Raw genomic sequence first — 223,560 nt, 5'->3', positions numbered from 1 at the left:
TCACCGACTGGTACACGTTCTCCCATGTCATTCACGGCTTCCTGTTCTATGCGCTGACCGCGCTGGTTCTGCCGTTTCTGCCGTGGCAGGGGCGGCTGATCATCGCGATGCTGATCGAGGGCGCCTGGGAGCTGGTCGAGAACTCCAGCTTCATCATCGAGCGCTATCGCGCCGCCACGATCTCGCTGGACTATTTCGGCGACAGCATCGTGAACTCCATCGGCGACACCTTGGCGATGATGACCGGCTTCCTGCTGGCGCGGGTGCTGCCGGTCTGGCTGACCGTCGTGATCGCAATCGCGTTCGAGATCGGGGTCGGCCTGCACATCCGTGACAACCTGACCCTGAACATCCTGATGCTGATCCATCCAACCGAGGCGATCCGGCAGTGGCAGGCCGGGCCGCCGCTCCTGTGACGACGGAAATCCGGCTTGCCCTCATCCCCGTCCGACCCTAGCTAGAGCCCATGACCGACTTTTCCCCCCGCGAAATCGTCTCCGAACTCGACCGCTACATCGTCGGCCAGGCCGACGCCAAGCGCGCCGTCTCCATCGCCCTGCGCAACCGCTGGCGCCGGCTGCAGCTCGATGCCGGCCTGCGCGAGGAGGTGCTGCCGAAGAACATCCTGATGATCGGCCCGACCGGCGTCGGCAAGACCGAGATCGCGCGGCGGCTGGCCAAGCTCGCGGGCGCGCCGTTCCTCAAGGTCGAGGCGACCAAGTTCACCGAGGTCGGCTATGTCGGCCGCGACGTCGAGCAGATCATCCGCGACCTCGTCGAGGTCGCCATCGTCCAGGTGCGCGAGCGCAAGCGCAAGGACGTCGCCGCCCGCGCCCAGCTCGCCGCCGAGGAGCGCGTGCTGGATGCGCTGGTTGGCGCCAATGCGAGTGCTGCGACGCGCGACTCGTTCCGCCGCAAGCTGCGCGCCGGCGAACTGAACGACAAGGAAATCGAAATCGAGACGCAGTCCTCGGGCGGCGGCATGCCGATGTTCGAAATCCCAGGCATGCCGGGCGCGCAGATGGGTGCGATCTCGATCGGCGACATCTTCGGCAAGCTCGGCGGCCGAACCAAGACGCGGCGCGTGACGGTCGAGGCCTCGCACGACATCCTGATCGCGGAGGAATCCGACAAGCTGCTCGACAGCGACCAGCTGGTGCAGGAGGCGATCGGCGTGGTCGAGAACAACGGCATCGTGTTCCTCGACGAGATCGACAAGATCTGCGTGCGCGAGAACCGCGCCGGCGGCGACGTCTCGCGCGAGGGCGTGCAGCGCGACCTGCTGCCGCTGATCGAGGGCACGACGGTCTCGACCAAGCATGGCGCGGTCAAGACCGATCACGTCCTGTTCATTGCCTCGGGCGCGTTCCACATCGCCAAGCCCTCGGACCTCTTGCCGGAGCTGCAGGGACGATTGCCGATCCGGGTCGAGCTGCAGGCGCTGACCCGCGACGACATGCGCCGCATCCTGACCGAGCCGGAGGCATCGCTGATCAAGCAATATGTCGCGCTGATGCAGACCGAGGGCGTGACGCTCGACATCACCGACGATGCGATCGACGCGCTCGCCGACATCGCGGTTGCGGTGAATTCCACGGTCGAGAACATCGGCGCGCGCCGGCTGCAGACGGTGATGGAACGCGTGCTGGACGAGATCTCCTTCAACGCCTCCGACCGCGGCGGCGAGACGATGCGTGTCGACGCCGCCTATGTGCAGCAACACATCGGCGACCTCGCCAAGAACACGGATCTCAGCCGGTTCATTTTGTAAGAGGCGTCGCCCTTCAGCCTCTGCGCTCTTTCGCACAGGCGTAGCGTCACCCTCCGCTGTCGTCCCCGCGAAGGCGGGGACCCATAACCACCGAAGCTGATTGTCACTCAAGATGGCGGCTCCAGCCCTGCCTCATCACGTACAGCGGTGGTTACGGGTCCCGGCTCAAGGCCGGGACGACAGCGGTGGGTGTGGCGGCGAGCTTGCCTCCATCTCTCACCGCTCGGACATCGCATGACGGCCGCCTACAGCCGGCACTGGCGCACGATGCTCGCCGTCAACGCCGCGGTCATGCTCGGCGTGTTCCTGCACAAGCTCACGCTGCCGCCCTACATTCCCTACATCCACCTGCTTGTCGACTATCACCACGGCTTCATCAAGCGCGCGCTGATCGGGGCCATCGTCGGGTTGTTCACGACGAAGGTGCCGGTGTGGCTGGTGTTCGCGTTGGCAGGCCTCGTCTGGCTGATCACGTTCGGATTGTTCGTCCAGCTATTCCGCCGAACATTCGGATTGAACAGCGCACAGCTCCCGCTGTTCGTCTTCACCGCTGGCTCGCCGTTCGTGTTCAAGAACTTCCTGTTCACGCTCGGGCACTTCGACGTCTATGGCTGTCTTGGTGCCATCATCCTGATGCTGGTGCCGGCGGGCTCGCTCGGCTACGTCCTGCTCGCTGCGCTGACCTCGGCGGTGCTGGTGCTGATCCATCACATCCATCTGCTGATGTACGTGCCCACCATCGCCGCCATCGTCGTGCTGCGCTACTACTTGCCACGCAGGACGACGCGCCTCGACATGGCCGTCGGCGGAGCCGCACTGATCGGACTCGGCGCGCTGTTCCTGACGGCGCAATTCCTCGGCACGATGCCGCTGCCGGAAGCGGACTTCACAGCATATCTGCGGACCCGCATGGCCGATCCGACACGCACCGAACTCTTGCAGTTTGCTTACGTGTGGTACCAGCCGCTGACGAAGGAGGTGCAGGACACCTGGGCAAGACTGCCGTCGAACCTGCTCGGCTTGCCCGTCTATGCGCTGCTGCTCTGGCTTCACGCGCCGCTCTGGCGCACTTTCAGGGACCTGATTGGCGCGCTGGAAGAGCAGCGCCATCGCCAGATCGTCATCGCCGCGCTGGTTGTCATCACTCTCGCTTACCTCGTGATGTTCGCGATGGTGTTCGACTATTCGCGCTGGATCTCGAGCTGGGTGGTCTGCATGGTGCTGATGCTGCACGCGGTGAAGACGCTGCCCACCACAAAGCCTGTGGCCCTCATCGACGCCGGCGACCGCACGACCACGATCCTGGGCTGGATCGTCACCGCCATCCCGCGCGTCGGCATCATCCGGCCGTTCTGACGCTCAGCCCCGGGCGCGCCTGATCCGGACATAGAGCGCGCCGGCACCGCCATGTCCCACATGAGCCTCCTCGAAGCCGACAATCAGCGAGCGGAATTCCGGCAGGCTCAGCCAATGCGGCACCTGGCGCCGGAGCACGCCGCGTTCGGGATCCGCACCGATCGTACCCTTGCCGGTGATGACGAGCACGAAGGTGAGCCCGTCATGCTGGGCGCGATGCAGGAAATGATGCAGCGCCTGGTGCGCCCGGCTCTGGGTCATGCCGTGCAGATCGAGCCGCGCATCGATCTCGCTGCGGCCGCGCGACAGTTTCGAGCGCTCCTTGCGGCCGAGCGAGACCAGCGGCGGGATGGCCGGCCGGGCCGGCTTCGGCACGACCACCGGCGCGACCGGCCGCGGCGTCATCATCGGCTTGTCCGGCTGCGGCTCGGCCGTCACCATCGGCGGATGCGGCCGCACCGGACGCGGTGTCTTGCGCAGCGGCTTGACCTGGCGCGCCACCGTCTCCCACAGCGTACGCTCGTCCTCGGAGAGGCCACGCTTGCGACGGCCGCGGGGCGGCTCGGGATCTTCAGACATGGCGACGGCTTGTCATCGGCGGTTGCGGTGGCGCCTGCCATAACGCAATCGGCGGATATTGCGATCACTTTCGATACGGGGGCGGGCCTCGGGCAGGGGCACGGGCTGTGGTGCCACGACGTTCTGCGCCACCGTGGTCGCCGGGCTTGCGCTCGCGGCGGGAGCAGAGGCTTTCGCATCGTTGACCGGAGAGGCGGCGGCTTTGTTGGCCTGGTTGGCCTGCCCCTGATCCTTGACCTGATCCTTGACCTGATCCTTGGCTGCCTCCTTCGGCAGCACCTGCGGAAACAGTTTTGCGATCTTCTCCGACGGGCGTGCATCCGGCAGCGGCATCTTGCGGCCACGCGCAACCGGATCGAGGCTCTTCGGCACCAGCATCACGAACTGGATGCTGTGCTTGAGACGGCCGGAGACCTTGCCGGCGTCCTGGCCGGCGCCGAAATAGAGATCGGCGCGCGCAGGTCCGACGATCGCCGAGCCCGTATCCTGCGCGATCATCAGCCGGTGGAACGCCGTCTTCGACTTCTCGGATTCGATCGGCAGCTCGCCGGTGATGAAGAACGGCGTGCCATAGACGTGCAGCGACTTGTCGACCGCGATCGAGCGGCCCGGGGTCAGCGGAATGCCCTGCGCGCCGACCGCCTCGTCCTTCTCCGACAGCTGCACCTCGCGGAAGAAGATGTAGGAGCGGTTCATCCGCCGCAGCTCGTTGGCACCTTCCGGATTCTGCTCCATCCAGTCGCGGATGCGCTGCATCGACATCTGCTCGCGTGGAATGATGCCGCGCTCGATCAGGATGCGGCCGACCGGTGTGTAGGGAAGGCCATTATAGGCATCGTAGTTGATGCGAATGGTCGAGCCGTCGTCGAGACTGATGCGCGCCGATCCCTGGATCTGGGCAAACAGCAGGTCGGTCTGGTTCCTGAGCCATGCGATCTCCAGGCCGCGCCCCTCGATGGCACCGTCCTCGATCTCGGCGCGGTCGTAGTAGGGGACCAGCTTGCGCCGTCCGATCTTGCGATAGACGGGGCCCTTGTTGGGCAGACTCGTCGCATCCTGCTTGAAACCACGGACAAACAAATTGGAGGGCCGACGATAGACTGGAACGTTGTAGACCTCATTCTGGGTCCGCGAGCCCTCGATGACGGGTTCGTAGTAGCCGGTGACGAAACCGTCGGCATCGCCGAGCTTGGAGATCCTCAGCGGCTCGAAGTGCCGTTCGAAAAAAGCCCTTGCCGCAGCATTGTCGGCGAGATCGGTGGCCCGAGCATCGCGACAGGGGTCGCGCAGCGAATCACCCAGCGCCTTACCATCCACCCTGCCATCCGGCGCTGCATCCGTCTTCGCGGCGATCGGCTTGCAGCTGGCGCGGAACGTCCGATAGGCCGCGAGCTGATCGTCGTCGTTCCAGCCGGGCACGTCGGTCCAATCCATCGGCAGGTACTGGCTGTTGCTGATCTCGAGCGGCCAGTCGAGCTGCGGGTAGGGCAGGTGGCGCACCGGCGGCGTCGCCGCCCGATGGCGCGCGCGAACCGCCTCGGCTGCATAGGGGGCGAGCGCCACGGCAGCGAGGCTCAAGGCGAGCGCCGGCGTCCAGTAGGTCAGGCGGCGGGCGGTAAAACCCCGCTTCCAAATTTCGCGAACCATGCTTGCACCATCAAAGTACCACTCAACGCGAAATTCAGAGAAAACGGGATGCTGAAAAGATCCGTGTCAAAAATCGAGGATGCGCCTCTTCACGCGCCTCACGCAGCCGGTCGACAACGGGAGCAGGCGATCTCCCAATGTAACGCCAGCGGCGGCAGCCTATTCCATCAATGGCTGCCGGTTCCGACCAGCTTCCAGTTCGGATCGCGCGAGCCGGTGTCGCGGGCGAAAGTCCAGATGTCGGTGATGTCGGCGACCTTGTCCGGATTGCCGTCGACGATGTTGCCGCCCTTGTCGCGTGTCACCGAGATCATCTGCGAGACGAAGCGCACCGTGACCTGCGCGGTGCGGTCGCGCAGCTCGGCGCCGACCAGTTCGGCGGTATCGATGGAGACGAAGCGGGTTTCGGTCTTCTGCTCCTGCTTCTCACGCTCCTTGATGACGGCGTCGAAACTCTCATAGACCTCGGACGACAACAGGTCGCGCAACGCGCGGCGATCGCCATTGGCAAACGCCAGCACGATCATCTCGTAGGCGCTGCGCGCGCCGGTCAGGAAATGGCGCGGATCGAACGAGGAGTCGTCGGCGACGATCGCATCGAGGCCACGGGCGAGCGGCGTGCCCGGCTCGGCCAGACCACGCCAGCGATCACCCGGCGCCGGCATCTCGCCGCCGGGGACCGCAGCCGAGGGGTCGATGGGCTTGTTGGGAACCGGCATGACGTGGTTGTCCGGCGCGCCCTGGACCGCGTTTCGAGCGGCATGATCGAACGGCGTCCGCTCGCTCCCGGTGCGCTGCCCGAGCACGGCGCGCAGGCGGATGAAGATGAAGACCGCCAGCGCCAGGAAGATGATGGTATAAATGTCCACGTCGTGATCGCTTTCTGACTTGTCGAGCCGAACGCGGAGCCCGGCCACCGGGCACCCGTTCTACAGGATCCAGGTTAAGACCCGTGAATCCCTGGTCGACCCGGATGTAGTCATCGAATTGGGCCCGGCCAATGGCGCATTGTGGCGCGCCGATCCTAACCCTTTTCCCCCTCAAGGGGAAATCCGATCGGCCCCGGATTGGAACAGGGGAGGCCGGTCTCCGGTTCCCTCCGACGGCCGATGCGACAAATAGAGGCATACTGGCCGGATCGAGCGGTTGCTTCGGCCCTTGACGGCGTCGGTGGCTCGTCCTTGTGGAACAAGCCGGCCCTATGGTAGCCACGCGCCGCAACGACCCGCCCTTTTTGCCTGGAGAACACTGCGATGACCAACGGTAACGGCGCCACTCCCGACGCGGCTCCTCCTCCTCAACTGAACGTGCTGGCGCAATACATCAAGGATCTCTCGTTCGAGAATCCGAACGCTCCGCAGTCCCTGGCGCCGCAGGGCCAGCCGCCGCAGATCAACATCCAGATCAATGTCGGCGCCAATGCGCTGAATGACACCGAGTACGAGGTGACGCTGACAATCGAGGGCAAGGCCGAGAGCGGCAGCCAGGTGATGTTCAGCTTCGAGCTGGTCTATGGCGGCGTGTTCCGGCTGGTCAACATCCCGCGCGAGAACCTGTCGCCGATGCTGCTGATCGAATGCCCGCGCCTGCTGTTCCCGTTCGCCCGCGAGATCGTCGCCAACTCGGTGCGCGACGGCGGCTTCCCGCCCCTGATGCTGGACCCGGTCGATTTCGTCGGCCTGTACCGCCAGAACATGGAGCGTCAGGCCGCGGCCCAGGGCGGCCAGGTGCTGTCGAGCTGATCGTTTCGCTCTTTAAAAATTTGATGTTTGCAGGGCGTGATCCGCCGCCGATCGGGCGGATCACGTGCCGGCGAGAAACTCCATCCAGATCGGCTTGTCGCCGAGGGTAGCGATGAAGGCGCGATGTGCCTCTCGCTCCGCCTCCGTGACCCGCGGCGACAGCGGCTGCTCTCGCTGACGGCGCGGCGTCTCGCCGGCGGACCCGATGCGGATCTCCTGGCTGTCCTGGGTCAGGATCAGCTGCGACTGCCGCGCCCCGACCAGATCGACATAAACCTCCGCCAGCAGCTCGGCGTCGAGCAACGCGCCGTGCTTGGTCCGGCGTGAGTTGTCGATCGCATAGCGCGAGCAGAGGTCGTCGAGGCGGTTCGACACGCCAGGATGCTTGCGACGTGCGAGCAGCAGCGTATCGACCAGACGATCCCTGGGAATGGCCGCGCGCTTGACCCGATCGAGCTCGGCATTGATGAAGCCGATGTCGAACGAGGCGTTGTGGATCACCAGCGGGGCATCGCCGATGAACTCCAGGAACTCCTCGACGACCTCGTGAAACAACGGCTTGTCGGCCAGGAACTCGCTCGACAGGCCGTGAACCGCGAACGCTTCCGCCGGCATGTCCCGTTCGGGATTGATGTAGCGATGGTAGACTTGGCCGGTGGGCATGCGGTTGATGATTTCGACACAGCCGATCTCGACGAGGCGGTCGCCGCGCAGGGCGTCGAGGCCGGTGGTTTCGGTGTCGAGAACGATCTCACGCATCTGATTTGATCCGTCTGACTTGGTCCGTCGAAGTTCCGCGCGGCCGGATTTGCGAATCAGCCCCGGCGCTGCGGCATTCTAACGACCTCCGCCAGGATGTCGCGGATGCGTGCCCGCACCGGATCGAGCCCGTGCGAGGTATCCACGACGAAATCGGCGCGCTTGCGCTTCTCGGCATCCGGCATCTGCCGTGCGAGCAGCGCATCGAGCGCTTCGTCCGTCATCGTGCCGCGCGCCAGGATGCGCTGACGCTGGATCTCGGGCGAGGTCGACACCACCACCACGGCATCGACGCGCTTGTCGCCGCCGGTCTCGAACAGCAAGGGGACATCAACAACGGCAACGGGCACGCCGGACTGCTCGGCGTCATCGAGAAACTTCTGATGATAGGAGCGCAGCATCGGGTGCACGATCGCTTCAAGCCGGCGGATTGCGGCGGGATCGCCGACGACCTTGGCCGAGAGCCTGGCCCGATCCACCTTGCCGTCCACCGTGGTCCCGGGAAATTCGGCTTCGATCGCCGGCGCGGCTTCGGCTTCATAGACCTTATGAACGGTCGCGTCGGCGTCGTAGACCGGGACGCCGGCTTCGGCGAACAGCTTTGCAGTCGTCGACTTGCCCATGCCCATCGAGCCGGTCAGACCCAGCACTCTCATCCGCGGTCACTCCCCTTACGCGTGGCTGCGGTCGGCATCAGATCCTGAGCAGCTTCGCTTCGCGAAAATAGGCGAGCAGCGGCAGCAACGGCAGGCCGAGGATGGTGAAGTGATCGCCGTCGATCCGGTCGAACAGGTGCACCCCGAGCCCCTCCAATTGATAGGCGCCGACGCTGGATGTGACGGCGTCACCGGCGGCATCGAGATAGGCGGCGATCTCGGCCTCAGAGAGGGCGCGCATCGTCATCCAGGCGACGGCGACGTGCGAGAACAGCACCTCGCCGTTGCGGACCACCGCGATGGCCGAGTGTAGCGCATGGGTGCGCCCGCCCAGCGCCAACAATTGCTGCATGGCATGCTGGCGGCCGGCCGGCTTGTTGAACATGCGCTCACCCAATGCGAGCGTCTGATCCGCGCCGACCACATAGGAATTGGGCCTGCTTGCCGAGACCGCAGCGGCCTTCGCATTGGCGAGGTGTAACGCAATCTCGTAGGGCGCGACCAGGCCGGCTTCGGCCTGGACCGCGCGCTCGTCGATATCGGCCGGAAGCGCCTCGCACGCGAGTCCTGCGTTCGCGAGCAGCATCCGCCGCGCGCGGCTCTGCGATGCCAGAATGAGAGGCTCGTCACTGCACCAGATGGACATTGATCCGCTCACTAGTCCGGAAGCCGCTGCCGCTGCCGGTCGGTATAGAGTTTCAGGATCGCGGCGGCCGTCTCCTCGATCGAGCGCCGCGTCACGTCGAGCATGACCCAGTTGAACTTCGCACTGAGCTTGCGTGCATAGGCGACCTCGTCGGTCACCGACTGCTTGTCGACATAGTTCTCATTGCCGGATTCCGCACCCATGCTGAGCAGGCGATTCTGCCGCACCTGGATCAGCCGCTCCGGGGTCGCATGCAGGCTGACGACCAGCGGCTTCTTCAATGTCTCGAGCTGGTGCGGGATCGGAATGCCCGGGACCAGCGGCACGTTGGCTGTGCGCACGCCGCGGTTGGCGAGATAGATCGAGGTCGGAGTCTTCGAGGTCCGGCTGACGCCCACCAGCACCACCTCGGCGTCTTCGAGGCCGTCGACCATTTGCCCGTCATCGTGGAGCATCGTGTAGTTCAGCGCATCGATGCGGGCGAAATATTCGGCATTGAGCACGTGCTGCGCACCGACGCGGCCGGCGGTCGACGCGCCGAGATAGGCCTCGAACAGCTGCATCACCGGACCGATGATCGACAGGCTCGGAATGTTGATCTGCTGGCACTTGCCTTCGAGCCGGCTGACCAGGTCCTTCTCGAGCAGGGTGAACAGCACGATGCCCGGCGCTTCCTCGATCTCGTCGAGCACGCGGTCAAGCTGCTTCTGGCTCCGCACCAGCGGGTACACGTGCTCGACCGGGGTCACATTGGTGTATTGCGCGGCGACTGCTCGCGCGACCGTGATCAGGGTTTCGCCGGTCGAATCGGAAACCAGATGGAGGTGAAAGTAGTTGCCGGTGGTGGGCATCAAATCCTTAACGATCTGTGAATCCCTGTGAAGGATGGGGCCAAAAAGTCGCCTCGGACCGCTCCCTTTGTATAACCCCGATTGTTCTGCACATGGTCGCCGTCCGGGACAACGTCAGGCAGCAGCGCGATGATATCGGGACGAGGCCCATTTGTCTCTGGATAAGCTGTCGAAGGATTTCGACAAGCGTCTGAATCACATCAGACTCTGGGGCGATCCGGCGTGTGCAGCTCGCATGTTGAGGGATGTGAACAAGCTGCGGGCAGACTGCGGATGACATTGCATGAGTCCAATCCACCGCTACCTAGACTCAAACCTTAAGATTCTAAAATTATTTGGTTTGGAGGGGACTGAGCGAGCGGATATGTCTCGGCACGCAAGCTGATCGCTGGCTGAGAGGATCGCGCGTTTCCGATGTATGAGTGGATCAAGGCCCTGCACGTCATCGCTGTCATCGCGTGGATGGCCGGCATGCTGTATCTGCCGCGGCTGTTCGTCTATCATTGCGAGGCCGAGATCGGCTCGAAGCAGTCCGAGACGTTCAAGGTCATGGAGCGGCGCCTGCTGAAGGCGATCATCAATCCGGCGATCACCGTGACTTGGCTTGCCGGACTCTATCTGGTCTGGGCCGGCCACTGGTATACCAGCGGTTGGTTTCATGCAAAATTTCTCCTGGTGCTGATCATGTCGGGAGTCCACGGACTGTTCACCCGCTGGGTCAGGGAATTCGGCGCCGACAAGAACACGCGCAGCCAGAAATTCTACCGCTATGTCAACGAGGTACCGACGGTTCTGATGATCGGCATCGTGATTCTCGTGATCGTCAAGCCGTTCTGACCGTCTCCCAGGGAATACCGCTCCGCCGCAGACGCCTTGCGGACAACGGCGCGATTTTCTATATTGTAGATATCCCACCCCACGCAGGCGGATGTGGTTGCGTTCCGGCTTGACCGGCCGCCGCATCAGGTCTGGTGCCTCATCGGCGCCAACCTTGCTCAGACCTGCGGACCTCATTTTCGTCCGCCTTCCCACAGCCACCTCGCATCCCTCCCAAGTCGCTTCCACAGGACCACCCCAATGCGGGAAATCAAACTACAGGACCTCAAGTCAAAGACGCCGGCCGAGCTCGTCTCCTTCGCGGAGGAAAACGGGGTCGAGAACGCCAGCACGATGCGCAAGCAGGAGCTGATGTTCGCCATCCTCAAGCAGCTCGCCATTCAGGAGATCGACATCATCGGCGAGGGTGTCGTCGAGGTTCTTTCTGACGGTTTCGGCTTCCTCCGCTCGCCCGATGCCAACTACCTGCCCGGTCCGGACGACATCTATGTCTCGCCCTCGCAGATCCGCCGCTTCGGCCTGCGCACCGGTGACACGATCGAGGGCCACATCCGCAGCCCGAAAGAAGGCGAGCGCTATTTCGCGCTGCTCAAGGTCAACACGCTGAACTTCGAGGATCCCGAAAAGTCCAAGCACAAGGTCAATTTCGACAACCTCACGCCGCTGTTTCCGGACGAGCGCTTCCGGCTCGAGCTCGAGGATCCGACCCGCAAGGATCTGTCGCCGCGTGTCATCGACATCGTCGCGCCGATCGGTAAGGGCCAGCGCGCGCTGATCGTCGCGCCGCCGCGCACCGGCAAGACCGTGCTGATGCAGAACATCGCGCACTCGATCACGGCGAATCATCCCGAGTGCTACTTGATCGTGCTGCTGATCGACGAGCGCCCCGAGGAAGTCACGGACATGCAGCGCTCGGTGAAGGGCGAGGTCGTGTCCTCGACCTTCGACGAGCCGGCGGCCCGTCACGTCCAGGTCGCGGAGATGGTGATCGAGAAGGCCAAGCGCCTGGTCGAACACGGCCGCGACGTCGTCATCCTCCTGGACTCGATCACCCGCCTCGGCCGCGCCTACAACACTGTCGTGCCGTCATCCGGCAAGGTGCTGACCGGCGGTGTCGATGCGAACGCGCTGCAGCGGCCGAAACGCTTCTTCGGCGCCGCGCGCAACATCGAGGAAGGCGGCTCGCTCACTATCATCGCCACCGCGCTGGTCGATACCGGCAGCCGCATGGACGAGGTCATTTTCGAAGAGTTCAAGGGCACCGGCAACTCCGAGCTCATCCTCGACCGCAAGGTCGCGGACAAGCGGACCTTCCCGGCGATCGACATCGCCCGGTCCGGCACCCGCAAGGAAGAGCTCATCACCGAGCCGCAGAACCTCAAGAAGATGTACGTCCTCCGCCGCATCCTCAATCCGATGGGCACCATGGACGCAATCGACTTCCTGCTCGACAAGCTCCGCAGCACCAAGAGCAATGCCGAGTTCTTCGAATCCATGAACACCTGATTGGACCACGGTCTCGATCTGGAAAGGGCGCTCTTCGGAGCGCCCTTTTTGTTTGCGGGACTGGATCAGGCGCGGGCACCACCGCTCGTCGGCGGCATCCGGCGTAAAGCATGCCGCTGCAAACCGATTGTGTTTCGCTGCCGGCAAGCCCAACTGAGGATGATGCATCCTCACGATCAGACCATCTTTGCATTGTCCTCGGGACGGCTGCCGAGCGCGATTGCGATTGTCAGACTCTCTGGCTCACATGCGGGATCTGCCCTTCGGCTGCTGGCGGGAAGATTGCCGGTGCCGAGGACTGCAACACGCGCCCTGCTGCGCGATGGCAGCGGCGAAGCGATCGACGATGCCGTGGTGCTGTGGTTTCCCGGACCCGCAAGCGCCACCGGCGAGGATGTCGCCGAGTTGCACGTCCATGGCAGCCGGGCCGTCATCGCGGCGGTGTTCTCGCTCCTCTCGACGATGCCGCAGATGCGCCCTGCGGAGCCGGGCGAGTTCACGCGGCGCGCGTTCGAGAATAGCAAGATCGATCTGACCGAAGCCGAGGGGCTCGACGATCTCATTCACGCCGACACCGATCGCCAGCGGCGCCAGGCGTTGCAGCAGTTGAAGGGCCTGCTGGGCGACAAGGCGCGGAGCTGGCGTGAGCAGATCATCGAAGCTGCGTCGCTGATCGAAGCCGGGATCGACTTTGCCGATGAAGGCGATGTGCCGGCCGAACTGATGGCGCCGGCGCTGTCCCGGATCGAACGGCTCCTGGCGGAGATCGAGACCGTTCTGACGGCGCAGGGCCGGGCGGAGCGGCTGCGTGACGGCCTGACGGTCGTGATCGCCGGACCTCCGAACGCCGGCAAGTCGACATTGATGAACCAACTGGCCCGGCGTGAAGTGGCGATCGTCTCGCCCCATGCCGGCACGACGCGCGACGTCATCGAGGTTCAGCTCGATCTCCAGGGCTATCCCGTCACGGTGATCGATACTGCGGGGATCCGGGAGACGGACGATCCCGTGGAGCAGGAGGGCGTGCGGCGGGCCCGCGATCGGGCGGCGCAGGCCGATCTCGTGCTGTGGCTGTCCGAGGATGATCAAGCGGAGGCAGAGCGTCGAACTGGGGTGCCTGTCTGGCTGGTCCGCAACAAGATCGACCTGCCGGCCCCCCAGGCGAGAGCTGCGGCGTCGGTGCAAAGCGCGGATCGGGTTTTTGCGATCTCGGCGAGAACCGGAGCAGGCTTGTCCGAACTGCTGGAGGCCCTGATCGGCTTCGCTGGTGACTTCTTTGGATCGACCGAGAGTGGCCTGATCACGCGAGAACGGCAACGAACCCTGCTCGAGGAGACGGCGGCCGCACTTCGCCAGAGCATTGCGGCCGTAGATCTCGGGGAGGAGCTCGCCGCGGAGGAGCTGCGGATCGCCGCCCTCGCGCTCGGGCGCCTCTTGGGGCGGGTTGACATCGAGGATGTGCTGGACGTGATCTTTCGCGAGTTCTGTATCGGCAAGTAGCGACGGCAACGGTCTCGGCGCGACGGATATACTTAATGAAGCGTTGCTTGGTTAACGGACCATCAACTGTTTCACGTGAAACAGGGACGGAACTCTTGCGACGCTTCACGTGAAACAAGTTCCGATCTCAGGGTGCTGTTTCACGTAAAACGTCCTCGCCTTGTCGTGGCGAATGTTTCACGTGAAACGTCTTCCGAGCGTTGTCTGCAAGCGTTAGATAAGCCCCCATGTTCCAGCATCTGACATCCTACGACGTCATCGTCATCGGTGGCGGCCACGCCGGCTGCGAAGCTGCGGCGGGTGCGGCGCGCATGGGCGCCCGGACTGCGCTGATCACCCATCAGTTCGCGACGATCGGGGCCATGTCCTGCAATCCGGCCATCGGAGGTTTGGGGAAAGGACATCTGGTTCGCGAAGTCGATGCTCTCGACGGCTTGATGGGCCGCGTCGCCGATGCGGGCGGCATCCAGTTTCGGGTTTTGAACCGCCGGAAGGGACCTGCCGTTCGAGGTCCGCGCGCCCAGGCCGATCGCAAGCTTTATGCCGCAGCAATGCAGTCGGCGATCCGGGAGACCGCGAACCTCTCTGTGATCGAAGGCGAGGCGGACGAGCTGATCGTCACGGACGGCCGGGTCACGGGCGTACGGTTGGCCGACGGCCGGACCTTTGTCTGTGGTGCTGTGGTCATCACGACCGGCACGTTTCTTTGTGGTCTGATTCACCTCGGTGAGCGGACCTGGCCGGCGGGCCGGGTCGGCGAAGCCCCGGCGCTGGGACTCTCCCAGTCCCTCGAAGCCATCGGATTTCGTCTCGGCCGGCTCAAGACCGGGACCCCGCCGCGTCTGGATGGATCGACGATCGACTGGACAGCAGTCGAGATGCAGCCCGGCGACGATCCGCCGGAGCCGTTCTCCGTCCTGACCGGTAAGATCACCACCCCACAGATCCAATGCGGCATCACCCGGACGACGACCGCGACCCATGAGGTGATCCGCGCCAATGTCCATCGCTCGCCGATGTACTCCGGGCAGATCAAGTCGACCGGGCCGCGGTATTGTCCCTCGGTCGAGGACAAGATCGTCCGCTTCGGTGATCGCGACGGCCACCAGATCTTCCTGGAGCCGGAAGGACTCGACGACACGACGGTCTACCCGAACGGCATCTCGACCTCGCTGCCGGAGGAGGTTCAGCTCGCGCTGCTGCCGACCATCCCGGGTCTCGAGCGGGTTCGGATGATCCGGCCCGGCTATGCGATCGAGTATGACCACGTCGATCCGCGTGAGCTCGAGCCGACCCTGCAGACCAGGCGGATGAAGGGTCTATTCCTGGCCGGCCAGATCAACGGCACGACCGGCTATGAGGAGGCCGCGGCTCAAGGCCTGGTCGCCGGCCTCAATGCGGCGCTGGCCGCAGGCGGCGGCGGGCCGGTCGTGTTTGATCGCGCTGACGGTTATCTCGGGGTGATGATCGATGACCTGGTCACGCGAGGGATCACCGAGCCGTATCGGATGTTCACCTCGCGCGCCGAGTATCGGCTGACGTTGCGGGCGGACAATGCGGACCAGCGGCTGACCGACAAGGGCATCGCACTCGGCTGTGTCGGCAATGAGCGTGCGTGTTTCCATCGAAGCAAGATGGATGCGTTGGAGGCTGCCCGTTCGCTGGCGAGGTCGCTGACGATCACGCCCAACGAGGCGGCTAAGCATGGCCTCACGCTCAACAAGGATGGCCAGCGCCGCTCGGCCTTCGAGCTGATGGCCTATCCGGAGATCGGCTTCTCCGAGGTGAGAGTGATCTGGCCGGAGCTCGGCGCGATCGATGCCGCCATCGCCGCGCATCTCGAGATCGATGCCAAATATGATGTCTATGTCCGCCGCCAGAGCGACGACGTCGATGCCTTCCGGCGCGACGAGGGATTGGTGCTCGGCGACATCGACTATGCGCTCGTTCCGGGTCTTTCCAATGAGGCGCGGGCGAAGCTGGCGGCTGCCAGGCCGTGGACGATCGGGCAGGCGGGCCGGATCGACGGCATGACGCCGGCGGCGCTCGGAATTCTCGCGGCCTATCTTCGCCGCGAAGCGCGTCGCAGCAAGGCCGCGGGCTGAGGGGCGTTTCACGTGAAACAGGCAGTGGCGTCCAAGGTGATCGAATCCGACAAGGCGGCAGCGCTCGCCTTGACGCCCGTTTCACGTGAAACGGAGCAGCGCCTGGATCGCTATGTCTCCCTGCTGCTGGAGTGGCAGGCCAAGACGAATCTCGTCGCGCCCTCGACCTTGCCGCATCTCTGGACCCGGCACATTTCGGATTCGCTGCAGCTTCTCGATCTCGCGCCCGACGCCCGGATCTGGGTCGATCTCGGCAGCGGCGGCGGGTTTCCGGGCGTCGTCCTCGCCTGCGCGCTGGCCGAGCGGCCCGGCGCCCAGGTCCATCTGGTCGAGCGCATCGCCAAGAAGGCGGCGTTCCTGCGCGAAGCAATTCGCGTCACCGGCGCTCCGGGGATCGTGCATTTGTCAGAGATCGGGGATATCGTGGAGAAGTGGAGTGGGCGAGTCGATTGCGTGACCGCACGCGCGCTGGCTCCGCTACACCAACTCATCGGCTTTGCGGAGCCCCTGGTGAAAAAAGGCGCGAAAGCGCTGTTTCTCAAGGGTCAAGATGTAGAAGCGGAATTGACCGAATCTACTAAGTATTGGAAAATTGAGCCGAAACTTCATTCCAGCCGGACGGGCGGGCAGGGCTGGATCGTCGCAATCGATTGCATCGAGCGACAGAGCTGAATTCCGTCAAGACGACAACCAATGGCGATCGCGCATGGCCGTAATTGATCAGATTTATCAAGAAGATAGGGCTCCTCACCCGGAGGGGCATCCGCGCATCCTGGCGCTCGCCAACCAGAAGGGCGGGGTTGGCAAGACCACGACCGCGATCAATCTCGGCACGGCGCTGGCCGCGATCGGCGAGCGCGTGCTGATCGTCGACCTCGATCCGCAGGGCAATGCCTCGACCGGGCTCGGCATCGACCGTGGCAGCCGCAACTGCTCGACCTATGACGTGCTGATCGGCGAGGCCTCGCTGCGCGACGCCGTCGTTGCGACGGCCGTGCCACGGCTGCACATCGCCTCCTCGACGATGGACCTGTCGGGTCTGGAGCTCGAGCTCGGCTCCAGCGCCAACCGCGCCTTCCGTCTGCGCGACGCGATCGCCGGTCTCAACAACAACGTCTCGCCGGAGAACGACTACACCTACGTGCTGGTCGATTGCCCGCCGTCGCTGAACCTGCTGACCGTCAATGCGATGGCCGCGTCGGATGCGATCCTGGTGCCGCTGCAGTGCGAGTTCTTCGCGCTCGAAGGTCTGTCGCAATTGCTGCAGACCGTGGAGCAGGTGCGCTCGACCCTGAACCCGAACCTGTCGATCCACGGCATCGTGCTGACGATGTTCGACTCGCGCAACAACCTGTCGAACCAGGTGGTGGCCGACGTCCGTCAGTTCATGGGATCGAAGGTCTACAACACGATGATCCCGCGCAACGTGCGCATCTCGGAAGCACCGTCCTACGGCAAGCCGGTGCTGGTCTACGATTTGAAGTGCGTCGGCAGCGAGGCCTATCTGAAGCTCGCCACCGAGGTCATTCAGCGCGAGCGTGACCTGCGCACGAACTGACCTTGCCTCTGCTCCGGGCACCTCGTCGCCCGGATCTCATTTGAGGACGGCAGCGGATCCGGTCAGGATCCGCTCCCTCGTTCATTGTGCCGGCGGGACTGATCGGCAGCAGACGCAAGCGGAGCGTGACGTGAATCCAAAGGAGAAGGCGATGGCCGACGAGTCGCGATCGCGATTGGGCCGGGGTCTTGCAAGTCTGATCGGTGACGTCGGCCGCGAGGCCGGCGCGCCGCCGGAGCGGCCGCGCAATCAGCGCAAGGTGCCGATCGAGTTTCTCAAGCCCAATCCGCGCAACCCGCGCAAGACGTTTTCCGACGGCGAGCTCGCCGAGCTCTCGGCCTCGATCAAGCAGCACGGCGTGATCCAGCCGATCGTGGTGCGTCCGGTGAAGGGCCAGCACGACCGCTACGAGATCATCGCCGGCGAGCGGCGCTGGCGCGCCTCGCAGGCCGCCGGCCTGCACGAGGTGCCGATCGTTCCGGTCGATGTCAGCGACAGCGACGCGCTGGAGCTCGCGATCATCGAGAACGTGCAGCGTGAGGATCTCAACCCGATGGAGGAGGCGCAGGGCTATCACGCGCTCGCCAACGAGTTCAAACGCAACCAGGAAGACATCGCCAAGATCGTCGGCAAGAGCCGCAGCCACGTCGCCAACATGATGCGGCTGACCAAGCTGCCGGCCGAGGTGCAGGGCTTCATCGCGACCGGGCAGATCTCGGCCGGCCATGCGCGCGCGCTGATCAATCTGCCGGATCCGATGTCGGCGGCGAAGAAGATCATCGCGGAAGGATTGAACGTCCGGCAGACCGAGGCGCTCGCGCATGAAGAGGGCGTGCCGGAGCGCAAGCCGCAGAAGCCGCGCAGCGCTGGAGGCAGCGCGACGGCGGAGAAGAAGGACGCCGACACCATCGCGCTGGAGAAGCGGGTCGGGGACGCGCTCGGTCTTTCGGTGTCGATCAGCCACCGCGACCCCGGCGGCACGGTGCAAATCACCTACCGCAGCCTCGAGCAGCTCGACGAGGTGATGCGTCGGTTGGAGCAGGGTTAGATGTGAGTTGGCGGCGCTTACTGCGCCGCGGTCTCTCATGAGATCGTTGCCCCGAACTCACATTCGTCATGGCCGGGTCAAGCCCGGGCATGACGAGCTACTAATGAGCGACGAGAGTGGCCTGCATGTGTCCTCGTCGCGTCTGCCTCTGCTGATCTCGGCTCTCTCCTCCGTCATTCCGGGGCGCGCGTAGCGCGAACCCGGAATCCATTTTACGGCAGATGACGCAGCCCGATGGATTCCGGGTTCGCCGCGCTGCCGCGCGTCGCCCCGGAATGACGCCGGAGATTGGAGCGCGGTCGCTGGCCAATTTGGGGTGTGCGCTTCGTCACCGCCGCCGCCTCAGCCGATGTTACGTAGACGCGTCACCCCTTCCGCCGTGCCGCGACCGCGATCGACAACAATGTCCGCTGCGCGATCGCCGCTGCGAGCCCCGGCTGCTTGCGCATGTCGAGCGCAGCCGTCGCCAGCTGGTCGATGATCGGCAGCAGCCGGGCAGGGGAGAAATTGCGCAGTGCGACTTCCGCGCTCGGCTTGCGCGAGAAGTGCAGCCGGGGGAAGCCGCCTTCGAGGATGGACGAGACCGGCGTGCCGGAAGCGACGGCGAGCGCCGATTTGTGCAGCCATGCCGCATGTCGCTGCGCAGCGGAGATGATGACGCCGGGATAGGTGCCGGCGATCATCGCCTTGCCGAACTCGGTCTCGACAATTTCGGGCTTGCCGCCGAAGGCGCCGTCAACGATCGGGTCGAGCTTCATCTCCGAGGCGTCCGCGACCACGGCCATCACATGGTCGAGCGTCACCTCGCCTTCGCCATGGGCGAACAGGGTCAGCTTGCGCAGCTCGTTGCGCGAGGCCTGGCGGTCGCCCCCGAGCAGCGCCATCAGATAGGCGCGAGCGTCGGGCGCGATGCGCAGGGCCGCGATGCGCAATTCGTCGTCGATCAGCTTGGCGAGATCGCGCTCGGTGTCCGGGTAGCAGCCGATCGCGACCGCCGTTCTGGCCTTCTCGCAGATCTTGCGGAGTGGCGAATCGGGGCGGATGTCGGCGGCCTCGATCACGATGCGGCAATCCCGCACGTTCATCTCGCTGAGCGTCTCGACGCCGCTGGCGAAATTGCGCGACCCGGCGCGGACTCGGATGGCTCGCCGGCCGCCGAACAGCGGCACGGTCATGGCTTCGTCGACGAGGCGCGACGGCTCCGCGGCGAGTTCGTCACCATCGAGCCTGACCACGGAGAACGGATCATCGGGGTTGTCGACGGCCGAAGCGATAAGCGCCTCGGCGCGTTCGCGAACCAGGCCCGTATCCGGTCCGTACAACAGGATCAGCGGACGCGCGGCGTCCGGTTTGGCCAGGAAGGCATCGATGTCTCGTCCGCGCAGCGCGACCACGGCGATGTCAGCCGTGCGTCAGGTGCCCGCGGTGAAATAGGCCGCGAGCCGGGTCTTGATCTTCTCGGCGACCTCCTCGGAGGCGCGATCCTCAGCGTCACGGAAGGCGCGCTGCCGGGCGAAGCGCTGGTAGGAGCCGGGGATGTCGTAGGAGGTGCGGGCGAAGGTCGTTCCGGTCATGACCGACTTGTTGGTCGCCAGCTCGACCAGATTGTACTGCACGTCGAGGCCCACATTCTCGGTGGTCGGCAGGCCGGTGGTCTGCGAGACGATCAGCGAGGACCGGCTGGTCTGCAATCGCAGCACCAGCTTGTGGGTCGGCGCCGTGCCGGTTGCGGTGCCGTACAGCTTGAAGGCGAGCGCGTTGCGGATGCCGACGCCGATGCGCGCCTCGGGCGAGGCGTTCGGCTTGTCGACCGGCGGCAGCTCGATGCCGGCAAGCTTTTCACGCAGGCCGGGCGTGCCGTCGGTATGCTCCGCATACATCGGCTGGAAGCAGCCTGCCGTCAGCGCGGCCAAAGCGGCCACGGCAACAAGCCGAGCAGCGATCCGAAACCTAGCCGACGACATTCACGATCCTCTTGGGAACAATGATCACCTTGCGGACGGGTTTGCCATCCAGCGCCAGTTTTACTGCATCGAGGGCCAAAACGGCAGCCTCAATTTCCGGATTCTGCGCGTTGCTGGCGACTGTGACTTCTCCGCGCTTCTTGCCGTTGACCTGGACGACCAGGCTCATGCTGTCCTCAACCAGCAAATCTCGTTCGATTTGCGGCCAGGACGCCTCCGAGATCAGCCCAGTGTGGCCCAGCAACTGCCAGCATTCCTCGGCCAGATGCGGCATCATCGGCGAGAAAAGCTGCACCAGGATCCCCGCAGCCTCGCGAATCGCCCAGGCCAGGTCGGGGGCCGGCTTGGCCGGCCGCGCCAGGACGTCGGCCAGCGCGTTGGCGAATTCGCGGATATGCGCCAGGCAGACGTTGAAGTGCAGCCGCTCGATGCCGCCGGTCACCTTGTCGAGGGCGCCGTGGGCCGCCTTGCGTAGCGCCAGCGCGTCGGCGCCGAAGGCGGCGGGACGGGGAGAGGGGGTTTCGGCGGACGCCGCGACCGATTCGTTGACCAGCCGCCAGAGACGCTGGACGAAGCGCGCCGCGCCCTGCACCCGCTCGTCGCTCCAGATCACGTCGCGGTCCGGCGGCGAGTCCGACAGCATGAACCAGCGCGCGACGTCGGCGCCGTAGCTCTCGATGATGTCGTCGGGGTCGACCGTGTTCTTCTTCGACTTCGACATCTTCTCGATCGGCCCGATCGTGATGTCCTCGCCGGTCGCGCTCAGCACCGCGCGGCGGCCATTGCCGCCGACCTCGATCTTGACCTCGGCCGGATTGACGTAGGTGCCGTCGGCCTTCTGGTAGGTCTCGTGCACCACCATGCCCTGGGTGAACATGCCGGCGAACGGCTCGTCCATGGCGACGTGCCCGGTCGCCTTCATCGCCCGGGTGAAGAAGCGGCTGTAGAGCAGATGCAGGATCGCGTGCTCGACGCCGCCGATATACTGGTCGACCGGCATCATCCGGTTGGCCACCTCAGGCGTCGTCGGCGCGGTCTCGTTCCACGGGTCGGTGAAGCGCGCGAAGTACCAGGACGAGTCCACGAAGGTGTCCATGGTATCGGTTTCGCGCGTCGCCTTGCCGCCGCATGTCGGGCAGGTGACGTGCTTCCAGGTCGGATGATGGTCGAGCGCATTGCCCGGCTTGTCGAAGCTGACGTCATCCGGCAGCACCACCGGCAGGTCCTTGGCCGGTACCGGCACCACGTCGCATTTGGCGCAGTGGATCACCGGGATCGGGCAGCCCCAATAGCGCTGCCGCGAGATGCCCCAGTCGCGCAGGCGGAAATTGACCTGGCGCTCGCCGACAGCCGCGCCGCCGCGCTGCTCGCTCTCGAGCCGCCTGGCGACCTCGTCCTTGGCCTGCGCGATCGTCATGCCGTCGAGGAAGCGGGAATTGATCAGGCGGCCGTCGCCGTCGAAGGCGGTGTCGGTGATGACGAAGCTCGCCGGGTCCTGGCCCTCCGGGCAGACCACCGGCGTGTTGCCGAGGCCGTATTTGTTGACGAAGTCGAGGTCGCGCTGGTCATGCGCCGGGCAGCCGAAGATGGCGCCGGTGCCGTACTCCATCAGCACGAAGTTCGCGACATAGACCGGCAAGGTCCAGCTGGGGGCGAAAGGGTGCACGGCGCGGATGCCGGTGTCGAAGCCCTGCTTCTCCGCGGTGTCGATCGCTTCCTGCGCGGTTCCGATCCGCTTGATCTCGGCGATGAACGCGGCGAGCTCCGGGTTCTTGGCGGCCGCGGCTTGCGCCAGCGGATGGTCCGCCGAGATCGCCATGAACTTGGCGCCGAACAGCGTGTCGGGCCGCGTCGTGAAGATCTTCAATTCGGTCTCGCCCGCCGGCGTCGTCTTGGGATCCAGCGCAAAGCGGATCAGCAGGCCTTCGGAGCGGCCGATCCAGTTCCGCTGCATCAGCCGGACCTTGTCGGGCCAGCGGTCGAGACCATCGAGCGCGTCCAGCAGCTCCTGCGAGTACTTCGTGATCTTGAACACCCACTGGTTCATCTCACGCTGTTCGACCACCGCACCGGACCGCCAGCCGCGACCGTCGATGACCTGCTCGTTGGCGAGCACGGTCATGTCGACCGGATCCCAGTTCACCTTGCGCTGCTCGCGCTCCACCAGCCCGGCTTGCATGAAATCGAGGAACATCTTCTGCTGGTGCTTGTAGTAGGACGGATCGCAGGTCGCGAATTCGCGCGCCCAGTCGAGCGACAGGCCGATCGAGCGCAGCTGCTTCTTCATCGCGGCGATGTTGTCGTAGGTCCATGCCTTCGGCGCGACCTTGCGCTCGATCGCGGCGTTCTCCGCCGGCAGGCCGAACGCGTCCCAGCCCATCGGATGCAGCACGTTGAAGCCCTTGGCGCGCATGAAGCGCGCCAGCACGTCGCCGAGCGTATAATTACGGACATGGCCGATATGGATGCGTCCCGACGGATAGGGAAACATCTCGAGTACGTAGTATTTCGGACGCGGATCGTCGTTCCTGGTGGCGAAGATCGCCTTCTCGTCCCACTGGCGCTGCCAGCGCGGCTCGGCTTCACGGGCGTTGTAGCGTTCGGATGTCATGGAATCGCTTATAATTTTCGAGGATTCGCGTCGTTTGAAGACGGCGGACTAGGCCACAAAAGCGGCAGCCCGGTCAATGGGGCGACAGATAATGATACCATTTTGGGCATCCGCTAAGCGACGGTAATCGCGAGTTTTTTTGCAGCCTCCGCCGGCTGTGTCGAAGGTCCGATTGAGGCACGGTTAAGACTTGAATGGGAGACTGAGTGCATACATCCAGGCATCAGCCCGCATCTGGGATCACTCCACATCGTGTCCGGCGCTACGTTCGACGAGCTTGACTTCGAGTACGCGACGACGGTCGCGGAAAAGGCCATGAAATCCATGGCTCAACAGCGCGTGCCACCGACGCCTAACAACTTCCATCTGTGGTTCAAGTACTCACTGGGCTCGGCGTCGGATCTCAAGCGCGCCGTCGACATCCTGGTCAGCAACAAGCGCAAGTTCGACAAGACCACCAACCAGGCGCTGTTCGACACCTATATCGGCCAGCAGGGTACGGAAGCGGCTGTCGTCCACAAAGTCTCGCAGCAGCTGCATGGCGTGATGGACTCCGCCAAGCAGTATCTGACGGCCGCGATCGCCGACAACCGCACGCACATGGCGGCGATCGATGGCGTCGCCGAACGCAGCGAGCAGGGTGTCGATCCGAAGATCCTGATCGAGAACCTGGTCAGTGAGCTCGCCCAGGCAACCGCGCGTGCGGCGAAACTCGAAGCGAGCTTTGCCGAGAAGTCACGCGAGCTCGACACCATCCGGGACTCGCTCAACAAGTCGGAGCAGCGCGCCCGCACCGACACGCTGACCGGATTGCCGAACCGGCGCGCGCTCGAAGAGTTCTTCCGCCATGCACAGGTCGAGGCGATGGAGCGCGACGAACCGCTCAGCATTCTCCTGATCGACGTCGACCACTTCAAGAAGTTCAACGACAATTACGGCCATGGCGTCGGCGATCAGGTGCTGCGCCTCGTCGCCAAGGCATTGCGCGAGCGCGTCCGCGACAAGGATCTTCCGGCGCGCTACGGCGGCGAGGAACTGATCGCGGTGCTGCCGCAGACCGACCTCGAAGGTTGCACCGTCATCGCTGAGCGCATCCGGCGCACCATCGCCGACTGTCAGTTCACGCGGCGCTCGACCGGCGAGGTGCTGCCGCAGATCACGGTGTCGATCGGCGTCGGCCAGTTCCAGTTCGGCGAATCGATGGCTGATCTGATCGACCGTTGCGACCGCTCGCTGTATCTCGCCAAGAAGCTCGGCCGAAACCGCGTGGTCACCGAGCTCGAGCTCGACCGGAAGCTCGCGGTCGGCTGATCGCTGGCCGCGGCGCAGCCCTATCCGGCGCGTGCCACGCCGCTCCTGTCATCCGCGACATCCGCGAAGCCATGCGCGATGACCGTGTTGCGGCCGCGATGCTTGGCCGCATAGAGCGCGGCATCGGCGGCTTCGATCAGGTCGGAGGGCATCAGCGACTCGTTCGGCCGGGTCGAGGCGACACCGACGCTCACGGTGACGCATCGATGCGCCGACGTCGCGTGCGGCAGCTCGAGCTCCAGCACCGTGGCGCGCACCTGCTCGCCGACCGCGAGCGCCTCTCTCGCACCCATGCCCGGCAGCAACAGGCAGAACTCCTCACCACCATAGCGGCCGGCGAAAGCCGTCATTGCACCGGCGATCTGCGACAGCGTCTCGCCGAGACGTGACAGGCAGGCGTCGCCCTCAGGGTGCCCATAGGTGTCGTTGTAGAGCTTGAAGTGGTCGACGTCGATCATCAGCAGCGACAACTCGGTGCCGGCCTGCTGCGCGCGGCTCCATTCGACGTCGATGCGGTTCTGGAAGCCGCGGCGGTTGGCGAGGCCCGAGAGCATGTCGATCGACGCCATCACCGTCAGCCGGTCATTGGCGGCGACCAGCTCGCGCTCGCGCTGGCCGAGTTTGGCGGCCATCGCATTGAAGGACTTTGCCAGCGGAACGAACTCCGACGGCAGATGCTTGGTGGTGACGCGCGCCGACCAGTGGCCGTGGCCGAAGCGCTTGGCGGTCGCGGCGAGCATGCTGACGGGCTTCACGATCAGCTTCTCGGCGGCGATCAGCGCGCCGAGCAGCACGATCAGGCAGACGAGGCCAGCCTGCAGATAGGCATTGCGGATCTCGCGGTCGATGGCGGCGGTGACGCGCGTCTCATCGATGCTGACGATCAGCCGCGAGCCGGTGTCGGCGATCCGGGTGAAGGTGATCGCGCGCTTGGAGCCATCCGCCGCCGTGAAACTCATCGTCTCGGACGGCTTGCCCGAGCTCAGCGCGGTCTCGGCAACGGCCGACAACAACGGCACGCTGTCGAGCGGCCGGCCGATCAGCTCGGTGCGGTCGGCGGGCGCCGCCAGCACGGTTCCCTCGCTGTCGATCAGCACCGCCGTGATGCCGGGACGGCCGCCAAGATTGCTCATGATCTTGGACATCCATTCCAGGTTCACGCTCGCCAGCATCACCGCGTCCGGCTCGCCGGTGATGGCGCCGACCGGATAGGCGGCCATGACGATCGGCACGTGCGACGGTTTCGACAGCAGGTAGTCGCTGAACACGAAATCACGTGATTCCTGGGCGCCACGGAAATATGGCCGGTCGCTGAAATCGAGCCCGACATATTGGTTGTTGGTCGAACACTGGATGCGGCCGTCGCGGCCGGCGATCATCAGGGTGCGGATCCACGGCAGGGTCGCCGGCAGGCTGGCGCGCATCATGTCGCAGCTGCGGCTCACGCCGGTGCTCGACGCCCGGACATAGGCCGTCGATTTCAGCACCGTCTCCACCGACATGATGACCTCGCGCTGCATGTCGGCGCTCTGCCGGGCGAGGCTGGAGAATTCCTCCGATGCGAGCGCGATCTGCCTTGTCCTGGCGCCTTCCAGCGAGCGCGCACGTTCCAGCATCAGCGGCGCCACCAGGATCAGGGCGAGCAGCGCCAGCCGGGCGCGGATCCCCATCAGCCGGTTCAGCTTCACTCTATTGCGATTGAACCGGATGCTTGGCATTTCTTCCCCCTACCCCCGGCCGTGGAGGGTAAGGAGAAGGGCTCAAGAACCTTTTCTCGAACTGCGTAAAATTGCAGCCAAACCCGTAATCTACCGACGGACGCCATCGTGCCTGATGAATCGAACGCCTCAACCTCGTCCTCGCCGTCCGCGCTCGCCGCCGTCGAGCAGGAGATTCTGCGGGCCTGCCGCGACGCCAAACGTGATCGCGGCTCGGTCACGCTGATCGCTGTGTCGAAGACCTTCGATGCCGACGCGATCGAGCCGGTGATCGCGGCCGGACAGCGCGTGTTCGGTGAAAATCGCGTTCAGGAAGCCAAAGCCAAGTGGCCGCCGCTGATGGCCGCGCATCCGGGACTCGCGCTGCACCTGATCGGGCCGCTGCAATCCAACAAGGCCAAGGAGGCGGTGGCGCTGTTCGACGCCATCCATTCGGTGGACCGGCCGAGCCTGTGCGTGGCGCTTGCCAAGGAGATTTCCGCCCAGGGCCGGCATCCGCAACTGTTCATCCAGATCAACACCGGCGAGGAGCCGCAGAAGGCGGGCATCGCGCCCGGCGACGCCGACGCCTTCATCGCCGCCTGCCGCACGGATTACGGGCTCACGATTTCAGGGCTGATGTGCATTCCGCCGGTCGACGAAGCACCCGGGCCGCATTTCGCGCTGACCGCCAAGATCGCCGCCCGCAACGGCCTCGCGCATCTGTCGATGGGCATGAGCGCCGATTTCGCCATCGCCATCCAGTTTGGCGCCACGCATGTCCGTGTCGGCTCGGCGATCTTCGGGCATCGCTGAAGAGGGCGCGGTCGCGGCAGGTCCCTACTCGAACCGCACCGATACCTGCCCCAGATCGCCGAAATCGGCCTCCATGTGGTCGCCGCTGTCGATCGGCAGCGGCGGATGACAGGTGCCGGTCGTGATCACCTGCCCTGCCCGCGCAGGCACGCCGAGCGCGCTGAGCTCGTTGACCAGCCAGGCCAGCGCGATCAGCGGATCACCGAGCACGTTGCGGCCGTGGCCGATGAAGGTCTCGCCACGCAGCGCGATCCGCGGCCGCTCCGCGATCAGGTCGCGGCTGCGCCAGTCGGCGGTGCTGGCCTCGCCCAGCACGAACAGATGCGCGCAGGCATTGTCGGCGATCAGTTGCGCCTCGCCGGCGCTGACGAAGTCGGCGAACCGCGAATCGGGAATCTCGATCGCGGGGTGCAGCGTGTCGACCGCGGCCAGCACCTCCGCGACATTATAGGGTGTCGGCCGGGGCGGCAGATCGCGTCCGAGGCGGAAGGCGAATTCCGGCTCGGCGACCCGCATCGCGTTGCCGGCCATCGACGCGGTGCCGCCGACCGGCAGCACCGTTTCGGCCAGGATTCGCCCGGCCATCGGACCGGCGACATTGATATGGCGCTGGCCGGCCTCGCTGGTCGCCGCAATCTTCCAGCCAAATAGCGGCTTGGGCGAGTGGCGCTCGAGCTCGGCCTGGACCGCATAGCCCTCTGCGCGGTCGCGTGGACGCAGCTCCGGCGGCAGCGCCGCCAGCTTCCGGCCTTCGCTCCAATGCTGGCGCAGGATGCCCGAGGCGCTGGCTGGCTGATCCGGTGCGCGCATGACGTCGTCCTCCCTTACATTATTGGATGACGATCCTGGTGCGCGGGCCGATCCTTTGCAACAGACGCAGCATCGCCGGTCGGGTCATGGCCACGCAGCCTGCGGTCGGGCCGAAATTCGGCCGCGCCAGATGCAGGAACACGGCGCTGCCGCGGCCCGCGATCCGCGGTCGCGTGTTGTGATCGATCTCGATGATGAAGTCGTAGAGATGGTCCTGGCGCGCCAGCCGGTCCCCGGGCCGGTCGCCGCGCAGCCGGATCGCCCGATTGTAGTGCCGGTCGGCCGGGTCCTCGCACCAGGCGTCCTCCGGACCGATCCCTCGGATCGGAAGAAAGGTCCGCGGACGCGGATGACGATCGGCCCGCCACCACAGCTGCCGGGGCCGGAAGGTCCCCCGGGGGGTGCCACCATCGCCCTCGCGCTTGTTGGCCAGGACGCCGCCGCGGCCGAGCGCCACCGGGATGGCATGGCCCCAGACATGGAGCCAGCCGCGCTGCCGCGACCCGGCTTTGGCGCGAATCAAGATTCGCGATGCTGGCATGCCAGGCTTCACCTTCGATAACGACATGAAACAACGTGCCTTTTCATTGCCACGGATTGCCCGGTAATTGCCTTAATGTCGGCAAATGGTCCGCCGCGAGGGTCGAACAGGACAATCATCTCAATCCCTGCTCAATTCTGGAGTAGAGTCCCGGGCGCTTGTGAATCGGTAACAGCCCCCTACTTCAAGACGGAACAGGGCTGATGAGCCTGTTTGCCCACCGTTGACGGCGCCACCCATCCGATCCCGCCGGCGCCACCTAGAGGATTGTACAATGGCCAATGCCCGCAAGATCCTGATCGTGGATGACGACACCGATCTGCGCGATGCCCTGATGGAGCAGCTCTCGCTGCATGACGAGTTCGAAGCCCAGGCCGTCGATACCGGCGCCAAAGGCGCCACCGCCGCAAAGGCCAATTCACCCGACCTGGTTCTGATGGACGTCGGCCTGCCCGACACCGATGGCCGCGAAGTGGTGCGGTCCCTGCGCAAGGGCGGCTTCAAGGCGCCGATCATCATGCTGACCGGGCACGATACCGATTCCGATACGATTCTCGGGCTCGAATCCGGCGCCAATGACTATGTCGCCAAGCCGTTCCGCTTCGCCGTGCTGCTGGCCCGCATCCGGGCCCAGCTTCGCCAGCACGAGGCCAGCGAGGACGCGGTGTTCTCGGTCGGTCCCTACAGCTTCCGGCCGGGCTCGAAGATGCTGACCGGCGCCAACGCCCGCAAGGTGCGCCTGACCGAGAAGGAAACGGCGATCCTGCGCTTCCTGTATCGCGCCGGCCAGCAGCCGGTGTCGCGCGAGACCCTGCTCCAGGAGGTGTGGGGCTACAATTCCGGCGTCACCACCCACACCTTGGAAACGCACATTTACCGTCTGCGTCAGAAGATCGAGAAAGATGCCGCGAATCCGGAGATTCTGGTGACGGAGGCCGGTGGCTACAAGTTGGTACCGTGATAGGTTCGGGGATGGCGGTTTCGCCATTTATGATATTGGTTCCATTCAGCCTTCCCCGGGCCCTTGATGTCGATCGAAGACGATATTGCGCTATTGGAGCGCGTCCCAACATTGCGCCTGCTGGGAAGCGACTCACTTCGCATGATCGCCATCGGCTCCGAGCAGCGTAACATCCAGAGCGGCGAGACCCTGTTCCGCGAGGGCGACACGGCCGATTGCGGCTATGTCGTCCAGCGCGGGTCATTGCGCATCAGCGACGAGGTCGGTGCCGAGATCGTCGCGACGCCGACCATGCTGATCGGCGAGCTGGCGCTGCTGGTCGAGATGCGGCGTCCGGCGACCGCGACGGCCCTGGAATATTCGACCGTGGTGCGGATCTCGCGCAGCCTGTTTCAGCGTGTGCTGGAGAGCGACGCCAAGGCTGCGCGCCGGCTGCGCGACGAGTTCGCCCACCGCGCCAGCCGAATCGCCAACGACATCATGGCGGCCGGGGCCAAGCTGACGTCGTGACGGGGCTGGCGGCCGCCCGAGGTCTACGCGGACCTCTTGCCGATGCAGCACGATCTCTCGCTTGAGTTTGGCTCCTTCCCCGCCGTCATGGCCGGGCTCTTCCCGGCCATCCACGTCGTCCGGCGTGCTAAGAACGGCGTGGATGCCCGGGACAAGCCCGGGCATGACGATGTGGGGACAGGCGAATGACAAACTCGGCACTGACGGGTCTGTCTGGTCGCGCCGTCAAACGTCCAGCGTCACCGTGACCGGCACGTGATCCGACGGCCGCTCCCAGCTGCGGGCGTCGCGCAGGATCCTGAAGTCGCTGACCCGGTCCTTCAAGGCGCGTGACACCCAGATGTGGTCGAGCCTTCGGCCGCGATCACCCACGGTCCAGTCGGCGGCGCGGTAGCTCCACCACGTGTAGACCTTCTCCGACATCGGGATGCGTTCGCGGGCGACGTCGACCCATTCGCCATGGGTCTGCGCCGCCAGCAGCTTCTCGCATTCGATCGGCGTGTGCGACACCACCTTCAGGAGCTGCTTGTGCGACCAGACGTCGTGCTCATGCGGCGCGACGTTGAGGTCGCCGACCAGGATATGCCGGTCGTCGCCGCGCGGATGCAGCGGCTCGCACGCCTTCAGTTCGTCGAGGAATTGCAGCTTGTGCTCGAATTTGGGATTGAGCGCGGGATCGGGAATGTCGCCGCCGGCCGGCACATAGAAATTATGCAGCACCAGCGGCTGCGCGAGCTGCGCCTTCTCGCCGAATGCCACGGTGATGTGGCGCGAATCCACCTTGTCGCAGAAGGTGCGGACGTTGGTCTCCTCGAACGGCCATTTCGAGATCACGGCGACCCCGTGATAGCCCTTCTGCCCGTTCAGTGCGACGTGCTCATAGCCGAGCCGCTTGAAGCGCTTCAGCGGGAAAGCGTCGTCGATGCACTTGGTCTCCTGCAGGCACAGGACATCGGGCCTGACCTGCTTGATGAGCTTGGCGACGAGGTCGATGCGCAGGCGCACCGAGTTGATGTTCCAGGTGGTCAGGACGAGACGCATGAGAATGGCGTCATAGCATGAATTGCGCCGATGTCAGCGATTCCGCCTCGCCTCTGACGCATCGGACTGATCGCGTTGGTTGGCCTTATCCCCAGCGAAGTGGGACGGCGCTTGATCAGCGCCGTTTGCTCTCGATGACGTCCCATACGCGGGCCGCGATGTCGGGTCCGCCGAGCCGCGAGATCGCGCGGATGCCGGTCGGCGAGGTCACGTTGATCTCGGTGAGGTTGCCGTCGATGACGTCGATGCCGACCAGCAATAGCCCGCGCGCGCGCAACTCCGGACCCAGCGTATCGCAGATCTCGCGCTCGCGGGCGCTGAGATCGGTGGCCTGCGCGGCGCCGCCGCGCACCATGTTGGAGCGCAGATCGTCGGCCGCCGGCACGCGGTTGACGGCGCCGGCGAACTCGCCGTCGACCAGGATGATGCGCTTGTCGCCATGCTTCACCTCGGGGAGAAAGCGCTGGATCACCCAGGGCTCCTTGAACGTCACCGAGAACATGTCGAACAGCGAGCCGAAATTCATGTCCTGCGGCATGACGCGGAACACCGCCGCGCCGCCATGGCCATGCAGCGGCTTCATCACCACGGCGCCGTGCTGATCGCGGAAGGCGTTGATCTCGTCGAGGTCGCGCGAAATCAAAGTCGGCGGCATCAGTTGCGGGAAGTTCATCACGAACAGCTTTTCCGGTGCGTTGCGCACGCTCGCGGGATCATTGACCACCAGCGTCTTCGGATGGATGCGCTCGAGGAAATGCGTCGAGGTGATGTAGGCGAGATCGAACGGCGGATCCTGGCGCAGGAGCACGACGTCGAACGAGGTCAGCGCGGTCGGCTTCGGTTCGCCGAGCGTGAAGTGGTCGCCGACCTGGTCGCGCACCGTCAGCGCCTGCACCGGCGCATACAGCTCCTCGCCGCGCAGCGACAGCTTGTCCGGCGTGTAATAGCACAGGCCATGGCCGCGCCTCTGCGCTTCGAGCAGCATCGCGAAGGTGGAGTCGCCGCGGATGTTGATGCGCGCGATGGGGTCCATCTGGACGGCGACGTTCAGTTTCATGGGCAGGTCCCTGCTCTCTGCAATCAGTTCATGTCAGGTGCTGGCGTCGAACGCCGCTACCAGATGGCGCGGCAGGCTGCGCGGCGCAACCAGAATCGCGTCGAAGCGCAGCTCCAATTCGGCATGGTCGGGATGCGCCATCAGCCACGCCTGCGCGGCATTGATGATGCGCTGCTGCTGGCGCGGCGTCACCGCATAGGCGGCATCGTCGAGCGAGGCGCGCGCCTTGACCTCGACGAACGCCACGAGGCCGCGCTTGCGCGCGATGATGTCGATCTCGCCATGCGGCGTGCGGAAGCGCTTGGCGAGGATGCGATAGCCCTTGGCGATCAGCAGCGCTGCCGCGCGGGCCTCCGCCGATAGTCCGGTGCGAAAGGCGGCGACGCGCTCCGGCGCCGCCGTCTTGGCCGGCTTGTCGGCGGACGCACGCTCAGTCTTCGCCATCGGCCTGTCCTGACCGCGCGTCCTTCGCCAGCTCGAGCGCGCGCGCATAGACTTCGCGGCGCGGCCGGCCGGAGAGCTCGACCGCATGCATGACGGCATCCTTGACGCTCGATCGCTGCAGCAGATCCTTCAGTACGGCATCGAGCGCATCCGGCGTCAGCACCCCGGCGCCGCGCGGCGGCGGACCGATCACCAGCACGAATTCGCCGCGGGTTTCGAGATCGCCAGCCGCTGCAGCGAGATCGCCGATGGCGCCGCGCAGCACCTCCTCATGCAGCTTGGTCAGCTCGCGGCAGATCGCGGCCTGGCGTCCCGCCATGGCCTCGGCGAGATCGGCCAGCGTCTCCTGAACCCGGCTGCCGGCCTCGAACAGCACCAGCGTCGCGTCGATGCGCGCGAGCTCGGCCAGCCGCGCGCGTCGCGCCTGCTGCCTGGCCGGCAGGAATCCCTCGAAGAAGAAGCGGTCGGTCGGCAGCGCCGCGACGCTGAGCGCCGCGAGCACGGCGGACGGGCCCGGCAGCGCGGTGACGGCATGCCCGGCCGCGCACGCCTCGCGCACCAGCTTGTAGCCGGGGTCCGAGATCAGCGGCGTGCCGGCGTCGGACACCAGCGCGATGGCCGCGCCTTCGGCGAGGCTCTGCAGAATCCTGGGCCTGACGGCTTCGGCATTGTGCTCGTGATAGGCTGCGAGTTCCGCGGCCAGGCCATAACGCTCGGTCAGGCGTCGCGTGATTCGGGTGTCCTCGCACAAGATGAGATCGGCGCCGGCCAGGGTTTCCAGCGCGCGCAGCGTGATGTCGCCGAGATTGCCGATCGGCGTCGCCACCAGATGCAATCCAGGCCGGGCCTTGGGCGCCGCAACGATCTGCCCCGCCACCAGATAGGTCGACGTGGTGGAAGATTTGCCGTCGTCCGGCGACGTCTTGGGGATTGCCTTCGCGCCCATCGAGGTAATTTAAAGGGCCTGCCGCGGGATTGCCACAGGGGAACAGCCGCGCGGCGATTTGAAGTTCCGGGATCGGCATCGCCGCGTCGCCATTCATCGCCGATTCAAGTCCGAAACGGCACATCGATGGGGGTGTGGACGAGCAGGGGATAGGCCGTGCAAAACGTCGAATTGATCGGCGGTGTGGCGCTGACAGCCTTTTGTTTTGCTTAACTATTCGTCGACAATATGAGTGAATCGGCACGGCCTTGCGGACGTGCGTTTGGGGAACTTCTGGCCGGTCTCGGCCGAACGAAGAGATGCCATGGTGGGCCCGCGTCATCCCAACTCTCTCGGTCCGGGACCCCATGGGGTCGCCCGGCGAACGGCGCTGGGCCTGATCGTCGGCGCGCCGCTGCTGTCGGCGTGCTCCAACGTGCAGCAGGGCTTCAATCCGTTCGAGCAGCCGACGGCGCCGGCGGGACCGCCGCAGCAGCCGGCGGTGGCCGGCAACGGCCAGGTCAAGGTCGGGCTGATTCTGCCGCTGTCGGCGTCGGGCAATGCCGGCGTCGCCGCGCAATCGATGAAGAACGCGGCCGAGATGGCATTGGCCGAGTTTCAGAACCCCAACATCCAGCTCCTGATCAAGGATGACGCCGGCAGCCCGCAAGGCGCGCAGCAGGGCGCGCAACAGGCCTGCGACGAAGGCGCCGAGATCATCCTCGGGCCTCTGTTCGCGGGCTCGGTGCCGGCGACGGCCCAGGTGGCGCGCACGCGCAACATCTCGGTCATCGCCTTCTCGACGGATTCGAGCGTGGCGGGGCGCGGCGTCTATCTGCTCAGCTTCCTGCCGGAGTCCGATGCGAGCCGCATCGTCGAATATTCCGCCAGCGTCGGCAAACGCTCGTTCGCGGCGCTGCTGCCCGACAATGCCTATGGCACCGTCGTCGAGGGGGCGTTCAAGACTGCGGTCAGCCGCCGCGGCGGACGCATCGTGGCATTCGAGAAATATTCCGGCGACCGCACCGGGCCGGCGCGCACGGTGGCGCAGGCGCTCGGCGGCGCCGATGCGCTGCTGCTGGCCGACGACGGCGAATCGGTCGCGGCGACGGCCGATGCGCTGACCGCTGCCGGCGCCAATCTGCGCAACATCCAGCTGCTCGGCACCGGGCTGTGGGACAATCCGCGCGTCTATGCCAGCGCCAGCCTGCAGGGCGGCCTCTATGCCGCGCCGGATCCGTCCGGCTTCCGCGCTTTCGCCGGACGCTACCGGACGCGATTCGGCGGCGATCCCGTACGCACCGCGACCCTCGCCTATGATGCGGTGGCGCTCGTGGCCGCGCTGGCGCGCACCCAGGGCAACCAGCGTTTCGCGCCCGACGTCCTGACCAATGCGTCCGGCTTCGCGGGCATAGATGGCCTGTTCCGGTTCCGCAGCGACGGCACCAATGAGCGCGGGCTTGCGGTGATGCGCGTCGGTTCGGGGGGCGGACAGACCGTCGCCGGCGCGCCGAAAAGCTTCAGCGCGACGTGAGTCGCAGCACGTCTCAGGCGGCGAGGTCAGCGACGACCGCGTCGAGCACCGGAAAGCCGTCCTGGGTCACGCGCAGCCGCCCGTCCGGATCGACCGCGATGGCGCCCTCCTCGCGCAGCAGCGCGATGCGGCGCGGATCGAGCGTGCGGCCGGAGATCCTCGCGTAGCGCTGCGGGTCGATGCCCTCGGCCAGTCGCAGCCCCATCAGCAGGAATTCGTCGGCGCGCTCCTCGCGATTGAGCTCGTCGTCGGTCATCACACCGTGACCGTTGGACTCGACCCGCATCAGCCAGGCCTCGGGCCGCTTGTCGGTTGCGGTCGCGTGTCTGATGCCGCCGATGTCGAGCCGGCCATGGGCGCCGGGACCGATGCCGGCATATTCCTGGCCACGCCAATAGATCAGGTTGTGCCGGCACTCCGCGCCTGGGCGGGCATGGTTGGAGATCTCGTAGGCCGGCAGCCCGTGACGGCCGCAGACCTCCTGCGTGACGTCGTACAAGGTGCGCGCCAGGCCTTCATCCGGCGTCTTCAGCTTGCCCGCGGCATGCAGGCCGAAGAATGGCGTGCCTTCCTCGATGGTCAGTTGATACAGCGACAAATGCTCGGCTGCCTCGCTGATCGCGCGCGTCAGCTCCTCGGTCCACATCGCCGGCGTCTGGTCGGGCCGGGCATAGATCAGATCGAACGAATAGCGCTCGAAGGCATTGCGCGCGATCGCCACCGCCTTCATCGCCTCCTCGGCCGTGTGCAGTCGGCCCAGCATCTTGAGCGACGCATCGTCCATCGCCTGGACGCCGAGCGAGACGCGGTTGACGCCGGCAGCGCGGTAGCCGGCAAAGCGCGTCGCCTCGACGCTGGTCGGATTGGCTTCCAGCGACACCTCGACGTCAGCGGCGACATGCCAGTGCCGGCCGATCGCGTCGAGAATCGCGCCGACGGTCTGCGGCTGCATCAGCGACGGCGTGCCGCCGCCGAGAAAGATCGAGCTGACGGTGCGCGGCCCAATGCGGGCGGCGGTGGTCGCGATCTCCTGGGCGAAGGCGCGGGCGTAGCGCTCCTGGTCGATGGCCGCATGCCGGACATGGCTGTTGAAGTCGCAATACGGACATTTCGACAGGCAGAACGGCCAGTGCACATAGACGCCGAACGCTTCGCTGTCAGCGCTGGTCAAGGCAGATCTCCGCGAGCTTCACGAAGGCGCGCGCCCGGTGCGACAGGCCGAGGCCGAGCGGCGGCAGGCCGTGCTTCTCGATGCTGGTCATCTCGCCGAACGTGCGATCGTGCCCTTCTGGCAGGAACATCGGGTCGTAGCCGAAGCCGGCCGTGCCGCGCGGCGGCCAGACCAGCGTGCCGTCGACCCTCGCCTCGACCTCCTCGACATGGCCGTCCGGCCATGCCACGCACAGCGCCGAGACGAAATGAGCGCCGCGCTGGTCGGCACCCGCGGCGCCGCGCTCCTGCAGCAGGCGCTCGATCCGCGTCATCGCGCCGGTGAAATCCTTGTCCGGTCCGGCCCAGCGCGCCGAATAGATCCCCGGCGCACCGTCGAGGGCGTGAACCACGATGCCGGAATCGTCGGCAAAGGCCGGAAGCTGCGCGGCCTTGGCCGCGGCGACCGCCTTGATGCGGGCGTTGGCCTGGAAGGTCTCGCCGGTCTCGTCCGGCTCGCCCAGGCCGAGATCGCCGGCCGACACCGCCTCGACGCCATGGGGGGCGAGCAGCTCGCGCATCTCGGCAAGCTTGCCGGGATTGTGGGTCGCGATGACGATGCGACCGGTGAGCCTGCGGTGCGGACCGTTCACGCGACCGCCATCTTCTGCAGGTCGACCAGCCGCGCGACGCCCTTGCGGGCGAGCGCCATCAGCGCCAGGAACTCGGCCTCGGTGAACGGCGTCTTCTCCGCCGTGCCCTGCACCTCGATGATGCGGCCGTCGCCGGTCATGACGAAATTGGCATCGGTCTCCGCCTCGGAATCCTCAGCGTAGTCGAGATCGAGCACCGGCGTGCCGTTGTAGATACCGCAGGAGATCGCGGCGACGTTGGCGCGCAGCACCTCGGTCTTGATCATGTTGCGCGACTTCATCCACTTGATGCAGTCGGCCAGCGCGACCCAGGCGCCGGTGATCGACGCCGTGCGCGTGCCGCCATCGGCCTGCAGCACGTCGCAGTCCACCGTGATCTGGCGCTCGCCGAGCGCTTCCAGGTCGATCGCGGTGCGCAGCGAGCGGCCGATCAGGCGCTGGATCTCGACGGTGCGTCCGGTCTGCTTGCCGGCGGAGGCCTCGCGCCGGGTTCGCTCCAGCGTGGCGCGTGGCAGCATGCCGTATTCGGCGGTGATCCAGCCGCGTCCCTGGCCCTTGAGCCAGGGCGGCAGCCGGTCCTCGAGCGTGGCGGTGACCAGCACATGGGTGTCGCCGAACTTCACCAGGCACGAGCCCTCGGCGTATTTGACGACGCCGCGTTCCAGGCTCACGGCCCGCAGTTCATCCGGTGCACGGCGGCTCGGCCGCATGATTCTCTCCGTGAAAGAGGCGAAAGAGGGTGTTTGACGGCCTTGTAGGAGCCGCGACCGGCAGCGGCAAGGGTTTATCAAGGGCCCGTCGCTCCCGGAGCCCCCTCCTCATGACCGGCTTGCCACCGAGCCGCCGCATGGACACATTATAGGCAGCTGGGAGGAGTGCATCTGGTGGCCCACCACGATCCGATCAACCTGATGACACCGCCGGCCGGTCTGGCGCAGCTGAACGAGCGCTCGCGCGAGATCTTCCGGCAGATCGTCGAAAGCTATCTGGCGACCGGCGAGCCGGTCGGCTCGCGCAACATTTCGCGGCTGATCGCGGTTCCGCTGTCGCCGGCCTCTGTGCGCAACGTCATGGCCGATCTCGAGCAGCTCGGCCTGATCTACGCGCCGCACACCTCGGCCGGCCGGCTGCCCACCGAAGCCGGCCTGCGCTTCTTCGTCGACGCCCTGATGCAGGTTGGCGACATGACGGAGGCCGAGCAGCAGTCGATCCAGAGCCAGCTCGCGGCCGTCGGCCGGGCGCAATCGGTTGAGGCGGCGCTGGATGAAGCGCTGACCCGGCTGTCGGGTCTGACCCGTGCCGCCGCCGTGGTTCTGACCGCCAAATCCAACACCCGGCTGAAGCACATCGAGTTCGTCAGGCTCGAGCCCGAGCGTGCGCTCGTCGTTCTGGTCGGCGAGGAAGGACAGGTCGAGAACCGGGTCCTGACCCTGCCGCCGGGCGTGCCGTCCTCGGCATTGACCGAGGCGTCCAATTTCCTCAACGCCCGGATCAGAGGGCGGACGCTGGCGGAAGCGCGGCTCGAGCTTGAGACCGCGCTGGCGCACGACCGTGCCGAGCTCGACCAGCTGACGCAGAAGGTGATCGCCGCCGGCGTCGCGAGCTGGTCCGGCGGCGACAGCGACGAGCGGCAGCTCATCGTGCGCGGCCACGCCAACCTGCTCGAGGACCTGCATGCGCTCGAAGATCTCGAGCGTGTCCGGCGGCTGTTCGACGATCTCGAAACCAAGCGCGGCGTCGTCGATCTGCTCGGGCGCGCGGAGAGCGCGGAAGGTGTCCGCATCTTCATCGGCTCGGAGAACAAGCTGTTCTCGCTGTCGGGCTCGTCGACGATCGTGTCGCCCTATTCCGACGCCACGGGTCGCATCGTCGGCGTGCTCGGCGTCATCGGTCCGACCCGGCTCAACTATGCCCGGGTGATTCCGACGGTCGATTATGCCGCGCGCCTGGTCAGCCGGCTGCTGGGTGGCTGATGCGTGAGATGGTTAATCCGCGGACGGCGTCTCCGGCGGGCCGGTCAGGCTGCGCTTGATTTTCGACGCTCAAAGCACGATATCCCGCCCCATATCCCCAAACCCGTCAGCCGAACTTGCGAGTCTGTCCATGACCGATCCCGACCTGCATAAGAATGATCCGGAAAACCCGGCGCAGGCCAGCGAACCCGTCGTCTCCAAGCCCTACATCATGCCCGATGATCCCGAGGCCGGCTCGGCAGAGGCCCTTGCCAAGGAGGCGGCCGACGCGCGCGACAAGATGCTGCGCACGCTGGCGGAGATGGAGAATCTGCGCAAGCGGACCGCCCGCGAGGTCGCCGATGCGCGCATGTACGGCATCACCGGCTTCGCCCGTGACGTGCTCGACATCGCCGACAATCTGCAGCGCGCGCTCGATGCCGTGCCGGCGGAGACGCGCGACAATGCCGATGCGGGCCTGAAGTCGCTGATCGAGGGCGTCGAGCTCACCGAGCGTTCGCTGCTCAACACGCTGGAGAAAAACGGCGTCAAGAAGTTCGATCCGACCGGGCAAAAGTTCGACCCCAATTTCCAGCAGGCGATGTACGAGGTGCCGGATCCGTCGGTGCCGTCCGGCACGGTGGTGCAGGTCGTGCAGGCCGGCTTTATGATCGGCGAGCGCGTGCTGCGCCCCGCTTTGGTCGGCGTGTCCAAGGGCGGCGCCAAGGCGGCGCCCGCGGCGAGCAACGATCAGTCGAACAGCGCCGCCTGACGGCGAGCACGGGCACGCGTTCTGCGGCCGTCCTGTTGTCGAACGAAGAAGCCACGGGCAGCGATGCCCGTGGCTTCTTGTTTGTCGGCGCGACCTTGTAGTTCGTCTCGCGGCGAGCAGCCGGCGTGATCACGCCGTCCGATGCCGGGCTGGTCTCAGCCTCTTGGCTGGATGCCGTCGCGGACGGCACGGAACCGCGGGAAGGCCGCCGACCACTGGTCGCGCGGCGCGCTGCCGATGATCCGCAACGTGTTTGGCCCGCCGAAGCGCAGCCACTGCACCACCGTCACCGGCGTATTGTCCTTGCCGCTGGTGGCGTCGATCCGGGTCTCATAGGCCGGCTGGCCGTCGATGCGGATCGGCTCGGACATCGTGATGCGCGCTTCGCGGACGCCCGGAATGGTGGTGGCCGCCTGTTGCGCCACGCGCGCGCGGTCGCCCGCCTCCGGGGCCACGCCAGCCACCAGCCCGATCACGACGAAGGGCGCGGCTTCGAAGCCCTTGTCCTCCTCGCCGTCGGCGAGGATCAGGGCGCCCGGCCCGAGCGTGCGGATGGTCTTGAACCCGGAGAGGTCGGTGACCTTGAACGGCATCATCGCGAGCTGCTCGTCGACCGGAACGTCCTTGCGGACGACGGCGGAGGCGAACATCTGGCGCACGGCATCGTCGGTGTAGATCCGGCTCGCGGTCTCCGGGATCTGCACGGCCACGTAGCCGGAGAAGCCGTTGCCGGGCAGGATCATCGAGTAGCGCCGCACCGGCGTGTTGCCATCGCGGCCGTTCTCGACGGTATAGTAGGCGGTGCCGGCGGCGGTCTCGATGCTCTCCGGCTTGACGCTGCCGGTCCCGGCGGGATTGGCGGTAAACGCGTTCTTCACCTCGCCATAGGCGGCGGCGGGCAGTTCGGTCAGCAGCACCTTCACGCTCTGGTCCTCGGTTTCGAAGCCGGAGAACGTCTTGGCCTTGGCGAGCCCGACCAGCGGCGCGAGCCCGATGCGGACGCCGGGCGGAAATACGGCGTCAGTGGCCAATGCGGGGTGCAGCAGCGAGATCAGCAGGGTGGCCGCGGTGAAGAGTCGAACGATCATCATCAAACATTGCCTCGTTGACCGGGGCCGCGCGCCGAGGCGGTCGGGGGTCCTCGCCAGCGTGGTCTTCGGCGGGCACGCTTTTAGCGGCTTTGCGCCCCCCGCAACAGGCCGGGCGCGCGGTTTTGATCGCCTGCGGCGGTCGGCGCGCTCCGGCGGGGCACATTTTGCCTCAAAAGGCGGATTCAGGATGGTACAGCGCTAGCCGCGCTTCAGGATTTCGACGCCGTCGACGGTCTGTACCAGCACATAGGGCGCGAGCAGGGCCCTGAGCTCGGGGTCGGAACGCGCCCAATCGCCCCAGTCGCTGTTCTGATTGTCGATCAGGACGACGTCGGGCGGCTGCTTCCGGAAGTCGGCGATGATCCCGGCGCGTTCGCGTTCCACATAGGGCGCGAGCCGCTGCGCCGTCTGTGAATCGATGGTTCCGTCCTGTTGCGATCGGCGGACGATTTCCCGGACCCAGAACGCCTCCTGGCGCGAGATCCAGGTGCCACCGAGGGTCCGCACCATCGGGTGGCCGATGACTGCGGCCGCGCTGAGCACCAGCATGCTCGGGCGCGGTCCGAGCCGCGCCACCTGGGCTTCGATTTGCCGGACGTCGACGCTGCCATTGAACCAGAGGCAGGTCTGCACGAACAGCACGGCGCCGGCGAGAGCGGTGGCGACCTGCGGCCAGCGCCGCATGTCGCGGCTGGTGTCGATCGCCGACACGGCAAGGCCGGCGGCAAGCAGCGCCAGCGCGACCATGGGATAGGCGTGATAGCCCCAGCCCTTCTGCTGCGCGACGAACGACACCAGGAATCCGAGCGATCCGGCCAGCGTGGTGAAAGACGCCGCGTCGCGCGCGTGCTGCCGGCGTTGGAGGAGGAGAATGGTGATCGCTGCCGCAAGCCACAGGCCCATCGGCAGGGTCACGAGGATGGTCGGCACCGGCGCCTTCAGGAGCAGATAGACGTCGCGGACCAGCGGATAGATGAGCGTGAAATATTCGGGAAAGAACAGGTAGATACAGGCCGCGTTGAGCAGCACCAGCGCCGCGGCGATCCAGTTCTCCAGCGCGAACAGCACGCGCCAGTCGCGCGCCTGCGCGGCGGCGGCGAGAATGCAGAAGCCGGCGCTGAAGGCGAAATAGGGCTTGAAGCTCATCGTGAGGCCGGCGCTGAGCCCGGCGATGAGCACGGCAGCCGGGCCCACCCGCTCGCCCCTGGCGCGCAGGATGTACACCGCGATCGCCGGCAGGATCGTGATCAGGGCCAGATGTTCCCGCTGGCCGAAATCATACATCGGCGCGATCAGGAGCAGGGCGGCCGTCCACGCCGCCAGCCAACCGTCGGCGAGGCGATGGCGCAGCGCCGATGTCCGCAGCACCAGCCACACCAGCGTCAGGGATGCCGCGGCCAGCGCGAAGATCAGGGTGTTCGTCGCCAATTCGGGCCTGAGATGGATCGCACGCGCCAGCGCGACGGCCAGCAGATAGACCGACCCGGCCATCGGCGGATTGGTCTCGAGGATGTCGACGTAGAGCCGCTGGCCATCGAGCATGCGCTCGCTGACGAGGAGCCACCAGCTGACGTCGACATTGAGGGGAAGGGTGTATCGCAGCCACGCCGCTGCAACCACGATGGCGCAGATCAGCAGTCCGGGGAACGTGGCCTGGCCGGCTTCGCGCGCACGCTGCGGAAAGCCCCAATCGGTGTCGATGACCATGCCTCATTCCCGTCCCAGGAGTGCGGCAGGCTAGGGCCCGTGGGTTAACAACGCATTTCGGTCATCGGGGCAGATCCGGAGTACCGGATTCGTTGCTCCCTGCCCGCGATCGCACCCTCCCGTTTAGGGAGCTGCCAAGGTCGATTGGCCCTTCTTGATGACTCCGCGAGGTCGTTCGGCGAGGGCCGTGATTTTCGTGGGGTCGAACCCCTGGTCCGGTCCTTGCGGGCCACTCCCCCCCTCCTATATGACGCTCATCGTCGCAATATCGCGAGCATTTGATCTGAGGGGGTTTTGGATGGGGGCGCCGTCAGGGCCCCACCCAACCTGCCGCAAAAAGAAGGATATGAGACCATGGGAAAGGTCATCGGGATCGATCTCGGCACCACGAATTCGTGCGTGGCCGTTATGGACGGCAAAACGTCGAAGGTCATCGAGAACGCCGAGGGCATGCGCACCACGCCGTCGATCGTCGCCTTCAGTGACGACGGCGAACGTCTGGTCGGCCAGCCGGCCAAGCGCCAGGCCGTGACCAACCCCGAGCGCACCTTCTTTGCGGTCAAGCGCCTCATCGGCCGCCGCTATGATGACCCGATGGTCGAGAAGGACAAGAAGCTCGTCCCCTACAAGATCGTCAAGGCCGGCAACGGCGACGCCTGGGTCGAGGCCGACGGCAAGACCTATTCGCCCTCGCAGGTCTCCGCCTTCATCCTGCAGAAGATGAAGGAGACCGCGGAAGCCCATCTCGGCCAGAAGGTCGACCAGGCCGTCATCACCGTCCCCGCTTATTTCAACGACGCCCAGCGTCAGGCCACCAAGGACGCCGGCAAGATCGCTGGCCTCGAGGTTCTGCGCATCATCAACGAGCCGACCGCGGCGGCGCTCGCCTACGGCCTCGACAAGACCAAGGCCGGCACGATCGCCGTGTACGACCTCGGCGGCGGCACCTTCGACGTCTCCATTCTTGAAATCGGCGACGGCGTGTTCGAGGTGAAGTCGACCAACGGCGACACCTTCCTCGGCGGTGAAGACTTCGACATGCGTCTGGTCAGCTACCTCGCCGACGAATTCCAGAAGGAGCAGGGCATCAACCTGCGCAACGACAAGCTCGCTCTGCAGCGCCTCAAGGAAGCTGCCGAGAAGGCCAAGATCGAGCTGTCGTCGACCACGCAGACCGAGATCAACCTGCCCTTCATCACCGCGGACCAGTCCGGTCCGAAGCATCTGACGATGAAGCTGACCCGCGCCAAGTTCGAGGCGCTGGTGGCCGACCTCGTCGAGAAGACCATCGAGCCGTGCCGCAAGGCGCTGAAGGATGCCGGCCTCACCGCCGGCGAGATCGGCGAAGTGGTGCTGGTCGGCGGCATGACCCGCATGCCGAAGATCCAGGAGATGGTGAAGCAGTTCTTCGGCAAGGAGCCGCACAAGGGCGTCAACCCCGACGAGGTGGTGGCGATCGGTGCCGCGATTCAGGCCGGCGTGCTGCAGGGCGACGTCAAGGACGTGCTGCTGCTCGACGTGACCCCGCTGTCCCTCGGCATCGAGACGCTGGGCGGCGTGTTCACCCGCATCATCGACCGCAACACCACGATCCCGACCAAGAAGAGCCAGGTGTTCTCGACCGCCGAGGACAATCAGAACGCGGTCACCATTCGGGTCTTCCAGGGTGAGCGCGAGATGGCGGCCGACAACAAGATGCTCGGCCAGTTCGACCTGATGGGCATTCCGCCGGCCCCGCGCGGCATGCCGCAGATCGAGGTGACGTTCGACATCGACGCCAACGGCATCGTCAACGTCTCGGCCAAGGACAAGGCCACCGGCAAGGAGCAGCAGATCCGCATCCAGGCCTCGGGTGGCCTGTCGGAAGCCGACATCGACAAGATGGTCAAGGACGCCGAGGCGAATGCTGCGGCGGACAAGAAGCGCCGCGAGGCGGTCGACGCCAAGAACCATGCCGACGCGCTGGTGCACTCCACCGAGAAGGCGCTGGCCGAGCACGGCTCGAAGGTCGCCGACACCGAGCGCCGCGCCATTGAGGATGCCGTCAGCGACCTCAAGGAAGCGCTGAAGGGCGACGATGCCGAGGCGATCAAGGCCAAGACCAACACCCTGGCCCAGGCGTCGATGAAGCTCGGCGAGGCCATGTACAAGCAGCAGGCCGAGAGCGACGCGGCCCGCGACGCCGCCAAGGATGACGTCGTCGACGCGGAGTTCACCGAGGTCGACGACGACAAGAAGAAATCTGCTTAACTGAGGCAGAGGTAGTGACCATGACCCCCATGCCAAAGAGCGCTTTCAGCGGCTCGTTGGATGGGGGTCATTTTCATTGACCCGGAACGTGCGCGGCGATCGCGCCGGCCGTTCCTGTTGGGCGAAGTTCGGGCGGGTTTGATTGATGTCCACCAAGCGCTGCTACTACGAGACCCTGGAAGTCGAACGCGACGCCGACGAGGGCAAGCTCAAGGCCGCCTTCCGCAAGCTGGCCATGAAGTGGCATCCGGACAAGAATCCGGGCGATGCCTCAAGCGAAGTGAAATTCAAGGAGATCAACGAGGCCTATGAGGTGCTGCGCGACGCCGACAAGCGCGCCGCCTACGACCGCTATGGCCACGCCGCCTTCGAGCAGGGCGGCATGGGCGGCGCGCACGGCTTCGGCGCCGGCTTTGCCTCCTCGTTCTCCGACATCTTCGAAGACCTGTTCGGCATGGCCGGCCAGCGGCGCGGCGGCACGGGGCGCGAGCGCGGCGCCGACCTGCGCTACAACATGGAAATCACCCTGGAAGAGGCGTTCCAGGGCAAGACCGCTCAGATCGAGATTCCAGTCTCGGTGACCTGCGAATCCTGCTCCGGCACCGGCGCCAAGGCCGGCACCAAGCCGAAGACCTGCGCGATGTGCGGCGGCGCCGGTCGCGTCCGGCAGGCCCAAGGCTTCTTCACCCTGGAGCGCACCTGTCCCGGCTGTCACGGCCGCGGCCAGATGATCGAGGACCCCTGTCCGTCATGCTCCGGCTCGGGCCGCGTCACCCGTGACCGCACGCTGTCGGTCAACATTCCCCAGGGCGTCGAGGACGGCACCCGCATCCGTCTCGCCGGCGAGGGCGAAGCGGGCCTGCGCGGCGGGCCGCCCGGCGATCTCTACATCTTCCTGTCGTTGACGGCCCACGAGTTCTTCCAGCGCGACGGCGCCGACCTGCACTGCCGCGTGCCAATCTCGATGGTGACGGCGGCGCTCGGCGGCGAGTTCGAGGTGCCGACGATCGACAAGGGCAAGACCAAGGTCAAGATTCCCGCCGGAGCGCAGTCCGGGCGCCGATTCCGGATCGCGGCCAAGGGCATGCCGGTGCTGCGCTCGCGCCAGACCGGCGACATGTATGTCCAGATCGTGGTCGAGACGCCGCAGAACCTGACCAAGAAGCAGCAGGAGCTGCTGGCCGAGTTCGAGAAGTTGTCGTCCGGAGCGACCCAGCCCGAGGCGGCCGGCTTCTTCACCAAGGTCAAGGACTTCTTCGGCAAGGCGGCGAGCTGAGCCGTGAGTTCAAGCAAGCACGGCCTCGTGGTTTCGCCGAATGATTTCGGGATTCAGATTCAGAGGTCGAGCGAATTTGCTGCTCTGCACATGCAAAAAATTATCGAATGCAACTGTAAGAGCGCGGACCCGCCAGCCTTAATCGTACGTTACGGTTCGGCTTGACCGCCCCGCCTGCGCCCTATACGTCTTTGTGACTCTTTTCTGACATCGCCGTGAAAGCGGTCCCGTCTGGTACCGAGATGCCCCTGCAAACGTCCGTGCGTGCGTCGAAAAAGCCTCTCCGTCTGGACGACGAAGTGCGCTTCCTCCGCTCATGGATCGAAAAGCCGCTGCATATGGGCGCCGTCATGCCGTCGGGCCGGCTGCTGGCGCGGACCATGGCGCAGTACGTCGATCCGCACGGCACAGGCCCTGTCATCGAGCTCGGACCGGGCACCGGCGCGATTACCAATGCGCTGGTCGAGCGCGGCGTCGATCAGAAGCGGCTGGTGCTGGTCGAGTACAATCCGGGCTTCTGCGCGTTGCTGCGCGACCGCTACCCGCAGGCCAAGGTGGTCCAGGGCGACGCCTATCGCCTCCGCGACACGCTCTGGAACGTGCTCAGCGCCCCTGCCGCGGCCGTCGTCTCCGGCCTGCCGCTCGTGACCAAGCCGATGCTGACGCGCATGAAGCTGATCCGCGATGCGTTCGCGGCGATGTCGCCGAATGCGCCGTTCGTGCAGTTCACCTATTCCGTCGTGCCGCCGATTCCGAAGTCGCTGCCCGGCGTCACCACGCAGGCCTCCGAGCGCATCTGGATGAACCTTCCGCCGGCGCGCGTCTGGGTGTATCGCAAGCCCTGACCGGCGGCCGCGATCCTTTGTGGCGGGTCGCTGACCGACCTCACGATGTCCGCGCTGAAGATCCTCATCATTCCCGGCTCGACCCGGGCCGGCTCGCACAACGCGAAGCTCGCCGCGGCCGCCGCCTATCAGTTCGTGCAGGCTGGCGCCGACATCACCCGCATCTCGCTCGCTGACTTCCCGCTGCCGATCTACGACGCCGACCTCGAGGCGCAATCGGGCATTCCGCATCACGCCGTGAATCTGACGCGCATGATCGGCGTCCATCATGCCGTGCTGCTGGTGACGCCGGAATACAACGCCTCGGTGCCGCCGCTGCTGACCAACGCCATCACCTGGATCTCGCGGGTCGACGAGCCGCCCGGCAGCCGCGGCGCGGTTTTTCGCAGCCGGCCGTTCGCGATCGCCGCCGCCTCCGAGAACCGCTTCGGCGGCATCCGCGCGCTCGCCGCCTTGCGGCTGGTGCTGACCGCCTGCAACGCGACGGTGATCCCGAGCCAGCTCGCGCTGGCCTTCGCCGACAAGGCCTACAACGACATGGACCGGCTCAAACTGCCCGCTGACGTCACCGCGCTCGACGCGCTGGTGCGGGAGCTGATCGCAACAGCGCAACATACGATGTGAGGTGACATGCCGACCGAGATTGCTCCGCGCGACCGCCTGATCGTGGCGCTCGACCTGCCCGGCGTGGCCGAGGCCGAGGCGATGATCGCCAGGCTGGGCGAAGCCGTGACGTTCTACAAGATCGGCATGGAGCTGACCTATGCCGGCGGCCTCGGCCTCGCCGAGCGTCTTGCGGCCGAGGGCAAGCACGTCTTCATGGACCTCAAGCTGCACGACATCCCGACCACGGTCGAGCGCGCCACGAGGCAGATCGCCCGGCTCGGCGCCCGTTTCCTTACCGTGCATGGCTTCTCGCAGAGCATGCGAGCGGCGCTCGCCGGCGCCGCCGGCTCCAGCCTCGAGCTGCTCGCCGTCACCGTGATGACGTCCTACGATGATGCCGACCTCGCCGCCGCCGGCTACGCCATGGGCGTCAAGGAGCTCGTCGCCAGGCGCGCCGTGCAGGCCAAGGAGATCGGCATCCACGGCCTGATCCTGTCGCCCGAGGAAACGGCGCTGGTGCGTCCGCTGGTCGGGCCTGACATGCAGCTCGTGACCCCCGGGATCCGTCCGGCGGGATCCGACGTTGGCGACCAGAAGCGCATCATGACCCCGGCCCTGGCGATCGCCGGCGGCGCCGACCGCCTCGTCGTCGGGCGTCCCGTCACCGGCGCTGCCGATCCGGCTGCGGCCGCCGAGAGCATCGTCGCCGACATCGCCGGCGCCGTGGCGCTGGCCGGCAAGACCAATCGCACGTAAGCAACAGCGACCGAGAACAGGGAGACGACAGGGATGCCCAAGGCCTATTGGATCGCGCGGATCGACGTGCACAACATGGACGGCTACAAGGACTACGTCGCGCAGAACGGCGCGGTGTTCCACCAGTACGGCGCCAAGTTCCTGGTCCGCGGCGGCCAGTACGAGACCAGGGAGGGCACCTCGCGCTCGCGCAACGTCGTGATCGAGTTCAAGGACTACGCGACCGCGCTGGCGTGTTACAATTCTCCTGAATACCAGCGCCTGGTCGCGATGCGCGCGCCGCATTCGCAAGGCGATCTGGTGATCATCGAGGGCTATGACGGCCCGCAGCCCTGATCGCCGCCCGCCCCACACCACGCGCGACCTGGCCTCGCTCGGTTGCCGCCGCCATCGGCCCCGGCTATAGCCCTTGAAGGAGCGGAGGAGCTGAGATGTCCAAGATGCGCTTGATCGTTGCCGGAGCCGGCGGCCGCATGGGCCGCGCCCTGGTGCGTGCAATCGCCGAGACCGACGGCGCCGTGCTGGCGGGTGCGCTCGAAGCCCCCGGCTCGGAGCTGATCGGCAAGGACTCCGGCGCCCTCGCCGGGCTGCCCGCCAACGGCATCAAGCTGTCGGGCGACCTCTGGACCATGTCCGCCGAGGCCGACGGCATCCTCGATTTCACCGTCCCGGCCGCTACCATCGCCAACGTCGCCATCGCCGCCGAGCGCGGCATCGTCCACGTCGTCGGCACCACCGGCCTGTCGTCGTCGGACGACGCCGTCATCAAGAGCGTCACCAAGCGCGCCATCGTCGTGCAGTCCGGCAATATGAGCCTCGGCGTCAACCTGCTGGCGGCGCTGGTCAGGCAGGTGGCGAAGTCGCTCGACGCCGGCTTCGACATCGAGATCCTCGAGATGCATCACAAGCACAAGGTCGACGCGCCCTCCGGCACCGCGCTGATGCTGGGACGTGCGGCTGCCGACGGCCGCGGCATCACGCTCGACCAGCACTCCGCGCGCGGCCGCGACGGCATCACCGGCGAGCGCCGCTCTGGCGACATCGGCTTCGCCTCGCTGCGCGGCGGCACCGCCGCCGGCGATCACAGCGTCATCTTCGCCGGCCCTTCGGAGCGCCTGGTGCTGTCGCACCAGGCCGAGGACCGCATGATCTTCGCCCATGGCGCGCTCAAGGCGGCGCTGTGGGCGCATGGCAAGCCGCCGGGCTACTACACAATGGACGACGTGCTCGGCCTCAAGGACCTTTTCTAGTTCAACGTCGATGGAAGCGAGCTGATGAGCGAACGTCTCCTGGTGCTGGTGCGCCACGGCCAGAGCGAGTGGAATCTGAAGAACCTCTTCACCGGCTGGAAGGATCCGGACCTGACAGAGCAGGGCGTGGCCGAGGCCAAGGAGGCCGGGCGCAAGCTGAAGGCCCAGGGCCTGACCTTCGACGTCGCCTTCACCTCGGTGCTGACGCGCGCCCAGCACACGCTCGATCTGATCCTGACCGAGCTCGGCCAGACCGGCCTGCCGACCAGCAAAAACCTCGCGCTCAACGAGCGCGACTATGGCGATCTCTCCGGCCTCAACAAGGACGACGCCCGCGCCAGATGGGGCGAGGAGCAGGTCCACGTCTGGCGCCGCTCCTACGACGTCCCGCCGCCCGGCGGCGAGAGCCTCAAGGATACGCTGGCCCGCGCGCTGCCCTACTACGTCCAGGAAATTCTCCCCGGCGTCCTGCGCGGACAGCGCACCCTGGTCGCCGCCCACGGCAACTCGCTCCGCGCCCTGATCATGGTGCTGGAGAAGCTGACGCCGGAGGGCATCCTGAAGCGCGAGCTGGCGACCGGCGTGCCGATCATCTACCGCCTGAACGCGGACTCGACGGTGGAGTCGAAACTGGACCTGGCGGGCTGATCGCGCGCCCAAAGCGTTCCGTCTCCGATGCTCCCGCATCGCCTTGAGAACCATGAGGCCAAGGTCCGGGCCTCGCCCTTCGAGACGCCCGCCTGCGGCGGGCTCCTCAGGGTGAGGGGCGTAAGTTGCTCCGGAGCTCGACCCTTCCATGAGCACGCTGCTCATCGTCAATTCGCAGCTCCGAATGCGAAGCCGCCCCTCATGGTGAGGAGCGTCGCCCTTGCGACGCGTCTCGAACCATGAGGCCCGCGACGATGCGGAGGGAATCGGCCAGTGCGATCACCGGCACGCCGATCTTTCTCCCCGATTCACATCTCAAACAGCCCCGCTCACGGCTCCACGATCTCGCGGCGCATCTCGCCCGAGTCCTGCTGCAACCATGTCCCTCCGAAATCCGAGAGGGCGCGGGGAATGCCGGATGCTGGCCGCACCCATGGCCCGCCTGCAGAAAAAAAGCAGGCGGCAGTCACCACAGGTTCAGCCGGAACAACCGGCATTCCCCGCGCGATGGTCTTCACGCTTATACGCAGTCTCCCTGGTGCGCCGGGCTTGTTGGCCACCATCACCACGCGGCGCGCTCTGGCGCCCTCGCGGCTTGATACCAGCATCGGGGTATCAGGACCCTGCGACTTCACGTCCGCAGTCCCGCCGTTCGTCGGCGCGCCCGAAGACACGCTGCGGCAGACCGCGGCCATCGCTCCCCGCCCCGCGTGTCGTGACGATCGCGCGCAACGCCCCTCTCGTCGAGCGGGATGGGCAGAGATAAGCATAAGTTCGGCAAAATAGCAATCAGATTATTTTTATCAGAAGGGCGCGCTGGGCGTACTCGTTCTTCCGACCCGGCCCGACCTGTGTTTTTGCAGCGGCATTTCAGCTAAAGAACGACTGGCATCCCGATCGCGAATGTGAGAGATGGTTGCAGCCATTTCTCTTACCATTTTCGGTGGCATCGATGGAAGCGAAGACCAAGGGAGCCTGGCTACTCGCGCATTCCAAGAGCCTTGATCTTGTCACCGGCACTGGCTTGGCGCGTCTAGAAAAGGTCGCGTACTCGGGAAAGGTAGGCCGCCTGTATAACGTCCTCAGGCGCGGCAGCAACGCGGCCCAAAGCACAGTCATTGATGCGGGTACCGTGGAGAGGCTTTGCCAGCTCAACGGGATCGATTTCGCTAGTCGACGCGATGGTCTGAATGTCTTGCAGCAACTAGGGTGCATCGACGTTTCGCAGGAAGGCTCCGTCGCCGTCCTCGGTGCAACTAGCTCCGCCGTTCTGGAAACCACCACCGAGATTTATACAGAATCCCGCCCTTCCCGAGATGAAGACGCGGTCCTCAGCCTCTCTGAAGCCGTCGCATCCAGGCCTGTGGCCCGACGAGAAGCGGAGGAACGAATCAGCGACGAGTTCCGGCTGACCGGGCGACAGGCTTCGGATCTTGTGGACGTGTGCCGCAGAACTGCACTTATCGATCAAGAGGAGGGTAGGGGCAGTGCGATCCTCTTCAATTCAAACACGTTCCGCGACAAGGGTCGAGCAGCGAAAGCCTATCAGATTATTCAGGACCTGAAGCCTGACGATGCCAGTCGGCTTACCGAGGTAGAGGAGCTGCTCAGGACAAACGGCACCGTAAACGAGTCCGATATCGAAACCATGCTAGGGGAACAGTTGTTTGGCCGGCTAACAAGCGTCGGATACTTCGACAGAATGGAAGTTAACAATCCTAAAGAGTCGATCGGCTATATTGCCTTGCCCGACGCCTTCCAGCGATATGGACGGCCATTCGAGGAGGACCCCGTCGACGACGCTAAGGCGCTTCTTGCGTCCTTAACATATGGTATGACGCGCAGCTCGGCTTCTCGCGGCAAAATTGTTCTTCCTCGAGTGCTGCTTAACTCGCTGATCGCTGGCGACGAGATCGGAGGGCAGTGGGGTGCAACAGCGATCGGACAAGACTACAAGGAGCTTGAAAGGCGCGGTGTTGTGACCGTGACGCATGCCGGCGGCAGTCGCTTTCGGATGCGGCTTGTCAAGCCGGACGTGGGCCAGTTGGCTCTTTCCATCATTAAGGGACACAAAGCTTCCGAAGAGGCTTTACTTCTAGGTACGGACCCAGCAACGGGCTTCAAGGGGCCTGACGAGACCCGAAAGGCGATACGCGAACGCAACTCGATGGAAGATCGCGTCTTCGTAGCAAATGCGCTGGATAGGATACGCAGTGGTGGCTAGCGAACCGACCGCGACCAAAGGCCCTCTTCTTGAGGAGATTGTACGCGACTACTTCGCGCGACAGGGATTTTTTGCGCTTCGCGGCGTCCCTCTCAGGTTTGACGGGACTGATGTTACCGACGTGGACATCTGGCTCTATGCCCGACAGTCAGCAAGCATCCGCACACGGGTCGTTGTCGATGTAAAGAATAAGAGGCAGCCACGAGCTCTTGAAAGGGTGCTTTGGACCAAGGGTCTTCAAGCAATCCTCGGAGCAGATCGGGCGATCGTCGTCACCACAGACAACAACCCGCAGATCGCCAAATTCGGACAACAGCATAAGGTCGTAGTCCTCACAAAGTCATTTTTGGACCGTTTGCAGAAAACACTATCGTTGCAGGACCGGATTACATCGGAGGAGTTGTTGGGCAAACTCCGCGAATACGAAGCGCAAAAGGCAGACGGCGACTGGGTGCGGTACCTGGAGGAAACGAAGTCAGGACTTATTAGCCTGCCCGGCTTTCCAGCTTTTAATCGCGCGGCTGCAAGTTTTGCGTTCTTCGCGCAGAGGATCGAAAGTCGGCCTCATTTTGCTGAACAGGCCCTTCGCTGCGCACTACTTTGTGCTGCAATAGGCTGTATTGCGCTGGACGCTGCCCTTGAGCGGTTCGTCTTTGATGAGCCGGAGACTAGAAACAAGGCGATTTTGGATGGCATCACTTACGGTGATAGCGGGGACGGCCGCACTCAAAAGAGCATCGAGAACGTTCTATCGCTCATTCAGGAAAGCATGGATGGCGGCCGAGTTCTTGCTAACGAGGCTCGTAGCCGCATCGCTGTACAGTTCGCCTCCGTCCGAGCCGATATTCTCGCGGACTTCTTCTCGCGCGAGCATAACTCAAGCCAGCTAGTCCCTGTAGCCCGGGATCTTGAGGCGTTAGCGCACAGCCGCACTGCTCCAAAGACCGGCAGTCTCTCGGCCGAAGCAAGGGCTGTCCTTGGAGTGTTCGCCGATTTTTCAAAACTCCGTCGCGCGAGTTTACTTGGAAGTGCTTCGCCCGCGCCCGCCCGTTCTGGGGCTGAGAAGGCGGACAGCCAGCCTATTGCAGAGTCGCCCGATCAGGGAAAGCTGATCTAGCTGCAACTAGAGCACGCCGCTGCGGCAGCACTTTGATTTCGCTCTGCAGGCGGCCTCGGTGGGCAAGACTGGTTAGTTACAAAATCTAAGCCCCAATAAAGCAAGCTTCATCAGCCGTTTGGCAGGTCTTGATCAAAAAACTCGCCTTGCCTCGGATCGGGGCGCTCGCGTTCATCCGAAGTAGCTTCGGGACGGCCCGCAAGTTCCGCCTCGGCCATAAAGTACCCTTCTGCAAAGACCCGAAGCATCTCGACTTTCCTGACTTCGCTAATACGGGGAATGTCCCGAGCATCGATTACGTGCAATTCCCGCAGCGGCTCACACCCCTTCACTCTTGGTACACTGAAATCCAGAATCTGGAATTTCGCCGCAGCAAGATCAGGATCATCCGCCAGCAACTCGTCAACAAGCGTCACGAAAAGGGATAGCCGCTCTCTGGCAAGCGGATTTTGGCGCCAGAAGCTGAACCATGGGAACGTGAGTTGTCCGCCCACTCCGTATAGAAGTGGAGGATCGAACGGTACCATGAGCCCACGGCCGATGGAGTAGTATCGGCGGTCAACGGACTGAACAAAATCTGGCGTTACGTCAGCGAAATGGTCCCTGATGAGTGGAAGAACCTCAAGAAAGTTCTTCCGAACATCGGCACGTTTCACAGCCCGTTTAATGCCTTCGACAATCTCGTCATAGGGCTGGTTGAAAACCAGCATGTCGCGAGCGGCCAAGAAGAGAGCGTTGTAATTGAACGTAGGGGGGTTGTTTACGAGGCGGACGAGCGTCTTGCAGGTGCGCTCGGGCGTGTCCTGCCAATTTCGCGCGAGATGCTGAACTGATGGCACTTTCGGTTTGGCCACGGTTACCTCTCATTGCAACGTGTATGGCGCTACGTGCTTCGAGTAGAAGCTAACTATATCCTCATCTGCGATCTTCATGCCCGGATTGACCGAACCGGAGTGATTCCAAACCTTATACCACGGACCGCCCTTCACATGGGTCAGTTCCACTAAATCTCCAGGGCGAAGACGAGAGTAAAAGGCAATAATTTTTCTGAGTACATCTGTAGTTGCGGCATCGAATTTGTATTGAACAACTTGACTCTGCCCTGTCGCCGAGTCGATTCGGCATGCTCTTCGCCGAATCGGCGACCGGTCGTTACCCTTGAACTCTCGGTAAAGATACGGGAGCACAGGCCCGAACTCCCATGCCTCGAACCTGTGAGCAATCAGAGGGGCCTGAAGCTCGATCAACGACCAAGCATGGCAGAAGTAAACAAGCTTTTGGAGCGAGAGGTTTGTTACTTGGACCCCTCGCTTTTCACATTCATCCAGGATGAAGTTCGCGATTGCGCGGCCATCGTGAGCCATTCGACGCTCCGCTGCTCCTATTAAGTTCTACAGCACGGCAGAGATTGCAGCAAAGAAGGTCTCCGCGGCGACAAGTTTGGCCAAGGTGGCATCGTGGCGCGGGTTTGCACAGGCTTTTCGAAGCTTGCCACTTTGTCTGCCTGCTGGCTTTGGGGATCCGACTAGATGCAACAAAAATGCCCCATTCGACGAGAACCTCGCTCCCCACTTCTGCGACTGGGTCGGGTTGATCGAAATCGCCTACGATTTGAACTCGCTTTAATCAAGTCGACGATCGCGACGCTACTCCGATGTGGGCTCGCGCGGGAAACTCTCGCGATGCAACGCGCGGTGATCGGGACCGGCATCATAGGTCGTCCTACCCCATCCCCACCTGCCCCGCTTCCCACCCAAGCATCGCCTGCTTGCGTGTCAGCCCCCAGTGATAGCCCGTCAGCGCTCCGCTCTTGCCGAGCGCGCGATGGCACGGCACGACGAACGAGATCGGGTTCTTGCCGACCGCGGCGCCCACGGCGCGCGAGGCCTTTGGCGACTCCAGCCGCGTTGCGATGTCCGAGTAGCAGACGGCGCGGCCCATCGGGATCTTGAGCAGGGACTCCCAGACGCGGACCTCGAAGTCGGTGCCGATCAGCACGACGCGCAGCGGCTGGTCGGGGCGCCACAGGGTCTTGTCGAAGATGCGTTGGGCGAGGCCGGCGGTGCCGGGGACGTCCTCGACGTATTCGGCGCGGGGCCAGCGGCTCTTCATGTCGGCGAGCGCGGACGCCTCCTCGCCGGGGTCGGCGAAGGCGAGGCCGGCGAGGCCGCGCGGGGTGGCCATCACCAGCGCCATGCCGAACGGGCAGGGGTGGAAGCCGTAGCGCAAGGTGGTGCCGGCGCCGCCGGTCTTCCATTCGCCGGGCGACATCGCCTCGTGGGTGACGAACAGGTCGTGCAGGCGGCCGGGGCCCGACAGGCCGGAGTCGAGCGCGGCGTCGAGCACGGAGGCCGAGCCTTTCAAGAGGCCCTTGGCGTGGTCGAGGGTCAGCGCCTGCATGAACGCCTTCGGCGTCAGCCCGGCCCAGCGCCGGAACAGATGGTGCAGCTCGTCCGGCGTCAGGCTGGCGGCTTCAGCCATGTCCTCGATGGTCGGCTGCCGGCGCCAATGCTCCGAGATGAACGCGATCGCGCGGCGCACCGCGTCGTAGTCGCGCAGGGCGGCCGATTGTTGCGGGCCCGGCTTGGCCAGGGCGGAATCGTGAATGGCGAGGGTCATCATGAGTCCGGATGTAGGGCGGCCGGGGCGGGGACTCCACCCGATTTCTGATCGGGGGGCTAGGGGGGCGGCCGGTTTTGGTCTGATCCGGGACGGTGCTGGCTTGCTCCGTCATTCCGGGGCATCGCGCAGCGATGAGCCCGGAATCCATAACCACGAGAAGACGTGTGAGGCGAGATGCCCACTCCTCGCGTGCCCCACATGATGTCCTGTGGGTATGGGTTCCGGGCTCGCGCTGCGCGCGCTCCGGAACGACGGCGGAGGTGATGGTGGGTACTTCCGTCTGGGTATCAGACCCGCCGGCCCGCTACAGCGGATTATACACCGGCCCGCGTTTCGCGGCCTGCAGCCCGGCCGTCAGGGCTTTCGCAAAGCTCGCCTTTTCCTCCGGCCCCAGGAAGCTCGCGATAGCCACGCGCTGGCCGCGTGCCACCAGATACAGGCGCTCGATGCCGAACTCCTCGTGGGTCTCCGTATCGAGCCGCACCCAGAGCGGGTTGAAGCGCCATTCCATGACGTGGCCCTTGTGGCTGACGCGGCGCAGGCGCAGCTCGGTCAGGGTGATCGAGACGTCCTCATAGGCCTTGGCGCGGCGGAAATTGACCTTGAAGGCCCAGTAGATCGCCAGCGCATCCAGGCCGAAGAAGCCGAGCACCGGCCAGGCGCCCATCAGCAGCGAGGCAAGGCCGCCGATGAAGCTGATGGCGCAGACCACGACCATCAGCACCAGGAAGCCGGTGCGGTTGAGCGAGCGATGCGGCGTCAGCCGGGCCGAGAACAGCTCGGGATCAACGGCGTCGGTGCCGGTCTCCTGATACGCAAAAGCATTGCCTGGCGTCATGGGGCCTCAGTATACCCGGATCATGGCCAAAATCACCCGCCCCCAACGCGCCAAGCCGGCGCCGGTTCGCAAGCTCGCCAAAAAGGCCGTCAAAGCCGCGCCCAAGACTGCCCCGAAAGCCGCCGCCAAGGCCGCGAAGAAGGCCCCAAAGGGCTCCTCGGCCCGGCCGGTCACGAGGGCCTTGAAGGCGACCAAGCCCTGGACTCCCGCCGAGATCCGCGAGGCCTTCAGCCGGTTCGCGCAGGCCAATCCGGAGCCGAAGGGCGAGCTCGAGCATCTCAACCCCTATACGCTGCTCGTCGCCGTGGTGCTGTCGGCGCAGGCGACCGACGCCGGCGTCAACAAGGCGACGCGGCCGCTGTTCGCGGTCGCCGACACGCCGCAGAAGATGATCGCGCTCGGCGAGGACACCGTGCGCGACTATATCAAAACCGTCGGCCTCTTCCGCACCAAGGCCAAGAACGTGATCGCGCTGTCGCACAAGCTGATCAACGAGTTCGGCGGCGAGGTGCCGCGCACACGCGCGGAATTGGAGTCGCTGCCCGGCGCCGGCCGCAAGACCGCGAACGTCGTGCTCAACATGGCGTTCGGCGAGCACACGATGGCGGTCGACACCCACGTGTTTCGCGTCGGCAACCGCACGGGGCTCGCCCCCGGCAAGACCCCGCTGGAGGTCGAGCTCGGGCTGGAGAAGGTGATCCCGGCCGAGTTCATGCTGCATGCGCATCATTGGCTGATCCTGCACGGCCGCTACACCTGCCTGGCGCGCAAGCCGCGCTGCGAGCTGTGCCTGATCAAGGACCTCTGCCGCTGGCCGGAGAAAACGGCCTGATACGTTGAGGACGACGAACGGTTGCACACGCACGTGCGATTGACAGTCACCTTTACGTCACGCGCCGACGCGCTCTCACCATCGCCGGGCCACATCGCCGCCCGCATTGGTCATAAGATGGAACAGTAATCCGGGCGATGTGAGTGGCGCGTGAGAATTCCCGCGTTCTCGGACTTTCTGCGCCGGGACGTGGAAGGATCGATCGCATGGACCATACCGCCGCCCTCGTGTCGCTCGCGACCGCTGTGCCGCCGCATCAATTCCGTCAGAACGAAGTGATGGAGGCGGCGCGCGTGGTGCTGTCGCCGCGCTTTCCGCAGTTCGACACGATGGCGAGCCTGTTCGCCAACACCGGCATCCGCCAGCGCTACGGCGTCAAGCCGATCGAATGGTACATGGAGCGGCGGGGCTGGCCGGAGCGCACGCAAGCCTATCTCGAAGGCGCCGAGGCACTGTTCGTCGATGCGACGAACAAGGCGCTGGCGCAGGCCGATCTCACGGCTGCCGAGATCGACACCATCGTCAGCGTGAGCTCGACCGGCATCGCGACGCCGACCTTGGAGGCGCGCGTCGCCGGCCGCATCGGCTTCCGCTCCGATGTCTCGCGCGTGCCGGTGTTCGGGCTCGGCTGCGCCGGCGGCGTCTCCGGCCTGTCGATCGCCGCGCGGCTGGCGCAGGCGCGGCCCGGCACCAATGTGCTGTTCGTGACCTTCGAATTGTGCACGCTCGCGGTGCGCCACGACGAGCTGAGCAAGGCCAACATCGTCGCGCTCAGCCTGTTCGGCGACGGCGCGGCGGCCGCGATCCTGCGCGCCGGCGACGGCGGGCAGACGCGCGTCGAGGCAACCGGCGAGAAGCTGTGGCCGGATACGCTCGATATCATGGGCTGGAGCGTCGATCCCGAAGGTTTCGGCGTGATCTTCCAGCGCACGATTCCGGACTTCGTCACCGAAAACATGGGCCCCGCGGTCAACGAGATCCTCGGCAACATGAAGCTGTCGGCCGGCGACGTCGACCGCTTCGTCTGCCATCCCGGCGGCGCCAAGGTGATCACGGCGCTGGAGCGCGCGCTGTCGATCGGCCAGGGCACGCTGGATCATGAGCGCGAGATCATCGCCGACTACGGCAACATGTCCGCGCCGACGGTGCTGTTCGTGCTGGAGCGCGCCCGCGCCCGGGGCTTGCCGCCGCGCTCGGTGCTGACGGCGCTCGGACCCGGTTTCACTGCAAGCTGCGTTTCACTGAGGCACGCCGCATGACCTTCGCCGCCTTCGTCCTCGCTCTCGTCACCATGCAACGGCTCGGCGAGCTCGTGCTCGCCCGCCACAACACCCGCCGCCTGCGCGCCATGGGCGCGGTCGAGGTCGGCGCGGATCATTATCCGCTGATGATCTCGATGCACGCGGCCTGGCTGGTCTCGCTGTGGCTGCTCGGCGCCGACCAGGAGGTCGACCCTTGGCTGCTGTCGGGCTTCGTGCTGCTGCAGGGGCTGCGCTGGTGGGTGCTCGCGACGCTCGGTCCGCGCTGGACGACGCGCATCATCATCCTGCCCGGTGCGCCGCTGGTGACCGATGGTCCCTATCGCTACATCTCGCATCCGAACTATCTGGTGGTCGCCGCCGAGATCGCGCTGCTGCCGCTGGCGCTGCATCTGCCGCTGATCGCGCTGATCTTCTCCGGGCTGAATGCGGCGGTGCTGTTCATCCGCATCCGCGCCGAATCCGAGGCGCTCTCGGGCATCGGCGGCGGCCAGACGGCATGAGCGGGTCGGCCGCGCGGCAGGATCGTCCGAGCCTCGCCACCTGGCTCGGCTTCATCCTGATGTGCGTCGGCATGTTCATGGCGATCCTGGACATCCAGGTGGTGGCGACGTCGCTGCCGACCATCCAGGAGGCGCTCGGCATCACGCCCGAGGCGATGAGCTGGATCCAGACGGCGTATCTGATCGCCGAGATCATCGCCATTCCGCTCACCGGCCTGCTGACGCGCGTGTTCAGCTTGCGCTGGCTGTTCACAGGCGCCGTCGGCATCTTCACCGCCGCCTCGCTCGGCTGCGCGTTCAGCGGCGATTTTCACACGCTGCTGGCGTTCCGCGTGCTGCAGGGCTTCTTCGGCGGCCTGTTGATCCCCGTCGTGTTCTCCGCCGTCTTCCTGCTGTTTCCGCCACGCCTGCACGCGGTCGCGACCACCATCGGCGGCGTCGTCGCGGTGCTCGCGCCGACCATCGGGCCGGTGGTCGGCGGCTTCATCACCAACACCTGGTCGTGGCCCTGGCTGTTCCTCATCAACATCGTGCCGGGTGTCATTGCCGCGCTGGTGACGCCTGGCCTGCTGCCGAAGCAGCGCATGGATCTCGCGGAGCTCGACAAGCTCGATTTGTTCGCGCTGCTGCTGCTCGCGGTGTCCCTGGCCAGCCTCGAGCTCGGGCTGAAGGAGGCGCCGAAGGGCGGCTGGCTGTCGTCGAACTGCATTGCGTTCCTGGTGCTGAGCGCGTCATGCCTCACCTTGCTGATCCAGCGCCTGCTGGCCGCGCCATATCCGATCCTGCGGCTCGGCAGCTTCCAGCGGCGGTCGTTCACGCTCGGCTGCCTGTCGAGCTTCTGCCTCGGCATCGGGCTGTTCGGCTCGGTCTATCTGATGCCGGTGTTCCTCGCCTTCGTGCGCGGCCACGATGCGTTCGAGATCGGCAAGATCATGCTGGTGACCGGCGTGGCGCAACTGATTGCGGCCCCGCTCGTGACGGCGCTGGACGGCAAGGTCGATGCCCGTCTGCTGACGGCGTTCGGCTTCGTGCTGTTCGGCGCGGGGCTTGCCGCGAGCGCGTTCCAGCCGCCGACCGCAGACTATCAGGAGATGTTCTGGCCGCAGGTGGTGCGCGGCGTCGGCATCATGTTTTGCCTGCTGCCGCCGACGCGGATCGCGCTCGGCGACCTGCCGCAGGCCGAGGTCGCCGATGCCAGCGGGCTGTTCAATTTGATGCGCAATCTCGGCGGGGCCATCGGCATCGCGCTGATCGACACCATCATCTACGGCCGCGTCGCCATGCATGCGCAGGCGTTCCGCGACCGCCTGCTGGCCGGCGACACCGCGGCGGCCAAGGCGATCGGACTGGCGCCGGAGCTGCTGCGCAACCGGCCGCGCGGCGTCTCGGAGGAGCAGGCGATCGCCTATGTCCGGCCGCTGGTGGAGAAGGCCTCGCTGGCGCTGTGCGTCAACGAGGCCTGGTCGCTGCTCGCAGGCATAGCCCTGCTCGGCTTCCTGCTGATCCCGTTTGCGCGCAACAAGGCCGTGAGCCTGTCGCCGCGGATGATGGCGCTAGAGGCTGCGCAGCCGGCGCTCCGGCGACGGCTCGATCAGCTCGGGCCGCGGTCCGGATAGGCGCTTGTGCAGGTGGACCATGAAGGCCATGCCGAACAGCGGCGTCGCCAGGTTCACGATCGGGATGGTGACGAAGGCCGCGATGATCAGGCCCGCGGTGAACACGGTCACCGCATTGTCGCGCCGCATCGCCTTCGCTTCCGCCGGCGGCCGGAAGCGCATCGCGGCGAGCTCGAAATATTCGCGGCCGAGCAGCCAGGCGGTGGCGAGGAAGAAGATCACGAAGCCGGCGCCGGCCAGGAACACGAAGGGCAGGGCGATCAGATAGACCAGGATGGTGAGGCCGGCGGCCTTGAGGCCTTCCGCGATCGCGACGCCGAACGGCAGCGCGACGCCGGGGCGCTCGGCCGGATAGTGCTCGCGCTCGACGAGGTCGGCGACGTCGTCGACGAACAGGCTCGCGATCAGCGACGTGATCGCCGGCATCAGCATGATGCCGCCGAACACCACGCCGAACCCGGCGGCGATCGAGATGATCCAGGTCAGCACCTCGAGCGTGCCGTGCGAGTTCGGCCCGAGCATGGCTTCCGCCCAGCCCTCGCCGGCGGTCGCGAGCCAGGTCAGGAGCCGCTGCAGCCCGATCGCGAGCACCGTGACCAGCACCAGCGCCAGCCCGATCGAGCGCCACAGGATCGAGCGCATCGGTGGCGACAGAATCTGCGAAATCGCCTTGATGGCGGCGTCGATCATGGCGGGGTCCCTCGCTGCAAAGCCCGCGGCAGAGGTAGACATGCCGGCGGGCTTCGGCAAGTCCGCCGGCATCGTCTCAAAGATCGGTCGCCCGCAGCCGCAGCGCGTTGCCGACCACGCTGACCGACGACAGCGACATCGCGGCAGCGGCGATGATCGGCGACAGCAGGATGCCGAACACGGGGTAGAGGATGCCGGCCGCGATCGGGATGCCCGCGGCGTTGTAGATGAACGCGAAGAACAGGTTCTGGCGGATGTTGCGCATCGTCGCCGCCGACAGTTTTCGCGCCCGCGCGATGCCGCCGAGATCGCCCTGCAGCAGCGTGACGCCGGCGCTCTCCATCGCCACGTCGGTGCCGGTGCCCATGGCGATGCCGACATCGGCCGCGGCGAGCGCCGGTGCGTCGTTGACGCCGTCGCCGGCCATCGCGACCACCTTGCCGCTGGCGCGCAGCCGGGCGACCACGGCGCTCTTCTGGTCCGGCAGCACCTCGGCCTCGACCTCGGTGATGCCGATCTTGCGCGCGACCGCGGTGGCCGTGGTGCGGTTGTCGCCGGTCAGCATGATCACCTTGATGCCGTCGGCCGCGAGTGCCTTCAGCGCCTCCGGCGTCGAGGCCTTGACCGGATCGGCGATCGCGAACAACGCGGCCGGCCTGCCGTCGACGGCCATCGTGATCACGGTCGCGCCCTCTTCGCGCAGCCGCTTGCTCTCGACCCCGAGCGCATCGGTGATGACGCCGAGCGAGGCGAGATAGGTGGCATTGCCGAGCACGACCGACTTGCCGTCGATCTCGCCGCGCGCGCCCTTGCCGGTCGGTGCGTCGAAGTTCTTGACGTCGGCGAGCTTGAGGTTGCGCTCGCTGGCGTGCCGGACGATGGCCTCGGCGAGCGGATGCTCGCTGGCGCGCTCGACGCTGGCGGCCAGCCGCAGCGCCTCAGACTCGTCGAAGCCCTGAGCGGTAACGATGCTGGTCACCTTCGGCTTGCCCTCGGTCAGTGTGCCGGTCTTGTCGACGACCAGCGTATCGACCTTCTCCATCCGCTCGAGAGATTCGGCGCTCTTGATCAGCACGCCGGCCTGGGCGCCGCGGCCGACCCCGACCATGATCGACATCGGCGTTGCCAGGCCGAGCGCGCAGGGACAGGCGATGATCAGCACGCTCACGGCGGCGACGAGGCCGAAGGCGAAGCGCGGCTCGGGACCGAACGCGTACCACGCGACGAAGGCGGCAATGGCAGCCGCGATCACCGTCGGCACGAACCAGCCCGCGACCTGGTCGGCGAGGCGCTGGATCGGCGCGCGCGAGCGCTGCGCATCGGCGACCATCTGCACGATCTGCGACAGCAGGGTCTCGCGACCGACCTTGTCGGCGCGCATCACGAAGCCGCCGGTCTGGTTCAACGTGCCGGCGATGACGCGCTCGCCCTCGTCCTTGGTCACGGGCATCGACTCGCCGGTGACAAGCGATTCGTCGAGCGACGAGCGGCCTTCGAGAATGACGCCGTCGACCGGCACCTTCTCGCCCGGGCGCACCCGCAGCCGGTCGCCGACCGCGAGCTCGGCGATCTCCACCTCATGATCGTTGCCGTCGGCATCGAGCCGCCGCGCCGTCTTCGGCGCGAGTTGCAGGAGCGCCTTGATGGCGCCCGACGTCGCCTCGCGCGCCCGCAGCTCCAGCACCTGGCCGAGCAGGACGAGGATGGTGATGACCGAGGCCGCCTCGAAATACACCGCCACCGCGCCGCCATGGCCGCGGAACGCCGGCGGAAACGCCTGCGGCGCCAGGGTCGCGATCACGCTGTAGACATAGGCGACGCCCGTACCCATCGCGATCAAGGTGAACATGTTGAGATTGCGGGTCTGGACCGATTGCCAGCCGCGTACGAAGAACGGCCAGCCGGCCCACAGCACCACCGGCGTCGCCAGCGCGAACTGGATCCAGTTCGACAGCACGGGATCGATCAGGCCGTGGCCGCCGACGAGGTGCCCGCCCATCTCCAGCACGACCACGGGAGCTGCCAGCACCGCGCCGATCCAGAATCGTCTGGTCATGTCGGCGAGCTCGGGATTGGGCGCATCGTCGAGGCTGATGACGTCGGGCTCCAGCGCCATGCCGCAGATCGGGCAGGTGCCTGGGCCTTCCTGCCGGATCTCGGGATGCATCGGGCAGGTGTAGATCGTGCCTGCCGGCATCTCCGGCGGCGGCTCGCGCTCGCCGAGATATTTGTCGGGCTCGGCCGCGAATTTGGTGCGGCAGCCGGCCGAGCAGAAATGGAACGTGTGACCCGCGTGCTCGAAGCGATGCTTCGAGGTCGCGGGATCGACGCTCATGCCGCAGACGGGATCGATCACCTTCGCATCGTCATGCTGATGCGCGTGATGGTCATGACCGCCACAGCACGACGCCGCGGCTGCAGGCGCGGCCGTCACGAGATACTTGGCGGGATCGGCGGCGAACTTGGTGCGGCAGCTCGCGGAGCAGAAATGGTACGTCTGCCCCTGATGTTCGAAGCGGTGCTTGGAGGTCGCGGGATCGACGGACATGCCGCAGACGGGATCCTTCACCTTCGCGATCGGCGGCGGCGCCTCGTCACGGCCGCCGCAGCAGCCGCTATGGTTGTGCGCTGGTGTCGCATCGGCACGATCACTGCAACATCCCTCTGCAGCCGCGGTCTCTTGTCCGGTTTCCACCGCGCGCGCCTGTGGTCCACAGCCGCATCCGCTGGCCTTGACCGCTGCGGCGCCATGTCCGTGTTCGGTTCCCGACATTGCCCAGCCTCGCCTCTTGAAACCTATACCCTGTAGGGGTATATAGGCCGCATGCGCGAGGACATCAAGACATCCTGTCAGAAACGTTTGAGCCGGATCGAAGGGCAGGTCAGGGGCCTGTCGAAAATGGTCGAGGACAACCGCTACTGCATCGACATCGTGACCCAGATCTCCGCTGTCAGGGCGGCGCTGCGACGAGTCGAGGAGGAGATCCTGCGCGACCACGTCGCCCATTGCGTCGAGCACGCCATCGCATCGGGCGACAAGGCCGATCAACGGCAGAAGATCGCGGAGTTGATGGATGTGATCAGCCGGTCGGATCGCTGAGGCCAGCCCGGGTCAGACTGCCACTTTTTTGCGGCGTCGTGCGGTCGGACGTGGCGCGACGTTTCGTACCGGCTCGGCGACGAGAAAATGCTCGCTGACCACGAGCCGCTCGCCGAGCTTCGCAACTACTTCCTCAGCCGCAGCCTGCTGCGTCGCTTCTTCGTCAGCCGTCTCAGGAACGAGCGGCGGCGCTGTGATGGCTCCTGGAAACACGGCGAACTCGCCCGCTACCTCCGCGAGCGGCTTCTGCTTGTCGGCCCAATGCAGCGTCGTGTAGTCGAATCCATTGACGATGGTCGGCTTGACGATCTCGAAATAGGGCGAGATGTCGAAGTCGCGCGGCATGTAGAGCGACGAATCGCGGATGTGCAGGATCTCGCGCTTGGCGCGCCGCGATGGCGCCCGCGTGATCTTCGGCAGGATCGGATAGCGCACCGCATCGAACGCCTGCGCGATCAGCGCCGAGCAGATCATCTTGGTCGGATCGCCCGAGCCCAGCGCGATCATGCGCCGCCGCCAGCGTTGCGGAATCGGCATCGGGATCAGATAGCGCATCAGGTCGATGATGTTCTTGGTGTCGTAGCCGAAGCCGATGCGATTGATGGCGTAGCGGCACACCGTGTGCCGGTCCTCATACGTTAGTCCGACCGGCCGGCAGACACGGGTGTGATAGGCGAAATATTTCGACAGCGGCGCCGAGATCACGCCATCGCCGACATAGGCCTCGACCAGCACGTGCGGCTCCCCATCGGGCTCGACGGCGCCGTCGATCGGTCCGACATAGAGCGCGGCATGCGACCAGGTCGACTGCGTGAGGTATTTGATGATGCCGGAAATACGGCTGTTGCCCTCGACGAGCAGCACGTCGCCGGGCTGGACATCCTTGCGCAGATAGTCCGGATCGCTCGGCGTGAACGGCTCATAGCCCGGGATCTCCTTCTGGAGATAGGCGGCAATCAGCTTGCCGATGTGATCGAGCACGATACCCATAACGCTCCCCGGGCGACCTTGGCCGGTCGCCGGCTTTTTCCCTTCTTCCATGATGGTCGATTGCGGTTGCAATTTGGTTCATAGTCGATGCGTCCTGCACGGCATCACGTTTACCATCCCGGTTGCCGCAGCGCGGCAGATGCGGCAAATTCGGCGGGTATTCGTTTGGTTCAAAGCTTTCGGAAACCATGTCATGAATGTCACGCGCCGCGGCTTCCTCTCCGCTTCCGCGGCGCTGGCCGCGCTGCCCATCTCGGGCCGCGCCGCGCAGGCGGCTGTTCCACGCGAGGCTGACATTGTCGTGATCGGGGCCGGGGCGGCGGGAATCGCCGCGGCCCGTCGGATCGTCGCGGCCAACCGCAAGGTCGTGGTGCTGGAGGCCGCGCCGCAGCCCGGCGGACGTTGCAGCACGGATACTGCCACCTTCGGCGTGCCGTTCGATCGCGGCGCCCGCTGGCTGCTCAACGCCGACGGCAATCCCATCAGCAGGCTCGCGCGGGGTCTCGGGCTCGATCTCGTCGCGGCCCCCGTCGGGCAGAAGATCCGGGTCGGTCGGCGCAATGCGCGGCCCGGCGAGACCGAGCAGTTCCTGGCGGGGCTGGTGCGCGCCAATCGCGCCATCGACGAGGCGGCGCGCGGCAAGCTCGACACGTCCTGCGCCGCGGCGCTGCCGAAAGATCTGGGCGACTGGACCAGCACCACCGCCTTCGTGCTCGGCGCCAGCGCGACCGGGAAGGATCTCGCCGATCTCTCCGCGATGGACAAGGCGCGTGCGCAGGATCGCAGCGCGCCGCTGGCCTGCCGCCAGGGGCTGGGTACGTTCATCGCCAGGCTCGGCGAAGCGTTGCCGCTGTCGCTGTCGACGCCGGCAACGCGCGTCGTGTGGGCCAACCGCGACGTCGCGGTGGAAACGCCGGCGGGGCGAATCGCGACGCGCGCCGTCATCCTCACGGTGTCGACCAACGTGCTGACATCAGGCGCCATCAAGTTTGCGCCCGAGCTGCCCAAGCGGCAGCTCGACGCCGCCGCCAAGCTCAGCCTCGGCAGCTACGATCACATTGCGCTGATGCTGGCGGGCAATCCGCTCGGCCTGTCGCGGGACGAGGTCATCATCGAGCAGAGCAATTCCAACCGCACGGGTCTGTTGCTGGCCAATATCGGCGGATCGTCGCTCTGCGCCGTCGATGTTGCCGGCGCCTTCGGCCGCGAACTCTCAGCGCAGGGCGAGGCGGCGATGGTCGACTTCGTGAGGGAGTGGATCGGCAAGCTGTTTGGAAGCGATGCCGCCGCAGCGGTGAAGTCGTCCGCAGCCACGCGCTGGAACCAGGCGCCGGGCGTGCTCGGCGCGATGTCGGCGGCCACGCCCGGCAGCCAGGGGGCGCGCAAGATCCTCGGCGAACCCCTCGGTCCGCTGTTCCTGGCGGGCGAGGCGACGCACGAAACGCTGTGGGGCACGGTCGACGGCGCCTGGGACTCCGGCGAACGCGCCGCCGAAGCCGCGCTGCGCCGGATCGGCGCGTTGAAGGATTCCGAGCCGGAGCCGAGCAGTGAGCGGCAACGACCACGCCGTCGCGGCAAGGTGCGGTCGGCCTCGCCTGAGGATTAAAGTAGGGTGGGTAAAGGCGCAGCCGCGCTGTCTCGATGGTCGAGATCGTCGTGGCGCCGTGTCCACCATCTTGCTGATGAATTCGCAGGTGGATGGGGGGCACGCTGCCGCCTTGCGGCGGCCGCTTTGCCGCCCCCTACGCGAGCTACACGGGCAACTTCAGCTCCATCAGGTCCTTCGCGACCACGATGCGGCCCGAATAGTTCTTCTTCACGTCTCGGGTCCAATCCTCGTCCGTCACTTCGGGATCATCACCGGGCACGAAGTGGCTGAGCACCAGCACCTTCACGCCTGCCGCCGCCGCGATGCGCCCGACGTCCTCGGTCGTCGTGTGGCTGTCGAGCAGGTGCTTCTTCAGCGTCGAGCCGTTCTTCGTTTTCGCGACCAGACGATCGACCGCCGGCACATACATGCACTCATGCACGAGCACGTCGGCCCCCTTGGCGAACTCGGCGAGCTTCGGATTGTAGGCGGTGTCGCTCGAGAACACGATCGTGCCGTCCGAGGTCTCGAACTTGTAGGCGAAATTGTCGGTGATCGGCGGATGCGGCGTCCGGAACGCGGTCACGGTGACCTCAGCCGTCTTCAGTACGATCCCGTCCGCGTCGATGTCCTTCGCGACCAGGAGGGGCCGCGGATCTGGCCGGCCTTCGTCCGCGATGCGGGTGTCGACGTCGAACTTGTTAGTTTCCCAGAAGCTCCTGGTCATCGCCTCCAGGCCCTTCGGTCCGAACGACTGGATCGGCGTCGACAATCCTGCGGCCCAGGCGTTGTAGAACAGATTGCCGTATTCGAGATTGTGATCGGAATGGTGATGGCTGATCAGGATGTACTTGATCGACGGGATCGGAACCCCGGCACTGACGAGCTGACGGCTGACGCCCATGCCGCAATCGATCACGAACGGCGTGCCGTTGACGACGACGAGATTGGCCGGATTCGAAGCGCCCACGCCGACGCGTGGGCCGCCCTTGGTGCCGAGGAAGACGATCCGCGTGGCGGTCTTCGCGCCTTGCGCGAGGGCCGCGGGCGCCGCGATGGCGCCGGCCGTTCCGAGCGCAAGCTTGAGCATCGTTCGCCGATGGATCACGGTGGCCTCCCTGTCTGCTTCGTTGCAGGAAGGCTAGCCCCGCCCGAGCATGCCGTCGAGGGCCGGCAAGCCGGCGATCACGGCGATTGCGATCAGCACATAGCAGATGGCGCGGAACACCTGCTCGCTGGCGCGGCCGAACAGCGAAGCGCCGAACGCAACGCCAAGCGCGTAGACCGGCCCGATCAGCAGCGAGAGCTTCAGCGAATCCCAGGAGATCAGCCCGCTCATTGCGTAGCTCACCATCGCGAAGAAGTCCGATGCGCCGAAGAACAGCACGATGTTCGCTCGCGCGATCTTCGGCGGGATCGGGCGTCCCAGCCAGTAGCCGACGATCGGCGGGCCCCCGGTCTGCGCCAGTCCGCTGCAAAATCCGGAGATACAGCCGACAGCGACCGACAGTGCGGTGTACTCCCTGCCGCGATAGCGCCAGCCGGACAGCAGCAGCGCAAGCAGCGCGAGCACGAAACCGGTGATGATCCAGCGGACGGTGACCGGGTCCAGCCGGCTGAGGAAATAGGTGCCCACGGGCACGCCGACCAACGCGCCCGCAACGATCACCGCGGTGGCCTTACGGTCGGCCTCGCGCCAGGCCGGCGCCACCATCGGGGCCATCGAGACGAAATCGATCACCAGCAGCAGCGGCGCGACCAGACGGGGCGTCGCAAAGCTGCTCGCGAGCGGCATGAAGATCAGCGCCGAGCCGAAGCCGGAGAAGCCGCGCGCGGTCGCAGCGATAAAGGCCGTGATCGCCAGCGCGACCGTCGCGAACGAGCTGAGGTCGGCAGGGATGAGCCCGGACAGGCTCATCCGCGCAACGTTCCGCCGGTCTTCTTGGCGACGTCGGCGGTGATCTTCGCCGCGACGGCGTCGATTTCCTCGTCGGTCATGGTCTTGTCGCGTGGCTGCAGGGTCACGGCGATCGCGACCGATTTCCTGCCGTCCTCGATGCCCTTGCCCTCGTAGACGTCGAACACGGTGACATCGGTGATCAGCTTCTTGTCGACGCCCTGTGCGGCGCGCACGATGTCGCCGGCCTTGACCTTGCGGTCGACGATGAAGGCGAAGTCGCGCGACACCGGCTGGAACGCCGAGAGCTCCAGGACCGGCTTGGCGCGCGTCGGTTTCGCCTTGGCGGCCGGAATGCGATCGAGGATGACCTCGAAGGCGACGAGCGGGCCGTCGGCTTTGAGCGTCTCCAACGTGCGCGGATGCAGCTCGCCGAAATGCCCGAGCACGTTCTGCGGTCCCATCTGGATGGTGCCGGAGCGACCTGGATGCATCCAGGCCGGACCGCCGGCAACGATCTGCAGCGACGCCATCGGCGCGCCGGCCGCCGCCAGCACGGCCAGCGCATCGGCCTTGGCGTCGTAGGCGCTGGCCGGTTGCGATCCTGTCCAATGCCGGCCGAGTCCCTTCGCCGACGCGATGCCACGGCGGATGCCACTCGCGGCCACGAACTGATCCGCGGGGCCGTCGCCCTTGAAGACCTGCCCGACCTCGAAGATCGCGGCATCGCCGAAGCCGCGATCGGCGTTGGCCTGCACCGTCGCGATCAGGCCCGGCAACAGGCTCGGGCGCATGTCCGAGAGATCAGCCGCGATCGGATTGGCGAGTGCGAGTTCGGCCTTGCCGCCGCCGAACAATTCGGCGGCCGGCTTCGAGATGAACGACCACGTCACGGCCTCGACCATGCCGCGCGCGGCCAGCGCGCGCTTGGCGCGCCGCGTGCGCAATTGCAGCGGCGTCAGCACCGGCCTGCGCGGCGCATCGCCGCGCTCGAACGGCGTCATCGGCACCTTGTCGACGCCGACGATGCGCACGATTTCCTCGACGATATCGGCCTTGCCATGCACGTCGCTGCGCCAGGATGGCACCGCGACCTTCACGACGGGGCCGTTGCCGGCGACCACGAAGCCGAGATGCGTCAGGATCCGCCGCATCTCGGTCAGCGGCACCTCGATGCCCGCCAGCCGCTTCACCTCGGTCAACGGGAAGTCGACGATGCGGTCATCGCCGAAGGGATTGCCGACGACGAGGGTCTCCGATGGCGTGCCGCCGCACAGGTCGAGCACGAGCTTGGTCGCCATCTCCAGGCCCGGCACCATGAAGGCCGGATCGACGCCGCGCTCGAAGCGATAGCGCGCGTCCGAGTTGATGCCGAGCTTGCGGCCGGTCTGGGCGATGTTGATCTCGTTCCACAGCGCCGATTCGATCAGCACGTCGGTGGTGCCTTCATCGCAGCCGGAGGCCTCGCCGCCCATGATGCCGGCGAGCGATTCGACAGCGGCGTCATCGGCGATGACGCACATCGAATCGTCGAGGGTGTAGGTGCGGCCGTCCAGCGCCAGCAGCGTCTCACCGTCGCGGGCGCGGCGGACGACCAGGTTGCCCTTGACCTTCTTGGCATCGAACACGTGCAGCGGACGCGCGCGGTCGAAGGTCATGTAGTTGGTGATGTCGACCAGCGCGTTGATCGGGCGCAGGCCGATCGAGGTCAGGCGCTGCTGCAGCCATTTCGGCGACGGGCCGTTCTTGACGCCGCGCACCAGCCGCAGCGCGAAGCCGGGACACAGCTTCTCGTCTTCGACCACGACTTTCACGGGACAGGGGAATTCGCCCTTCATCGGCTTGATGCCGGGGTCTTTCAGCTTACCCATGTCGGCGGCAGCGAGGTCGCGTGCGATGCCGTGCACGCCGGTGCAGTCCTGGCGGTTCGGCGTCAGATTGATCTCGAACTGGGGATCGCCGAGCCCGGCCCATTCGGCATAGGGGGTGCCGATCGGCGCATCCGCCGGCAGCTCCATGATGCCGTCGTGATCGTCGGAGATCTCGAGCTCGGCCGCCGAGCACAGCATGCCGCGGCTCTCGACACCTCTGATCGTGCCGACCGAGAGCGTGATGTTCTTGCCGGGGATGTAGGTGCCGGGCGGCGAGAACACCGACACCAGCCCCGCGCGCGCATTCGGCGCGCCGCAGACCACCTGCACCGGCGCGCCACCGTCACCGGTGTCGACCATGCAGACGCGCAGCCGGTCGGCGTTCGGGTGCTGCTCGGCGGAGACGACGCGCGCAATCCTATACGGCGCGAGCAGCTTCGCCTTGTCCTCGAGATGCTCGACCTCGAGGCCGATCATCGTGAGCTTGTCGGCGATTGTCTCGACCGACTCATCGGTGTCGAGATGGTCCTTCAGCCAGGACAGCGTGAATTTCATGGCTGCATGCCTCGGATCTTGCTGGTGTTTGTATCGTGAGTGTGGTCGTGTTCGCTGTCTTGGTCGCTTGCGACGCTCTCTCCGCTCCCTCCCCCCTTGTGGGGGAGGGTCAGGGAGGGGGGTAAGCCGCGGGCGCGGTCGGCAATGGCTTGGCGGATTGCCGCAACAACACCTTCCAGATTCGAGGTCACCTGCTCATTAGTGAAGCGGAGGACCTCGAAGCCTTCGGCTGCGAAGAAGGCGTCACGCTCGGCGTCTCTTGCCTGCCGTTCGGTGAAATCGTGCGACTCGCCATCGAGCTCGATCACGAGCTTGGCCGAGAAGCAGGCGAAGTCTGCGATGTAGTTGCGAAATGGCACCTGGCGGCGAAAGCTGGCGCCGTCAATTCGGTCGGCCTTGATGTAGCGCCACGGCAGCGTCTCGGCGCGCGTCATCGCCTGGCGAAGTTGCTTCGCTCGGTTGCGCTGGCGGTTGCTGACAACGGCGTGCGGCATCCTGGGCTACCCCCCTCCCTGACCCTCCCCCACAAGGGGGGAGGGAACGGAGAGACCGATGGTTGTCGAAGTAAGAGCGCGCAGATCCCAGCCCTCCCCCGCAAGCGGGAGAGGGAGTCCTAGCGTTTGCTGGGAAACATTGGGGCCGACAATCGTCACGTGCTCAATCCCCCGGCCAGCGTCGGCACCTCCAGCGGCTTGAAGCCGTAATGCGACAGCCAGCGGACGTCGCCTTCGAACAGCTGGCGCAAATCGCTCATGCCGTATTTCAGCATCGCGATGCGGTCGATGCCCATGCCCCAGGCGAAACCCTGGTACTCGTCGGGATCAATGCCGCAGGCGCGCAGCACGTTCGGATGCACCATGCCGCAGCCGAGAATCTCCAGCCAGTCCTCGCCCTCGCCGAAGCGGATCTCGCCCTTGTCGCGGCGGCACTGGATGTCGACCTCGAGCGACGGCTCGGTGAACGGGAAGAACGACGGCCGGAACTTCATGTTGATGTGGTCGACCTCGAAGAACGCCTTGCAGAATTCGTGCAGGATCCATTTGAGGTGGCCGAGATGCGAGCCCTTGTCGATGACGAGGCCCTCGACCTGGTGGAATTGCGGCGTGTGCGTCGCGTCCGAATCGATGCGGTAGGTGCGGCCCGGACAGATCACGCGGATCGGCGGCTTCTGGCTCAGCATGGTGCGCACCTGCACCGGCGAGGTGTGGGTGCGCAACAGCATGCGCGAGCCGTCCGGCTTCGGATTGAAGAAGAACGTGTCGTGCATCTCGCGTGCGGGGTGGCCTTCCGGGAAGTTCAGCTTGGTGAAGTTGTAGTCGTCGGTCTCGACATCGGGGCCTTCCGCGATCGAGAAGCCCATGTCGGCGAAGATCGTGGTCAGCTCGTCCATCACCTGGCTGAGCGGATGGATGCGGCCGGTCTCGGCCGGCGAATCCTGCAGCGGCAGCGTGACGTCGATGGTCTCGGCCGCGAGCCTCGCGTCGAGCGCCGCGGCCTTGAGCACCTCGCGGCGCGCGGTCAGCGCCTGCGTGACCTTGTCCTTGGCGAGGTTGATCGCCGCGCCTTGCGTCTTGCGCTCGTCCGGCGACATCTTGCCGAGCGTCGCCAGCAGCGCCGAGATCGAGCCCTTCTTGCCGAGCGCCGAGACGCGGACGGCTTCCAGTGCGGCTTCATCGCCGGCGGCGGCGATCCGGTCGAGGATCGAGGTTTCGAGCGTAGCGAGGTCGGACACGGTCAAAATCTCCGCGGAATAAAAGGCGGCTGGTTGTCGCCGTGCGGGCGACACGGGTCAAGCGAAAGCAGGCAAGCAATCGGCATGTCGCCGGATAGCAAAAAGCGGCCGAGAGCATCGGCCGCTTTTGAAACCCTCACGATGCGCTGGGCGATCAGGCGGCGAGCGCCGCCTTGGCCTTCACAACGATCGCCTCGAACGCGGCGGGCTCGTTGATCGCGAGATCCGACAGCACCTTGCGGTCGACGGTGATGCCGGACTTGGACAGGCCGTCGATAAATCGGCTGTAGGTGAGCTCGAACGGGCGCACGGCGGCGTTCAGGCGCTGGATCCAGAGCGCGCGGAAGGTGCGCTTCTTGCGCTTGCGATCGCGGAACGCATACTGGCCGGCCTTCTCGACGGCCTGCTTGGCGGTGCGGATCGTGTTCTTGCGGCGGCCGTAATAGCCCTTGGCGGCCTTGAAGACTTTCTTGTGCTTGGCGTGGGCGGTCACACCGCGTTTGACGCGAGACATGCCGGAAATCCTTGGATTCAGAGATGACGATCAGCCGCGGCTTTGAGGCGGCCAGGGGTTCGGAAGCGAGAGGCCGGTCAGGCGTTCGGCAAGAAGTACTTCTTGACGTTGTCGCCGTCGGTCTTGAACAGCACGCGGGTGCCGCGCAGCTGCCGGATCTGCTTCTTCGTCCGCTTGATCATGCCGTGGCGCTTGCCGCGCTGGGCGTGCATCACTTTGCCGGTGGCAGTCACCTTGAAGCGCTTTTTGGCGCCGGATTTGGTCTTCAGCTTGGGCATTTGGCTCTCCTTGATGCCAACGGCAAGCCGCCCGCAAAAGCGGCGCCATCCGGCGAAAATGCTCGTTAGAGCGTTGGTTGTGCTCAGGTTTCGGGTCCAAACGAGGATCCACCCGCACAGAAACATCGCCACGGCAGCCCTTGATCAGCCGGGCGACGAAGGCCGCGCTTATGCCAGAGACAAAGCCAGTTGGCAACGTCGAACCACGGAATCGGCTATTCCGACCCATGATCAGCCGACCATGACAGTCGAGGATCGACCATGACCCGCCTCATTCGCCGCGCCATCTCCGCCGCCCTTACGACCGCGCTGCTGACGGGCCTCGCAGGCCTGCCGGCGAGGCCTGCGCACGCTGCCGGCTTCGATGGCGCCTGGACCGTGCTGATCATTACCGAGGCCGGCAGTTGCGACCAGGGCTACAGCTTCCCGATCCGGATCAGCAGGGGCCGGGTCCTCTCGAACAGCACCGCCAACATCACCGGCTCGGTTGGCCGCGGCGGCGCCGTCACCGTGCGGGTATCCCAGGGTGGCGCCTCGGCCAGTGGCACCGGCCGGCTCGGCGCCACCTCAGGTTTCGGTCGCTGGAGCGGCAAAGGCTCGTCCGGAACCTGCCGGGGGCGGTGGCAGGCGACGCGGTCCTGACCCCGGCCCGCAAGAGCGGTCCTGGCGGGCGCCCTCAAGAGAAAAGCCCGCCAAACGCGTGGCGGGCCCGGCTTCGGGTGTCGGTGTGCTGGACCTAGCGCGGCGCCAGAACCATGACCACCTGACGGCCCTCGAACCTGGCGTCCTGCTCGACCTTGGCGAACGCTGCGACGTCGGATTTCACCTTGTCGAGCAGCTTGGTGCCGATCTCCTGGTGCGCCATTTCGCGGCCGCGATAGCGCAGCGTGATCTTGACCTTGTCGCCCTCTTCGAAGAACCGCTGCATCGCGCGCATCTTCACGTCGTAGTCGTGGTCGTCGATCATCGGGCGGAGCTTGATCTCCTTGATCTCAACGACCTTCTGCTTCTTGCGGGCCTCGGCGGCCTTCTTCTGCGCCGAATATTTGTACTTCCCGTAGTCCATGATCTTACAGACGGGAGGCGTGTTGTTCGGCGAAATCTCGACCAGATCCATGCCGGCGTCAGCGGCCATCTTGATCGCGACAACGGTCTCGACGACACCACGGTTGGTGCCTTCGGCATCGATCAGCTGGATCTGCGCATTGCGAATCTCATCATTGGTGCGCGGCCCGTCTTTGACGGCAGCGGGCGGGGCTCGATTGGGGCGGCGAATGGGTAGTTCTCCAAGGTTGTGGAAGAAGGCGGCTAGTTTGAAGGAAGATGCTTTCGCGGGCAAGGTCGCAACTGTCCGGTGCGTCGAAATTCCGCCCGGCCGTCGCGGCTCCTGCGACGCATGCGCGAGACTCGTGCGTCGATGCATTCCCCCAAGGAAGCCACACGGCCGAGAATTGCGCTCAAACTCGCGCTTTTTCGGGCCCTCGTGGTTCCGCCGGGGGACATAGAGTGCGCCGCGCGCTTTCGCAAGCGGCAGCGTCAAGCTTGGCCGATTGACGGAAACGGCCGGTTCGCCCACACAACACCCGACAGCGAGTAACGATCCATGAACCCTGCTGCAGAGAATGCCGATCCGCCTGTCTTCATCACCGTCGGCGCGGGCGAATCGTCGCGCCGGATCGCGGTGCGGGCGCGGCCAGGCCATCCGCCCGGGCTGTTCTGGCTCGGTGGCTTCAATTCCGACATGAAAGGCACCAAGGCACTGGCCCTCGACGCCTGGGCCGCCGGGCGCGGGCGCGCCTGCGTCCGCTTCGACTATTCCGGGCACGGCGAATCCGGCGGACGCTTCGTCGACGGCACGATCAGCCGCTGGCTCGAGGAGAGCGTTGCCGTGTTCCGGCAATTCTGCCGCGGACCGCAGGTCGTGGTCGGCTCCTCGATGGGCGGCTGGATGGCGCTGCTGCTGGCGCGCGCGCTGCTCGAGGAACCGGCCGAAGCGACGCTGGCGGGCCTGGTCCTGATCGCCCCGGCGCCCGATTTCACCGAGGAGCTGATGTGGAAGGGCTTCTCGCCGGCGGTCCGGACCGAGATCGAGACCAACGGCGTCTGGATGCGTCCGTCGGAGTACGGCGAGCCCTATCCCATCACCAGGGCGCTGATCGAGGACGGGCGTCATCATCTCCTGCTCGGCGGTGCCATCAAGATCGGCTGCCCGGTGCGCATCCTGCAAGGCGCGCAGGACCCGGACGTCCCCTGGCAGCATGCGTTCGCGCTCACCCACCGCCTGCCCGCCGAAGACGTGGTGCTGACCGTGATCCAGGACGGCGACCACCGGCTGTCGCGTCCGCAGGACATCGCGCGCATGCTGGCCGCCGTCGGCGAGATGGGCTGAGGCGGCCTGCTTCAGCATCCGGCCTGCCATTCCGCGCGGACGCTCGCGTCGGCCTCTGACGTCAGCGCCGCCTTTGCCCGTCGCGCGTAAGCGGCGTCGTCGAGCAGCCAAGCGAGCGCCCAGGCGGCGGCACCGCGCACCAGCGGACTCGGATCGGTGGCCAGCCGCTCGGCGGACGGCGTCAGCGCCACATCGCCGGAGTTGCCGATCGCGATCAGCACGTTGCGCAGGAAGCGGTCGCGGCCGATGCGCTTGATCGGCGATTTCGCGAACAGCGCGCGGAACGCGGCATCGTCGAGCGCGGCCAGCTCCGCCAGTGAAGGCGCGCGCAACGCGTCGCGCGCCGCCAGCTTCGCCTCACGCCCCGCCTGCGCGAACTTGTTCCAGGGACAGGCGGCGAGGCAGTCATCGCAGCCGTAGATGCGATTGCCCATGGCCTTGCGGAACTCGCGCGGGATCGGCCCCTTGTTCTCGATCGTCAGATAGGAGATGCAGCGCCGTGCATCGAGGCTGTAGGGGGCCGGGAAGGCCGCGGTCGGGCAACTGTCGAGGCAGGCCCGGCAGGAGCCGCAATGATCGAGCTCCGGCGCATCCGGCGGCAGGTCCAGCGTGGTGTAGATGGCGCCGAGGAACAGCCAGGAGCCGAAGCCTGATGACACCAGGTTGGTGTGCTTGCCCTGCCAGCCCAGCCCGGCCGCTTCGGCCAGCGGCTTCTCCATGACGGCCGCGGTGTCGACGAACACCTTCACGTCACAGCCGGCCCGCGCGACCAGCCAGCGCGCGAGCGTCTTGAGGTTCTTCTTGATGATGTCGTGATAGTCGTCGCCGCGGGCATAGACCGAGATCGCAGCATTGCTGCGCTGGGACAGCACCGCGCGCGGGTCCTCGTCGGGGCCGTAATTGACGCCCAGCATGATGATGCTGCGGACCTCGCTCCACAGCGTTGTGGGATCGGTGCGGCGGGACGGCTCGCGCGCCAGCCAGTCCATGTCGCCGTGCTGGCCGGCGGCGAGGAAGCGTTCGAACGCGGCGGCCCGCTCGGCGCTCACGACCGGGGCGGTGAGACCGATGACATCGAAGCCCAGCCGGTGCGCCTCGGCGGCCAGCGCCGCCTTCAACGTCTCCGGCGTGGGCCTATCGTCGCTCAGAAGTCCAGATCCACATAGGTGCGCGACGCCGGCACGCCGGCCAGCCAGTCGCTCAGCAGCGGCCGGAACGACGGCCGCGACTTGACCCGCGCGTACCACGCCTTCGCGGCGTCGTCCTCGATCCATGGCACGTCGCCCAGATAGTCGATCGCCGACAGATGCGCGGCGGCGGCCAGATCAGCATAGGTCAGGCGGTCGCCGGCCAGGAAATTGCGCCGCTGCGCGAGCCAGCCGATATAGGCGAGATGATAGCGCACATTGGTCTTGGCGGCGCGAATCACGTCGGTCGACGGCGGCCCGCCGCCATCCTCCTCGCTCATGAAGCGCTTGTAGATGCGCTCGGTGACCAAGAGGTTCGAGGCCTCCTCGAAGAACTTGGTGTTGAACCAGTCCATCAGCCGGCGCACCTCGATGCGCTCGGCCGCCGTGCCCGGCATCAGCCGGCGATCGCCCATCTCAAGCCCGCAGGTCTCATCGATGAATTCGGCGATCACGCCGACACCTGGCACCGGCGGCAGGCCTTCGACCGACAGCACCGGCGTGGTGGCCGCGGGATTGAGCACGAGAAACGCCTCGCGGCGCTCCCAGGCGCGTTCCTCCACCAGGCGCAGATCGAGCCCGTATTCGCCGAGCACCAGCCGGACGAAGCGTGAATGCGGGCAGAAGGGATGGTGGAAGAGCGTGTACATGGAGCCTTTCGACGATTCCGCGGCTGCGGCGCTTAACGAACAATCAACCATCGGTTCGCACCGATGCCTCGTCCCGATACCGGCGCGCGGTTGCGCTCGCGAATCGGACCATTAGCGCATGGTCGGCGAAAGTGTAAGCAGTAGGGCGACGGGTCAGCATGCGGGAAACGACGTTCGGGGAACACGCGTCGGTGAGCTGGATCGGCCCTCCGGACCCGTCGCGTTCTGATTCGGAAGCTGCGCTCACGCGCCGGTTCATTCATCCGATAGGACCGCCCATGCCGCTTTTTGCAATTGCGGGCGGGGGCCGAATAGGCGAGAAGGGCGGCGTTTTGCCGGCAATCCAGGATCCGATCCATGATGTCAGATACGCTGCGGGCGGTGCTTCTCGGCATCGTCGAGGGCGTCACCGAGTTTCTTCCCGTATCCTCGACCGGCCATCTGCTGCTGGCGGAGCGCTTTTTCGGGCTCGGCGACGAGGGGTTCTGGAAGAGCTTTGCGATCCTGATCCAGCTCGGCGCCATCCTCGCCATCGTCGCGCTGTACTTCTTCAAGCTGTACCGCGTCGCCATCGGCGCGCTGTCGAACCCTGACGATCGCCGCTTCATCATCGGCGTGCTGGTCGCCTTCCTGCCCGCGGTCGTCGTCGGCCTCATCGCCGGCAAGTACATCAAGGCGCTCCTGTTCGATCCGTGGGTCGTGTGCTTCTCGCTGATCGTCGGCGGTGCCATCCTGCTGTGGGTCGATCAGATCGATCTCAAGCCGCGCGAGCACGACGCCACGCGCTATCCGCTGATGATGTATCTGTGGATCGGCGTCGCGCAGTGCCTCGCCATGATCCCCGGCGTGTCGCGCTCCGGCGCCACCATCGTGGCGGCGATGCTGCTCGGCGGCGACAAGCGCTCGGCGGCGGAATTCTCCTTCTTCCTGGCGATCCCGACCATGGTCGGCGCCTTCGTCTACGACTTCTACAAGAGCCGCGCCGAGATGACGTCCGATCACCTCGGCCTGATCGCGATCGGCTTCGTCGTGTCCTTCATCACCGCGATGATCGTGGTGAAGGCGTTCCTCGGCTACGTCACCCGCCATGGCTTCGTGCTGTTCGCCTGGTGGCGCGTCATCGTCGGCACCCTCGGCCTGATCGCGCTGGCGCTGGGGAAGTAAGTCGGCCCGTCTCTCTCCGCTCGTCATTGCGAGCGCAAGCGAAGCAATCCAGTGTGGTGGGCGGGACTCTGGATTGCTTCGTCGCTTCGCTCCTCGCAATGACGGCGTTTAGCAGGGGGGCCCTTCTTACGCGTTCTTGCGCTGGAACTGCCCGGCGGGACGGAAGCGCCAGAGATATTGCGGGGCGACCGCCTCGAGTGAATCCGGCGTGATGCCCAGGCCCTGAAAGGTCAGGCCGGCCGCCTTCGCCGCCTCCGACACGACGTTGTCGTGGCGCAGCAGCTCGACCTGGTCGGGCGTCAGCTTCAACGGCCCCGGCGCGAACTGCAGGAAGGTTGCCTTCAGCTTCGCCAGTCCGAACGGCACCGGCAGCAGCGCGCGGTCGCGGTCGGTGATCTCGAGGATGATTTTCAGGATCTCCCGGAAGCTCAGCACCTCCGGCCCGCCGAGCTCGTAGGTGGCGCCCGGCAGCGCCTTGCCGTCGACCGCGTCGGCCACCGCTGATGCGACGTCGCCGACATAGACCGGCTGCATCTTGGTCTCGCCACCGCCGATCAGCGGCAGGAACGGCGAGATCCGCGCGAGTCCGGCAAAGCGGTTGGTGAACTGGTCCTCGGGGCCGAACACGACCGAGGGGCGCATGATCACGGCCTCGGGCACCGCCGCGAGCACGGCGGCCTCGCCGGCCGCCTTGGCGCGGGCATAGCTCGATGCCGACTCCGGATCGGCGCCGATGGCCGAGACATGCACCATGCGGGCGCCGGCAGCGGCGGCCGCCTTGGCGACCGTGGTGGCGCCCTCGGCCTGCACGGCGTCGAAGGTCTGCGCGCCGCTCTCGGTCAGGATGCCGACGAGGTTGATCGCGACATGGCTGTCGCGCATCGCTGATGCGACCGAGTCGGGATAGCGCAGATTGGCCTGTACGGCGTGGATCTGGCCGACCCGGCCGAGCGGCTGCAGGTGGCCGGCGAGCTCCGGCCGGCGCACCGCGACGCGGATGCGGTAGTCGCGCTTGGCCAGCGCCCGGACCACGTTGCGCCCGACGAAGCCGGAGCCGCCGAAGACGGTAACCAATGTGTCCAGATTCGATGCCATGGAATGCTTCCTGGGATTGCATCGGGCGGTCGGGCCGCCCCGACGAGAGGGCTCTGAGCGGCGATTCGCATCCCGCGGGCCGCCATCCTGGCCCGCTGTATAGCCCATCGTCCGCACCGCGGAAAAGTGGCCGTGTTTTTGCGCATGGCGTGAGAAAAATTGTCATCTTGGGCGTTCAGCGGTTTGACAAGCCGGCGTTCGATCCGTACACACCGCCTCCACATGCCCAGGTGGCGGAATTGGTAGACGCGCTGGCTTCAGGTGCCAGTGGCTTAACGGCCGTGAAGGTTCGAGTCCTTTCCTGGGCACCACGCTACGCTCATCGAGCTCCGCGTGGCGCCGCCGAGCTGACGCTCGGTTTTGATTTTCCCTGACATCGCTGTAGCTGCCGAAGTCGCCGGACCACACATTCCGTGCGTCGCGGACGCTTCGTCGCGCATCGGCGGCTTTCGCCGTGAGCTCCGTTCGAGCCATGACGACACCCCATCGCAGTCTCGATCTCGCCGCCCCGACGGTGCGCTCCCCTCCCCCTTGCGGGGAGGGGTCGGGGGTGGGGGTCCACACGCTCCGCTGCACATGATGCGTGCCTCGCTTCTGTTCTTTGAAGCTTCTGTTCTTTGAAAGTGACGTCGCTCGCCATGGGCGTCAGCGCCCGGAGACCCCCACCCCCGACCCCTCCCCGCAAGGGGGAGGGGAGTAGACCGAGGCCGCGGTGAGAGCTTGATCCCGTCGCGCAAAACCGAAGCGCGAGCATCTCCTGCCGGGAGAGGCATCTTTCGCCTCGATCTTCTTCACCGTTTCGAACCGCGTTCATCGGAGATCCTTCTGGACGAGCCTCCTCAGTCTCGCGACGCATCCCGCGTCCGAGCTTTGCCGATGTCTCGCCCGCAAACACTGAGGGCGCAGGGAAGGCCGGGTGCCGGTCGCACCCATGGCCCGCCAGCGAGAAAAAATGCTGGCGGCAGGAACCACAGGTACGCGCCGGAGCATCCGGCCCTCCCTGCGCAACGGTTTTAACGGCTGCTTCGCGTTCTCCCTGGTGCGCCGGGCTTGTTGGCCACCATCCCCCACGCAATGCGCTAGCATTGCGCCAGGTTGATATCAGCGTCGGGATATCAGGACCGCGCGACTTGACCGTTCGTGCATCGCCGTTCGTCCGCGCAAACTAACCACGCTGCGTCGACACACGCCCATCGCATCCCACTGCCAACGTCTCGTGACGGTCGCGACACGCCCCTCATGCGGCAGCAGGGACGCGCGGAAATGTGCAGGTGATTTGCCCGACGGTGCAAGGGGGAATATTGCGACGAACTAACACGACGGGCAATTTGCGCATGGTAGTCATGCTGATAGCGCCACCGTCGTCGCGAGCGACGTGACGCAATCCAGAGCTCGGTCCGGACTCCCGATGACTTGCGGACCGAGTTCGATGGCCGATGATGACCGCATCAGGGGCCCCGTCACGGAGATGATAGCGGTGCCGCGAATTGAAGAGGCAACTGCCGCAGCCCGGTGGTGTGGCGCGAAGCCGCCGCCCCACAATTGGTGTCGTCCCCGCGAACGCGGGGACCCATACCGCGTGATGTCTGAAAGGGGCATGCGGCCCATCCCGAGCGCCTCACGGCATCCTGTGGTTATGGATCCCGGATCAGCGCCCGCCGACGCGTTGCGTCGGCAGGCTTGTCCGGGACGACAGCGGAGGGTGCCGCGAGGCGTGATTTCCGGAAGAAGCAGACGGCACGTTATGAGTCCCTAGCCGTATCGCCGCTGCTAGCTTCCAATTCCAAGAAAACGATCCATGCCTGGCGGCAACTCGCCTTGCCGATCGACGGCAAAGCAGAGCATCTTCAGGCATTCGGCTGCCCGCTGACCTAGCTCAGCCGAACGCGCGGCGAACTGCATGGTCAAGGCTTGAGCCTCCACCCAGGTCAGAGTCTGGTTGGGCCCAGACAGCTTGCTATATTGAATGCCTGGGCTAACTGCCGGACGGTTATCAGGGGATGCGTCGATCAGTAAGGGTTCATCGAAGCCGAGTCTCTCCATTCGATCTCCGTGATTGATCGAGCGAAGCGGCAGGAAAAAGATCCATTCCGCGTCACGTTCGTCGCAGAACGACACGGCAAGAGAACCGCCATCGCGGATCATCTCAGCCCCGAGCAAGGTCTTCACATTCGTAAACATGCGCAATTCTAGCCACCGATGTCTCTGTTACAAGAAAAGCTCATCGGCCACGCAGAGAATGCCGTTGTCGGCTGGCTATCAAAGCGCAATCCGCCGGTCCAGGGCTGGCCAACAAAGTCCGACGTCCAGGTCACTCCGTGCGTGACGCCGCGATCACGCGCGCCAGCACGGGCCAATACAGATCGCCATACCCCGCCTCAATCGCCTCTCCGAGACGTCGGTCCGCGAGCTCCGCGCCCGGCAGATCGATCTGCACGGACCTGGCGAGATCGAGGGCGTAGCCGATGTCCTTGCGCGCATATTCGGTCGAGAACGCCCGCTCCGGGTATGTGTCGGACAGCATCGCCTTCATGCCGTGGTTGCGCAGCGCGAAGCTGTCGGCAGAGCCTTTGGCGAGGGTCTCGAACAGCAGCGTGGGATCGAGGCCTGCGCGCTTGGCGGTCTCCAGCGCCTCGCCGAGCGCGACCACGGTCTGCATCAGCACCATGTTGTTGAGGATCTTCACGACCTGGCCGGCGCCGACGCCCCCGCAATGGGTGATGTCGGTCGCGAACAGCGCGATCAGCGGCCGCAGCCGTTCGAACGTCGCCGCGTCGGCCCCGACCATCACGCTCAGCGTGCCGTCCTCGGCCGCCTGCCGGGTGCGGGCGATCGGCGCATCGGCGAAGGCCGCGCCCTTGGCGGCGAAACGGGCGGCGAGCTCCCGGCTGGCCCGCACCGGCGAGGTGCCGAGGTCGACGATGGTGTGGCGCGCCTCGACATGGCGGAGCAGGCCGTCATCGCCGTCGCACACGGCCTGGACATGCTTGCCGCTCGGCAGCGCCATGAAGATCAATTCAGTCTCGCGCGCCAGCTCCGCCAGCGACCCGGCCCTGATGACGCCGACCTCGGCGAGCCGCTCCAGCGGCGCATCCACACGATCGAAGCCGAACACCGTGGCGCCCGACTTCCGCGCCAGATTGCGGCACATCGGCTCGCCCATGACACCCAGACCGATGAATCCGATCGCCGCCATTGCACGTTCCTTTTCATCCGTCGGCGCGACGATGGCCGACGCTACAGGAGGCCAAGCGAATCGAGCTCGCCTATGACGGGCTCGGCAAGGTCGAGGCCGAGCTGGTGATGGGCTGCAGTTTGACCTCGCCGGCGACAACCGCAAGATCGGAATCGTCGCGCGCTCCTGCGTGACGTGAGCGGTTGGCGGGGAAGTCTGGGACGACAATCAGAGTGCGGTGCCGGTGGAGGCCGGCACCGCGTGACGACTATCCCTTGTACCCCATCAACAATCGCGGCAGCCACAGCGAGAAGGCCGGCACGTAGGTCACGAACATCAGGGCGGCGATCAGGGCGGCGTAGAACGGCAGGATGGTGCGCATGACGGCGCCGACCGAGATGCCGCCGATGGCGCAGCCGACGAACTGCGTGGTGCCGACCGGCGGGGTGTTGAGGCCGAGCGCGCAGTTGATCAGCATCAGCATGCCGAACTGCACCGGATCCATGCCGGCCTTCATCGCGATCGGCAGAAAAATCGGCGTGCAGATCAGGATGGTGGCCGCCATGTCCATGAAGGTGCCGAGCAGGAACAGGATGACGTTGATCAAGAGGAAGATCATCCAGGGCTGCGTCGAGACCTTGCTCATCAGGTCGCCGGCGAAATCGGCGACCTCGTAGAGTCCCATCAGGTACTGGAACATGGTGGAGACGCCGATCAGCAGCAGCACGACGCCGGTGGTCTTCACCGCCTTGGCGGCGGCGCGCAGGAAGTTGGCCAGGGTCATCGTGCGGTAGATGAAGAACGTCAGCAGGATCGTGTAGGTCACCGCGACGGCCGCGGACTCCGTGGCGGTGAAGACGCCGGACAGGATGCCCGTCAGGATGATGCCGACGATCAGAAGGCCGGGCAGCGCCGCCGCGAACGAGCGGAAAACTTCCGGCCAGCCTGGAAACTTGCCGGCGGGATAGCCGCGCTTCACGGCGACCGCGTAGGCGGCGACCAGCATGCAGACCATCAGCACCAGCGCCGGCAGGAGACCGGCGGCAATCAGGGCGCCGATCGACACCTTGCCGCCGGCGGCGAGCGCATAGATGATCATGTTGTGACTGGTCGGCATCAGCGCGCCGACCAGCGAGGCGTGGGTGGTGACGTTGACGGCGTAGTCGGTGTCGAACCCCTCCTTCTTCATCATCGGGATCATCACCGCGCCCATCGCCGAGACGTCGGCGACGGGAGAGCCGGAGACGCCGCCGAACAAGGTGCAGGCGACGACATTGGACATGCCGAGTCCGCCGCGGATGTGGCCGACAAGATTCTTGGCGAGCTTCACGATCTTGTCGGCGACGCCGCCATGCAGCATCAGCTCGCCGCTGAAGACGAAGAACGGGATGGCGAGGAACGAGAAGATGTTCATCCCCGACATCATCTGTTGGAAGATGACGGCGACCGGCAGGCCTTCATACAGAATGGTGCAGATCGCGGAGAGGCCGATGGCGAAGGCGACGGGAACGCCGAGGATGAGAAAGCCGAAGAACGTGACGCCGAGAATGATCAGTTCCATGACGGGATGACCTCTTCACCGCGCAGGAGAGCAATGATGTGCTCGATCGAGAAGGAGACGATCAGGAGCCCGGAGACGACCAGCGGGACGTAGCGGACGAGCTCGGGCAGGCCGAGATTGGCGATCTTCACGGTGCCGACGGAGGCGCCGAGGATCCAGCCGTTGTAGGCCATGGCGATGCCGAACAGGGCGACCAGCACGTGAATCACGATCTCGATCTTCTCGCGCGTCGAGTCCGGCAGCATCACGAGGAGACTATCCATGCCGATATGTCCGGCGTCGCGGACGCCGACGGCGCCGCCGATCAAGGTGACATAGAGGATCAGGACCAGCGCCAGGTTCTCGGTCCAGGTCGGGCTGGAGTTGAGCACGTAGCGGCCGAACACCTGGTAGAACACGATGGTGACGATGACGAGCAGGCCGGCGACGGACAGATACATGCCCAGCCGCGCGATGATGGCGTTGATCCGCGTCAGCGGGCCGCGTGACGGGCGTCCCTCCCCATGCTCGTGGTCGCCGACATGTGGGTCTGTCATTCCCGTCCCTCCCCTGGCTTTCCTCCGGCGCCGCCTGATGGCGGCGCCGGACCGTGTGATTGTTGTTCTTGGTAGATGTCTTTGAAGTCGCGATTGTTACGTCGCTACTCTTACTTGGTATCCTGGATGCGCTTGACGAGGCTCGAGAGCTTCTCGTCGCCGGCGAACTTTTGGTAGACCGGCTTCATCGCGTCGACGAATTCCTGCTTGTTGGCGATCGTCACGACCTGGACGCCGGCGGCCTCGACGGCCTTGCGGGAGGTCTGCTCGCGCTCGTCCCACAGCTTGCGCATGACCGGCACGGAGTCCTTTGCCGCCTTGCGGATCATCGCCTGGTCCTCCTTGCTCAGGGTGTCCCAGACCTTCTTGGACATCACGAGGACTTCGGGCGCCAGCGAGTGCTCGGTGACGTTGTAGAACTTGGCGGCCTCGAAATGGCGCGAGGATTCGTAGGACGGCCAGTTGTTCTCGGCGGCGTCGACGAGGCCGGTCTTCAGCGCGGTGTAGACTTCGCCATAGGGCATCGGTGTCGGGTTCGCGCCGAGGCTCTGGATCATGCCGACCCAGAGGTCGGACTGCTGGACGCGGATCTTCAGGCCCTTGAGGTCGGCGAGCGACTTGACCGGCGCCTTGACCGTGTAGATCGAGCGCGCGCCGCTGTCGTAATAAGCGAGGCCGATCAGGCCGGCGGGCTCCATGGCGGCCAGGATCTCGTCGCCGATCGGACCATCGAGCACGGTGCGCATGTGCTGCGTGTCGCGGAACACGAAGGGCAGGCACAGCGCGACGGTCTCGGGCACGAAATTGTTCAGCGGCGAGGAGTTGATCCGCATCATGTCGAGCGCGCCGATCTTGAGCTGCTCGATCGTGTCCTTCTCGGAGCCGAGGGCGCCGTTCGGAAACACCTTGACGCCGAGCTTGCCGCCGCTCGCCGCCGCGAGCTGCTTGCCCATGAACTTGACGGCTTCGACCGTCGGATAGTCGGCGGGGTGCACGTCGGCGGAGCGGAAATCGCGCGCGATCGCGAACGGCGACGAGACCGCCAGCACAGCGGCCGCAATGATACCTGTAAGTGCCTTCATCCTGGCTTCCTCCTCATGTGATTATGTCGTTGTCGGCAGATGCTGCGGCCGCCTTGGGTCGCTGCACTTCAGATGCGAAGTCATGCGACAATATCACGCGTACGGCCAGTGGCATTTTCTGTCCAAGCCAAAGGCGGCATCGATCAATGCAAGAGTTGCATCGATCGATTGGGTGCGATCTGGCGCGATGCAACCACCGGGCCGATCGCCTCAGGGCGCCGCCTCGACGGCCGCGGCGACACCTGCCGGCGTCACCTCCGATGCGATCACCTTGCCCCGTCCGGCCCTTGCGCCCGGGCGGCGGGGCTGGCATTCCCACGGCTGATCTCCGGACCGGCCCGGCGCGTTTGCCGGTTGGTTACCAGCGCCGGGCTACAGCCGGTTCCCGAGCGCTTCCCGCGGCGTTGCTCCGGCCCGTCGCGTCCGATTTCGATTCGACCGAGGTTTTGACAGCCATGACCGTACGCCTGCACCGCGGCGACCTGCCCGATCTTTCCCGCTACACCTCGTCGGTCGCGATCGACACCGAGACGATGGGGCTCAATCCGCACCGCGACCGGCTGTGCGTGGTGCAGCTGTCGCCCGGCGACGGCTCGGCCGACGTGGTGCAGATCCCGAAGGGGCACACCGACGCGCCGAACCTGAAGGCGCTGCTCGGCAACCCGGACATCACCAAGATCTTCCACTTCGCGCGCTTCGACGTCGCGGCGCTGTTTCACGCGTTCGGGGTGATGCCGCAGCCGGTGTACTGCACCAAGATCGCTTCGCGGCTGGCGCGCACCTATACCGACCGCCACGGCCTCAAGGATCTCGTGCGCGAGCTGCTCAATGTCGATCTCTCCAAGCAGCAGCAGTCGAGCGATTGGGGCGCCGAGCAGCTCAGCGAGCCGCAGCTCGCTTATGCCGCCTCCGACGTGCTGCACCTGCATGCGCTGCGCGAGAAGCTCGACGTGATGCTCGCGCGCGAAGGGCGGCTGGCGCTGGCGCAGGCCTGCTTCGCGTTCCTGCCCCACCGGGCCACCCTCGATCTGGGCGGATTCGAGGCCGAGGACATCTTCGCGCATTCCTGACGGGGGCGAATCGCAGACGTGTTCACGATCATTAATGTCTCGTAATGATCGCGAGGCCCTTGCGTCGCGATTTCGCGCCAGTTCCAGGCTGCAATGGTGGGGCCCCCCATGGTAGGATGGGCGCTGTTTCGCGCGCATCCCGTGTCCGTCGGAGCCCTGGTGAACTCGGTCCACAACCCCGCCTATGATCCCACCCTGCAGGCGCGCTTTGCGGTCGCGGCGCGCCACAGCCGTTTCGTGCGCGTGCTGCGGGTCGCGGTGCCGGCGGCGGTCGGACTGGCGATGGCGGTCGTGATCGGCATCGCGCTGTTCAATCCGTTCCACATGGAGATCAACACCCCCAATCTCACCGGCAACCTCGTCATTTCCGGCCGCAAGATCACGATGGAGACGCCGCATCTGACCGGCTTCACGCCGGACCAGCGGCCCTATGATCTCGTCGCCAAGAGCGCCGTGCAGGACCTCACCGATCCCGATCACGTCGAGCTCAACATCCTCCGCGCCAAGGTGCTGATGGAGGATCAGTCGACGGTGACGTTGAAGGCCAATACCGGCGTGTTCGACACCAAGCAGCAGCAGCTCGAGCTGAAGAAGGACATCCTGCTGACGACGTCGACGGGCTACGAGGCGCGGCTGAGCCGGGCCTCGGTCGACATGGCCAAGGGCACCGTGAGCTCGGACGAGCGCGTCGACGTCAAGCTCACCAACGGGACGCTGTCCGCCGACCGCCTGCGCATCACCGACAATGGCGAGGTCATCCGCTTCGAGGGCAACGTGATGATGAACCTCGACAACATGAATGCCGCTCCGGCCACGACCGCGAGCGCCGATCCCGGCCGTCCGGCCCGCAACGTGAAGTGAGCTCATGACGACGTATCGTTTGATTGCCGCGGTCCGGCGCGGCGCCTCGTTCGGTGCGCTGGCGCTGATCGCGTTCGCCGATCCGCTGCAGGCGCAGAGCGCGACCACCGGGGTGCCGAACGCGCTGCAGGGATTTTCGCAGAACCGCGACCAGCCGATCCAGATCGAGGCCGCTGCGCTCGAGATGCGCGACAAGAAGAAGGAGGCGACCTTCACCGGCAACGTCAAGGTCGTGCAGGGCGATACCACCATGACCTCGAAATCGCTGGTGGTGTTCTACGACGGCGGCGCCCAGCCGGGCGGCGCCAAGTCGAGCAAGGCCACGCCGGCGGCGACGCCGGGGCCGGACGGCAGCTCGGCGATTCGCCGGTTGGAGGCGCGCGGCGACGTCAAGGTGACCCAGAAGGATCAGGTCGTGACCGGCGAGACCGCGGTCTACGACACCAAGACCAACATGATCTCGATGCAGGGCGGCGTGGTGCTGACCCAGTGCAAGAACGTGATGCGTGGCGACCGCCTGACGGTGGACATGACCACCGGCGTGTCGCGCGTCGAATCCGACAGCGGGCGCGGCGTGCAGGTGCTGCTGCCGCAGGCCGGCGCCGGCGCGGGCGGCGGCTGCGGTCCGTCGACCGCCTCGGCTCCGGGCAGCGCTGCGCCGCTGCAGCTCGGTCCAGGCAAATCGAAGTGACTTCAATTATTTAGCAAAACGCCGGCGGCCCAGTTGAACCGCGCCGCTGCTGCCTCTATCTAGCGGGCGGGCGGTTCTGTCGCAGGACCGATGTAACGGGAGGCCATGGAGCCCGTTGCATGGCTGCGAAAGAGTGATGCCGGACACGATTGCGATCTTGCGATCGGTCGCCTGCGTGGCGACCGCGACTTCGCCGTCAGACGACAAACTCCGAAGCGCGGCCTGCCGCGCTTTGGCCGGCCTCGCGCTCCCTGTGATCCGCGAGAGAGGTGAGATGCGTTCGCTCGCGGTGAGCGGGCGAGCCAGCGCTGCGGTCGGTGACGGGCAGCCTCGAAGGGCGTAAGCGAAGCGGGGATGGTGGATCTACTCGGCATGTTTCGTGGGCGTCCCGCCAAGCGCGGCCAGCGAGGCTCCTCGCGCCGGCGCGACGACATCACGGCCATGGACGATCCGTTCGGCAATTCCTACAGCGATGATCCGCTCGCCGCGCTCGCCGACTCCGTGCGCGATGAAACGGTGCCACGCATCAATCCGCGCTCGCCGCAGAACACCGAGCAGATCCAGCGCAAGCGGCCGGCCTCACAGCCGGCACCGGCCAAGCCGCGCAACAATGGCGCAGGCGGTGGCCCGCAATTGCTGCGCCGGCCGGGCTTCCTGGCCGTGCATTCGATCGAGAAGAGCTTTGGCAGCCGCCAGGTCGTGCGTGGCGTCTCGATCTATGTCCGCCGCGGCGAGGCCGTCGGCCTGCTCGGGCCGAACGGCGCCGGCAAGACCACCGTGTTCTACATGATCACCGGCCTGATCAAGGCCGATCGCGGCGCCATCGAGCTCGATGGCCATGACGTGACGCGGCTGCCGATGTATCAGCGCGCGCGGCTCGGCATCGGCTACCTGCCGCAGGAGGCCTCGATCTTCCGCGGCCTCACCGTCGAGCAGAACATCCGCGCCGTGCTCGAGGTGGTCGAGCCGTCGCGAAAGAAGCGCGAGCGCGAGCTCGACGCGTTGCTGGAAGAGTTCACCATCACGCGGCTGCGCAAGTCGCCGTCGATCGCGCTGTCCGGCGGCGAGCGTCGCCGCGTCGAGATCGCGCGCGCGCTGGCGACGCGCCCGAACTACATGCTGCTCGACGAGCCGTTCGCCGGCATCGATCCGATCGCGGTCGGCGACATCCAGCAGCTGGTGCGCCATCTCACCAACCGCGGCATCGGCGTGCTCATCACCGACCATAACGTCCGCGAGACGCTCGGCCTCACCGATCGTGCCTACATCGTCTATGCGGGGCAGATTCTCACCGAAGGCAGCCCGGAGGAGATCGTCGCCGATCCCGACGTGCGCCGGCTGTATCTCGGTGAGGAATTCCGGCTGTAGGGTTGCCGACGCGCTGTTTGTCCGCTTTGTCGGACACGGGACAGGTCGCGGAAACGCTGCGAATACCGCTGTTTCCAACTGCTTTGCGAGGGCCGGTAACCTCGTCTTCCGCGCGCGCCATACTCCCTTTTTCTTATTCGTCAAGCCGTGTACATCGCGCGCGGATTAGGATAAGCAAGAATTGGACCAGTAAGGGAATGTTCTTGCTCCCATGGCGTTGACGCAGAGATTAGAATTCCGCCAGTCGCAGTCGCTGGTGATGACGCCGCAGCTGATGCAGGCGATCAAGCTGCTGCAATTGTCCAATCTCGACCTCTCCACGTTCGTCGAAGAGGAGCTGGAGCGCAACCCGCTGCTGGAGCGCGCGAGCGACGGTCCGGAAGCGCCGGTCGCCGGCGAGCAGCAGATGTCCGAGCGAGCCGAGTTCTCGGAAGGTGGCGAGGCCGGCGGCGACGATTTCGGCGAGGGCGCGAGCGGCGGCGAGAGCTTCGAGGGCGCCCAGGACGACTGGATGAGCCGCGATCTCGGCACCCGTACGGAGATCGAACAGACGCTCGATTCCGGGCTCGAGAATGTGTTCTCCGAAGAGCCCGCCGAAGCGGCCGCGCGGACCGCGCAGGACGCCGCGCCGACCACCTACACCGAATGGGGCGGTGGCGCCTCCGGTGATGAGGACTACAATCTCGAAGCCTTCGTCGCGGCCGAGACCACGCTGTCGGATCATCTCGCCGAGCAGGCGGCGGTGGCCTTCACCGCGCCGGCCGACCGCATGATCGGCCAGTATCTGATCGATCTCGTCGACGAGGCCGGCTATCTGCCCGCCGATCTCGGCCAGGCCGCCGACCGGCTCGGCGCCGAGCAGGCCGACGTCGATGCCGTGCTCGGCGTGCTGCAGACGTTCGATCCGCCCGGCATCTGCGCCCGCAATTTGAGCGAATGTCTCGCGATCCAGCTGCGTGAGCTCGACCGCTACGATCCGGCGATGCAGGCGCTCGTCGAGCACCTCGATCTCCTGGCCAAGCGCGACTTCGTCGCCCTTCGCAAGCTGTGCGGCGTCGACGACGAGGACCTCGTCGACATGATCGGCGAGATCCGCAGGCTCGATCCGAAGCCGGGGCTGAAGTTCGGCACCACGCGCACACAGACCATGGTGCCCGACGTCTACGTCCGCCCGGGTCCCGACGGCGGCTGGCTGGTCGAGCTCAACAGCGACACGCTGCCGCGCGTCCTGGTGAACCAGCACTATTACTCCGAGCTGTCGAAGACGATCCGCAAGGACGGCGACAAGTCCTACTTCACCGACTGCCTGCAGAACGCGACGTGGCTGGTGCGTGCGCTCGATCAGCGCGCCCGCACGATCCTGAAGGTCGCGACCGAAATCGTGCGCCAGCAGGACGGCTTCTTCACCCACGGCGTCGCGCATCTGCGGCCGCTCAACTTGAAGGCCGTTGCGGATGCGATCCAGATGCATGAATCGACGGTTTCGCGCGTCACCGCCAACAAATACATGGCGACCAATCGCGGCACGTTCGAGCTGAAATATTTCTTCACCGCCTCGATCGCATCGGCCGATGGCGGCGAGGCGCACTCGGCGGAAGCCGTGCGCCATCACATCAAGCAGCTGATCGATGCGGAAGATCCCTCCGCAATTCTCTCCGACGACACCATCGTCGAGAAGCTGCGGACCGCCGGCATCGACATCGCCCGCCGCACGGTCGCGAAATACCGGGAGGCGATGCGGATCCCGTCCTCGGTGCAGCGCCGCCGCGACAAGCAGAGCATGCTGGCGCATGCCCTGTCGGCCCCCGCCAGCGCCGACCGCACCCGGGATGCCGCGTCAGTTTGACCGTGCCCCGCGATTGCGCCTTAACCAAATAGGCTTAGTGTCACACTTGGTTCACATGAATCGAGGCGACACATGACCCTGCGGATTTCCGGAAAGAGCATCAGCGTCAGCGAAGCGCTGCGTGGGCGCGTCAGCGAGCGCACCGACGAAGTCTTGCGAAAATACTTCGACGGCAACTATTCCGGCCATGTCACGCTCTCCAAGGATGGTTTCGGGTTCAAGACGGATTGCGCCCTGCACCTCGATTCCGGCATCACGCTCGAGGCCGAATCGAATGCGCCGGACGCCTATGCCAGCGCCGACCAGGCGCTCCTGATGATCGAGAAGCGCCTGCGCCGCTACAAGAGCCGGCTGAAGGACCGCTCGGGGCGCAAATCCCATGCGGCCAATGCGGCGCTCGCCAATCTCGACGGCGCGGTGCTGGATGCGCCGAGCTACGTGATCGAGGCGCCGGCCGAGGGCGACGAGGAGATCACTGGCTACAGTCCGGTGATCATTGCCGAGAACACCACGGCGCTGAAGCGGCTGTCGGTGTCGGAAGCCGTCATGGAGCTCGATCTTTCGGGGGCGCCCTGCATGGTGTTTCAGCACGGCTCCAGCGGCCGGGTGAACATCATCTACCGCCGCGCCGACGGCAATATCGGCTGGGTCGATCCACCGGCGGTGAAACCGTAGTCACGCGGATGCGTTCCAGGGATCTCCTGGCGGCGCGAAAACCGGTTCCCGATCAGGCGGTTGGCGGACGGGTTGCGACGTCACGCCACGGCAATGAAGGGATGCGACCAAGCGGTTGGGGCGCTGGCGCCTTCAGGCCGCCACGCTCCGGCGATCTTTAAGGATAGGCTGCGGGAACACGCTTGCGGGTGTTGGCACGGCCGTTGCGTTGGGGTAGAAGCCCCACCCATCGGACACGGGTTAAGCCCGCCTGCCGCCTCAGCTTCTTGACGCCGGTCTGTCCCGACCTATTTCGCACCCTGACGGTTCAATCACCTCGGAACGCCCTATGCCGATTACCGATCTGGTCGCACCCGAGGCGATCGTGCCGGCTTTGAAGGTCATCAGTAAGAAGCAGGCGCTGCAGGAGCTTGCCGCCCGCGCGGCTGCGCTGACCGGGCAGAACGAGCGCAACATCTTCGAAGTGCTGCTGCAGCGGGAGAAGCTCGGAACCACGGCCGTCGGGTATGGCGTGGCGATTCCCCACGGCAAGCTGCCGAAGCTGGAGAAGCTGTTCGGCCTGTTCGCCCGGCTGGAGCGGCCGATCGATTTCGAGGCCATGGACGGCCAGCCGGTCGATCTGGTGTTCCTGCTGCTGGCGCCGGAAGGCGCCGGTGCCGACCATCTGAAGGCCTTGGCGCGGATCGCCCGGCTGCTCCGCGACCAGGATGTCGCCAAGAAGCTCCGTGCCTCGCGCGACGCCCAGGCGATCTATTCGGTGCTGGCGCTGCCGCCCGCCTCCGCGGCCTGACGTCGTATCGCGCCGCCGCCCTGCAAGGACCGGGAAAGCCTGCTGGCGAGCTTCCGCGCCGCACTGAACCCGCTCGTCCGCGCGGGTGGGTGCAACGGCGTCGGCTCGTAGCCGAACTCGACGACGAGCTCCTGGAATGCCTCGCTGCGGAGCAGGTCGAAATGATGCGGCATCATTCGCTCCTTGTAGATGCCGACCTTCCGGCCCCGTCCCGACGACGTCAGACCGCGGCCGAGCACATCGAGCTCCGCGGCCGTCTTCCGCGGCAGCCCCAAATAGTCACAGATGCCGTGAAGGACGGGAAACGACGACCGCGCCACATCGTCGGCCGCGAGCTCTGCATAGAGCTCTTCGAACCTCACGGTCAGGCAGGCCGGCGAGTCCAGCCAGCTCATGAAGTTCTTGATGCCGGACCGGGGCAAAGAGAGGAGGGTCGACGTGATTCGGGAGGCGTCGTCGGGGTGAGCGGCCGATCCGGCCGACCGCAGATAGGCGTTCCACTTCCGCATCTTCGGGTAGGCCGCCGAATGGTAGACGAAGTCGACCCAGCTCACGACGATGTCGCGGGGATCGCGGACGATGAACAGCATCTTGTGGTCCGGTCTGCCCAGCAGGTATTGCTCGAGATACGGACAGTACTCGGTATGCGAGGCGCAGGAGTAGCCGGAGCTCAGGGCCGACGCCCAGAGCGGCGCCGGGAGCGCGCGTCCGTAGTCGAGCGAGCCGTCGGGATTCAGCCTGCTGATCGATGACGTGTAGGTGTGATAGCCGACATCGACGTGACCACCCAGCGCTCTGACGAGTTCGACCAGCAGGTACGTTCCTGCTTTCGGCACGCTGTTGCAGATGACGTAGTAAGGGCTCGGTCCCGGCGGAGGACTGTCCACAAAGACGTGCCGGTTGGGGAGGGTCCCGCGTGCAAGCTCTCGATAGACGCCGCCTGCATCAAGCCGTGATCCATGCATCTGCCATCCCTACACATGCTCGTCACACATCGGACTAGCGCGTGCCGCAACGGGGACAACTTAAGGATTGGACACCTTCGCCTTAAACCCGGTCGGATTGTATCTGGTTGTCAAATCGACCGTTCCAGACATCGATGGAAACAAATTTCTCAAAGGCGCTTTCAGCAGCCGCGTCGTCTGACGCCGGCTATCGCAACGATCTCGCCATGTAGCGCACCGTCTTGGCGCCGCCATGGATGCCGGCCGTCGCCAACGGCGCGAAGCCGAGCGCAGCATGAAACGCGTCCGACTGCGGATTGGGCGGATCCAGCTTGACCTCGCAGACGATGTGGTCGTGGCCCGCCGCGGTCGCCTCCCGAATCAGCTCCTCATAGAGCTGCCGCGCCAGGCCCCGGCCGCGGGCGGCCGGCGCCACCACGATGCGGTCGACATAGACGAACCGATCGTAGCGCGCCCGGAACCAGCGGTGATTCGGATTGTCATAGGCGGCGGCGTGATCCAGCGCGATCACCAGCGCGTCGGCCCAACCAACGCGCCGGGCGCGCCAGGCTCGATCGACCAGCTGCTCCAGCGCGTCGGGCGAGAGCCAGGACAGCTCCGAGGCATGCGCATTGTTGAGCGCGAGCAGTGCGTCCGCGAGCGCACGATCTGCGCTCAGCTCTGCGGCGCTCAGGGGTGTTGTCGGCAACGTCATGTGCGGCGCTCGCTCCGGGCAGAAAAAAGGGCCGCCCCCGTTTCCGGGGACCGCCCTCGTGTCAGTGCGTGAGCCACATGGATCTCGTGAGCATCAAGTCTCACGAGACGCGGTTGCCGCAGGCGCTGCGGCGCGGCCTTTGCGTCAGTGCACGCTCACGGCCTGGAGTTCGTGGCTCCAAGCATTCGCAATCGCGGCTTCGCGGCTGTCGGTCAGCATGATCGGCGTGCCGTCAGCGGCATGCAAGGCGAACAGCTTCAGTCCCGGCGCGATGTGCGGTGCCTGCGGAAACAGTCCCGGTACGTCCTCGGAGCGGATCTGCTTCACATAAGCAATGTGGCCCTCGCCCAAGGTAGCCAGCGACTCCAGGGAGACGGGGGATTCCGACGCAACATTACCTTCAGTCATGGTCTCGACTCCTTCTGAGACTCAAGCGGTCGAGTCCGCTACTCGTTCCATCAAACCATTATTCGTGTTCATTGATCGCTATTGTCTTAACGATCCGCTCAGGCTCCGGCCTGGCCAGATCGACCGACAACAACCCGTTCTTCAGGTCCGCACCGAGCACATGCATTCCCTCCGCCAGCACGAAGGTGCGCTGGAAGTGGCGCGCGGCAATGCCGCGATGAATGTATTGCCTGGTCTTGTCGTCCTGCTGCCGGCCGCGGATGACCAGCTGGTTTTCCTCAATGGTGACATCGAGTTGGTCGCGGGTGAAACCCGCCACCGCCAGCGTGATCCGCAGACGCTCGGGCTGGCCATTGGTGCGTTCGAACCGCTCGATATTGTACGGCGGATACCCGTCGGCACCTTTGACGACGCGGTCGAGCACGCGCTCGATCTCGTCGAAGCCCAGCAGAAACGGACTGGAGAGCGAAGGAACACGAGACATGGTTTACAAAGTCCTCTCGAAGCGACTTTGATGTATCAGGGCCCTGTCGGCACCCCTTGAGCAGCAATATGGGCACGATCCGGGGTGCGTTCAAGCACCCCGAATGCGCCGGAACGGTCAGCCTGTGGAAGGGCTTAAGCCGATAGCCGCTGCCGGCCGTCGGCCGAGAACAGGTGCAGCTTGGCCCGCGGCGCCACGGCGCGAATCCGCGCGCCGATCTCCGGCGCGGCCGTGCCCGGCAGCCGCACGATGATGTCGTTGGCGGTGGCGGAGAGCCGGTCGTCGCTGCCGGCGTCCTGGCGCGCGCCGTAGACATAGGTTTCGGCGCCGACGTGCTCGATCGCTTCGACGCGGAGGTCGAGCCCGACCCCGCCCGCCGGAACGGTGTCGCCGAGCTCGAAATCTTCAGGGCGGATGCCGAGCTGGCCGGCATCGGCGGGAACCGCGTCGGCACCGTGCAACTGGGGACGGAGGCCATCGACCGGCATCAGGTTCATCGGCGGCGCGCCGATGAACGATGCGACGAAGGTGGTGGCGGGCTTCTGATAGATCTCGAGCGGATTGCCGATCTGCTCGACCTTGCCGCCGTTCATCACCACCAGGATGTCGGCGAGCGTCATCGCCTCGAGCTGGTCGTGGGTGACGTAGATCGCGGTGGTGTTGAGCCGGCGCTGCAGCTTGCGGATCTCGACCCGCATCGCGATGCGCAGCTTGGCGTCCAGGTTGGAGAGCGGCTCGTCGAACAGGAACACCTTGGGCTGGCGCACGATGGCGCGGCCCATCGCGACGCGCTGGCGCTGGCCGCCGGAGAGCTGGCGCGGCTTCCGCTCGAGCATGGTGCCGAGCTCGAGGATGCGAGCGGCGTCCTCGACGCGCGTCCTGATCTCCTTCTCGGCCATGCGGCGATTGCGCAGGCCGTAGGCCATGTTGTTGTAGACGGTCATATGCGGGTAGAGCGCGTAATTCTGGAACACCATCGCGATGTCGCGATCGGCCGGCTCGATCGCATTGACGATGCGGCCGCCGATGTCGATCTCGCCCGAGGTGATCGTCTCGAGCCCCGCGACCATCCGCAGCAGGGTGGATTTGCCGCAGCCCGACGGGCCGACCAGCACGCAGAACTGACCGTCGCCGACATCGATATCGACGCCTTTGATGGCTTCGAAACCGCCCTGGTAGACCTTGCGGACGTTGCGGAGGGTGACGTTGGCCATGGAATGATTACCGGTAGAGGTTGAGCAGCGGGCGGTGGCAGGCGAATGGCGAATGGGGAGTGGCGAGGAGGGGAAGGCGAACGGCTTCTGATGCCCGGATGTCTCTATTCGCTATTCGCCACTCCCTATTCGCCGTCCTCACTTTTCCGTCTCCACCAGCCCCTTGACGAACAGGCGCTGCATGACGACGACGACGAACACCGGCGGCAGCATCGCGAGCACTGCGGTCGCCATGACGATCGGCCACTCCGTCAGCGCGTCGGTCGTCGTGATCATCTTGCGGATGCCGATCTGGATGGTCTGCATGTCGTCGCGCGTCGTGATCAGCAGCGGCCAGAGATATTGATTCCAGCCGAGGATGAACAGGATCACGAACAGCGCCGCCATGTTGGTGCGCGACAGCGGCAGCAGGGTGTCCCAGAAGAAGCGGAACGGCCCGGCGCCGTCGATGCGGGACGCCTCCAGCAGCTCGTCCGGCACGGTCATGAAGAACTGGCGGAACAGCAGCGTCGCAGTGGCGGACGCGATCAGCGGCAGCGCGAGCCCCGCATAACTGTCGAGCATATGGAGGTCGGCGACGATCTTGTAGGTTGGATAGATGCGCACCTCGACCGGCAGCATCAGGGTGATGAAGATGAGCCAGAAGATCGGCATGCGGAACGGGAAGCGGAAGTAGACGACCGCATACGCCGAGATGATCGAGATCGCGATCTTGCCGACGGCGATCGAGAGCGCCATGACCAGCGAGTTCAAAAGCATGGTCGCAACCGGCTCGCGGGTCGAGCCGCTCGTGCCGACGAAGATCGTCTGATAGTAGGTCGACAGGAAGTGCCCGCCCGGCAGCAGCGACATCTGCCCGTTGGCGATCACCGCATTGTCCTGCGTCGAGGCGACGAATGCGAGATAGACCGGGAACGCGACGATCGCGATTCCGATCCACAGGATGACATGCGCGACGTAGCGTCGAATGCCTACTTGCTCGACCATCAGTAGGTCACCTTGCGCTCGACGAAGCGGAACTGGATCGCCGTCAGCACGATGACGATGACCATCAGAACGACGGATTGTGCAGCCGAGGAGCCGAGATTGCCGCCGAGCAGGCCATCGGTGTAGACCTTGTAGACCAGCGTCTCGGTGGACTTGCCAGGACCGCCGCGGGTCATCGTGTCGATGATGCCGAACGTCTCGAAGAAGGCGTAGACGATGTTGATCACCAGCAGGAAGAAGATGGTCGGCGACAGCAGCGGGAAGGTCACGGTCCAGAACCGCCGCATCGGCCGTGCGCCATCGATCGCGGCGGCTTCGAGCACGCTTTTGGGGATGCTCTGCAGCCCGGCGAGGAAGAACAGGAAGTTGTAGGAGATCTGCTTCCAGGCGGCCGCGAGAATGATCTGCAGCGCCGCCTGGTCACCGTCGAGCAGCGGATTCCAGTCGATGCCCATGGCGCGCAGATAGCGCGAGATCACGCCGAGCGAGGGATGCAGCATGAAGATCCAGAGCACGCCCACCACCGGCGGCGCCACGGCATAGGGCCAGATCAGCAGCGTCCGGTACAGCGTCACGCCGCGCAGCGGCTTGTCCGCCATGACCGCGAGCAGCAGCGCGACCGACAGCGACGAGAATGCGATGGCGAAGGAGAAGCCGAAGGTGCGGAGAATGGCTTCAAAATAGTCCGGCTGGCTGAGCAGGTCGGCGTAGTTCTCGAACCAGACGAAGCTCGTGGACAGGCCGAACGCGTCCTGCAGCAGGAACGACTGGATGACGGCCTGGATCGCGGGCCAATAGAAGAAGATCAGCACGATCGCGAGCTGGGGAGCGACCAGCACGAACGGCAGCAGCTTTGACTGGAAGATGGCGTTCTTCTGCATGATCGGTCGGCGAGCCGGCAGGCCGCGGGTGGCCTGCCGGCTCTTGGCCTTATTTCACGGCCGTCTTTTCGAACTGGCGCAGCATCTGGTTGCCGCGCTCGACGGCCGCGTCCAGCGCCTGTTTGGCGGTCTTCTTGCCGGCCAGAGCCTGCTCGATCTCCTCCGACCAGACGTCACGCAGCTGCACCATGTTGCCCAGGCGCAGGCCGCGGGAGTTCTCGGTCGGCTCCTTGTTGGTCAACTCGAGCAGCGGGGTCTCCAGATAGGGCTGATCCTTGTAGAAGCCCTCGGCCTTGGCCTTGGCATAGGCGGCCTTGGTGATCGGCAGATAGCCCGACGCCTTGTGGATGTAGACTTGGCGGTCGGTGTCCGAGAGGAAGGTCAGGAACTTGGCGACGCCCTTGTACTCATCGGCCGACTTGCCGCCCATGACCCAGAGCGAAGCGCCGCCGATGATCGAGTTCTGCGGCGCGCCCTTCACGTCGGGGTAATACGGCATCGGTGCGGCGGTGAAGGCGAACTTCGCCTGCGCCTTGACGTTGCCGAAGAACGCCGACGAGGTCAGGTAGATCGGGCATTCGCCCGAGGTGAAGCGGCCCTCGCCGGTGTTGGTGCGGCCGGCGTAGTCATAGGTCTTGTCCTTCTGCAGCTCGACCAGGTTTTCGAGATGCTTGACCTGCAGCGGACCGTTGAACTCGAGCACGGTGTCGAAGCCGTCGAGGCCGTTGGCCTTGCTGGCGAGCGGCACGTTGTGCCAGGCGGAGAGCTGCTCGAGATTGACCCAGGTTACCCACGAGCCGGAGAAGCCGCAGGTCGGGTGGCCGGCCGCGTGGAGCTTCTTGGCGGTCTCGAACAGCTCGGGCCAGGTCTTCGGGATCTCGGCGTTGACCTTCTTCAGCTCATCGAGATTGACCCACATGACGGTGGAGGACGAGTTGAAGGGGAAGGACAGCATTTCGCCCTTCGAGGTCGAATAGTAGCCGGTGATGGCCGGCAGGTAGCTCTTGGGATCGAACTTCTCGCCGGCGTCCTGCATCAGCTTGTAGACCGGCTTCACGGCGCCGGTGGCGGCCATCATCGTGGCAGTGCCGACCTCGAACACCTGCATGATATGCGGCGCATTGCCGGCGCGGAACGCGGCGATGCCGGCATTCATCGTGTCGGCGTAGTTGCCCTTGTAGGTCGGAACGACCTTGTAGTCGGTCTGCGAGGCGTTGAAATCGTTGGCGAGCTTGACGATGACGTCGTTGTTGGCGCCGGTCATCGCGTGCCACCACTGAATCTCCGTCACCGCGTGTGCGGGTGCGGCGGCGCCAAGGACCAGCGTGGCTGCCGCAGCGGCGGCTGTCCAGAATTGTCGAAGTGACATTAAAAAAATTCCTCCCATGGAACGTCATCGGCGTCGCGGCCGTAGCAGCGCGAGATGACAGTTTTGTGAATGTATAACCGGTTGGATCGTCAGCGGAAAGCGCGTTCATCGCCGCGGAACGCAGCGACTTGCGGGAGACGGTAGCGGCGCCGGGGTGATGCCCGGGCGGCGCTCGCGTTGGGAGACGACAGGCTGATGGCTCCTCAGCGCTTGCGCTCGGCGCAGACCGTGCCCTCGGAGAGCAGGGCCTGGATCTCGGGCTCCGAGTAGCCGAACTCGCTGAGCACCTCCTGCGCGTGCTGGCTGTACTTCGGCGGGGTGGAGCGCAGGCTCGGCTTGGTGCGTTCGAGCCGGATCGGCGACGCCACGCCCTTGTACCAGTCCTTCTCGATGACATCGCCGCGATAGATCGTGTGCGGATTGGTCAGCGCCTGGTCGATCTTCTGCACGGGTCCTGCCGGCAAACCGGCCGCAAGCAGGCGGTCGCACAGCGGCTCCGCCTCGAATTGGCTGAACACGGCGGCGAGCTCGGCGCGCAGTGCCTCGCGATTGGCGACGCGATCCTTGTTGCGGGCGAAGCGCGGATCGGTGCCGAGTTCCGGCCGGCCGATTTCCTTGGCGAGCTTGCGGAAGGTGCCGTCATTGCCGACGCCGATGAAGATATCGTCGGTCCTGGTCGGGAAGATCGCATAGGGCACGAGGTTCGGATGCTCGTTGCCGGTCAGCGACGGCGGCTTGCCATGCATGAAGTAGTTTGCGGTATGCGGATGCATGATCGCGAGGCCGGTCTCATACAGCGTGACCTCGAGGAACTGACCGAGCCCAGAACGCTGCCGTTCCGACAGCGCCATCAGGATGCCGATCGCGGCATAGAGGCCGGTGGTGATGTCGACCAGCGGCACGCCGATCCGCATCGGCCCGCTTTGCGGCGAGCCGGTCGCGGCGATCATGCCGGTCATCGCCTGGATGATCGCGTCATAGCCGGGATTGCCGCCGCGCGGACCGTCGGCACCGAAGCCGCAGATGCGGCAGTGCACCAGCTTCGGGAATTTCTCGCGCAGCGTGTCGCTGCCGATGCCCCATTTCTCCAAGGTGCCGGGCTTGAAGTTCTCGATCAGCACGTCGGCGGTCTCGAGCATCCGCATCAGCACGACGCGTCCGCCCTCGGACGCGAGATCGAGGCCGATCGAGCGCTTGTTGCGGTTGATCCCGACGAAATAGGCGGCGTCCTCGTCGTGGAACGGAGGGCCCCAGTCGCGCACCTCATCGCCGGCCGGCGGCTCGACCTTGATCACGTCGGCGCCGTGATCGGCCAGGATCTGCGTGCAATAGGGCCCGCCGAGCACGCGCGTCAGATCGATCACGCGCAGTCCGGCCATGGCGCCGGGAGCAAATTGAGGTGTCATCGGATGTCGCGAGGTTGGTTACAGCTCGCGATCATTAAGCATTGCTGCGGCGGTGGCGCAAACGGGGGCTGCCATGCGGCAGGACAACGGAGGCCGTCCTGCCGCACGACGGAATTGAAGCTCAGACGACGGTCAGCTTGACGTCGACATTGCCGCGCGTGGCGTTGGAATAGGGGCACACCTCATGCGCCTTGGCGACCAGCGCCTCGGCGTCAGCCTTGGCGAGGCCGGGCAGAGAGACGGCGAGCTCGACGGTGATGCCGAAGCCGCCTTCCGAGCGCGGCCCGATGCCGACGGTGGAGGTCACCGACGTGTCGGCGGGAACCTTCGGGCCGCCCTGCGAGCCGACGAACTTCATCGCGCCGATGAAGCAGGCGGCGTAGCCGGCCGCGAACAGCTGCTCGGGATTGTTGCCGGCGCCGCCGCCGCCACCGAGCTCCTTCGGGGTGGAGAGCTTGACCTTGAGCGAGCCGTCGAGGGTCGCCGCCTCGCCGTCGCGGCCGCCGGTGGCCTTGGCGCTGGTCGTGTAGAGCACGTTCACGGACATGGAGTGTCTCCTGGTTGGACGAATTCAGCGAGTCCATATTGCATACAATTAGATTGTGCACAATATGATTGTTCGGTAGAAAATTCGTGATCGGTGCGCCGGGCCCGTTGTCGATGCGAGGCGTGCGGGCTCAAGATGCCGATAGGATCGACCTGTGGTGACCTCGATGCGAAAGAAGTCCGCGGCAGACGTGCCGCTCCAGCTCGGCAACCAGCTCTGCTTCGCCGTCTATTCGACCGCGCACGCCTTCAACCGCGTCTACAAGCCGCTGCTCGACCGCCTGGGCCTGACCTATCCGCAATATCTGGTCATGCTGGTGCTGTGGGAGCAGGACGGCCTGACGGTGAAGGACATCGGCGCCCGCCTGTTCCTCGATTCCGGCACGCTGACGCCGCTGCTGAAGCGGATGGAGGCTACGCATCTGGTGAAGCGGACCCGGTCGGCCGAGGACGAACGGCAGGTGCTGGTCACCCTGACGAGCCAGGGCGCGAGCCTGCGCGACAAGGCAAGAGCGATCGTGCCGCCGGCGATCCTGGACGCAACGGGATGCTCGATCGCGGAGCTCACGGATCTGCACGGCAAGCTGGTGAAGCTGCGGGAGCGGCTCGATGCGGCGGCGGAGGGGTGAGACCTCCCGCCAGATCAGCCTCGGAGCACCGCATCGTTAGAGGCGCTTCTTCGCAAACGCCCGACCTGAGCCAGATTTCAGATACTTCTCGAAGGCGAAGGCCTGCTTCACGTCGTTGAAAGCGATGTAAGTCTTGAGCCGCCACGGCCGAAACTTCGAGGTGTGCGGGACTTCGCCTGCATTGTGCTTCGCGACCCGAGCCGGGACGTCGTCTGTGATGCCGGCGTAGAAGTGCTCGCCATCGAGGCTTTCGAGGATGTAGACAAACTTCATGGCAGGCCGCCCCGACCCTTCTAGGTACGATTGTGGCAGGCGATGCCGCTTAGGGTCTACAGCTTCGGTCGAATGAGCAGTTCGAAGGAGGTGGCCTTATCGCCCGGAGCCCAGGTCCGCCTTCGCCCTTCGGGCTATGGCGCGACAGCCCTCGCACGCTTCGCGCAATTGGCGGATTAGGGTGGCTTGCCGAGCCGAAGCTCGCGAAGCGACGGAGAGGGGGGTATCGTCGTGCGGAGCGAAGTCCGCCTTCGCCTTCCCGCCTGCGCCAAAGAGGGCTCCGGCGTCCAGGCTACGGCGCGGCAGCCTCCGCTCGCTTCGCTCAATTGGCAGATTGGGGTGGCTTGCCGAGCCGAAGCTCGCGAAGCGAGCGAAGGCTGGTGGAGCCAGGCGGGATCGAACCGCCGACCTCTTGCATGCCATGCAAGCGCTCTCCCAGCTGAGCTATGGCCCCTGAACCGAACCGGCGGTCTGGGTGACCGCCGGGGAGCACCGTGAACCACAGTTCGCGGCTGATCTCAAGTGTCTTCGACGATTATTCTTCGTCGCCGCCGACATCACCGATGATGTCGGTCACGTCCTCGTCGCCTTCTTCCTCGTCGGCGATGAAGGTCGAGTCATCATCCTCGTCATCGTCGAGGGTCTCGTCGATCTCGATGTCGTCCTCCGATTCGGGAACGACGGCCTTGACCTTGCCGGAGTTCTCCTCGGCATCGGCCTCCTCGAGCGACACCAACTCCTCGGCCTCGGCGGGCTCAACCACGTCGGCCGCCGCAGCGGCACGCGCAGCCTCGCCGCGCATGGCGCGGGTCGGAGCCACGGGCGCGATCGGCACGACCTCGCCGGTGTAGGGCGAAATCACCGGGTTCTTGTTGAGGTCATAGAACTTTTTGCCCGTGGTCGGGCAAATGCGTTTGGTTCCGAGCTCGGATTTGGCCACGTGCAGGCGTCCTGGCAATGTCTGAAAAGCGGTGTCTCACTTGGCTAGTTGCCGCGCCGCTGTCAATAGCGCTGTCAACGGGAAAATCACCGCTCGTGACGGAGGGCGGGGGCTGTGATACCTGCCGCGTCCGAAACACGAGGATCCCGCCGTGAGCACGTCAGCCGCCCCGACTCCCCTGGAATCACGCGCCTCCGGGCCCCTCTCGGGCACGATTCGCGTGCCTGGCGACAAGTCGATCTCGCACCGGGCGCTGATCCTGGGGGCGCTGTCGGTCGGCGAGACCCGGATTTCCGGCCTGCTCGAGGGCGAGGACGTCCTCAACACCGCCGAATCGATGCGATCCCTGGGTGCCAAGGTCGAGCGCACCGGCGACTTCGCGTGGACCGTCCGTGGCGTGGGGGTCGGCGGCTTCGCCCAGCCCAGCACACCGCTCGATTTCGGCAACTCCGGCACCGGCTGCCGGCTGGTGATGGGCGCCGTCGCCGGTTGCCCGATCACGGCCGTTTTCGACGGTGATGCCTCGCTGCGCAGCCGTCCGATGCGGCGCATCCTCGACCCGCTGGCGCTGATGGGCGCGAAGGTGGTGTCGATCGCCGAGGGCGGCAAGCTTCCGTTGACCCTGCAGGGCGCCGGCAACCCAGTGCCGATCGAGTATCGCACGCCGGTGGCTTCGGCCCAGATCAAGTCGGCGGTGCTGCTCGCGGGCCTCGCCGCACCCGGTGTGACCACCGTGATCGAGCAGGAGGCCAGCCGCGACCATACGGAGCTGATGCTGAAGCATTTCGGCGCGGAGATCGTGACCACGCCGGAAGGGTCTCATGGCCGCCGCATCGCACTGACCGGCCAGCCGGAGCTGTGTGGTGCCCCCGTGATCGTTCCCGCCGACCCGTCCTCGGCCGCGTTCCCGCTGGTCGCCGCGCTGATCGTCGATGGCTCGGACCTCGTGCTGTCGGACGTGATGACCAACCCGCTGCGCACCGGCCTGTTCACGACCCTGCGCGAGATGGGCGCCTCGATCGAGGAGGACGACGTCCGCGGCGATGCCGGCGAGCCCATGGCCCGGCTGCGCGTGCGCGCCTCGAAGCTGAGGGGCGTCGTCGTGCCGCCCGAGCGCGCGCCGTCGATGATCGACGAATATCTCGTCTTGGCCGTCGCCGCCGCCTATGCCGAGGGCACCACCGTGATGCGCGGCCTGCATGAGCTGCGCGTCAAGGAATCCGACCGGCTGGAGGCCACCGCGGCGATGCTGCGTGTCAACGGCGTCAAGGTCGAGATCAGCGGCGATGACCTGATCGTCGAGGGCCGCGGTCACGTGCCGGGCGGCGGCATCGTCGCGACCCACATGGACCACCGCATCGCGATGTCCGCCCTCGTGATGGGCCTCGCGTCCGACAAGCCGGTCACCGTCGACGACACCGCCTTCATCGCCACCAGCTTCCCGGATTTCATCCCGCTGATGTGCAAGGCGGGCGCGGATTTCGCATGATCATCGCCATCGACGGCCCGGCGGCCTCGGGCAAGGGCACCATGGCCAAGCGTCTCGCGGCGCATTACGGCCTCAGGCACCTGGATACGGGCGTGATCTACCGGGCCGTTGCCCATGCGCTGCTGACCGCCGGCATCGACCTCAAGGACGAGGTGCGGGCGGCGGACGTCGCCATGAGCCTGGATCCCTCGACCTTCGACAATCCGGCGCTGAGGTCGCACCAGGTCGGGTCCGCGGCCTCCGTGGTCTCGGCGTTGCCGAAAGTGCGCGAGGCGCTGGTGGCCTTCCAGCGTCAGTTCGCAAGCCAGCCACCCGGTGCCGTGCTCGACGGCCGTGACATCGGAACCGTGATCTGCCCGGACGCCGAGGTGAAGATCTACGTCGTCGCCGATCCCCGCATCCGGGCGCATCGCCGCACGCTCGAGGCGCTTTCGCGGGGGGAACCGGCCGACGAGGCGGCCATTCTGGCCGACATCCTGGCGCGCGACGAGCGCGACCAGAACCGGGCCGTCGCGCCTTTAAAACAAGCCCCGGATGCTTACTTGCTTGACAACTCCCATTTGGATATAGAAGGCGGCGTCCGGGCCGCCATCGACATCGTCGAGGCCGTTCGAGCGGGCCGCCAGCGGGTTTGATTTCCGCCGGCGTCATTGGAGGAAAGCCCGCTCCCGCCCTTGACCGTCGATAGCTCGATTGCGGTTCAATCGAGTCCGATCAGCCGGACGCACTTCATACGTATCGCATGTGCAGGCACTGCCGGCCCGCGTCGTTTGCGCTTATCGCGCTGACAGCGCGGACGTCTGGGGATTTGTGGACCTCCAGGCACTGTCCATTCGATGCGCCGATCAACCCAAGCTGGCGAGAATGTCCGCATCTGGAGAACAAATGGCTTCGAGTACCTCTGCTTCTTCCTACAATCCCAGCCGCGATGATTTCGCCGCGATGCTGGACGAGTCCTTCACCAAGGGCAACCTGCAGGAAAGCTCTGTCGTCAAGGGCAAGGTTGTTGCGATCGAGAAGGACATGGCCGTCATCGACGTCGGCCTGAAGACCGAAGGCCGCGTGGCGCTGCGCGAATTCGCCGGGCCCGGCCGTGACAGTGAATTGAAAGTCGGCGACGAGGTCGAAGTGTTCCTCGATCGCATCGAGAACGCGCTCGGCGAAGCGGTGCTGTCGCGCGACAAGGCGCGCCGCGAAGAGAGCTGGGGCAAGCTCGAGAAGGCGTTCCAGAACAACGAAAAGGTCAACGGCGTCATCTTCAACCAGGTCAAGGGCGGCTTCACCGTCGACCTCGACGGTGCCGTGGCCTTCCTGCCGCGCTCGCAGGTCGACATCCGTCCGATCCGCGACGTCGCGCCGCTGATGAACAACTCGCAGCCGTTCCAGATCCTCAAGATGGACCGTCGCCGCGGCAACATCGTCGTGTCGCGCCGGACCGTGCTGGAAGAGACCCGCGCCGAGCAGCGCCAGGAGCTGGTGCAGAACCTCGAAGAGGGTCAGGTGATCGACGGCGTCGTCAAGAACATCACCGATTACGGTGCGTTCGTCGACCTCGGCGGCATCGACGGCCTGCTGCACGTCACCGACATTGCCTGGCGCCGTGTCAACCATCCGACCGAGGTGCTGAGCATCGGTCAGACGGTCAAGGTCAAGATCATCAAGATCAACCACGAGACGCACCGCATCTCGCTGGGCATGAAGCAGCTGCTCGACGATCCGTGGCAGGGCATCGAGGCGAAGTACCCGCTGCAGGCCCGTTTCCATGGCCGCGTCACCAACATCACCGACTACGGCGCGTTCGTCGAGCTCGAGCCGGGCATCGAAGGCCTGATCCACGTCTCCGAGATGTCGTGGACCAAGAAGAACATGCACCCCGGCAAGATCGTCTCGACCTCGCAGGAAGTCGAAGTGCAGGTGCTCGAAGTCGACAGCGTCAAGCGCCGCATCTCGCTCGGTCTCAAGCAGACCATGCGCAACCCGTGGGAGGTCTTCGTCGAGAAGCATCCGACGGGTTCGGTCGTCGAGGGCGAAGTCAAGAACAAGACCGAGTTCGGCCTGTTCCTGGGTCTCGAAGGCGACGTCGACGGCATGGTCCATCTCTCGGACCTCGACTGGAAGCAGCCGGGCGAGCAGGTCATCGACAACTACAAGAAGGGCGACATGGTCAAGGCCGTGGTGCTCGACGTGGACGTGGAGAAGGAGCGCATCTCGCTCGGCATCAAGCAGCTCGAAGGCGATCCCTTCGCCGAGCCGGGCGATGTCAAGAAGGGTGCGGTCGTCACCTGCGAGGTGCTCGACGTCAAGGACGGCGGCATCGACGTCAAGATCACCGGCACCGACTTCACCACCTTCATCAAGCGCTCCGAGTTGGCACGCGATCGCAACGATCAGCGCACCGAGCGGTTCGCCGTCGGTGAGAAGGTCGATGCCCGCGTGATCCAGTTCGACAAGAAGGCCCGCAAGGTCCAGGTGTCGATCAAGGCGCTGGAAGTCGCTGAAGAGAAGGAAGCCATCGCGCAGTACGGCTCGTCCGATTCGGGCGCGACGCTGGGCGACATTCTGGGCACCGCGCTCAAGAACCGCGACTCGAAGTAAGCCTTCGATCCGCGTGACGAGATCAAAGCCCCGGCTTCGGCCGGGGCTTTTTTGTGCCCCCAGGGCATTTCGACCCGCCCCTCGCCATCGCATATGCGGATACGCCCGGCCATGACGACGTGGAGAGAGATGAGAGCAAGACTCCGATCATCGAATACGCTAGCCCTGCGGCCTGCTCGGAGCCCGTCGACCCTTTGGCGGCTTCGTGGCGGAGCCTTCCTTTCTTCAAATTGCGCCGCGATTGATGTAATCGGATAACGAGATATTCAGGCTGCGGATGCAAAACGCGCCGAGACTTCCAGGAGCTGTCCATGTCGCTTGATTCGGATGTGATCGTCGATCGCCGCAGGCTGCGCCGCAAGCTGACGTTCTGGCGGGTGGTCGCGGTGCTGATCGCGGTCGCGGCTCTTTCCGCCATCGGCCTCGCCATGTCGCCGCGCGGCCGCACCGTGCTGTCGACCACCGGCTCGATCGCCCGCGTCAATATCGAGGGCCTGATCCGTAGCGATCATGAGCGCGTCGAGGCGCTGGAGCGGCTCGAAAACTCCTCGGCCGAAGCCGTCATCGTCCACATCAATTCGCCGGGCGGCACCACCGCCGGCTCCGAGCAGCTCTACGATTCGCTGGTCCGGCTGAAGGCGAAGAAGCCGCTGGTCGTCGTCGTTGAAGGTCTCGCGGCGTCCGGCGGCTATATCGGCGCGATCGCTGCCGATCACATCGTCGCGCAGCAGAGTTCGCTCGTCGGTTCGATCGGCGTGCTGTTCCAGTACCCCAATGTCGGCGAGCTGTTGAAGACGGTCGGCGTGAAGATCGAGGAGGTCAAATCCTCGCCGCTGAAGGCCGCCCCCAACGGCTACGAGCCCACCAGCCCGGAAGCGCGTGCGGCGCTCGACGCCCTGGTCAAGGATTCCTACGCCTGGTTCCGCGGACTGGTGAAGGATCGCCGGGCCATGAATGATGAGCAGTTGGAGAAGGTGGCCGACGGCCGCGTCTTCACCGGCCGGCAGGCGATCGAGCTGAAGCTGATCGACGAGCTCGGCGACGAGAAGACCGCGGTCGCCTGGCTCGTCGCGAACAAGAACGTCAAGAAGGACCTTCCGGTGCGTGACTACAAGCTCACGCCGCGGTTTGGCGATCTCACCTTCCTGCGAACGGCCACCTCGATCGCGCTCGACGCCGTCGGCCTTTCCGGAATCGCCCGCCAGCTCGAGCACACCGGCGTGGTCCAGGCGGTCGATCGCATCGGCCTCGACGGCATGCTCGCGCTCTGGACGCCCGCGCCGGGCAATTGAACTCGCCAAGACCATCCTCGGGACGATCTTCCCGTTTCGCGTGTGCCATGGCGAGGCCCCGTACCCGGCCTCGCCCCCCGATTCACGGCCGCGATGAATGATTTAGCGTCTTGACAGTCCAGCATATTTTCACGGAAATGGGACCTGTCTCCCCGGGTACATTTTCTCGATGATCAAATCCGAGCTGGTTCAGCGTATCGCCGAGCACAACCCGCATCTCTACCAGCGGGATGTCGAGAACATCGTCAACGCGATCCTCGACGAGATCGTCGCGGCGCTCGCCCGCGGTGACCGCGTCGAGCTGCGCGGCTTCGGCGCCTTCTCGGTCAAGCATCGGCCGGCCCGCGCCGGTCGCAACCCGCGGACCGGGGCGCATGTCCCGGTGGACCAGAAGAGCGTCCCGTTCTTCAAGACGGGCAAGGAAATGCGCGAGCGGCTGAACCGAGACAATCCCGCGGGCGCTGCGGCTGACGACTCAGACGATTGAAGCATCTCGCGCCGGCCGTGCTAGTCGTCGGCGGCTGATTTCGAGGCGAATCCGGCCTGACTGACACGAGCGAGCGCATGCGAAAATTCTTCACTGTCGTGGTCGTCCTTCCGCTGCTGGTGCTGTTCGTCATCTTCGCGGTCGCCAATCGGCATTTCGTTACCGTATCGTTTGATCCGTTCAACGCGACCGATCCGGCGCTCGCGGTATCGGTCCCGTTGTTCGCCTTGATCATCGCCGTCGCGATCCTGGGCGTGATCGCAGGTGGTTGTGCCACCTGGATCGGCCAGCGCCGCTGGCGGCGGGCCGCGCGCCGTCATCAGGCCGATGCCGAAGCGGCCCGTGCGCAGGTGGTGCAGTTGAGCGCCGCGGCGCGTGCAAATCAGGGCTCGGCACAATCTCTGGTTCCGGCGGCGCCGGCGCGGCTTTTCGCCCCTTATGGGCGAGACAAGCAGGGCGCCGCGTTGTAGAAGGCGCCCAAGCTCGGCGGCCTTGGAAGCCGCCGGCTTCTGGTGATCCTTTCCGCCCGGACGTGCGTTGTTCATCGATGTCCCTGCTCGTCAAAATCTGCGGCCTGACCACGCCCGATACCCTCGCTGCGGCGCTCGACGCGAGCGCCGACATGGTGGGCTTCGTGTTCTTTCCGCCGTCCCCGCGCCATGTCGGCCTGACGGCCGCGCGTGAGCTGAGTCGTGACGTCAGGGGGCGCGCGCTCAAGGTGGCGCTGACCGTCGATGCCGACGACGCGATGATCGAAAATATCGTCGAGACACTTCGGCCCGATCTCCTGCAGCTGCATGGCCGCGAAAGCATCGCGCGCATCCGCGACCTCAAGCAGCGCTTCGGCCTGCCTATCATGAAGGCCATTCCGGTCGCGACCGATGCCGATCTTGCGACGCTGGCGGGCTACGCCGATGTATGCGACCGCATCCTGTTCGACGCGCGGGCGCCGAAGGATGCGACCCGTCCCGGCGGACTCGGGGCTACCTTCGATTGGCGTCTGCTGCAGGGCCTGAAACTCGATCGCCCGTTCATGGTGTCCGGCGGCCTGAGCGCCGACAACGTCGCCGAGGCCGTGCGGATCACGCGCGCCGGCGGCGTCGACGTGTCATCCGGCGTCGAGCGAACGCCGGGTGTGAAGGATTGCGACATGATCCGGGATTTCATTCGCGCGGCGCGGGCCGCTGAAGAGTTGAGCGTTCAATGACGACAGCCATTCCCAATTCCTACCGCAGCGGCCCTGATGACCGCGGCCACTTCGGCATCTTCGGCGGCCGCTTCGTCGCCGAAACCCTGATGCCGCTGATCCTCGACCTGGAAAAGGCCTATGCGGAGGCCAAGGCCGATCCGGCATTCCACGCCGAGATGAACGGCTACCTGAAGAACTACGTCGGCCGGCCCTCGCCGCTGTATTACGCGGAGCGGCTGACGGAGCATTTCGGCGGCGCCAAGATCTACTTCAAGCGCGAGGAGCTGAATCACACCGGCTCGCACAAGGTCAACAACGTGCTCGGCCAGATCATGGTCGCGCGCCGGATGGGCAAGAAGCGCATCATCGCCGAGACCGGCGCCGGCCAGCATGGCGTGGCGACGGCGACGCTGTGCGCGCGCTTCGGGTTGGACTGCGTCGTCTACATGGGCGCCGTCGACGTCGAGCGGCAGCAGCCGAACGTGATCCGCATGGAGATGCTCGGCGCCAAGGTGGTGCCGGTGCAGTCCGGTGCGAAAACGCTGAAGGATGCGATGAACGAGGCGCTGCGTGACTGGGTCACCAACGTCCACAATACGTTCTATTGCATCGGCACCGTCGCCGGCCCGCACCCCTATCCGATGATGGTGCGCGACTTCCAGTCGGTGATCGGCAGCGAGACGCGCGCGCAGATGCAGGAGGTCGAAGGCCGGCTCCCGGACTCGCTGATCGCGTGCATCGGCGGCGGCTCCAACGCGATGGGCCTGTTCCATCCGTTCCTCGATGATCCCTCGGTCGAGATCTATGGCGTGGAAGCGGCAGGCCATGGCCTGACGCATCTGCACGCCGCCTCGATCGCCGGTGGCCGTCCCGGCGTGCTGCACGGCAACCGCACCTATCTGCTGATGGATGAGGACGGGCAGATCGAGGAGGCGCATTCGATCTCGGCCGGTCTCGACTATCCCGGAATCGGGCCGGAGCATTCCTGGCTGCATGAGGTCGGCCGCGTGAACTATTTGTCGGCGACCGACGAGGAAGCGCTGTCGGCGTTCCAGCTGCTGTCGCGGCTCGAAGGCATCATTCCGGCATTGGAGCCGGCGCATGCGATCGCCAAGGTCATGGAGCTCGCGCCGAAGAAGCCGAAAGACCACCTGATGGTGGTCAATATGTCCGGCCGCGGCGACAAGGACGTGCCGCAGGTTGGCGACATCTTGCGAGGAAGGGCCAGGGCATCGTGACCAGCCGGATGAATGCGCGCTTTGCGCAATTGAAGCAGGAAGGCCGCTCGGCGTTCGTCACTTTCGTGATGGGGGGCGACCCCGATCCGGAGACGTCGCTCGCGATCGTCAAGGCGCTGCCGCAGGCGGGCGCCGACATCATCGAGATCGGCATGCCGTTCACCGATCCGATGGCCGACGGTCCGTCGATCCAGGCCGCGGGTCTGCGCGCGCTCAAGGCCGGCATGACCCTGCGGAAGACGCTGCAGCTGGTGCGCAGCTTCCGCGACAGCGATGCCGACACGCCGATCGTGCTGATGGGTTACTACAACCCGATCTACATCTACGGTGTCGACAAATTCCTCGACGATGCCAAGACTGCGGGCGTCGACGGCCTGATCATCGTCGACCTGCCGCCGGAAGAGGACACCGAGCTGTGCATTCCGGCGCTGAAGGCCGGGCTCAACTTCATCCGGCTGGCGACGCCGACGACCGATGACAAGCGGCTGCCGGCGGTGCTCGCGAACACCTCGGGCTTCGTCTACTACGTCTCGATCACCGGCATCACCGGCGCGGCGGCGGCGGATTCGTCCGCTGTGGGCGCCGCCGTGGCGCGCATCAAGCGGCATACGGCGCTGCCCGTCTGCGTCGGCTTCGGCATCCGGACACCGGAGACCGCCCGTGCGATCGCAGCAAATGCTGACGGAGCCGTGGTCGGCACCGCCCTGGTCGACGCGCTCCGCGCCAGCCTCGATGCCGAGGGACGCGCAACCCCGAAGACCGTCAGCGCGGTCGCCGATCTGGCCGCCGCTCTGGCCCAGGGCGTGCGCGGCGCGCAGCAGGCCGCGGAATAGGCCGTCAACCGCTATCCGAGCGGAGGTCGCGGCCGTCTTGCCGTGACCCCGCCGTCCCGCCATATATCCGGGCGACCGCAACACGGAGCGACACATGAACTGGCTTACCAACGTGGTCCGGCCGAAGATCCGCAACATCCTGCGCCGCGAGACGCCGGAGAACCTCTGGATCAAGTGCCCGGATTCCGGACAGCTCGTGTTCTACAAGGACGTCGAGGCCAACCAGTTCGTCATTCCCGGCTCCAACTATCACATGCGCATGGGCGCGGTGGCGCGGCTGAAGTCGATGTTCGACAACGAGACCTGGTTCGACGTCGCGCTGCCCGAGGTCACGCCCGACCCGCTGAAATTCCGCGACGAGCGCCGCTATGCCGACCGCATCAAGGATGCGCGGGCGCGGACAGGCATGAACGATGCGGTGAAGGTCGGCTTCGGCAAGCTCGAAGGCATGGGCGTCGTCATCGCCGTGCAGGATTTCGATTTCATGGGCGGTTCGCTCGGCATGGCCGCCGGTGAGGCGATCGTGCGTGGCCTGGAGCTCGCGGTCGAGAAGAAGTCGCCGTTCATCGTGTTCGCGGCCTCCGGCGGCGCGCGCATGCAGGAAGGCATCCTGTCCCTGATGCAGATGCCGCGCACCACGGTCGCGGTCCAGATGCTGCGCGAGGCCAAGCTGCCCTACATCGTCGTGCAGACCAATCCGACCACCGGCGGCGTCACCGCGTCCTACGCGATGCTCGGCGACGTCCACATTGCCGAGCCCGGTGCGCTGATCGGGTTCGCCGGCGCCCGGGTGATCGAGCAGACCATTCGCGAGAAGCTGCCCGAAGGTTTCCAGCGCGCGGAATACCTGCTCGACCACGGCATGGTCGACATGGTCGTGCACCGTCATGACCTGCGCCCGACGCTGGCGCGGCTGTGCCGATTGCTGACCAAGGCGCCGGCCATCGAACACGCCAAGCCCGCGCCGCAGCTGCCGCCGCCGGCCAAGCCCGCCGAAGCCGCGGAAGCGCCGGCGGTCGCAACGAGCGCGTGAACGATTCTGCCGCCCAGCCAAGACCGTCGCTCGACGAGCTGATCACGCGGCTTTCTGCCCTGCATCCGAGCCGGATCTCGCTCGGGCTGGATCGCATGCACCGGCTGCTGGCGCAGCTCGGTCATCCCGAGCGCAAGCTGCCGCCGGTCATCCACGTCGCCGGCACCAACGGCAAGGGCTCCACGGTCGCATATCTGCGCGCAATGCTCGAGGCCGCGGGGCTGCGCGTCCACGTCTTCACCTCGCCCTGGCTGGTGCGCATCAACGAGAGCTATCGGCTCGGCCAGGTCGGCGGTGGCGTCCTGGTCGAGGACGACGAGCTGATCTCCGCGCTCTTGGAGTGCGAGCGGGTCAATGCCGGCGCGCCGATCACCTTCTTCGAGGTCAAGACCGTCGCGGCCTTCGTGCTGTTCGCAAGGCATCCAGCCGATGTCGTGCTGCTCGAAGTCGGCCTCGGTGGCCGGCTCGATTCCACCAATGTTGTCGAGCAGGTCGCGGCCTCCGTGCTGACGCCGATCAGCATGGACCACATGGAGTTTCTCGGTGACACCCGCGCGCTGATCGCGGCCGAGAAGGCCGCCATCATCAAGCGCGGCTGCCCGGTGATCTCGGCGGCGCAGGAGCCCGATGCGATGGCCGTGATCGAGCGCGAGGCCAGGCGACAGCGCGCGCCGTTGTTTGCCGCGGGCGAGAGCTGGCACGTCAGTGTCGAGCGCAACCGGCTGGTCTATCAGGACGACCGTGGTCTTCTTGATCTTCCGGCGCCAAAACTGTTCGGCCGGCATCAGTTCGACAATGCGGGCCTCGCGATCGCGACCTTGCGCGCGGTCGATCAGTTCAAGCTCGCCACCAAGGCGTTCGAGGACGGCATCGTCGGCGCCGAATGGCCGGCGCGCATGCAGCGGCTGTCGAGCGGCGCGCTCACCGCGATCGCGCCGCAGGGCGCGGAGATCTGGCTCGACGGCGGCCACAATGCCGAAGGCGGCCGTGTCGTCGCCGCGGCGATCGGGGATCTCGAGGAGCGCGTGTCGCGGCAGCTCGTCGTCATCGTCGGCATGATGGGCAACAAGGATGCCGCGGGCTTCCTGGTCAACTTCGCCGGCCTGACGCGCCACATCATCGTCGTGCCGGTTCCGAACGAGAGCAAGGCGATGGCACCGGCTGATCTGGCCGCCGCCGCGCGCACGCTCGGCATGCGCGTCGAGATCGCCGATGGCGTCGCGTCGGCGCTCGCCGGCATCGCGCGGCTTGCCTATGAGGTCCCGCCGCGTATCCTGATCACGGGGTCGCTCTATCTCGCGGGCCACGTGCTCGACCTCAACGGCACTCCGCCGACCTGAGAGGAATGGCGCATGCGCTTTGCCGCGATCGCAGATGTCCACGGCAACCATCTCGCGCTGGAGGCCGTGCTCGCGGATATCAGTGCGCAGGGCGTGACCGAGATCGTGAACCTCGGCGACATGGCGAGCGGCCCGCTCGACGCGCGCAAGACGATGGATCTGCTGATGCCGCTCGATGCGGTGCATGTCCGCGGCAACCACGATCGCTGGCTGATCGACCGGCCATTCGATAAGATGGGAGCCTGGGAGCGGCCGGCCTTTCCACAGCTCGACGCCATGCACCTCGACTGGCTGCGCACGATTCCGGCGACCGCTGTCTATCGCGACGAAGTGTTTCTATGTCACGCGACGCCCGATGACGACAACGTCTACTGGCTCGAGCGCGTCGCTCAGGACGGTGCGATCACTTGTGCGCTGCTCGACGACATCGAGCGACTGGCCGCCGGCATTTCGCAATCATTGATCCTGTGTGGCCATACCCACACGGCCCGTGCGGTGCGCTTGCGTGACGGTCCGCTGATCGTCAATCCGGGCAGCGTCGGCAGCCCCGGCTATTCCTACAACGTGCCGCATCCGCATGTCGTGCAGGCCGGCACGCCTGATGCGCGCTACGCGATCCTTGAGCTGACGTCGTCCGGCTGGAGCGTGAGCTTCCGCCACGTGCCCTATGATCACCGATCCATGGCTGCGCTCGCGCGCGCCAATTGCGACGAGGAATTTGCATCGGCGCTTGCGACCGGCTGGATCCGCTGAGCTCACGCGAGCAGTTTCCAGGGATCAGCGACCCTCTGCTCGAGCTGCTCGAACGTGCATTGCCTCGGCGATTTGTCGGGCCGCCAGCGCAGGATCGAGGTGCCGTGGCGAAAGCGCTCGCCGGAGAAATGGTCGTAGCAGACCTCGATCACCAGCTTCGGTTTCAGCGGACACCACTCCGCGGAGCGCTCGGTCGACCAGCGGCTCGGCCCGCCCGGCGCATTGCCGGTGAAGCCGGGTGGCGAGATCAGCGGCTCGAGCTTGTCGGTCAGCGCGGGCTTCTCGTCCTTCTTGAGCGCGGAGGTGAAGCCGACGTGATGCAGCAGGCCGTCATCGTCGTAGAGCCCGAGCAGCAGCGAGCCGACCAGCTTGCGCCCCTGGGCGCCCTTGTTGGTGGCGTAGCGGAAGCCGCCGATCACGCAATCGGCCGAGCGATAGCGCTTGATCTTCTGCATGCCGTCGCGGTTGCCTGCCTGGTAGGGCAGGTCGATGCGCTTGGCGATCACGCCATCCGAGCCGCCGCCGGATTGCGCCAGCCAGTCTTGCGCGGTCGCAAAGCGCGTCGTCGCCGGCGACAGCCGAAACGTCGGGTGCCCGGCGAAGTTCGCTTCCGCAAACGCCTCCAGCGCCGGCCGCCGCTCGTGCAGCGTGTGCGTCACGAGCTCCTTCTTGCCACTCGCCAGCAGATCGAAGGCGAGGAACAGCGCCGGCGTCTCCACCGACAGCTTCTTCACCCGGCTGGCGGCGGGATGAATCCGCTGCAGCAACGCATCGAACGAGAACGACTTCACCTGCGGCACCACCAGCTCGCCGTCGAGGATGAAGCTGGTTGCCTTCAGTTGGCGTGCCGCGGCGACCACCTCGGGGAAGTAGCGGGCGAGATCTTCGCCGGCTTTCGACTGCATCGTCACCTGAGCGCCCTCGCGCGCGAGCAGGCAGCGGAAGCCGTCCCATTTCGGCTCGTATTGCCAGTCCTCGCCGCGCGGGATTGCATCCACCGAGCGCGCCTCCATGGCCAGCAAACCGGATTTGCGGGAGGGCGAGCGATGGGCGCGGGCGGGCATGGCGACATCCGAAAACGCTGAAACACACCCCCTCAACGCGAACGGCCGGCGATTCCGCCGGCCGTTCGACAAAAATCCTGGATCGTGGAGCGTCAGACCGCCGACGAGATCCACTGCTGCAGCTTCGCCTTCGGCGCAGCGCCGACTTGGCGCGAGGCCATCTCGCCGCCCTTGAATACCATCAGGGTGGGGATCGACATCACGCCGTACTTCGAGGCCGTCTTCGGGCTCTCGTCGACGTTGAGCTTGACGATCTTGACCTTGTCGCCCATCGCGCTCGAGATCTCGTCGAGGGCGGGCGCAATCATGCGGCACGGGCCGCACCACTCGGCCCAGAAGTCGACCACGACCGGGCCGTCGGCCTTGAGCACTTCGCTTTCGAAATCGGCGTCGGAAACCTTGCCAACGGCCATGGAATTACCTCGTTCGGTTGGAGGGAGCGGCGCGGACGCGCCGCCTCAGCGTGGGTGTCAAAGTAGGAATGGCGTGATGCCGGGTCAAGCGGGCTCACTCAGTCGTGCTGGGATGGCAGCACGGCGTCCAGCGCGGAGGCCGGAAGCTCCATGAATTCAGGAGCTTCGGTCCAGAGCAGCGCGGCGCGGACGTTTCGTCCGGGGTACAACTGGCCGAGCACGGCGCGGTACAGCGCGAGCTGCCGGACATAGGCCGGGGGCACGTCGGCGAGTCCCGAGGGCGGCTGCTGGTTGGTCTTGAAGTCGACGATCAGCACCTCGACCTCGGTCACCACCAGTCGGTCGATCTGGCCGGAGACCAGCGCCGGAGGCTGGCCGGCCAGTGCGAGGCGGCCCACGATCGAGACTTCCGCCCGGCTCCCGGCAGCGAACACCGCGGCAAAGCGCGGGTCTTCGACCACGGCGAGCACGCGTTCCGCGAGTCCCGCGCGCTCGTCCTCCGGCCAGTCGGCGGCGTTGCGAATCAGATATCGCAGCGCGGCATCGCGCCGCCGCTCCGGCGGCACCTCGGGCAGCGACTGCAGCAGGCGATGCACCAGCGTGCCGCGCTGCATCGCGAGGCTGCGCGCGGCCAGCGATTCGCCCGTGCGCACCGGCCGCTCGTCGGCGGACGGATCGGATGGCCGGAGCACGGCGACCTCGCCGGGCGCCTCCGCCGCCGCCGTGCGCAGCCACGCCGGCAGCTCGACGGCCGTCTCGACCATGCGCTGCGTTTCGTCAGCAGCGGTTTCCGCGATGTCCTCGGCCCGCGCGTAGCGCTTGACCGGCCCGTCCTCGGTTTCGGTCACCTCGACCTGCAGGCCCGCCGCGTCAAGGCCGCGCGCCATCAGGTCGTACCAGCTGCCGCCGCGGACGTTGTTCATGTTGCCCGGCATGCAGCCGCCGATGACCAGCCGATCCGCGGCGCGCGTCATCGCGACATAGAGAAGCCGCCGATATTCGTCCTCGGTTTCCTTGAGCATCGCCGTGCGCGCCGCAGCCACGGCTTGCGGATCGTCGGCCTTGCGGCCGGCCCAGACCACGATCTCCTGCTCGCCATGCGGCACGTGGATCAGCCGCAGCCGCTGCGAATCCGCCGGCGATGACGTCGTGTCGACCAGGAAGACGACGGAGGCTTCGAGGCCCTTGGCGCCGTGCACGGTCATGACGCGCACCTCATCGCGCGAAATCTCCATGTCGCGCTTCACCTCGGTGTCGGCGGCGCGCAGCCAGGCGATGAATCCCTGCAGCGAGGCCGGCGCCTTGCGCTCATAGGACAGCGCCAGCTCGAGGAATTCGTCGAGCGCGTCATTGGCCTCGTGGCCGAGCCGCGCCAGGATACGGCGCCGGCCGCCATCGCCGCCAAGCAGCCAGGCATAGAACGCGAACGGCGTGTCCTCCGCGGCGCGGCGCTCGCATTGCTGCAACCGTCGGACGACCGACTGCAGCCGCTCGTCGTCAGCGGCATGTGCTGTGAGTGCGTCGCGTAAGGAGCCGCGGCGCTGCCACGCCAGCTTGAACAGATCGTCGTCGTCGAGCCCGAACAGCGGGCTCTTCAGCGCGGTGGCCAGCGCCAGGTCGTCCTGCGGCAGCAGCAGCGCGTCGGCGAGGTTCATCAGGTCGATGATCGCGATGTGCTCGGTCAGCTTGAGCCGGTCGGCGCCGGCGACGGGGATGCCGGCGTGCTTCAGCGCCTGGATCACGGCATCGAAGGCGTTGCCGCGCCGGCGCACCAGGATCAGCATGTCGCCATAGCTGAGCCGCCGCCGCGCGCCGTCATGGCCGGTCATCGTGCCTGTCAGGATCAGCCGCTTGATCTCGGCCTGGATGCGGCGCGACAGCTTCACCTCGGGGCTGGTGACGGAGACGCCGTCGAACGGCGCCCGCCAGCCCTCGATCTCCTTGCGGTCGTCGCGTTCGCACAGGCTCCAGAGCTCGACCATGCTCGGCCCGGCATCGGTCAGCGCGTTGTGGATGGGATGGCCGATGTCAGGCGAGTGGATGCTGCTGTAGACCTCGCGCTCGCGGAATACATGGTCGACCGCGTGCAGCACCGTCGGCCCGGAGCGGAACGAATAGGTGAAGGACACCGGATCGAACAACAGCCCGGCGTCGGTGAAGCGCTTCTGCAATTGCCGCCGGCGCGCATCGAACTCGTGCGGGTCGGCGCCCTGGAACGAGAAGATCGACTGCTTCTCGTCGCCGACCGCGAAGATCGTCCGCGTCAGGCCGTCGCGCGCACCGGCGCCGGCGGTGAACTCCTCGATGATGTGGGCAACGATGTCCCACTGCCGTGGGCTCGTATCCTGGGCCTCGTCGATCAGCACGTGATCGACGCCGCGGTCGAGCTTGTAGTGGACCCAGCCGGCGGAGACGCGGTTGAGCATCGCCAGTGTCTTGTCGATCAGGTCGTCATAGTCGAGCAGCCCGCGCTCCTCCTTCTCGCGGCGATAGTTCGCGGCTGCCGCTGTCGCGATCTGCAGCAGCGCCTCGGTGCGGTCGCGCACGACAGCGGCGCGGCGCTTCTCGATCAGGCGGTCGAGCCGGCGCGCTTCCGATTCGAACAGTCCCGCGAGCCCGGGATTGGCAAGCGCGAATTTTTCCGTGATTACCGATTGGCGCGGCTGCTTTTTGTCTGTCAGGAAGACGCAAAGATATTCGTCGACCTGATCGCTGCCCGAGAACGCCAGCGCAGCGCGAAGCTGATCCGCCTGCTTTTTGTCAGCCTTGGTGCTGGCATCGAGTTGCCCCGCCACGTTCAGCCAATCGCTCCGCGGAAGGTTAGGGCCGTCGATGATGTCGCGCTCGATGGCTTCCAGCGTCTCATCCGGCGCGATGCCGAGCACCTCGCCGAGATGCTGCGCGGCGACCTCGACGCGGCCGGCGCCATCGGTCCAGGCCATGAAGTGATCGCGGCTGAGACAGGCCTCACGGACGACGTCCTTGAAGGTCGAGTCGGCGGCATTGGCCATCGCCACCTGCAGCGCCCGGCCGACCGCGCTGTCCGGCGCCCTGGAGGCATCGAGCAGCACCTTGAGATTGGCGCGCTCCATCATCTCGGTCTGGTCGCGCTCGTCGAGCACCGAGAACCGCGCGGGAACGTTGGCCTCGAACGGAAACTGCTGCAGCAGCCGCGTGCACAGCGCGTGGATGGTCTGCACCTTCAGCCCGCCCGGCGTCTCCAGCGCGCTGGCAAATAGTTTGCGCGCCGAGGCGCGCAGCTTCTTGTCGGGGTTGGGAATGCCGGTGGATCGGATCGCGTCATCCAGCGCGTCGTCGTCGAGCGTCACCCAATGGCCGAGCGTCGAGAACACGCGCTCGGCCATGTTGGCGGCGGCGGCCTTGGTGAAGGTGATGCAGAGGATCTTCTCCGGCGGCACGCCGTCGAGCAGCAGCCGGATCACGCGCTGCACCAGCACATGCGTCTTGCCCGAGCCGGCATTGGCCGACACGAACGCCGAGGCCGCCGGGTTCGATGCGCGCGTCTGCGCCTCGCGCACGGCCTGCGGAATGGGGCGGGGCGCCTTCACCATTCCTCCACTCCCAGGCCGCCGGCCGCCGACCACTCCTTGATGCGGGCGAGGTCGTCATAGCTGCCGTAGCGGTTCGCCCACATCGACAGGTTCAGCGAGGTGTAGCCTTGATTGACGTCCTCGAAGCTGCGGATCAGCGCTTCGAGTTTTTCGCGCGCCTCCTGCGCGGCCTGGTCCGGATGCTGCGGCGGGTCGCTCTTGTTGATCTTCAGCTCGAGAATGCGCTCCTCGCCCGGCGGGTTGTTGCCGGACAGCCGGACATAAACGAGCTGGCTGATCAGGCTGCCGGCCGGAATGCCGTCGAAGCCGCCCTCGCGGAGGATCGCGGCTTCAAGCGTGAGCTGCGGCGACAGGCCCATGCGCACCTGCTTGGCCGTTGGTGGCTGCCCGGTCTTGTAGTCGAGAATGGCGTAGGTGCCCTCGGCACGCTGCTCGATGCGGTCGGCGCGCGCCGACAGCATGAAGGTGCGGCCATTGTCGAGCGGAATGCCGATTTCGCCGCGGATCTCCGCGGTGATCGCGCCGATCTGCGCGCGTCGCGCGCTCTCCCACGCCGCAAACCAGCCGGCGATGCGCTGGAAGCGAGGCCACCACAGCGCCCGCGCCTCGGGACGCTCCATCAATGGTGCAAAATGCTTCTCGCCGATCACGCGTAGCGCATGCGCCGGATGCAGCGGCAGCGCATCGGCATAAACTTGCGTGAACTCGCCGATCGCCTCGTGGATCGCCGAGCCGCGATCGGCGGCCGACAGCGGCATGTCGACGGGATCGAGCGGATCGAGCCGCAGGATGTAGCGCGCGAAGATCGTGTAGGGATCGCGCAGCCAGTCCTCGATCGCGGTCACCGACATGCGCAGCGGCCGTGCTGCCAGCGGCGGCTTCGGTGCCGGCTGTTCGACCGGCTTCACCGCAGTGGGCTGGTCGAGCACCTCGGCATAGCGGACGTAAGTCTCGCCGCGCGCCTCCGCCGCCTTCCAGCGCTCGGCGCCGGCGACGGCTTCGAGCCGATGCAGGAAGCGCGAGGCCACGGCGGGCGCACCGCCGGACTTTGCGGCGTGGGTCAGGATCACCTCGGGTGCGCCGAGCAGCTGCGCGAAATCGTGCGCGGAGAGACCGATGCGGCGCTCGGGCAGATCGAGACCGAGCTGATGCCGCATCGGCCGGCTCAGCCAGGGATCAATGCGCGGCGCCGGCGGCCAGATGCCCTCGACCAGGCCACCGATGATCATGCGGTCGGCCTGCATCAGCCGCGCTTCGAGCGGACCGTAGATCTGCAGCTGTGCGCCGTGGCGCTCGGGCCGGCGCACCGCGCGATCGGAGAAGGCGGTATGGAACAGATCCGGATAGTCCGCCAGCGGCGCCATCAGGCCGCAGCGCTCGCCGGACGCGAGCAGGTCATCGAAGCAGCGTGCCAGCGCGGCGCCGTCGCGATCGGTGAAGGCGGTGCTGAGACCGACATCGTCGGTCGACAGTGCAATCAACACCTCGCGATGCCGCGCGGCGAGCTCGGCGAAATCCTGCGGGCGCGGCGAGGCGAGGTTTTCCAGCGGCGCCAGCGCCGTCTGCAACTGCGCGATCAGCGCGCCGGCGCGGTCGAGCTGCTCGGGACTGAGACGCGCGCGCGGCTCGGCCTTGTGCAGCGATGATACTTCGCCCTGATGCAGCTTGGTGTGCTCGTCGCGGAAGCGCGCGAAGTCGCGCGCGAGCCCGCCGGTTCCGGCTTGCGGCCGCGTGCCGCGCAGCACCGCGAGCTCCAGCGTCTCGATGGCACTCTTCCAGCCATTCGCGGCGCGGCCGAGCCGGCACAGCGGATGCTTGAGCAGCGCCAGCAGGGTCGGCGGCTCCAACCCGCGCGCGGCGGCTTCGGCGGCGAGGCGCGCGAAGATGCCGGCGGGCGTCTCCAACAGCGCATCACCGCCGGAGTCGTCGAAGGTGAGGTGCCAGCGCGCCAGCGCCGCCATCACGCGGCGGGCCAGCGCGCGGTCCGGCGTCACCAGCGCGGCCGACTTGCCGAGATGGCGCGCCTCGCGCATCGCGATCGCGATCGCCAGCGCCTCCATCTCCGGATTGGGCGCAGCGACGACCGCGAGGTTGTCCATGGCTTCCGCGATGTTGGCGGCGATGTCGAACTGGCGCAGCCGCTCGTGCCAGACGGCGGTCGCCTCCGACGGCCGCATCGCCTCTGAGATCAACACCTCCCGGCCGCCGCGGCCGGTTGGGACGAGACGGACCACGTCGCGCCGGTCCAGGCCGAAGCGCTTGAGCAGCAGATGCATGGCATATTGCGGATGGTTGACCGCGGGCGGCGTCAACACGCGGCCGGCGCGGTCCCTGGCACCGCCGATCGAATTCCACGCGGCTTCGTCGAGATCGGTGTCGAGCCCAGGCAGCACCACCGCGCCATGCGGAAGCTTGGCGACGGCGAGCAGGAATTTTGCCGTCGCCGGCATCGAGCCGGTGGAGCCGGCGGCAATCACGGGCCCATCGGGATGCGCCGACAGCCGCGCCGCCTCGGCCGCGATCAACAGATCGCGCCGCGCCGCCGGCTCGATGCGCCCGATCTCCTGCAGATAGGCCGGCCACGCGGTCCGCGCGATCCGCAGGAACTCGAGCGAATACTGCCAGTATTTGTCGAGCTGATCCGGCACCAGCGCGTCGAGCGCGTCCCACGACACGCCGCGCGTCACCATGTCGTCGATCAGCCGTGCGAGGTCGCCGGCCAGCGCGAGCGTCGAGGCGGGCCCGCCGATCACCAGCGGCGCCGACACCGGCGTCTTGGCCCAGGCCGCCACCAGCCGTGCCAGCGTAAGCCGGCGCTGGAGGTCGTCGAGCCGTTCCGGGATCTCCAGCGGCGCGGGCCCGAGGAACGCGTCGCGATCCTCGGCGAAGGCAAGCTCGTCCTCATCGATGTCGCCGAGCGCGACGAGGCGCGGCAGCACCGCGGCATCGGTCTTCAGCTCGTCGAGGAACATTTCGCGCGCGACACGGAGCGAACGGCGCGTCGGCAGATACAGCGTGGCGGTCGCGAGTCGGGCCGGATCGCTGCGCGCCTCGAAGCCGTCGACCAGCCGGCCGTCGACCAGCGCCGCGATCACGCTGCGCATGAACGGCGCCGAGATGGGAACGGTGAAGACGCGCATGGCCTGCGATTCGCGAGTTGCTTCTGGGCGTCTATATAGGGAGCTGAGCCCGGAAGGTCATATCCGGGGTGTGGACGGGTGTTGATAGGTCCGGGCGTGGCGGACGGCTGTCCGTAAGCGCGCGTGTTCGTGAACGGCTCTTTGCGACGAGAAGCGAGAGTACGGGGCGCGACGTTGTCTCGCGATCAGTGAGCTGATCACGCGCTCTCACCACATTTCGGTGTCGTCCCGGGCAAGCCTTCGGCAGCGCGTTAGCGCTGTCGCAGGCGCCGACCCGGGACCCATAGCCACCGGCCGCCATGTGTTGCGGGATGGTCATGACCAGTCGTCGCCACACGCCCGCCGGTGGCTATGGGTCCCGGCTCAAGGCCGGGACGACACCGGATGTGAGGAGGCGGCTTCGGATTACGCCGCACTCTCCGTCAGAGCCTCTTCGGCTTCCATCACAGCAGCCGGCGTGCCCACATGCATCCACACGCCTTCGAGGCGGAGGCCGAACAGGCGGTCCTGCTCGTTCGCCTTGTCGAACATCTTCGTCAGCGAGAACTCGCCCTTCGGCGCGCCGTCGAAGATCGCCGGCGAGATGATCGCGGCGCCCGCATAGACGAACGGCACCACCTGATGCTCCCGCCGCTTGCGCAAGGTGCCGTCGGCGAGCATCGCGTAGTCGCCTTGACCCGCGTAGCCGATCGAGGTCGCGGTCGGCGCCATCAGCAGCATGATGTCCATGCGTTCGGGATCGAACGCGTCGGCGAGCCGGGACAGGTTTTGGCGCACGCCCTCGATCCACATCGTGTCGGAGTTGACGTGGAAGAACGGCTCATGGCCGAGCAGCGGCAGCGCCTTGACGACGCCGCCGCCGGTGCCGAGCACCTGGTCGCGCTCGTCGGAGATGATCACGCGGGGCGTGCTGCGCGCGGCCGTGTGCTCGATGATCTGGTCGGCGAGATAGTGGACGTTGACGACGGCTTCGGTGACGCCGGCTTCGGCGAGGCGGTCGAGCACATGGTCGAGCAGCGGGCGGCCGGCGACGCGCACCAGCGGTTTGGGCATCGTCTCGGTCAGCGGGCGCATGCGCAATCCGAGACCGGCGGCGAGGACCATGGCTTTGTGCGGCTTGACGGGCATCTTCAGGGCATCTCGATCAACGGTGGTGCGAATCATACCACGCAAGAACATCTATCGTCTCGGCCGGTTGCGATAGCCTGGGCCGATGACGAATATGCGACGGCTGCCCGGCCGTCGTGATGCAAGATGCCGCAGGCTGTCGTGGCTCGGTCAGGCTTCGGCCGTGGCGCGCTTGTTGGTCTTCTTCTTGCCCTGCTTCAGGAAGGTGACGCCGATCTGGTCGCCATTGACCCAGGCCAACTCGCAGCGCCGGTAGGCCAAGCCGGTCGACGACAACAGCAGGAAGAACTCCTTCAGGTGCAGGCCTTCGACCGAGCCCTCGACCGTCAGCTTCGCCCCGGTCTCCGAGACGTCCTCGATGGTGCAGTTGCGGCGCCAGGTGCCGTCGATGCCCATCATGAAAGCCGGGATGCCGCGCTCGAAGACGACGCGTTCGCCCTTCATCCGCTCTGCCATCGCAACCTCCATTCACGCGCGGCGCGCAACCGGCGCCGCGGGGGCAAGGTAAGGGGGGATGGCTAAGAACCGGTAAAGCTACGGGGGAGCGATGTTGCGGGCTCTCGCCACAACAGCGGTCGGCTCCCCTCCCCCTTGCGGGGAGGGGTTGGGGGTGGGGGTCCGCGGATGCGGAGTGCTATTGGGTTATTCGGTTTGGCAGCTTTGAGCTATCAGCGCGATCATTGCTGCTGATGGTCAGGGTTCTGCGCTCTTCACTCACAACGTCGCCCGGAGACCCCCACCCCCGACCCTCCCCGCAAGGGAGAGCGGGCACACCGCTGTCGCCGTGAGAGGGTGCCTCAAGCCACGCCGACCGGCGGCGGCACGTTCGCCGCGTACCAGTCGCGCAGCGGCTCCAGTGCGGGATGGGCCAGCGACCGGTGGAGATAATCCCAGATACGGGGCTGGTGCTTGAGGTAATGCGGCTTGCCGTCGCGGCGGTTGAGGCGGGCGAAGGTGCCGAGCAGGCGGGTGTTGCGCTGGGCCGACATGATCGCGTAGTGCGCGCTGAATTCGTCGGCGTCGAACTCCGTCGACGCAGCTTGGCGCGCGGCGATGTAGCGTTGTCGCAGCGCCCGCTCGATCTCGGCCGGCACGTCGATCCGGGCGTCCTGCGCCAGGGAGACCACGTCGTAGGCCGGCGGTCCCATCACCGCGTCCTGGAAGTCGATCACGCCCACGCGGGCGATGCCGTCGCGCGCGGGCAGCCAGAGCAGGTTGGGCGAGTGGTAGTCGCGGATCACCCAGGTCGGCCTAGATGTCGGCTTGGCCGCGAGCGGCGCCTCCAGCATCTCCCGCCATATTTCCAGGAATTCGGCCCGCAGCACCTGCGACAGCTCCACGCCACGGTCGGGCAGGTACCATTCGAGCATCAGGCCGATCTCGATCAGCATGGCTTCGACGTCGAAGGTCGGAACCTCGTAGGTCACCTGCGGCGCCAGCGGCAGCACCGAGGGGACGTCCTGCGCGTGCAGCGCGGCCAACAGATCGGTCGCGGCCTCGTAGCGCTCCACGATCGGTCGTGGCGGGTCGCCCTCGATCACGCCCTCGCGTCCGAGATCCTCGGTGATGAGAAAGCCTTGGCCGAGATCGGCGTCGTTGATCTTCGGCGCCGAGATGCCGCGCCCGCGCAAGGCCGCGGCGATCGCGACGAAGGGGCGGACGTCCTCGGCGAGATGCACGGCGCCGCTATAGGGCTTGCCGTTGTAGGTCGCCGGGCCGTCAGGGCGTTTCGGCGAGTTCATCAGGATTGAGACGCGCTCGCTCTTGTGGAGCCGCGCATAGGAGCGGGTCGAGGCATCACCGGCCATGCGCTCGCGGCGCGATTTGGCGTGCCCGGCCTCGGCGAGGAATTCGCGCAAGGCTTTCAGCCGCGCAACCACCGCGGCCGCCTTGCCGCTGCCGGTGACCTCGGCGCTGCGGGCGGTGTCGCCCTGCGATGGATCGTGGCGCAGCGCGATGTCGATGCGGTCCAGCGGCAGAGCGTTGCCGGCGCGCTCCGGCCATTCGATCAGCACGACGGTCGCCTCCGGCAGCGGCGACAGGCCGATCTCCTCGAGCTCCGATGCATCGCTGATGCGATAGAGATCGGCATGCACCAGCGGGAAGCTCGGCAGGTCGTAGCTCTGCGCCAGGGTGAAGGTCGGACTCGGCACCTCCAGCTCGTCGTCGCCGGCGAGGTAGCGGATCATCGCCCGCGCCGCCGCGGTCTTGCCGGCGCCGAGGTCGCCGGTGAGCGTGATCAGCGCGCCCGGGCCGATCAGCAGCGCGAGGTCGGCCATGAGAGCGGCGGTGGCGGCTTCGTCCGCGAGCGCGGTGGTGAATGTCAGCTGGTCCGTCATTCCGCGGCGTTGCGTTGCGCGACGTGGTCGGTCGGGAAATCACAGGTGACCGTGGTGCCCTTGCCGACCACCGAATCCATCCGCACCCTGCCGCCATGCAGCTCGACGAAGGAGCGCACCAGCGACAGGCCGAGGCCGGCGCCGCGATGGCGCGAGCCCTGCGAATGGCTCTCGAACCATTCGAACACCTTGTCCTTCACCTCGGGCGGAATGCCGGGGCCGGAATCGGTGACCGCGAAGGTGACGCTGTGATCGGTGCGGCGGGCGCTGACGACGACGCTCGAATCCGGCGGCGAGAAGCCAACGGCGTTGGCGAGCAGATTGTAGAGCACCTGCACGACGCGGCGCTCGTCGCCGACGAAGGAGCCGACATCGGGGTCGACCGCAATCGTCAGGCGGATGCGATCGGTGGCGAGGCGGTCCTGCACGCCCTCGGCCGCGGCCTCGATCGCCTTGGCGGCGTCGACCGGCCCGAGCTCGAGTTTCATGGCGCCGGCATCGATGGTGGCGAGGTCGAGAATGTTGTTGGTGAGTGCGAGCAGCGCGTTGGTGGATTTGGTGACGTAGTCGAGATACTCGGCCTGCTTCGGCGTCAGCGGTCCCGTGGATGGATCCGACAGGAAATGCGCGAAGCCGATGATCGTCGTCAGCGGCGCGCGCAGCTCGTAGGACACGTGGTGGACGAAGTCGATCTTCATCTGGCCGGCGGCTTCGAGCGCCTCGTTGCTCTCGCGCAGCGCCCGCTCGACATTCTCGGTGTCGGTGATGTCCTGGAAGGTGAGCATGGTCGCGCCGTCGGGCAGGGGGCGGCTCATGCAGTCGAGCACGCTGCCGTCCTTGCGCTCGAGCTTCAGCGCCGCGTCGAGCCGGTTCTCGATCGAGGTGATCGCCTCGCGGATGGTGCGCCAGGCGACCGCGTCGTCATAGAGCTGATGGCACCAGGATTCCACGGTGTCGATATGCGGATGCTCGCGCAACTGATCCGGCGACAGCCGCCACATCTTGGCGAAGGCCGGATTGAACAGCTCGACCCGGCCGTTCGAGCCGAACACCGCAACGCCTTCGGCAAGGCTGTCGAGCGTCTCGCGCTGGACCCGGATCAGGCCGTCGAAGCGGCGGGCAAGCGCGAAGCTCTCGGTGACGTCGTCGAACAGATAGGTGACGCCGCCTTCCGGGTTCGGCGTGGTGACGACCGATAATGCGCGGCCGTCGGGCAGGAACCAGGTGTCCTTGGCGGCCTCGACGGCGCGATAGGCCTCGTGAAGCTTGGCCTTCCAGGCCCGGAAGTCGGCCTGCTCGGGCAACTTGCGCGCGGCACGAAGACGGTCGAGCACCGACGAGTCATCCGGCTGGCTGTCCAGGAAGGTGGGATCGAGACCCCACAGCCGGCGATAGGAGTCGTTGTAGAAGGCGAGCCGGCGCTGGCCGTCGAACACGGCCACGCCTGAGGACAACTGGTCGAGCGTGCGCCGGTGTGCTTCCCGCATCCGCACCACGGCCGCATCCAGCGCCGCCGCCTCGCTGGCGTCGATGGCGACACCGGCGCTGCCGTGGCCCAGCATGAAGGCGCGCACGTCATACATGCGGCGCTCGCCGCCGGTCACGATCGGCAACCGGCCCTCGAAACGGCCGTTGGCGCCGAGCGCACGCTGCAGGTCGATACGGTCGGCCGAGTCGAGCAGCTCGATGTTGCGGCCGATCGCGTCCGGCACGTCGCGGGCGTCCGCGGCGCGGGCATAGGCCGGGTTGACGTAAGCGAGGGCGCCGTTGGCCTGCCGCGCCCAGATCGGCCACGGCAGCGCCGATGCCAGCGCGCGCAGCGACTCCGTCTCCTCGCCGAGCGCCTTGAAGCGGAGCTGCGTCTCGGCGAGCTCGCGGCGCAGGCCGGACAATTCGCGGATGCGCACGATGGCCTGCCCGCCGATGGCGCGGCCCATCGCCTCGATCGCATGGCCGTGCGAGGTGGTGAGATTGAGCATGAAGCCTTCGCCCGCTTCGCGCAGCGCGTCGACGGCGCGGTCGAGCTGCAGCGCGGGCTCCGGCGGCAGCCAGGTTCCAAAGGCGAGAATGCGCTGCGGCTGATCCTGCGGCACCAGCATCGAGGTGTCGCCGGAGATCTGCGGGCGATGGCCGCCGGCCGGCCAGGCGATCAGGATCTGCGGCTCGGCGAACAGCAGCGCACGGTAGCGATCGGCCTGCAGTTGCAGCTCGGCGACATTGGCACGCAGCCGCGCTTCCTTGCGCGCGGCCGCCAGACGCGTGCGCACCAGCGCGACTGCAGCGACCACGGAGAAGCCGAGCAGCGCCAGCATCGCCGTGACCTCGGCGATATCAGGACGGCTCAGCTCGAACAGCGTCGTGATCGCATCCGGCGGCACGCCATCGCCTGCGAAGCCCGGTGTCGCCGGCGCAAGCGCAGTCGCAGCGAGACCCATCAGGCCTTTGCGCGCAAGTGACGTGCACGACAGCAGCGTCTGACGCATCACCACGATCACGCCCGACATATTTGCCCCAAACCGCACGAAGTTCCGCGCGGCGCCGATCGCGTCGACCGCGCCGTCTCACGAATCAATCAACCATAACCGCTTCGGGACTCCAGCGGTAAGAGTCCAGACCGTGAACGGTGGTTGCGCCTGAGGAAAATGCGTCGGCCGATCGACTCTTTCGAGTCGGAACAGTGGCAAGCCCGTAGTTCAACGGCCCGTCGAGCCGAAGCCGCCGCTGCCGCGCGCGGTCGTCGTCAAGCTTGTCGCGAGGCTGAGCTCGGCGCGCACCACGGCGGCGATCACCATCTGCGCGATGCGCTCGCCGCGACGGATCGTAAACGGTTCCTTGCCGTGGTTGATCAGCAGCACGCAGATCTCGCCGCGGTAGTCCGCGTCCACCGTGCCCGGTGCGTTCAGCACCGTGACGCCGTGGCGTGCAGCGAGCCCCGAACGCGGCCGCACCTGGGCCTCGTAGCCGTCGGGCAGCGCGATCGACAATCCCGTCGGCACCATCGCGTGGCCGCCTGACGCAAGGACGAGCGGTGCATCGGCCGGAACCGCGGCGAGCAGATCGAGCCCCGCGGCATGTGCGGTCTGATAGGCCGGCAGCGGCAGGCCTTCGCCATGCGGCAGGATCTGCACGTCGATCGCGATCGTCTGTGTCACGCAACGGGTCCCATGGTTCTGGCAATCTCGGCAACGAGCGCCGTCGCGACCTCGTCCTTGGTCATGATCGGCCAGGACGCGACATGGACGCCATCGGCGTCCTTCGTCAAGAGATGCACGGTGTTGCGGTCGCCGCCCATCACGCCGGTCGCGGGCGAGACGTCGTTGGCGACGATCCAGTCGCAGCCCTTGCGGGCGAACTTGGCCTTCGCGTTGTCGATCAGGTGCTCGGTCTCGGCGGCGAAGCCGATCACGAGACCTGGCCGCTTGTCTTTGAGCTTCGAGATCGTTGCGAGGATGTCGGGATTCTCAACCAGCGTGAGCGGCGGAATCGCCTTGTCCGTCTTCTTCAGCTTCTGGCCGCCCTCATTGGCGACGCGCCAGTCGGCCACCGCCGCGGCGAAGATCGCGACGTCGGCCGGCAGCTCGGCCTCGACCGCTTCCAGCATCTGCCGTGCCGACTCGACATGCGTGACGTTGACGCCCTTGGGATCGGCGAGCTCGACCGGCCCCGCGATCAGCCGGACGTCGGCGCCGGCGGCCTGCGCGGCGGCGGCGATCGCAAAGCCCTGCTTGCCGGAGGAGCGGTTGGCGATGTAGCGCACCGGATCGATCGGCTCGTGCGTCGGTCCGGCCGTGATCAGCACGCGGCGGCCGGCGAGCGGGCGCGGCGTCGGCGGCTTGAGCATGGCGACGACGGCGTCCGCGATCTCGATGGCCTCGGCCATGCGGCCGACGCCGGCCTCGCCCTTCTCGGCCATCTCGCCGGCGTTGGGGCCGATCATCTGGACGCCGTCGCGCTGCAGGGTGGCGGCGTTGCGGCGCGTGGCCGGGTTGCTCCACATCATCGGGTTCATCGCCGGCGCCAGCAGGATCGGCCGGCTCGCCGCGAGCAGGATGGCGCTGGCGAGGTCGTCGGCGGCGCCGTGCGCCATCTTCGACATCAGGTCGGCGGTGGCCGGCGCGACCACGATCAGGTCGCAGTCGCGCGCGAGGCGGATGTGGCCGACGTCGAACTCGCTGCGCGCGTCGAACAGATCGGTGAACACGCGGTCGCCCGACAGCGCTGACGCGGCCAACTCGGTGACGAACTGCGTCGCCGCCTTGGTCAGCACGCAGCGGACGCGGATGTGGCGTTCCTTCAGACGGCGGATCAAGTCGAGCGACTTGTATGCCGCGATGCCGCCGCCGATGATCAGGGTGACGCGCGCTTCACGGGCGGCGCCGGGCTGAGGGAGACCAGGCTCAGGCAGAGCGGCTGGAGCTGGCGCTGCCGTCGTCGGCTCGGACGGATCGACCGGCTCGATCAGCGCGCGCAGGATGACCCGGACTTCCTCCTCGACGGAGCGCCCGTTCTGCGCCGAGCGCAGTCGTAGATAGGTTTTGAGCGAGTCGTCGAGCTTGCGGATGGTCAGGCTGGCCATGTCCGCCTCCCCAGCAGGGTCCAGATGCAAGCAATGCTAGCAGAAATTGATCGCAGTGCAATCAATGTAGGGTGGGCGAAGCGGCCCGCCGTAGGCGGCAGCTTGCCCACCGTCGATCGGCAGGCTCCAGGGTGAGACGGTGGGCACGGCGTCACCGCCATCTCGTACGACGAGACAGCACGGCTGCGCCTTTGCCCACCCTACGAATCTACAGCCTGAGCACCGCGAACAAAATGCCGATGAAGGTCAGCGCGATGACCCACAGCGCGATCGCGCGCCAGCGGCTCTTCTTGCCTTCGGTGCGGCCCATGGCGGCGATGGTCTCGGGCGACAGGCGGAGGCCGTCGCGGGTCATGGTCTCCATGTGCTCGAGCACGGCGGCGGCGCGGGCGGCGAGCACCGGCAGGGTCGCGGTCAGCCGGGCCAGTTCGCCGATTCCGGTGACGGCGCCCTCGATCCGGCCGATCGGCCCGAGATTGCGCTCGATCCATTCTCGCACCACGGGGTCGGCGACCTTCCAGATGTCGAGCTTGGGATCGAAGCCGCGCGCGACGCCCTCGACCACCACCATGGTCTTCTGCAGCAGGATCAGCTCCGGCCGGGTGCGCATGTCGAACAGGCCGGTGACCTCGAGCAGCAGGGTCAAGAGCTTGGCCATCGAGATTTCTTCGGCCGTGCGGTTATGGATCGGCTCGCCGATGGCGCGGATGGCCTGTGCGAAATTCTCCACCGAATGATGCGGCGGCACGTAGCCGGCCTCGAAATGCACTTCGGCGACGCGGCGATAGTCGCGGGTGATGAAGCCGAGCAGGATCTCGGCCAGGAAGCGCCGCTCCTTCATGCCGAGCCGGCCCATGATGCCGAAATCGACCGCGACCAGCCGTCCCTGCTGGTCCAGGAACAGGTTGCCCGGATGCATGTCGGCATGGAAGAAGCCGTCGCGCAGGGCGTGGCGGAGAAAGCTCTGGATCACCTTGCGGCCGACGTCGGGCAGATCGACATTCGCCTCCGCGAGCCGGGCGTGATCGTTCAGCGCGATGCCGTCGATCCACTCCATCGTCAGCACGGTGTTGGCGGTCCGGTCCCAGTCGACCGCGGGCACGCGGAAATCCGGATCGTCCTTGATGTTCTCCGCCATTTCGGAGAGCGCAGCGGCCTCCAGGCGAAGGTCCATCTCCATCGCGACCGAGCGCGACATCGTGTTGATGACCTCGACCAGCCGCAGCCGCCGCGCCTCCGACGAATGCGCCTCGGCCTTTTCGGCGACGAAGAAGAAATCGGAGAGGTCGCGGCGGAAGCGCGCAGCGACGTTCGGCCGAAGCACCTTCACCGCGACCGGACGACGAATGCCGTCGCGCTCGACCTCGCCGCGATGCACCTGCGCGATCGAGGCGGCGGCGACCGGTGGACCGAGATGCGTGAACAGCTGGCTGATCGGGCGTTCGAGCGCGGTGGCGATGACGGCCTCGGCCTCGGCCTGCGGGAACGGCGGCAGCCGGTCCTGCAGCGATTCGAGATCCCGCGCCATGATGACGCCGACGACGTCGGGCCGGGTCGCCAGGAACTGGCCGAGCTTGAGATAGGCCGGGCCCATCCGCTCCAGCGCGCGCGACAACCTTGGCCCGGACTTGGCGCCGGGGCGCTCGATGAGCCGCGCCAGCTTCAGCGCGAGCTGGCCCGGCGGCGGCGCCAGGCTCGGATCGACGGCGCCGAACACGCCCTCGCGCGCGAACACCAGGGCGGCCCGGGCGAGCCGCGTAATGTGGGTGAGTGCGGAGATCACAAACGCCAGCCGGAATGAAGCGCGACGATGCCGCCGGAGAGAGTCTGCCAGGACACGCGGGAGAAGCCGGCCGCCGAGATCATCTCGGCGAAGGCGTTGGGCCGCGGAAACTGGCGGATGGATTCGACGAGGTAGCGGTAGGACTCGGCATCGCCGGTGACGGCGCGGCCGAGCTGCGGGATCACGTTGAAGGAGAACAGGTCATAGAGCTTGTCTAGCCCTGGCATCTCGACGGTGGAGAACTCCAGGCACAAAAAGCGGCCGCCATGCTTGAGCACGCGGAAGGCCTCGGCCAGCGCCAGCTCGATCTGCGGCACGTTGCGGATGCCGAAGGCGATCGTATAGGCGTCGAACGAGCGGTCGGGGAAGGCGAGCTTCTCGGCATTGCCCTCGACGAACGAGACCTTGTCGTCGAGATATTGCTTCAGCGCGCGCTGGCGCCCGACCTCGAGCATGTCGCCGTTGATGTCGCACACGGTCGCATGGAAGCCGGCGCCGGCCTTCCTGGCGGCGCGGAAGGAGATGTCACCGGTGCCGCCGGCCACATCGAGCAGCGCAAACGGCGCATCGCTCTTCGGCGGATTCAGCGTGTTGATCATGATGTCCTTCCAGACGCGGTGCAGTCCACCCGACATCAGGTCGTTCATCAGGTCGTAGCGCTGCGCCACGCTGTGAAACACGTCGTTCACCAGCGTCTGCTTCTCGCCCAGAGGCACGTCCCTGAAGCCGAAATGAGTGGTTTGGTCCGGCTGATCCATCACCCTTACTCCGATACGGCACCATAGCGCTGATGCGGCCAAGGCGCTATCACGTCAGCCGGACAAGGTGAATGGTCGCGGATGCAAAAGGTGAAATGAGCAGGGATGCCTGAGCTGCCCGAAGTCGAGACCGTCCGGCGCGGGTTGCAGCCGGTCATGGAAGGCGCCGTCATCGTCAAGGCCGAGGCCCGGCGCGGCGATCTCAGGTTTCCGTTTCAGCCCGATTTTGCCAAGCGCCTGCAGGGCCAGACCGTCAGGGGACTCGGTCGGCGCGCCAAATATCTGCTGGCCGACCTCGGCTCCGGCGACGTGCTCTTGATGCATCTCGGCATGTCCGGCTCGTTCCGGGTGATCAAGCCGGAGCACGAGGAGACGCCGGGCGAGTTTCACTATCCGCGCGGCAAGGACAGCGTGCACGACCATGTCGTGTTTCACATGTCGTCGGGCGCCGACATCGTCTTCAACGATCCGCGCCGCTTCGGCTTCATGAAGATCATCGGCCGCGGCGACATCGAGACCGAGCCGCATCTGAAGGGCCTCGGGCCGGAGCCGCTCGGCAATGAATTCGATGCCGCGATGCTGGCGCGCGCCTGTGCCGTCAAGAAGACCAGCCTGAAGGCCGCGCTGCTCGACCAGCGCGTGGTCGCCGGGCTCGGCAACATCTATGTCTGCGAGGCGCTGTTTCGCGCCCATCTGTCGCCGCGGCGTCTGGCGGCGACGCTGGCAACGAAGAAGGGCGAGCCCACGGATCACGCCACGCGTCTGGTGGAGGCGATCCACGCCGTGCTCAACGAGGCGATCCGCGCCGGCGGCTCGTCGCTGCGCGATCACCGCCAGACATCAGGCGAACTCGGCTATTTCCAGCATTCGTTCCAGGTCTATGACCGCGAGGGTGAGCCATGCCGGACGGACGGCTGCAGCGGCGTGGTGAAGCGCTTCGTGCAGAACGGCCGCTCGACCTTCTGGTGCCCGAAGTGCCAGAAGTGATGTCGCGGCCGAGGAGCCGGCACGGCCGGCCATCCCCGGTCTGCTTGTGGCGGACGGGAGTGGGCGTATACTGCCGCCATGGCTGTCAGCTCGCCCGACCTGAAAGCATTTCTGCTCGCGACGCCGTTCTTCGGCGGCCTGCTTGATGCGAGCCTCGATCTGCTGGTCTCGATGCTGGTCGAGCGGCGCTTCGACAAGGGCGCCGTTGTCGTCGCCGAAGGCGAGGCGGGGCGCTCGATGTTCGTCGTGCATAGCGGTACGCTGGAGGTCAGTGAGCGCCTGGAGACGGGTGCCGCGATCCATATGTCGCGTCTCGAGCCCGGGGATTTCTTCGGCGAGATGACCCTGCTCGACATGCAGAACAGATCGGCCACCGTGGTCGCGGAAGCGCCGACCGTGCTGTACGAGCTGACGGCGCAAAAGCTGTATGCCTTCTACAAGGCTGACATCCACGCCTACGTGATCGTGCTGCAGAACATCAATCGCGAGCTGTGCCGCCGCCTGCGTCGCGCCGATGCGCGGATCAAGATGCGGGAGGGTGGGTCGCGGTAGGCGAGCGGGCGGCGAAGCAGTGCGAAGCGTGCTCGATCTACGGCTGGGCTACTCCTTAACCTCGCCCCGCTTGCGGGGAGAGGTCCGATTGCATCGTGAGATGCAATCCGGGTGAGGGGGTACAGGTCTCACCACGAACACTTCCCGCGTGTCTGCCCCGCGTCTGCCCCTCACCCCAACCCTCTCCCCGCAAGAGCGGGGCCAGGGAGCGCACCGCCGTCGCGGCAGAAGCTCGGGTCCAACTAACGAGGACTACAATCCCGCCTTCCAGTTGATGCCGTTGTCGGCCCAGGTCGGATACACCCGCGCCACCGGCAGTTTCGCTTCCTCGGTGGGCGGCGTCAGCATGATCGGGAATTCGACCTCGGCGTGCTCGCTCGCGTCCTTCAGTTCGCCCGCGTCGTGCATGACGTGATCGCCTGCAAGCTTGCCGGCGGTCCAGCGCCACAGGCTGCGAATCTCCTGCGCCGATTTACCGGCCGCATCGAACTCGCTGACGCCGAGACCGGCGGCGAGCGCGTCCTGGTGGTCGTTGCGCATCATGATGAAGGGCTGCGCCAGCACCTCCGCGATGTCGCGTGGCGCGTCGGCGTCGAGCGCCGTCGTCGCATCGGTGACGCGATGGCCGCCGCGGATCGGGGCCTGGTTGAGCACGAAGGCGAACGGCTTGCGCCAGGCGCGCACGATGCTCAAGGTCGGTGCTGTCGCTTCGATGTCGGCGACGCTCGGACGCGCCGGAATGAGGCACAGATCGCAGTGGCGGATCGCGGCCGTCGTGGACGCCGTGATGCCGGCCCCGGTGTCGATCACGCAGACAGTGAAGCCGTCGCGGGCCAGCGCTTCGAGGCGAGGCTCGATCATCTTGGCGTCGTAGCCGGCTTCGACGATCGGCTCGCCCGCGGCGCGGCGCGCCTGCCATTTGGTCAGCGTGCCCTGACGATCGGTCTCGATCACGCGCACCTTGTGGCCGGCCTGCTGCGCGGCCACGGCCAGACCAATCGCCAGCGTGCTCTTGCCGCTGCCGCCCTTCTGCGTGGCCAAAACGATCGTGTACATCGGGAGACAGTCCTTCGGATGTTGACGGAACTTATGAGAACGCCAAAGCTGAGTGCATCGCGGTTGCGCGGTGCGGAGCTATTCTCGCTCAGGACAGTCCCGGCCCGATCCAACTAACAGAGGGATCGCGGTGGTCCGAATCAGCACGCCGACAAAACTGTTCGAACTATCTCACGCTCGGCCTGTGCCTGCACAGACCGGTTGACTACGGCGGGAGCCGTTCCGAGTTGATAGCAAGGTGCTAGGAAGTTGAGCGGCAGCGAGCCGCGGACGAGCGATCGGCATCGCCGAGCATCATCCCATGCAGTCGCGATGCTGCACGTCCGATCCCCGCCGGCCGCCGTTGGGCCCTTAATTTTTTCTAAAACGACATGCTTAACATTGCGTAAACGCTGCCGCGCCGCAGTGCACAGCGGCACGATCGCGATGCCGAACCGGTTTGGCGCAGGCTCTACTTCCGCACGCAGATCACGCGCACCGTGGCCGCCTTGGCGTCGAGCGAGGTTCCGTCGGGCTTGACACCATGCGAGGCGAGAAACGCACGCGTCGCATCGGCGCTGACCATCACGACCTGTGTCGATGGGATCAGTGCCGTGCCCGCGAGGACGCCGGGCTTGAGCAAGGTGACGCCGGCGAACTTGCCGTCGCCGTCGAGCGCCGCCGCTCCGGAAAAGCCGAGCCCGGGCGCCGGCGCCAGCGAGGCGTCGCCGGTGCCGTTGGCGGCGAGCTGCGCCTTGACGGTGCTGATCGCGGCACCGCCGCCCTGGCTCTGCGGATCGGCGATGCCGACGATGTCGACCGACGATTTCGCACTGCCGCCCGACAGCGCCAGCGGCTTCAGGCCGCGCCCGCCGTAGATGCGCAGCAGCGCCAGGCCGCGCTCCTTGTCCTCGGCCACGCGCTCGGCATGGCCGAACCCGGGAATGGTGATTGCCACGCAGCCGTCGGTCACCTCGCGATCGGCGATGATGGCGCCGTCCTGGGTGGCGACGATGCCGGTGCCGTAATCGACGCGGCGCCGTGGCGCGGGCTGCGCGGCCAATGTCGACGGGAACGCGGTGAAGGCGCTCGACATCGCGATCACGACCGGCTCGACCGTGTTCTCGGTCGCCTGGTCGTAGAGGATGGTCAGGATGCGCACCTCGTCGCCCCGAAAGGTGCCGCGGATGTAGAACTTCTTCAGGTTCTGCAGGCCCGAGAGCACGAAGAAGTCGGGCTTCACCACGCTGTAGTCGACGGTGCGGCCGGCTTCCTTCTTTTCACGGTTGGCCAGTGCCGCGGCGGTCGGGTTGGCTTCCTTGCGGCGCGACAGCACGACCTGCACGGTGCCGGTGGGCGATGTCCATTTCGAGCCGTTGCCGTCGCTGGTCTGCTGCGGCACCAGCTTGGTCGGGATGCCGAGCCGGGCACCGCTGACCGGCTCGGTCACGAGCTTCCAGCCGACGCCCTCCTGCTTGCGGCGCGCGGTGTCGGCAAGCACGGCGCGCTCCTGCGGGTTCAACACACCGGTCGGCTTGCCGCCGGATAGCTTCTGGTACTCCTTGATCGCGTTGACCATGCGCTCGCTGACGTCGCCGGTGATCGCGCCATTGTATTGGCCAACCCAGGCAAGATCGGATTGCAGCGCAAGCCGCTCGGCCTGGCTCATCGCGTTGGCGGTGTCGGCGGGCGCCTGCACGCCCGGGCGCGCTGGCTGGGTCGCGACCGGCTTGGGCTTGGCGCCGGGCATCGTGGGCGTCTGTGCCTGCACCGACGCGCACGCGGCGATCCCGCAGATGAAGGTTGCCGTGGCCAGCCGTCTCATGACAAATCCCGATGCTCTTGCCGCGCCGCTAAATAAGCACATCTGCTTGGTCGGTCACAATCCGGCGAGGGTTCAGTGCGGAGATCCGCCGTCTTCGCCATGGGCCGGCAATGGGCTGACAGCGATGCGGCGGCGGAAGGACGGTGTAACGATGCTGAGCGACGAAGAAGTGGAGCGCTATGCCCGTCACATCGTGCTGCGCGATGTCGGTGGTCCCGGTCAGGCGGCGCTGAAGCGCGCCGCGGTGCTGGTGGTCGGCGCAGGCGGCCTCGGCGCGCCGGCACTGATGTATCTCGCCGCCGCCGGCGTCGGCACGATCGGCGTGGTCGACGACGACGTCGTATCGCTGTCGAACCTGCAGCGCCAGGTCATCCATGCGACCCCCGACATCGGCAGGCCCAAGGTCGAGAGCGCCGCCGAGCGCATCAATGCGCTCAATCCGCATGTGAGCGTCGTGGCGCATCGAAGCTGGCTCAATGCCGACAACGCGCTCGATCTGATCGGCGGCTATGATCTCGTGCTCGACGGCTCCGACAATTTCGACACGCGCTATCTCGTCTCCGACGCCTGCTTCCTGGCCGAGAAGCCGCTGATCACCGGCGCGCTCGGGACTTTCGATGCGTCGCTGACGACGATCCGCGCGCATGAGCGGAACGAGAAGGGCCAGTTCAATCCGACCTATCGCTGCCTGTTCCCCGAGCCGCCGCCGCCGGGCACGGTGCCGGCCTGCGCGGAAGCCGGCGTGATGGGTGCGCTCGCCGGCATGCTGGGATCGATGATGGCGCTGGAGGCGATCCGGGAGATCGTCGGTTTCGGCGAGGGTCTGGTCGGCCGGCTCTTGATGCTGGACGCGCGCACGATGCGGTTCGAGACGCTGCGCTACGGGCGCGATCCGGCGAACCCGTTGAATGGCGACGGGCCTGTGATTGCGGATTTGAGTGCGCACCGAAAGTGAGGTGTGCGTGAGCCGAGAGGCCGCCACGCATCTAGTTGTCGGTCATGAGTTGAGAGACTCTCGCCTCACTCTCCGCTGTCGTCCCGGACAAGCCGGGGCGACGCGATAGCGTCGGCGCGGCGCCGATCCGGGATCCATACTCCGTGAACGTGATGAGGCGCGCGGAATTGACGGCCTGCCCGTTTCAGACGTCACGCGATATGGGTCCCGGCGTTCGCCGGGACGACGCCGAGGGGCTTGCCCGGTCTCGGCTCACATTCGCTTCCCGCGCTCACTGTCCATGTGGACCAGCTGCGACTCCGGATAGCGTTCGCCTGCCGCGACGCCAATCGGGAAGGCCTTGTCGAGCGCAGCGAGTTGCACTTCGGTGAGCTTGACGCAGAGCGCGCCGAGCGCCTCGTCGAGGCGGTCGCGGCGGCGGGCGCCGACCAGCGGGACGATGTCGTTGCCCTGCGCGGCCACCCAGGCGATCGCGACCTGCGCCGGCGTGGCGCCGACCTCGTCGGCGATGCTGCGCAGCGTGTCCACGAGGGTAAGATTCCGGTCGAGATTGTCGCCCTGGAAACGCGGCGAATGGCCACGGAAATCAGCGGCATTGGCGCGGTCCTTCGACCAGTGGCCGCTGATCAGTCCGCGCGACAGCACGCCGTAGGCGGTGATGCCGATGCCGAGCTCGCGGCAGGTTTGCAGGATGTCGCTCTCGATGCCGCGCGAGATCAGCGAATATTCGATTTGCAGATCCGCGATCGGGTGCACCTTGTGCGCCCGGCGGATCGTCTCGGAACCGACCTCCGACAACCCGATATGCCGGATGTAGCCGGCCTGTTTCAGCTCGGCCATCGTGCCGATGGTCTCCTCGATCGGCACCTTGGGATCGAGCCGCGCCGGGCGATAGATGTCGATGGCGTCGACGCCGAGCCGCTGCAGCGAATAGGACAGGAAGGTCCTGATGGCCTCGGGCCGGCTGTCATAGCCGAGCCAGCTCCTGTCGGGGCCGCGCAGCGCGCCGAACTTCACGGAGATCTGCACGTTGCGCGGACCGGCCGAGGCCAGCGCCTCGCGGATCAGCATCTCGTTGTGGCCCATCCCGTAGAAGTCGCCGGTGTCGAGCAGCGTGATGCCGGCGTCGAGCGCGGCGTGGATGGTGGCGATGCTCTCGGACCGGTCGGTAGGGCCGTAGAAGTCCGACATGCCCATGCAGCCTAGTCCGATGACCGAAACCTCGGGGCCGGTCGAGCCGAGTTGGCGGGTTTGCATGATCAATCTCCTCTTGCTGGCGCAGGCGGCCTGCTGGTCCGCCCGGACAACGCGGATATCGGCGGATTTCCGCGGTTCGAAAAGCTGGACAATTCCGAATGGACTGTTCAGCATGCCGAACAATGAGCGAGCCGGACCTCCGTGATCTTCAAGCCTTTGCTGCCGTGGCTCGCAGCGGCAATTTCCGCCGCGCCGCGCGCGAGCAGGGGCTCGCGGCATCCAGCCTGAGCCAGCGGCTCAAGGAGCTGGAGCAGCGGCTCGGCGTCCGGCTGCTCAACCGGACCACGCGAAGCGCCGGCCTGACGCAGGCCGGCGAGGCGCTGCTGGCACGGCTCGAGCCTGCGCTGTCCGAGATCGAAGCGGCGATCCATCAGGTGCGCGGCCAGCAGCAGGTCGCGGCGGGACGCCTGCGCATCAATGCGCCGCCGCCTGCGGTCGATCTGGTGCTGGCGCCGATGGTCGCGCCGTTCCTTCAGGCCTATCCGCTGATCGAGCTCGAGATCGTCGCCGACAGCGGCTTTGTCGACATCGTGCAGGCCGGGTTCGATGCCGGCGTGCGCTATGGCGAGCACCTGGCGCAGGACATGATCGCCGTACCGCTCGGCGAAACGCAGCGCTACGCCATCGTCGCCTCACCGCAATATGTTGCGCAGCATGGCCGTCCCGCGCATCCGCGCGACCTGCTGCAGCATGGCTGCATTCGGACGCGCTTCTCGTCCGGTGCGATGCTGGAATGGGAGTTCGAGAAGGACGGGCAGGTGATCAGGATCGCACCGCCGGCTCGGCTGATCGCGGTCCAGCTCGGTCTGGCCTTCCGTGCCGCCTGTGACGGCGTTGGCTATTGGGCGACCTTCGAAGGACATGTGCGTGATGCGCTGGCGGATGGCCGCCTCGTCAGCGTGCTCAACGATTGGTGTCCGCCGTTCCCCGGGCCGTATCTGTATTATCCGAGCCGACGCCAACCACCGCCGGCGCTGGCAGCGTTCGTGTCTTTCGTCGGCGAGTGGCGGAAGCGGGCGGGCGGCCGGACCGAGCTGTCGTCCCGGCCTTGAGCCGGGATCCATAGCCACCGAACTGAATACGTTATGCGCGATCAGCCGCGTGCCCGTTTTCAGACATCGCGCGGTATGGGTCCTGCGTTCGCAGGGTCGACACCGATTGCTGAGATGGCTGGTCGGCCTACAGCATGCTCGGCAGCACGCGGTCCGGTGGGCGGTGGTTGTCGAGGAAGGTCTTGATGTTGATGATGACCTTCTCGCCCATCTCGACGCGGCCCTCGATCGTGGCCGAGCCCATGTGCGGCAACAGGGTCACCTTGCCGGCTTTGGCGAGCCGCACCAGGCGCGGGTTCACCGCTGGCTCGTGCTCGAACACGTCGAGGCCGGCGCCGGCGATGTCGCCGGCTTCGATCAGCCGCGTCAGCGTCTCCTCGTCGATCACCTCGCCGCGCGCGGTGTTGACGATGTAGGCGTCCTTGCGGATCAGCTTGAGCCGGCGCGCCGACAGGAGATGGAACGTCGCCGGCGTATGCGGGCAGTTGACCGAGATGATGTCCATCCGCGCCAGCATCTGGTCGAGGCTCTCCCAATAGGTGGCGCCGAGCTCGTCGGCGATCACCGGCGCGACCGGTCGGCGGTTGTGATAGTGGATCTGCAGGCCGAAGGCGCGGGCGCGCCGCGCCACCGCCTGGCCGATGCGGCCCATGCCGATGATGCCGAGCCGCTTGCCGCCGATGCGGTGGCCGAGCATCCAGGTCGGCGACCAGCCCGCCCAGTTCTTGCCCTCGGTGAGCACCGAGGCGCCCTCGATCAGCCGCCGCGGCACGGCGAGGATCAGCGCCATGGTCATGTCGGCGGTGTCCTCGGTGAGGACCTTCGGCGTGTTGGTGACGGTGATGCCGCGCGCGACGGCCGCGGCGACGTCGATGTTGTCGACGCCGTTGCCGAAGTTGGCGATCATGCGCAGCTTGCACTCGGGCTGATTGAGAATGTCGGCGCTGATGTGGTCGGTGACCGTCGGAACCAGCACCTCGGCGGTGCGCACGGCATCGGCGAGCTGCTCCTGGCTCATCGGCTCGTCGTCGAGATTGAGCCTGGCGTCGAACAGCTCGCGCATGCGGGTCTCGACCGAGTCCGGCAGCTTGCGTGTCACCACGACGAGGGGCTTTTTCCTACCTGACATGTGCTGCTCTCATGAGATCCTTCAGACCTCATTAACCGGGTTCGCCGAAACTACCGTCGTCGCCTGAGAGCGGCGCTTCCCTGGACTGGTCGTGTCGGATCTCGCAGGTGGGCCGATCCGTCCCTGACAGGGCTTCGCGAGCGATTCTCAGGCGCTTCCTGGCCGCTTGTGTTCGGTCCTGTCTAGCAGAAGGCCGGGCCAAGACAAGAAGCCAACGGCGGGTCGGGACTGGCGCTTTCGGCAAGCCCTCTCCGAGCACGAAGGGGGGCAGCCGGGCGGTTCGATGGGGATCGGGCGAAGGATCGCAACGCAATCCGCTTTGATCGGAGCGCGGGTCGATCCTTTCGAGGGAGAGTAAGTTGAGTAAATCGACGTTGTGGCGTTTGGGTGCTGTCGTGGTGCTGCTGGTCTGTCTGTTCGACGTTGCCGTCGGCAGGGGCCGCGTTGCGGCGAAGGACTCCGTTCTCACCACCAGCGGCCTGCCGGTGCCGCGCTATGTCAGCTTGAAGTCGGATCATGTGAACGTTCGCGCCGGTCCGACCAAGGACAACGACGTGGCCTGGGTCTATACGCGCTCCGGCCTCCCGGTCGAGATCACCGCGGAATATGAGAACTGGCGTCGCGTGCGCGATTCCGAAGGCTCGGAGGGGTGGGTCTATCACTCCTTGCTGTCGGGGCGCCGCACGGCGGTGGTCACGATGAAGAACAAGGACGATCTCGCCCCGATCTATGAGAGCGCCGACGCCACGAGCGGGATCACCGCGCGGCTGCAGGCCGGCGTCGTCGCGCAAGTGAAGAAATGCGGCAACGGCTGGTGCCACGTGCTCGGCAATGGTTTCGAAGGCTGGATCCAGCAGCAGCGGCTGTGGGGCGTCTACGCCGACGAGCAGGTCAATTGAAAGCCCAGGTCAGCGCCATGCGCTGACCTCTATCCTGACGCACGCCCGACACAAAAATGCCCGCAGCGGCTGCGGGCTTGATGCTTCGATGACGATGTTCCGGAGGCTCAACGCTTCTTGCGCAGCCGGACGACCATGTCGATCCGGGCGATCTCGTAACCTTCGGGCGCCTCCGGCAGCTTCGACAACGCCAGATGCTGGTCAGGGATGTCGACCAGCTCGTGGTTGTTCTCGAGATAGAAGTGATGGTGGGCGGTGACGTTGGTATCGAAATAGGTCTTGGTGCCGTCAACGCTGACCTGGCGCAGCAGACCGGCGTCGGTCAGCTGGTTCAGCGTATTATAGACCGTGGCGAGCGAGACCGGAACCTTGGCCAGCGTCGCTTCCTCATAGAGCATTTCGGCGGTCAGATGCCGCGCACCTTTGCCGAACAACAGCCAGCCCAAGGCCATGCGCTGGCGAGTCGGGCGCAGCCCGGCCGCCTGCAGCATCTCGTTGACGTCGTGCCATGGGCAGCCATTGAGTGCCGGCTGCCGGCCGTTCCCGAGATCCGGGTTGCCGCGATCATGACCATTCATCGAGGCGTTGTTGCTGACATCCACTTCAAGCACCGCACAATTCGCTCTCATCCACAACTGATATAGGAAGAAACCCATTCAGATGCAAGCTTATCGCAACTAACGTATCTAGAACGCCCCTAAACTGCATTTGCCGCCCGGTTCGGGCGCGGGGCCCGGTGCTGCGTCGATTTACCTGGATACGCGCATTGACGCCGCAATCCTCTATGTTAGAGAGCGCCCGGACCCGATTTGCCCTGCCATGGTGAGCGCCGGCGGCCGTGATGGCCATGTGCGCGAATCCAGGCGTCGTTAAGCCCGCCGCCGACAGCGGTCATGTTCGCCAGGTGCGATGGCCCAGCCTTCGTGCCGACGCGATGACCGGCCAGCGCGGCGCGGAAGGGGGCGGCGCGCGGGAAGGGTCCATGTCGCGCGGCACAAATTCCACCGGGGATCGTTGAGAAAGGCCACCAAGCATGCTGGATCGGCGCAGCGCATATGAATACGAGGACCTGCTGGCCTGCGGCCGCGGGGAGCTGTTCGGCCCCGGCAATGCGCAACTGCCGCTGCCGCCGATGCTGATGTTCGATCGGATCGTCGAGATCTCCGAGACCGGCGGCGAGTACGGCAAGGGTGTCGTCCGCGCCGAGCTCGACGTGAAGCCGGATCTCTGGTTCTTCGGATGCCATTTCAAGAATGATCCGGTGATGCCAGGCTGTCTCGGCCTCGATGCGATGTGGCAGATGGTCGGCTTCTACCTCGGCTGGACGGGCGGAGCAGGGCGCGGCCGCGCGCTGGGCCTCGGCGATCTCAAGTTTTCCGGCCAGGTTCTGCCGACCGCCCGCAAGGTTGTGTACAACGTCGACATCAAGCGCGTGATGCGCTCAAAGCTGGTGCTCGGTATTGCCGACGGGTGGCTTTCGATGGATGGCGAGATTATCTATCGCGCCAAGGACCTGAAGGTCGGCCTGTTCAAGCAGGACGCCGCGCCGACTTGAACCGGCAGGCTGCGACCACAGACAGTGCAGCAGGCACGACTGCAACACAACACACGAGCAAGGTGAGGCGGACATCATGAGGCGGGTTGTCATCACGGGCATGGGCATCGTCTCATCGATCGGCAACAACACCCAGGAGGTGCTTGCCAGCCTGTACGAGGCGAAGTCCGGCATCTCCCGTGCTGAGAAATATGCCGAGCTTGGGTTTCGTTCGCAGGTGCAAGGCGCGCCGACGCTGAATCCCGCGGACGTGGTCGACCGCCGCGCCATGCGCTTCCTCGGCGAGGGCGCCGCGTGGAATCACGTCGCCATGGAGCAGGCCATCCTCGATTCCGGGCTGGAGCCGACCGACGTCTCCAACGTCAGAACCGGCATCATCATGGGCTCCGGCGGGCCCTCGACGCGCACGCTGGTGGAAGCGGCCGACATCACCCGCACCAAGGGCCCGAAGCGCGTCGGTCCGTTCGCCGTGCCGAAGGCGATGTCGTCGACGGCCTCGGCGACGCTGGCGACCTGGTTCAAGATCAAGGGCGTCAACTACTCGATCTCCTCGGCCTGCGCGACGTCCAATCATTGCATCGGCAATTCCTACGAGATGATCCAGTACGGCAAGCAGGACGTGATGTTCGCCGGCGGCTGCGAGGAGCTCGACTGGACGCTGTCGGTGCTGTTCGACGCGATGGGCGCGATGTCGTCGAAGCACAATGACACGCCCGCGACCGCGTCGCGGCCCTATGACGTCACGCGCGACGGCTTCGTGATCGCCGGCGGCGCCGGCGTCCTCGTGCTGGAAGAGCTTGAGCATGCCAAGGCGCGCGGCGCCAAGATCTACGGCGAGATCGCGGGCTACGGCGCGACCTCGGACGGCTACGACATGGTGGCGCCGTCGGGCGAAGGCGCCGAGCGCTGCATGAAGATGGCGCTGTCGACCGTGAAGACGAAGATCGACTACATCAATCCGCACGCGACCTCGACGCCGGCCGGCGATCCGCCGGAGATCGAGGCGATCCGCAAGGTGTTCGGATCGGGCGAGAAGTGCCCGCCGATCGCCGCCACCAAGGCGCTGACCGGCCACTCGCTCGGCGCCACCGGCGTCCAGGAGGCGATCTATTCGCTGCTGATGATGAAGAACGGCTTCATCTGCGAGAGCGCCAACATCACCGAGCTCGATCCCGCCTTCGCCGACATGCCGATCGTGCGCAAGCGCATCGACAACGCCAAGCTCGGCACCGTGCTGTCGAACTCGTTCGGCTTCGGCGGCACCAACGCGACGCTGGTGTTCAAGCAGCTCGACGCTTAAGATTTCAATAGCACTGGTTTCGTCGGCATCATGGCCGGGCAGCAGCGCGAAGCTCATTCTTCGCACCGATGTCCGGCCATTGGCGTCTCGAAGGCGGAACGATCATCCTGGCTGGGCCGATCCCGGCATGACGAAGGAGAGACATCATGCAGGGTCTGATGAAGGGCAAGCGCGGGCTTGTGATGGGCATCGCCAACGACCATTCGATCGCCTGGGGCATCGCCAAGACGCTGGCTGCGCATGGCGCCGAGATGGCCTTCACCTATCAGGGCGACGCGCTCGGCAAGCGCGTCCGCCCGTTGGCCGACGAGCTCGGCGTCAAGCACGTGCTGCCTTGCGACGTCGAGGACATCGCCAGCGTCGATGGCGTGTTCAGTTCGCTGCGCGAAGCCTGGGGCGGGCTCGACTTCATCGTCCACGCCGTCGCTTTCTCGGACAAGAACGAGCTCAAGGGCCGCTATGCCGACACGTCGCGCGAGAATTTTGCGCGCACGATGCTGATCTCCTGCTTCTCCTTCACCGAGATCGCCAAGCGCGCCGCCGAGCTGATGCCGGAGAGCGGCGGCAGCATGATCACCTTGACCTTCGACGGCTCCAACCGCGTGATGCCGAACTACAACGTGATGGGTGTCGCCAAGGCCGCGTTGGAAGCCTCGGTGCGCTATCTTGCCGCCGATTACGGCCGCCGCAGCATCCGCGTCAACGCGATCTCGGCCGGCCCGGTGCGCACGCTGGCGGGCTCGGGCATCGGCGACGCCCGCTTCATGTTCGCGTTCCAGCAGAAGCACTCGCCGCTCGGCCGCGGCGTGACCCTGGAGGAGCTTGGCGGCTCCGCGCTGTATCTGTTGTCGGAGCTGTCCGGTGGCGTCACCGGCGAGATCCACTACGTCGACTCTGGATATAACGTGATCTCGATGCCGCGCCCCGAGGATCTCAAGGCGGACTGACCTCCGCGCGCATCGGCGGTATCGGGGGGCGCGAGACTCCGTCCTCCGATCGACCCAAATTTTCCCAGTTGAAGACAATGTTCCTGAACGGCTAATCAGGAGGCATTGGCGCAACTCTTGCGGTTGGCTGTTGCGATGACGCTGCGATGCATCATGACCGGTGCATCGGCCGCGGCCGTCAGCCAGACGCTCGCGCCGGCAGCAAGACAAGTCGTGGGGGCGATTGATGCTGCGTTCGAAAGTCCGTGTCATCGCTCTCTGCGCGATGACCGGCATCGTGCTTGCGGCAGGGGGCGCAGGGCCGGCGAAGGCGCAATCGAGCGTCTGGGACTCCACGATCTCCAACACCAACTGGTATGTGCCGACGGCGCAACTGCTCGCCTACCTGTCGCCGAAGACGGGCTTCTCCAATCCGGTCCCGATCGGTGACCAGACGTTGTGGACCCTGGGCACCGCGACCAACGGCGCCTTCACCGGCACCAGCGTCGCGCAGCTCAGGATCGGCCCGGCGCTGCTGACGGACACCTCGACCATCCAGGGCTTCGTCACCACCAGCGGCCAGATCACCATGCTGTTCACGCCGACCGGCGGCGGCACTGCGACCGTCGGGCTCGGCTATATGCGCAACGTCAACGGCGTGACCAGCATGGAAATGCAGATGATCACCGGCGACAGCCTGCTGGTGACGCATTGGGCCTACATGCTGCCCTATGATCCCGCGACCTTCACGCCGCCGCCGTCAGCACCGGTGCCGGCCAACTCCGTCCCGCAATGGGCATGGACCGCCGGCACGCCGTGGCGGATCGTCAGTCCGACATTGTTCGGCACGCAGGCGCCGGGCCGCTTCGTCATCACCAACTATCAGAACGGCTATTTCTGGGGCGCGGGCGTCGCGCCGACCGGCAGCACGGCCGGTGGCTTCACCCTGCTCGGCTCGGTCACCCCGGAGGGAAGCGTGCTGTTCAATACGCTGTCGCGTGGCAGCCTGACCAGCCTCTATGGCGCGATGAGCGGCACTGCGTCGAATGCGCAGATGGTCACCTCGACGTATGATCTCACGGGAAGCATGACCGGCGATCTGGCGACGATGTCGCTGATCCAGCCCTATGGCACTGCGCTTCGGTCGGCCGGCGGCCGCGTCGGCCTGGAAGCCGCCGACGTGCTGTACCGGCTGTCGATGACGTCGGCCGGCTGGAGCGGATCGATGGTCTCGGGATTTGCCGCGCTCGACAATCTCAGCGGTCCCTCGCTCAGTGCCGCCGTCAAGCAGGCGCTGCCGGTGCTGACCGGGGCGGCGTCGCAGGCGACCTATGTCAGCCAGCAGGCGTTCCGGCAGACGATGACCAACAGGCTCGATGATGTCAGCAGCATCGGCTGGGCTGCTGGCCGCAATGTCTGGATGCAGCCTCTCGGCGGCACCACGCAGCAGACGGGACGTGATGGTGTTCCCGGGTATAGTGCCGCCGGCGCGGGTCTGGCGCTCGGCGCCGATGTCGCCGTCTCGTCCCGCGCCATCATCGGCGGCGTTCTTGGCTATTCTCATCACACGATCACCGGAAGCGACGATGCGGTGCCAAACCGTCTCGGTCTCGCCTCCTATCAGCTCGGGCTCTATGGGGCCTACGCCGTCACTTCTGATGTCACCTTCGACTATCAGCTCGACGGCGGATCGAGCGACAACGGCGAAAGCCGGTCGCTGAACTTCATGGGCGCGTCCGCCGGCGGCAGCTATCGTTCCTACAGCGGCCACGCCGGTGCGGGCATCAAGACCCGCATTCCGCTGCGAGACGACCTCGCGCTCGTTCCTGCACTGCGCCTGGACTACGGCACGGTTCGCAGCGGCTCCTATCGGGAAGGCGGTGCCGGCGGTTTCAGCCTCAACGTCGATCCTCAAGTCTATCAGGAATTCGTGACGACGGCGCAGCTGAAAGCGGTCTATGCGCCGACAACGCAGGTTCGTCTGATCAGCGATGTCGGCGTCGGCTACAACGCGCTGAACCAGGCATTGCAGATCGGCGCCGCCTTCTCCGGCGGCGGCGACGGCTTCGTCACCCGTGGCCTCAACCTGTCGCCCTGGGTCTACTCGGCCGGGCTTGGTCTTGTCGCTGCGGGCAACGACCGCCTCGACCTCAGCGTTCGCTACGGCATCAACGCGACGCCGTCCGGCCTCGTCCAGCAGTCAGGCCATGCGGTGCTTAAGATCCGGCTATGACGCGCCGAGCTGATGGTTCTATTCGCGCCCGAAATAGGCCGGCAGGCGCTGGTCGAGCCGGAACTTGAGCATCGAACGCGCCATGTCACGCAGCACGTTGTTGTTCGCGGCATCCGGCGGCGAGGCGGGAAATGCGGAGTTGTCGACGTCGCCGGCATGAGACGGCGGTCCGACGCCGGACGTCAGCCGTGAGAGCAGCGCCTTGGAACTCGTGGCGGGCTCGCGCGTCTCGAACGTCGCTCCATCGTAGAGCTGGATGTCGATCATGATGAAGACGTGGCTGTACCGGCCAAAACCCTCGCCCCGATTGATCACGCCGACGCCGGTGACCTCGTCGTTGGTCGAGGGTTCGCTGTCGGTCCGGCGGGTGATCACGAGATAGCGTGCGCACCCCGCCGAGCCGGCCACCCTCCTGACGATGGGCGTGAGCTTCCCGTTCTCAGCCTTGATCGGGGGTGACTGATAGAACGGATCGAATGACCCCTTGGGGACGCCGATGCGGCGGATCCCGGCATCACCCGCGGCTGCTTTCACGCGCGCATAGACGATATCGTCGAATCCCCAGGAGACCGGCACCTCGGCGTACTCGTTGCCCAGGCGGGTCATGCCGTTCTTCTGCACCGTGAAGACATCGCCAAGCGCTGAGATCACCCCGAGCTCGCACGGTCCGCCCTCGCGGACGGCCCTTGCCGGCTTGGCGGCCTTGGCAACGCCGGCCGCCGGCTTTGCCGCAGGCTTGGCGCTCAGCGGCGCAGGTGACGATTCCGCCAGGGCGTTGGTGCCCGACCAGAGCACGGCAATGAGCAGCGGCGCGAGCAGGCGTGAAATCGTCACTGGGAAAACTCGTGCTGGGAGAAACGAATGCGGACGGTGAAGCCCGTTCGAGGCGTATGACAGCGGGCGACGGCTCATTCGATCTTCAGGTAGCTCGGCAGGTCGCGATCTAGCTTCGCCGCGACCAGGCTGCGCAGGCGTTCGCGTAGCACGGTGCTGGTGGCTGCGGCGGCAAGAGGCTCGGGGAAGTCGGCATTGTCGAGCTTGTTGAGGGGATCCTCGGTGAGCCTCATGGTCTCGGCCAGCCGTGCGCCGGTATCCGCCGAGAATGAGCCGATCTTCTCGTAGGAATGGCCGTCGATCAGCGTGATGTTGACGTTCGCAAAAAGGTGCGAGTGCCGGATGAGTGATCCGAGGCCCTGATTGTAAGCGCCAATGCCCCTGAGCCTCAGGGTGGTGTTGGGAATGGTCGCCTCGAACCTGGTGACCACGAGGTAGCGTTCGCAATTTGCATTCGTGGTGACGTTGCGCACGATCGAGGTCAGGCTCTCCTTCGGATCGGGCAGGAAGCGCGACGTCGGATGGTAGTAGGGCTCGAACGCGCCTTTGGGATAGCCGACCCTGCGCACGGTCGGATCGCCGGCGGTCGCCGCACGCACGCGCGCCACGGCGAGGTCGTCCAGTCCCCAACCCGGCAGGGTGACCTCGTCCTCTTCGGTTTCGAACACCGTGAGGCCGAACTTGCTGACGGCGAGCTGGTCGCCGAGCGCGGCAATGACGCCCAGCCGGCAGGGACCGCTTTCAACGGCGATCGGCTTCGCCGCCGGCTTCTTTCCTGAGGACTTCTTGGCGGCGGGCGCAGCCTTGGCCGGGACTGCCATCGTCGACGGAGCCTGGGCCCAAGCCGCAGTTGTGAAGGCAGCAGCGAGACCGACGAGCGCAAGACGGGGGATCAGCAGAAGCGGTGCGGACATGGCGGAGGTTCGAGATTGACGAAGCGAGCGGGAACCCGAATTTAGTTCGCCCGCGAAGGCGCGCGCAACGGTTTCCGGCCGACACGCGCAAGACTCGCGCTTGCACGCTCCGCGATCATGAGTCCGCCGCCCGGTCGCCACGCTTCCATCGATAATATTTCATGATGCGGCCGTGCAGCGGATCAGCCTGCTCCTTTTCCAGCACGAAGCCCTCGCGTTCGTACCAGCGCCACGCCTTCTCGTTGCCCTCGGCGCAACGCAGCCAGACCTCGTCGGGCAGCAGCTCGCGGGTGAAGGCGAGCAGGCGGCGGCCGAGCGAGCGGCCCTGATGCGACGGGGCGATCATCAGTTGGTCGAGATAGAGCAGGGGAACGTTGATCGCGAGCATCGCCGCGAGCTGGCCGCCGTCATCAGCGACGTAGAGGCTCCAGCCACCCTCCATCTCGCGCGGCACGCGCTCCTTCAGCAGGCTCAGCAGCGTGTCGCTCGGGCGCTCCAGCCCGGTCGAGCACCAGCTCTCCATCCAGAGCCTCGCGATGGCGTCGTATTCGTCCGGGCGAGCGGGGCGGATGACAGGATGGTGCATGTGGGGTGACCTGAAGCGGGGTGACGGCCTGGCCTCTGCATCCGCAGCCATGACCTGGGACGCGCGAGGGTGTGCGACCGATAGGACAACAAAAAAGGGCGGCTCGAAAGCCGCCCTTTGTGTTTCACTCGAAGGGTGCCCCGGCTTTACTCGCCGGCGGCTTCGCGCGCCTCGGCGGGCGCGTCCTTCTGCTTGGCCTCGAGATCCTCGCCGGTGGTCTGGTCGACCGCCTTCATGGACAGCCGGGTCTTGCCGCGGTCGTCGAAGCCGAGCAGCTTGACCTTGACCTTGTCGCCTTCCTTGACGACGTCGGTGGTCTTCTGCACGCGCTTGTCGGCGAGCTGCGAGATGTGCACGAGGCCGTCACGGGTGCCGAAGAAGTTCACGAAGGCACCGAACTCCATCACCTTGACGACGGTGCCGTCATAGATCTGGCCGACCTCCGGATCGGAGGCGATCGACTTGATCCACTTGATGGCGGCCTTCATCGCCTCGCCGTCGTTGGAGGCGACCTTCACGGTGCCGTCGTCCTCGATGTTGACCTTGGCGCCGGTCTTCTCGACGATCTCGCGGATCACCTTGCCGCCGGTGCCGATCACTTCGCGGATCTTGTCGGTCGGGATCTTGAAGGTCTCGATGCGCGGCGCGTATTCGCCGAGCTCGGCGCGCGCGGCGGTCAGCGCCTTGGACATCTCGCCCAGGATGTGGATGCGGCCTTCGCGGGCCTGACCCAGCGCAACCCGCATGATCTCCTCGGTGATGCCCTCGATCTTGATGTCCATCTGCAGCGAGGTGATGCCGCTCTCGGTGCCCGCGACCTTGAAGTCCATGTCGCCGAGATGGTCCTCGTCGCCGAGGATGTCGGACAGCACGGCGAAGCGGCTGCCTTCCAGGATCAGACCCATCGCGATGCCCGCGGTCGGCCGCTTCAGCGGCACGCCGGCATCCATCAGCGCCAGCGAGGAGCCGCACACGGTCGCCATCGACGACGAACCGTTGGACTCGGTCACCTCCGACACGACGCGCGTCGTGTAGGGGAACTCGTGGTGCGGCGGCAGCACCGGGTGGATGGCGCGCCAGGCGAGCTTGCCGTGGCCGATCTCACGGCGCTTGGTGCCGCCGAGACGGCCGGTCTCACCAACGGAGTAGGGAGGGAAGTTGTAGTGCAGCAGGAACGTCTCCTTGTACGTCCCCGACAGTGCGTCGATGTACTGCTCGTCCTCGCCGGTGCCGAGCGTGGTCACGACCAGCGCCTGGGTCTCGCCGCGGGTGAACAGCGCCGAACCGTGGGCGCGGGGCAGCACGCCGACCTCGCAGACGATGTTGCGCACGGTCTTGGCGTCACGGCCGTCGATACGCTTGCCGGTGTCCAGGATGTTCCAGCGGACGATCTTGGCCTCGAGCTCCTTGAACACGGCGGCGATACGGAGCTTGTCGTATTTCGGCTCCTGCCCCTCGGGGAAGAAGTAGGCCATCACCTTTTCCTTGACGGCGCCGACGGCAGCATAGCGCTGCTGCTTGATCGGAATCGCGTAGGCGGTGCGCAGGTCCTGCTCGGCGATCCCGAGCATCTCCTTCTCGATCGCGGCGTTGTCGATGATCGCGACGTCGCGCGGCTCCTTGGCGGCCTTTTCGGCGAGCTCGATGATCGCGTTGATCACCGGCTGGAAGTGACGGTGACCGAACATCACCGCACCGAGCATGATGTCCTCGTTGAGCTCCTTGGCCTCCGATTCCACCATCAGCACGGCGTCCGAGGTGCCGGCGACCACCAGGTCGAGCTGGGTGTCGGCCATCTCGTCGAGGGTCGGATTGAGGATATATTCGTCATTGGCGAAGCCAACGCGGGCCGCGCCGATCGGGCCCTTGAACGGAACGCCCGACAAGGTCAGCGCTGCCGACGCGCCGACCAGCGCGACGATGTCCGGATCGTTCTCCATGTCGTGCGACAGCACGGTCACGATCACCTGGGTCTCGTTGCGCCAGGCATCGACGAACAGCGGGCGAATCGGGCGGTCGATCAGGCGGGAGACCAGCGTCTCCTTCTCGGTCGGACGGCCCTCGCGCTTGAAATAGCCGCCGGGAATGCGGCCCGCGGCGTAGGTCTTTTCCTGATAGTCGACGGTCAGGGGCAGGAAGTCGACGCCCTCCCGCGGCGCCTTGGCGGCGACGACGGTCGCGAGCACGACGGTCTCGCCATAGGTGGCGACGACGGCGCCGTCAGCCTGGCGGGCGATCTTGCCGGTTTCCAGCTTGAGCGGACGCCCACCCCAGTCGATCTCGACGGAATGCTTGGTAAACATGGGTATCTTCTTTCATGAGATGATCGAAGGCGGACTCCCCAGAAACAAAAAAACCATGCGCAAGATTGCGGGGCGCTGGAATGCGATCAGCGGCCTGCGATCCTGCCATGGTTTTCTTATTTCGGATGGCGTCCATCCTTCTCGTAAATAACGGGCACCTTGCCCGTCACGCCCAGCGGCCGGATTGCTGCTGAAGCGTACTGCATGGTCCTGGTCGGATCAGTCGAAGAGCGTATCCGCTTCTTTCCAGATCCGGCCAGACCGCATGATCCCGGATGAGCGAACGCCGCGCGTGCGGCGTCCTCAGGATCATGTCATCAACGCGCGCAATGACGCGCGCGCTCATTCCATAGCGAAGCTCAACGACGAATGTTGTGCTTCTCGAGCAGCGCCTTGTAGCGCGCCTCGTCGTTCTTCTTCAGATAGTCCAGCAGCGAACGGCGGGTCGACACCAGCTTCAGGAGGCCGCGGCGGGAGTGATTGTCCTTGCCGTGGGTCTTGAAATGGCCGGTCAGGTTGTTGATGCGTTCCGACAGGATCGCAACCTGCACCTCGGGAGAACCGGTATCACCGGCCTTGGTGGCGTTCGCCTTGATGATTTCCGCCTTGCGCTCTGCGGTCACCGACATCGTCAGTCTCTTTCGTTGCGACCGGAGCTGGCAGTCAGTCCGGTCAGGTTGAACACGCGCTTGGGGATGAGTTCGCCATTGCCAATTTCGGCAAGCGCCAGAAGGCGGCCTGCGACCGTGACATAGACTGTGCCGCTACTATTGGGCGCATCCCGTCCGCGCAACAAAACGGCCTGGCCCCTGTGGAGCCTTGCCGCATCAGCCCGAGTGACGGCCAGTGCCGGGATGTCGTCCAGCGCGGTCTCAACGGGCAGGAGTGCGTCGGCGAGGCTTCCCTCACCGGACGCGGCTCTATTGCACAAAGCCTCCAACTGTTCCAGCGGAATCATGTCGTTCTCGGTAAACGGACCCACCAGGGTCCGCCGGAGCGCGCTGATATGGCCGTAACAGCCGAGGAGGCGGCCCATGTCGCGGGCCAGCGCCCGGACATAGGTTCCCTTGCCGCATTCCGCCTCGAATACCGAATGGTCGGTGTCGGGCTGGTCGACGAGGGTCAGTTCATGGATCTCGACCGGGCGCGGCTGCAGCTCGACGACCTCGCCGTCGCGGGCGAGATCATAGGCGCGCTCGCCCTGGACCTTGATCGCGGAATAGCGCGGCGGCGTCTGCTCGATCCGACCGGTAAATTGCGGCAGCAGCGCCCGGATCGCCGCGGCATCCGGCCGGCTGTCGCTGGTCTCGACGACCCGTCCTTCGGTGTCGTCGGTATCGCGCTCCTCGCCCCAGGTCACGGTGAAGCGGTAGCGCTTGCGGCCGTCCATCACGAAGGGGACCGTCTTGGTGGCTTCGCCCAGCGCGATCGGCAGGCCGCCGGAGGCGAGCGGATCGAGCGTGCCGGCATGGCCGGCGCGCTTTGCCTGGAACAGGCGCTTCACCACCGCCACGGCCTGGGTCGAGGTCATGCCGATCGGCTTGTCGAGCACGACCCAGCCATGGACGTCGCGACGATCGCGGCGCGGCTGGTTGCCCTGACCGTTTCCTTGGCGCTGCTTGTTGCGCGGATCATTGTTGTCGCGCAACGGGCGTCCGTCGGCAGAATGGATCGTCTTGGCCGTGGTCGGTTCGGCGCTCGGCGCGTCGACAGTGCCGGTTTCGGGGGGAATGGTCATCAGCTCTCTTCCGAATCCGAATTGAGGTCTCTCTGCACCGCGGGTGTTCGCAGTAATTTCTCGATCCGTTCCGCTTCGTCGAATCGCTCGTCGACGCGGAAGCGGATGTCAGGTGCAAATTTCAGGTTAACGCGCCGCGCGATGTCGCCGCGCAGGAACTTCTTGTTGCGCTCCAGCGCCGTGAGCACGACGTCCGTATCCTGTCCGCCGAGCGGCATGATGTAGATCGTGGCGAGCTTCAGGTCGGGCGACATGCGGACTTCGGGCACCGTGATGATGTGTCCCTCCAGGTCCGGATCGTGCACGTCACCGTGGCTGAGAATGTCGGCGACAGCGTGACGCACGGTCTCGGCCACGCGCAACTGACGCTGCGAGCCGCCGGAAGCGGCGCTTCCCCTCTGGTGATGGCGAGGCATTTTTCAAAAATCCAATGGATCGTCGCCCGGCGTGAGCACGGGCGAGAGGATCATTCTGATTGAGTTCAACGACGCTTCGTTAAGTTCAAGAGGCGCGGCGATTCCGCATGTTCACGGAATCGCTGCTCGCTCGAATTGCAGCGCTCTGTAGGATTCGGACTTACAGCGAGCGCTGGATGGTCTCCACGCGATAACACTCGATGACGTCGCCGACACGCATGTCGCCGTAGCTCTCGAAGGCCATGCCGCATTCCTGGCCGGCCTGCACTTCCTTCACTTCGTCCTTGAAGCGCTTCAGGGTCGACAGCTTGCCCTCGTGAACCACGACGTTGTCGCGGATCAGGCGGACATTGGCGCCGCGTTCGACAGTGCCGTCGGTGACGCGGCAGCCGGCGACCTTGCCGACCTTGGAGATGTTGAACACCTCCAGGATCTGCGCATTGCCGAGCATGGTTTCCCGAAGCGTGGGGGCCAGGAGACCGCTCATCGCCTTCTTCACGTCATCCACGAGGTCGTAGATGATGTTGTAGTAGCGGATCTCGATGCCGTTGCGCTTGGCGAGTGCGGCCGCTTCCTTGTTGGCTCGCACCGAGAAGCCGATGATCGCGGCGTTGAAGCCTTCGGCCAGCGTGACGTCGGACTCGCTGATGCCGCCGACGCCGGCATGCAGGATGCGGGCGGCGACCTCCTCGGTGCCGAGCTTCTCCAGCGAGCCGAGAATGGCTTCCAGCGAGCCCTGCACGTCGGCCTTGATGATCAGCGGGAACTCCTTGCGGCCCACAGTCTTCAATTGCGACATCATCTGCTCGAGCGAACCGCGCATGCCGGAGATCGAGGCTGCCGCGTTCTCGCGCTTCTGGTGCGCGCGGTAGCTGGTGACCTGGCGGGCGCGGGCTTCGTTCTCGACGACGGCGAGACGATCGCCGGCTTCCGGAGGACCGTTGAAGCCGAGCACCTCGACCGGCACCGACGGGCCTGCCTCCTGCAACGTCTCGCCCTGGTCCGAGATCAGGGCGCGGACGCGACCCATCTCGGCGCCGGCGACGATGATGTCGCCGACCCGCAAGGTGCCGCGCTGGACCAGCACGGTGGCGACCGGACCACGGCCGCGATCGAGCTTGGCTTCGATCACGGTGCCTTCGGCCGGGCGATCCGAATTGGTCTTGAGGTCGAGGATGTCGGCCTGCAGCGCGATCATCTCCAGCAGACGATCGAGATTGGTCTTGTTCTTGGCGGACACCTCGACGTCGACGACCTCGCCGCCCAGCGATTCGACTTGCACCTCGTGCTGCAGCAGCTCGGTGCGGACGCGCTCGGGACGGGCGTCGGGCTTGTCGATCTTGTTGATCGCCACGATCATCGGCACCTTCGCCGCCTTGGCGTGGTTGATGGCCTCGATCGTCTGCGGCATGACGCCGTCATCGGCCGCGACCACCAGCACGACGATGTCGGTGACCTTGGCGCCGCGGGCGCGCATCGCGGTGAACGCGGCGTGGCCGGGCGTGTCGATGAAGGTGATCTTCTTGCCGGAATCCGGCGCGGTCACCTGATAGGCGCCGATGTGCTGGGTGATGCCGCCGGCTTCACCCGAGACCACGTTGGCGTGTCGCAGCGCGTCGAGCAGCGAGGTCTTGCCGTGGTCGACATGGCCCATGACGGTGACGACCGGCGAGCGCGGCTCGGTGTCGGTCGAATCGTCGACGACGTCGAACAGGCCCTCTTCCACGTCCGAGGCGGCGACGCGCTTGACCGTGTGGCCGAGTTCTTCCGCGATCAGCTGCGCGGTGTCGGCATCGATCACGTCGGTGATCTTGTGCATCGCGCCCTGGCGCATCAGCAGACGGATCACGTCGACCGCGCGCTCCGACATGCGGTTCGCCAGCTCCTGGATGGTGATGGCTTCCGGAATCGTCACCTCGCGGACGAGCTTCTCCTTCTGCTCGTTGGCGGCATGGCCCTTCAGGCGCTGCGTGCGGCGGCGGAACGATGCGATCGAGCGCTCGCGCACATCGTCGGCCGTGAGCGCCGTGACCACCGTCAAGCGGCCGCGCTGCTTCTGCGGACCCGGCTTGTGCGTGGTCTTCGGCGGCGGCGCGGGACGTGCGGCTCCGCCGGGCCCCCTGCGGATCTGGCGCGGACCCTCATCCTCGTCGGGACCGGCGGCAACCGCCGCCGGCGCGCGGCCGAGCGGGCCGCCTGCGGCAGGACGGGCGCCGGCCGGGCGGGCGCCCGCCGGCTGGGCGCCGCCGGGCCGCGAGCTCGGACCACCAATCTGCTGCGGCCGGCTGCCCGGTGCGCCGACGGGCCTGCCGGGGGCGGGCGTCGAGCGGGCCGGTGCGGTGGCGGCGGGCTGCGGCGCGGATGTCGCCGGACGGGGCGCCTCGCCTTCACCGAACCGCTTCTTGGCCTCGAGCTCGGCCTTGCGCTTGGCTTCCTCTTCGTGACGGTGCCGCTCTTCCTCGGCCTTGCGGCGCGCCTCGGCAGCCTCGCGCTCGGCGCGTTCGGCGGCTTCGCGCTCGGCGCGGCGGCGGGCTTCCTCTTCGGCCTGGCGGCGTTCCTCGATGTCGCGCACGCGGGCGTCGGCCAGCGCGCTGGCGCGCGCCGAGCGCTCGTCCTCTGTCAGGGTGCGGAGCACGACGCCGGAGCCGCTGCGCTGTGGACCGGACGACCGCGGCCCGGACGGGCGGTTGCTCGCCGGCGGCGGCGTCGGCGCCTTGGCGACGGTCGGCTCCGGCGCGTGCGGCGCATCGGGCGCCCCATCGCCGACACGGCGCTTGGTGCCGCGCTTCTCGACCACCACCTGCTTGCTCCGGCCATGTGGGAAGCTCTGGCGCACCGTGCCAGTCTCGACGCGCGGCTTCAGCGTCAAGGTCTTGGTCGGGACACTCAGTTTCTTGTCGCCCGGAGTGTTGTTGTCGGCCATTCAGTCGTCCTAATCTCGTTTACCTGCGTGCGGGTCTGCCGCACCGTCCCATTCGTGCAATCGTCGCGTATTCGTCGCTATGTCTTCGAAGTCGAAGCAGATTTCGTGGCCGCGGTTCCGGCAATCTTGTCAGCGTCGGCCGACCGGTATCGGACCAGTGTCTGGCTGCGCGACAGGAATGTCCTGCTCGCCGGGCCTGCGAGCACGGCAGCATGTATCACATTTGAGCGCCCAAGTGCCAAATCCAATTCTGCCGAAGTGAGACAGCAGATGATCGGAATTGTCGGGGCTTGGCCCTGACCCTCGGCGTTCGGCCGCACCAGCGCGTCGAGCTTGCGGATCCCGTCGGCTGCACCGTCCGCAGCATGGACGAGGGCTGCCAAGGTCGACCGTGACTGCCGCTGCGACAGCGCCGCTTCCACCTTGGAGAAACCGGAGACGACCTCGCCGGCCTTGGCGGCAATCCCCAGCGCTTCGATCGCGCTGCGGGCCAGCAAGGCTTCCAGGTCTTCGGGAAGGGTAGGCGGGACGCGGACGTTGGTCTTGAAGCCTCGGCTGAAATGGTGACGCCGCACCGCCTCCGCAACCGCCTGGCGCGAGGCGGTGATCCACAAGCCCCGCCCCGGCAGCTTGCGTTTGATGTCGGGCACGACCTCACCCGACGGGCCGACGACGAAGCGGATCAGCTCGCCGATCGGCCGCACTTCGCGGCTGACCGCGCACATGCGCATGGTCGCGGACTTCTCGGTCCGCGGTCCATTGTCGAGCTCGGGGTCGGCCAAAGCGAGCATGCGGTGATGCGGCTCCTCATCTCAAGCGAGCTGGGTCAGGGTGGGGGTCATTGCGGTGTCCATGGGGCGATCCAAACGGGTCAGGCGGGCTGTCCTTCGGTCGTTTCGTCCTCATTCTCGGGCTCGGCTTCGGCCTTGGCGAGGTCAGCCTCACTGATCCAGCCGGCCTTGACGCGGGCCTGCATGACCATGGCTTCGGCGTCATCGCGGGAGACATCGAGACCGTCGAGGAAACCGGGGAATTTGGTGGCTTCGCCCCCCTCCTTGCGCTCGGTCCAGCCGACCAGATCGTCGGTGGCGCAGCCCGCGAGGTCCTCGACCGTCTTGATGTCGTTCTCGCCGAACTTGACCAGCATCTTGGTGGTGACGCCGGGCACGTCCTTCACCGCGTCCTCGACGCCGAGCTCCTTGCGCCTGGCCTCGAGCTCGGCTTCCTGCTGCTCGAGGAATTCGCGGGCGCGGGTCTGCAGCTCGGTCGCGGTCTCCTCGTCGAAGCCCTCGATGCCGGCGAGATCCTTGAGGTCGACCAAAGCGAGCTCCTCGACCGAGGTGAAGCCTTCGGACGCCAGCAACTGGCCGACGACCTCGTCGACGTTCAGCGATTCCATGAACACGCGGGTGGAATTCTCGAAGTCGGCCTGGCGGCGCTCCGATTCCTCCTGCTCGGTCAGGATGTCGATGTCCCAGCCGGTCAGCTGCGAGGCGAGCCGGACGTTCTGGCCGCGGCGGCCGATCGCGAGCGAGAGCTGGTTGTTGGTGTCGGGGACGACCACCTCGATGCGCTCGCGGTCCTCGTCGATGACGACCTTGGCGACTTCGGCCGGCGCCAGCGCGTTGACCACGAAGGTCGCGATATCCGGCGACCACGGGATGATGTCGATCTTCTCGCCCTGCAGCTCGTTCACCACGGCCTGCACGCGCGAGCCGCGCATGCCGACGCAGGCGCCGACGGGGTCGACCGAGGAGTCGCGGGAGACAACGCCGATCTTGGCGCGCGAGCCGGGGTCGCGAGCGACCGCCTTGATCTCGACGATGCCGTCATAGATCTCCGGTACCTCCTGCGCGAACAGCTTGGCCATGAACTGCGGATGGGTGCGCGACAGGAAGATCTGCGGTCCCCGGGTCTCGCGGCGCACGTCGAACACATAGGCGCGGACGCGGTCGCCGTTGCGGAAGACCTCGCGCGGCAGCATCTCGTCACGGCGGATGATGGCCTCGCCGCGGCCGAGGTCGAGGATCACGCTGCCATACTCGACGCGCTTGACGACGCCGTTGACGATGTCGCCGATGCGGTCCTTGAACTCCTGGTACTGCCGGTCGCGCTCCGCCTCGCGCACCTTCTGCACGATGACCTGCTTGGCCGATTGCGCGGCGATGCGGCCATATTCCAGCGGCGGCAGGGTGTCCGCGATGGTGTCGCCGATCTGGGCGCCCGGGTTGGCGCGGCGCGCATCATCCAGCGAGATCTGGTTGGAGGGGTTCTCGACCTTCTCGACCACCAGCATGTGGCGCGACAGCCGCAGCTCACCCTTCTTCGGATCGATCTCGGCATGAACGTCGGTCTCGCTGCCGTAGCGGGCGCGGGCGGCCTTGGCGATCGCGTCTTCCATCGCGGCGATCACGATGCCGCGGTCGATCGACTTCTCGCGCGCGACGGCGTCGGCGATCTGCAGCAGTTCCAACCGGTTGGCGCTGACGGCCATGGCTCAAGTCTCCTCTAATCAGGATCGATCTCGCCCCTGCGCGCGCGGTCGGCAGCGAGGCGATGTTTCTTGGTGTTGGTCGGCAGCGGCTTCTTGGCCGGCTGCTTGTCTTTCAACTTCGGCTTGGCCTGGGCCGCCGGCTTGGCGTGCGGCGCCAGCGGCGGTGCGATGCCAAGCTCGCGCTTCTTCTCACGCTCGGCGGCCTTGCCGCGGCGCATGGATTCGGCGATCAGCTCGTCGGTCAGCACCATCTTGGCGTCGCCGATGTCGGTCATCGGCAGCACGACATCGGCATCCTGGTCCTTGGCGACGTCGTCGCGGGTGATGCGGACGCCATCACCTTCGACGCCCTTGATGATGCCGCGGAAGCGTTTGCGGTTCTGATGCGCCACCGCCATCTCGATCTTCACGAGATGCCCGATATGGCGCTCGAAATCGGAGCGGCGGACCAGCGGCCGGTCGATCCCCGGCGAGGAGATCTCGAGCCGGTAGGCACGGTCGATCGGGTCGGCGATATCCAGCACCGGCGACAGCGCCCGCGACACCGCCTCGCAATCCTCGATCTGCATCGTGCCGTCGGGGCGCTCGGCCATCACCTGGACGGTGCAGCCGGCCTCGCCGGAGATGCGGATCCGCACCAGACGGTACCCCATTCCCTGCAGCACGGGGTCAGCCACCGCCGCGACGCGCGCCGCGACGCCCGGCTCAACGACGAGACGGGGCTCGGTCAGGAGGTCGGTGTCAGCGGTTGCGAACGTAGGTTCCGTCATCGAGGCGTCGATCGCGTGTCTTGCTTGGTTGGGCCGTCGGGCCTGTTCGATCGCGCTCACCGGACCGATCCCGCCCGTGGCGGAGCGATCCAGGTAACAAAAAAGAGCGGGTCCGGAAGGGCCCACCCTCACTACGCGATCGTATATGAGATGATGTTTGATGGCGCTCATATAGCCGCTTTGCCGCCTGACGGCAAGGGTCGTGTCGGCTCAAACGGCGCCTGGAACTGGGAATCTGCTCCGCGCCAGGAGTGCGGATCGGATCGTTTTCCCCGACCGGGAACGGCCGAATGCCGCGGGGTCTAACCCTCCATTCACCAAGATCGCTTAAAAATGAGCTGAGTTCGCGCTTTTCGCCTCCGTAGTCGTGCCGCACGGAGCGGAGCGCACGGAAACGTGTCGTGTTGCGTATCGAGTAGACGTCATGACCCCGGCAACCGCGCTGATCCCCGGCCTCGGCCGGATCGTCAGGCAGGGCAATGCTGAACGCGGCCTCGAGGCCACGCGCCGCATCGCCGACCTGTTCTTCGAGGATGCGACGAAGCTGCGTCCCGAGCACATCAATCTGTTCGACGGTCTCCTGACCGATCTGGTCCCGTTCGCGGATCTGCCGACGCGGATCGATCTGGCGGAGCGGTTGTCGCGGCTCCTCAGGGCGCCCCGTGCCGTCGTCAGCCGGCTGGCGCGCGACGACGAGGTTGCGGTGGCGGGTCCGCTGTTGCGCCGTTCGCTCGTGCTCGACGATCCCGTGCTCATCGCCATTGCGCGCGACAAGAGCCAGGGACATCTGCTCGCGATGGCAGAGCGGACGCGCCTGTCGGCCGATATGACCGATGTGCTGGTGCGCCGTGGTGATCGCGACGTGGTGCGGCGGACCGCTGCCAATGATGGCGCCGCGTTTTCCCCGCGCGGCTATGCCGCGCTGATCCACCGCGCGAGTTCAGACGGCGTGTTGACGCTCACGGTCGGCCGGCGCGACGATGTTTCCGACGATCATCTGCGACAATTGCTGGCCGGTGCGCTCGATGTCGTCAGGCGGCGGCTGTTCGATGTGGTGCCGCCGGACAAGCAGGCGAGGATCAAGCAGGCCCTCGCCGAGCTCGCCGATGCGGCACAGGCAACAGACAGCACGCGCAATTTCGTGCCGGCGCAGCGGACCATCCTGTCGCTGTATGAAGCCGGTGCCTTGGACCAGTCGGCGCTGTTCGGCTTCGCATCCGAGCACAAATACGAGGAGGTCATCGCGGCGCTCGCCGCAATGACGGGATTGAAGATCGCGACGCTCGACCGGCTCATGTCGGGCGATCGTCACGATCCGCTTCTGATCCTGGGGCGCATGATCGGGCTCGATTGGCGCACCGTGCACGCACTGATCCTGCTGCGCCTCGGACCGAAACGCGTGCCGGCGCAGCGCGATATCGATGCGATCAGGGTCAACTACGCGCGCCTGCTGCCATCGACCGCCGAGCGGGTCGTCGCGTTCTGGAAGACACGGCATTGAATGACGCCCACGGCGCAGTGGTCAGCGCCGGCGGAAGATCAGGTAGTTGGCGACGCGGCCTTCGCGCGTCGCCTTCCGTCCGTAGCGCGTCATGGTGTAGCCCGGCCAGGGCAGACGCCAGTCGTCGGCGCGCTCGGCCGTCCAGGCGAACTCGGGCGACCGGAGCAGATGCCACAGCGTCCAGGCGCAATAGTCGGCGATGTCGCTGACGAAGCGGAACTCGCCGCCGGGCCTCAGGACGCGCGCCATCGCGGCGATCGTCGCATCCTGCACGAAACGCCGCTTCCAGTGCCGCCGCTTCGGCCAGGGATCGGGATGGATCAGGTCGATCCGCTGCAGCGATCGCGGCGGCAGCCAGGCCAGCAGTTCGGCGGCGTCGCCGGCCAGCAGCCTGATATTGCCGATGTTGTCGGCCTCGATCGCCGACAGGATCTTGGCCATGCCGTTGACATAGGGCTCACAGCCGATGAAGCCGGTGGTCGGAAACGCCTTTGCTTCGGCGGCAAGATGCTCGCCGCCGCCAAACCCGATCTCCAGCCGCAGCGCGTCGACCGGCGGATCGTACAGCGAAGGCAGCACGGCATCCGCGGGAGCGGCGAGATCGAGCGCGAGATGCGGCAGCAGGTTGCCGACCAGGTCGGCCTGATGCGCCCGCAGCTTGTGGCCCTTGCGCCGGCCGAAGAACGAGCCCTGACCATGCAGGGCCGCGGTGTCGGTGTGATTGTCGTCGTCGACGGGCATGTTGATTGCGGTGCTCATCGCAGCGTTTCATAGAGGCGGTAGAGCAGCCTTGTCCGCGGCTCGATCGAGGAGATGTACATCTGCTCGTAATGCGTATGCGCGCCCTTGCCATCGACGCCGAGCCCATCGAGCGTCGCCGTGAACGGTGCGGTGAAATTGCCGTCGGAACCGCCGCCGGTATAGGTGTCGATCAGCTCGAAGCCGATTTCGTCGGCGAGCGATTTCGCATGCTCGAACAGGGCGGCGCCGGCGTTGCCCTTGACGTAAGGCGGCCGGTTCACCTCGCCGCTCACTTCGACCGTGACGCCATCGCTGCGCGAGGTCAGCCCCAGGATCTTGGGCAGGATTTCCTCGGCATCGGCAGGCGTCGGCAGCCGTGCGTCGACCTCGGCATAAGCTTCCTCGGCGATCACGTTCGGACGTGTTCCGCCGCGCACGACGCCGACATTCACGGTGATGCCGCGGGCGGGGTCGTTGAGCGCCTCGAGGGCGTGAATGACGTTGGCGAGTTCGCGGATCGCACTGCGTCCATCCTGTGGACGCGCGCCGGCATGCGCGGGCACGCCGCGGATCGTCACGTCGAACCGCGCCACGCCCTTGCGTCCGGTCACGATCTTGCCGCCGTCACGCGCGGGCTCGGTGACGAGGACGTATTTGGCCTTGCGGCCTTCCTCCTCGATCAGCGCGCGCGAGGTCGGGCTGCCGATCTCTTCATCCGAGACGAACAAATGAGTAATGCCGAGCGGCGATTTTTGACCGCCTGCGCAGAGTTGACGAAAGGCGTGGAAGGCGAGATACGCGCCGCCCTTCATGTCGTAGATCCCCGGACCGTACGCGACGTCGCCGTCGACCGAGAACGGCAGCCGCGCGATGAACCCGATCGGATGCACCGTGTCGAGATGGCTCAGGACCAGGATGCCCGGCTCGTCCTGCCCCCACGACGACCGTGCGACGAGGTGGTCGCCGCAGCCGTCGCGTCCGGCGATCCGTTCGATCGTGGCATCGAGCCCCCGATAACCATCCGCGACAAGGGAAGCCAGCTTGTTGACCTGATCAGGCGCCTCGGTCGGGGTCTCGATCTCGACCCATTGGCGGATGCCTTCGAGAATTGTGCGACTATCGAACGGGCTGCTGCTGCTGGTTGTCATGAGCTTTGTAAATCGTTCTCGATGGTTACGAAGTGGTAGCAGGCGGTTGGGCGCGCTGGCGCGTTGGCGGCCGGGACGCCGGAGTTCCAGGCCACATGTGCATAAAAAGATTTAGAGCGCGATAGCCTTTCCCGAAGGGGAGCCATCGCGCTCTATTGGTCGTGATCCAACCTGTCTATCGGCTCATTCGTCTGCGGAATGAAGCGTGCCCAGCGCGTCGTCCGCAAACGTGCCCCGCTGATGGCCCCCCGAGGGCGCTGACATTCCTATGAGAGTGATCACGATAGGAATGTCAGCGCCGGCGCATCAGCTAGCCTTCTTCCGGAGCTTCGCGATCAGCGATCTGCTCGACCAGGTCGACGATGCTGCGACGGAGCTTCGAATCGTGGATCCGCGTGAATGCGCGGGTCAACGCCAGTCCTTCGGAGGTCGCCAGGAAATCAGACACATAGGCGGGCGAAGCGCCTTCGCCGAAAGCTTCACCGTTGGTCCCGCCACTCGGGACCCCTTCGAACAGGAAGGAGACCGGGACCTGCAGAACCTCCGAGATCTGCTGAATCCGGCTGGCGCCGACTCGATTGGTGCCTTTTTCGTACTTCTGTATCTGCTGGAACGTGAGTCCGAGAGCCTCACCAAGTTTTTCCTGGCTCATGCCCAACATGATACGGCGCATCCGCACCCGGCTGCCGACATGCTTGTCAACAGGGTTGGGCGCTTTCGTCGACATCTCTCAACTCCTTAGAATGGGCCTCGGAACGAGGCGGTCGCAGTATGCCTCAGGCGCTCACACCGTCAATTTCTGTTCGCATGTCGTACTAACGAAGACGGCCGAGCAACGAACTGGACGGCTCATGCTGCCGCGCGAGAATGCGAATTGCAGCAGCTATCTGTCAACACTTGGGGTTTTGCTTGTCAAAAAAAATCTTACGGACCCGGAAAGAATCGAGATCTTGCTGTCGTCAGGGAAGCTTTTGAGCAACACGTCTGCGAACGACGGTGCTCAGGGCGATCACTAACAGGATCGCAACCGGAATGTCGCCGAGCCTTGCATAGACGGTCGGCTGCAACGCAACAGGCAGCGCCGAATCCAGCACGCCCTCTGCGCCGAGAGGCAATTGCTTAACGATACGGCCGACGGGATCGATCACCGCGGAGATGCCGGTGTTCGCAGATCGAACTAATGGAAGTCCTTGCTCGATCGCGCGCCACTGCGCCTGCTGCAGATGCTGATGAGGACCGGTCGAAATGCCGAACCAGCCATCGTTCGTCAGGTTGACGATCCAGCCCGGTCGTTCTTCGCTCGGCACGCTGTCACTCGGAAAGATCGCCTCGTAGCAGATCAAGGGAAGTACACGCGGGGCGTGTGGCACGTCCAGGTTGCGTCGCACGGTGCCGGGGATGAAGCCGCCCTGCACCCGCGTGAGCTGCTCGAGCCCGATCCGCTCCAGCAGATTCTGGAACGGCAGGAACTCGCCGAATGGGACGAGATGGAGCTTGTCGTAGACCGACAGCACGGTGCCGTCGTGATCGATCACGTAGATCGAATTATAGGCCCGGGTGATGGGGGTGTTGCGAGGCCCGTCGGGGGCGCGGACCGAACCGGTGATCAGCACCGTGCCCGGCGACAGCAGGTCGGCGATCTGGCCCATCGCGTCCGCCTCGCGGGTCAGGAAGAACGGGAACGCCGATTCCGGCCAGATCAGGACGTTGGCGTCCCGGACACCGGTGGCGTTCGGGCCGGAGGCGCGGTCCGACAGCGCCAGATAGCGGCGCATGACGTCGGCCTTGGCGCCATAGTTGAACTTCACGTCCTGTTGCAGGTTCGGCTGCATGATCCGCAGCTTGAGGTCGGCGACGAAGGCGGTCGGATGCAGCCCGAGCCGGATGACGCCGAACACGCCCATCATCACGAGCAGGGCGGCCGCCGCGGCCGGAGCCCGCCAGCGCTCGCGCCAGGTCTTGCCGTCGATCAGCACCGCTGGGCTGGCGAAGATCGCGATCGTCAGGAGCGTCATGCCCCAGATCCCGATCAGCGAGGTGGCCTGCGCCAGCGCCAGCGGCCGCGACAGGGCATAGCCGAACGTGTCCCAGGGGAAGCCGGTCAGCGCGTGGCCGCGCAGCCATTCGCTCGCGGTCAGGCAGACGGCGAGCGCCAGGATGCGGGTTGCATCACGCGTCCAGATCAACCGGGCCAACGCGAAGCCCAGAGCCGGAAACAGCGCGAGATAGGCCGGCAGGCCCAGCACGGCGAACGGCATCAGCCAGGCGAAGGTGTCGGCATCGACCAGGAACGCGTCGCCGATCCAGTACAGGCCGGGCACGAAATAGCCCATGCCGAAGCAGAAGCCGGTGAACGCGGCAGCCGGGATGCCGCGCCGCCGTCCCGCCGCGGCGCCGTCGATCAGCCAGACCAGCACCGGGAAGGTGATCGCGAGCACCGGCCAGGCGTTGAACGGGGCCATCGCCAGCGAGGAGAGCGCGCCGGCAGCGAGCGCGATCGCCGCACGCTTCCAGCCCCAGGCCAGGACAACGCCGATGGCGAGGCCGCGAATCGTCGATGGGCGGATCACTGTGAGCTGGCTCCGTCGCCCCTTGGCGGGCTGCTATCGTCATGGACCGGCGCAGGGCCGGCCTCTGCCGGCGGCGGCTCGGCCGGGACGTCCGTGTCCGGCGGGGTCACTTCCGGCGCAACGTCTCGACGCCGGCTTTCGCGCGGCGGGCGGGGCGTGGGGCGTTCCTTGCGCGGCGCGATGCGCAGCCGCTTGACCCGGCGCGGATCGGCATCGAGCACCTCGACCTCGAAATTGCCGGGGCCGGAGATCAGTTCGCCGCGCACCGGCAGCCGGCCGACATGGTTGACGAGATAGCCGCCGAGCGTCTCCACGCCCTCGCCGGCCTCGCCCGTCACGAACTCCTCGCCGATCACCCGGCGGACGTCGTCGAGGCTGGCGCGGGCGTCCGCGATGAAGGCGTTGTCGGCCTGCCGCACGATCGCCGGCGGCTCGTCGCTGTCGTGCTCGTCGTCGATCTCGCCGACGATCTGCTCGACGATGTCCTCGATCGAGACCAGTCCGTCGGTGCCGCCATATTCGTCGACCACCAGCGCCAGATGGATGCGCGAGGCCTGCATCTGCGCCAGCAGATCGATCGCGCGCATCGATGGCGGCACATAGAGCAGCTTGCGGATGATGTTGGCCTCGAACAGCGGCATCGAGAGGTCGACTGCCTTCAGGTCGAGCCCGGCCGGCAGCGGCTTCTTGCGCCGCGCCTTGACCTCGTCCGAGACGCGCGCCTGTGCGGTGGTGAAGGCGAGCAGGTCGCGGATGTGGACCATGCCCTCGGGATCGTCGAGCGTGTCGTTGTAGACCACGAGCCGTGAATGCGAGGCACTCTCGAACAGGCTCATCAGCTCGCCGAGCGTGATGTCGCGCCTGACCGCGACGATGTCGGCGCGATGTACCATCACGTCGGCGATCCGCCGCTCGTGCAGATCGAGGATGTTGCGCAGGAGCGTGCGCTCGACCGCGGAGAAGCCGATGTCGTCGGGTGTCGAGGCGTCGAGCACGACCTGCAGGTCGTCGCGCACCGATCCGCCGCCCTTCCATCCGAACAGATTGCGCAGCGCGCGAAAAAGCCAGTTCTCGCTCGGCGAGCGGCCGAGCTCGGATGCCGGCACCACGGCCGGAAGATTGCGCGTGTTGCGCGGATTGTCGTGAATGGGTTCGGAGTCGGCCATGATCAATTCGTCCGCTCCCGGTCGGCATAGGGATCGGGGATGCCGAGATGGGCCAGGATCTCGCGCTCGAGCGCCTCCATCTCCTCGGCCTCGTCGTCGGTCTCGTGATCGTAGCCGATCAGGTGCAGGAAGCCGTGCACCGCGAGATGGCTGAGGTGCTGGTCGAACGGCTTCTGCTCCTCGTCGGCTTCGCGCCGCAGCGTCTCGTAGGCGATGGCAATGTCGCCCAGCATGCGCGGCGCGTCGTCGTCGCCACGCGGGCCGGTCGGCTGCAGCGCCGGAAACGACAGCACGTTGGTCGGCTTGTCGATGCCGCGCCAATTGCTGTTCAGGGTGCGGATGCCGTCGTCGTCCGTCAGCATCACCGCGATCTCGGCGTCGCCGACGTCCGCGTCGACCGTCTCGGCGGCGGCGACGATGGCGCGATGTATGACGTCCTCGGCGTCGGGCTGGTCCTGCCAGCAGTCGGCGGCGACGATCACCTCGGTGGTTGGAATGGGACTTTGTGGCATCCTGGTCGTTCTGTGCGGATGGCGCTTGGATCACGCGCCGATCGGCGAGCTTGCTCTCGGGGTCAGCGCGCCTTTGGGCTCTCATAGGCGGCGACGATACGCGCCACCAATTCGTGGCGAATGACGTCCTCGCCGGTGAACCTGACCTGCGCGATCCCGTCGACGCCGTCGAGCAGCCGCGCGGCCTCGGCGAGGCCCGACGTCTGGCCGTTCGGCAGATCGACCTGCGAGGGATCGCCGGTGATGATCATGCGGCTGTTCTCGCCCAGGCGCGTGAGAAACATCTTCATCTGCATCGATGTCGTGTTCTGCGCCTCGTCGAGAATGATCGCGGCATTGGTCAAGGTGCGCCCGCGCATGAAGGCGAGCGGCGCGATCTCGATCTCGCCGGCCTGCAGCGCACGCTCGACGATGCGCGCATCCATCAGATCGTACAGCGCGTCGTAGATCGGGCGCAGATAGGGATCGACCTTCTCGCGGAGGTCACCAGGCAGGAAGCCGAGCCGCTCGCCGGCTTCGACAGCCGGGCGTGAGAGGATGATGCGGTCGACTTCCTTCCGCTCGAACAGCTGCGCTGCATGCGCGACCGCGAGCCAGGTCTTGCCGGTGCCGGCCGGACCGATGCCGAACACCAGCTCGTGGCGCTTCAGCGCGCGGATATAGGAATCCTGCGCGGCGGTGCGGGCGCGCACCGGCCGCTTGCGCAGGTTGATGCTCTCGAACGCGTTCTTGGCGTTCTTGGCGTCGAACTCGAACAGCGAGCCCTGCGCGACCACGGCGCGGATCGCGCCCTCGACGTCGCCCTGCGCCAGGTCCTGGCCCTTGACGGCCTGCGCATAGAGCGATTCGAGCACGCGCCGCGCGGCATCGCAGCCGTCGCGGGTGCCGCCGATGGTGATGTGGTTGCCGCGGGAATCGACGACGACGCCGAGGCGTCGTTCGACCAGCGCCAGGTTCTGGCCGTAGGGGCCGACCAGGGCGGATGCGGCGCGGTTGTCGTCGAAATCGATGACGACCTGGGTCTCGGGGGGCATGGACATGTCGCGGTCGTACTTGCGGCTGGGAGCGAGGGAAGACGAATCCGATGCGCTCTTGGGCAAGTGCTCAGCCTCCGATGGACACGAGGGGCGTGGGGGAGATCACTGCCGGCGCGGCCGTGACGAGCTCGCCGAGCAGGCTGTAGCGTTCGAGACTGTCGATCCGCACCGGCAGAACCTGGCCGATGATGTCGTCGGACGCCATGACGTGAGCCGGCTGCAGATACGCGGTCCGTCCGACGAGCTGCCCGGGCCTGCGCGCTGGCCGCTCGAACAACACGTCGACGACCTGGCCGATCGCGGCCTTGTTGAAGGCTGCTTGCTGGCTGTCGATCAAGCTCTGGAGGCGCTCCAATCGCTCGTCCATCTCGGTCGCTGACACCATCTCCGGCATGTCCGCTGCCGGAGTTCCCGGACGCGGCGAATACTTGAACGAATAGGCCGCAGCGTAGCCGATTTGGTCGATCAGGGCGAGGGTGGCGCGAAAATCTTCCTCGGTCTCGCCCGGGAACCCGACGATGAAATCCGAAGAGAATGCAATGTTGTCACGGACGGCGCGGAAACGGTCGACGACTTTGCGATAATCGGTCGCCGTGTGTTTGCGGTTCATGGCGCTCAGGATGCGGTCGGATCCCGACTGAACCGGCAGATGCACGAACGGCATCACCGCTGCGAGATCGCGATGCGCCGCGATCAGGCTGTCGTCGACGTCGTTGGGATGGTTGGTCGAGTAGCGGATCCGCGCCACGCCCGGAATCTCGGCAATCCTGTAGAGCAGCCGGCCCAGCGTCCAGGGCCGGCCGTCAGCGCCCTCGCCGTGATAGGCGTTGACGTTCTGTCCGATCAGGGTGATCTCGCGAACGCCGTTCTCGGCGAGCTGCGTCACGTCGTCGACGATGCGCGCCACCGCGCGCGACATCTCGCTGCCGCGAGTATACGGCACCACGCAGAAGGTACAGAACTTGTCGCAGCCTTCCTGCACGGTCACGAAGGCCGAGACGCCGCGGGCGCGGATGGCCTCGCGGCTTGGCTTCGCCAGGAAGCCGAACTTGTCCTGGGCCGGGAATTCCGTCTCGATTGCGCGCTCGCCGCTCCGGGCCTGGGCCAGGAGCTGCGGCAGATGGTGGTAGCTCTGCGGCCCGACCACGACGTCGACCGTGGGGGCGCGGGCGATGATCTCCTCGCCTTCCGCCTGCGCCACGCAGCCGGCCACGGCGATCTGCATCGTCCGGCCGGCCCGCGCGGCGTCCTCCTTCGCGACCCGCAGCCGCCCGAGCTCCGAATAGACCTTCTCGGAGGCCTTCTCGCGGATGTGGCAGGTGTTGAGGATCACGAGATCGGCGTCGCCAGCCTCGGCGGTCTCGACGAAGCCCTCGGGCCCCAGCGTGTCCACCATGCGCTGGGCATCGTAGACATTCATCTGGCAGCCATAGGACTTGATGTGCAGCTTGCGCGGCGGCGTCATGAACCCTTGCATGCAGTCGGAAGCGCGCCAATTCGGCGCCGCGCTCAGATATAGGCTAGGGGGCCGAAAATCCAGCGACCGCGGGCTTTTTCTCGGACAGCCGGCTCAGAATCGCCGGCAGCTGCCGCATGTCGTCGAAAACCACGGCGGCGCCGGCCGCGCGCAGGTCGTCGGCGTGCCCAGGCCGGCAATGGCTGCCGCCATGAAACCCGAGCACCGTCATGCCGGCGGCGACACCGCCCCGGATACCGGCCAGACTGTCCTCGACCACCACGCAGGCCGCGGGACGCGCCTTCATCTGCGCTGCGGCGAACAGGAATAGATCGGGCGCGGGCTTGCCGTTGGCGACCTGGGAGGATGAGAAGATGTGCGGGGCGAGGCGATCGTAGAGCCGGGTGGCGCCAAGGCTGACGCGCATGCGCTGGTGCGATCCGGAGGAGGCGACGCAGACCGGCACGCCGATGGTGTCGAGCGCCTCCGTGATCCCGTCGATGGCCGCGAGGTCCTGCTCGAAGGCGCGGAACAGGCGATCCTGCAGTTTCGGGTTGAAATCGTCGGGCAGGCTGCGGCCGAGCTCGGCCTCGACCTCGACCTTCGCCTGCTTCAGGGAGCGGCCCAGGAACCGCGCGAACACCTGCTCGGTCGTGATCGGATAGCCGCACAGGCTGAGCACGTCGGCATGGGTCTGACAGGAGATCACCTCACTGTCGACCAGCACGCCATCGCAATCGAAAATGACGAGATCGAAGTTCGAAGCCGGCGCTACGTCAGCCATTCGTCTCTTCGTCGAGCGGCACGCAATACAGCTCCAGCCGGTGGTCGACCAGCTTGTAGCCGAGCTTGCGGGCGATCTCGGCCTGCAGCTTCTCGATCTCCTCGGAGGTGAACTCGATCACCTTGCCGTCGCGCAGATTGATCAGATGATCATGATGGCTGTCGCGCATCTGCTCGTAGCGGGCGCGGCCCTCGCGGAAATCGTGGCGCTCGATGATGCCGGCATCCTCGAACAGCTTCACGGTGCGATAGACCGTGGAGATCGAGATCTTGTCGTCGACGGCGACGCAGCGCCGGTACAACTCCTCGACATCGGGATGGTCGCAGGCTTCCGCGAGCACGCGGGCAATGACCCGGCGCTGCTCGGTCATGCGCATGCCGGTGGCGGCACAGCGGGCCTCGATTCCGGTGGAATTGAGCGCTGGCGTAGTTTTCAAGGAGGAGGTCATCGTGTCTCGCCTCAAGGATGCGCTTTCTGCCACCAAGCGCAGGTTACGACAAGTCCCGGCGCATCAGAAGCGCATTCAACTGTTCCCCGCCGGGCTGAAGGTAATAGCGTTCCCGACGGCCCACGGTCGCAAATCCGGCGCGTTCATAGAGTCGGCGGGCCGGCTGGTTGTTTTCCTCCACTTCGAGAAAGACCGTCCGGACCCCGCGCCCCGCAAGGTGCCCGAGATGCTGCAGCAACAGATCACGAGAAAATCCACGGCCGCGCTGATTTGGGTCAAGTGCAACTGACAATATTTCCGCTTCGTCCGCGCCGATCCGCGAGACGATGAAGCCTATGAGCTTCCGCCCGAGCCGCAGCCGATGGATCATGGTGTTGCGCTCGGCCAGCATCGCCTCGAACTCGCCTTCGCCCCAGCCGCGGTGAAACGAGGCGGCGTGGATCTGGGCGAGTCTGGCGGCGTCGCGCAGCGAGGCCGCTTCGATCAACGGTTTGGGGCTGCCGAGCCAGCGGAAGAACATGTTCATGACGAGATGGCCGTCTGCACCGGTTGACGCGTTGCGCCGGCGGGCGGCTTGACGTCGGGTGCGCGCAGATAGAATGGCCGCGCCGGCGCGTGCACTGGGTCGGCGGCCGCGCCGAGCCAGGCGACCCAGCCGATGTCGGGTCCGTCTTGCGAGTCGACCGCAACTGGCGCGGCTGATTCCTTCGGCCACCGCTCGGCCAGCAGCGCCGCGGCGTTGCCGACGAGGTGTGGGGCGCCGAGCCGCGCGACCGCCAGAACGTCGTCCAGCGCAGCCACCTGGGGCGCGACCAGCTCCTCGCCGTTGCCGCTCACGACTTGGTAGTAGACATGGTCGTGCCGGGCATCGATCGCCGAGATCACCGGGTTGGCGCGGTCCTCGCTGACGATCGGCGCCGCGTAGGCGGACAGTGTGGTCACGCCGACGACCGGCTTGTGGGCGGCCAATCCGATGCCGCGGGCGGCGGAGAGCCCGACCCTCAACCCCGTGAAGCTCCCGGGGCCGGTCGTCACCGCGATGCGGTCGAGATCGGCGAAACCGACGCCGGATTGCTGCATCACGCGCGCGAGCAGCGGCATCAGGGCCTCCGCGTGGCCGCGCTTCATCGGGAGTGTCTCCTGCGCCCGCATCAAGGCCGAATCAGTATCCAGCACGGCAGCGGCGCAATGGTCGAGGGCAGTATCGATGGCGAGGATCAACATCCGGTCGGGTTCGCATTGAAGAGAGCGCAAATACCTATTGTGGTACCGTGATAAAGTTAGTTGACGCCTTCTTACATCCTCATCGGGAAAAACGCATCAAGGCGCAACTACTGATACGCTAAGTTACTGAACTATATGCCATTTAAGCAAATCTTTCCGCGCCTGTGGGAATTATCCGCTCGGCACGTTCGGGGGAGAGATGACGCGCCGCCCGTTGGCGGATGGCCGCCCCCGTCCCGAGAAGAGGAATTTCCATGTCATTCTGGTCAGGCAGTTCGGCATCGCGCGATGCGATGGCGCAGGTCGCGGCGATCAACCGCTCGCAAGCGGTGATCGAGTTCGACACCGACGGCACGATCATCACCGCCAACCAGAATTTCCTCGACGCGATGGGCTACTCGCTGAGCGAGATCCAGGGCCGGCACCACGCGATGTTTGTGGCGCCCGAGATGCGCGACAGTGCCGAGTACCGCACCTTCTGGGCCGATCTGCGGGCCGGGAAGTTTCGTTCGGGGGAGTACAAGCGGTTCGGCAAGGGCCACCGCGCCGTCTGGATCCAGGCGAGCTACAATCCGGTGATCGACGGCGGCAAGCCGGTCAAGATCATCAAGTTCGCAACCGACATCACCGAGCAGAAGATGCGCAGCATCGAGGACGCCGGCAACATCGCGGCGATCGGGCGCGCCCAGGCGGTGATCGAGTTCAATCTCGACGGCACCATCATCGATGCCAACGATCAGTTCCTGAGCGCGATGGGCTACACGCTGGCCGAGATCAAGGGCCGGCATCACAGCATGTTCGTGCTGCCCGACGAACGCGACAGCGCCGCCTACAAGGAATTCTGGACCAGCCTCAGTCGCGGCGAATTTCGCTCGGGCGAGTTCAAGCGTTGCGGCAAGGGCGGCCGGGAGATCTGGATTCTCGCGTCCTATAACCCGATTCTCGATGACGAGGGGCGGCCGTTCAAGGTCGTCAAATACGCCTCCGACGTGACGCAGCAGAAGCTGGCTGCGGCCGATTTCGCCGGCCAGATCGCCGCGATCCGCAAGTCCCAGGCGGTGATCGAATTCGACCTGAACGGCATCGTGCTCGACGCCAACGAGAACTTCCTCGCCACGCTCGGCTACACGCTGGCGGAGATCAAGGGTCAGCACCATCGCATGTTCATGCCGGCGGGCATGGGCGACAGCGCCGCGTATCGCGAGTTCTGGGCCGCGCTCGGCCGTGGCGAATTCCAGATGGGCGAGTTCGAGCGCGCCGGGAAGGACGGACGACAGGTCTGGATTCAAGCGAGCTACAATCCGATCAAGGATCTCAACGGCAAGCCGTTCAAGATCGTGAAATTCGCGAGCGACGTCACTGCGCAGGTGATCAGCCGCATGAAGGGCGACAAGGTGCGCGGCATGATGGAGCACGTCGCCGCCGGCGCCGAGCAGCTCAATTCCTCGGTGCAGCAGATCGCCGATGCCATGGCGAAGTCGAAGGAGACGGCGACGGCGGCGGTATCGCGCGTCGAAGACGCGGACCAGCAGGCCAAGCGCCTGTCCTCGGCAGCCGGCGCCATGAGCAGCATCGTCGAGCTGATCGGCAGCATCACCGGCCAGATCAATCTCCTGGCGCTCAATGCGACGATCGAATCGGCCCGTGCCGGCGAGGCGGGGCGCGGCTTTGCCGTCGTCGCCGGCGAGGTGAAGAACCTGGCCACGCAGGCCAAGCAGGCCACCGATCGCATCGGCAGCGAGATCGGTAATCTCAACGGCATCTCGTCCGACGTCGTCGGCGCGCTCGGCGCCATCAAGAACGCGATCGAGAGCGTGAATGACTACGTTTCATCGACGGCGCACGCCGTCGGCGAGCAGAGCGCCGTCACCAGCGAGATGTCGGAGAACATGCGCCAGGCAGCTGCGGAGGCAGCGTCCATCGGCAAGGCGGCGTAGAGAGCGAATGGCGAATAGGGAGCAGCGAATAGGGAATGCATCTACTCGCTACTCACTATTCCCTACTCGCTCGCCCCCTTGTCACATCGGCCGGACTTCGACCACCTCGGGCACGAAATGCTTCAGCAGGTTCTGGATGCCGTGCTGCAGGGTCGCGGTCGATGACGGGCAGCCGGAGCAGGCGCCCTTCATGTTGAGATAGACGATGCCGTCCTTGAAGCCGCGGAAGGTGATGTCGCCGCCGTCATTGGCCACGGCCGGGCGGACGCGGCTCTCGATCAGGTCCTTGATCATGCCGACCGTCTCGGTGTCGGCCTCGTCGTAGAACTCGTCGTCCTCGTCGGCGGATTCGTCATTGGCGGCGCTGCCGTCGGCGAGCAGCGTCGCGCCCGACATGTAGTGCTCCATGATCGCGCCGAGGATCGCCGGCTTGAGGTGCTGCCATTCACCGTCGCTCTTGGTGACGGTGATGAAATCGGCGCCGTAGAACACGCCGCTGACGCCGTCGACGGCGAACAGGCGCTCGGCCAGCGGCGAGCGCGCGGCGGCGTCGCGGCTGTTGAATTCCATCGTGCCAGCGGGCAGCACGACGCGGCCCGGGATGAACTTCAAGGTGGCGGGATTGGGGGTGGCTTCGGTCTGGATGAACATGGTTTTCTCCGGCAGCGCCGGTTCAAGGCCGGCCTGTGGTGTCCTCATAGCAGATGGCGCGAGCGCGCGCACGATCAAGGGGGCTCGGCCGGCGTTTCCGCTCTAAGCCTATGAAAGAGCGTCGAGATCGGCGTCACCGAGATCGCCCGGCACGATCACCAGCGGGATCGGGAAGGCGCCGCTCGTCTTGGTGACATGGGTGACCAGGGGTCCCGGCCCCTCGGGGCCCGAATGGGCGGCGAGCACCAGCAGCGCGATGTCGCTGTCATGCTCGATCGTCTCCAGGATCTGCGCTGTCGGCTCACCCTCGCGGATGACCCGTTCCGGCGCGGTCACGCCGATCGCGGACAGCAGCGCCGCGGCCTGGTCGAGCTCGGCATGCGCTTGCTCCTGCGCCTCCGCCCGCATCAGGTCGGCGACCCCCAGCCATTGCTGGTTCTGATCCTCCGTTTCGATGACGTGGAGCATGACGATGCGGCCACCGGAACGGACCGCCCAGCGGCCGGCATAGCGGACCGCGCGGTCCCATTCCTCGCTGTCGTCGACCACGACCAGGCATTTCGGCTTATGGCCGGTCTGGTAGCTCTGCCGCTGCGCCGCCATTGCGTTCCCGCCTGCTGCTGCGAGTCGATCCGGCCGCGATGCTGCCACAGCCCATCTCCGTTGGGGAGAGGGCTGCGGGTTCCATGGCGCCTGCAATGACACCGGTGGTGCGGCAGCAAGGCCGACTTCGGGAGCTCGCGCCGTGCCGCTCTGGTCAGGGCTTGCGGATGAAGCCGACGATGTCCTTGGCCGTCTTCATGGTCTCCGCGGCGATGGCCTGGGCGCGGTCGGCGCCGTCGACCAGCACGGACTCGACATAGCCGGGATCAGCGGTCAGGCGCTTCATCTCGGCGGCGATCGGCCCGAGCTTGGTGACGCACAGCTCGACCAGCGCATTCTTGAAGCTGGAGAACTGGCCGCCGCCGAAATCCCTGAGCACATCGGCCTTGCTGCGGTCCGACAGCGCGGCGTAGATGCCGACGAGGTTATCGGCCTCGGGACGTGCGTCCAGCCCCTTTTCCTCGGTCGGCAGCGGCTCCGGATCGGTCTTGGCCTTGCGGACCTTCTGCGCGATCGTATCGGCATCGTCGGTGAGGTTGATGCGCGAATAGTCCGAGGCATCGGACTTCGACATCTTCTTGGTGCCGTCGCGCAGCGACATCACGCGCGTCGCGGGACCGGTGATGAAGGGTTCCGGCAGCGGGAAGAACAGGCCGTCGCCGAAGCCGTGGCTGCGGATCGAGTCGCCAAAATCATTGTTGAACTTTTGCGCGATGTCGCGCGAGAGCTCGAGATGCTGCTTCTGGTCCTCGCCGACCGGAACATGGGTGGCGCGGTACAGCAGGATGTCGGCGGCCATCAGCACCGGATAATCGTACAGGCCGACCGATGCGTTCTCGCGATCCTTGCCGGCCTTCTCCTTGAACTGCGTCATGCGGTTCAGCCAGCCGATGCGCGCCACGCAGTTGAAGATCCAGGCCAGCTCGGCGTGTCCCGAGACCTGGCTCTGGTTGAACACGATGTGCTTCTTCGGATCGATGCCGGCGGCGATGAAGGCGGCCGTGACCTCGCGGGTGTTGCGCGCGAGCTCGGCGGGGCCGCCCCAGACGTCGATCGGCATGGTGATCGCGTGCATGTCGACGACGCAATAGATGCAGTTGTGGGTCTGCTGCATCTTCACGAAGTTGACGATCGCGCCGAGATAGTTGCCGAGATGCAGGTTGCCGGTCGGCTGGACGCCCGAGAAAACCCGTTCCACGAAGGCCATGATCACTGTTCCGGATGATGGATTTGGGCGTCGTTTGGCACGTGCGCCTCAAAGGTGCAAGTCGGCGGCGGGCTTTTGCCGGATCGCCCGGACGGTTTCGCGCCAGCTCACGGCGCCGAGGGACACGAGAAGCCCTCCGTAGAGGATGACGGCGCCGCCGATCAGGGCGCCGAGCAGCGCGGCCGCGCCGAGATGGCTGCTGCTCCAGGTGCCGGCAAAGCGTCCGGCGGCGATCCAGAGGACCGCGCCCATGACCATGGCGGCCAGCGTGATGCGCGGCAGCCGGCGTCGCGAGGCCGGGGAAAGCGCGAAGCCGAAGCGCGTGGCGCCGCGCCGGATCAGGACCGCGGCATTGGCCCAGGCACCGAGCGCGAGCCCCGCCGCGATGCCGCTTGCCGCGAAGACGTGTGCGAGCAGGAACGCCAGCGCGATCGCGACAGAGCATCCGATCAACGTCGCGCGCAGCGGCGTCTGCGTGTCCTCGCGCGCGAAGAAGGCGGGCTGCAGCGCCTTGGTCAGCACCTGCGCCGGCAACGCTGCCGCGAGCCATGTCAGCACCTGCGCCGTCGCGGCGGCATCGTCCGAACTGAATGCGCCATGTTCGAACAGCAAACGAATGATCGGCTCGTTCAGGATCATGAGTCCGAGCGTCGCAGGCAGCGCGAGCCCGATCGTCAGCTCGAGGCCGCGCGATTGCACCTCCGCAAGAGCCGCCTTGTTGCCCTCGTGCAGCGCGCGCGTCAGCTCCGGCACCAGCACCGTGCCCATGGCGACGCCGACGAGCCCGAGCGGCAGCTCGATCAGGCGGTTGGCGAAATACAGCCACGACACCGCGGACGGCGAGGTGGAGGCAATGACCGCGCCGCCGACCGCGAGCAGTTGCGGGCCGGCGCTGGCGACCATGCCGGGCAGCGCCTTGGCGAAGAAGCCGCGCATCTCGGCGTCGAGGGCGATACGCACCGGCGCGGCAATGCGGCTGCTGCGTCCGCGCCGCGCGAGCAACGCGAGCTGCAGCAGCCCGGCGATGCCGATGGTCGCGGCGAGCATCAGCGCGGCCCGCGAGGGATCCGGATGTTGCATCAGCAGCACGATGGTCACGCTGATCAATGCCACGTTGAACAGCAGCGGGGCGAAGGCCGCGAGCGCGAAGCGTCGTTGCGCGCTGGACAGTGCGAGCAGCACGGTCGAGGGGCCGGCGAAGGCGAGATAGGGCAGCATCAGCCTGGCATCGTTGACGGCCAAGGTGAGCGTCTCTTCACCGGCGAAGCCCGGCGCGAGCAGGGTCATCACGAACGGCATCAGCAGCGCCAGCACCAGGGTGGCGGCGAGCAGGCCGGCGCTGACGGTGCCGAGCACACGGCCGGCAAAAGCTGCCGCATGTGTCGTACCAGCCTGCTGGTATATTCGCAGCCAGGCCGGCACCAGGGCCGCATTGAGGGCGCCCTCGGTCAGCAATCGCCTGATGACGTTGACGAGTTGAAACGCTGCGAGAAATGCGTCCGCAACCGGACCGGCGCCGAGCAGCGCGGCCATCAGCGCATCCCGGATGAAGCCGAGCAGGCGCGAAGCCAGTGTTCCTGACAACACAGTCACGAATGAGCGGATCATCAGGCTTCTATAGCAGCGCCGCTTGTGATAGGCCGCAGCGTTTGCAAAACGCCGTAAACGGGGCCAGTGGATGACTGACGCGAAATACGATGTTCTCGGGATCGGCAACGCGATCTTCGACGTGCTGGTGCATGCCGATGAAGCCTTTCTCGCCCGGCACGGCATGACCAAGGGCAGCATGGCGCTGATCGACGAGGCCCGCGCGGCCGCGATCTATGCCGATATGGGCCCGGCCACCGAGATGTCCGGCGGTTCGGGGGCCAACACCATCGCCGGCCTCGCCAGCCTGGGCGCGCGTGCCGCCTACGTGGGCAAGGTCAAGGACGACCAGATCGGCCGGATGTACCGGCACGATATCCGTGCCGCCGGCGTGACCTTCGATACCGCGCCCGCTGCCGACGGCCCGGCGACCGGCTGCTGCTACATCCTGGTGACGCCGGACGGCGAGCGCACCATGAACACCTATCTCGGCGCCGCGCAAAATCTCACCGCCGCGGACATCGATCCCGCGCAGATTGCGGCGGCGCGCATCATCTATCTCGAAGGTTATCTGTGGGACCCGAAGGACGCCAAGGATGCGTTCGTGAAGGCGGCGGCGATCGCGCATGACGCCGGACGCGAGGTCGCGCTGACCCTGTCGGATTCGTTCTGCGTCGACCGCTATCGCGAGGAGTTTCTCGACCTGATGCGCGGCGGCACCGTCGATCTCGTGTTCGCCAACGAGGCCGAGCTGCATTCGCTGTACCAGACCTCGGATTTCGACGGCGCGCTGAAGCAGCTGCGCGAGGACGCCACGCTCGGCATCGTCACCCGCAGCGAAAAGGGCTGCGTCGTGGTGTCGAATGACGGCGTGATCTCGGTGCCGGCGCATCCGATCGAGAGCCTGGTCGATACCACCGGCGCCGGCGATCTGTTCGCCGCCGGCTTCCTGTTCGGGCTGGTGCGCAAGACCGGCTACGAGATGGCCGGCCGCCTCGGCGGCCTGGCTGCGGCCGAAGTGATCCAGCACATCGGCGCAAGGCCGCAGGTGTCGCTGAAGGAACTGGCGGTGCAGAGCGGGCTGAAGGTTTAGGCCTGGGCTGAGGCGGCTCGGCCATTCTCTGTCGCGTGTGACACATCTCTCTCCATCGTCATGTCCGGGCTTGACCCGGCCATCCACGATCTTCGGTTTGCAGGATCAAAGACGTGGATGCCCGGGACAAGCCCGGGCATGACGCGCAACTAACAACGATCTTGCCTGCGTGGATCGAGCGTTGGGTTCTCTCACGCCGCCTTCTTGCCCGCCGCATCCAGCCCGGCATACACGCCGCGCTCGAAGCCGGCAAAGGTCTCCAGGCACAGCCGGTCGGCGAACGGCAGCAGCTGCATCAGGATCACGCCGGTGACGTCACGCGCCGGATCGATCCAGTAGTAGGTGTTGGCAAGGCCGGCCCAGGCGAGGCTGCCGGCGCTGCGGCCTTCCGGAGTCTGCGCGGTCGTGATCATGAAGCTGAGGCCCCATTTCTTGACGATGTCGGGATAGAGATCGACGTCGTTGGTCACGCCGGGCACGGCCGCGGCCATCTTCGTCATCTCGAGCTCGCCGATGTGGTTGTCGCGCATCGCCGCGACCGTCTCGGGCTTGAGCACCTGGTTGCCGTTGCCGCGGCCATTGTTGAGGATCATCCGGGTGAAGCGGATGTAGTCGCCGGCCGTGCCGTAGAGCCCGCCGCCACCCATGTGGAATTCCGGCTCCTGCTCGAGTTCGAACGGAATCGGCGCGAGACTGCCGTCCTCGCCGCGCGCATGCATGCCGACCAGGCGGGCGCGCTGCGACGGACCGAGCTTGAAGCCGGTGTCGTCCATGCCGAGCGGCGCGAACAGATGGTCGCGCAAATAGGCGTCGAGCTTCTGGCCGCTGGCGGCCTCGACCGCCTTGCCGACGAAGTCGATGTTGATGCCGTATTCCCAGCGCGTGCCGGGATCGGAGGCGAGTGGCAGCGCCAGCGCATCGTTCTTGCAGGTAATGATGCCGGGCGTGCCGGCCTTCTGCACATAAGTGGCCATGTCGCCGTTCCACATGTCGTAGCAGAAGCCGGCGGTGTGAGTCATCAGATGGCGCAGCGTGATCGCGGTCTTCGCCGGCCGCAGGATCGGGTCGCCATTGGCGTCGAAGCCGTCGAGCACCTTGGGCGCCGCGAGGTCGGGCAGCACCGTGCCGATCGGCGCATCCAGCGACAGCCGGCCCTGCTCGACCAGCTGCATTCCGGCCGCGCAGGTGATGGCCTTGGTCATCGAGGCGATCCAGAACACGCTGTCGGTGGTCATCGGGTCGTCGCGACCGAGGTCTCGCCTGCCGAAGGCGCCTTCGTAGATGATGCCGTTGCTGTCGGCGGCGACGGCGACGACGCCGGGGATCGCTCCCGCCTCCGCCTTCTGCCGCAGCACGCCGTCGATGTCGGTCTTGTTCTGCATGGTCTCCTCCGTTCCGTTCTTGATGACGGTAGGCGATTGTTCCTCGCGCCGGCCCGGCCAGCAAGGACCGCCGGTCCCACGGCCGGTCGCGATCTCGTGATGATGCGGCGCGAACGAAGCAGCCGGGGACAACAGCGCTGCGGAGGCCACAGCGCTTCAATTTTCCGCCAGAATCATGATTAGTTCCATGTAGCCGCGAGACCGACACATGGGGGCCATGTTCCCACCACGGGCTTGCGCCTGTTGTGAGTTGCAACCATTTTTGCATTAAAGAGTTCGAGAACCGGCTTTTTCGAGCCGATGACGTGTTTTGGCGGCAATGTCCGCCGTTGGGGGCGATATGATTTCGACATGGAGCGAGTGGAAGCGGTATCCCCGCCCGGGGCGCGGTGACAATATCGAGGCGCCCATCACGCCCGGCATCTACGAAGTGCGCATTGCGGCGACCGGAGCGCTGTACGCGTTCGGCGCGGTCGACAATGTGGCGCAGGCGCTGGCGCTGCTGCCCGTGGGGCAGAAATCATGGTTCGGCCGCCGTGATCCCGCCACCTTGCCGGACCTGGAATACCGCACCTGCGCCACCTCGACCAAGGCCGACGCCAAGGCGGCGGCGGAGCGCATGATCGGCCGCCGCGAGACCTATATGAGCGGCGCGGCCTGATCCCGCGCCGGCGCGTCGGCATTCAGCATCCGGTGCCGTACAGGCACGGATCGCCGGATCGAATGTACCGTTGAGGAGGCGCACGAGTCGTGCGCTGCCGCCGGGGCTTGGCTATAGTCGGGAGAAAGATCGCTCGCTCCGAGGAGTAGCCCGATGACACCGCCCGCCGCCGCCCGTGCCTCCACTGCCGCTCCGAGCCTGCGTGACCGCCTGAAGGATCCGTCGCTGCTGCGTGAGCAGTGCTACATCGATGGTGCGTGGGTCGGTACGCCGGTGCTCCCGGTCAACAATCCCGCCACCGGCGCCGAGCTCGCCAAGGTCGCGCAACTCGGTGCTGCGGAGACCACGCGAGCCGTCGAGGCCGCCGCGCGCGCGTTCCCGGCCTGGGCCAGGCTGACCGCCAAGCAGCGCTCCAACATCTTGCGCAAATGGTTCGAGCTCATCACGGCCAACCGCGAGGACCTCGCGCTGATCCTGACCTCCGAGCAGGGCAAGCCGCTGACGGAGGCGCTCGGCGAGGTCGATATCGGCGCCGCCTATATCGAGTTCTTCGCCGAGGAGGCGCGCCGCGTCTATGGCGAGACCATCCCGACGCAGAAGCCGGATGCACGTCTCCTGGCGCTGAAGCAGCCGATCGGCGTCTGCGGCGCCATCACGCCGTGGAATTTCCCGAACTCGATGATCACCCGCAAGGTGTCGCCCGCGCTGGCGGCCGGCTGCACCGTGGTGCTGAAGCCGGCCAACGAGACGCCGCTGTCGGCGCTGGCGCTCGCCGTGCTGGCCGAGCGCGCCGGGATTCCTGCGGGCGCGCTCAACATCATCACCGGCGATGCGCCTCCGATCGGCAAGGTGCTGTGCGAGCATCCGTCGGTGCGCTTCGTCGGCTTCACCGGCTCGACCGAGGTCGGCAAGATTCTCTATCGCCAGTCGGCCGGCACTGTGAAGAAGCTCGGCCTCGAGCTCGGCGGCAACGCGCCGTTCGTGGTGTTCGACGATGCCGACGTCGATGCCGCCGTCGAGGGCGCGATGGTCTCGAAATATCGCAACATGGGCCAGACCTGCGTCTGCGCCAACCGCCTCTACGCGCAGGACGGCATCTACGACCAGTTCGTGCACAAGCTCGCCGCCAGGGTCGCGGCGATGAAGATCGGCGACGGCACCGAGGCCGGTGTGGTGCAGGGACCGCTGATCAACGAGGAAGCGGTCGAGAAGGTCGAGCGCCACATCGCCGATGCGGTCAAGGGCGGCGCCAGGATCGTCACCGGCGGCAAGCGCCATGCGCTCGGCCGCACCTTCTTCGAGCCGACCGTGCTGTCGGACGTGAAGGCCGATGCGCTGGTCGCGCATGAAGAGACGTTCGGCCCGCTCGCGCCGGTCATTCGTTTCCATAGCGAGGCCGATGTGATCGCGATGTGCAACGCCTCGCCGTTCGGTCTCGCGTCCTACTTCTTCGCCCGCGATCTCGGCCGGGTCTGGCGCGTCGCGGAGGCGCTGGAGTCGGGCATGGTCGGCGTCAACACCGGCCTGATCACCACCGAGGTCGCGCCGTTCGGCGGCGTCAAGGAAAGCGGCCTCGGACGCGAGGGCTCGCATCACGGCATCGAGGAATATCTCGAGATCAAATACGTGATGATGGCGGGCGTCTGAACCTCGGACGCCTGAGTTCAGGCGAGGCGATATTGGGAATCAGGCCGTCTTGGGCAGCTTGTCGACCGGCACCAGGTAGGACTTGTTGCCGACCTGGAAGATGACCTTGCCGCTCTTGCCGTCGGTCGTCGAGATCTGCGACTGGCCGAACATGATGACGTTGTTGTAGACGATCCCCGTGCCCTCGCGCGTGACGCCGTTGGTCGTCACGCTGACCTGCGCCTCCTTGCCGCTGACGGACAGCACGCGAAAGCTCGCGCTCTGGCCGTTCTCGCCGGAGTAGCCGGCCCAGCTGCCGACCAGATTGCTCTCGTCGGCGGGAGGCGCCTGCTTTTCGAGCATCGCGGTGGCCTTGCCGCCGCCGGCCGAGAACAGCAGCACCGCGTTCTTGCCGTTCTTGGTGCCGAGCGTGACCGCGCCAAAGTCGATGGTCGAGCCATTGACCTGGCCGATGCCGCGCTCGGTGCGGCCGTTGTGGGTGTATTCCACCGTGGCCGCGGCGCCTCTGATGTTGATGACCTTGAAGCTCACGGCCTGGCCGTTGGCCGTCCAACTGCCCTTCCACTCGCCGAGCAGGTTGCTCTGGCGATAGACCCGCTCATTGGCGGGCGAGATCTGGTTGGTGCTTTGGATGGCGACCATGCGTGCTTCCAAGGAGCTCGATTGCTCGTTTACCCCGTATGTCGGATCGTTGCAGAGTGTTGCTAACGAGACGTAGGTCGAGGGGGTTAATGAAACGTAAACTGGCCCCGGCGAGCCGCCCGGGTCGCGGTGCGGCCCATCGTCTCAGCGTCCTCCGGAGCGATGGCGGTCATGGCCGGATGAATGCAGCAGCGAGGGGCACCTGGCGACCTGGGAGCGAGCGGACGCTTGCCGCGGAGCGCCGGATCGCCGACCATGATGCAGCGAACCACGCCCTCTGTTTTGCGAGCCCACTATGACCGCAGCCCTCACGCGCAGCAGCGTCGGCCAGCTTCAGGACGCGGAGGCGCGCCGCCTCGATGGGGATGGCTATCTGCTGCTGCGCGGTGCGATTCCGGCGGATTGGCTTGCCCCATTACGCGACGCCTTCGAGCTGGGCACGCGGCCGTCCGAGCAATGGCCGGTGCCGCGCGGCCGCGACTGGCGCCACGCCATGGTCGATCTCGATGCGACGGTGCAGCAGGTCTGCCGCCTGCCGGTGATGCTCGCCGCCGTGCATCATGTCCTGAAGGCGCCGTTCTTCCTCGGCCAGGTCGAAGGGCGCGAGCCGTGTGCCGATCGCGGCCAGCAGCCGCTGCATCGCGACGGCGTCGATCGCCGGCGCACCGACGCCGTGTCGGCGCTGGCCTTTCTCGATTCCTTCGGCCCCGACAATGGCGCCACGCAAGTGGTGCCGGGCTCGCATCGCCTCGACACGGACGATGCGCGGGCCGCGTCGTCTGCGTTCGTCACGGCAGGCGAGGCCGGCGACATCCTGCTGTTCGACGTCAACCTGTTGCACGGCGCGACGCGTAACCGCAGCGGCGCGCGCCGTCGCTCGCTGCTGATCACTTACGCCGTCTTCTCGCAGCAAGAGGACTGGCGCAGGACGCGCAAGTTGCGCGCGGTGCGGATGGATCAGGACGAGATTTTCGGGGCTGACTGATCCGGCTGCGTCATGATCACCGTCATCCCGCGGCGAGGCCGCGGGCCTGGGAACATGCCACGACGTCGATCGTGACAGCGCAGAACGACCCGCGCCGACTCGTTCCGACGTCACGCGCCCGTGGTTTGGTCAGACAGAGAGAACGCTCATGAAGCTGTACGATGCCGCAGTCGCCCCAAGCCCGCGCCGCGTGCGGATCTTTCTCGCCGAGAAAGGTCTCGCCATTCCCATGGTTCGGCTTGATCTGCGTGCCGGCGAGCAGTTCGAGCCGGAGTTTCGCGCGCTGAATCCGCAATGCACCGTTCCGGTGCTGGAGCTCGACAGCGGGGCTGCCATCACCGACGTCATCGCGATCTGCCGCTATCTCGAGGAGCTGCATCCCGCACCGCCTCTGATGGGCCGCGACGCCGAAGAACGGGCGCTCATCGAATGCTGGATCCGGCGGATCGAATGGGACGGTCTCTACGCTCTCCAGGAGGCCTTTCGCAACGGCACCCCTGGGCTGGAGCGCCGGGCATTGCCGGGTCCGCTGCCGCTCGAGCAGATCCCGGCGCTCGCGGAGCGCGGACGCCTGCGCGTCGCGCACTACCTCGCATGGCTCGACGCGCGGCTGGCCGAGCACGCCTTCGTCTGCGGGCCCGATTTCAGCATCGCCGACATCACCGCCATGGTGTCGGTCGACTTTGCAGCCCGCGCCAAGCTCGATCCGCCGAATCATCTCCATCATCTCAGGCGATGGTACGGCGAGGTTTCGAGCCGTCCGAGCGCAAAGGCTTAGGGCGGATGCGCGCCCGCGAGTCTCTTCAGCGTGATCCGAAGCGCTGTTTGGCGGTGTCGGTGACCGGCGTATAAAGACTGACGATCGTGCCCTCCGGGTCGCGGAACTGAGCGGCGCGGTTGCCCCACGGCATCGTCTTCGGCGCGTGCACCACCTCGACCTCGTCCTTCAACCGCGCGAAATCACCATCCACGTCATCGACCTCGAACTCCAGAATGGCGCTGCGATTGGCGCCGGGCTCGGCGCTGCCCTCCTTGAACAGCGCCACGGTCTCGGCGCTGCCGATCGCGAGCGTTGCGCGCGACGTGACGATCTCGGCGAACACCGGCGCCAGCCAATCCGCCGTCTGCTCGGTGACCTTTTCGTAGAAGCTGACCACGGCCTTGATGTCGGCCGCCACCAGACGGGTCGATGCGAACTTCATGACTTTTACCTTGCGTTCGAGGATCGGTCCCCGACCCGCTATCGCAGGGCTGCTGACAGCCTTGTGTCAGCAGTGGTGTCCGAGCATCGGCCGCATTACGCCGCGAGCTTCGCCAGCCCCTCCCAGTCGAACGCGATGCCATGGCCCGGCCGCGCCGGCGCCTGGGCCAGGCCATCCCTGAGCACGAGCGGATGCTCGATGTAGCGGTCGAGGCCAAAACCGTGAGCTTCGAGAAACGACCGGTTCGGGCAGGCCGCCAGCAGGTGCACGGTGATGTCGTGCGCGCCATGGCTGGTCACCGGCAGGTTGAACGCTTCGGCGAGCCGCGCGATCTTCATGAATGCGGTGACGCCGCCGCAATTGGTGACGTCGGGTTCGGGATACGACACCGCGCCGGCGGCGATGTAGTTCTTGAAGTCCCACAGCGAGCGCAGATTTTCGCCGGCCGCGATCGGCACGCCGCCGGCGCTCAGGATGCGCGCGTGGCCGGCGATGTCGTCGGGAATGGTCGGCTCCTCCAGCCAAGTGAGATCGAACGGCTGCAACGCGCGGGCGGCGCGGATCGCCTCCTCGACCGTCCACTTCATGTTGGCATCGCCCATCAGCGGAAAGCCGTCGCCGAGATGTTGCCGCATCGCCTGCACGCGCGCGACGTCGGCGGAGAGACCCGGCCGGCCGACCTTCATCTTGATGGCACGAAAGCCCTTGGCGAGATTGTCGTCGGTCTGCTTCAGCAGAGCGTCGACCGACAGATCGAGGTCGATGCCGCCGGCATAGCAGGGCACCCGGGCATCGAAGCCGCCGAGCAGCCGGAACAGCGGCAGCTTCGCGCGCCGCGCCTTCAGATCCCACAGCGCGATGTCGAGCGCCGACAGCGCCAGCACGACTGGACCGCCGCGCCCGCCATAATGCAGGCCCCACCACACCCGATGCCAGATCGCCTCGGTGTCGTCGGCCTCGTGCCGCGCAACCAGATCGGGGATCTCGCGCCTGACGATGTCGGCGACCGCGGGGCCGTTGCGGCCGACCGTGTAGGTGTAGCCGACACCCTCCGCGCCGTCGGCATCGCGCACCCTGCACGTGATCAACTCGAAGGCTGTCATCTCGCCATGCGTGCTGTCGGACAGCGTGACGGAAAGTGGGATGCGATAAAGACCGGTCTCGATCGATGCGATCACTGCCATCGGCTCGGTTCCTTCCCTGGAGTTTCTTATCAGCGTAGGCCTGCGGCGGACCGCGGGCAATTGCTCAAGCCATCGGCCTGATGCATTCATTGTCGCGGCGGAACTGATGCCCGCGTCTGCGCGGCACGGAGCGGGCGTTTACGCGTCTCACACCGGCCGCTATGCTCGGACATGTCTCCGGTTCACTCAGTGCTGCTCGACCTCGACGGCACGCTGATCGACTCGCGCCCCGGCATTGTCGCGAGCGCGCTCGCGGCCCTGCGGTCGCTCGGTCATGCGCCTGACGACACGCTCGACGTCACCGCCGTGATCGGTCCGCCGCTGCAGGACATGCTGCGTGTGCTGCTGCAGGCCCACGGCGACGGTCGCGTCGACGAGGCCGTCGTGGCCTACCGCGAGCACTATGGCGAGATCGGTCTGTTCGGCAGCACGCTCTATCCCGGCATCCGGGAGGCGCTGCAGGCGATGCACGATGCGGGCTTGCGCATCTATCTCGCAACGTCGAAGCGCGAGCTGTTCGCGCGGCGCATCCTGGAGCATCTCGATCTCATATCGTATTTCCAGGCCATTCATGGCTCGGTGCCGTCGGGTGCGCTGGATCACAAGCCCGAGTTGCTCGCGCATATCCTCACCGAACGGAATATCGCCGCGCGCGACAGCCTCATGGTCGGCGACCGCCGCCACGACATCGCAGGCGCCCATGCCGTGAAGATGCGGAGTCTCGGCGCGCTCTGGGGCTATGGCAGCCGCGACGAGCTCGAAACCGCCGGTGCAGACCGTCTCGTGGAAAATCCAGATGATCTGGCGCGCGCGGTGCTGACGATGCTGAGGCGTTAGTCCGGTTCGAGGCGGTGACGCAGATGATCGCCTGCGCGTCGCAACCTTGCACTGGAACCGGAAAGTCGCGAAGATCGCGGCCAGCTCAGTGATCATTCCGGGAATACCAGCATATGCAGTTTGACGACGTCATCCTCGGCCGCCGCAGCATCCGTGGCTACAAGCCGGATCCGGTGCCGCGGGCGCTGATCGAGGAAATCCTCACGCTGGCGATGCGCGCGCCATCGTCGATGAACACCCAGCCGTGGAATTTCTACGTCATCACCGGCGAGCCGCTCAACCGCATCCGTGCCGGCAACACCGAGCGCATGCTCGCCGGCGTGCCGCAGTCGCGCGAGTTTCGCATCGGTCAGCCGTTCGACGGCGCGCACCGCGAGCGCCAGATCGGCGTCGCCAAGCAATTGTTCTCCGCGATGGGCATCGCGCGCGACGACAAGGAGAAGCGCCAGGACTGGGTGCTGCGCGGCTTCCGCCAGTTCGACGCGCCGGTCTGCATCATCGTCACCTATGACCGCGTGCTCGACGGCAGCGACGACACGCCGTTCGACTGCGGCGCCGTCACGACCGCGCTGGTCAATGCCGCATGGTCACGCGGCCTCGGCGCCGTCATCAACAGCCAGGGCATCATGCAGTCCCCCGTCGTCCGCGAGCACGCCGGGATCGCCGACGACCAGGTCATCATGAAGAGCATCGCGCTCGGCTGGCCGGATCATGATTTCCCGGCCAATGCCGTGGTGTCGGAACGGAAGTCGGTGAAGGACGCGACGGTGTTCGTGGGGTTCGAGGATTAGTTGCGCGCCGGGGAGATGAGGTCCGTAGACCGATGAGGCCAATGACGTGCGTTGTCGGATCCAAGCTGTAGCGTGGGCAAAGCCGCCGCCGAAGGCGGCAGCGTGACCACCGTCGACCGGCGCATTCGTCTGCCGATAGCGTCACTGAACGTGCTGCAGCGGCAGCGGTGCCGCGGCCTTGCGGGTCTGGATCGCGATGTTGCTTTTGACCTCGCGGACGATGGGCAGGTTCAGCAGCCGCTCGACCAGGAACTGCCGGTAGTGCTCCAGGTCGGCCGTGACGACCTCGAGCAGATAGTCCGACTCGCCGGAGACCAGATGGCAGGCCAGGACTTCCGGCATCGCGCAGACGGCCTCTTCGAAGGCCAGAGCGTGTTCGTTCGCATGTCCCGCGATCTTGATCGCGAGGAATGCCGAGAATCCGAGGCCGACGCCGTCGCGATTCAGGACCGCGCGATAGCCCTGGATGACGCCGTCCTGCTCCAGCCGCTTGACGCGACGAAGACAGGGAGACGGTGACAGGCCGACCCGGTCGGCCAACTCGACATTGCTGAGCCGGGCGTCGGCCTGCAATTCCCCGATGATGCGCTGGTCGATCGCATCGAGCTTGGCTTTTGGCATATCTCTGACATCAGTCGCGGAAAACAGTGGGTCTATTGCGTAACGAGCCCGTACGTTAGCACAGTTCGCAAGGACACGCGCGCCGGTTCGGGGCGAGGATGACGTGCTTCCCACGAGCCTCCGGAGACCTGGATATGACCGACACCGCTGTGCCCCAGACGTTGCTCGATGCCGTCGAGCGATACTTCGACACCATGTTCGACTCTGATGTCGAACGATTTGACCGGGTGTTTGCGCCGACCGCGCAACTGCACGGCCTGCGTGACGAGGCTCTGCGCGTCCTGACCGCGGCCGAGTATCGTCAGCTGTTGACGACCACCCCCTCGCCGCAGTCGAAGAGCGCGCCCCGCCAGCAGGAAATTCTGCTCATCGACTTCGCATCATCCACGCAGGCGGTCGTGAAGGTTCGCGTCAGGATCGATCTGATTCTCTATCTCGACTATCTCTGCTTTCACCTGATTGGCGGCGAGTGGCTGGTGACGGCCAAGTCGTTTCATGTGGAGCGGCGTTTTGCGGACGGGAAGTAATTGTTCAGCCGACCTGCGCCAAATGCGCGCCGTACGCAACTGCCCGTCGGGCTATTCTGCCGCACCAGTTTGTGCTTGCTAATTTTCCGAAATCATGTTTCTATCCGCGCATCCCGTCCTCATGCAGAGGGGCGTACGCGTCGTCACGATACGTAGAGGCGGGGAGCGGTGGCCGCGGGTCTGTCAGGTGCTGATGCGCTGGACGATGGACAGCTCGCGGACGTTCAAGCTGTGTGGTCCTGGCGCCCCGAAGCTGGCGCCAAGTCCGCGGTGACGCGATCCCTGACAGGACGTGTCATCAGGGCGACGGGGGCAAACAAGCCGGTCCCCGGGGAGAGCGCGGAGCAGACGTAAACCCATCGCGCAGGGAGGGCCGGGATGTCTCGGCTGAACCTGTGGTACCTGCCGCCTGCATTTTTTTCCGCAGGCGGGCCATGGGAGCAGCCAGCTCCCGGCCTTCCCTGCGCCCTCGGCATTTCCAGAGGGCGGGATCGATCAGCAGAACTCGGGCCATTGCGCCGCGAGGCCGATCAGGCGCGTCTTAACATGGATGGCGGGGCTCATGCATGCTCGGCGCTCGCCTCGCTTGCAATAGGGCCATTTCATATGAGGTACGGGCTGTGGCGACAAACAATCCCGGACGTTAGTTACGCCGTCATGCCCGGGCTTGTCCCGGGCATCCACGTGGCGCTCAGCGTGCTGAACGACGTGGATGGCCGGGACAAGCCCGGCCATGACGATGTGGCGACGCATGAGCGCACGACTCTGATCGCCAGATACCATGGCTCTGCCCCTTCCAGGGGAGCTCGGATTGCCTCGAATGCAATCCGGATCAGCGGCTCCCCTCCCTGCCAGCGGGGTGAGGGGGAGCACTGCCGATGCGGCATGAGTTCAGCTCACACGTCCAAACAAGAGCGCTGGTCGTGCAACCGCTGACCGCAGAAAAGCGATCCTTAGATCTTCAGCTCGCTGCCCGTCACGCGCCGGAACGCCTCCAGATAACGCTGGCTCGTCGCGTCCACCACGCTCTGCGGCAGCGGCGGCGGTGGAGCGTCGCCGTTCCAGCGGCCGGCCTTGCGCTCGGCGTCGAGATAGTCGCGCAGCGGCTGCTTGTCGAAGCTCGGCTGCGGCTTCCCCGGCTGATAGGCGTCGACGGCCCAGAACCGCGAACTATCCGGCGTCATGACCTCGTCGATCAGGATGATGTTTCCATCCTTGTCGCGGCCGAACTCGAACTTGGTGTCGGCGATGATGATGCCCTGCTCACGCGCCAGCGTCTCGCCGAGCGTATAGACGGCGCGTGTCATGCTCTCCAGCGTGTAGGCCGTGTCGTCGCCGACCACCTCGCGCATCCTGGCGATGGTGATGTTCTCGTCGTGGCCGGTCTCGGCCTTGGTCGCCGGGCTGAAGATCGCGGGCTCGAGCCTCTCACTCTCGACGAGGCCGGCGGGAAGCTGCTCGCCGGCCAGCGTGCCGCTGGCGGCGTATTCCTTCCAGGCCGAGCCCGAGAGATAGCCGCGGATCACGCATTCGATCGGAAACACGGTGGTGCGCTTGCACAGCATCGCCCGCCCGAGGATCTCCTCGCGATGCGGCTGCAGCGCCGGCACCTCGGCGATGATCTCGTCGGTGTCGGCCGAGATCATGTGGTGATGCACCACGCCTTCCAGCGCGTTGAACCAGTAGGCCGAGATTTGCGTCAGCACCGCGCCCTTCATCGGGATGGTCTCGTTCATCACGACGTCGAAGGCGGAGATCCGGTCGGTGGTCAGCAGCAGCACGCGGTCGTCGCCGACGGCATAGATGTCGCGGACCTTGCCGCGGCCGATTTTCGGGAGCGGCAGATTGCTGGCGAGAAGCGTGGTCATCGTTCGGAGCCTTCGAAACGGGAGCGTTGCGCTCCCAATAGCCTATTCCGGCAGCGGAATGAACTCGTGCTCCTGCGGGACGGCGGCGAAGCGGCCGGTTTTCCAGTCCTGCTTGGCCTGCTCGATGCGCTCCTTGCTGGAGGAGACGAAATTCCACCAGACGTGGCGCGGCCCCTCCAGCGCGTCGCCGCCGAGGAACATCATCCGGGTCGGCTTCACTGTGCGCACGCTGATCGCATCGCCAGGCCGGAAGATCAGCAGCCGCGGTCCCTCGTGGCGCTCGCGCGCGATCTCGACCTCGCCGTCGACGATGTAGATGGCGCGCTCCTCGTGATCGGGATCGAGCGGCACCACCGTGCCGGCCTGCGCGGTGACCTCGACATAGAACCAGGGCGACACCATCGTCACCGGCGAAGCTTTTCCAAACGCCCGGCCGGCGATGACGCGCGCGGAGAAGCCGGTGTCGCTGACCGTCGGCAGCGCGCCAGCCGCATAATGCTGGAAGCTTGGCGCGATCTCCTCGGACTCGACCGGCAGCGCGATCCAGCTCTGCAGGCCCAGCATGTTCTGGCCGTTCTGCCGCTGCAGGTCCGGCGTGCGCTCGGAATGCGCGATGCCACGGCCTGCCGTCATCAGGTTCATCGCGCCGGGTTGGATCTCCTGGACGTTGCCCTCGCTGTCGCGATGCATGATGGCGCCGTCGAACAGATAGGTGACGGTGGCCAAGCCGATATGCGGATGCGGCCGCACGTCCATGCCCTTGCCGGAGACGAATTGCACCGGACCGAAATGGTCGAAGAAGATGAACGGCCCGACCATCTGCCGGCGGCCATGCGGCAGCGCGCGGCGTACCGCAAAGCCGTCGCCGAGATCACGGGTGCGCGGCACGATGACGTGCTCCAGCGCATCGCACGAGGTGGGATCGCCGAATTCGGGATCGTTCGAAGGCTGCCAGCTCATGGGACGCTCCTGAGATGTGGTCACGCGAGCCTAGCAGCTTCGCGACGGCGAGGGCAGGGCATGAGGTCGCGGCGTCGGCGTGATTTGAACGGAGCGGCACTCCGGCCTAGAGTTCCGGCGCTGACAACGGATCCGTGACGATGACGCTCGACAGCCTCGATCTCGTGCTTCGCGCCGCCGCCATTGCGCTGCTCGCCGTGCTCGCCGTCGCGTTGGGACGTGACCTCGGTGGTCAATGGCGCGGCCGGCTGGCGATCGCGCTGGCGCTCGGCTCGGCCGCGCATGCGGCGACCTTCAACATCGGCGGGACGGCGGCGCCATCGCTCGCTTCCGCGCCGCTGATTGCGCTCGCGACGGCCGACATCATCGTGCTCTGGCTGTTCTGCCGCGCGCTGTTCGACGACGGCTTTGCGTTGCGCGGGCTGCACGGCCTGATCTGGCTGGCTGTGTTCGGCTTCAGCCTGATCGGCTGTCTCGTGCTCGGACCTGCCGGACATGGCCGGCTCGTGATCGTCGCCAACAATGTGCTGGCGCTCGGCTTCCTTGGCCTGACCTTGGCGCAGACCATCCGCTCCTGGTCGGCGGATCTCGTCGAGGGACGGCGGCGCATCCGGGCCTTCGTCGTGATCGCGGCGCTGTCCTACGGTGGCGTCAATGCGCTGCTGCAGATGGCGTCCGCCGGCAGCGGCCCATCCGAGCTTGCCAATGTGGTCAATGCGGCGATGTTCCTGGTCGTGGTCGGCGCCGTCGCGCTGATGCTGCTCAGGGTCGGTGCCGGCGATGTGTTCGCGCCGGAGACACCGCCGGTCGCAGAGCCCGAAGCCACGGCTCCCAGGGCCGCGGACCGCAGGCTGGTCGACGCGCTGATGCGGCTGATGGCGGATGAGCGGATCTATCGGCGGGACAACGTCACCATCGGGATGCTGGCGACCAGGCTCTCCATTCCTGAATACCGGCTGCGGCGGCTGATCAATGGCGAGCTCGGCTACCGCAACTTCAACACCTTCCTCAACGCCCACCGCATTGAGGAGGCCAAGGCCGCGCTCGCCGATCCCGCCCAGGCCGAGGTGCCGGTCATCACCATCGCCATGGATGCCGGGTTCCAGTCGCTCGGTCCGTTCAACCGGGCGTTCAAGGCGGTGACTGGGGTGACGCCGACCGAATACCGGCGCATGAGGCTGGCCGCAGCGTGATCTGTTCGGCCTTGAAATCACGGAGGAATTCCAGAATCGGCGAGGTCCCGGCCATTCCCGGCTGGTGCGATTTGCGAAATCGGCGAGCATCCGGGCCGCAGCCGCGGTCTGGTCCGGCGGATCCAACTTCCGGAGCTCCTCATGACCAGACGCCGCCTGCTGCCTGCTCTCGTTGCCACCACCGCGCTGACCGCCCTGGCGGTCGGCGGCGCCCGCGCCCGCGATGTGCCGAAGGTGGCAACCGGCTTCATCGCCAGCGTGCTGTGCTCGGAGACCTTCGTCTCCGGTCTCGACCCGGACCGCACGCTCTCCGAGACCCGGGCCGCGATGCCCGGCGCCGGCCTGCTGAGCTGGGCAATGGACGTCCGCGTCGATCGCGCCGCCAAGGACGTCAGCGTGACGCTGCTCGGGCTCGGCCGGAGCCACGCCGTGTATCGCGACGGGCTCGGCTGCCACGTGGACCATGGCGAGAGCCGCGACTGGCCGACCGTCCGGTTGTCGCCGCCGCAGCCGGCCTTGCTGCCCGACATCGCTCCGCCGCACGTCGTGGCGCCGGCGACACCGGCGCTCGCCGCGGCGCTCGACCGCGCCTTTGCCGAGCCGGAGGCGCCGCCGTTCCGGCGCACCCATGCCGTCCTGGTGATGAAGGACGGCAAGGTCATCGCCGAGCGCTACGCGCCCGGCTTCACGCTCGACACCCCGCTGCTCGGCTTCTCCGCGACCAAGTCGATGACCGCGACCCTGATCGGCATTCTCATCCGCCAGGGCAAGCTCGCGCTGCATGCGCCCGCGCCGGTGGCGGCGTGGCAGAGCGAAAGCGATCCGCGCCATGCCATCACCGTCGATCATCTGCTGCGCCACACCGCCGGTCTCGCGCTCGGCAGCTCGCTGCAGGCCTCGCTGTTGTCGGCGCTCGAGCCGGTCAACCGGATGAAGTTCGTCGAGCCCGACCGCGCGGCCTTTGCCGAATCCATGCCGCTCAAAACTGCTCCGGGCGCGGTCAGCAACTATCACGACGGCAACACCGTCATCCTTTCCCATCTCATCCGCGATGCCGCCGGCGGCAGCGCCGCGGATGTGCTGCGCTTCGCGCATCGCGAGCTGTTCGATCCGCTGGGCATGGCCAGCGTCACGATCGAGTTCGACGCCGCCGGCACGCCGGAGGGATCGAGCCAGATGCTGGCCTCGGCGCGCGACTGGGCACGGCTCGGCCAGCTCTATCTCGACGACGGCGTGGTCGCCGGCCGGCGCTTTTTGCCCGCGGGCTGGGCGGACTACGTCGCCACGCCCACACCGAACGCCTATGTCGGCCTCGGCGCCGGCTTCTGGACCAACCGCGGCGACAGTTTTGGCGCCAACTACCGCATCGCGCATGGCTGGCCGCGCGATGCGGTCTTCGCGAAGGGCACGCTCGGCCAGTACGTCATCGTCATCCCATCCGAGCGCCTCGTCATCGCGCGCTTCGGTCGCACCGTGAACTGGCCGCCCGAGGCCGACGGCGTGGCGCAGCTCGTGAGCGACGTGATCGCGGCGACAAGAGGGGAATGACGCATGCGCTACGTTCTCCCCAACGCCGTCGCCTGCGCCACACGGTCGAAACGCTCCAGCGACAGGATCGCATCGGCAAAGCTTTGCGCGCGGCTGCTCAGCACCGGCCGTGCCAAAGTGATGAACTTGTCGCTCATCGCCTGCGCCGATGGAAACGAGGTCGGCTCGCCCGAGGGATCATCGTGCAGCCGCTCGTGCACGCCGTCCTCGGTGGTGATGGTCACGCGGGCGCCGAACGGATGGCTGCGGCCGATCTCCAATTTGTCGTCCTGCACGACGTCGAACCTGTCGGCGAGCGCGTTGATCGCGGCGTCACCAAGGCGCGTGTAGTCGTCCCAGCCGAAGCGGCCCTGGTCGAGCGCCAGCGCGCCGGTGAAGAACATCGAGAACTGGCCGCCGACGATCGAGCTCGGATGGCGCTTGGTCGCGGCGTCGCCCGTCAAGGTGATGCCGTTGCGATGCAGGCCGATCTCGACGCGCTTGACCTGGTCCGGCGTCAGATTGTGCTCGCGGCGCAGCGCGATGATGGCGTCGATCGCTGCATGGGTGTAGCGGCAGCTCGGATACGGCTTCACGCCGATCTTCATCGTCTCATAGGTGGAGCCGAGCCCGGCGACGGCCTTTTCATGGTGCGGCGTGTCGGTGTAGCCGACCAGCAGGCCGTGCTTGCCCTCGACGGATTCGATCGCGCCGACGAAGTCGTTCTTGGGGAGCGTGGCCGCGATCACGCCGTTCATCGCGGACGCACCGACCTGATAGCGCTTGTTCCAGGCGCCGTTGACGAGAAACTGCAGCGAGCCCGCCGCCTGGCTGCCGGAGACGCCGAAGGCGTAGATCAACTGTTGCTCCGACAGGCCGAACAGCTTGCCGGCGGCAGCTGCTGCGCCATAGGTGCCGGCGGTCGCGGTCGGGTGGAAGCCGCGGGCATAATGCGAGGTCGGATCGAGCGCATTGCCGAGCCGGCAGCACACCTCGTAGCCGGCGACAACAGCGGTCAGCACCTCGCGGCCGGAGGCGCCGACCATCTCGCCGACGGCGAACGCGGCCGGCACCACCGGCGCGCTCGGATGTAGCGAGGAATCGGCGTGGGTATCGTCGAAGTCGAGCGAATGGCCCATCGTGCCGTTGAGCAGCGCCGCCACCGCCGGCGTCCAGGTTCTGTCGTCGCCGAACACGGTCGCCTCGCCCGCCGCATCCAGCTTCAGCGCCGCCAGCATCTTCACCACCGACGGCGTCGACTCCGCCTCGCGCCGGGCGCGGATGGCGCTGCCGAGAAAGTCGAGCGTCAGCACCTTGGCGCGGTCGAGCACCTCGGGCGGGATATCGTCGTATTTCAGCGCGGCGACGTAGGCGGCGAGCGTTGCGGTTTCCTGGGCCATCGTGTTTCCTCACATCGTTGCAGTCAGGGTAGGCAAGCTGATTCCGCCTTTCAAGCCGGTCCGGCCCGGTGGGAGGCTGCCATGCCGACGCGCTGGTCCGTTCGAGGTGGATGATTGATGGCGTCGTTCAAGGAGCTGTTCGGCAGGTTGCGCGGCCGCAAGGCGCAGATGTCGCTGGCCGTCCGCGGCACGGTGGCGGCGACGCTCGCTTTTGCCGTTGCCACGGCCTTCCACCTGAAGCTGCCGCTGTGGGCGGTGCTGACCTCGCTGATCGTGACGCAAGGCAGTGTCGGGCGTTCGCTGAAGGCGACGCGCGACTACATGTTCGGCACCATCGGCGGTGCGATCTATGGCGGCGCCATCACCGTGTTCATTCCGCATTCCGGCGAATTGCAGCTGCTCGGCATGCTGATCCTGGCGGTGACCCCGCTCGCCTTCATCGCCGCGATCAATCCCAGCCTCAACGCCGCCACCGTGACCGCGGTCATCGTGCTCCTGGTGCCCACGATGGGCCATCTCGATCCGCTGGGATCGGCGATCGACCGCGTGTTCGAGGTTGCGGTCGGCGCGTTCACCGGCCTCGCCGTATCGTTCATCGTGCTGCCGTCGCGGGCGCATGTCCAGATGCGCAGCGCGGCAGGCCGCCTGCTCGAACTGATCGCCGCAGCAATGACCGAGCTTCTGGCCGGCCTGTCGCGGGGGCGCGACAACGACGCGCTGCATCGGATCCAGGACGGTATCGGCACCGCGCTCACCGAGTTGAACGCGACCGGGGCGGAGGCCGAGCGCGAACGCTCGGCGCGGCTGTCCTCTGGCGCCGACACCGGTCCGCTGCTGCGGACGATCCTGCGCCTCCGCCATGACGTCGTGATGATCGGCCGCGCCAGCGTGGTGCCGCTGCCCTCGGAGCTGCAGGCACGTTTGTCGGCGCCGGTGGCGCGCGTCAGCGATGCGATCGCGAGCTATCTGCGCGGCTGTGCCGCGGCCATCCGCAACGGCTCCGGCCCACCGCCGATCTGGCCGATCCATGTTGCGGTCAAAGCCTATGCCGAGCAGGTCGCCGCCGTCCGCAGCGACGGGCTGACGCGCGGGCTGCCCGGCGATGCCGCCGAGCGCTTCTTCGCTCTGGGCTTTTCGCTCGACCAGATGCGGCAGAACCTGATCGACCTCGAGCGCGTCGTCGCCGAATGGTCCGGAGCGTCGGCCGGCAAGGTGCATCGGCCGGAGCCCGGGGAGTCGTCCGATACGGCCGGCGCCTGAACTCTTCATCGGGTCAGCCGCAGGAAGCGCACCACCAGCAGCGCGGCGTAGATCGTCGTGCCGATCGACAGGCCGATCCAGATTCCGACCGCGCCGAGCGCGGTGTGGAGGCCAAGCAGATAAGAGGCGGGGAAGCCGATCAGCCAATAGCCGAGCACGGCGAGCAGCAGCGGCACCCGCGTATCCTTGATGCCGCGCAGCGCGCCGACCGCGATGCTCTGCAATGCGTCCGTGATGAAGAACGTCGTGCCGACGAGCAGCAGCGTGGCGGCCAGCGCCGCTGTCGTTTCGGCATCGGAGATCCCGGAGCCGAGGAACAGCTGCACGATGTCATGGCGCGCAATGACGATGCCGAGCGTGAACAGCACTGCGAGTGAAAGGCCGAGCAACATCGCCATCAAGCCGGCGCGGCGAACGCCGGTCGCATCATCGCGCCCGGCGGCGTGGCCGACGCGCACGGTCGCGGCCATGCTGATCCCGAACGGCACCATGAACAGGATCGCGGTGATCTGCAGCGCGATCTGGTGCGCGGCGAGCGCGGCCGTGCTGATCAGTCCCATCAGGATCGCGGCCGCGGAGAACAGGCCGTATTCGAGCAGGAACGACAGCGAGATCGGCGCGCCGATGATGAGGAGCTGTCGCATCAGTCGCCAGTCGATACGGCCCAGTCGCGCGAGGACGTGGTAGTCGCGGAACGGCGGGCGGAACGCTGCGAACCACAGCCCGGCGAGGAACGTTCCCAGGTTGACGGTCGAGGTGGCGAGGCCGACGCCGGTCAGGCCCAGCCGCGGAAAACCCCAGTGGCCGTAGAGCAGCGGATAGACCAGCAGCGCGTTGAGCGGGATCGCGGCCAGTGTGATCCAGAGCACCGGCTCGGGGCGGTTGACCGCGCCCATGAAGCTGCGCAGCGCCATGAACCACAGCATCGGCGCGATGCCCCAGGCGAGGCCGGACAGATAGTGTTGCGCGAGATGCGCCACGCCCGGGGCCTGTCCGAGCGTGAGCAGGATGGTCTCGCCATTCAGCGCGATCAGCATGATCGGCAGCGCGATGAGAAGACCAGCCCAAAGTCCAACGCGGAGCGCGCGCCGCACCAGCGCTGCGTCCGCAGCGCCGAACGCCTGCGCGGCCAGCGGCGCCACCGCCGACATCAGGCCCATGCCGAAGGTGGAGCCGACGAAGTACACGGTGCCGGCCAAGGCGGCAGCCGCGACGGCGTCGCCGCCGAGCCGGCCGATGAAGGCGAGATCGGTTGACATCATCGCGATCTGCGACAGCTGCGTCAGCGCCATCGGCGCGGCGAGGCGGATCGTGTCCCAGAGTTCGTGCGCGAGGGGAGGCGTCGGCGCCGCCGTCGGCGGTGCGTGGTTGGTTCCGGCTGTGGAGGTCATGGTCGGGGCTATAGCAGGCCCTGCGGCGTCGTGCACATCACGGCGGCATGTTCGGTCGCAGCCGTGTGCGGCACGGAGGCGCAGCTCAACCTGGCCAAATGCAGACGGCTGCGTGAGGCGCATCGTCAATCGCATTGACGTGATCGCGTGCATGACTGACCGGTCTCGCGGCGCTGACACGTCCGAGCTCTGCTTGATCGATGGCCCTCGGAAGCGAGAGGGCGCGGGGAATGCCGGGCGCTGGCCGCACCCATGGCCCGCCTGCGTAAAAAAATGCAGGCGGCAGGAACCACAGGTTCAGCCGAGACATCCCGGCATTCCCCGCGCGATGGTTGGAACGACTTATACGTACTCTCCCCGGGGACCGGGCTTTCTTGCCCCCGTCGTCAGCGGAATCGCCCGCCGGCTTGACCTCAGCGTCGGGAGGCCAGGACCATACGCTTTCGCCGTATGCGACCGCCCCTTCGTCCACGCGCCAGCCTCGAGTTGCTACCCAAGTGCGCGCTGAGAGCCGCCGCATCCACCGCATCCCCGCCCTCAACGTCCGTGACGATCGCGAAGCGCCCCTCTCATGAGGACGGGATGGCTACATTGTTTCTGATTCTTGGAATAATAGCAAGCAAAAAATTCGGAAAAACGGCAGCCGCGATATTGGCGGCTTGGGCACGGAGCGCCGGTGCGACAGCGAGCCGAAGACTCGCGTGTCATCATGCGGCTGCTGCGACCTGCCGGAGCATCGCCTTCACGACGAGCCGGTGAAACGGCTTGATCATGGCGAGATAGATGCGGCCGAGAGCATTGTGGGTCTCGACCAAGGTGGTCGCTGTCACTTGCGAGGTCGCGTGCTGAGAGGCCACGTCGACCAGGACGCGAAAGTCCAGATGCTTGTCGTCGAAGCCGAGCACGAGCCGGGCCGGCGTTTCGTCGACGACCGGAAAAATCCCGATCAGAGGACGTGGGTTGCTTGGGTCCGCGCCCGAGGTCTTCAGACCGAAGGGCCTGACCAGCAGGTTGCGGAGCTTCAGGAGCGCCGCTATCCACCAGGGCGTGTGACCGAGCATGCGCTCGGCCGCGGTGCGGGCAGCAACGGGCGGGCCGTTGATCGTGATGCGAAAGGCATCGGCGAACTCCGCGCCGGCCAGCCATCGGGTACCGTCGACGTTGGGAGTGATCTCGCTGATTGTCATGAGCGATGAGCCTCACATGTCAAGGTTGCTCGCGCGCCATGCGCGATGCGCAGCAGCATCGCACGCGCATGTCCGCGAAGCCAGTGCGCCGATGGCCTTGCGCCAGGGTCATTCAATTTCGTCATTGCGAGCTGCGCTCGCAATGACGGAGGAGAGATGTGCGTAGTAAACTACCGCCCGCGCTCCGGCACGCGGGTGATCTTCGCGCCCAGTGCGTTCAGGCGCTCGTCGATGCGTTCATAGCCGCGTTCGATCTGGTCGGCGTTGTCGATGTACGAGGTGCCTTCGGCGCAGAGTGCTGCCAGCAGCATGGCCATGCCGGCGCGGATGTCGGGGGAGACGACGCGGGCGCCGCGCAGGCGGCTGGGGCCGGCGACGATGGCGCGGTGCGGGTCGCACAGCACGATGCGCGCGCCCATCGAGATCAGCTTGTCGACGAAGAACATCCGCGACTCGAACATCTTCTCGAACATCAGGATCACGCCCTCGCATTGCGTGGCGGTGACGAGCGCGATCGACATCAGGTCGGCCGGGAAGGCCGGCCAGGGCTGGTCCTCCAGCTTCGGCACGTGGCCGCCGAAATCGTCCTTGATCCTGAGCGTCTGCTCCGAGGGCACGATGAGATCGTCGCTGGCGACCTCGCAGACGATGCCGAGCCGCTCGAAGCCCATGCGGATGGAGCGCAGATGCTCGGTACCGGCGCGCACGATGCGCAAGGGAGAGCGCGTCACCGCGGCGAGCCCGATCAGCGAGCCGACCTCGATGTGATCGGGCTGGATCGCGTAGGACGCCTGACCGAGCGTGCTGGCGCCATGGATCACCATCGTGTTGGTGCCGATGCCCTCGATGTTGGCGCCGAGCGCCACCAGGAAATGCGCGAGGTCCTGGACATGCGGCTCCGAGGCCGCGTTGCGCAGATAGGTCGTGCCGTGCGCAGCGACGGCGGCGACCAGCGCGTTCTCGGTGGCGGTGACGCTGGGCTCGTCGAGGAACACGTCGGCGCCTTTCAGGCCGGAGGCGCGCAGCTCGATCTTGTCGGTCGCGGTGACCGTGGCGCCGAGCTGCTCGAAGGCCAGGAAATGGGTGTCGAGCCGGCGCCGGCCGATGACGTCGCCGCCAGGCGGCGGCAGCGCCACTTCGCCGCAGCGGGCGAGCAGGGGTCCTGCCAGCAGGATCGAGGCGCGGATGCGAATGCACAGATCCGGATCGAGATCGGCGGCGCGGATGTCCTTGGCATGGATCGCGAGCCGGTTGCGGCCGCGCCATTCGGCGGAGGCACCGACCGAGCGGATCAGCTCGACCAGGGTCTCGGTGTCGCGGATGCGCGGCACGTTGTCGAGCGTGACCGGATGCTCGGTCAGCAGCGCGGCGGCGATGATCGGCAGCGCGGCGTTCTTGTTGCCGGACGGCTCGATCGCGCCTTTGAGCCGGTGACCGCCCTCGACGATGTATTGAATGGGCGCCATGCGGTGATGATCCGTTGTCGAAGCGTGTGGCCGTTGCCCTTGCCGGCTTCGCGACGGCGTTCGGGCACAGGGTGTCCAGCGGGATCAACCTGTTCCGCAATCCGGCGACCGCGAACCTGGTTCACGGGCCGCCGGGGTCCTCATGAGACCGACTCCTAACGCCAATTCCAAAACGGAATCAATGCCGGAAAATCGCGGCGGGCCACTTTGCCACGGCGGCGGGGCAGCGGCCGGGGAGCGCGCCGTGTTCTTGACGGCCGGTGTGGCGCGGCCGATGGTCGTTGGCTGCCGCGGCTGCGGCAGGGATGGAGAAACGCTGGAATGGCCGATGATCAAGCTGACGTCTGGACCTGCTCGGCGCAGCGACAGGCGCGCGCCAACATCCGCCGATATCTCGACTGGCTCGCTTCGCGCGGCCACAGCTTCTCCGGCTATCACGATCTCTGGCAGTGGTCGGTCGACGACGTCGCCGGGTTCTGGCGTTCGATCTGGGATTATTTCGAGGTCATGGCCGACGGCGAGATCGGCGAGGTCGTCTCGCGCGATCCGATGCCGCGGACGCGCTGGTTCACGGGGACGCGGCTGAACTTCGCCGAGCACGTGCTGCGCCACGAGTTGAGCGGCAGTCCCGATCGAGCGATGCTGCATCACGGCTCGGAGCTGCGTCCGCTGGCGGCCGCGAGCTGGGGCGAAATCGCAGGCCGCGTGCGGCGGCTCGCCACGTCGCTGCGCGAGATGGGAATCGGCAAGGGCGACCGGGTCGTCGCCTACATGCCGAACATTCCCGAAGCCGTCATCGCGATGCTCGCGACCACGGCGATCGGCGCGGTGTGGTCCTCGGCGGCACCGGAATTCGGCGCGCAGACGGTGATCGACCGCTTTTCGCAGATCGCGCCGAAGCTCGTCTTCGCGGTCAACGGCTATCGTTATGGAGCGAAGGATTTCGATCGCATCGGCGATCTCGAGACGATCCTCGCAGCGCTGCCGAGCGCCGAGATGCTGGTCATGCTCGACTATCATCCGGCCGCGCGCAAGGCGCCGGAGTTTCGTGGCCGCATCCGGGCGTGGCCCGACCTGCTCGACGGTCCGGCGATCGCGCGCGACGCATTTCAGTTCGCACGCGTCGCATCGGATCATCCGCTCTGGGTGCTGTTCACCTCGGGAACGACCGGCCTGCCGAAGCCGATCGTGCACAATCACCACGGCATCGTGCTCGAGCACTACAAGTCGGCGGCGTTTCATTTCGAGATCGAGGCGGACGGCACGCTGTTCTTCTACTCGACGACAGGCTGGATGGTCTGGAACACGCTCATGTGGGGGCCGCTGATGAACGGCAGCTCGGTGCTCTATGACGGCCATCCGAGCCATCCGGACGCGCGGCTGGTGTGGCGGCTCGTGGAAGCCGCCGGCGTGACCGTGCTCGGCATCAGCCCGAGCTACATCCAGCTGGTGCGGCAGCAGGGCGTCGTTCCGGGCCGCGAGTTCAATCTGGAGCGGCTGCAGTCGGTGATGCTGGTCGGATCGCCGTCGACGCCGGAGGTGTTTCGCTGGGTGCACGAGGCGGTCAAGCCCGAGGTGTGGGCCTCCTCGCAATCCGGCGGGACGGAGTTCTGTTCCGGTCTGCTGGCCGGCTCGCCGCTGCTGCCGACGCATGCCGGCGAGATCCAGGCTCCGGCGCTCGGCGTGGCCGCGGTCGCGTTCGACGATGCGGGGCGCGAGATCGTCGACGAGGCCGGCGAACTCGTCGTGCGCGCGCCGATGCCTTCGATGCCGCTCTGCTTCTGGGGCGATGCCGATTTCGTCCGGTATACGGACAGCTATTTCGGCGTCTATCCGGGGGTCTGGCGCCATGGCGATCGTGTCCGCTTCAACGCGCGCGGCGGCTGCCACGTCTTGGGCCGTTCCGACGCCACGCTGAACCGTCATGGCGTGCGGATCGGCTCGGCGGAAATCTACCGGACGATGGAGGGGATTCCCGGTATCGTCGATAGTGTCGTCATCTGCATCGAGCAGCCGGACGGCGGCTTCTACATGCCGCTGTTCGTGCAACTCGCCCAGGGCATCGAGCTGACGGACGGGTTGCAGGACGAGATCCGCCGGCGGCTGCGCCACGAGCGCAGCCCGCGGCATGTCCCCGACGTCATCATCGGCGTGCCGGAAATCCCGATGACCCTGACCGGCAAGAAGATGGAGGTGCCGGTCCGTCGACTGCTGCTCGGCGACGCTCCGGACAAGGTCGCGAGCAAGGATGCCACCCGCAACCCGGCGGCGCTGGACTGGTTCACGCAGTTCGCGGCGGCACGGCGAGGCGGATGACAGGGGCGAGCGTCAGCCCGATGAGGGACAGGCCGGACGGCTGGAGCGTCCCGGCATCTGGGCCTACACGTCGACGTTCGCCGACAGCGAGTTGTCCTGGATGAATTCGCGGCGCGGCTCGACGACGTCGCCCATCAGCTTGGTGAAGATGTCGTCGGCCTCGTCGACCTCCTTGACCCTGACCTGCAGCAGCGTGCGGGCCTCGGTGTCGAGCGTGGTTTCCCAGAGCTGTTCCGGGTTCATCTCGCCCAGACCTTTGTAGCGCTGCTGGGTGACGCCCTTGCGGCCGGCATCGATGACGGATTCGAACAGATCGACCGGGCCGTGGATCACCGTCTGGACGTCGCCGCGGCGCAAGGTGCCGGGCTTGGCATAGGCCTCCTGCAGGCGGGCCGCATAGTCGTCGAGCTTGCGGGCATCCGCCGAGGCGAGCAGCGCGTCGTCGATGACGGCGACGTCCTTGACGCCGCGCACGGTGCGTTCGAAGGTGAAGCCCTGGCCCTCGAGGAAGTGACCGATCCAGCCGCGCTCGACCTCGTCGGCCAGCACGTCGAGCCGTTTCGCGATGTACTCGGCCGCGGCGTCCGCGGTCGCCAGGTCGCGGGTGATATCCGGCCGCAGCACGCCGGCGATCGCGGCCTGCTCGACGACCTTGCGATCGTAGCGGCTGTGCAGATTGCGCAGGATGTTGCGGACGATCCGCGCTTCCTCGACCAGCCCCAGCAGGTCGCGGCCCTTGCGCTCCTCGCCCTCGGCGGTCTTGAACACGCAGTCGTCGAGCCCGGTGCCGATCAGATAGTCTTCCAGCGCGCGCTCGTCCTTTAGATACTGCTCGGACTTGCCGCGCATCACTTTGTAGAGCGGTGGCTGCGCGATGTAGAGATGGCCACGGTCGATGATCTCGCGCATCTGCCGGTAGAAGAAGGTCAACAGCAGCGTGCGGATGTGCGCGCCGTCGACGTCGGCGTCGGTCATCACGATGATCTTGTGATAGCGCAGCTTGTCGATCGAGAACTCGTCGCTGATGCCGGTTCCAAGCGCGGTGATCAGCGTGCCGATCTGTTCGCTGGACAGCATCTTGTCGGGGCGCACGCGCTCGACATTGAGGATCTTGCCGCGCAGCGGCAGCACCGCCTGGAACTCGCGGTTGCGGCCCTGCTTGGCGCTGCCGCCGGCCGAGTCACCCTCGACGATGAACAGCTCGGACTTGGCCGGATCCTTCTCCTGGCAGTCGGCGAGCTTGCCGGGCAGCGAGGAGACGCTGAGCGGGCTCTTGCGGGTCAGCTCGCGCGCCTTGCGCGCGGCCTCGCGCGCCGCCGCGGCCTGGATCACCTTGCCGACGATGGTCTTGGCCTCGCCCGGATGCTCCTCGAACCAGGCGGCGAGCGCCTCGTTCAGAACGTTCTCGACCACGGGACGCACTTCCGAGGACACCAGCTTGTCCTTGGTCTGCGACGAGAACTTCGGATCGGGCACCTTCACGGAAAGAACGGCGGTGAGACCCTCGCGACAGTCGTCGCCGGTCAGCGCGATCTTCTCCTTCTTCGCATTGGCCTCGGCGTAGCCGTTGACCTGGCGCGTCAGCGCGCCGCGGAAACCGGCGAGATGGGTGCCGCCGTCACGCTGCGGGATGTTGTTGGTGAAGCACAGCACGTTCTCATGATAGCTGTCGTTCCACCACAGCGCAGCTTCCACGGTGATGCCGTTGACCTCCGATCGCACCATGATCGGCGCCGGGACGATCGCCTTCTTGTTGCGGTCGAGATATTTGACGAACTCCTCGACGCCGCCGTCGTAATGCATCTCCTCGCGCTTCTCGACCGCGTGGCGCATGTCGGAGAGCACGATGTTGACGCCGGAGTTGAGGAAGGCGAGCTCGCGCAGACGATGCTCGAGCGTCGCGTAGTCGTATTCGACGTTCTTGAAGGTCTCCGTCGAGGCCAGGAACGTCACCTCGGTGCCGCGCTTGCCCTTGGCCTCGCCGACCACCTTCAGCGGCGCAATCGCATCGCCATGGGCGAACTCGATGAGATGCTCCTTGTCGTCGCGCCAGACCCGCAGCAGCAGCTTGCTCGACAGCGCGTTGACGACGGAGACGCCGACGCCGTGCAGGCCGCCCGACACCTTGTAGGAGTTCTGGTCGAATTTTCCGCCTGCGTGCAGCTGGGTCATGATGACCTCGGCCGCGGACACGCCTTCGCCCTTGTGGATGTCGACCGGAATGCCGCGGCCGTCGTCGCGCACGGTGACCGAATTGTCCGGATTGAGGATCACCTCGACCGCGGTGGCGTGGCCGGCCAGCGCCTCGTCGATCGCGTTGTCGACGACCTCGTAGACCATGTGGTGCAGGCCGGAACCGTCATCGGTGTCGCCGATATACATGCCCGGGCGCTTGCGCACCGCGTCCAGGCCCTTCAACACCCGGATCGATTCTGCGCCGTACTCGTTCGCGGTTGCAGGCTCGGTGTCGGCGATGGTTTGCCGGGCGGGTTCGGTCATGTGGGGCCTTCGGAAGGGTGGTCGAATCGGCATCGCAAACCGCATGCCGAGAGCGCTCTTTCTCTCACGAAAGAAGCCACGCGCCTAGCGCAAAGTGGCCCTTCGTAAGACATTGAAGAGATAGCGTTTTTTAACGGTTTTTCAAGGCCTGGCGAGGGTCGTTTTCGTCCCCTCCGAAAGCCGGATTCAGGCCATTCCCGCGGCTGGTTTTGAGGCGTGCGGCGGGGCGCTTTCGCGTGCGATTCAGGGCACGAGTCCGGTATGACCCCGGGGGGATCCCGACCAACGGCCGAAGGCGTTACCGCCGCGCGCTGATCCGTCCGGCCTCGACGTCGAAGATCTCGCCGAGCTCGCGTAGTTCGGCAAACGCCGCGGGGTCGGCGCCGGTCAGCCATACCTGGGCACCGAGCGTGCCGAGCTCGGCGAACAAAGCGGTGCGGCGGCCGGGATCGAGATGGGCGACGATCTCGTCGAGCAGCAGCATCGGCACGATGCCGGTGGTCTCGGCGACCAGCGTCGCATGCGCGAGGATGAGGCCGATCAGCAGCGCCTTCTGCTCGCCGGTCGACGCGTCGCGCGCCGGCATGTTCTTCGGTGCGTAGACGACATGGAGATCAGTGAGATGCGGCCCGTCGAGCGTGCGGCCCGCCGCGGCATCGCGCGCGCGATTGTCGCGCAGCATCGCGCGGTAGCGGTCCTCGACGGCCAGCGCCGGCTCGCTCAGCAGCGCATTCTCCATCCAGCCGTCGAGCGCGATCTCGGCGGATGGGAACGCCGAGGCTTGTCCGCGCTGGCGCAGCATCGCAGCGAGCTTCACCGCGGTCTGGCCGCGGCTCGCGGCGACGGCGACCGCGAGCTCCGCTGTCTCGCGCTCGATCGCGCCACACCAGTGGTCGTCGAAATTGCGCACCTCGAGCAGCCGGTTGCGCGAGCGCAAGCTGCGCTCCAGCGCCGACACGCGGCTCGAATGCTCGCTGTCGATCGCGAGCACCAGGCGGTCGAAGAAGCGCCGCCGCTCCGAGGCCGCGCCCATGAACAAGCCGTCCATCGCAGGCGTCAGCCACACCATGCGGATGTGGTCGCCGAAGGCGGCTGCGGAGCCCACCGGCTCGCGGTCGATGCGGCAGCGCCTGGTGGTGCTGGCGTCGCTGCGCGGCGGCTCGATGCCGGTGCCGAAGGTCGTCAGCCCCAGCGCCCCCTCGACCTCCGCCGAGACCGCCCAGGAGCCGTCGCCCTGGTTGTCGGCGACATCCTCGAGTGTCGCGCGGCGCAGGCCGCGTCCCGGCGCGAAGAACGAGATCGCCTCCAGGCAATTGGTCTTGCCGGCGCCATTGGCGCCGACCAGCGCAACCATGTCCGCCTGCACGCTGACGCTGGCAGCGCGATAGCTGCGAAAATGCGTCAGCGCGAGGCGGTGGATGCGGGAGGGGGTCATGGGAAATCTAGGCCACACATTCGAAATCCCCTCTCCCCTTGCGGGAGAGGGTGCCGCTGAAGGCGGCGGGTGAGGGGTATCTCACGGCTCGCTCAGCTTCGTGAGGATGTCCTCTTGAACGGCGGTCGAATTGTACAGCACGTCGTTGTTCCAATAGCGAACGATGCGAAATCCTGCAGCTTTCAAGATCGCGTCTCGCTCGGTGTCTTTCTCGTTGTCAGCATGCTGGCTGCCATCGATCTCGATGATCAGGCGCTTTTCGAAGCAAACGAAATCGAGGATGAATTGCTCTACGGGCGCCTGACGACGGAATTTGTATTTCTCAAACCTGCGATCACGTAGCAGTCGCCACATGGCCGCTTCGGATTCGGTCGGCTGACGTCGCATCGTCTTGGCGAAGCCGCGGATGCGTGTGGATGTCGTCCGATGGCTCGGTGATCGTGGAGGCATACCCCTCACCCGCCTCGCTTCGCTCGGCACCCTCTCCCGCAAGGGGAGAGGGGATTTTCGTCGTGTGGCTCGTCCCAAGCGTTGCGTGCAGCGCGCCTCACACCCGCATGGGCATCAGCACGTACAACGCATTCCTGTTGTCGCGGTCCTGGATCAGCGTCGGCGAGCCCGGATCGGCAAGCCGGAGCACGGCGACCTCACCCTCGATCTGGGCGGCGATGTCGAGCAGATAGCGCGAGTTGAAGCCGATATCGAGGGCATCCGCGGCGTACTCGACCTCGAGCTCTTCGGTCGCGCTGCCGGAATCCGGATTGGTCACCGACAGCACCAGCTTGCCGGGCGCCAGCGCCAGCTTCACGGCGCGGCCGCGCTCGGAGGAGATGGTAGAGACGCGGTCGACGGCGGCGGCGAAATCGGCCTTGTCGACGACCAGCTCCTTGTCGTTGTTCTGCGGAATGACGCGGCCGTAATCCGGGAAGGTGCCGTCGATCAGCTTCGAGGTCAGCACCACTTGGCCGAGCGTGAAGCGGATCTTGCCCTGCGACAGCTCGATCCTGATCTCGCTGTCATTGTCCTCGATCAGCCGCTGCACCTCGCCGACGGTCTTGCGCGGCACGATCACGCCCGGCATCTCGGCGGCGCCGGCCGGCTGCGGCAGGTCGACCTGGGCGAGGCGGTGGCCGTCGGTGGCGACGGCGCGCAGCGTCGGCTGCTTGGCGGTGCCGCCGGCATGCAGATAGATGCCGTTGAGGTAGTAGCGCGTCTCCTCGGTCGAGATCGCAAACTGCGTGCGGTCGATCAGGCTCTTGATGTCCTTGGCCGGAACCCCGAAGGCGTGCGTCATTTCGCCCGCGGCGAGATCCGGGAAATCGCTCTCCGGCAGCGTCTGCAGGGTGAACTTGGAGCGGCCGGCGCGGATCGCGAGCACCGCGCGCTCGCCGTCGCTCTCCAGCACGATCTGCGAGCCGTCCGGCAGCTTGCGGACGATGTCGTAGAACATGTGCGCCGGAACTGTGGTCGAGCCCGCGGTGGCGGTCTCGGCGGCCAAGGTTTCCGTCACTTCGAGATCGAGATCGGTTGCGCGCAGCGACAGCCGGGCGTTCTCGGCGCGGACCAGCACGTTACCCAGGATCGGGATGGTGTTGCGCCGCTCGACCACACGATGGACGTGGCCCAGCGACTTCAGGAGCTGCGCGCGTTCGACGGTCACCTTCATTGCACTTACCCGCCCGTTCCCAACTGATCTCGTCCTGGAATGCCGGCGGGCTAGAGCAGCGCCGCGGCCGATGGCACCTCGCGCCCGAACGGCGCTTGGCCAGCGTCCAGGAGCGTGAGGGGGAGGCGTAAAGTGGCGCGGATGGGGCTCAAGCGCAAGGGATGCGGAGCCGATTTCCCATGTTTAGGCAGGCTCTTCCGGGACCCGGAGGAAAGGGCCGAGCATGACGACCGAGGACAGCGTCGACAACGGCCCGGCTGGGGGCGAACCTTCTGTCCGCTCCCCTGGCCGTGCGTGCCCTCTAATCCTGCAGCTGGCGCTTCAGCGACTCGACCTCGTCGTTCAGCGTGACGTCCTTGCCGACCAGCGCCTCGATCTTGCGCACGGCGTGCAGCACGGTGGTGTGGTCGCGCCCGCCGAAGCGGCGGCCGATCTCGGGCAGCGAGCGCAGGGTCAGCGTCTTGGCGAGATACATCGCGACCTGGCGCGGGCGCACCACGTTGGCGGTGCGGCGCGACGACAACAGGTCGGAGCGGCTGACGTTGTACTGCCGCGCCACGACGCGCTGGATGTCCTCGATCTTGATCCGCTTCGGCTCCTGCGGGCGGACCAGGTCGCGCACCTCGCGCTCGGCCATGTCGAGCGTGACCGGCTGATTGTTGAGCTTGGAATGCGCCAGCAGGCGGTTGATCGCGCCTTCGAGATCACGGCCGTTATGGGTGATGGAGCGGGCGAGATAGTCGAGCACCGGCTCCGGCACGTCGAAGCTCGCATGATGGGCGCGGGCCGCCGCGACGCGCGACTTGAGAATGCCGAGGCGGAGATCCTCGCCGAGCGTCGCCATCTCGACGACGAGGCCGCCGGCAAGCCGCGAGCGGACGCGATCGTCGAGGCTTTCGAGATCGGACGGCGGACGGTCGGCGGCGATCACCACCTGACGCCCCGCGTCGATCAGCGCGTTCAGCGTATGGCAGAACTCCGCCTGGGTGGATTTGCCCTGCAGGAACTGCAGGTCGTCGATCACCAGCACGTCGATGCCGCGCAGTGCTTCCTTGAACGCCAGCGCGGTCTGCGATTTCAGCGCCGCGACGAAGCCGTACATGAACTTCTCGGCGGTGAGGTACAGCACCTTGCGCTCGCCGCCGGCGTTGCCGGCCCAGGTGACGGCCTGGAGCAGATGCGTCTTGCCCAGCCCGACGCCGGCATGGATGTAGAGCGGGTTGAACATCACGGGATCGCCGCGGCGACCGTCGGCGACCTGGCGCGCCGCCGCATGGGCCAGCGTGTTGGCGCGGCCGACGACGAAGCTGGCGAAGGTCAGCCGCGGATCGAGCGGCGAGCCGCCGAGCGCGTCATGGCTGGCCGCCACCGGCGTCATCACCGGGGCGCGCGTGTCGGCCGCCGGCTTGGCGTCGCTGCGCTCGGCGCGGCGGGCTTCGACGGCGACGGGGGCTTCCTTGACCGGCGTCGCGCAGCGCATCGCGGTGCGAACGGACAGATCGATACGGTGCACCTCCGGCATCTCGGCCTGCCAGCACGACAGCACGCGCTCGGCGTAGTGCGCCTGGATCCAGCTCTTCAGGAAACGCGTCGGCACCGACAGATGAACGCTTTCGTCCTGGACGGCTTCGAGGTCCATCCGCGCAAACCAGCTCGTATAGACATCCTCGCCGACGGTCGAGCGCAGCCGACCCTTCACGCGAGACCAGCGTTCCTGTTCCGAATTTGTCATGGCAGTCGCAACTTTTCGAATTGAGTGGTGGTGTCGTGTGATCGCCGGGCAGGCGTCCCGTGGAAGGACGCGTCTCCCGCAGCGAGACCTCGAGCGGAGGCTCAACTCCAGACATGGCTTGCCGTTCGGCGCGAGCGCCGTTGGGCTGATCAATGCTGGTGAAGAAAACTACTCCGCGAGGTCAGCGCATACTCGGACGAGCGGGAGGGCCGATGGCCGTGCTGGCGATGGCCGTGCTGGTCGTACCGGTCACTTCAGTGCCGACCGCCGAAGTGCCGACCGCCAAGGGTGCGTGATCCGGAACCAGCTTATGGTGTGTGCCCGCAATTTGTCCGTAAAGCATGCAACCTCCCCGCCCTGCCGTGATTGCTCACGGCAAGTTGTCATCCCAATGCCGCCGCGTCCGAACCCCAAGATTCAGCCGCACCGCCGTACATCCCGTCCAACTTGTCCACTCGGTGAGCGAAGCCGCCACGAGCTCCGGCCGGGTCGACCGATGTCGTATTTCTCTTGTTCAAAGCGGCGCAACGATGATGCTGCGCCCGAGAAATTTCGACAAAGTTCGATCGTTCCCCATATTGCTATGGGTACAAATCCGGCCATCGCTTTGGAAAGCGTCGCCAACGCGCACACCGCCGCCGATTTGCACGTCCGCCCCGTTTCTAAAACCGCGCTGGTCTCAAGATCGTGGGCGCCGCGAGTGATTAAAGAAATACACGATGCGTCGGGACTCGCAATCCATAAGATCGGAGCACGCGTGACGAGTCTTCGCAGCGGTTGCGACGCGGTGTTGCGCGTTAAGAAAGCAACGTTTTGAATCATCGCGAGGAATCTCGGATGTGACAAACAACATCGTCTGCCCAAAATTTCTTCATAATTTTTTTATGTTTCGACCGGCCTCACCCGCTTTTCCAATCACTTGGTCGCGCTATGCGCTTAAGTCATTTTCGAGACGATGTTTTTCGCGATTGCCGGACGCGGGTAACTCCCGCGATGCGCGGTGCGTGACGTGAACGACGCGCCGCGCTCACTTGACATCGCTGCGCAAGCGCGACGCGCAGAGTCTTCGCTGTTTCAGGTGAGACAATATTGTCACCGCGTAAAACTACGGAACGTCACGTAGGACTACGGAACAATGTCAGGCGCGTATGACGTCGCGCATCCTCCAACACGCGCAGATCGCATTCGCGACGCGATATCGCCATCAAATAGAAGGCGCGGCGAGGAACGAATGTGCTCCGGCGCAATGCGCAAAAAGAAAAGCCCGGCGCGAGCCGGGCTGTTTGCATCTTGATAGTTCGCCAGTGGCGCGGTCGCGTTACTTCGCGAGCTTGGCGATCTGATGCGTGAGGCGCGACACTTTGCGGCTCGCGTTGTTCTTGTGAATGATGTTGCGCTGCGCGGCGCGCATCAGCTGCGGCTCGGCGTTGGCCATCGCCTTCAGCGCAGCCTCGCGGTCGCCCTTCTTGATCGCGTCCTCGACGGAGCGAACGGCGCCGCGCATCTGGGTGCGGCGCGACTTGTTGATGATGGTGCGGCGGGCAATCTTGCGCGTCGCTTTCTTCGCGGAGGTCGTGTTGGCCATGCTCTCAAATATCCTTCGGCGGCGAGCAGTCGCCGCTCTTGCGGGTACGCGCGCGGCCCGCTTGACGCGGCCCCATCGACGCGGTGGGTTGTTCGGACGCCTCTCTGAGAATGCCATGACCGGAGCGGATGCTCGGCGGATCGGCGCTGCTCAAAGAACAGCGGCGGCGGGATTGCGCCCACCGCCAATGGCGACCTTATAGGGGCAGGCCTGCCGAGCGTCAACGGTCTCGGAGCGCCCGCGGCGGCCGGAATCGACCAAAACCCGGTTCTAAGCCCCTGACGAGGTTGAATTTCTGCGGGGGCCCCGCTATGGCCTTGCTGCCCGCAAGGGCGTGCGAGAGAGGGCAGGTGAGGCATGATCCGCGGTTTTTTCCGTCTGGTAGGGCTGTTGCTGCTGGCCGGAAGCTTCATCTTCCTGGTCTATGACGGCGCGCGCTGGGTGGCCGACCAGACCCTGCAGTTCACCCGTTTCGGCCAGCTCTGGAACGACGTCCACCAGGCGAGCCAGGCCGCCTTCAAGGCCTGGATCGAGGCCAAGGCCCCGTTCTTGTGGGAGTGGATCGTCAAGGTGTTTTTGGACCAGCCGGTGTTTGCGGTGCTTGGACTGCTTGGAATCCTGCTGATGCTGCTGTTCCGGCCGCGCAAGCCGCTGATCGGCTATGGACGCGACTGAGCGCGGCGGTTCGTCTCGCTGCGCCGGCAGCTGTATGCTGGCAGCATGCCGCGGGAACCGCTGGCGCGGCGTAACAGCGCTACTGCTGGACCCGTAGAGCCCTATATATTCCCCCTGAGGAGAGGTCATCGCGCCGTGGGCCGTCCCGCGGGCGCTGGCCATGAGCGGAGACATCCCATGTTCTTCATGCGCAAAGCCCCTGTCATGCCGTCTGCCGCCGAGGCGCTGCCCGGCCGCACTCAGCCGATCCCGACCGCCGCCACGCATTTCGTCAACGGTCGCCGCCTGTTGCCGCCCTATCCCGACGGCCTCGCGCAGGCCGTGTTCGGGCTCGGCTGCTTCTGGGGCGCGGAGCGCAAGTTCTGGCAGCTCGGCGACGGCATCCACGTCACCGCCGTCGGCTATGCCGGCGGCCATACGCCGAACCCGACCTACGAGGAGGTGTGCTCGGGGCAGACGGCGCACACGGAGGTCGTGCTGGTGGTGTTCGATCCCAAGGTCATGTCCTACGAGCGGCTCCTGAAGACGTTCTGGGAGAGCCATGACCCGACCCAGGGCATGCGCCAGGGCAACGACGTCGGCACGCAATATCGCTCGGCGATCTACACGTTCAGCGACGCGCAGCGCGAGGCCGCCGAGGCGTCGAAGACGGCCTATGAGTCGGCGCTGCGTGCCAAGGGGCTCGGCGCGATCACGACCGAGATTGCTCCGGCGGGGCCATTCTATTTCGCCGAGGATTATCATCAGCAGTACCTCGCGAAGAATCCGGCCGGCTATTGCGGCCTCGGCGGCACCGGGGTCGCGTGCCCGATCGGCGTCGGCGTGAGCGCCTAGGCCAGCCGCGCGCCGGATCGCGCCGAATATTCTCGGGTCCCTCTCCCACGCGGTGGGAGGGGGATTTTTTTCGAACCGCCTTCACCGCGGCGCGCTTGCGGATGCACGGACTGCACGCGCCAACGGTTTGTTAACCTTAACCGCGCATGACTAACGCACATCCTCATTCAAGGATTGTTCGAGTGCGCGCGTTGTTTGTTCCGGTCATTGCCGTCCTGTCCGCGATCCTGTTGTCGGGCTGCATGCAGACGATCTCCCCCGTCGCTGCCGTCCAGCCGCAGAGCGATCTCGACGCGATGGCCTATGGAACGCCTTCCTCCGGCCCGGTTGCCGCCAGCGGGCAGGGCGGGGCGATCCCGGCGCTGCGCAACTCGTTCGCTGCCGCCACCCGCGCGGGCGCCTATGTCGTTCCCGCCGGCTACGTGCCGGCGCGGCGCGACTCCGCCTATCATCTCGACGCCGGCGACAAGCTGCGCGTCGTCGTCTACGGCCAGGAGGGCCTGACCAACACCTATGCGATCGACGCGTCCGGATCGATCACGATGCCGCTGATCGGCAGCGTGCCGGCGCGTGGCCGCACCACCGCCGGCCTCGCCGCCGAGATCACCGCCAAGCTCCGCAACGGCTACATCCGCGAGCCATCGGTGGCGGTCGAGATCGAGGCCTATCGCCCGTTCTTCATCCTCGGCGAGGTGCAGGCGCCCGGCCAATACCCTTACGTGCCCAACATGACGGTGGAGAGCGCAATCGCGATCGCCGGCGGCTTCTCGCCTCGGGCGCGGCGCGACATCGTCACCCTGACGCATACCGATGCGTCCGGAGTCGCGCGCTACGAGGTTCCGCTCGGGACCTCGCTCAAGCCGGGAGATACGATCCAGGTCGGCGAGCGCTGGTTCTGATATCAGCACGTCTCGCCCGGCTACAGGGATACATTGCCGCCGAGTGGCGCGCTGCTCCATCCGCCGTCATTGCGAGCCAACGGGTCCGCGCACATGCGCGGCCCGATGACAGGCTCCGCGAAGCAATCCAGAGCGTCACGCGCGACTCTGGATTGCTTCGTCGCTTCGCTCCTCGCAATGACGGTGGTGAGGTTCAGCGCAAATGCGTTCCGAGGAACGCGAGGCTACGGGTCCACGCCAGATCCGCGCTCGGCTTGTCGTAGCTCGCACGCTCGTCGCAGCCGAAGCCGTGCTGTGCGCCGGGATAGACGAAGATCTCGACGTCCGGCCGCTTGGCCTTGATGGTCTCGACGTCGCTCAGGGGGATGCCCGCGTCCTTCTCGCCGAAATGGAGCTGGGTCGGCACCGTCGGCTTGTCGTCGGCGAAGCGGATGATGGCGCCGCCGTAGTAGCCGACCGCGGCCTTCAGCCCGGTGAGCTTGGTCGCAGCCGCATAGGCGATGCTGCCGCCGAGGCAGAAACCGATGATGCCGACCGGCCCGACATTCCTCACGCCGTCGATTGCGGCCTGGGTGTCGCGCAAAAAGGCCGCCCAATCCGGATTGGCGACGAACTTGCGCGCGACCGCGATCTCGTCAGGCGAATAGCCCGAGGTGAAGCCGGGCTCGACGCGGTCGAAGATCGCCGGCGCGATGGCAACGTAACCTTCGGCGGCGAGGCGGTCGCAGACGTTACGGATGTGATGGTTGACACCGAAGATCTCCTGGATAACGACCAGCGCGCCCTTTGCAGTTCCCGTCGGATCGACGCGATAGGCGCCGAGCTGGAACCCGTCCGATGCCGTCAGCTTGATGTCCTGTCCCACGTTATGTCCTCTTTGCGGTCGTCAGGCGCCTGTCAGCGCCACATCCAGTTGGTGCCGTAGTCCTCTTTCCAGCCTGTCAGCCGTCCCCTGCGGAATTTCAGGTAGAGGCGGTGATGGTGCGGGACCAGTCCGCTGCCGCCGAGATTGCGCAGTGCCAAAAAGGTCTCGTTGCCGGGCGTGCCGTTCAGATAGATCAACGGCTGCTCCAGCACGCGCGATGTCTCACCGACATCCATGCCGAAGGCAAGCGGCGTGACATTGAATAACGTCGCTGTGAAAGGCGCGTCAGCGACGCCGGGCGTCTGCCCTGCCGCAGAAGGGGTTACGGCCGACAGGCTCGGCAGCATGGCCGCAGCAAGGCACCGCGTCATGCGTATGGATGGTCTCATGGGCTGAAATCTCTTCTCGCTGTCGGCGTTGGCTGCATCTCTTCTTAGCGTGCGCGGCGTCACGAGCCCAGCATCGTTCGCGCTGCACAACGCAAATGCCGTTTCATTTCGCAAGCCGGCGCTCAAATCCCGTTGCGTCGCCGTGGCAACGCGATCATTCTTATGATGGCTGGCATCTATCCGGTGGGTTCCAGCGAATCGATAAAACCGAACTTCGCCGTAAGCGAAGTCGCACGCCGGGCGGGGAAGAAACCACATGCCCAATCTCACCATCAACGGGCGGACCATGTCCGTCGACGCGGCGCACGATACGCCGCTGCTATGGGTCATCCGCGAGCAGTTGCAGATGACCGGCACCAAGTTCGGCTGCGGCGCCGGGCTGTGCGGCGCCTGCACCGTGCATGTCAACGGCGAGGCCGTGCGCTCGTGCCAGACCATGGTCGGCGACGTCGCGAACAAGAAGATCACCACCATCGAGGGGCTGTCGCAGAAGGGCGATCATCCCCTGCAGAAGGCGTGGATCGCCGAGCAGGTGCCGCAATGCGGCTACTGCCAGTCCGGCCAGATCATGCAGGCGGCCTCGCTGCTCGCCAAGACCACGAGCCCGACCAAGGAGGAGATCGTCGCACATATGGACGGCAATCTCTGCCGCTGCATGACCTATTCGCGGATCCAGAAGGCGATCCAGCGCGCCGCGTCCGAGATGCGCACCGCGTCGAACACCAGCGACCGGAGGGCGACATGAACCAGCACGTGAAAGCAGCGCCTTCGATGGCCCCCGATCTCAGCCGCCGCTCGTTCCTGGTCGGCACCGCCGCCACCGGCCTCGTGCTCGGCTATGCCGGTCTCGCCGACGGCGCACTCGCGGCCGCGGCGCCTGCAAACTTCGAGCCCAGCGTGTGGTACGCGATTGCGCCGGACGGCATCGTGACCGTGACCTGCGGCAAGGCGGACATGGGCCAGCACATTGCGTCCACCATGGCGCAGATCGTCTGCGAGGAGCTCGGCGCCGCCTGGAAGGACATGCGGGTCCAGCTCGCCTCCAACGATCCGAAGTTCAACGATCCCGTGCTCGGCGCCCAGATCACCGGCGGCAGCTGGAGCACGATGATGAACTTCGACGCCATGAGCCGCGCCGGCGCGGCAGGGCGCATCGCGCTCACCGAGGCGGCAGCCACGGCGATGGGCGTACCGGCCAAGGAGCTCGTGGTGCGCGACTCCGTCGTCATGCATCCCAAGTCGAAGAAGCAGATGACCTATGCCGAGATCGTCAAGGGCGGCAAGATCACCAAGAGCTTCACGCCTGACGAATTGAAGGCGCTGACGCTGAAGACGCCCGATCAATACACCATGATCGGCGTCTCGGTGCCGCAGCTCGACATCCCCTCCAAGACCAACGGCACGGCCAAATACGGCATCGATACGATGCTGCCCGGCATGGTCTACGGCAAGGTGGTGACACCGCCGGTGCGCTTCGGCGCCACGGTCACGGCGGTCGACGACTCCGAGGCCAAGAAAGTGCCGGGCTTCATCAAGGCGGTGACGCTCGACGACAAGACCGGCTCGACCTCGGGCTGGGTGGTGGCGGTCGCCAACACCTATACCAACGCCAGGAAGGCGGCGGACGCGCTCAAGATCAGCTACGACAAAGGCCCCTACGCCAA

209 protein-coding genes and 2 tRNA genes (2 of these 211 cut by a window edge) are annotated in these 223,560 nt (G+C 66.1%); 89 read left to right on the top strand and 122 right to left on the bottom strand.

The window, feature by feature from the left end; all coding sequences use genetic code 11:
* From ACQR1X_RS13330 to ACQR1X_RS13320, 3 genes are all read left to right on the top strand, one after another.
* On the top strand, positions 1-416 hold the 3' portion of the coding sequence (locus ACQR1X_RS13330) for a DUF2585 domain-containing protein (protein WP_434898990.1). The gene continues 184 nt to the left of window position 1, outside the view; the window shows 416 of its 600 coding nt (coding positions 185-600); its start codon lies off the left edge, out of view; it ends in the stop codon at positions 414-416.
* 50 nt (positions 417-466) lie between these two features.
* Positions 467-1,771, top strand: a complete 1,305-nt coding sequence (hslU, locus tag ACQR1X_RS13325; protein WP_315800872.1) for an ATP-dependent protease ATPase subunit HslU — start codon at positions 467-469, stop codon at positions 1,769-1,771.
* 234 nt (positions 1,772-2,005) lie between these two features.
* Positions 2,006-3,127 carry a hypothetical protein gene (locus tag ACQR1X_RS13320; protein ID WP_315800873.1) on the top strand — a complete coding sequence of 374 codons (1,122 nt, stop codon included), beginning with the start codon at positions 2,006-2,008 and terminating at the stop codon, positions 3,125-3,127.
* A 3-nt stretch (positions 3,128-3,130) separates the two neighbouring features.
* On the opposite strand, the gene ACQR1X_RS13315 is transcribed toward ACQR1X_RS13320, so the two are convergent.
* The 3 genes from ACQR1X_RS13315 to ACQR1X_RS13305 form a co-directional block, all read right to left on the bottom strand.
* On the bottom strand, positions 3,131-3,706 hold the full coding sequence (locus ACQR1X_RS13315) for a Smr/MutS family protein (RefSeq protein ID WP_316183034.1): 576 nt from the start codon (positions 3,704-3,706) through the stop codon (positions 3,131-3,133).
* Between the two features lie 12 nt (positions 3,707-3,718).
* Entirely contained in the window at positions 3,719-5,353 is a 1,635-nt protein-coding gene (gene mltA / locus ACQR1X_RS13310) for a murein transglycosylase A (protein WP_434898989.1), read from the bottom strand.
* Between the two features lie 167 nt (positions 5,354-5,520).
* Positions 5,521-6,222, bottom strand: a complete 702-nt coding sequence (locus ACQR1X_RS13305; protein WP_315716796.1) for a Tim44/TimA family putative adaptor protein — start codon at positions 6,220-6,222, stop codon at positions 5,521-5,523.
* Between the two features lie 384 nt (positions 6,223-6,606).
* Between ACQR1X_RS13305 and secB the strand changes: the two genes are divergently transcribed.
* On the top strand, positions 6,607-7,095 hold the full coding sequence (secB, locus tag ACQR1X_RS13300; protein ID WP_315800877.1) for a protein-export chaperone SecB: 489 nt from the start codon (positions 6,607-6,609) through the stop codon (positions 7,093-7,095).
* A 60-nt stretch (positions 7,096-7,155) separates the two neighbouring features.
* Here the strand turns inward: secB and dnaQ are convergent, their stop codons facing one another.
* The 4 genes from dnaQ to ACQR1X_RS13280 are packed head-to-tail and all read right to left on the bottom strand — an operon-like array spanning position 7,156 to position 10,007.
* Positions 7,156-7,854 (bottom strand): DNA polymerase III subunit epsilon, encoded by a 699-nt coding sequence (dnaQ, locus tag ACQR1X_RS13295; RefSeq protein ID WP_315800878.1) that lies wholly within the window; start codon positions 7,852-7,854, stop codon positions 7,156-7,158.
* A 56-nt stretch (positions 7,855-7,910) separates the two neighbouring features.
* Complete coding sequence (gene coaE, locus ACQR1X_RS13290; RefSeq protein WP_316183032.1) at positions 7,911-8,510, bottom strand: dephospho-CoA kinase; 600 nt, start codon at positions 8,508-8,510, stop codon at positions 7,911-7,913.
* Positions 8,511-8,547: 37 nt separating this feature from the next.
* Complete coding sequence (locus ACQR1X_RS13285) at positions 8,548-9,156, bottom strand: Maf family protein (RefSeq protein WP_315800880.1); 609 nt, start codon at positions 9,154-9,156, stop codon at positions 8,548-8,550.
* 11 nt (positions 9,157-9,167) lie between these two features.
* Positions 9,168-10,007, bottom strand: coding sequence for a pyruvate, water dikinase regulatory protein (locus tag ACQR1X_RS13280; protein ID WP_315740416.1), 840 nt, complete (start codon positions 10,005-10,007; stop codon positions 9,168-9,170).
* Positions 10,008-10,421: 414 nt separating this feature from the next.
* Here ACQR1X_RS13280 and hemJ point away from each other — a divergent pair, with 414 nt between their 5' ends.
* The 7 genes from hemJ to ACQR1X_RS13245 all read left to right on the top strand — a co-directional run bounded on the left by hemJ (position 10,422) and on the right by ACQR1X_RS13245 (position 18,561).
* Entirely contained in the window at positions 10,422-10,844 is a 423-nt protein-coding gene (gene hemJ / locus ACQR1X_RS13275) for a protoporphyrinogen oxidase HemJ (protein ID WP_315800882.1), read from the top strand.
* A gap of 240 nt (positions 10,845-11,084) precedes the next feature.
* Positions 11,085-12,350: a transcription termination factor Rho gene (gene rho / locus ACQR1X_RS13270; RefSeq protein ID WP_315740414.1), complete on the top strand. Its 1,266-nt coding sequence runs from the start codon at positions 11,085-11,087 to the stop codon at positions 12,348-12,350.
* Between the two features lie 162 nt (positions 12,351-12,512).
* Positions 12,513-13,850 carry a tRNA uridine-5-carboxymethylaminomethyl(34) synthesis GTPase MnmE gene (gene mnmE / locus ACQR1X_RS13265; RefSeq protein WP_434899034.1) on the top strand — a complete coding sequence of 446 codons (1,338 nt, stop codon included), beginning with the start codon at positions 12,513-12,515 and terminating at the stop codon, positions 13,848-13,850.
* A 227-nt stretch (positions 13,851-14,077) separates the two neighbouring features.
* Positions 14,078-15,955: a tRNA uridine-5-carboxymethylaminomethyl(34) synthesis enzyme MnmG gene (gene mnmG / locus ACQR1X_RS13260; RefSeq protein ID WP_434898988.1), complete on the top strand. Its 1,878-nt coding sequence runs from the start codon at positions 14,078-14,080 to the stop codon at positions 15,953-15,955.
* 12 nt (positions 15,956-15,967) lie between these two features.
* Complete coding sequence (gene rsmG / locus ACQR1X_RS13255) at positions 15,968-16,627, top strand: 16S rRNA (guanine(527)-N(7))-methyltransferase RsmG (RefSeq protein ID WP_316215423.1); 660 nt, start codon at positions 15,968-15,970, stop codon at positions 16,625-16,627.
* A gap of 34 nt (positions 16,628-16,661) precedes the next feature.
* The gene (locus ACQR1X_RS13250; protein ID WP_315800885.1) at positions 16,662-17,513 is read left to right on the top strand and encodes a ParA family protein; all 852 of its coding nucleotides are present in this window, start codon (positions 16,662-16,664) and stop codon (positions 17,511-17,513) included.
* A gap of 151 nt (positions 17,514-17,664) precedes the next feature.
* The gene (locus ACQR1X_RS13245) at positions 17,665-18,561 is read left to right on the top strand and encodes a ParB/RepB/Spo0J family partition protein (protein ID WP_315800886.1); all 897 of its coding nucleotides are present in this window, start codon (positions 17,665-17,667) and stop codon (positions 18,559-18,561) included.
* 365 nt (positions 18,562-18,926) lie between these two features.
* On the opposite strand, the gene holA is transcribed toward ACQR1X_RS13245, so the two are convergent.
* The 3 genes from holA to leuS are packed head-to-tail and all read right to left on the bottom strand — an operon-like array spanning position 18,927 to position 23,136.
* Entirely contained in the window at positions 18,927-19,955 is a 1,029-nt protein-coding gene (gene holA, locus ACQR1X_RS13240) for a DNA polymerase III subunit delta (protein ID WP_434898987.1), read from the bottom strand.
* An 18-nt stretch (positions 19,956-19,973) separates the two neighbouring features.
* Positions 19,974-20,525 carry an LPS assembly lipoprotein LptE gene (gene lptE / locus ACQR1X_RS13235; protein WP_315800888.1) on the bottom strand — a complete coding sequence of 184 codons (552 nt, stop codon included), beginning with the start codon at positions 20,523-20,525 and terminating at the stop codon, positions 19,974-19,976.
* Positions 20,512-23,136 (bottom strand): leucine--tRNA ligase, encoded by a 2,625-nt coding sequence (gene leuS, locus ACQR1X_RS13230; RefSeq protein ID WP_434898986.1) that lies wholly within the window; start codon positions 23,134-23,136, stop codon positions 20,512-20,514. Before leuS ends, lptE begins: the two co-directional genes overlap by 14 nt.
* Before the next feature lie 324 nt (positions 23,137-23,460).
* Here leuS and ACQR1X_RS13225 point away from each other — a divergent pair, with 324 nt between their 5' ends.
* On the top strand, positions 23,461-24,447 hold the full coding sequence (locus ACQR1X_RS13225) for a GGDEF domain-containing protein (protein WP_315800933.1): 987 nt from the start codon (positions 23,461-23,463) through the stop codon (positions 24,445-24,447).
* 20 nt (positions 24,448-24,467) lie between these two features.
* Here ACQR1X_RS13225 and ACQR1X_RS13220 read toward each other — a convergent pair whose 3' ends face one another.
* Entirely contained in the window at positions 24,468-26,165 is a 1,698-nt protein-coding gene (locus tag ACQR1X_RS13220; RefSeq protein ID WP_315800890.1) for a sensor domain-containing diguanylate cyclase, read from the bottom strand.
* A 108-nt stretch (positions 26,166-26,273) separates the two neighbouring features.
* On the opposite strand from ACQR1X_RS13220, the gene ACQR1X_RS13215 reads away from it, so the two are divergent.
* Positions 26,274-26,960, top strand: coding sequence for a YggS family pyridoxal phosphate-dependent enzyme (locus tag ACQR1X_RS13215; RefSeq protein WP_315800891.1), 687 nt, complete (start codon positions 26,274-26,276; stop codon positions 26,958-26,960).
* Positions 26,961-26,984: 24 nt separating this feature from the next.
* On the opposite strand, the gene ACQR1X_RS13210 is transcribed toward ACQR1X_RS13215, so the two are convergent.
* Both ACQR1X_RS13210 and ACQR1X_RS13205 read right to left on the bottom strand, forming a co-directional pair.
* Complete coding sequence (locus ACQR1X_RS13210) at positions 26,985-27,770, bottom strand: 2-keto-4-pentenoate hydratase (protein WP_434882251.1); 786 nt, start codon at positions 27,768-27,770, stop codon at positions 26,985-26,987.
* 19 nt (positions 27,771-27,789) lie between these two features.
* Positions 27,790-28,311, bottom strand: a complete 522-nt coding sequence (locus tag ACQR1X_RS13205; RefSeq protein ID WP_434882252.1) for a L,D-transpeptidase family protein — start codon at positions 28,309-28,311, stop codon at positions 27,790-27,792.
* A 274-nt stretch (positions 28,312-28,585) separates the two neighbouring features.
* On the opposite strand from ACQR1X_RS13205, the gene ACQR1X_RS13200 reads away from it, so the two are divergent.
* The 3 genes from ACQR1X_RS13200 to ACQR1X_RS13190 all read left to right on the top strand — a co-directional run bounded on the left by ACQR1X_RS13200 (position 28,586) and on the right by ACQR1X_RS13190 (position 29,971).
* Positions 28,586-29,272, top strand: a complete 687-nt coding sequence (locus tag ACQR1X_RS13200) for a response regulator transcription factor (RefSeq protein WP_315716813.1) — start codon at positions 28,586-28,588, stop codon at positions 29,270-29,272.
* 66 nt (positions 29,273-29,338) lie between these two features.
* Positions 29,339-29,782: a cyclic nucleotide-binding domain-containing protein gene (locus tag ACQR1X_RS13195; protein WP_315716814.1), complete on the top strand. Its 444-nt coding sequence runs from the start codon at positions 29,339-29,341 to the stop codon at positions 29,780-29,782.
* Positions 29,783-29,824: 42 nt separating this feature from the next.
* Positions 29,825-29,971: a hypothetical protein gene (locus ACQR1X_RS13190; RefSeq protein WP_434898985.1), complete on the top strand. Its 147-nt coding sequence runs from the start codon at positions 29,825-29,827 to the stop codon at positions 29,969-29,971.
* 36 nt (positions 29,972-30,007) lie between these two features.
* Here the strand turns inward: ACQR1X_RS13190 and ACQR1X_RS13185 are convergent, their stop codons facing one another.
* The 4 genes from ACQR1X_RS13185 to rsmI all read right to left on the bottom strand — a co-directional run bounded on the left by ACQR1X_RS13185 (position 30,008) and on the right by rsmI (position 33,270).
* Positions 30,008-30,823, bottom strand: coding sequence for an exodeoxyribonuclease III (locus tag ACQR1X_RS13185; RefSeq protein WP_315805600.1), 816 nt, complete (start codon positions 30,821-30,823; stop codon positions 30,008-30,010).
* A gap of 115 nt (positions 30,824-30,938) precedes the next feature.
* Positions 30,939-31,880 carry a glutathione synthase gene (gene gshB, locus ACQR1X_RS13180; protein WP_315805601.1) on the bottom strand — a complete coding sequence of 314 codons (942 nt, stop codon included), beginning with the start codon at positions 31,878-31,880 and terminating at the stop codon, positions 30,939-30,941.
* A 33-nt stretch (positions 31,881-31,913) separates the two neighbouring features.
* Positions 31,914-32,324: a YraN family protein gene (locus ACQR1X_RS13175; protein WP_434882253.1), complete on the bottom strand. Its 411-nt coding sequence runs from the start codon at positions 32,322-32,324 to the stop codon at positions 31,914-31,916.
* Entirely contained in the window at positions 32,311-33,270 is a 960-nt protein-coding gene (gene rsmI, locus ACQR1X_RS13170) for a 16S rRNA (cytidine(1402)-2'-O)-methyltransferase (protein WP_434898984.1), read from the bottom strand. The genes ACQR1X_RS13175 and rsmI overlap by 14 nt, the downstream gene beginning before the upstream one ends.
* A gap of 304 nt (positions 33,271-33,574) precedes the next feature.
* On the opposite strand from rsmI, the gene ACQR1X_RS13165 reads away from it, so the two are divergent.
* On the top strand, positions 33,575-34,783 hold the full coding sequence (locus ACQR1X_RS13165) for a penicillin-binding protein activator (RefSeq protein WP_316239399.1): 1,209 nt from the start codon (positions 33,575-33,577) through the stop codon (positions 34,781-34,783).
* A gap of 13 nt (positions 34,784-34,796) precedes the next feature.
* On the opposite strand, the gene hemW is transcribed toward ACQR1X_RS13165, so the two are convergent.
* Genes hemW through rph form a run of 3 tightly spaced genes read right to left on the bottom strand, consistent with a single transcriptional unit; the run spans position 34,797 to position 37,295 of the window.
* Entirely contained in the window at positions 34,797-35,954 is a 1,158-nt protein-coding gene (hemW, locus tag ACQR1X_RS13160) for a radical SAM family heme chaperone HemW (protein WP_316239398.1), read from the bottom strand.
* Positions 35,941-36,585: an RdgB/HAM1 family non-canonical purine NTP pyrophosphatase gene (gene rdgB / locus ACQR1X_RS13155; RefSeq protein ID WP_315805606.1), complete on the bottom strand. Its 645-nt coding sequence runs from the start codon at positions 36,583-36,585 to the stop codon at positions 35,941-35,943. Before rdgB ends, hemW begins: the two co-directional genes overlap by 14 nt.
* A complete protein-coding gene (gene rph / locus ACQR1X_RS13150) occupies positions 36,582-37,295 on the bottom strand; it encodes a ribonuclease PH (RefSeq protein WP_315716822.1) in 714 nt (237 codons plus the stop codon). Before rph ends, rdgB begins: the two co-directional genes overlap by 4 nt.
* A gap of 174 nt (positions 37,296-37,469) precedes the next feature.
* Here rph and hrcA point away from each other — a divergent pair, with 174 nt between their 5' ends.
* Positions 37,470-38,558 carry a heat-inducible transcriptional repressor HrcA gene (hrcA, locus tag ACQR1X_RS13145; RefSeq protein ID WP_434887948.1) on the top strand — a complete coding sequence of 363 codons (1,089 nt, stop codon included), beginning with the start codon at positions 37,470-37,472 and terminating at the stop codon, positions 38,556-38,558.
* Between the two features lie 130 nt (positions 38,559-38,688).
* Entirely contained in the window at positions 38,689-39,309 is a 621-nt protein-coding gene (grpE, locus tag ACQR1X_RS13140) for a nucleotide exchange factor GrpE (protein ID WP_315805608.1), read from the top strand.
* 155 nt (positions 39,310-39,464) lie between these two features.
* Here the strand turns inward: grpE and ACQR1X_RS13135 are convergent, their stop codons facing one another.
* On the bottom strand, positions 39,465-40,400 hold the full coding sequence (locus ACQR1X_RS13135; RefSeq protein WP_434838737.1) for a hypothetical protein: 936 nt from the start codon (positions 40,398-40,400) through the stop codon (positions 39,465-39,467).
* 198 nt (positions 40,401-40,598) lie between these two features.
* Positions 40,599-42,107, bottom strand: coding sequence for a hypothetical protein (locus tag ACQR1X_RS13130; protein WP_434898983.1), 1,509 nt, complete (start codon positions 42,105-42,107; stop codon positions 40,599-40,601).
* Positions 42,108-42,461: 354 nt separating this feature from the next.
* Between ACQR1X_RS13130 and dnaK the strand changes: the two genes are divergently transcribed.
* From dnaK to ACQR1X_RS13090, 8 genes are all read left to right on the top strand, one after another.
* Complete coding sequence (gene dnaK, locus ACQR1X_RS13125) at positions 42,462-44,357, top strand: molecular chaperone DnaK (protein WP_315805611.1); 1,896 nt, start codon at positions 42,462-42,464, stop codon at positions 44,355-44,357.
* Between the two features lie 145 nt (positions 44,358-44,502).
* Positions 44,503-45,633, top strand: a complete 1,131-nt coding sequence (gene dnaJ, locus ACQR1X_RS13120; RefSeq protein ID WP_315805612.1) for a molecular chaperone DnaJ — start codon at positions 44,503-44,505, stop codon at positions 45,631-45,633.
* Between the two features lie 242 nt (positions 45,634-45,875).
* On the top strand, positions 45,876-46,478 hold the full coding sequence (locus tag ACQR1X_RS13115; RefSeq protein ID WP_315805613.1) for a class I SAM-dependent methyltransferase: 603 nt from the start codon (positions 45,876-45,878) through the stop codon (positions 46,476-46,478).
* Positions 46,479-46,523: 45 nt separating this feature from the next.
* Positions 46,524-47,102 (top strand): NADPH-dependent FMN reductase, encoded by a 579-nt coding sequence (locus ACQR1X_RS13110; RefSeq protein ID WP_315805614.1) that lies wholly within the window; start codon positions 46,524-46,526, stop codon positions 47,100-47,102.
* A gap of 6 nt (positions 47,103-47,108) precedes the next feature.
* Positions 47,109-47,840, top strand: coding sequence for an orotidine-5'-phosphate decarboxylase (gene pyrF, locus ACQR1X_RS13105; protein ID WP_315805615.1), 732 nt, complete (start codon positions 47,109-47,111; stop codon positions 47,838-47,840).
* Positions 47,841-47,873: 33 nt separating this feature from the next.
* The gene (locus ACQR1X_RS13100; RefSeq protein ID WP_316166393.1) at positions 47,874-48,176 is read left to right on the top strand and encodes a DUF1330 domain-containing protein; all 303 of its coding nucleotides are present in this window, start codon (positions 47,874-47,876) and stop codon (positions 48,174-48,176) included.
* A gap of 95 nt (positions 48,177-48,271) precedes the next feature.
* Complete coding sequence (gene dapB / locus ACQR1X_RS13095; protein ID WP_316183016.1) at positions 48,272-49,090, top strand: 4-hydroxy-tetrahydrodipicolinate reductase; 819 nt, start codon at positions 48,272-48,274, stop codon at positions 49,088-49,090.
* A 24-nt stretch (positions 49,091-49,114) separates the two neighbouring features.
* A complete protein-coding gene (locus ACQR1X_RS13090) occupies positions 49,115-49,738 on the top strand; it encodes a 2,3-bisphosphoglycerate-dependent phosphoglycerate mutase (protein WP_434898982.1) in 624 nt (207 codons plus the stop codon).
* 329 nt (positions 49,739-50,067) lie between these two features.
* Here ACQR1X_RS13090 and ACQR1X_RS13085 read toward each other — a convergent pair whose 3' ends face one another.
* Positions 50,068-50,433 carry a hypothetical protein gene (locus ACQR1X_RS13085; protein WP_434898981.1) on the bottom strand — a complete coding sequence of 122 codons (366 nt, stop codon included), beginning with the start codon at positions 50,431-50,433 and terminating at the stop codon, positions 50,068-50,070.
* Positions 50,434-50,690: 257 nt separating this feature from the next.
* On the opposite strand from ACQR1X_RS13085, the gene ACQR1X_RS13080 reads away from it, so the two are divergent.
* Positions 50,691-51,962, top strand: coding sequence for a hypothetical protein (locus ACQR1X_RS13080; RefSeq protein ID WP_434898980.1), 1,272 nt, complete (start codon positions 50,691-50,693; stop codon positions 51,960-51,962).
* Positions 51,955-53,079, top strand: a complete 1,125-nt coding sequence (locus tag ACQR1X_RS13075; RefSeq protein ID WP_434898979.1) for a hypothetical protein — start codon at positions 51,955-51,957, stop codon at positions 53,077-53,079. The genes ACQR1X_RS13080 and ACQR1X_RS13075 overlap by 8 nt, the downstream gene beginning before the upstream one ends.
* Before the next feature lie 110 nt (positions 53,080-53,189).
* On the opposite strand, the gene ACQR1X_RS13070 is transcribed toward ACQR1X_RS13075, so the two are convergent.
* The 4 genes from ACQR1X_RS13070 to ACQR1X_RS13055 all read right to left on the bottom strand — a co-directional run bounded on the left by ACQR1X_RS13070 (position 53,190) and on the right by ACQR1X_RS13055 (position 56,539).
* Positions 53,190-53,933, bottom strand: a complete 744-nt coding sequence (locus tag ACQR1X_RS13070; protein ID WP_434898978.1) for a hypothetical protein — start codon at positions 53,931-53,933, stop codon at positions 53,190-53,192.
* 9 nt (positions 53,934-53,942) lie between these two features.
* The gene (locus ACQR1X_RS13065) at positions 53,943-54,443 is read right to left on the bottom strand and encodes a Panacea domain-containing protein (RefSeq protein ID WP_434898977.1); all 501 of its coding nucleotides are present in this window, start codon (positions 54,441-54,443) and stop codon (positions 53,943-53,945) included.
* A 358-nt stretch (positions 54,444-54,801) separates the two neighbouring features.
* Positions 54,802-55,701, bottom strand: coding sequence for a methylated-DNA--[protein]-cysteine S-methyltransferase (locus ACQR1X_RS13060; protein ID WP_434898976.1), 900 nt, complete (start codon positions 55,699-55,701; stop codon positions 54,802-54,804).
* Between the two features lie 304 nt (positions 55,702-56,005).
* Positions 56,006-56,539, bottom strand: coding sequence for a DUF2244 domain-containing protein (locus ACQR1X_RS13055; RefSeq protein ID WP_434898975.1), 534 nt, complete (start codon positions 56,537-56,539; stop codon positions 56,006-56,008).
* A 22-nt stretch (positions 56,540-56,561) separates the two neighbouring features.
* On the opposite strand from ACQR1X_RS13055, the gene nth reads away from it, so the two are divergent.
* From nth to ACQR1X_RS13035, 4 genes are all read left to right on the top strand, one after another.
* Positions 56,562-57,371: an endonuclease III gene (nth, locus tag ACQR1X_RS13050; RefSeq protein WP_434898974.1), complete on the top strand. Its 810-nt coding sequence runs from the start codon at positions 56,562-56,564 to the stop codon at positions 57,369-57,371.
* A gap of 206 nt (positions 57,372-57,577) precedes the next feature.
* Complete coding sequence (locus ACQR1X_RS13045; protein ID WP_434898973.1) at positions 57,578-58,630, top strand: type III polyketide synthase; 1,053 nt, start codon at positions 57,578-57,580, stop codon at positions 58,628-58,630.
* Positions 58,627-59,133 (top strand): isoprenylcysteine carboxyl methyltransferase family protein, encoded by a 507-nt coding sequence (locus ACQR1X_RS13040; protein WP_316183011.1) that lies wholly within the window; start codon positions 58,627-58,629, stop codon positions 59,131-59,133. Before ACQR1X_RS13045 ends, ACQR1X_RS13040 begins: the two co-directional genes overlap by 4 nt.
* Entirely contained in the window at positions 59,130-60,749 is a 1,620-nt protein-coding gene (locus ACQR1X_RS13035; RefSeq protein ID WP_434898972.1) for a DHA2 family efflux MFS transporter permease subunit, read from the top strand. Before ACQR1X_RS13040 ends, ACQR1X_RS13035 begins: the two co-directional genes overlap by 4 nt.
* Here ACQR1X_RS13035 and ACQR1X_RS13030 read toward each other — a convergent pair.
* Both ACQR1X_RS13030 and ACQR1X_RS13025 read right to left on the bottom strand, forming a co-directional pair.
* On the bottom strand, positions 60,687-61,439 hold the full coding sequence (locus ACQR1X_RS13030) for a sulfate transporter family protein (protein WP_316183009.1): 753 nt from the start codon (positions 61,437-61,439) through the stop codon (positions 60,687-60,689). The two genes, ACQR1X_RS13035 and ACQR1X_RS13030, sit on opposite strands and share 63 nt — an antisense overlap.
* Before the next feature lie 76 nt (positions 61,440-61,515).
* Entirely contained in the window at positions 61,516-64,212 is a 2,697-nt protein-coding gene (locus tag ACQR1X_RS13025) for a heavy metal translocating P-type ATPase (protein WP_434891518.1), read from the bottom strand.
* 51 nt (positions 64,213-64,263) lie between these two features.
* On the opposite strand from ACQR1X_RS13025, the gene ACQR1X_RS13020 reads away from it, so the two are divergent.
* Entirely contained in the window at positions 64,264-64,539 is a 276-nt protein-coding gene (locus tag ACQR1X_RS13020) for a metal-sensitive transcriptional regulator (protein ID WP_315805626.1), read from the top strand.
* A 12-nt stretch (positions 64,540-64,551) separates the two neighbouring features.
* Here ACQR1X_RS13020 and ACQR1X_RS13015 read toward each other — a convergent pair whose 3' ends face one another.
* Positions 64,552-65,529 carry a YiiX/YebB-like N1pC/P60 family cysteine hydrolase gene (locus ACQR1X_RS13015; RefSeq protein WP_316183007.1) on the bottom strand — a complete coding sequence of 326 codons (978 nt, stop codon included), beginning with the start codon at positions 65,527-65,529 and terminating at the stop codon, positions 64,552-64,554.
* Positions 65,530-65,722: 193 nt separating this feature from the next.
* Here ACQR1X_RS13015 and ACQR1X_RS13010 point away from each other — a divergent pair, with 193 nt between their 5' ends.
* Positions 65,723-67,135, top strand: coding sequence for a flavin monoamine oxidase family protein (locus ACQR1X_RS13010; protein ID WP_434891519.1), 1,413 nt, complete (start codon positions 65,723-65,725; stop codon positions 67,133-67,135).
* A gap of 145 nt (positions 67,136-67,280) precedes the next feature.
* On the opposite strand, the gene ACQR1X_RS13005 is transcribed toward ACQR1X_RS13010, so the two are convergent.
* The 7 genes from ACQR1X_RS13005 to rpmI all read right to left on the bottom strand — a co-directional run bounded on the left by ACQR1X_RS13005 (position 67,281) and on the right by rpmI (position 73,964).
* Complete coding sequence (locus ACQR1X_RS13005) at positions 67,281-68,225, bottom strand: MBL fold metallo-hydrolase (RefSeq protein ID WP_434898971.1); 945 nt, start codon at positions 68,223-68,225, stop codon at positions 67,281-67,283.
* Positions 68,226-68,258: 33 nt separating this feature from the next.
* Complete coding sequence (locus ACQR1X_RS13000; RefSeq protein ID WP_434898970.1) at positions 68,259-69,035, bottom strand: sulfite exporter TauE/SafE family protein; 777 nt, start codon at positions 69,033-69,035, stop codon at positions 68,259-68,261.
* Complete coding sequence (pheT, locus tag ACQR1X_RS12995) at positions 69,032-71,440, bottom strand: phenylalanine--tRNA ligase subunit beta (protein WP_434898969.1); 2,409 nt, start codon at positions 71,438-71,440, stop codon at positions 69,032-69,034. The genes ACQR1X_RS13000 and pheT overlap by 4 nt, the downstream gene beginning before the upstream one ends.
* A complete protein-coding gene (locus ACQR1X_RS12990) occupies positions 71,437-71,934 on the bottom strand; it encodes an endonuclease domain-containing protein (RefSeq protein WP_434898968.1) in 498 nt (165 codons plus the stop codon). The genes pheT and ACQR1X_RS12990 overlap by 4 nt, the downstream gene beginning before the upstream one ends.
* A 155-nt stretch (positions 71,935-72,089) precedes the next feature.
* Positions 72,090-73,172 (bottom strand): phenylalanine--tRNA ligase subunit alpha, encoded by a 1,083-nt coding sequence (gene pheS, locus ACQR1X_RS12985; RefSeq protein ID WP_434898967.1) that lies wholly within the window; start codon positions 73,170-73,172, stop codon positions 72,090-72,092.
* A gap of 154 nt (positions 73,173-73,326) precedes the next feature.
* Positions 73,327-73,686: a 50S ribosomal protein L20 gene (rplT, locus tag ACQR1X_RS12980; RefSeq protein ID WP_172113603.1), complete on the bottom strand. Its 360-nt coding sequence runs from the start codon at positions 73,684-73,686 to the stop codon at positions 73,327-73,329.
* A 77-nt stretch (positions 73,687-73,763) separates the two neighbouring features.
* Positions 73,764-73,964 carry a 50S ribosomal protein L35 gene (rpmI, locus tag ACQR1X_RS12975; RefSeq protein WP_008539890.1) on the bottom strand — a complete coding sequence of 67 codons (201 nt, stop codon included), beginning with the start codon at positions 73,962-73,964 and terminating at the stop codon, positions 73,764-73,766.
* Positions 73,965-74,225: 261 nt separating this feature from the next.
* Between rpmI and ACQR1X_RS12970 the strand changes: the two genes are divergently transcribed.
* Positions 74,226-74,606: a hypothetical protein gene (locus tag ACQR1X_RS12970; protein WP_315805634.1), complete on the top strand. Its 381-nt coding sequence runs from the start codon at positions 74,226-74,228 to the stop codon at positions 74,604-74,606.
* Positions 74,607-74,700: 94 nt separating this feature from the next.
* Here ACQR1X_RS12970 and infC read toward each other — a convergent pair whose 3' ends face one another.
* The gene (gene infC, locus ACQR1X_RS12965) at positions 74,701-75,240 is read right to left on the bottom strand and encodes a translation initiation factor IF-3 (protein WP_315805664.1); all 540 of its coding nucleotides are present in this window, start codon (positions 75,238-75,240) and stop codon (positions 74,701-74,703) included.
* A 327-nt stretch (positions 75,241-75,567) separates the two neighbouring features.
* Between infC and ACQR1X_RS12960 the strand changes: the two genes are divergently transcribed.
* The gene (locus tag ACQR1X_RS12960) at positions 75,568-76,353 is read left to right on the top strand and encodes an alpha/beta hydrolase (RefSeq protein ID WP_434898966.1); all 786 of its coding nucleotides are present in this window, start codon (positions 75,568-75,570) and stop codon (positions 76,351-76,353) included.
* Positions 76,354-76,364: 11 nt separating this feature from the next.
* Here the strand turns inward: ACQR1X_RS12960 and queG are convergent, their stop codons facing one another.
* Positions 76,365-77,549, bottom strand: coding sequence for a tRNA epoxyqueuosine(34) reductase QueG (queG, locus tag ACQR1X_RS12955; protein WP_434899033.1), 1,185 nt, complete (start codon positions 77,547-77,549; stop codon positions 76,365-76,367).
* Positions 77,498-78,190 carry a glutathione S-transferase family protein gene (locus ACQR1X_RS12950; RefSeq protein ID WP_316182999.1) on the bottom strand — a complete coding sequence of 231 codons (693 nt, stop codon included), beginning with the start codon at positions 78,188-78,190 and terminating at the stop codon, positions 77,498-77,500. The genes queG and ACQR1X_RS12950 overlap by 52 nt, the downstream gene beginning before the upstream one ends.
* 357 nt (positions 78,191-78,547) lie before the next feature.
* Between ACQR1X_RS12950 and ACQR1X_RS12945 the strand changes: the two genes are divergently transcribed.
* The gene (locus tag ACQR1X_RS12945; protein ID WP_434898965.1) at positions 78,548-79,354 is read left to right on the top strand and encodes an undecaprenyl-diphosphate phosphatase; all 807 of its coding nucleotides are present in this window, start codon (positions 78,548-78,550) and stop codon (positions 79,352-79,354) included.
* A 126-nt stretch (positions 79,355-79,480) separates the two neighbouring features.
* On the opposite strand, the gene ACQR1X_RS12940 is transcribed toward ACQR1X_RS12945, so the two are convergent.
* Positions 79,481-80,449, bottom strand: coding sequence for a complex I NDUFA9 subunit family protein (locus ACQR1X_RS12940; protein ID WP_434898964.1), 969 nt, complete (start codon positions 80,447-80,449; stop codon positions 79,481-79,483).
* A gap of 224 nt (positions 80,450-80,673) precedes the next feature.
* Here ACQR1X_RS12940 and ACQR1X_RS12935 point away from each other — a divergent pair.
* Positions 80,674-80,760: transfer RNA gene (locus ACQR1X_RS12935), tRNA-Leu, on the top strand.
* A 1,459-nt stretch (positions 80,761-82,219) separates the two neighbouring features.
* Here ACQR1X_RS12935 and ACQR1X_RS12930 read toward each other — a convergent pair.
* The 5 genes from ACQR1X_RS12930 to ACQR1X_RS12910 form a co-directional block, all read right to left on the bottom strand.
* Positions 82,220-82,630: a hypothetical protein gene (locus tag ACQR1X_RS12930; RefSeq protein WP_434898963.1), complete on the bottom strand. Its 411-nt coding sequence runs from the start codon at positions 82,628-82,630 to the stop codon at positions 82,220-82,222.
* 130 nt (positions 82,631-82,760) lie between these two features.
* The gene (locus ACQR1X_RS12925) at positions 82,761-83,645 is read right to left on the bottom strand and encodes an NAD(P)-dependent oxidoreductase (protein ID WP_434898962.1); all 885 of its coding nucleotides are present in this window, start codon (positions 83,643-83,645) and stop codon (positions 82,761-82,763) included.
* A 247-nt stretch (positions 83,646-83,892) separates the two neighbouring features.
* Positions 83,893-85,185, bottom strand: a complete 1,293-nt coding sequence (locus tag ACQR1X_RS12920) for a TRAP transporter large permease (protein ID WP_434874523.1) — start codon at positions 85,183-85,185, stop codon at positions 83,893-83,895.
* Positions 85,176-85,721 (bottom strand): TRAP transporter small permease, encoded by a 546-nt coding sequence (locus tag ACQR1X_RS12915; protein ID WP_316215390.1) that lies wholly within the window; start codon positions 85,719-85,721, stop codon positions 85,176-85,178. The genes ACQR1X_RS12920 and ACQR1X_RS12915 overlap by 10 nt, the downstream gene beginning before the upstream one ends.
* 110 nt (positions 85,722-85,831) lie before the next feature.
* Positions 85,832-86,803 carry a TRAP transporter substrate-binding protein gene (locus ACQR1X_RS12910; protein ID WP_316215389.1) on the bottom strand — a complete coding sequence of 324 codons (972 nt, stop codon included), beginning with the start codon at positions 86,801-86,803 and terminating at the stop codon, positions 85,832-85,834.
* 455 nt (positions 86,804-87,258) lie between these two features.
* Here ACQR1X_RS12910 and ACQR1X_RS12905 point away from each other — a divergent pair, with 455 nt between their 5' ends.
* From ACQR1X_RS12905 to ptsN, 7 genes are all read left to right on the top strand, one after another.
* Complete coding sequence (locus tag ACQR1X_RS12905; protein ID WP_315758171.1) at positions 87,259-87,873, top strand: ribonuclease D; 615 nt, start codon at positions 87,259-87,261, stop codon at positions 87,871-87,873.
* A 159-nt stretch (positions 87,874-88,032) separates the two neighbouring features.
* On the top strand, positions 88,033-88,734 hold the full coding sequence (gene lptC, locus ACQR1X_RS12900; protein ID WP_434899032.1) for an LPS export ABC transporter periplasmic protein LptC: 702 nt from the start codon (positions 88,033-88,035) through the stop codon (positions 88,732-88,734).
* Positions 88,735-88,738: 4 nt separating this feature from the next.
* Positions 88,739-89,425 (top strand): LptA/OstA family protein, encoded by a 687-nt coding sequence (locus ACQR1X_RS12895; RefSeq protein WP_315805646.1) that lies wholly within the window; start codon positions 88,739-88,741, stop codon positions 89,423-89,425.
* A 354-nt stretch (positions 89,426-89,779) separates the two neighbouring features.
* Complete coding sequence (gene lptB, locus ACQR1X_RS12890) at positions 89,780-90,793, top strand: LPS export ABC transporter ATP-binding protein (RefSeq protein WP_315805647.1); 1,014 nt, start codon at positions 89,780-89,782, stop codon at positions 90,791-90,793.
* A 211-nt stretch (positions 90,794-91,004) separates the two neighbouring features.
* Entirely contained in the window at positions 91,005-92,639 is a 1,635-nt protein-coding gene (gene rpoN / locus ACQR1X_RS12885) for an RNA polymerase factor sigma-54 (RefSeq protein WP_316178970.1), read from the top strand.
* Between the two features lie 72 nt (positions 92,640-92,711).
* Complete coding sequence (hpf, locus tag ACQR1X_RS12880) at positions 92,712-93,314, top strand: ribosome hibernation-promoting factor, HPF/YfiA family (protein ID WP_315741249.1); 603 nt, start codon at positions 92,712-92,714, stop codon at positions 93,312-93,314.
* A 328-nt stretch (positions 93,315-93,642) separates the two neighbouring features.
* Positions 93,643-94,104: a PTS IIA-like nitrogen regulatory protein PtsN gene (gene ptsN / locus ACQR1X_RS12875; protein ID WP_315805649.1), complete on the top strand. Its 462-nt coding sequence runs from the start codon at positions 93,643-93,645 to the stop codon at positions 94,102-94,104.
* Here the strand turns inward: ptsN and ACQR1X_RS12870 are convergent.
* From ACQR1X_RS12870 to ACQR1X_RS12825, 10 genes are all read right to left on the bottom strand, one after another.
* Positions 94,065-94,991 (bottom strand): sulfotransferase domain-containing protein, encoded by a 927-nt coding sequence (locus tag ACQR1X_RS12870; protein WP_434898961.1) that lies wholly within the window; start codon positions 94,989-94,991, stop codon positions 94,065-94,067. The genes ptsN and ACQR1X_RS12870 overlap by 40 nt on opposite strands.
* 265 nt (positions 94,992-95,256) lie before the next feature.
* Entirely contained in the window at positions 95,257-95,763 is a 507-nt protein-coding gene (locus tag ACQR1X_RS12865; protein ID WP_434898960.1) for a GNAT family N-acetyltransferase, read from the bottom strand.
* Positions 95,764-95,907: 144 nt separating this feature from the next.
* The gene (locus ACQR1X_RS12860) at positions 95,908-96,171 is read right to left on the bottom strand and encodes a DUF1150 family protein (RefSeq protein ID WP_009026315.1); all 264 of its coding nucleotides are present in this window, start codon (positions 96,169-96,171) and stop codon (positions 95,908-95,910) included.
* Between the two features lie 58 nt (positions 96,172-96,229).
* Positions 96,230-96,655, bottom strand: a complete 426-nt coding sequence (locus ACQR1X_RS12855) for an Hsp20 family protein (protein WP_006613108.1) — start codon at positions 96,653-96,655, stop codon at positions 96,230-96,232.
* Positions 96,656-96,789: 134 nt separating this feature from the next.
* Positions 96,790-97,869 (bottom strand): sn-glycerol-3-phosphate import ATP-binding protein UgpC, encoded by a 1,080-nt coding sequence (locus ACQR1X_RS12850; RefSeq protein WP_434898959.1) that lies wholly within the window; start codon positions 97,867-97,869, stop codon positions 96,790-96,792.
* A gap of 138 nt (positions 97,870-98,007) precedes the next feature.
* Positions 98,008-98,856: a sn-glycerol-3-phosphate ABC transporter permease UgpE gene (gene ugpE / locus ACQR1X_RS12845; protein WP_434898958.1), complete on the bottom strand. Its 849-nt coding sequence runs from the start codon at positions 98,854-98,856 to the stop codon at positions 98,008-98,010.
* Positions 98,856-99,737 carry a sn-glycerol-3-phosphate ABC transporter permease UgpA gene (gene ugpA, locus ACQR1X_RS12840; protein ID WP_315805654.1) on the bottom strand — a complete coding sequence of 294 codons (882 nt, stop codon included), beginning with the start codon at positions 99,735-99,737 and terminating at the stop codon, positions 98,856-98,858. Before ugpA ends, ugpE begins: the two co-directional genes overlap by 1 nt.
* Positions 99,738-99,786: 49 nt before the next feature.
* Positions 99,787-101,106 (bottom strand): sn-glycerol-3-phosphate ABC transporter substrate-binding protein UgpB, encoded by a 1,320-nt coding sequence (gene ugpB, locus ACQR1X_RS12835; protein WP_316178976.1) that lies wholly within the window; start codon positions 101,104-101,106, stop codon positions 99,787-99,789.
* A 203-nt stretch (positions 101,107-101,309) separates the two neighbouring features.
* Positions 101,310-102,512, bottom strand: a complete 1,203-nt coding sequence (locus tag ACQR1X_RS12830) for a CaiB/BaiF CoA transferase family protein (RefSeq protein ID WP_434898957.1) — start codon at positions 102,510-102,512, stop codon at positions 101,310-101,312.
* A gap of 121 nt (positions 102,513-102,633) precedes the next feature.
* Positions 102,634-103,059 (bottom strand): organic hydroperoxide resistance protein, encoded by a 426-nt coding sequence (locus ACQR1X_RS12825; RefSeq protein WP_316178980.1) that lies wholly within the window; start codon positions 103,057-103,059, stop codon positions 102,634-102,636.
* A 166-nt stretch (positions 103,060-103,225) separates the two neighbouring features.
* On the opposite strand from ACQR1X_RS12825, the gene ACQR1X_RS12820 reads away from it, so the two are divergent.
* Complete coding sequence (locus ACQR1X_RS12820; RefSeq protein WP_316239369.1) at positions 103,226-103,687, top strand: MarR family winged helix-turn-helix transcriptional regulator; 462 nt, start codon at positions 103,226-103,228, stop codon at positions 103,685-103,687.
* A gap of 36 nt (positions 103,688-103,723) precedes the next feature.
* On the opposite strand, the gene ACQR1X_RS12815 is transcribed toward ACQR1X_RS12820, so the two are convergent.
* From ACQR1X_RS12815 to ACQR1X_RS12805, 3 genes are all read right to left on the bottom strand, one after another.
* Positions 103,724-103,960, bottom strand: coding sequence for a GIY-YIG nuclease family protein (locus ACQR1X_RS12815; RefSeq protein WP_315805659.1), 237 nt, complete (start codon positions 103,958-103,960; stop codon positions 103,724-103,726).
* Positions 103,961-104,338: 378 nt separating this feature from the next.
* Positions 104,339-104,414: transfer RNA gene (locus ACQR1X_RS12810), tRNA-Ala, on the bottom strand.
* 81 nt (positions 104,415-104,495) lie between these two features.
* On the bottom strand, positions 104,496-104,900 hold the full coding sequence (locus ACQR1X_RS12805; RefSeq protein WP_315805660.1) for a TIGR02300 family protein: 405 nt from the start codon (positions 104,898-104,900) through the stop codon (positions 104,496-104,498).
* Between the two features lie 151 nt (positions 104,901-105,051).
* Between ACQR1X_RS12805 and aroA the strand changes: the two genes are divergently transcribed.
* From aroA to ACQR1X_RS12745, 12 genes are all read left to right on the top strand, one after another.
* Positions 105,052-106,389, top strand: coding sequence for a 3-phosphoshikimate 1-carboxyvinyltransferase (gene aroA, locus ACQR1X_RS12800; protein WP_316178984.1), 1,338 nt, complete (start codon positions 105,052-105,054; stop codon positions 106,387-106,389).
* Positions 106,386-107,024 (top strand): (d)CMP kinase, encoded by a 639-nt coding sequence (gene cmk / locus ACQR1X_RS12795; protein WP_434838703.1) that lies wholly within the window; start codon positions 106,386-106,388, stop codon positions 107,022-107,024. Before aroA ends, cmk begins: the two co-directional genes overlap by 4 nt.
* Positions 107,025-107,274: 250 nt before the next feature.
* Positions 107,275-108,984: a 30S ribosomal protein S1 gene (gene rpsA, locus ACQR1X_RS12790; protein ID WP_315741235.1), complete on the top strand. Its 1,710-nt coding sequence runs from the start codon at positions 107,275-107,277 to the stop codon at positions 108,982-108,984.
* A gap of 311 nt (positions 108,985-109,295) precedes the next feature.
* Positions 109,296-110,276 (top strand): signal peptide peptidase SppA, encoded by a 981-nt coding sequence (gene sppA / locus ACQR1X_RS12785; protein ID WP_315803968.1) that lies wholly within the window; start codon positions 109,296-109,298, stop codon positions 110,274-110,276.
* A 169-nt stretch (positions 110,277-110,445) separates the two neighbouring features.
* Positions 110,446-110,763: an integration host factor subunit beta gene (locus ACQR1X_RS12780; protein ID WP_315803967.1), complete on the top strand. Its 318-nt coding sequence runs from the start codon at positions 110,446-110,448 to the stop codon at positions 110,761-110,763.
* A gap of 77 nt (positions 110,764-110,840) precedes the next feature.
* Positions 110,841-111,233, top strand: a complete 393-nt coding sequence (locus ACQR1X_RS12775) for a lipopolysaccharide assembly protein LapA domain-containing protein (protein WP_315803966.1) — start codon at positions 110,841-110,843, stop codon at positions 111,231-111,233.
* Between the two features lie 77 nt (positions 111,234-111,310).
* Entirely contained in the window at positions 111,311-111,970 is a 660-nt protein-coding gene (locus ACQR1X_RS12770; RefSeq protein ID WP_434898956.1) for a phosphoribosylanthranilate isomerase, read from the top strand.
* On the top strand, positions 111,967-113,190 hold the full coding sequence (gene trpB / locus ACQR1X_RS12765; RefSeq protein ID WP_434898955.1) for a tryptophan synthase subunit beta: 1,224 nt from the start codon (positions 111,967-111,969) through the stop codon (positions 113,188-113,190). The genes ACQR1X_RS12770 and trpB overlap by 4 nt, the downstream gene beginning before the upstream one ends.
* An 8-nt stretch (positions 113,191-113,198) precedes the next feature.
* Complete coding sequence (gene trpA / locus ACQR1X_RS12760) at positions 113,199-114,023, top strand: tryptophan synthase subunit alpha (RefSeq protein WP_434899031.1); 825 nt, start codon at positions 113,199-113,201, stop codon at positions 114,021-114,023.
* 94 nt (positions 114,024-114,117) lie between these two features.
* Complete coding sequence (accD, locus tag ACQR1X_RS12755; protein WP_315803962.1) at positions 114,118-115,056, top strand: acetyl-CoA carboxylase, carboxyltransferase subunit beta; 939 nt, start codon at positions 114,118-114,120, stop codon at positions 115,054-115,056.
* Positions 115,053-116,396 (top strand): bifunctional folylpolyglutamate synthase/dihydrofolate synthase, encoded by a 1,344-nt coding sequence (locus ACQR1X_RS12750; protein WP_316178994.1) that lies wholly within the window; start codon positions 115,053-115,055, stop codon positions 116,394-116,396. Before accD ends, ACQR1X_RS12750 begins: the two co-directional genes overlap by 4 nt.
* A gap of 12 nt (positions 116,397-116,408) precedes the next feature.
* A complete protein-coding gene (locus ACQR1X_RS12745) occupies positions 116,409-117,149 on the top strand; it encodes a metallophosphoesterase family protein (RefSeq protein WP_434898954.1) in 741 nt (246 codons plus the stop codon).
* A 2-nt stretch (positions 117,150-117,151) separates the two neighbouring features.
* Here ACQR1X_RS12745 and ACQR1X_RS12740 read toward each other — a convergent pair whose 3' ends face one another.
* From ACQR1X_RS12740 to ubiE, 12 genes are all read right to left on the bottom strand, one after another.
* Positions 117,152-118,162: an ATP-dependent DNA ligase gene (locus tag ACQR1X_RS12740; protein ID WP_316179411.1), complete on the bottom strand. Its 1,011-nt coding sequence runs from the start codon at positions 118,160-118,162 to the stop codon at positions 117,152-117,154.
* Between the two features lie 143 nt (positions 118,163-118,305).
* A complete protein-coding gene (gene trxA, locus ACQR1X_RS12735; protein WP_015663255.1) occupies positions 118,306-118,626 on the bottom strand; it encodes a thioredoxin in 321 nt (106 codons plus the stop codon).
* Between the two features lie 98 nt (positions 118,627-118,724).
* Positions 118,725-122,198, bottom strand: a complete 3,474-nt coding sequence (gene addA, locus ACQR1X_RS12730) for a double-strand break repair helicase AddA (RefSeq protein ID WP_434898953.1) — start codon at positions 122,196-122,198, stop codon at positions 118,725-118,727.
* Entirely contained in the window at positions 122,192-125,338 is a 3,147-nt protein-coding gene (addB, locus tag ACQR1X_RS12725) for a double-strand break repair protein AddB (protein ID WP_434898952.1), read from the bottom strand. The genes addA and addB overlap by 7 nt, the downstream gene beginning before the upstream one ends.
* 405 nt (positions 125,339-125,743) lie before the next feature.
* Positions 125,744-126,466 carry a nucleotidyltransferase family protein gene (locus ACQR1X_RS12720; protein WP_434898951.1) on the bottom strand — a complete coding sequence of 241 codons (723 nt, stop codon included), beginning with the start codon at positions 126,464-126,466 and terminating at the stop codon, positions 125,744-125,746.
* Positions 126,467-126,616: 150 nt separating this feature from the next.
* On the bottom strand, positions 126,617-126,922 hold the full coding sequence (locus tag ACQR1X_RS12715; RefSeq protein ID WP_008963143.1) for a PilZ domain-containing protein: 306 nt from the start codon (positions 126,920-126,922) through the stop codon (positions 126,617-126,619).
* Between the two features lie 341 nt (positions 126,923-127,263).
* A complete protein-coding gene (tsaE, locus tag ACQR1X_RS12710; RefSeq protein WP_434898950.1) occupies positions 127,264-128,805 on the bottom strand; it encodes a tRNA (adenosine(37)-N6)-threonylcarbamoyltransferase complex ATPase subunit type 1 TsaE in 1,542 nt (513 codons plus the stop codon).
* Positions 128,802-131,309 (bottom strand): PAS-domain containing protein, encoded by a 2,508-nt coding sequence (locus tag ACQR1X_RS12705; RefSeq protein ID WP_434882294.1) that lies wholly within the window; start codon positions 131,307-131,309, stop codon positions 128,802-128,804. The genes tsaE and ACQR1X_RS12705 overlap by 4 nt, the downstream gene beginning before the upstream one ends.
* A gap of 189 nt (positions 131,310-131,498) precedes the next feature.
* Complete coding sequence (gene dut / locus ACQR1X_RS12700) at positions 131,499-131,957, bottom strand: dUTP diphosphatase (protein WP_316179005.1); 459 nt, start codon at positions 131,955-131,957, stop codon at positions 131,499-131,501.
* Positions 131,954-133,381, bottom strand: a complete 1,428-nt coding sequence (gene coaBC, locus ACQR1X_RS12695; protein WP_434863687.1) for a bifunctional phosphopantothenoylcysteine decarboxylase/phosphopantothenate--cysteine ligase CoaBC — start codon at positions 133,379-133,381, stop codon at positions 131,954-131,956. Before coaBC ends, dut begins: the two co-directional genes overlap by 4 nt.
* 208 nt (positions 133,382-133,589) lie before the next feature.
* Positions 133,590-135,164: a 2-polyprenylphenol 6-hydroxylase gene (ubiB, locus tag ACQR1X_RS12690; protein ID WP_316179009.1), complete on the bottom strand. Its 1,575-nt coding sequence runs from the start codon at positions 135,162-135,164 to the stop codon at positions 133,590-133,592.
* Positions 135,161-135,922, bottom strand: a complete 762-nt coding sequence (gene ubiE, locus ACQR1X_RS12685; RefSeq protein ID WP_434884010.1) for a bifunctional demethylmenaquinone methyltransferase/2-methoxy-6-polyprenyl-1,4-benzoquinol methylase UbiE — start codon at positions 135,920-135,922, stop codon at positions 135,161-135,163. The genes ubiB and ubiE overlap by 4 nt, the downstream gene beginning before the upstream one ends.
* 105 nt (positions 135,923-136,027) lie before the next feature.
* Between ubiE and mutM the strand changes: the two genes are divergently transcribed.
* Together mutM and ACQR1X_RS12675 are read left to right on the top strand one after the other, a co-directional pair.
* Entirely contained in the window at positions 136,028-136,909 is an 882-nt protein-coding gene (gene mutM, locus ACQR1X_RS12680; RefSeq protein ID WP_434838688.1) for a bifunctional DNA-formamidopyrimidine glycosylase/DNA-(apurinic or apyrimidinic site) lyase, read from the top strand.
* 78 nt (positions 136,910-136,987) lie between these two features.
* Positions 136,988-137,461 (top strand): cyclic nucleotide-binding domain-containing protein, encoded by a 474-nt coding sequence (locus tag ACQR1X_RS12675; protein WP_315803949.1) that lies wholly within the window; start codon positions 136,988-136,990, stop codon positions 137,459-137,461.
* 252 nt (positions 137,462-137,713) lie between these two features.
* Here the strand turns inward: ACQR1X_RS12675 and ACQR1X_RS12670 are convergent, their stop codons facing one another.
* Together ACQR1X_RS12670 and ACQR1X_RS12665 are read right to left on the bottom strand one after the other, a co-directional pair.
* Entirely contained in the window at positions 137,714-138,517 is an 804-nt protein-coding gene (locus ACQR1X_RS12670; RefSeq protein WP_316179014.1) for a ParA family protein, read from the bottom strand.
* 451 nt (positions 138,518-138,968) lie between these two features.
* Positions 138,969-140,321: a peptidoglycan-binding protein gene (locus ACQR1X_RS12665; RefSeq protein ID WP_434898949.1), complete on the bottom strand. Its 1,353-nt coding sequence runs from the start codon at positions 140,319-140,321 to the stop codon at positions 138,969-138,971.
* Positions 140,322-140,472: 151 nt separating this feature from the next.
* Between ACQR1X_RS12665 and ACQR1X_RS12660 the strand changes: the two genes are divergently transcribed.
* The gene (locus ACQR1X_RS12660; protein ID WP_315803981.1) at positions 140,473-141,276 is read left to right on the top strand and encodes a HesA/MoeB/ThiF family protein; all 804 of its coding nucleotides are present in this window, start codon (positions 140,473-140,475) and stop codon (positions 141,274-141,276) included.
* 252 nt (positions 141,277-141,528) lie between these two features.
* Here the strand turns inward: ACQR1X_RS12660 and ACQR1X_RS12655 are convergent, their stop codons facing one another.
* Positions 141,529-142,533 (bottom strand): aldo/keto reductase, encoded by a 1,005-nt coding sequence (locus ACQR1X_RS12655; RefSeq protein ID WP_316179020.1) that lies wholly within the window; start codon positions 142,531-142,533, stop codon positions 141,529-141,531.
* A gap of 122 nt (positions 142,534-142,655) precedes the next feature.
* Between ACQR1X_RS12655 and ACQR1X_RS12650 the strand changes: the two genes are divergently transcribed.
* On the top strand, positions 142,656-143,585 hold the full coding sequence (locus ACQR1X_RS12650) for a LysR family transcriptional regulator (RefSeq protein ID WP_434898948.1): 930 nt from the start codon (positions 142,656-142,658) through the stop codon (positions 143,583-143,585).
* A gap of 127 nt (positions 143,586-143,712) precedes the next feature.
* Here the strand turns inward: ACQR1X_RS12650 and ACQR1X_RS12645 are convergent, their stop codons facing one another.
* Complete coding sequence (locus ACQR1X_RS12645; RefSeq protein ID WP_315803944.1) at positions 143,713-144,714, bottom strand: 2-hydroxyacid dehydrogenase; 1,002 nt, start codon at positions 144,712-144,714, stop codon at positions 143,713-143,715.
* Between the two features lie 413 nt (positions 144,715-145,127).
* Between ACQR1X_RS12645 and ACQR1X_RS12640 the strand changes: the two genes are divergently transcribed.
* Positions 145,128-145,613: an SH3 domain-containing protein gene (locus ACQR1X_RS12640; RefSeq protein WP_434838888.1), complete on the top strand. Its 486-nt coding sequence runs from the start codon at positions 145,128-145,130 to the stop codon at positions 145,611-145,613.
* A 107-nt stretch (positions 145,614-145,720) separates the two neighbouring features.
* On the opposite strand, the gene irrA is transcribed toward ACQR1X_RS12640, so the two are convergent.
* Positions 145,721-146,191, bottom strand: coding sequence for an iron response transcriptional regulator IrrA (gene irrA / locus ACQR1X_RS12635; RefSeq protein ID WP_316215567.1), 471 nt, complete (start codon positions 146,189-146,191; stop codon positions 145,721-145,723).
* Between the two features lie 455 nt (positions 146,192-146,646).
* Here irrA and fabA point away from each other — a divergent pair, with 455 nt between their 5' ends.
* From fabA to ACQR1X_RS12615, 4 genes are all read left to right on the top strand, one after another.
* A complete protein-coding gene (gene fabA, locus ACQR1X_RS12630; protein WP_316215371.1) occupies positions 146,647-147,168 on the top strand; it encodes a 3-hydroxyacyl-[acyl-carrier-protein] dehydratase FabA in 522 nt (173 codons plus the stop codon).
* 76 nt (positions 147,169-147,244) lie between these two features.
* Positions 147,245-148,468 carry a beta-ketoacyl-ACP synthase I gene (fabB, locus tag ACQR1X_RS12625; protein ID WP_315803942.1) on the top strand — a complete coding sequence of 408 codons (1,224 nt, stop codon included), beginning with the start codon at positions 147,245-147,247 and terminating at the stop codon, positions 148,466-148,468.
* Between the two features lie 146 nt (positions 148,469-148,614).
* Entirely contained in the window at positions 148,615-149,415 is an 801-nt protein-coding gene (gene fabI / locus ACQR1X_RS12620; protein WP_434882297.1) for an enoyl-ACP reductase FabI, read from the top strand.
* Between the two features lie 226 nt (positions 149,416-149,641).
* On the top strand, positions 149,642-151,627 hold the full coding sequence (locus tag ACQR1X_RS12615; RefSeq protein ID WP_434882298.1) for an autotransporter outer membrane beta-barrel domain-containing protein: 1,986 nt from the start codon (positions 149,642-149,644) through the stop codon (positions 151,625-151,627).
* A gap of 18 nt (positions 151,628-151,645) precedes the next feature.
* On the opposite strand, the gene ACQR1X_RS12610 is transcribed toward ACQR1X_RS12615, so the two are convergent.
* From ACQR1X_RS12610 to pnp, 4 genes are all read right to left on the bottom strand, one after another.
* Entirely contained in the window at positions 151,646-152,461 is an 816-nt protein-coding gene (locus ACQR1X_RS12610; RefSeq protein ID WP_434882299.1) for a hypothetical protein, read from the bottom strand.
* Positions 152,462-152,535: 74 nt separating this feature from the next.
* A complete protein-coding gene (locus ACQR1X_RS12605) occupies positions 152,536-153,375 on the bottom strand; it encodes a hypothetical protein (protein ID WP_434882300.1) in 840 nt (279 codons plus the stop codon).
* Between the two features lie 115 nt (positions 153,376-153,490).
* Positions 153,491-153,961 (bottom strand): GNAT family N-acetyltransferase, encoded by a 471-nt coding sequence (locus tag ACQR1X_RS12600; protein WP_434882301.1) that lies wholly within the window; start codon positions 153,959-153,961, stop codon positions 153,491-153,493.
* A gap of 146 nt (positions 153,962-154,107) precedes the next feature.
* The gene (gene pnp, locus ACQR1X_RS12595; protein ID WP_315803936.1) at positions 154,108-156,264 is read right to left on the bottom strand and encodes a polyribonucleotide nucleotidyltransferase; all 2,157 of its coding nucleotides are present in this window, start codon (positions 156,262-156,264) and stop codon (positions 154,108-154,110) included.
* Between pnp and ACQR1X_RS12590 the strand changes: the two genes are divergently transcribed.
* On the top strand, positions 156,263-156,415 hold the full coding sequence (locus ACQR1X_RS12590; protein ID WP_315803935.1) for a hypothetical protein: 153 nt from the start codon (positions 156,263-156,265) through the stop codon (positions 156,413-156,415). The two genes, pnp and ACQR1X_RS12590, sit on opposite strands and share 2 nt — an antisense overlap.
* Positions 156,416-156,623: 208 nt before the next feature.
* On the opposite strand, the gene rpsO is transcribed toward ACQR1X_RS12590, so the two are convergent.
* The 7 genes from rpsO to rimP all read right to left on the bottom strand — a co-directional run bounded on the left by rpsO (position 156,624) and on the right by rimP (position 164,605).
* A complete protein-coding gene (gene rpsO / locus ACQR1X_RS12585; protein ID WP_015663225.1) occupies positions 156,624-156,893 on the bottom strand; it encodes a 30S ribosomal protein S15 in 270 nt (89 codons plus the stop codon).
* A 2-nt stretch (positions 156,894-156,895) separates the two neighbouring features.
* A complete protein-coding gene (gene truB / locus ACQR1X_RS12580) occupies positions 156,896-158,002 on the bottom strand; it encodes a tRNA pseudouridine(55) synthase TruB (protein ID WP_315803934.1) in 1,107 nt (368 codons plus the stop codon).
* A complete protein-coding gene (rbfA, locus tag ACQR1X_RS12575; RefSeq protein WP_315716923.1) occupies positions 158,002-158,418 on the bottom strand; it encodes a 30S ribosome-binding factor RbfA in 417 nt (138 codons plus the stop codon). The genes truB and rbfA overlap by 1 nt, the downstream gene beginning before the upstream one ends.
* Positions 158,419-158,578: 160 nt before the next feature.
* Entirely contained in the window at positions 158,579-161,341 is a 2,763-nt protein-coding gene (gene infB, locus ACQR1X_RS12570; protein WP_315803933.1) for a translation initiation factor IF-2, read from the bottom strand.
* Between the two features lie 77 nt (positions 161,342-161,418).
* Entirely contained in the window at positions 161,419-162,132 is a 714-nt protein-coding gene (locus tag ACQR1X_RS12565) for an RNA-binding protein (RefSeq protein ID WP_315803932.1), read from the bottom strand.
* A gap of 80 nt (positions 162,133-162,212) precedes the next feature.
* The gene (gene nusA / locus ACQR1X_RS12560; RefSeq protein WP_316179038.1) at positions 162,213-163,835 is read right to left on the bottom strand and encodes a transcription termination factor NusA; all 1,623 of its coding nucleotides are present in this window, start codon (positions 163,833-163,835) and stop codon (positions 162,213-162,215) included.
* A gap of 14 nt (positions 163,836-163,849) precedes the next feature.
* On the bottom strand, positions 163,850-164,605 hold the full coding sequence (gene rimP / locus ACQR1X_RS12555; RefSeq protein ID WP_434898947.1) for a ribosome maturation factor RimP: 756 nt from the start codon (positions 164,603-164,605) through the stop codon (positions 163,850-163,852).
* 424 nt (positions 164,606-165,029) lie between these two features.
* On the opposite strand from rimP, the gene ACQR1X_RS12550 reads away from it, so the two are divergent.
* Entirely contained in the window at positions 165,030-166,106 is a 1,077-nt protein-coding gene (locus ACQR1X_RS12550) for a DUF2336 domain-containing protein (RefSeq protein WP_434898946.1), read from the top strand.
* A 21-nt stretch (positions 166,107-166,127) separates the two neighbouring features.
* Here the strand turns inward: ACQR1X_RS12550 and ACQR1X_RS12545 are convergent, their stop codons facing one another.
* The 12 genes from ACQR1X_RS12545 to tsaB all read right to left on the bottom strand — a co-directional run bounded on the left by ACQR1X_RS12545 (position 166,128) and on the right by tsaB (position 177,192).
* Positions 166,128-166,865 (bottom strand): tRNA (guanine(46)-N(7))-methyltransferase TrmB, encoded by a 738-nt coding sequence (locus ACQR1X_RS12545; RefSeq protein WP_434898945.1) that lies wholly within the window; start codon positions 166,863-166,865, stop codon positions 166,128-166,130.
* Complete coding sequence (locus ACQR1X_RS12540) at positions 166,862-167,995, bottom strand: M20 family metallopeptidase (protein ID WP_316179044.1); 1,134 nt, start codon at positions 167,993-167,995, stop codon at positions 166,862-166,864. The genes ACQR1X_RS12545 and ACQR1X_RS12540 overlap by 4 nt, the downstream gene beginning before the upstream one ends.
* 310 nt (positions 167,996-168,305) lie before the next feature.
* Positions 168,306-168,722 carry a helix-turn-helix domain-containing protein gene (locus ACQR1X_RS12535; protein ID WP_006615449.1) on the bottom strand — a complete coding sequence of 139 codons (417 nt, stop codon included), beginning with the start codon at positions 168,720-168,722 and terminating at the stop codon, positions 168,306-168,308.
* 232 nt (positions 168,723-168,954) lie between these two features.
* Entirely contained in the window at positions 168,955-170,565 is a 1,611-nt protein-coding gene (lnt, locus tag ACQR1X_RS12530; protein ID WP_434898944.1) for an apolipoprotein N-acyltransferase, read from the bottom strand.
* Positions 170,562-171,731 (bottom strand): hemolysin family protein, encoded by a 1,170-nt coding sequence (locus ACQR1X_RS12525; protein WP_315803926.1) that lies wholly within the window; start codon positions 171,729-171,731, stop codon positions 170,562-170,564. The genes lnt and ACQR1X_RS12525 overlap by 4 nt, the downstream gene beginning before the upstream one ends.
* A 2-nt stretch (positions 171,732-171,733) precedes the next feature.
* Positions 171,734-172,243, bottom strand: coding sequence for an rRNA maturation RNase YbeY (gene ybeY, locus ACQR1X_RS12520; protein ID WP_315803925.1), 510 nt, complete (start codon positions 172,241-172,243; stop codon positions 171,734-171,736).
* Between the two features lie 62 nt (positions 172,244-172,305).
* Positions 172,306-173,283 (bottom strand): PhoH family protein, encoded by a 978-nt coding sequence (locus tag ACQR1X_RS12515; protein ID WP_316215359.1) that lies wholly within the window; start codon positions 173,281-173,283, stop codon positions 172,306-172,308.
* A 64-nt stretch (positions 173,284-173,347) separates the two neighbouring features.
* The gene (miaB, locus tag ACQR1X_RS12510; RefSeq protein WP_434898943.1) at positions 173,348-174,745 is read right to left on the bottom strand and encodes a tRNA (N6-isopentenyl adenosine(37)-C2)-methylthiotransferase MiaB; all 1,398 of its coding nucleotides are present in this window, start codon (positions 174,743-174,745) and stop codon (positions 173,348-173,350) included.
* Between the two features lie 55 nt (positions 174,746-174,800).
* On the bottom strand, positions 174,801-175,520 hold the full coding sequence (locus tag ACQR1X_RS12505) for an HAD family hydrolase (protein WP_434898942.1): 720 nt from the start codon (positions 175,518-175,520) through the stop codon (positions 174,801-174,803).
* Entirely contained in the window at positions 175,513-175,968 is a 456-nt protein-coding gene (locus ACQR1X_RS12500; protein ID WP_315803921.1) for a Fur family transcriptional regulator, read from the bottom strand. Before ACQR1X_RS12500 ends, ACQR1X_RS12505 begins: the two co-directional genes overlap by 8 nt.
* Positions 175,969-176,011: 43 nt before the next feature.
* Positions 176,012-176,494: a ribosomal protein S18-alanine N-acetyltransferase gene (gene rimI / locus ACQR1X_RS12495; RefSeq protein WP_315803920.1), complete on the bottom strand. Its 483-nt coding sequence runs from the start codon at positions 176,492-176,494 to the stop codon at positions 176,012-176,014.
* The gene (gene tsaB / locus ACQR1X_RS12490; protein WP_315803919.1) at positions 176,491-177,192 is read right to left on the bottom strand and encodes a tRNA (adenosine(37)-N6)-threonylcarbamoyltransferase complex dimerization subunit type 1 TsaB; all 702 of its coding nucleotides are present in this window, start codon (positions 177,190-177,192) and stop codon (positions 176,491-176,493) included. The genes rimI and tsaB overlap by 4 nt, the downstream gene beginning before the upstream one ends.
* 254 nt (positions 177,193-177,446) lie before the next feature.
* Between tsaB and ACQR1X_RS12485 the strand changes: the two genes are divergently transcribed.
* A complete protein-coding gene (locus ACQR1X_RS12485; protein WP_434898941.1) occupies positions 177,447-179,129 on the top strand; it encodes a methyl-accepting chemotaxis protein in 1,683 nt (560 codons plus the stop codon).
* An 81-nt stretch (positions 179,130-179,210) separates the two neighbouring features.
* Here ACQR1X_RS12485 and ACQR1X_RS12480 read toward each other — a convergent pair whose 3' ends face one another.
* From ACQR1X_RS12480 to murJ, 4 genes are all read right to left on the bottom strand, one after another.
* Entirely contained in the window at positions 179,211-179,780 is a 570-nt protein-coding gene (locus ACQR1X_RS12480; protein ID WP_434898940.1) for a NifU family protein, read from the bottom strand.
* A 108-nt stretch (positions 179,781-179,888) separates the two neighbouring features.
* Positions 179,889-180,383: a universal stress protein gene (locus ACQR1X_RS12475; RefSeq protein WP_434898939.1), complete on the bottom strand. Its 495-nt coding sequence runs from the start codon at positions 180,381-180,383 to the stop codon at positions 179,889-179,891.
* Between the two features lie 154 nt (positions 180,384-180,537).
* Complete coding sequence (gene trpS / locus ACQR1X_RS12470; RefSeq protein ID WP_315803916.1) at positions 180,538-181,590, bottom strand: tryptophan--tRNA ligase; 1,053 nt, start codon at positions 181,588-181,590, stop codon at positions 180,538-180,540.
* A gap of 48 nt (positions 181,591-181,638) precedes the next feature.
* On the bottom strand, positions 181,639-183,198 hold the full coding sequence (gene murJ, locus ACQR1X_RS12465; protein WP_434874553.1) for a murein biosynthesis integral membrane protein MurJ: 1,560 nt from the start codon (positions 183,196-183,198) through the stop codon (positions 181,639-181,641).
* Positions 183,199-183,268: 70 nt separating this feature from the next.
* On the opposite strand from murJ, the gene ACQR1X_RS12460 reads away from it, so the two are divergent.
* Positions 183,269-184,270 (top strand): adenosine kinase, encoded by a 1,002-nt coding sequence (locus ACQR1X_RS12460; RefSeq protein WP_315803914.1) that lies wholly within the window; start codon positions 183,269-183,271, stop codon positions 184,268-184,270.
* A gap of 191 nt (positions 184,271-184,461) precedes the next feature.
* On the opposite strand, the gene ACQR1X_RS12455 is transcribed toward ACQR1X_RS12460, so the two are convergent.
* Complete coding sequence (locus tag ACQR1X_RS12455; protein WP_434898938.1) at positions 184,462-185,652, bottom strand: serine hydrolase domain-containing protein; 1,191 nt, start codon at positions 185,650-185,652, stop codon at positions 184,462-184,464.
* A gap of 340 nt (positions 185,653-185,992) precedes the next feature.
* Here ACQR1X_RS12455 and ACQR1X_RS12450 point away from each other — a divergent pair, with 340 nt between their 5' ends.
* Both ACQR1X_RS12450 and ACQR1X_RS12445 read left to right on the top strand, forming a co-directional pair.
* Positions 185,993-186,313, top strand: a complete 321-nt coding sequence (locus tag ACQR1X_RS12450; protein ID WP_315803912.1) for a hypothetical protein — start codon at positions 185,993-185,995, stop codon at positions 186,311-186,313.
* A 153-nt stretch (positions 186,314-186,466) separates the two neighbouring features.
* On the top strand, positions 186,467-187,960 hold the full coding sequence (locus ACQR1X_RS12445) for an NAD-dependent succinate-semialdehyde dehydrogenase (RefSeq protein WP_315803911.1): 1,494 nt from the start codon (positions 186,467-186,469) through the stop codon (positions 187,958-187,960).
* Between the two features lie 39 nt (positions 187,961-187,999).
* On the opposite strand, the gene ACQR1X_RS12440 is transcribed toward ACQR1X_RS12445, so the two are convergent.
* Positions 188,000-188,602 (bottom strand): hypothetical protein, encoded by a 603-nt coding sequence (locus ACQR1X_RS12440; protein WP_316179062.1) that lies wholly within the window; start codon positions 188,600-188,602, stop codon positions 188,000-188,002.
* Between the two features lie 295 nt (positions 188,603-188,897).
* Here ACQR1X_RS12440 and ACQR1X_RS12435 point away from each other — a divergent pair, with 295 nt between their 5' ends.
* Both ACQR1X_RS12435 and ACQR1X_RS12430 read left to right on the top strand, forming a co-directional pair.
* Positions 188,898-189,587, top strand: a complete 690-nt coding sequence (locus ACQR1X_RS12435; RefSeq protein ID WP_434882308.1) for a phytanoyl-CoA dioxygenase family protein — start codon at positions 188,898-188,900, stop codon at positions 189,585-189,587.
* A gap of 148 nt (positions 189,588-189,735) precedes the next feature.
* Positions 189,736-190,365 (top strand): glutathione S-transferase family protein, encoded by a 630-nt coding sequence (locus ACQR1X_RS12430; protein ID WP_434898937.1) that lies wholly within the window; start codon positions 189,736-189,738, stop codon positions 190,363-190,365.
* Positions 190,366-190,390: 25 nt separating this feature from the next.
* Here the strand turns inward: ACQR1X_RS12430 and ACQR1X_RS12425 are convergent, their stop codons facing one another.
* Together ACQR1X_RS12425 and ACQR1X_RS12420 are read right to left on the bottom strand one after the other, a co-directional pair.
* The gene (locus ACQR1X_RS12425) at positions 190,391-190,789 is read right to left on the bottom strand and encodes a VOC family protein (RefSeq protein WP_316237966.1); all 399 of its coding nucleotides are present in this window, start codon (positions 190,787-190,789) and stop codon (positions 190,391-190,393) included.
* Between the two features lie 95 nt (positions 190,790-190,884).
* On the bottom strand, positions 190,885-191,973 hold the full coding sequence (locus tag ACQR1X_RS12420; RefSeq protein WP_315803906.1) for a mandelate racemase/muconate lactonizing enzyme family protein: 1,089 nt from the start codon (positions 191,971-191,973) through the stop codon (positions 190,885-190,887).
* Positions 191,974-192,144: 171 nt separating this feature from the next.
* Between ACQR1X_RS12420 and ACQR1X_RS12415 the strand changes: the two genes are divergently transcribed.
* Together ACQR1X_RS12415 and ACQR1X_RS12410 are read left to right on the top strand one after the other, a co-directional pair.
* Entirely contained in the window at positions 192,145-192,810 is a 666-nt protein-coding gene (locus ACQR1X_RS12415; RefSeq protein ID WP_434898936.1) for an HAD hydrolase-like protein, read from the top strand.
* A 113-nt stretch (positions 192,811-192,923) separates the two neighbouring features.
* Positions 192,924-193,601: a nitroreductase gene (locus tag ACQR1X_RS12410; RefSeq protein ID WP_316215348.1), complete on the top strand. Its 678-nt coding sequence runs from the start codon at positions 192,924-192,926 to the stop codon at positions 193,599-193,601.
* A 141-nt stretch (positions 193,602-193,742) separates the two neighbouring features.
* Here ACQR1X_RS12410 and ACQR1X_RS12405 read toward each other — a convergent pair whose 3' ends face one another.
* Positions 193,743-194,222: an Lrp/AsnC family transcriptional regulator gene (locus tag ACQR1X_RS12405; RefSeq protein ID WP_315803903.1), complete on the bottom strand. Its 480-nt coding sequence runs from the start codon at positions 194,220-194,222 to the stop codon at positions 193,743-193,745.
* A 134-nt stretch (positions 194,223-194,356) separates the two neighbouring features.
* Between ACQR1X_RS12405 and ACQR1X_RS12400 the strand changes: the two genes are divergently transcribed.
* On the top strand, positions 194,357-194,749 hold the full coding sequence (locus ACQR1X_RS12400; protein WP_315803902.1) for a nuclear transport factor 2 family protein: 393 nt from the start codon (positions 194,357-194,359) through the stop codon (positions 194,747-194,749).
* Between the two features lie 953 nt (positions 194,750-195,702).
* Here ACQR1X_RS12400 and ACQR1X_RS12395 read toward each other — a convergent pair.
* The gene (locus ACQR1X_RS12395) at positions 195,703-196,617 is read right to left on the bottom strand and encodes a phosphoribosylaminoimidazolesuccinocarboxamide synthase (RefSeq protein WP_434898935.1); all 915 of its coding nucleotides are present in this window, start codon (positions 196,615-196,617) and stop codon (positions 195,703-195,705) included.
* 42 nt (positions 196,618-196,659) lie between these two features.
* Complete coding sequence (locus tag ACQR1X_RS12390) at positions 196,660-197,577, bottom strand: pirin family protein (RefSeq protein ID WP_434889640.1); 918 nt, start codon at positions 197,575-197,577, stop codon at positions 196,660-196,662.
* Between the two features lie 140 nt (positions 197,578-197,717).
* Here ACQR1X_RS12390 and ACQR1X_RS12385 point away from each other — a divergent pair, with 140 nt between their 5' ends.
* Together ACQR1X_RS12385 and ACQR1X_RS12380 are read left to right on the top strand one after the other, a co-directional pair.
* Positions 197,718-198,770 (top strand): helix-turn-helix domain-containing protein, encoded by a 1,053-nt coding sequence (locus ACQR1X_RS12385; RefSeq protein WP_316215346.1) that lies wholly within the window; start codon positions 197,718-197,720, stop codon positions 198,768-198,770.
* A gap of 141 nt (positions 198,771-198,911) precedes the next feature.
* The gene (locus tag ACQR1X_RS12380) at positions 198,912-200,318 is read left to right on the top strand and encodes a serine hydrolase domain-containing protein (protein ID WP_434898934.1); all 1,407 of its coding nucleotides are present in this window, start codon (positions 198,912-198,914) and stop codon (positions 200,316-200,318) included.
* Between the two features lie 8 nt (positions 200,319-200,326).
* Here the strand turns inward: ACQR1X_RS12380 and ACQR1X_RS12375 are convergent, their stop codons facing one another.
* Entirely contained in the window at positions 200,327-201,697 is a 1,371-nt protein-coding gene (locus ACQR1X_RS12375; RefSeq protein ID WP_434898933.1) for an MmgE/PrpD family protein, read from the bottom strand.
* Between the two features lie 117 nt (positions 201,698-201,814).
* Between ACQR1X_RS12375 and ACQR1X_RS12370 the strand changes: the two genes are divergently transcribed.
* Complete coding sequence (locus ACQR1X_RS12370; protein ID WP_316215343.1) at positions 201,815-202,957, top strand: FUSC family protein; 1,143 nt, start codon at positions 201,815-201,817, stop codon at positions 202,955-202,957.
* A 5-nt stretch (positions 202,958-202,962) separates the two neighbouring features.
* On the opposite strand, the gene ACQR1X_RS12365 is transcribed toward ACQR1X_RS12370, so the two are convergent.
* From ACQR1X_RS12365 to murA, 3 genes are all read right to left on the bottom strand, one after another.
* On the bottom strand, positions 202,963-204,348 hold the full coding sequence (locus ACQR1X_RS12365) for an MATE family efflux transporter (RefSeq protein ID WP_434898932.1): 1,386 nt from the start codon (positions 204,346-204,348) through the stop codon (positions 202,963-202,965).
* A 707-nt stretch (positions 204,349-205,055) separates the two neighbouring features.
* Positions 205,056-205,535 carry a DUF2867 domain-containing protein gene (locus ACQR1X_RS12360; RefSeq protein ID WP_315803894.1) on the bottom strand — a complete coding sequence of 160 codons (480 nt, stop codon included), beginning with the start codon at positions 205,533-205,535 and terminating at the stop codon, positions 205,056-205,058.
* Between the two features lie 170 nt (positions 205,536-205,705).
* Entirely contained in the window at positions 205,706-207,001 is a 1,296-nt protein-coding gene (gene murA, locus ACQR1X_RS12355; RefSeq protein WP_434898931.1) for a UDP-N-acetylglucosamine 1-carboxyvinyltransferase, read from the bottom strand.
* 321 nt (positions 207,002-207,322) lie between these two features.
* Between murA and ACQR1X_RS12350 the strand changes: the two genes are divergently transcribed.
* Complete coding sequence (locus ACQR1X_RS12350) at positions 207,323-209,317, top strand: acetoacetate--CoA ligase (protein ID WP_434898930.1); 1,995 nt, start codon at positions 207,323-207,325, stop codon at positions 209,315-209,317.
* A gap of 63 nt (positions 209,318-209,380) precedes the next feature.
* Here the strand turns inward: ACQR1X_RS12350 and gyrB are convergent, their stop codons facing one another.
* From gyrB to dnaA, 5 genes are all read right to left on the bottom strand, one after another.
* Entirely contained in the window at positions 209,381-211,816 is a 2,436-nt protein-coding gene (gyrB, locus tag ACQR1X_RS12345) for a DNA topoisomerase (ATP-hydrolyzing) subunit B (protein WP_315803891.1), read from the bottom strand.
* Between the two features lie 298 nt (positions 211,817-212,114).
* Positions 212,115-213,251 (bottom strand): DNA replication/repair protein RecF, encoded by a 1,137-nt coding sequence (gene recF / locus ACQR1X_RS12340; RefSeq protein WP_316179095.1) that lies wholly within the window; start codon positions 213,249-213,251, stop codon positions 212,115-212,117.
* A gap of 81 nt (positions 213,252-213,332) precedes the next feature.
* Positions 213,333-213,701 carry an endonuclease domain-containing protein gene (locus ACQR1X_RS12335; protein WP_316179097.1) on the bottom strand — a complete coding sequence of 123 codons (369 nt, stop codon included), beginning with the start codon at positions 213,699-213,701 and terminating at the stop codon, positions 213,333-213,335.
* A 97-nt stretch (positions 213,702-213,798) separates the two neighbouring features.
* Positions 213,799-214,917, bottom strand: coding sequence for a DNA polymerase III subunit beta (dnaN, locus tag ACQR1X_RS12330; protein WP_315803888.1), 1,119 nt, complete (start codon positions 214,915-214,917; stop codon positions 213,799-213,801).
* A gap of 301 nt (positions 214,918-215,218) precedes the next feature.
* Entirely contained in the window at positions 215,219-216,649 is a 1,431-nt protein-coding gene (gene dnaA / locus ACQR1X_RS12325) for a chromosomal replication initiator protein DnaA (RefSeq protein ID WP_316179099.1), read from the bottom strand.
* A 496-nt stretch (positions 216,650-217,145) separates the two neighbouring features.
* Between dnaA and ACQR1X_RS12320 the strand changes: the two genes are divergently transcribed.
* Positions 217,146-217,466, top strand: a complete 321-nt coding sequence (locus ACQR1X_RS12320) for a hypothetical protein (protein ID WP_434896184.1) — start codon at positions 217,146-217,148, stop codon at positions 217,464-217,466.
* A 501-nt stretch (positions 217,467-217,967) separates the two neighbouring features.
* On the opposite strand, the gene rpsT is transcribed toward ACQR1X_RS12320, so the two are convergent.
* Entirely contained in the window at positions 217,968-218,234 is a 267-nt protein-coding gene (gene rpsT / locus ACQR1X_RS12315) for a 30S ribosomal protein S20 (protein ID WP_012047584.1), read from the bottom strand.
* A 357-nt stretch (positions 218,235-218,591) separates the two neighbouring features.
* On the opposite strand from rpsT, the gene ACQR1X_RS12310 reads away from it, so the two are divergent.
* The 3 genes from ACQR1X_RS12310 to ACQR1X_RS12300 all read left to right on the top strand — a co-directional run bounded on the left by ACQR1X_RS12310 (position 218,592) and on the right by ACQR1X_RS12300 (position 220,642).
* Positions 218,592-218,909, top strand: coding sequence for a hypothetical protein (locus tag ACQR1X_RS12310; protein ID WP_315715027.1), 318 nt, complete (start codon positions 218,592-218,594; stop codon positions 218,907-218,909).
* Positions 218,910-219,086: 177 nt separating this feature from the next.
* Positions 219,087-219,743, top strand: a complete 657-nt coding sequence (gene msrA, locus ACQR1X_RS12305) for a peptide-methionine (S)-S-oxide reductase MsrA (RefSeq protein ID WP_315803885.1) — start codon at positions 219,087-219,089, stop codon at positions 219,741-219,743.
* 182 nt (positions 219,744-219,925) lie between these two features.
* Positions 219,926-220,642, top strand: a complete 717-nt coding sequence (locus tag ACQR1X_RS12300; protein ID WP_434896183.1) for a polysaccharide biosynthesis/export family protein — start codon at positions 219,926-219,928, stop codon at positions 220,640-220,642.
* Positions 220,643-220,835: 193 nt separating this feature from the next.
* Here the strand turns inward: ACQR1X_RS12300 and ACQR1X_RS12295 are convergent, their stop codons facing one another.
* A complete protein-coding gene (locus ACQR1X_RS12295; protein ID WP_434898929.1) occupies positions 220,836-221,507 on the bottom strand; it encodes a dienelactone hydrolase family protein in 672 nt (223 codons plus the stop codon).
* A 32-nt stretch (positions 221,508-221,539) separates the two neighbouring features.
* Positions 221,540-221,854 (bottom strand): hypothetical protein, encoded by a 315-nt coding sequence (locus tag ACQR1X_RS12290; protein WP_410051940.1) that lies wholly within the window; start codon positions 221,852-221,854, stop codon positions 221,540-221,542.
* Positions 221,855-222,152: 298 nt separating this feature from the next.
* Between ACQR1X_RS12290 and ACQR1X_RS12285 the strand changes: the two genes are divergently transcribed.
* Entirely contained in the window at positions 222,153-222,641 is a 489-nt protein-coding gene (locus tag ACQR1X_RS12285) for a (2Fe-2S)-binding protein (protein ID WP_315735504.1), read from the top strand.
* Positions 222,638-223,560 carry the start of a molybdopterin cofactor-binding domain-containing protein gene (locus ACQR1X_RS12280; RefSeq protein WP_434898928.1) on the top strand. Its footprint extends 1,360 nt past the window's final position, so 923 of the gene's 2,283 nt are visible here — the first part of the coding sequence; its start codon is at positions 222,638-222,640; its stop codon lies off the right edge, out of view. Before ACQR1X_RS12285 ends, ACQR1X_RS12280 begins: the two co-directional genes overlap by 4 nt.

Origin of the sequence: Bradyrhizobium sp. HKCCYLRH3073, assembly GCF_051167995.1 — a bacterium.
Taxonomy (GTDB): domain Bacteria; phylum Pseudomonadota; class Alphaproteobacteria; order Rhizobiales; family Xanthobacteraceae; genus Bradyrhizobium.
The sequence above is the reverse complement of the archived record's forward strand: the minus strand, read 5'-3'. Positions and strand labels throughout refer to the sequence as shown.

What these genes read in the sequence shown, in the direction of transcription:
- hslU (WP_315800872.1), top strand. Translation starts at nt 467, where the DNA reads ATGACCGACTTTTCCCCCCGCGAAATCGTCTCCGAACTCGACCGCTAC.
- ACQR1X_RS13320 (WP_315800873.1), top strand. Translation starts at nt 2,006, where the DNA reads ATGACGGCCGCCTACAGCCGGCACTGGCGCACGATGCTCGCCGTCAAC.
- ACQR1X_RS13315 (WP_316183034.1), bottom strand. Translation starts at nt 3,706, where the DNA reads ATGTCTGAAGATCCCGAGCCGCCCCGCGGCCGTCGCAAGCGTGGCCTC.
- mltA (WP_434898989.1), bottom strand. Translation starts at nt 5,353, where the DNA reads ATGGTTCGCGAAATTTGGAAGCGGGGTTTTACCGCCCGCCGCCTGACC.
- secB (WP_315800877.1), top strand. Translation starts at nt 6,607, where the DNA reads ATGACCAACGGTAACGGCGCCACTCCCGACGCGGCTCCTCCTCCTCAA.
- dnaQ (WP_315800878.1), bottom strand. Translation starts at nt 7,854, where the DNA reads ATGCGTGAGATCGTTCTCGACACCGAAACCACCGGCCTCGACGCCCTG.
- coaE (WP_316183032.1), bottom strand. Translation starts at nt 8,510, where the DNA reads ATGAGAGTGCTGGGTCTGACCGGCTCGATGGGCATGGGCAAGTCGACG.
- ACQR1X_RS13285 (WP_315800880.1), bottom strand. Translation starts at nt 9,156, where the DNA reads ATGTCCATCTGGTGCAGTGACGAGCCTCTCATTCTGGCATCGCAGAGC.
- ACQR1X_RS13280 (WP_315740416.1), bottom strand. Translation starts at nt 10,007, where the DNA reads ATGCCCACCACCGGCAACTACTTTCACCTCCATCTGGTTTCCGATTCG.
- hemJ (WP_315800882.1), top strand. Translation starts at nt 10,422, where the DNA reads ATGTATGAGTGGATCAAGGCCCTGCACGTCATCGCTGTCATCGCGTGG.
- rho (WP_315740414.1), top strand. Translation starts at nt 11,085, where the DNA reads ATGCGGGAAATCAAACTACAGGACCTCAAGTCAAAGACGCCGGCCGAG.
- mnmE (WP_434899034.1), top strand. Translation starts at nt 12,513, where the DNA reads ATGCATCCTCACGATCAGACCATCTTTGCATTGTCCTCGGGACGGCTG.
- mnmG (WP_434898988.1), top strand. Translation starts at nt 14,078, where the DNA reads ATGTTCCAGCATCTGACATCCTACGACGTCATCGTCATCGGTGGCGGC.
- ACQR1X_RS13250 (WP_315800885.1), top strand. Translation starts at nt 16,662, where the DNA reads ATGGCCGTAATTGATCAGATTTATCAAGAAGATAGGGCTCCTCACCCG.
- ACQR1X_RS13245 (WP_315800886.1), top strand. Translation starts at nt 17,665, where the DNA reads ATGGCCGACGAGTCGCGATCGCGATTGGGCCGGGGTCTTGCAAGTCTG.
- lptE (WP_315800888.1), bottom strand. Translation starts at nt 20,525, where the DNA reads ATGTCGTCGGCTAGGTTTCGGATCGCTGCTCGGCTTGTTGCCGTGGCC.
- leuS (WP_434898986.1), bottom strand. Translation starts at nt 23,136, where the DNA reads ATGACATCCGAACGCTACAACGCCCGTGAAGCCGAGCCGCGCTGGCAG.
- ACQR1X_RS13225 (WP_315800933.1), top strand. Translation starts at nt 23,461, where the DNA reads ATGGCTCAACAGCGCGTGCCACCGACGCCTAACAACTTCCATCTGTGG.
- ACQR1X_RS13220 (WP_315800890.1), bottom strand. Translation starts at nt 26,165, where the DNA reads ATGCCAAGCATCCGGTTCAATCGCAATAGAGTGAAGCTGAACCGGCTG.
- ACQR1X_RS13210 (WP_434882251.1), bottom strand. Translation starts at nt 27,770, where the DNA reads ATGCGCGCACCGGATCAGCCAGCCAGCGCCTCGGGCATCCTGCGCCAG.
- ACQR1X_RS13205 (WP_434882252.1), bottom strand. Translation starts at nt 28,311, where the DNA reads ATGCCAGCATCGCGAATCTTGATTCGCGCCAAAGCCGGGTCGCGGCAG.
- ACQR1X_RS13200 (WP_315716813.1), top strand. Translation starts at nt 28,586, where the DNA reads ATGGCCAATGCCCGCAAGATCCTGATCGTGGATGACGACACCGATCTG.
- ACQR1X_RS13195 (WP_315716814.1), top strand. Translation starts at nt 29,339, where the DNA reads ATGTCGATCGAAGACGATATTGCGCTATTGGAGCGCGTCCCAACATTG.
- ACQR1X_RS13190 (WP_434898985.1), top strand. Translation starts at nt 29,825, where the DNA reads ATGCAGCACGATCTCTCGCTTGAGTTTGGCTCCTTCCCCGCCGTCATG.
- ACQR1X_RS13185 (WP_315805600.1), bottom strand. Translation starts at nt 30,823, where the DNA reads ATGCGTCTCGTCCTGACCACCTGGAACATCAACTCGGTGCGCCTGCGC.
- gshB (WP_315805601.1), bottom strand. Translation starts at nt 31,880, where the DNA reads ATGAAACTGAACGTCGCCGTCCAGATGGACCCCATCGCGCGCATCAAC.
- ACQR1X_RS13175 (WP_434882253.1), bottom strand. Translation starts at nt 32,324, where the DNA reads ATGGCGAAGACTGAGCGTGCGTCCGCCGACAAGCCGGCCAAGACGGCG.
- rsmI (WP_434898984.1), bottom strand. Translation starts at nt 33,270, where the DNA reads ATGGGCGCGAAGGCAATCCCCAAGACGTCGCCGGACGACGGCAAATCT.
- ACQR1X_RS13165 (WP_316239399.1), top strand. Translation starts at nt 33,575, where the DNA reads ATGGTGGGCCCGCGTCATCCCAACTCTCTCGGTCCGGGACCCCATGGG.
- rph (WP_315716822.1), bottom strand. Translation starts at nt 37,295, where the DNA reads ATGCGGCCGAGCCGCCGTGCACCGGATGAACTGCGGGCCGTGAGCCTG.
- grpE (WP_315805608.1), top strand. Translation starts at nt 38,689, where the DNA reads ATGACCGATCCCGACCTGCATAAGAATGATCCGGAAAACCCGGCGCAG.
- ACQR1X_RS13135 (WP_434838737.1), bottom strand. Translation starts at nt 40,400, where the DNA reads ATGATGATCGTTCGACTCTTCACCGCGGCCACCCTGCTGATCTCGCTG.
- ACQR1X_RS13130 (WP_434898983.1), bottom strand. Translation starts at nt 42,107, where the DNA reads ATGGTCATCGACACCGATTGGGGCTTTCCGCAGCGTGCGCGCGAAGCC.
- dnaK (WP_315805611.1), top strand. Translation starts at nt 42,462, where the DNA reads ATGGGAAAGGTCATCGGGATCGATCTCGGCACCACGAATTCGTGCGTG.
- dnaJ (WP_315805612.1), top strand. Translation starts at nt 44,503, where the DNA reads ATGTCCACCAAGCGCTGCTACTACGAGACCCTGGAAGTCGAACGCGAC.
- ACQR1X_RS13115 (WP_315805613.1), top strand. Translation starts at nt 45,876, where the DNA reads ATGCCCCTGCAAACGTCCGTGCGTGCGTCGAAAAAGCCTCTCCGTCTG.
- ACQR1X_RS13110 (WP_315805614.1), top strand. Translation starts at nt 46,524, where the DNA reads ATGTCCGCGCTGAAGATCCTCATCATTCCCGGCTCGACCCGGGCCGGC.
- pyrF (WP_315805615.1), top strand. Translation starts at nt 47,109, where the DNA reads ATGCCGACCGAGATTGCTCCGCGCGACCGCCTGATCGTGGCGCTCGAC.
- ACQR1X_RS13100 (WP_316166393.1), top strand. Translation starts at nt 47,874, where the DNA reads ATGCCCAAGGCCTATTGGATCGCGCGGATCGACGTGCACAACATGGAC.
- dapB (WP_316183016.1), top strand. Translation starts at nt 48,272, where the DNA reads ATGTCCAAGATGCGCTTGATCGTTGCCGGAGCCGGCGGCCGCATGGGC.
- ACQR1X_RS13090 (WP_434898982.1), top strand. Translation starts at nt 49,115, where the DNA reads ATGAGCGAACGTCTCCTGGTGCTGGTGCGCCACGGCCAGAGCGAGTGG.
- ACQR1X_RS13085 (WP_434898981.1), bottom strand. Translation starts at nt 50,433, where the DNA reads ATGGCCGCGGTCTGCCGCAGCGTGTCTTCGGGCGCGCCGACGAACGGC.
- ACQR1X_RS13080 (WP_434898980.1), top strand. Translation starts at nt 50,691, where the DNA reads ATGGAAGCGAAGACCAAGGGAGCCTGGCTACTCGCGCATTCCAAGAGC.
- ACQR1X_RS13065 (WP_434898977.1), bottom strand. Translation starts at nt 54,443, where the DNA reads ATGGCTCACGATGGCCGCGCAATCGCGAACTTCATCCTGGATGAATGT.
- ACQR1X_RS13060 (WP_434898976.1), bottom strand. Translation starts at nt 55,701, where the DNA reads ATGATGACCCTCGCCATTCACGATTCCGCCCTGGCCAAGCCGGGCCCG.
- ACQR1X_RS13055 (WP_434898975.1), bottom strand. Translation starts at nt 56,539, where the DNA reads ATGACGCCAGGCAATGCTTTTGCGTATCAGGAGACCGGCACCGACGCC.
- nth (WP_434898974.1), top strand. Translation starts at nt 56,562, where the DNA reads ATGGCCAAAATCACCCGCCCCCAACGCGCCAAGCCGGCGCCGGTTCGC.
- ACQR1X_RS13045 (WP_434898973.1), top strand. Translation starts at nt 57,578, where the DNA reads ATGGACCATACCGCCGCCCTCGTGTCGCTCGCGACCGCTGTGCCGCCG.
- ACQR1X_RS13040 (WP_316183011.1), top strand. Translation starts at nt 58,627, where the DNA reads ATGACCTTCGCCGCCTTCGTCCTCGCTCTCGTCACCATGCAACGGCTC.
- ACQR1X_RS13035 (WP_434898972.1), top strand. Translation starts at nt 59,130, where the DNA reads ATGAGCGGGTCGGCCGCGCGGCAGGATCGTCCGAGCCTCGCCACCTGG.
- ACQR1X_RS13030 (WP_316183009.1), bottom strand. Translation starts at nt 61,439, where the DNA reads ATGATCGACGCCGCCATCAAGGCGATTTCGCAGATTCTGTCGCCACCG.
- ACQR1X_RS13025 (WP_434891518.1), bottom strand. Translation starts at nt 64,212, where the DNA reads ATGTCGGGAACCGAACACGGACATGGCGCCGCAGCGGTCAAGGCCAGC.
- ACQR1X_RS13020 (WP_315805626.1), top strand. Translation starts at nt 64,264, where the DNA reads ATGCGCGAGGACATCAAGACATCCTGTCAGAAACGTTTGAGCCGGATC.
- ACQR1X_RS13015 (WP_316183007.1), bottom strand. Translation starts at nt 65,529, where the DNA reads ATGGGTATCGTGCTCGATCACATCGGCAAGCTGATTGCCGCCTATCTC.
- ACQR1X_RS13010 (WP_434891519.1), top strand. Translation starts at nt 65,723, where the DNA reads ATGAATGTCACGCGCCGCGGCTTCCTCTCCGCTTCCGCGGCGCTGGCC.
- ACQR1X_RS13000 (WP_434898970.1), bottom strand. Translation starts at nt 69,035, where the DNA reads ATGAGCCTGTCCGGGCTCATCCCTGCCGACCTCAGCTCGTTCGCGACG.
- pheT (WP_434898969.1), bottom strand. Translation starts at nt 71,440, where the DNA reads ATGAAATTCACGCTGTCCTGGCTGAAGGACCATCTCGACACCGATGAG.
- ACQR1X_RS12990 (WP_434898968.1), bottom strand. Translation starts at nt 71,934, where the DNA reads ATGCCGCACGCCGTTGTCAGCAACCGCCAGCGCAACCGAGCGAAGCAA.
- rplT (WP_172113603.1), bottom strand. Translation starts at nt 73,686, where the DNA reads ATGTCTCGCGTCAAACGCGGTGTGACCGCCCACGCCAAGCACAAGAAA.
- rpmI (WP_008539890.1), bottom strand. Translation starts at nt 73,964, where the DNA reads ATGCCCAAGCTGAAGACCAAATCCGGCGCCAAAAAGCGCTTCAAGGTG.
- ACQR1X_RS12970 (WP_315805634.1), top strand. Translation starts at nt 74,226, where the DNA reads ATGACCCGCCTCATTCGCCGCGCCATCTCCGCCGCCCTTACGACCGCG.
- ACQR1X_RS12960 (WP_434898966.1), top strand. Translation starts at nt 75,568, where the DNA reads ATGAACCCTGCTGCAGAGAATGCCGATCCGCCTGTCTTCATCACCGTC.
- ACQR1X_RS12950 (WP_316182999.1), bottom strand. Translation starts at nt 78,190, where the DNA reads ATGTACACGCTCTTCCACCATCCCTTCTGCCCGCATTCACGCTTCGTC.
- ACQR1X_RS12945 (WP_434898965.1), top strand. Translation starts at nt 78,548, where the DNA reads ATGATGTCAGATACGCTGCGGGCGGTGCTTCTCGGCATCGTCGAGGGC.
- ACQR1X_RS12940 (WP_434898964.1), bottom strand. Translation starts at nt 80,449, where the DNA reads ATGGCATCGAATCTGGACACATTGGTTACCGTCTTCGGCGGCTCCGGC.
- ACQR1X_RS12930 (WP_434898963.1), bottom strand. Translation starts at nt 82,630, where the DNA reads ATGTTTACGAATGTGAAGACCTTGCTCGGGGCTGAGATGATCCGCGAT.
- ACQR1X_RS12925 (WP_434898962.1), bottom strand. Translation starts at nt 83,645, where the DNA reads ATGGCGGCGATCGGATTCATCGGTCTGGGTGTCATGGGCGAGCCGATG.
- ACQR1X_RS12920 (WP_434874523.1), bottom strand. Translation starts at nt 85,185, where the DNA reads ATGGAACTGATCATTCTCGGCGTCACGTTCTTCGGCTTTCTCATCCTC.
- ACQR1X_RS12915 (WP_316215390.1), bottom strand. Translation starts at nt 85,721, where the DNA reads ATGACAGACCCACATGTCGGCGACCACGAGCATGGGGAGGGACGCCCG.
- ACQR1X_RS12910 (WP_316215389.1), bottom strand. Translation starts at nt 86,803, where the DNA reads ATGAAGGCACTTACAGGTATCATTGCGGCCGCTGTGCTGGCGGTCTCG.
- ACQR1X_RS12905 (WP_315758171.1), top strand. Translation starts at nt 87,259, where the DNA reads ATGACCGTACGCCTGCACCGCGGCGACCTGCCCGATCTTTCCCGCTAC.
- ACQR1X_RS12895 (WP_315805646.1), top strand. Translation starts at nt 88,739, where the DNA reads ATGACGACGTATCGTTTGATTGCCGCGGTCCGGCGCGGCGCCTCGTTC.
- lptB (WP_315805647.1), top strand. Translation starts at nt 89,780, where the DNA reads ATGGTGGATCTACTCGGCATGTTTCGTGGGCGTCCCGCCAAGCGCGGC.
- rpoN (WP_316178970.1), top strand. Translation starts at nt 91,005, where the DNA reads ATGGCGTTGACGCAGAGATTAGAATTCCGCCAGTCGCAGTCGCTGGTG.
- hpf (WP_315741249.1), top strand. Translation starts at nt 92,712, where the DNA reads ATGACCCTGCGGATTTCCGGAAAGAGCATCAGCGTCAGCGAAGCGCTG.
- ptsN (WP_315805649.1), top strand. Translation starts at nt 93,643, where the DNA reads ATGCCGATTACCGATCTGGTCGCACCCGAGGCGATCGTGCCGGCTTTG.
- ACQR1X_RS12865 (WP_434898960.1), bottom strand. Translation starts at nt 95,763, where the DNA reads ATGACGTTGCCGACAACACCCCTGAGCGCCGCAGAGCTGAGCGCAGAT.
- ACQR1X_RS12860 (WP_009026315.1), bottom strand. Translation starts at nt 96,171, where the DNA reads ATGACTGAAGGTAATGTTGCGTCGGAATCCCCCGTCTCCCTGGAGTCG.
- ACQR1X_RS12855 (WP_006613108.1), bottom strand. Translation starts at nt 96,655, where the DNA reads ATGTCTCGTGTTCCTTCGCTCTCCAGTCCGTTTCTGCTGGGCTTCGAC.
- ACQR1X_RS12850 (WP_434898959.1), bottom strand. Translation starts at nt 97,869, where the DNA reads ATGGCCAACGTCACCCTCCGCAACGTCCGCAAGGTCTACCAGGGCGGT.
- ugpE (WP_434898958.1), bottom strand. Translation starts at nt 98,856, where the DNA reads ATGGTCGAGCAAGTAGGCATTCGACGCTACGTCGCGCATGTCATCCTG.
- ugpA (WP_315805654.1), bottom strand. Translation starts at nt 99,737, where the DNA reads ATGCAGAAGAACGCCATCTTCCAGTCAAAGCTGCTGCCGTTCGTGCTG.
- ugpB (WP_316178976.1), bottom strand. Translation starts at nt 101,106, where the DNA reads ATGTCACTTCGACAATTCTGGACAGCCGCCGCTGCGGCAGCCACGCTG.
- ACQR1X_RS12830 (WP_434898957.1), bottom strand. Translation starts at nt 102,512, where the DNA reads ATGACACCTCAATTTGCTCCCGGCGCCATGGCCGGACTGCGCGTGATC.
- ACQR1X_RS12825 (WP_316178980.1), bottom strand. Translation starts at nt 103,059, where the DNA reads ATGTCCGTGAACGTGCTCTACACGACCAGCGCCAAGGCCACCGGCGGC.
- ACQR1X_RS12820 (WP_316239369.1), top strand. Translation starts at nt 103,226, where the DNA reads ATGCGAAAGAAGTCCGCGGCAGACGTGCCGCTCCAGCTCGGCAACCAG.
- ACQR1X_RS12815 (WP_315805659.1), bottom strand. Translation starts at nt 103,960, where the DNA reads ATGAAGTTTGTCTACATCCTCGAAAGCCTCGATGGCGAGCACTTCTAC.
- cmk (WP_434838703.1), top strand. Translation starts at nt 106,386, where the DNA reads ATGATCATCGCCATCGACGGCCCGGCGGCCTCGGGCAAGGGCACCATG.
- rpsA (WP_315741235.1), top strand. Translation starts at nt 107,275, where the DNA reads ATGGCTTCGAGTACCTCTGCTTCTTCCTACAATCCCAGCCGCGATGAT.
- sppA (WP_315803968.1), top strand. Translation starts at nt 109,296, where the DNA reads ATGTCGCTTGATTCGGATGTGATCGTCGATCGCCGCAGGCTGCGCCGC.
- ACQR1X_RS12780 (WP_315803967.1), top strand. Translation starts at nt 110,446, where the DNA reads ATGATCAAATCCGAGCTGGTTCAGCGTATCGCCGAGCACAACCCGCAT.
- ACQR1X_RS12775 (WP_315803966.1), top strand. Translation starts at nt 110,841, where the DNA reads ATGCGAAAATTCTTCACTGTCGTGGTCGTCCTTCCGCTGCTGGTGCTG.
- ACQR1X_RS12770 (WP_434898956.1), top strand. Translation starts at nt 111,311, where the DNA reads ATGTCCCTGCTCGTCAAAATCTGCGGCCTGACCACGCCCGATACCCTC.
- trpB (WP_434898955.1), top strand. Translation starts at nt 111,967, where the DNA reads ATGACGACAGCCATTCCCAATTCCTACCGCAGCGGCCCTGATGACCGC.
- trpA (WP_434899031.1), top strand. Translation starts at nt 113,199, where the DNA reads ATGAATGCGCGCTTTGCGCAATTGAAGCAGGAAGGCCGCTCGGCGTTC.
- accD (WP_315803962.1), top strand. Translation starts at nt 114,118, where the DNA reads ATGAACTGGCTTACCAACGTGGTCCGGCCGAAGATCCGCAACATCCTG.
- ACQR1X_RS12745 (WP_434898954.1), top strand. Translation starts at nt 116,409, where the DNA reads ATGCGCTTTGCCGCGATCGCAGATGTCCACGGCAACCATCTCGCGCTG.
- ACQR1X_RS12740 (WP_316179411.1), bottom strand. Translation starts at nt 118,162, where the DNA reads ATGGAGGCGCGCTCGGTGGATGCAATCCCGCGCGGCGAGGACTGGCAA.
- trxA (WP_015663255.1), bottom strand. Translation starts at nt 118,626, where the DNA reads ATGGCCGTTGGCAAGGTTTCCGACGCCGATTTCGAAAGCGAAGTGCTC.
- addA (WP_434898953.1), bottom strand. Translation starts at nt 122,198, where the DNA reads ATGGTGAAGGCGCCCCGCCCCATTCCGCAGGCCGTGCGCGAGGCGCAG.
- addB (WP_434898952.1), bottom strand. Translation starts at nt 125,338, where the DNA reads ATGCGCGTCTTCACCGTTCCCATCTCGGCGCCGTTCATGCGCAGCGTG.
- ACQR1X_RS12720 (WP_434898951.1), bottom strand. Translation starts at nt 126,466, where the DNA reads ATGCCCGTCAAGCCGCACAAAGCCATGGTCCTCGCCGCCGGTCTCGGA.
- ACQR1X_RS12715 (WP_008963143.1), bottom strand. Translation starts at nt 126,922, where the DNA reads ATGGCAGAGCGGATGAAGGGCGAACGCGTCGTCTTCGAGCGCGGCATC.
- tsaE (WP_434898950.1), bottom strand. Translation starts at nt 128,805, where the DNA reads ATGACGGACCAGCTGACATTCACCACCGCGCTCGCGGACGAAGCCGCC.
- ACQR1X_RS12705 (WP_434882294.1), bottom strand. Translation starts at nt 131,309, where the DNA reads ATGTCGGGCGTGATCGTGGTGATGCGTCAGACGCTGCTGTCGTGCACG.
- coaBC (WP_434863687.1), bottom strand. Translation starts at nt 133,381, where the DNA reads ATGGCCAGCCTGACCATCCGCAAGCTCGACGACTCGCTCAAAACCTAT.
- ubiE (WP_434884010.1), bottom strand. Translation starts at nt 135,922, where the DNA reads ATGGATCAGCCGGACCAAACCACTCATTTCGGCTTCAGGGACGTGCCT.
- mutM (WP_434838688.1), top strand. Translation starts at nt 136,028, where the DNA reads ATGCCTGAGCTGCCCGAAGTCGAGACCGTCCGGCGCGGGTTGCAGCCG.
- ACQR1X_RS12675 (WP_315803949.1), top strand. Translation starts at nt 136,988, where the DNA reads ATGGCTGTCAGCTCGCCCGACCTGAAAGCATTTCTGCTCGCGACGCCG.
- ACQR1X_RS12670 (WP_316179014.1), bottom strand. Translation starts at nt 138,517, where the DNA reads ATGTACACGATCGTTTTGGCCACGCAGAAGGGCGGCAGCGGCAAGAGC.
- ACQR1X_RS12665 (WP_434898949.1), bottom strand. Translation starts at nt 140,321, where the DNA reads ATGAGACGGCTGGCCACGGCAACCTTCATCTGCGGGATCGCCGCGTGC.
- ACQR1X_RS12660 (WP_315803981.1), top strand. Translation starts at nt 140,473, where the DNA reads ATGCTGAGCGACGAAGAAGTGGAGCGCTATGCCCGTCACATCGTGCTG.
- ACQR1X_RS12655 (WP_316179020.1), bottom strand. Translation starts at nt 142,533, where the DNA reads ATGCAAACCCGCCAACTCGGCTCGACCGGCCCCGAGGTTTCGGTCATC.
- ACQR1X_RS12650 (WP_434898948.1), top strand. Translation starts at nt 142,656, where the DNA reads ATGAGCGAGCCGGACCTCCGTGATCTTCAAGCCTTTGCTGCCGTGGCT.
- ACQR1X_RS12645 (WP_315803944.1), bottom strand. Translation starts at nt 144,714, where the DNA reads ATGTCAGGTAGGAAAAAGCCCCTCGTCGTGGTGACACGCAAGCTGCCG.
- irrA (WP_316215567.1), bottom strand. Translation starts at nt 146,191, where the DNA reads ATGAATGGTCATGATCGCGGCAACCCGGATCTCGGGAACGGCCGGCAG.
- fabA (WP_316215371.1), top strand. Translation starts at nt 146,647, where the DNA reads ATGCTGGATCGGCGCAGCGCATATGAATACGAGGACCTGCTGGCCTGC.
- fabB (WP_315803942.1), top strand. Translation starts at nt 147,245, where the DNA reads ATGAGGCGGGTTGTCATCACGGGCATGGGCATCGTCTCATCGATCGGC.
- fabI (WP_434882297.1), top strand. Translation starts at nt 148,615, where the DNA reads ATGCAGGGTCTGATGAAGGGCAAGCGCGGGCTTGTGATGGGCATCGCC.
- ACQR1X_RS12615 (WP_434882298.1), top strand. Translation starts at nt 149,642, where the DNA reads ATGCTGCGTTCGAAAGTCCGTGTCATCGCTCTCTGCGCGATGACCGGC.
- ACQR1X_RS12605 (WP_434882300.1), bottom strand. Translation starts at nt 153,375, where the DNA reads ATGTCCGCACCGCTTCTGCTGATCCCCCGTCTTGCGCTCGTCGGTCTC.
- ACQR1X_RS12600 (WP_434882301.1), bottom strand. Translation starts at nt 153,961, where the DNA reads ATGCACCATCCTGTCATCCGCCCCGCTCGCCCGGACGAATACGACGCC.
- ACQR1X_RS12590 (WP_315803935.1), top strand. Translation starts at nt 156,263, where the DNA reads ATGGGTATCTTCTTTCATGAGATGATCGAAGGCGGACTCCCCAGAAAC.
- pnp (WP_315803936.1), bottom strand. Translation starts at nt 156,264, where the DNA reads ATGTTTACCAAGCATTCCGTCGAGATCGACTGGGGTGGGCGTCCGCTC.
- rpsO (WP_015663225.1), bottom strand. Translation starts at nt 156,893, where the DNA reads ATGTCGGTGACCGCAGAGCGCAAGGCGGAAATCATCAAGGCGAACGCC.
- truB (WP_315803934.1), bottom strand. Translation starts at nt 158,002, where the DNA reads ATGACCATTCCCCCCGAAACCGGCACTGTCGACGCGCCGAGCGCCGAA.
- rbfA (WP_315716923.1), bottom strand. Translation starts at nt 158,418, where the DNA reads ATGCCTCGCCATCACCAGAGGGGAAGCGCCGCTTCCGGCGGCTCGCAG.
- infB (WP_315803933.1), bottom strand. Translation starts at nt 161,341, where the DNA reads ATGGCCGACAACAACACTCCGGGCGACAAGAAACTGAGTGTCCCGACC.
- ACQR1X_RS12565 (WP_315803932.1), bottom strand. Translation starts at nt 162,132, where the DNA reads ATGCTCGCTTTGGCCGACCCCGAGCTCGACAATGGACCGCGGACCGAG.
- nusA (WP_316179038.1), bottom strand. Translation starts at nt 163,835, where the DNA reads ATGGCCGTCAGCGCCAACCGGTTGGAACTGCTGCAGATCGCCGACGCC.
- rimP (WP_434898947.1), bottom strand. Translation starts at nt 164,605, where the DNA reads ATGACGGAACCTACGTTCGCAACCGCTGACACCGACCTCCTGACCGAG.
- ACQR1X_RS12550 (WP_434898946.1), top strand. Translation starts at nt 165,030, where the DNA reads ATGACCCCGGCAACCGCGCTGATCCCCGGCCTCGGCCGGATCGTCAGG.
- ACQR1X_RS12545 (WP_434898945.1), bottom strand. Translation starts at nt 166,865, where the DNA reads ATGAGCACCGCAATCAACATGCCCGTCGACGACGACAATCACACCGAC.
- ACQR1X_RS12540 (WP_316179044.1), bottom strand. Translation starts at nt 167,995, where the DNA reads ATGACAACCAGCAGCAGCAGCCCGTTCGATAGTCGCACAATTCTCGAA.
- ACQR1X_RS12535 (WP_006615449.1), bottom strand. Translation starts at nt 168,722, where the DNA reads ATGTCGACGAAAGCGCCCAACCCTGTTGACAAGCATGTCGGCAGCCGG.
- ACQR1X_RS12525 (WP_315803926.1), bottom strand. Translation starts at nt 171,731, where the DNA reads ATGGCCGACTCCGAACCCATTCACGACAATCCGCGCAACACGCGCAAT.
- ybeY (WP_315803925.1), bottom strand. Translation starts at nt 172,243, where the DNA reads ATGCCACAAAGTCCCATTCCAACCACCGAGGTGATCGTCGCCGCCGAC.
- ACQR1X_RS12515 (WP_316215359.1), bottom strand. Translation starts at nt 173,283, where the DNA reads ATGTCCATGCCCCCCGAGACCCAGGTCGTCATCGATTTCGACGACAAC.
- miaB (WP_434898943.1), bottom strand. Translation starts at nt 174,745, where the DNA reads ATGACGCCGCCGCGCAAGCTGCACATCAAGTCCTATGGCTGCCAGATG.
- ACQR1X_RS12505 (WP_434898942.1), bottom strand. Translation starts at nt 175,520, where the DNA reads ATGGCTGACGTAGCGCCGGCTTCGAACTTCGATCTCGTCATTTTCGAT.
- ACQR1X_RS12500 (WP_315803921.1), bottom strand. Translation starts at nt 175,968, where the DNA reads ATGACCTCCTCCTTGAAAACTACGCCAGCGCTCAATTCCACCGGAATC.
- rimI (WP_315803920.1), bottom strand. Translation starts at nt 176,494, where the DNA reads ATGAACATGTTCTTCCGCTGGCTCGGCAGCCCCAAACCGTTGATCGAA.
- tsaB (WP_315803919.1), bottom strand. Translation starts at nt 177,192, where the DNA reads ATGTTGATCCTCGCCATCGATACTGCCCTCGACCATTGCGCCGCTGCC.
- ACQR1X_RS12485 (WP_434898941.1), top strand. Translation starts at nt 177,447, where the DNA reads ATGTCATTCTGGTCAGGCAGTTCGGCATCGCGCGATGCGATGGCGCAG.
- ACQR1X_RS12480 (WP_434898940.1), bottom strand. Translation starts at nt 179,780, where the DNA reads ATGTTCATCCAGACCGAAGCCACCCCCAATCCCGCCACCTTGAAGTTC.
- ACQR1X_RS12475 (WP_434898939.1), bottom strand. Translation starts at nt 180,383, where the DNA reads ATGGCGGCGCAGCGGCAGAGCTACCAGACCGGCCATAAGCCGAAATGC.
- trpS (WP_315803916.1), bottom strand. Translation starts at nt 181,590, where the DNA reads ATGGCCTTCGTGGAACGGGTTTTCTCGGGCGTCCAGCCGACCGGCAAC.
- murJ (WP_434874553.1), bottom strand. Translation starts at nt 183,198, where the DNA reads ATGATCCGCTCATTCGTGACTGTGTTGTCAGGAACACTGGCTTCGCGC.
- ACQR1X_RS12460 (WP_315803914.1), top strand. Translation starts at nt 183,269, where the DNA reads ATGACTGACGCGAAATACGATGTTCTCGGGATCGGCAACGCGATCTTC.
- ACQR1X_RS12455 (WP_434898938.1), bottom strand. Translation starts at nt 185,652, where the DNA reads ATGCAGAACAAGACCGACATCGACGGCGTGCTGCGGCAGAAGGCGGAG.
- ACQR1X_RS12450 (WP_315803912.1), top strand. Translation starts at nt 185,993, where the DNA reads ATGATTTCGACATGGAGCGAGTGGAAGCGGTATCCCCGCCCGGGGCGC.
- ACQR1X_RS12445 (WP_315803911.1), top strand. Translation starts at nt 186,467, where the DNA reads ATGACACCGCCCGCCGCCGCCCGTGCCTCCACTGCCGCTCCGAGCCTG.
- ACQR1X_RS12440 (WP_316179062.1), bottom strand. Translation starts at nt 188,602, where the DNA reads ATGGTCGCCATCCAAAGCACCAACCAGATCTCGCCCGCCAATGAGCGG.
- ACQR1X_RS12435 (WP_434882308.1), top strand. Translation starts at nt 188,898, where the DNA reads ATGACCGCAGCCCTCACGCGCAGCAGCGTCGGCCAGCTTCAGGACGCG.
- ACQR1X_RS12430 (WP_434898937.1), top strand. Translation starts at nt 189,736, where the DNA reads ATGAAGCTGTACGATGCCGCAGTCGCCCCAAGCCCGCGCCGCGTGCGG.
- ACQR1X_RS12425 (WP_316237966.1), bottom strand. Translation starts at nt 190,789, where the DNA reads ATGAAGTTCGCATCGACCCGTCTGGTGGCGGCCGACATCAAGGCCGTG.
- ACQR1X_RS12420 (WP_315803906.1), bottom strand. Translation starts at nt 191,973, where the DNA reads ATGGCAGTGATCGCATCGATCGAGACCGGTCTTTATCGCATCCCACTT.
- ACQR1X_RS12415 (WP_434898936.1), top strand. Translation starts at nt 192,145, where the DNA reads ATGTCTCCGGTTCACTCAGTGCTGCTCGACCTCGACGGCACGCTGATC.
- ACQR1X_RS12410 (WP_316215348.1), top strand. Translation starts at nt 192,924, where the DNA reads ATGCAGTTTGACGACGTCATCCTCGGCCGCCGCAGCATCCGTGGCTAC.
- ACQR1X_RS12405 (WP_315803903.1), bottom strand. Translation starts at nt 194,222, where the DNA reads ATGCCAAAAGCCAAGCTCGATGCGATCGACCAGCGCATCATCGGGGAA.
- ACQR1X_RS12400 (WP_315803902.1), top strand. Translation starts at nt 194,357, where the DNA reads ATGACCGACACCGCTGTGCCCCAGACGTTGCTCGATGCCGTCGAGCGA.
- ACQR1X_RS12395 (WP_434898935.1), bottom strand. Translation starts at nt 196,617, where the DNA reads ATGACCACGCTTCTCGCCAGCAATCTGCCGCTCCCGAAAATCGGCCGC.
- ACQR1X_RS12390 (WP_434889640.1), bottom strand. Translation starts at nt 197,577, where the DNA reads ATGAGCTGGCAGCCTTCGAACGATCCCGAATTCGGCGATCCCACCTCG.
- ACQR1X_RS12385 (WP_316215346.1), top strand. Translation starts at nt 197,718, where the DNA reads ATGACGCTCGACAGCCTCGATCTCGTGCTTCGCGCCGCCGCCATTGCG.
- ACQR1X_RS12380 (WP_434898934.1), top strand. Translation starts at nt 198,912, where the DNA reads ATGACCAGACGCCGCCTGCTGCCTGCTCTCGTTGCCACCACCGCGCTG.
- ACQR1X_RS12375 (WP_434898933.1), bottom strand. Translation starts at nt 201,697, where the DNA reads ATGGCCCAGGAAACCGCAACGCTCGCCGCCTACGTCGCCGCGCTGAAA.
- ACQR1X_RS12370 (WP_316215343.1), top strand. Translation starts at nt 201,815, where the DNA reads ATGGCGTCGTTCAAGGAGCTGTTCGGCAGGTTGCGCGGCCGCAAGGCG.
- ACQR1X_RS12365 (WP_434898932.1), bottom strand. Translation starts at nt 204,348, where the DNA reads ATGACCTCCACAGCCGGAACCAACCACGCACCGCCGACGGCGGCGCCG.
- ACQR1X_RS12360 (WP_315803894.1), bottom strand. Translation starts at nt 205,535, where the DNA reads ATGACAATCAGCGAGATCACTCCCAACGTCGACGGTACCCGATGGCTG.
- murA (WP_434898931.1), bottom strand. Translation starts at nt 207,001, where the DNA reads ATGGCGCCCATTCAATACATCGTCGAGGGCGGTCACCGGCTCAAAGGC.
- ACQR1X_RS12350 (WP_434898930.1), top strand. Translation starts at nt 207,323, where the DNA reads ATGGCCGATGATCAAGCTGACGTCTGGACCTGCTCGGCGCAGCGACAG.
- gyrB (WP_315803891.1), bottom strand. Translation starts at nt 211,816, where the DNA reads ATGACCGAACCCGCCCGGCAAACCATCGCCGACACCGAGCCTGCAACC.
- recF (WP_316179095.1), bottom strand. Translation starts at nt 213,251, where the DNA reads ATGACCCCCTCCCGCATCCACCGCCTCGCGCTGACGCATTTTCGCAGC.
- ACQR1X_RS12335 (WP_316179097.1), bottom strand. Translation starts at nt 213,701, where the DNA reads ATGCCTCCACGATCACCGAGCCATCGGACGACATCCACACGCATCCGC.
- dnaN (WP_315803888.1), bottom strand. Translation starts at nt 214,917, where the DNA reads ATGAAGGTGACCGTCGAACGCGCGCAGCTCCTGAAGTCGCTGGGCCAC.
- dnaA (WP_316179099.1), bottom strand. Translation starts at nt 216,649, where the DNA reads ATGACAAATTCGGAACAGGAACGCTGGTCTCGCGTGAAGGGTCGGCTG.
- ACQR1X_RS12320 (WP_434896184.1), top strand. Translation starts at nt 217,146, where the DNA reads ATGTCGTATTTCTCTTGTTCAAAGCGGCGCAACGATGATGCTGCGCCC.
- rpsT (WP_012047584.1), bottom strand. Translation starts at nt 218,234, where the DNA reads ATGGCCAACACGACCTCCGCGAAGAAAGCGACGCGCAAGATTGCCCGC.
- ACQR1X_RS12310 (WP_315715027.1), top strand. Translation starts at nt 218,592, where the DNA reads ATGATCCGCGGTTTTTTCCGTCTGGTAGGGCTGTTGCTGCTGGCCGGA.
- msrA (WP_315803885.1), top strand. Translation starts at nt 219,087, where the DNA reads ATGTTCTTCATGCGCAAAGCCCCTGTCATGCCGTCTGCCGCCGAGGCG.
- ACQR1X_RS12290 (WP_410051940.1), bottom strand. Translation starts at nt 221,854, where the DNA reads ATGCTGCCGAGCCTGTCGGCCGTAACCCCTTCTGCGGCAGGGCAGACG.
- ACQR1X_RS12285 (WP_315735504.1), top strand. Translation starts at nt 222,153, where the DNA reads ATGCCCAATCTCACCATCAACGGGCGGACCATGTCCGTCGACGCGGCG.